The organism is Microbacterium sp. NPDC090281 (assembly GCF_044769635.1).
Lineage (GTDB): Bacteria > Actinomycetota > Actinomycetes > Actinomycetales > Microbacteriaceae > Microbacterium.
In genome coordinates, this window is sequence record NZ_JBIVYH010000002.1 from 112,311 (window position 1) to 339,760 (window position 227,450).

The 227,450-nt window shown below is 68.1% G+C and carries 199 protein-coding genes, 1 tRNA gene, 1 pseudogene and 1 riboswitch (2 of these 202 cut by a window edge); of the genes and pseudogenes, 87 read left to right on the top strand and 114 right to left on the bottom strand.

From position 1 onward, the window contains the following. The 3 genes from ACIQTX_RS14760 to ACIQTX_RS14770 form a co-directional block, all read left to right on the top strand. A protein-coding gene (locus ACIQTX_RS14760; protein WP_402973354.1) for a mannitol-1-phosphate 5-dehydrogenase crosses the window boundary here: on the top strand, positions 1-345 show its 3' portion. The gene continues 813 nt to the left of window position 1, outside the view; 345 of the gene's 1,158 nt are visible here — the last part of the coding sequence; its start codon lies beyond the left edge, outside the window; it ends in the stop codon at positions 343-345. 85 nt (positions 346-430) lie between these two features. Next, on the top strand, positions 431-1,723 hold the full coding sequence (locus tag ACIQTX_RS14765) for a flavin-containing monooxygenase (RefSeq protein ID WP_402973357.1): 1,293 nt from the start codon (positions 431-433) through the stop codon (positions 1,721-1,723). Positions 1,724-1,778: 55 nt separating this feature from the next. After that, on the top strand, positions 1,779-2,522 hold the full coding sequence (locus tag ACIQTX_RS14770) for an alpha/beta hydrolase (protein WP_402973360.1): 744 nt from the start codon (positions 1,779-1,781) through the stop codon (positions 2,520-2,522). Between the two features lie 3 nt (positions 2,523-2,525). On the opposite strand, the gene ACIQTX_RS14775 is transcribed toward ACIQTX_RS14770, so the two are convergent. The 10 genes from ACIQTX_RS14775 to ACIQTX_RS14820 form a co-directional block, all read right to left on the bottom strand. Further along, positions 2,526-3,407: a carbohydrate kinase family protein gene (locus ACIQTX_RS14775; protein ID WP_402973363.1), complete on the bottom strand. Its 882-nt coding sequence runs from the start codon at positions 3,405-3,407 to the stop codon at positions 2,526-2,528. A 26-nt stretch (positions 3,408-3,433) separates the two neighbouring features. After that, positions 3,434-4,543 carry a polysaccharide deacetylase family protein gene (locus tag ACIQTX_RS14780; protein WP_402973366.1) on the bottom strand — a complete coding sequence of 370 codons (1,110 nt, stop codon included), beginning with the start codon at positions 4,541-4,543 and terminating at the stop codon, positions 3,434-3,436. 2 nt (positions 4,544-4,545) lie between these two features. After that, positions 4,546-5,661: an adenosine deaminase gene (locus ACIQTX_RS14785; protein WP_402973369.1), complete on the bottom strand. Its 1,116-nt coding sequence runs from the start codon at positions 5,659-5,661 to the stop codon at positions 4,546-4,548. Between the two features lie 50 nt (positions 5,662-5,711). Continuing rightward, on the bottom strand, positions 5,712-7,025 hold the full coding sequence (locus ACIQTX_RS14790) for a thymidine phosphorylase (protein WP_105526811.1): 1,314 nt from the start codon (positions 7,023-7,025) through the stop codon (positions 5,712-5,714). Then, positions 7,022-7,420: a cytidine deaminase gene (locus tag ACIQTX_RS14795; protein WP_017828470.1), complete on the bottom strand. Its 399-nt coding sequence runs from the start codon at positions 7,418-7,420 to the stop codon at positions 7,022-7,024. The genes ACIQTX_RS14790 and ACIQTX_RS14795 overlap by 4 nt, the downstream gene beginning before the upstream one ends. A 27-nt stretch (positions 7,421-7,447) precedes the next feature. Continuing rightward, complete coding sequence (locus tag ACIQTX_RS14800) at positions 7,448-8,731, bottom strand: ABC transporter permease (protein WP_374954131.1); 1,284 nt, start codon at positions 8,729-8,731, stop codon at positions 7,448-7,450. After that, positions 8,731-10,050 (bottom strand): ABC transporter permease, encoded by a 1,320-nt coding sequence (locus ACIQTX_RS14805; protein WP_105526809.1) that lies wholly within the window; start codon positions 10,048-10,050, stop codon positions 8,731-8,733. Before ACIQTX_RS14805 ends, ACIQTX_RS14800 begins: the two co-directional genes overlap by 1 nt. Next, the gene (locus ACIQTX_RS14810; protein WP_028503503.1) at positions 10,047-11,561 is read right to left on the bottom strand and encodes an ABC transporter ATP-binding protein; all 1,515 of its coding nucleotides are present in this window, start codon (positions 11,559-11,561) and stop codon (positions 10,047-10,049) included. Before ACIQTX_RS14810 ends, ACIQTX_RS14805 begins: the two co-directional genes overlap by 4 nt. A gap of 120 nt (positions 11,562-11,681) precedes the next feature. After that, a complete protein-coding gene (locus tag ACIQTX_RS14815; protein ID WP_028503502.1) occupies positions 11,682-12,794 on the bottom strand; it encodes a BMP family ABC transporter substrate-binding protein in 1,113 nt (370 codons plus the stop codon). Positions 12,795-12,954: 160 nt separating this feature from the next. Continuing rightward, entirely contained in the window at positions 12,955-14,070 is a 1,116-nt protein-coding gene (locus tag ACIQTX_RS14820; RefSeq protein WP_402973376.1) for a mannose-1-phosphate guanylyltransferase, read from the bottom strand. Between the two features lie 158 nt (positions 14,071-14,228). Here ACIQTX_RS14820 and sdhC point away from each other — a divergent pair, with 158 nt between their 5' ends. The 6 genes from sdhC to ACIQTX_RS14850 all read left to right on the top strand — a co-directional run bounded on the left by sdhC (position 14,229) and on the right by ACIQTX_RS14850 (position 19,893). Beyond that, positions 14,229-14,663 carry a succinate dehydrogenase, cytochrome b556 subunit gene (gene sdhC, locus ACIQTX_RS14825; RefSeq protein WP_072591539.1) on the top strand — a complete coding sequence of 145 codons (435 nt, stop codon included), beginning with the start codon at positions 14,229-14,231 and terminating at the stop codon, positions 14,661-14,663. Continuing rightward, on the top strand, positions 14,663-15,112 hold the full coding sequence (locus ACIQTX_RS14830; protein WP_028503500.1) for a succinate dehydrogenase hydrophobic membrane anchor subunit: 450 nt from the start codon (positions 14,663-14,665) through the stop codon (positions 15,110-15,112). The genes sdhC and ACIQTX_RS14830 overlap by 1 nt, the downstream gene beginning before the upstream one ends. A 17-nt stretch (positions 15,113-15,129) precedes the next feature. Next, positions 15,130-16,956, top strand: coding sequence for a succinate dehydrogenase flavoprotein subunit (sdhA, locus tag ACIQTX_RS14835; RefSeq protein ID WP_028503499.1), 1,827 nt, complete (start codon positions 15,130-15,132; stop codon positions 16,954-16,956). A 2-nt stretch (positions 16,957-16,958) separates the two neighbouring features. Then, positions 16,959-17,726 carry a succinate dehydrogenase iron-sulfur subunit gene (locus ACIQTX_RS14840; RefSeq protein ID WP_028503498.1) on the top strand — a complete coding sequence of 256 codons (768 nt, stop codon included), beginning with the start codon at positions 16,959-16,961 and terminating at the stop codon, positions 17,724-17,726. A gap of 108 nt (positions 17,727-17,834) precedes the next feature. Next, positions 17,835-19,043, top strand: a complete 1,209-nt coding sequence (locus ACIQTX_RS14845) for a YhjD/YihY/BrkB family envelope integrity protein (protein ID WP_402973382.1) — start codon at positions 17,835-17,837, stop codon at positions 19,041-19,043. A 10-nt stretch (positions 19,044-19,053) separates the two neighbouring features. Further along, entirely contained in the window at positions 19,054-19,893 is an 840-nt protein-coding gene (locus tag ACIQTX_RS14850) for an exodeoxyribonuclease III (RefSeq protein ID WP_402973385.1), read from the top strand. A 5-nt stretch (positions 19,894-19,898) separates the two neighbouring features. Here the strand turns inward: ACIQTX_RS14850 and ACIQTX_RS14855 are convergent, their stop codons facing one another. From ACIQTX_RS14855 to ACIQTX_RS14865, 3 genes are read right to left on the bottom strand one after another with little or no spacing between them, the layout of a single operon-like run. After that, the gene (locus ACIQTX_RS14855) at positions 19,899-20,576 is read right to left on the bottom strand and encodes a DUF4166 domain-containing protein (RefSeq protein WP_402973388.1); all 678 of its coding nucleotides are present in this window, start codon (positions 20,574-20,576) and stop codon (positions 19,899-19,901) included. Next, positions 20,573-21,256 carry a DUF4166 domain-containing protein gene (locus ACIQTX_RS14860; protein WP_402973391.1) on the bottom strand — a complete coding sequence of 228 codons (684 nt, stop codon included), beginning with the start codon at positions 21,254-21,256 and terminating at the stop codon, positions 20,573-20,575. The genes ACIQTX_RS14855 and ACIQTX_RS14860 overlap by 4 nt, the downstream gene beginning before the upstream one ends. After that, positions 21,253-21,897 (bottom strand): SRPBCC family protein, encoded by a 645-nt coding sequence (locus ACIQTX_RS14865; RefSeq protein ID WP_402973394.1) that lies wholly within the window; start codon positions 21,895-21,897, stop codon positions 21,253-21,255. Before ACIQTX_RS14865 ends, ACIQTX_RS14860 begins: the two co-directional genes overlap by 4 nt. 45 nt (positions 21,898-21,942) lie before the next feature. Between ACIQTX_RS14865 and trpS the strand changes: the two genes are divergently transcribed. Together trpS and ACIQTX_RS14875 are read left to right on the top strand one after the other, a co-directional pair. Continuing rightward, positions 21,943-22,947, top strand: coding sequence for a tryptophan--tRNA ligase (gene trpS, locus ACIQTX_RS14870; protein WP_402973397.1), 1,005 nt, complete (start codon positions 21,943-21,945; stop codon positions 22,945-22,947). A gap of 268 nt (positions 22,948-23,215) precedes the next feature. Further along, the gene (locus tag ACIQTX_RS14875) at positions 23,216-23,761 is read left to right on the top strand and encodes a hypothetical protein (RefSeq protein WP_402973400.1); all 546 of its coding nucleotides are present in this window, start codon (positions 23,216-23,218) and stop codon (positions 23,759-23,761) included. A 33-nt stretch (positions 23,762-23,794) separates the two neighbouring features. Here the strand turns inward: ACIQTX_RS14875 and pth are convergent, their stop codons facing one another. Continuing rightward, positions 23,795-24,376, bottom strand: a complete 582-nt coding sequence (gene pth, locus ACIQTX_RS14880) for an aminoacyl-tRNA hydrolase (protein WP_402973403.1) — start codon at positions 24,374-24,376, stop codon at positions 23,795-23,797. A gap of 99 nt (positions 24,377-24,475) precedes the next feature. Further along, positions 24,476-25,075, bottom strand: a complete 600-nt coding sequence (locus ACIQTX_RS14885; RefSeq protein WP_028503491.1) for a 50S ribosomal protein L25/general stress protein Ctc — start codon at positions 25,073-25,075, stop codon at positions 24,476-24,478. 222 nt (positions 25,076-25,297) lie between these two features. On the opposite strand from ACIQTX_RS14885, the gene ACIQTX_RS14890 reads away from it, so the two are divergent. Then, entirely contained in the window at positions 25,298-25,423 is a 126-nt protein-coding gene (locus ACIQTX_RS14890) for a hypothetical protein (protein ID WP_258131316.1), read from the top strand. A 17-nt stretch (positions 25,424-25,440) separates the two neighbouring features. Here ACIQTX_RS14890 and ACIQTX_RS14895 read toward each other — a convergent pair whose 3' ends face one another. The 7 genes from ACIQTX_RS14895 to ACIQTX_RS14925 form a co-directional block, all read right to left on the bottom strand. Continuing rightward, positions 25,441-25,935: a gluconokinase gene (locus ACIQTX_RS14895; protein ID WP_402973407.1), complete on the bottom strand. Its 495-nt coding sequence runs from the start codon at positions 25,933-25,935 to the stop codon at positions 25,441-25,443. After that, positions 25,932-26,969: a zinc-binding dehydrogenase gene (locus tag ACIQTX_RS14900; protein WP_402973410.1), complete on the bottom strand. Its 1,038-nt coding sequence runs from the start codon at positions 26,967-26,969 to the stop codon at positions 25,932-25,934. The genes ACIQTX_RS14895 and ACIQTX_RS14900 overlap by 4 nt, the downstream gene beginning before the upstream one ends. A gap of 16 nt (positions 26,970-26,985) precedes the next feature. Then, positions 26,986-27,717, bottom strand: a complete 732-nt coding sequence (locus tag ACIQTX_RS14905) for a fumarylacetoacetate hydrolase family protein (RefSeq protein ID WP_402973413.1) — start codon at positions 27,715-27,717, stop codon at positions 26,986-26,988. Then, the gene (locus tag ACIQTX_RS14910) at positions 27,717-28,502 is read right to left on the bottom strand and encodes an SDR family oxidoreductase (protein WP_402973416.1); all 786 of its coding nucleotides are present in this window, start codon (positions 28,500-28,502) and stop codon (positions 27,717-27,719) included. The genes ACIQTX_RS14905 and ACIQTX_RS14910 overlap by 1 nt, the downstream gene beginning before the upstream one ends. Beyond that, positions 28,499-29,917, bottom strand: a complete 1,419-nt coding sequence (locus ACIQTX_RS14915) for an MFS transporter (protein ID WP_402973419.1) — start codon at positions 29,915-29,917, stop codon at positions 28,499-28,501. Before ACIQTX_RS14915 ends, ACIQTX_RS14910 begins: the two co-directional genes overlap by 4 nt. A 152-nt stretch (positions 29,918-30,069) precedes the next feature. Beyond that, positions 30,070-30,858, bottom strand: a complete 789-nt coding sequence (locus tag ACIQTX_RS14920) for an IclR family transcriptional regulator (RefSeq protein WP_402973422.1) — start codon at positions 30,856-30,858, stop codon at positions 30,070-30,072. A 55-nt stretch (positions 30,859-30,913) separates the two neighbouring features. Beyond that, on the bottom strand, positions 30,914-31,972 hold the full coding sequence (locus ACIQTX_RS14925) for a D-2-hydroxyacid dehydrogenase (protein ID WP_402973425.1): 1,059 nt from the start codon (positions 31,970-31,972) through the stop codon (positions 30,914-30,916). Positions 31,973-32,071: 99 nt separating this feature from the next. On the opposite strand from ACIQTX_RS14925, the gene ACIQTX_RS14930 reads away from it, so the two are divergent. Together ACIQTX_RS14930 and gndA are read left to right on the top strand one after the other, a co-directional pair. Further along, positions 32,072-32,962, top strand: a complete 891-nt coding sequence (locus tag ACIQTX_RS14930; protein WP_402973428.1) for an NAD(P)-dependent oxidoreductase — start codon at positions 32,072-32,074, stop codon at positions 32,960-32,962. A gap of 56 nt (positions 32,963-33,018) precedes the next feature. Then, positions 33,019-34,473, top strand: a complete 1,455-nt coding sequence (gene gndA, locus ACIQTX_RS14935) for an NADP-dependent phosphogluconate dehydrogenase (protein WP_028503482.1) — start codon at positions 33,019-33,021, stop codon at positions 34,471-34,473. 75 nt (positions 34,474-34,548) lie between these two features. On the opposite strand, the gene ACIQTX_RS14940 is transcribed toward gndA, so the two are convergent. From ACIQTX_RS14940 to ACIQTX_RS14955, 4 genes are all read right to left on the bottom strand, one after another. Further along, positions 34,549-35,274: an ABC transporter ATP-binding protein gene (locus ACIQTX_RS14940; RefSeq protein WP_402973430.1), complete on the bottom strand. Its 726-nt coding sequence runs from the start codon at positions 35,272-35,274 to the stop codon at positions 34,549-34,551. A gap of 73 nt (positions 35,275-35,347) precedes the next feature. Then, positions 35,348-36,808 carry an ABC transporter permease gene (locus ACIQTX_RS14945; protein WP_402973433.1) on the bottom strand — a complete coding sequence of 487 codons (1,461 nt, stop codon included), beginning with the start codon at positions 36,806-36,808 and terminating at the stop codon, positions 35,348-35,350. A gap of 103 nt (positions 36,809-36,911) precedes the next feature. Continuing rightward, positions 36,912-37,556, bottom strand: coding sequence for a bifunctional 4-hydroxy-2-oxoglutarate aldolase/2-dehydro-3-deoxy-phosphogluconate aldolase (locus tag ACIQTX_RS14950; protein WP_402973435.1), 645 nt, complete (start codon positions 37,554-37,556; stop codon positions 36,912-36,914). Continuing rightward, positions 37,553-38,461, bottom strand: a complete 909-nt coding sequence (locus ACIQTX_RS14955; protein WP_402973438.1) for an SMP-30/gluconolactonase/LRE family protein — start codon at positions 38,459-38,461, stop codon at positions 37,553-37,555. Before ACIQTX_RS14955 ends, ACIQTX_RS14950 begins: the two co-directional genes overlap by 4 nt. Before the next feature lie 136 nt (positions 38,462-38,597). Between ACIQTX_RS14955 and ACIQTX_RS14960 the strand changes: the two genes are divergently transcribed. After that, positions 38,598-39,491 (top strand): dihydrodipicolinate synthase family protein, encoded by an 894-nt coding sequence (locus ACIQTX_RS14960; protein ID WP_402973440.1) that lies wholly within the window; start codon positions 38,598-38,600, stop codon positions 39,489-39,491. Further along, positions 39,488-40,207, top strand: a complete 720-nt coding sequence (locus ACIQTX_RS14965; RefSeq protein ID WP_402973443.1) for an SDR family NAD(P)-dependent oxidoreductase — start codon at positions 39,488-39,490, stop codon at positions 40,205-40,207. Before ACIQTX_RS14960 ends, ACIQTX_RS14965 begins: the two co-directional genes overlap by 4 nt. A 152-nt stretch (positions 40,208-40,359) precedes the next feature. Here the strand turns inward: ACIQTX_RS14965 and ACIQTX_RS14970 are convergent, their stop codons facing one another. Genes ACIQTX_RS14970 through ACIQTX_RS14980 form a run of 3 tightly spaced genes read right to left on the bottom strand, consistent with a single transcriptional unit; the run spans position 40,360 to position 43,518 of the window. After that, complete coding sequence (locus ACIQTX_RS14970) at positions 40,360-41,673, bottom strand: hypothetical protein (protein WP_402973445.1); 1,314 nt, start codon at positions 41,671-41,673, stop codon at positions 40,360-40,362. A gap of 49 nt (positions 41,674-41,722) precedes the next feature. After that, entirely contained in the window at positions 41,723-42,580 is an 858-nt protein-coding gene (locus ACIQTX_RS14975) for a carbohydrate ABC transporter permease (protein ID WP_051251218.1), read from the bottom strand. Next, entirely contained in the window at positions 42,580-43,518 is a 939-nt protein-coding gene (locus tag ACIQTX_RS14980) for a carbohydrate ABC transporter permease (RefSeq protein WP_051251216.1), read from the bottom strand. Before ACIQTX_RS14980 ends, ACIQTX_RS14975 begins: the two co-directional genes overlap by 1 nt. A 229-nt stretch (positions 43,519-43,747) precedes the next feature. Between ACIQTX_RS14980 and ACIQTX_RS14985 the strand changes: the two genes are divergently transcribed. Beyond that, complete coding sequence (locus ACIQTX_RS14985; protein ID WP_105526786.1) at positions 43,748-44,551, top strand: IclR family transcriptional regulator; 804 nt, start codon at positions 43,748-43,750, stop codon at positions 44,549-44,551. Positions 44,552-44,641: 90 nt separating this feature from the next. Beyond that, complete coding sequence (locus ACIQTX_RS14990; protein ID WP_402973451.1) at positions 44,642-45,802, top strand: mandelate racemase/muconate lactonizing enzyme family protein; 1,161 nt, start codon at positions 44,642-44,644, stop codon at positions 45,800-45,802. Between the two features lie 91 nt (positions 45,803-45,893). On the opposite strand, the gene ACIQTX_RS14995 is transcribed toward ACIQTX_RS14990, so the two are convergent. Next, positions 45,894-49,904, bottom strand: coding sequence for a hypothetical protein (locus tag ACIQTX_RS14995; protein ID WP_402973454.1), 4,011 nt, complete (start codon positions 49,902-49,904; stop codon positions 45,894-45,896). A 124-nt stretch (positions 49,905-50,028) separates the two neighbouring features. Between ACIQTX_RS14995 and ACIQTX_RS15000 the strand changes: the two genes are divergently transcribed. From ACIQTX_RS15000 to ACIQTX_RS15010, 3 genes are all read left to right on the top strand, one after another. Next, entirely contained in the window at positions 50,029-50,994 is a 966-nt protein-coding gene (locus ACIQTX_RS15000; protein WP_402973457.1) for an acetylxylan esterase, read from the top strand. Positions 50,995-51,060: 66 nt separating this feature from the next. Further along, on the top strand, positions 51,061-51,789 hold the full coding sequence (locus tag ACIQTX_RS15005) for a response regulator transcription factor (protein WP_028503472.1): 729 nt from the start codon (positions 51,061-51,063) through the stop codon (positions 51,787-51,789). A 26-nt stretch (positions 51,790-51,815) separates the two neighbouring features. Beyond that, a complete protein-coding gene (locus tag ACIQTX_RS15010; protein WP_402973460.1) occupies positions 51,816-53,315 on the top strand; it encodes a sensor histidine kinase in 1,500 nt (499 codons plus the stop codon). Positions 53,316-53,320: 5 nt separating this feature from the next. Here ACIQTX_RS15010 and ACIQTX_RS15015 read toward each other — a convergent pair whose 3' ends face one another. From ACIQTX_RS15015 to ACIQTX_RS15040, 6 genes are all read right to left on the bottom strand, one after another. Then, complete coding sequence (locus tag ACIQTX_RS15015) at positions 53,321-54,895, bottom strand: FAD-dependent oxidoreductase (RefSeq protein ID WP_402973463.1); 1,575 nt, start codon at positions 54,893-54,895, stop codon at positions 53,321-53,323. Positions 54,896-54,910: 15 nt separating this feature from the next. Beyond that, positions 54,911-55,792, bottom strand: a complete 882-nt coding sequence (locus ACIQTX_RS15020) for an FAD:protein FMN transferase (protein WP_402973466.1) — start codon at positions 55,790-55,792, stop codon at positions 54,911-54,913. A gap of 13 nt (positions 55,793-55,805) precedes the next feature. Beyond that, positions 55,806-56,279, bottom strand: coding sequence for an FMN-binding protein (locus ACIQTX_RS15025; protein ID WP_402973469.1), 474 nt, complete (start codon positions 56,277-56,279; stop codon positions 55,806-55,808). A gap of 93 nt (positions 56,280-56,372) precedes the next feature. Then, a complete protein-coding gene (locus ACIQTX_RS15030; RefSeq protein ID WP_105526780.1) occupies positions 56,373-57,407 on the bottom strand; it encodes a ribose-phosphate diphosphokinase in 1,035 nt (344 codons plus the stop codon). A 7-nt stretch (positions 57,408-57,414) separates the two neighbouring features. Continuing rightward, a complete protein-coding gene (gene glmU / locus ACIQTX_RS15035) occupies positions 57,415-58,845 on the bottom strand; it encodes a bifunctional UDP-N-acetylglucosamine diphosphorylase/glucosamine-1-phosphate N-acetyltransferase GlmU (protein WP_402973473.1) in 1,431 nt (476 codons plus the stop codon). A gap of 1 nt (position 58,846) precedes the next feature. Then, positions 58,847-58,918, bottom strand: a tRNA-Gln gene (locus ACIQTX_RS15040). Between the two features lie 112 nt (positions 58,919-59,030). Between ACIQTX_RS15040 and ACIQTX_RS15045 the strand changes: the two genes are divergently transcribed. Genes ACIQTX_RS15045 through ACIQTX_RS15055 form a run of 3 tightly spaced genes read left to right on the top strand, consistent with a single transcriptional unit; the run spans position 59,031 to position 60,988 of the window. Further along, on the top strand, positions 59,031-59,528 hold the full coding sequence (locus ACIQTX_RS15045) for a GNAT family N-acetyltransferase (RefSeq protein WP_402973476.1): 498 nt from the start codon (positions 59,031-59,033) through the stop codon (positions 59,526-59,528). 7 nt (positions 59,529-59,535) lie between these two features. Next, positions 59,536-60,030 carry a MarR family winged helix-turn-helix transcriptional regulator gene (locus tag ACIQTX_RS15050; protein ID WP_028503464.1) on the top strand — a complete coding sequence of 165 codons (495 nt, stop codon included), beginning with the start codon at positions 59,536-59,538 and terminating at the stop codon, positions 60,028-60,030. A 19-nt stretch (positions 60,031-60,049) separates the two neighbouring features. Beyond that, positions 60,050-60,988, top strand: coding sequence for a pseudouridine synthase (locus ACIQTX_RS15055; RefSeq protein WP_402973480.1), 939 nt, complete (start codon positions 60,050-60,052; stop codon positions 60,986-60,988). Here the strand turns inward: ACIQTX_RS15055 and ACIQTX_RS15060 are convergent. The 6 genes from ACIQTX_RS15060 to ACIQTX_RS15085 all read right to left on the bottom strand — a co-directional run bounded on the left by ACIQTX_RS15060 (position 60,975) and on the right by ACIQTX_RS15085 (position 68,435). Further along, positions 60,975-61,634 (bottom strand): methionine ABC transporter permease, encoded by a 660-nt coding sequence (locus ACIQTX_RS15060; RefSeq protein WP_402973483.1) that lies wholly within the window; start codon positions 61,632-61,634, stop codon positions 60,975-60,977. The two genes, ACIQTX_RS15055 and ACIQTX_RS15060, sit on opposite strands and share 14 nt — an antisense overlap. Beyond that, on the bottom strand, positions 61,634-62,677 hold the full coding sequence (locus ACIQTX_RS15065; RefSeq protein WP_402973487.1) for a methionine ABC transporter ATP-binding protein: 1,044 nt from the start codon (positions 62,675-62,677) through the stop codon (positions 61,634-61,636). The genes ACIQTX_RS15060 and ACIQTX_RS15065 overlap by 1 nt, the downstream gene beginning before the upstream one ends. A 96-nt stretch (positions 62,678-62,773) precedes the next feature. Continuing rightward, positions 62,774-63,685 (bottom strand): MetQ/NlpA family ABC transporter substrate-binding protein, encoded by a 912-nt coding sequence (locus tag ACIQTX_RS15070; protein WP_402973490.1) that lies wholly within the window; start codon positions 63,683-63,685, stop codon positions 62,774-62,776. An 81-nt stretch (positions 63,686-63,766) separates the two neighbouring features. After that, positions 63,767-64,744, bottom strand: coding sequence for an NADP-dependent oxidoreductase (locus ACIQTX_RS15075; RefSeq protein WP_402973493.1), 978 nt, complete (start codon positions 64,742-64,744; stop codon positions 63,767-63,769). A 42-nt stretch (positions 64,745-64,786) separates the two neighbouring features. Then, positions 64,787-66,571, bottom strand: a complete 1,785-nt coding sequence (locus ACIQTX_RS15080) for a Na+/H+ antiporter (protein WP_402973496.1) — start codon at positions 66,569-66,571, stop codon at positions 64,787-64,789. A gap of 40 nt (positions 66,572-66,611) precedes the next feature. Beyond that, entirely contained in the window at positions 66,612-68,435 is a 1,824-nt protein-coding gene (locus tag ACIQTX_RS15085; RefSeq protein ID WP_402973499.1) for an ABC-F family ATP-binding cassette domain-containing protein, read from the bottom strand. Between the two features lie 126 nt (positions 68,436-68,561). Here ACIQTX_RS15085 and ACIQTX_RS15090 point away from each other — a divergent pair, with 126 nt between their 5' ends. Continuing rightward, positions 68,562-69,503, top strand: a complete 942-nt coding sequence (locus tag ACIQTX_RS15090; RefSeq protein WP_402973502.1) for a spermidine synthase — start codon at positions 68,562-68,564, stop codon at positions 69,501-69,503. On the opposite strand, the gene ACIQTX_RS15095 is transcribed toward ACIQTX_RS15090, so the two are convergent. Further along, entirely contained in the window at positions 69,500-70,615 is a 1,116-nt protein-coding gene (locus tag ACIQTX_RS15095) for a DUF998 domain-containing protein (protein ID WP_402973505.1), read from the bottom strand. The genes ACIQTX_RS15090 and ACIQTX_RS15095 overlap by 4 nt on opposite strands. Positions 70,616-70,736: 121 nt before the next feature. Between ACIQTX_RS15095 and ACIQTX_RS15100 the strand changes: the two genes are divergently transcribed. The 3 genes from ACIQTX_RS15100 to ACIQTX_RS15110 are packed head-to-tail and all read left to right on the top strand — an operon-like array spanning position 70,737 to position 72,221. Further along, the gene (locus tag ACIQTX_RS15100; RefSeq protein WP_402973508.1) at positions 70,737-71,387 is read left to right on the top strand and encodes an HAD-IA family hydrolase; all 651 of its coding nucleotides are present in this window, start codon (positions 70,737-70,739) and stop codon (positions 71,385-71,387) included. A 58-nt stretch (positions 71,388-71,445) separates the two neighbouring features. Then, positions 71,446-71,802 carry a YidH family protein gene (locus ACIQTX_RS15105; RefSeq protein WP_028503454.1) on the top strand — a complete coding sequence of 119 codons (357 nt, stop codon included), beginning with the start codon at positions 71,446-71,448 and terminating at the stop codon, positions 71,800-71,802. After that, a complete protein-coding gene (locus ACIQTX_RS15110) occupies positions 71,799-72,221 on the top strand; it encodes a DUF202 domain-containing protein (RefSeq protein ID WP_402973511.1) in 423 nt (140 codons plus the stop codon). Before ACIQTX_RS15105 ends, ACIQTX_RS15110 begins: the two co-directional genes overlap by 4 nt. Before the next feature lie 32 nt (positions 72,222-72,253). Here the strand turns inward: ACIQTX_RS15110 and ACIQTX_RS15115 are convergent, their stop codons facing one another. Continuing rightward, positions 72,254-72,691 (bottom strand): Lrp/AsnC family transcriptional regulator, encoded by a 438-nt coding sequence (locus ACIQTX_RS15115; protein ID WP_196802707.1) that lies wholly within the window; start codon positions 72,689-72,691, stop codon positions 72,254-72,256. Between the two features lie 150 nt (positions 72,692-72,841). On the opposite strand from ACIQTX_RS15115, the gene pdhA reads away from it, so the two are divergent. The 8 genes from pdhA to paaZ all read left to right on the top strand — a co-directional run bounded on the left by pdhA (position 72,842) and on the right by paaZ (position 82,943). Next, positions 72,842-73,960 carry a pyruvate dehydrogenase (acetyl-transferring) E1 component subunit alpha gene (pdhA, locus tag ACIQTX_RS15120; RefSeq protein WP_402975547.1) on the top strand — a complete coding sequence of 373 codons (1,119 nt, stop codon included), beginning with the start codon at positions 72,842-72,844 and terminating at the stop codon, positions 73,958-73,960. After that, positions 73,957-74,985 (top strand): alpha-ketoacid dehydrogenase subunit beta, encoded by a 1,029-nt coding sequence (locus tag ACIQTX_RS15125; RefSeq protein WP_402973516.1) that lies wholly within the window; start codon positions 73,957-73,959, stop codon positions 74,983-74,985. Before pdhA ends, ACIQTX_RS15125 begins: the two co-directional genes overlap by 4 nt. Beyond that, positions 74,982-76,403 (top strand): dihydrolipoamide acetyltransferase family protein, encoded by a 1,422-nt coding sequence (locus tag ACIQTX_RS15130; RefSeq protein ID WP_402973519.1) that lies wholly within the window; start codon positions 74,982-74,984, stop codon positions 76,401-76,403. The genes ACIQTX_RS15125 and ACIQTX_RS15130 overlap by 4 nt, the downstream gene beginning before the upstream one ends. 137 nt (positions 76,404-76,540) lie before the next feature. Next, entirely contained in the window at positions 76,541-77,860 is a 1,320-nt protein-coding gene (locus ACIQTX_RS15135; protein ID WP_402975550.1) for an MFS transporter, read from the top strand. 133 nt (positions 77,861-77,993) lie between these two features. Continuing rightward, entirely contained in the window at positions 77,994-79,199 is a 1,206-nt protein-coding gene (locus tag ACIQTX_RS15140) for a thiolase family protein (protein ID WP_402973522.1), read from the top strand. Then, a complete protein-coding gene (locus ACIQTX_RS15145) occupies positions 79,199-79,954 on the top strand; it encodes an enoyl-CoA hydratase/isomerase family protein (protein WP_402973525.1) in 756 nt (251 codons plus the stop codon). The genes ACIQTX_RS15140 and ACIQTX_RS15145 overlap by 1 nt, the downstream gene beginning before the upstream one ends. Beyond that, the gene (locus tag ACIQTX_RS15150; RefSeq protein WP_402973528.1) at positions 79,951-80,820 is read left to right on the top strand and encodes a 3-hydroxyacyl-CoA dehydrogenase family protein; all 870 of its coding nucleotides are present in this window, start codon (positions 79,951-79,953) and stop codon (positions 80,818-80,820) included. The genes ACIQTX_RS15145 and ACIQTX_RS15150 overlap by 4 nt, the downstream gene beginning before the upstream one ends. 41 nt (positions 80,821-80,861) lie before the next feature. Further along, positions 80,862-82,943 carry a phenylacetic acid degradation bifunctional protein PaaZ gene (paaZ, locus tag ACIQTX_RS15155; RefSeq protein ID WP_402973531.1) on the top strand — a complete coding sequence of 694 codons (2,082 nt, stop codon included), beginning with the start codon at positions 80,862-80,864 and terminating at the stop codon, positions 82,941-82,943. A gap of 21 nt (positions 82,944-82,964) precedes the next feature. On the opposite strand, the gene ACIQTX_RS15160 is transcribed toward paaZ, so the two are convergent. The 7 genes and pseudogenes from ACIQTX_RS15160 to dhaK form a co-directional block, all read right to left on the bottom strand. Further along, entirely contained in the window at positions 82,965-83,606 is a 642-nt protein-coding gene (locus ACIQTX_RS15160; protein ID WP_402973534.1) for a TetR/AcrR family transcriptional regulator, read from the bottom strand. An 88-nt stretch (positions 83,607-83,694) separates the two neighbouring features. Then, positions 83,695-85,020, bottom strand: coding sequence for a phenylacetate--CoA ligase PaaK (gene paaK, locus ACIQTX_RS15165; protein WP_402975553.1), 1,326 nt, complete (start codon positions 85,018-85,020; stop codon positions 83,695-83,697). Positions 85,021-85,074: 54 nt separating this feature from the next. Continuing rightward, positions 85,075-85,515 (bottom strand): annotated as a pseudogene (gene paaI, locus ACIQTX_RS15170) (hydroxyphenylacetyl-CoA thioesterase PaaI); the annotation flags it as partial. Between the two features lie 90 nt (positions 85,516-85,605). After that, entirely contained in the window at positions 85,606-86,892 is a 1,287-nt protein-coding gene (locus ACIQTX_RS15175) for a hypothetical protein (RefSeq protein WP_402973537.1), read from the bottom strand. 153 nt (positions 86,893-87,045) lie between these two features. Beyond that, complete coding sequence (gene ptsP, locus ACIQTX_RS15180) at positions 87,046-89,538, bottom strand: phosphoenolpyruvate--protein phosphotransferase (protein ID WP_402973540.1); 2,493 nt, start codon at positions 89,536-89,538, stop codon at positions 87,046-87,048. After that, positions 89,538-90,179, bottom strand: coding sequence for a dihydroxyacetone kinase subunit DhaL (gene dhaL, locus ACIQTX_RS15185; RefSeq protein ID WP_105526755.1), 642 nt, complete (start codon positions 90,177-90,179; stop codon positions 89,538-89,540). Before dhaL ends, ptsP begins: the two co-directional genes overlap by 1 nt. Beyond that, positions 90,179-91,171, bottom strand: a complete 993-nt coding sequence (gene dhaK, locus ACIQTX_RS15190; RefSeq protein WP_105526754.1) for a dihydroxyacetone kinase subunit DhaK — start codon at positions 91,169-91,171, stop codon at positions 90,179-90,181. The genes dhaL and dhaK overlap by 1 nt, the downstream gene beginning before the upstream one ends. A gap of 156 nt (positions 91,172-91,327) precedes the next feature. Here dhaK and ACIQTX_RS15195 point away from each other — a divergent pair, with 156 nt between their 5' ends. Beyond that, a complete protein-coding gene (locus ACIQTX_RS15195) occupies positions 91,328-92,095 on the top strand; it encodes an IclR family transcriptional regulator (protein ID WP_402973545.1) in 768 nt (255 codons plus the stop codon). 27 nt (positions 92,096-92,122) lie between these two features. Here ACIQTX_RS15195 and ACIQTX_RS15200 read toward each other — a convergent pair whose 3' ends face one another. Next, complete coding sequence (locus ACIQTX_RS15200; protein ID WP_402973548.1) at positions 92,123-94,258, bottom strand: DEAD/DEAH box helicase; 2,136 nt, start codon at positions 94,256-94,258, stop codon at positions 92,123-92,125. A 92-nt stretch (positions 94,259-94,350) separates the two neighbouring features. Here ACIQTX_RS15200 and ACIQTX_RS15205 point away from each other — a divergent pair, with 92 nt between their 5' ends. From ACIQTX_RS15205 to ACIQTX_RS15240, 8 genes are all read left to right on the top strand, one after another. Continuing rightward, positions 94,351-94,770 (top strand): pilus assembly protein CpaE, encoded by a 420-nt coding sequence (locus ACIQTX_RS15205; protein WP_402973551.1) that lies wholly within the window; start codon positions 94,351-94,353, stop codon positions 94,768-94,770. Between the two features lie 85 nt (positions 94,771-94,855). After that, positions 94,856-95,830, top strand: coding sequence for a 1,2-phenylacetyl-CoA epoxidase subunit PaaA (gene paaA, locus ACIQTX_RS15210; RefSeq protein WP_028503430.1), 975 nt, complete (start codon positions 94,856-94,858; stop codon positions 95,828-95,830). Further along, positions 95,830-96,135: a 1,2-phenylacetyl-CoA epoxidase subunit PaaB gene (paaB, locus tag ACIQTX_RS15215; protein WP_017828375.1), complete on the top strand. Its 306-nt coding sequence runs from the start codon at positions 95,830-95,832 to the stop codon at positions 96,133-96,135. Before paaA ends, paaB begins: the two co-directional genes overlap by 1 nt. Next, entirely contained in the window at positions 96,132-96,968 is an 837-nt protein-coding gene (gene paaC, locus ACIQTX_RS15220; protein WP_402973556.1) for a 1,2-phenylacetyl-CoA epoxidase subunit PaaC, read from the top strand. Before paaB ends, paaC begins: the two co-directional genes overlap by 4 nt. After that, entirely contained in the window at positions 96,962-97,456 is a 495-nt protein-coding gene (gene paaD / locus ACIQTX_RS15225) for a 1,2-phenylacetyl-CoA epoxidase subunit PaaD (protein WP_028503428.1), read from the top strand. Before paaC ends, paaD begins: the two co-directional genes overlap by 7 nt. 43 nt (positions 97,457-97,499) lie before the next feature. After that, positions 97,500-98,621, top strand: coding sequence for a 1,2-phenylacetyl-CoA epoxidase subunit PaaE (gene paaE, locus ACIQTX_RS15230; protein ID WP_402973559.1), 1,122 nt, complete (start codon positions 97,500-97,502; stop codon positions 98,619-98,621). 12 nt (positions 98,622-98,633) lie between these two features. Then, positions 98,634-99,404 (top strand): enoyl-CoA hydratase/isomerase family protein, encoded by a 771-nt coding sequence (locus ACIQTX_RS15235; RefSeq protein WP_402973564.1) that lies wholly within the window; start codon positions 98,634-98,636, stop codon positions 99,402-99,404. Positions 99,405-99,544: 140 nt separating this feature from the next. Continuing rightward, positions 99,545-101,068, top strand: a complete 1,524-nt coding sequence (locus ACIQTX_RS15240) for an ATP-dependent DNA ligase (RefSeq protein WP_402973567.1) — start codon at positions 99,545-99,547, stop codon at positions 101,066-101,068. Between the two features lie 9 nt (positions 101,069-101,077). Here the strand turns inward: ACIQTX_RS15240 and ACIQTX_RS15245 are convergent, their stop codons facing one another. Continuing rightward, entirely contained in the window at positions 101,078-101,587 is a 510-nt protein-coding gene (locus tag ACIQTX_RS15245; protein WP_028503424.1) for a phosphoribosyltransferase, read from the bottom strand. A gap of 163 nt (positions 101,588-101,750) precedes the next feature. On the opposite strand from ACIQTX_RS15245, the gene ACIQTX_RS15250 reads away from it, so the two are divergent. The 3 genes from ACIQTX_RS15250 (at position 101,751) to ACIQTX_RS15260 (ending at position 108,821) form a co-directional block, all read left to right on the top strand. Further along, complete coding sequence (locus tag ACIQTX_RS15250) at positions 101,751-103,424, top strand: thiamine pyrophosphate-binding protein (RefSeq protein ID WP_402973570.1); 1,674 nt, start codon at positions 101,751-101,753, stop codon at positions 103,422-103,424. Positions 103,425-103,977: 553 nt separating this feature from the next. Then, positions 103,978-104,580 carry a hypothetical protein gene (locus ACIQTX_RS15255; protein WP_402973573.1) on the top strand — a complete coding sequence of 201 codons (603 nt, stop codon included), beginning with the start codon at positions 103,978-103,980 and terminating at the stop codon, positions 104,578-104,580. Positions 104,581-104,765: 185 nt separating this feature from the next. Continuing rightward, positions 104,766-108,821, top strand: coding sequence for an NACHT domain-containing protein (locus tag ACIQTX_RS15260; RefSeq protein WP_402973576.1), 4,056 nt, complete (start codon positions 104,766-104,768; stop codon positions 108,819-108,821). 178 nt (positions 108,822-108,999) lie between these two features. Here ACIQTX_RS15260 and ACIQTX_RS15265 read toward each other — a convergent pair whose 3' ends face one another. Beyond that, a complete protein-coding gene (locus ACIQTX_RS15265) occupies positions 109,000-112,536 on the bottom strand; it encodes a hypothetical protein (protein WP_402973579.1) in 3,537 nt (1,178 codons plus the stop codon). A gap of 742 nt (positions 112,537-113,278) precedes the next feature. Here ACIQTX_RS15265 and ACIQTX_RS15270 point away from each other — a divergent pair. Further along, positions 113,279-113,839: a hypothetical protein gene (locus tag ACIQTX_RS15270; protein WP_402973582.1), complete on the top strand. Its 561-nt coding sequence runs from the start codon at positions 113,279-113,281 to the stop codon at positions 113,837-113,839. A gap of 144 nt (positions 113,840-113,983) precedes the next feature. Then, positions 113,984-114,430: a VOC family protein gene (locus ACIQTX_RS15275; RefSeq protein WP_402973585.1), complete on the top strand. Its 447-nt coding sequence runs from the start codon at positions 113,984-113,986 to the stop codon at positions 114,428-114,430. On the opposite strand, the gene ACIQTX_RS15280 is transcribed toward ACIQTX_RS15275, so the two are convergent. From ACIQTX_RS15280 to ACIQTX_RS15305, 6 genes are all read right to left on the bottom strand, one after another. Further along, on the bottom strand, positions 114,418-114,792 hold the full coding sequence (locus ACIQTX_RS15280; protein ID WP_402973588.1) for a VOC family protein: 375 nt from the start codon (positions 114,790-114,792) through the stop codon (positions 114,418-114,420). The two genes, ACIQTX_RS15275 and ACIQTX_RS15280, sit on opposite strands and share 13 nt — an antisense overlap. A gap of 148 nt (positions 114,793-114,940) precedes the next feature. Then, positions 114,941-115,573: a response regulator gene (locus ACIQTX_RS15285; RefSeq protein WP_402975555.1), complete on the bottom strand. Its 633-nt coding sequence runs from the start codon at positions 115,571-115,573 to the stop codon at positions 114,941-114,943. After that, the gene (locus ACIQTX_RS15290) at positions 115,567-116,769 is read right to left on the bottom strand and encodes a sensor histidine kinase (protein ID WP_402973591.1); all 1,203 of its coding nucleotides are present in this window, start codon (positions 116,767-116,769) and stop codon (positions 115,567-115,569) included. The genes ACIQTX_RS15285 and ACIQTX_RS15290 overlap by 7 nt, the downstream gene beginning before the upstream one ends. Before the next feature lie 44 nt (positions 116,770-116,813). Beyond that, complete coding sequence (locus tag ACIQTX_RS15295) at positions 116,814-117,569, bottom strand: ABC transporter permease (RefSeq protein ID WP_105527993.1); 756 nt, start codon at positions 117,567-117,569, stop codon at positions 116,814-116,816. 1 nt (position 117,570) lies between these two features. Continuing rightward, positions 117,571-118,545, bottom strand: coding sequence for an ATP-binding cassette domain-containing protein (locus ACIQTX_RS15300; protein ID WP_402973594.1), 975 nt, complete (start codon positions 118,543-118,545; stop codon positions 117,571-117,573). Positions 118,546-118,721: 176 nt separating this feature from the next. Then, complete coding sequence (locus tag ACIQTX_RS15305) at positions 118,722-120,593, bottom strand: FAD-dependent monooxygenase (protein ID WP_402973597.1); 1,872 nt, start codon at positions 120,591-120,593, stop codon at positions 118,722-118,724. 161 nt (positions 120,594-120,754) lie between these two features. Here ACIQTX_RS15305 and ACIQTX_RS15310 point away from each other — a divergent pair, with 161 nt between their 5' ends. Continuing rightward, the gene (locus tag ACIQTX_RS15310) at positions 120,755-121,465 is read left to right on the top strand and encodes an IclR family transcriptional regulator (protein WP_402973600.1); all 711 of its coding nucleotides are present in this window, start codon (positions 120,755-120,757) and stop codon (positions 121,463-121,465) included. 110 nt (positions 121,466-121,575) lie between these two features. On the opposite strand, the gene ACIQTX_RS15315 is transcribed toward ACIQTX_RS15310, so the two are convergent. Beyond that, entirely contained in the window at positions 121,576-122,955 is a 1,380-nt protein-coding gene (locus ACIQTX_RS15315; RefSeq protein WP_105527990.1) for an MFS transporter, read from the bottom strand. 153 nt (positions 122,956-123,108) lie between these two features. Here ACIQTX_RS15315 and ACIQTX_RS15320 point away from each other — a divergent pair, with 153 nt between their 5' ends. The 7 genes from ACIQTX_RS15320 to ACIQTX_RS15350 all read left to right on the top strand — a co-directional run bounded on the left by ACIQTX_RS15320 (position 123,109) and on the right by ACIQTX_RS15350 (position 130,970). After that, entirely contained in the window at positions 123,109-124,578 is a 1,470-nt protein-coding gene (locus ACIQTX_RS15320; protein WP_402973604.1) for a fumarylacetoacetate hydrolase family protein, read from the top strand. Continuing rightward, positions 124,575-125,288: a GntR family transcriptional regulator gene (locus ACIQTX_RS15325; protein ID WP_402973607.1), complete on the top strand. Its 714-nt coding sequence runs from the start codon at positions 124,575-124,577 to the stop codon at positions 125,286-125,288. Before ACIQTX_RS15320 ends, ACIQTX_RS15325 begins: the two co-directional genes overlap by 4 nt. Beyond that, entirely contained in the window at positions 125,285-126,784 is a 1,500-nt protein-coding gene (gene hpaE / locus ACIQTX_RS15330) for a 5-carboxymethyl-2-hydroxymuconate semialdehyde dehydrogenase (protein ID WP_402973610.1), read from the top strand. The genes ACIQTX_RS15325 and hpaE overlap by 4 nt, the downstream gene beginning before the upstream one ends. 93 nt (positions 126,785-126,877) lie before the next feature. Further along, on the top strand, positions 126,878-128,041 hold the full coding sequence (gene hpaD, locus ACIQTX_RS15335) for a 3,4-dihydroxyphenylacetate 2,3-dioxygenase (RefSeq protein ID WP_402973613.1): 1,164 nt from the start codon (positions 126,878-126,880) through the stop codon (positions 128,039-128,041). Between the two features lie 26 nt (positions 128,042-128,067). Continuing rightward, positions 128,068-128,853 carry a 2-oxo-hepta-3-ene-1,7-dioate hydratase gene (locus ACIQTX_RS15340; RefSeq protein WP_402973615.1) on the top strand — a complete coding sequence of 262 codons (786 nt, stop codon included), beginning with the start codon at positions 128,068-128,070 and terminating at the stop codon, positions 128,851-128,853. Beyond that, the gene (locus tag ACIQTX_RS15345; protein WP_402973618.1) at positions 128,838-129,638 is read left to right on the top strand and encodes an HpcH/HpaI aldolase/citrate lyase family protein; all 801 of its coding nucleotides are present in this window, start codon (positions 128,838-128,840) and stop codon (positions 129,636-129,638) included. The genes ACIQTX_RS15340 and ACIQTX_RS15345 overlap by 16 nt, the downstream gene beginning before the upstream one ends. A gap of 114 nt (positions 129,639-129,752) precedes the next feature. Beyond that, positions 129,753-130,970 carry an MFS transporter gene (locus tag ACIQTX_RS15350; RefSeq protein ID WP_402973621.1) on the top strand — a complete coding sequence of 406 codons (1,218 nt, stop codon included), beginning with the start codon at positions 129,753-129,755 and terminating at the stop codon, positions 130,968-130,970. Positions 130,971-131,027: 57 nt separating this feature from the next. Here the strand turns inward: ACIQTX_RS15350 and ACIQTX_RS15355 are convergent, their stop codons facing one another. Genes ACIQTX_RS15355 through ACIQTX_RS15365 form a run of 3 tightly spaced genes read right to left on the bottom strand, consistent with a single transcriptional unit; the run spans position 131,028 to position 134,098 of the window. Next, on the bottom strand, positions 131,028-131,846 hold the full coding sequence (locus tag ACIQTX_RS15355) for a carbohydrate ABC transporter permease (protein WP_402973624.1): 819 nt from the start codon (positions 131,844-131,846) through the stop codon (positions 131,028-131,030). Then, positions 131,839-132,765, bottom strand: coding sequence for a carbohydrate ABC transporter permease (locus ACIQTX_RS15360; protein ID WP_402973627.1), 927 nt, complete (start codon positions 132,763-132,765; stop codon positions 131,839-131,841). Before ACIQTX_RS15360 ends, ACIQTX_RS15355 begins: the two co-directional genes overlap by 8 nt. Further along, positions 132,758-134,098 (bottom strand): ABC transporter substrate-binding protein, encoded by a 1,341-nt coding sequence (locus tag ACIQTX_RS15365; RefSeq protein ID WP_402973630.1) that lies wholly within the window; start codon positions 134,096-134,098, stop codon positions 132,758-132,760. The genes ACIQTX_RS15360 and ACIQTX_RS15365 overlap by 8 nt, the downstream gene beginning before the upstream one ends. 180 nt (positions 134,099-134,278) lie before the next feature. Here ACIQTX_RS15365 and ACIQTX_RS15370 point away from each other — a divergent pair, with 180 nt between their 5' ends. The 6 genes from ACIQTX_RS15370 (at position 134,279) to ACIQTX_RS15395 (ending at position 140,746) form a co-directional block, all read left to right on the top strand. Then, on the top strand, positions 134,279-135,775 hold the full coding sequence (locus tag ACIQTX_RS15370; protein ID WP_402973633.1) for an LLM class flavin-dependent oxidoreductase: 1,497 nt from the start codon (positions 134,279-134,281) through the stop codon (positions 135,773-135,775). After that, positions 135,772-136,998: an acyl-CoA dehydrogenase family protein gene (locus ACIQTX_RS15375; RefSeq protein ID WP_402973636.1), complete on the top strand. Its 1,227-nt coding sequence runs from the start codon at positions 135,772-135,774 to the stop codon at positions 136,996-136,998. Before ACIQTX_RS15370 ends, ACIQTX_RS15375 begins: the two co-directional genes overlap by 4 nt. After that, a complete protein-coding gene (locus ACIQTX_RS15380) occupies positions 136,998-138,218 on the top strand; it encodes an acyl-CoA dehydrogenase family protein (protein WP_402973639.1) in 1,221 nt (406 codons plus the stop codon). The genes ACIQTX_RS15375 and ACIQTX_RS15380 overlap by 1 nt, the downstream gene beginning before the upstream one ends. A gap of 80 nt (positions 138,219-138,298) precedes the next feature. Further along, positions 138,299-139,021, top strand: a complete 723-nt coding sequence (locus tag ACIQTX_RS15385; protein ID WP_105527982.1) for a DUF6882 domain-containing protein — start codon at positions 138,299-138,301, stop codon at positions 139,019-139,021. 31 nt (positions 139,022-139,052) lie between these two features. Then, entirely contained in the window at positions 139,053-140,141 is a 1,089-nt protein-coding gene (locus ACIQTX_RS15390; RefSeq protein ID WP_402973643.1) for an N-formylglutamate amidohydrolase, read from the top strand. Positions 140,142-140,185: 44 nt separating this feature from the next. Next, positions 140,186-140,746: a hypothetical protein gene (locus ACIQTX_RS15395; protein ID WP_402973646.1), complete on the top strand. Its 561-nt coding sequence runs from the start codon at positions 140,186-140,188 to the stop codon at positions 140,744-140,746. 84 nt (positions 140,747-140,830) lie between these two features. On the opposite strand, the gene ACIQTX_RS15400 is transcribed toward ACIQTX_RS15395, so the two are convergent. Both ACIQTX_RS15400 and glyA read right to left on the bottom strand, forming a co-directional pair. Then, on the bottom strand, positions 140,831-141,709 hold the full coding sequence (locus ACIQTX_RS15400; protein ID WP_402973648.1) for a bifunctional methylenetetrahydrofolate dehydrogenase/methenyltetrahydrofolate cyclohydrolase: 879 nt from the start codon (positions 141,707-141,709) through the stop codon (positions 140,831-140,833). Positions 141,710-141,885: 176 nt separating this feature from the next. Continuing rightward, on the bottom strand, positions 141,886-143,160 hold the full coding sequence (gene glyA, locus ACIQTX_RS15405) for a serine hydroxymethyltransferase (protein ID WP_402973651.1): 1,275 nt from the start codon (positions 143,158-143,160) through the stop codon (positions 141,886-141,888). Positions 143,161-143,197: 37 nt separating this feature from the next. After that, a riboswitch (ZMP/ZTP riboswitch) is annotated at positions 143,198-143,282 on the bottom strand. Positions 143,283-143,389: 107 nt separating this feature from the next. Between glyA and ACIQTX_RS15410 the strand changes: the two genes are divergently transcribed. From ACIQTX_RS15410 to ACIQTX_RS15435, 6 genes are all read left to right on the top strand, one after another. Beyond that, positions 143,390-144,901: a family 20 glycosylhydrolase gene (locus tag ACIQTX_RS15410; RefSeq protein ID WP_402973653.1), complete on the top strand. Its 1,512-nt coding sequence runs from the start codon at positions 143,390-143,392 to the stop codon at positions 144,899-144,901. Further along, positions 144,898-146,070 (top strand): N-acetylglucosamine-6-phosphate deacetylase, encoded by a 1,173-nt coding sequence (gene nagA / locus ACIQTX_RS15415; RefSeq protein ID WP_402973656.1) that lies wholly within the window; start codon positions 144,898-144,900, stop codon positions 146,068-146,070. The genes ACIQTX_RS15410 and nagA overlap by 4 nt, the downstream gene beginning before the upstream one ends. Positions 146,071-146,788: 718 nt before the next feature. Next, positions 146,789-148,915, top strand: coding sequence for a sigma-70 family RNA polymerase sigma factor (locus ACIQTX_RS15420; protein WP_402973659.1), 2,127 nt, complete (start codon positions 146,789-146,791; stop codon positions 148,913-148,915). Between the two features lie 9 nt (positions 148,916-148,924). Then, positions 148,925-149,296, top strand: coding sequence for a YrdB family protein (locus ACIQTX_RS15425; RefSeq protein ID WP_028503996.1), 372 nt, complete (start codon positions 148,925-148,927; stop codon positions 149,294-149,296). Between the two features lie 21 nt (positions 149,297-149,317). Beyond that, on the top strand, positions 149,318-150,682 hold the full coding sequence (locus ACIQTX_RS15430) for an FAD-binding oxidoreductase (protein ID WP_402973662.1): 1,365 nt from the start codon (positions 149,318-149,320) through the stop codon (positions 150,680-150,682). Next, the gene (locus ACIQTX_RS15435) at positions 150,675-151,082 is read left to right on the top strand and encodes an NUDIX domain-containing protein (protein WP_402973665.1); all 408 of its coding nucleotides are present in this window, start codon (positions 150,675-150,677) and stop codon (positions 151,080-151,082) included. Before ACIQTX_RS15430 ends, ACIQTX_RS15435 begins: the two co-directional genes overlap by 8 nt. A 16-nt stretch (positions 151,083-151,098) precedes the next feature. Here the strand turns inward: ACIQTX_RS15435 and nagB are convergent, their stop codons facing one another. The 5 genes from nagB to ACIQTX_RS15460 form a co-directional block, all read right to left on the bottom strand. After that, a complete protein-coding gene (gene nagB, locus ACIQTX_RS15440; protein WP_105528481.1) occupies positions 151,099-151,878 on the bottom strand; it encodes a glucosamine-6-phosphate deaminase in 780 nt (259 codons plus the stop codon). Beyond that, positions 151,871-152,836, bottom strand: a complete 966-nt coding sequence (locus ACIQTX_RS15445) for an ROK family protein (RefSeq protein ID WP_402973669.1) — start codon at positions 152,834-152,836, stop codon at positions 151,871-151,873. The genes nagB and ACIQTX_RS15445 overlap by 8 nt, the downstream gene beginning before the upstream one ends. A gap of 43 nt (positions 152,837-152,879) precedes the next feature. After that, positions 152,880-154,067, bottom strand: coding sequence for an ROK family protein (locus ACIQTX_RS15450; protein ID WP_402973671.1), 1,188 nt, complete (start codon positions 154,065-154,067; stop codon positions 152,880-152,882). 79 nt (positions 154,068-154,146) lie between these two features. Then, the gene (locus ACIQTX_RS15455) at positions 154,147-157,413 is read right to left on the bottom strand and encodes a family 20 glycosylhydrolase (protein ID WP_402973673.1); all 3,267 of its coding nucleotides are present in this window, start codon (positions 157,411-157,413) and stop codon (positions 154,147-154,149) included. After that, the gene (locus ACIQTX_RS15460; RefSeq protein WP_402973676.1) at positions 157,404-158,621 is read right to left on the bottom strand and encodes an alanine racemase; all 1,218 of its coding nucleotides are present in this window, start codon (positions 158,619-158,621) and stop codon (positions 157,404-157,406) included. Before ACIQTX_RS15460 ends, ACIQTX_RS15455 begins: the two co-directional genes overlap by 10 nt. A gap of 25 nt (positions 158,622-158,646) precedes the next feature. Between ACIQTX_RS15460 and ACIQTX_RS15465 the strand changes: the two genes are divergently transcribed. Then, entirely contained in the window at positions 158,647-159,051 is a 405-nt protein-coding gene (locus ACIQTX_RS15465) for a RidA family protein (protein WP_028504004.1), read from the top strand. A 108-nt stretch (positions 159,052-159,159) separates the two neighbouring features. Next, positions 159,160-160,650, top strand: coding sequence for a L,D-transpeptidase family protein (locus ACIQTX_RS15470; protein ID WP_402973680.1), 1,491 nt, complete (start codon positions 159,160-159,162; stop codon positions 160,648-160,650). Positions 160,651-160,829: 179 nt separating this feature from the next. Here the strand turns inward: ACIQTX_RS15470 and ACIQTX_RS15475 are convergent, their stop codons facing one another. Then, the gene (locus ACIQTX_RS15475; RefSeq protein WP_402973683.1) at positions 160,830-163,049 is read right to left on the bottom strand and encodes an NADP-dependent isocitrate dehydrogenase; all 2,220 of its coding nucleotides are present in this window, start codon (positions 163,047-163,049) and stop codon (positions 160,830-160,832) included. A 174-nt stretch (positions 163,050-163,223) separates the two neighbouring features. Here ACIQTX_RS15475 and ACIQTX_RS15480 point away from each other — a divergent pair, with 174 nt between their 5' ends. Further along, positions 163,224-163,682 carry a GNAT family N-acetyltransferase gene (locus ACIQTX_RS15480; RefSeq protein ID WP_028504007.1) on the top strand — a complete coding sequence of 153 codons (459 nt, stop codon included), beginning with the start codon at positions 163,224-163,226 and terminating at the stop codon, positions 163,680-163,682. Positions 163,683-163,802: 120 nt separating this feature from the next. Here ACIQTX_RS15480 and ACIQTX_RS15485 read toward each other — a convergent pair whose 3' ends face one another. From ACIQTX_RS15485 to ACIQTX_RS15525, 9 genes are all read right to left on the bottom strand, one after another. Continuing rightward, on the bottom strand, positions 163,803-164,618 hold the full coding sequence (locus tag ACIQTX_RS15485) for a hypothetical protein (protein WP_028504008.1): 816 nt from the start codon (positions 164,616-164,618) through the stop codon (positions 163,803-163,805). A 129-nt stretch (positions 164,619-164,747) separates the two neighbouring features. Continuing rightward, entirely contained in the window at positions 164,748-166,562 is a 1,815-nt protein-coding gene (locus ACIQTX_RS15490; RefSeq protein ID WP_105528474.1) for an ABC transporter ATP-binding protein, read from the bottom strand. Next, a complete protein-coding gene (locus ACIQTX_RS15495) occupies positions 166,559-168,490 on the bottom strand; it encodes an ABC transporter ATP-binding protein (protein WP_402973688.1) in 1,932 nt (643 codons plus the stop codon). The genes ACIQTX_RS15490 and ACIQTX_RS15495 overlap by 4 nt, the downstream gene beginning before the upstream one ends. A gap of 316 nt (positions 168,491-168,806) precedes the next feature. Next, complete coding sequence (locus tag ACIQTX_RS15500; protein ID WP_402973691.1) at positions 168,807-169,856, bottom strand: dipeptidase; 1,050 nt, start codon at positions 169,854-169,856, stop codon at positions 168,807-168,809. 80 nt (positions 169,857-169,936) lie between these two features. Continuing rightward, positions 169,937-170,434: a methylated-DNA--[protein]-cysteine S-methyltransferase gene (locus ACIQTX_RS15505; protein WP_402973694.1), complete on the bottom strand. Its 498-nt coding sequence runs from the start codon at positions 170,432-170,434 to the stop codon at positions 169,937-169,939. Beyond that, positions 170,431-171,951, bottom strand: coding sequence for a DNA-3-methyladenine glycosylase 2 family protein (locus ACIQTX_RS15510; RefSeq protein WP_402973697.1), 1,521 nt, complete (start codon positions 171,949-171,951; stop codon positions 170,431-170,433). The genes ACIQTX_RS15505 and ACIQTX_RS15510 overlap by 4 nt, the downstream gene beginning before the upstream one ends. Positions 171,952-172,119: 168 nt before the next feature. Beyond that, the gene (purH, locus tag ACIQTX_RS15515) at positions 172,120-173,727 is read right to left on the bottom strand and encodes a bifunctional phosphoribosylaminoimidazolecarboxamide formyltransferase/IMP cyclohydrolase (protein WP_105528488.1); all 1,608 of its coding nucleotides are present in this window, start codon (positions 173,725-173,727) and stop codon (positions 172,120-172,122) included. A gap of 38 nt (positions 173,728-173,765) precedes the next feature. Further along, on the bottom strand, positions 173,766-174,353 hold the full coding sequence (gene purN, locus ACIQTX_RS15520; protein WP_402973701.1) for a phosphoribosylglycinamide formyltransferase: 588 nt from the start codon (positions 174,351-174,353) through the stop codon (positions 173,766-173,768). 64 nt (positions 174,354-174,417) lie between these two features. Then, complete coding sequence (locus ACIQTX_RS15525) at positions 174,418-175,809, bottom strand: DUF6350 family protein (RefSeq protein WP_402973704.1); 1,392 nt, start codon at positions 175,807-175,809, stop codon at positions 174,418-174,420. Positions 175,810-175,899: 90 nt separating this feature from the next. Here ACIQTX_RS15525 and ACIQTX_RS15530 point away from each other — a divergent pair, with 90 nt between their 5' ends. Then, the gene (locus tag ACIQTX_RS15530; protein ID WP_402973707.1) at positions 175,900-177,375 is read left to right on the top strand and encodes an NCS2 family permease; all 1,476 of its coding nucleotides are present in this window, start codon (positions 175,900-175,902) and stop codon (positions 177,373-177,375) included. A 58-nt stretch (positions 177,376-177,433) separates the two neighbouring features. Here ACIQTX_RS15530 and ACIQTX_RS15535 read toward each other — a convergent pair whose 3' ends face one another. Beyond that, positions 177,434-177,835, bottom strand: coding sequence for a VOC family protein (locus tag ACIQTX_RS15535; protein ID WP_402973710.1), 402 nt, complete (start codon positions 177,833-177,835; stop codon positions 177,434-177,436). 73 nt (positions 177,836-177,908) lie between these two features. Here ACIQTX_RS15535 and ACIQTX_RS15540 point away from each other — a divergent pair, with 73 nt between their 5' ends. Further along, positions 177,909-178,487: a TetR/AcrR family transcriptional regulator gene (locus ACIQTX_RS15540; RefSeq protein WP_402973713.1), complete on the top strand. Its 579-nt coding sequence runs from the start codon at positions 177,909-177,911 to the stop codon at positions 178,485-178,487. Positions 178,488-178,567: 80 nt separating this feature from the next. Here ACIQTX_RS15540 and sucD read toward each other — a convergent pair whose 3' ends face one another. The 3 genes from sucD to ACIQTX_RS15555 form a co-directional block, all read right to left on the bottom strand. Then, positions 178,568-179,470 carry a succinate--CoA ligase subunit alpha gene (gene sucD, locus ACIQTX_RS15545; RefSeq protein ID WP_028502363.1) on the bottom strand — a complete coding sequence of 301 codons (903 nt, stop codon included), beginning with the start codon at positions 179,468-179,470 and terminating at the stop codon, positions 178,568-178,570. An 18-nt stretch (positions 179,471-179,488) separates the two neighbouring features. After that, on the bottom strand, positions 179,489-180,655 hold the full coding sequence (gene sucC / locus ACIQTX_RS15550) for an ADP-forming succinate--CoA ligase subunit beta (protein ID WP_028502362.1): 1,167 nt from the start codon (positions 180,653-180,655) through the stop codon (positions 179,489-179,491). Between the two features lie 114 nt (positions 180,656-180,769). Further along, a complete protein-coding gene (locus ACIQTX_RS15555; protein WP_402973717.1) occupies positions 180,770-181,123 on the bottom strand; it encodes a DUF2510 domain-containing protein in 354 nt (117 codons plus the stop codon). 60 nt (positions 181,124-181,183) lie between these two features. On the opposite strand from ACIQTX_RS15555, the gene ACIQTX_RS15560 reads away from it, so the two are divergent. Both ACIQTX_RS15560 and ACIQTX_RS15565 read left to right on the top strand, forming a co-directional pair. Next, positions 181,184-181,846 (top strand): TetR/AcrR family transcriptional regulator, encoded by a 663-nt coding sequence (locus ACIQTX_RS15560; RefSeq protein ID WP_105527671.1) that lies wholly within the window; start codon positions 181,184-181,186, stop codon positions 181,844-181,846. Between the two features lie 63 nt (positions 181,847-181,909). Then, complete coding sequence (locus ACIQTX_RS15565) at positions 181,910-183,145, top strand: acyl-CoA dehydrogenase family protein (protein ID WP_402973720.1); 1,236 nt, start codon at positions 181,910-181,912, stop codon at positions 183,143-183,145. Positions 183,146-183,166: 21 nt separating this feature from the next. Here ACIQTX_RS15565 and ACIQTX_RS15570 read toward each other — a convergent pair whose 3' ends face one another. Beyond that, a complete protein-coding gene (locus ACIQTX_RS15570) occupies positions 183,167-184,459 on the bottom strand; it encodes a CynX/NimT family MFS transporter (RefSeq protein WP_402973723.1) in 1,293 nt (430 codons plus the stop codon). Positions 184,460-184,513: 54 nt separating this feature from the next. Here ACIQTX_RS15570 and ACIQTX_RS15575 point away from each other — a divergent pair, with 54 nt between their 5' ends. Next, complete coding sequence (locus ACIQTX_RS15575) at positions 184,514-185,314, top strand: AraC family transcriptional regulator (RefSeq protein ID WP_402973726.1); 801 nt, start codon at positions 184,514-184,516, stop codon at positions 185,312-185,314. Here the strand turns inward: ACIQTX_RS15575 and ACIQTX_RS15580 are convergent. Together ACIQTX_RS15580 and ACIQTX_RS15585 are read right to left on the bottom strand one after the other, a co-directional pair. Next, positions 185,299-185,835, bottom strand: coding sequence for a GNAT family N-acetyltransferase (locus tag ACIQTX_RS15580; protein ID WP_402973729.1), 537 nt, complete (start codon positions 185,833-185,835; stop codon positions 185,299-185,301). The two genes, ACIQTX_RS15575 and ACIQTX_RS15580, sit on opposite strands and share 16 nt — an antisense overlap. A 2-nt stretch (positions 185,836-185,837) precedes the next feature. Then, entirely contained in the window at positions 185,838-186,326 is a 489-nt protein-coding gene (locus ACIQTX_RS15585) for a hypothetical protein (protein WP_028502355.1), read from the bottom strand. Between the two features lie 72 nt (positions 186,327-186,398). Between ACIQTX_RS15585 and ACIQTX_RS15590 the strand changes: the two genes are divergently transcribed. Then, positions 186,399-187,850 carry a phytoene desaturase family protein gene (locus ACIQTX_RS15590; protein WP_402973732.1) on the top strand — a complete coding sequence of 484 codons (1,452 nt, stop codon included), beginning with the start codon at positions 186,399-186,401 and terminating at the stop codon, positions 187,848-187,850. 57 nt (positions 187,851-187,907) lie between these two features. Continuing rightward, on the top strand, positions 187,908-188,951 hold the full coding sequence (locus tag ACIQTX_RS15595; RefSeq protein WP_402973735.1) for an ATP-dependent DNA ligase: 1,044 nt from the start codon (positions 187,908-187,910) through the stop codon (positions 188,949-188,951). A gap of 7 nt (positions 188,952-188,958) precedes the next feature. Here the strand turns inward: ACIQTX_RS15595 and ligD are convergent, their stop codons facing one another. The 6 genes from ligD to ACIQTX_RS15625 form a co-directional block, all read right to left on the bottom strand. After that, a complete protein-coding gene (ligD, locus tag ACIQTX_RS15600) occupies positions 188,959-190,032 on the bottom strand; it encodes a non-homologous end-joining DNA ligase (RefSeq protein ID WP_105527663.1) in 1,074 nt (357 codons plus the stop codon). A gap of 74 nt (positions 190,033-190,106) precedes the next feature. Then, positions 190,107-191,255, bottom strand: a complete 1,149-nt coding sequence (locus ACIQTX_RS15605; protein WP_402973740.1) for an SseB family protein — start codon at positions 191,253-191,255, stop codon at positions 190,107-190,109. A 62-nt stretch (positions 191,256-191,317) separates the two neighbouring features. After that, positions 191,318-193,798, bottom strand: coding sequence for an ATP-dependent helicase (locus ACIQTX_RS15610; protein WP_402973743.1), 2,481 nt, complete (start codon positions 193,796-193,798; stop codon positions 191,318-191,320). A gap of 93 nt (positions 193,799-193,891) precedes the next feature. Further along, the gene (locus ACIQTX_RS15615; RefSeq protein WP_402973746.1) at positions 193,892-197,002 is read right to left on the bottom strand and encodes a lamin tail domain-containing protein; all 3,111 of its coding nucleotides are present in this window, start codon (positions 197,000-197,002) and stop codon (positions 193,892-193,894) included. A gap of 268 nt (positions 197,003-197,270) precedes the next feature. After that, positions 197,271-198,290 carry an ABC transporter permease gene (locus tag ACIQTX_RS15620; protein ID WP_402973749.1) on the bottom strand — a complete coding sequence of 340 codons (1,020 nt, stop codon included), beginning with the start codon at positions 198,288-198,290 and terminating at the stop codon, positions 197,271-197,273. Next, on the bottom strand, positions 198,287-199,246 hold the full coding sequence (locus ACIQTX_RS15625; protein WP_402973752.1) for an ABC transporter ATP-binding protein: 960 nt from the start codon (positions 199,244-199,246) through the stop codon (positions 198,287-198,289). The genes ACIQTX_RS15620 and ACIQTX_RS15625 overlap by 4 nt, the downstream gene beginning before the upstream one ends. Before the next feature lie 89 nt (positions 199,247-199,335). Between ACIQTX_RS15625 and ACIQTX_RS15630 the strand changes: the two genes are divergently transcribed. Next, the gene (locus tag ACIQTX_RS15630; protein WP_046748802.1) at positions 199,336-199,734 is read left to right on the top strand and encodes a YccF domain-containing protein; all 399 of its coding nucleotides are present in this window, start codon (positions 199,336-199,338) and stop codon (positions 199,732-199,734) included. A 25-nt stretch (positions 199,735-199,759) separates the two neighbouring features. After that, positions 199,760-200,221 (top strand): hemerythrin domain-containing protein, encoded by a 462-nt coding sequence (locus ACIQTX_RS15635; protein WP_402973756.1) that lies wholly within the window; start codon positions 199,760-199,762, stop codon positions 200,219-200,221. Positions 200,222-200,262: 41 nt separating this feature from the next. Here ACIQTX_RS15635 and ACIQTX_RS15640 read toward each other — a convergent pair whose 3' ends face one another. After that, entirely contained in the window at positions 200,263-201,249 is a 987-nt protein-coding gene (locus ACIQTX_RS15640; protein ID WP_402973759.1) for a glycerophosphodiester phosphodiesterase family protein, read from the bottom strand. A gap of 90 nt (positions 201,250-201,339) precedes the next feature. Here ACIQTX_RS15640 and ACIQTX_RS15645 point away from each other — a divergent pair, with 90 nt between their 5' ends. Further along, complete coding sequence (locus ACIQTX_RS15645) at positions 201,340-202,266, top strand: Bax inhibitor-1/YccA family protein (protein ID WP_402973762.1); 927 nt, start codon at positions 201,340-201,342, stop codon at positions 202,264-202,266. A 158-nt stretch (positions 202,267-202,424) separates the two neighbouring features. Further along, on the top strand, positions 202,425-202,697 hold the full coding sequence (locus ACIQTX_RS15650; protein WP_017203627.1) for a GlsB/YeaQ/YmgE family stress response membrane protein: 273 nt from the start codon (positions 202,425-202,427) through the stop codon (positions 202,695-202,697). A gap of 77 nt (positions 202,698-202,774) precedes the next feature. Here the strand turns inward: ACIQTX_RS15650 and ACIQTX_RS15655 are convergent, their stop codons facing one another. Beyond that, positions 202,775-204,070 carry an RNA polymerase sigma factor gene (locus ACIQTX_RS15655; RefSeq protein ID WP_402973765.1) on the bottom strand — a complete coding sequence of 432 codons (1,296 nt, stop codon included), beginning with the start codon at positions 204,068-204,070 and terminating at the stop codon, positions 202,775-202,777. Positions 204,071-204,139: 69 nt separating this feature from the next. Continuing rightward, entirely contained in the window at positions 204,140-204,565 is a 426-nt protein-coding gene (locus tag ACIQTX_RS15660; RefSeq protein WP_105527653.1) for a YciI family protein, read from the bottom strand. A gap of 129 nt (positions 204,566-204,694) precedes the next feature. On the opposite strand from ACIQTX_RS15660, the gene ACIQTX_RS15665 reads away from it, so the two are divergent. Then, positions 204,695-205,360 carry a DNA alkylation repair protein gene (locus ACIQTX_RS15665; RefSeq protein ID WP_402973768.1) on the top strand — a complete coding sequence of 222 codons (666 nt, stop codon included), beginning with the start codon at positions 204,695-204,697 and terminating at the stop codon, positions 205,358-205,360. A gap of 127 nt (positions 205,361-205,487) precedes the next feature. Here the strand turns inward: ACIQTX_RS15665 and ACIQTX_RS15670 are convergent, their stop codons facing one another. The 6 genes from ACIQTX_RS15670 to ACIQTX_RS15695 all read right to left on the bottom strand — a co-directional run bounded on the left by ACIQTX_RS15670 (position 205,488) and on the right by ACIQTX_RS15695 (position 215,912). Beyond that, the gene (locus tag ACIQTX_RS15670) at positions 205,488-206,876 is read right to left on the bottom strand and encodes a glycosyltransferase (protein ID WP_402973771.1); all 1,389 of its coding nucleotides are present in this window, start codon (positions 206,874-206,876) and stop codon (positions 205,488-205,490) included. Positions 206,877-206,884: 8 nt separating this feature from the next. Continuing rightward, positions 206,885-208,471 (bottom strand): glutamine-hydrolyzing GMP synthase, encoded by a 1,587-nt coding sequence (gene guaA / locus ACIQTX_RS15675; protein WP_402973774.1) that lies wholly within the window; start codon positions 208,469-208,471, stop codon positions 206,885-206,887. Next, positions 208,468-208,980 (bottom strand): DUF3817 domain-containing protein, encoded by a 513-nt coding sequence (locus ACIQTX_RS15680; RefSeq protein WP_028502337.1) that lies wholly within the window; start codon positions 208,978-208,980, stop codon positions 208,468-208,470. Before ACIQTX_RS15680 ends, guaA begins: the two co-directional genes overlap by 4 nt. Positions 208,981-209,119: 139 nt before the next feature. Beyond that, positions 209,120-213,742 carry an ExeM/NucH family extracellular endonuclease gene (locus ACIQTX_RS15685; RefSeq protein ID WP_402973778.1) on the bottom strand — a complete coding sequence of 1,541 codons (4,623 nt, stop codon included), beginning with the start codon at positions 213,740-213,742 and terminating at the stop codon, positions 209,120-209,122. A 236-nt stretch (positions 213,743-213,978) separates the two neighbouring features. Beyond that, positions 213,979-214,737 carry an SURF1 family protein gene (locus ACIQTX_RS15690; protein ID WP_402975558.1) on the bottom strand — a complete coding sequence of 253 codons (759 nt, stop codon included), beginning with the start codon at positions 214,735-214,737 and terminating at the stop codon, positions 213,979-213,981. A 59-nt stretch (positions 214,738-214,796) separates the two neighbouring features. After that, positions 214,797-215,912: a GuaB3 family IMP dehydrogenase-related protein gene (locus tag ACIQTX_RS15695; protein WP_028502331.1), complete on the bottom strand. Its 1,116-nt coding sequence runs from the start codon at positions 215,910-215,912 to the stop codon at positions 214,797-214,799. A 73-nt stretch (positions 215,913-215,985) separates the two neighbouring features. On the opposite strand from ACIQTX_RS15695, the gene ACIQTX_RS15700 reads away from it, so the two are divergent. Next, positions 215,986-217,071: an FAD-dependent oxidoreductase gene (locus ACIQTX_RS15700; protein WP_402973781.1), complete on the top strand. Its 1,086-nt coding sequence runs from the start codon at positions 215,986-215,988 to the stop codon at positions 217,069-217,071. A gap of 11 nt (positions 217,072-217,082) precedes the next feature. Here the strand turns inward: ACIQTX_RS15700 and ACIQTX_RS15705 are convergent, their stop codons facing one another. The 10 genes from ACIQTX_RS15705 to ACIQTX_RS15750 all read right to left on the bottom strand — a co-directional run bounded on the left by ACIQTX_RS15705 (position 217,083) and on the right by ACIQTX_RS15750 (position 226,488). Continuing rightward, a complete protein-coding gene (locus ACIQTX_RS15705; RefSeq protein ID WP_402973784.1) occupies positions 217,083-218,771 on the bottom strand; it encodes an ABC-F family ATP-binding cassette domain-containing protein in 1,689 nt (562 codons plus the stop codon). 76 nt (positions 218,772-218,847) lie between these two features. Further along, on the bottom strand, positions 218,848-219,399 hold the full coding sequence (locus ACIQTX_RS15710; protein ID WP_402973787.1) for an OsmC family protein: 552 nt from the start codon (positions 219,397-219,399) through the stop codon (positions 218,848-218,850). Between the two features lie 113 nt (positions 219,400-219,512). After that, positions 219,513-221,318, bottom strand: coding sequence for an ATP-binding protein (locus ACIQTX_RS15715; protein ID WP_402973790.1), 1,806 nt, complete (start codon positions 221,316-221,318; stop codon positions 219,513-219,515). Then, positions 221,315-221,662: a response regulator gene (locus ACIQTX_RS15720; RefSeq protein WP_028502324.1), complete on the bottom strand. Its 348-nt coding sequence runs from the start codon at positions 221,660-221,662 to the stop codon at positions 221,315-221,317. Before ACIQTX_RS15720 ends, ACIQTX_RS15715 begins: the two co-directional genes overlap by 4 nt. Then, positions 221,659-221,802, bottom strand: a complete 144-nt coding sequence (locus ACIQTX_RS15725; protein ID WP_402973793.1) for a hypothetical protein — start codon at positions 221,800-221,802, stop codon at positions 221,659-221,661. The genes ACIQTX_RS15720 and ACIQTX_RS15725 overlap by 4 nt, the downstream gene beginning before the upstream one ends. Next, positions 221,799-223,286, bottom strand: coding sequence for a glycosyltransferase family 2 protein (locus ACIQTX_RS15730; RefSeq protein ID WP_028502323.1), 1,488 nt, complete (start codon positions 223,284-223,286; stop codon positions 221,799-221,801). The genes ACIQTX_RS15725 and ACIQTX_RS15730 overlap by 4 nt, the downstream gene beginning before the upstream one ends. Next, entirely contained in the window at positions 223,286-223,999 is a 714-nt protein-coding gene (locus tag ACIQTX_RS15735; RefSeq protein ID WP_402973796.1) for a PHP domain-containing protein, read from the bottom strand. Before ACIQTX_RS15735 ends, ACIQTX_RS15730 begins: the two co-directional genes overlap by 1 nt. Beyond that, positions 223,996-224,985, bottom strand: a complete 990-nt coding sequence (locus ACIQTX_RS15740) for an ATP-grasp domain-containing protein (protein WP_402973799.1) — start codon at positions 224,983-224,985, stop codon at positions 223,996-223,998. Before ACIQTX_RS15740 ends, ACIQTX_RS15735 begins: the two co-directional genes overlap by 4 nt. Next, positions 224,985-226,028 carry a response regulator gene (locus tag ACIQTX_RS15745; RefSeq protein ID WP_402973802.1) on the bottom strand — a complete coding sequence of 348 codons (1,044 nt, stop codon included), beginning with the start codon at positions 226,026-226,028 and terminating at the stop codon, positions 224,985-224,987. Before ACIQTX_RS15745 ends, ACIQTX_RS15740 begins: the two co-directional genes overlap by 1 nt. 145 nt (positions 226,029-226,173) lie before the next feature. Then, a complete protein-coding gene (locus tag ACIQTX_RS15750) occupies positions 226,174-226,488 on the bottom strand; it encodes a DUF2277 domain-containing protein (RefSeq protein WP_028502319.1) in 315 nt (104 codons plus the stop codon). Between the two features lie 158 nt (positions 226,489-226,646). Here ACIQTX_RS15750 and ACIQTX_RS15755 point away from each other — a divergent pair, with 158 nt between their 5' ends. Further along, positions 226,647-227,135 carry a DUF4190 domain-containing protein gene (locus tag ACIQTX_RS15755; RefSeq protein WP_402973805.1) on the top strand — a complete coding sequence of 163 codons (489 nt, stop codon included), beginning with the start codon at positions 226,647-226,649 and terminating at the stop codon, positions 227,133-227,135. A 73-nt stretch (positions 227,136-227,208) separates the two neighbouring features. Here the strand turns inward: ACIQTX_RS15755 and guaB are convergent, their stop codons facing one another. Continuing rightward, positions 227,209-227,450 carry the end of an IMP dehydrogenase gene (guaB, locus tag ACIQTX_RS15760; RefSeq protein ID WP_402973808.1) on the bottom strand. 1,261 nt of this gene lie beyond the right edge of the window, so only the last 242 of its 1,503 coding nucleotides appear in the window; its start codon lies beyond the right edge, outside the window; the stop codon is at positions 227,209-227,211.

The following is a 227,450-nucleotide window of genomic DNA, read 5'->3' on the forward strand; positions in this document are numbered from 1 at the left end:
GCGACGATCCTCGACCGGTTCCGCAACCCCGCGCTCATCGACACGGTGCAGCGGGTCGGACGCCAGCCGCTGCGCAAGATCTCGCGGCACGAGCGCTTCGTGGGGCCCGCCGCCATGGCCGCAGAGCGCGGGCTGCCCAGCGTGGCACTGGTCGCCGCGGTGTCGGCGGCACTCGATTTCGACGACCCGGCCGACGAGCAGTCGGTCGAACTGCAGCAGCTTCTTCGCACCGAGGATCCTGCCGGGTTCACCACGCGGACGACGGGCCTCGACCCCGAGCACCCGCTGTTCCCGCTGATCCGGGATGCTGTCGCGGCGCGGCAGCACGGCATCGAGGTCGCCTGACCCACCGCTCATCGACGCCCCCGCCCTGCCGATACGATCGGTGGGCGGGGGCGTTTTTCGAGCACGGCGATGTGCGGGGAGCCAGATGAACAGATATGCCGTGATCGGCGCAGGGCCATCGGGCCTCGCTGCGGCACGCGCGCTGCAGAAGCGCGGGATCGCCGTCGACGGCTATGAGTCGTCGCATGGCGTCGGCGGACTGTGGGACATCGAGAACCCCCGCAGCACGATGTACGAGTCGGCGCATCTCATCTCCTCGCGCACCACCACCGAGTTCGCCGAGTTCCCGATGAAGTCGCGGGTCGACTACCCCGGCCACCGGGTGCTCAAGCAGTACTTCGAGGACTACGCCCGGCACTTCGCACTCTCCTCGCTGTTCCGGTTCGACACCAGGGTCACCCGCCTCGAACAGCGCGACGACGGCTGGGATCTCACCAGTGCGGGCCCCGGCGGCGAGGAGACCCGTCGGTACGCGGGAGTCGTGCTCGCGAACGGGACGCTCGCCGAGCCGAATGTGCCGACGTTCCCCGGAGCGTTCACGGGAGAGCTGCTGCACACGAGTGCCTACAAGTCGCCCGACCAGTTGAAGGGCAAGCGGGTGCTGCTGATCGGCGCGGGCAACTCCGGCTGCGACATCGCGGTGGATGCCGTGCATCATGCGGCCTCCGTCGACATGAGCGTCCGCCGCGGCTACTACTTCGTGCCCCGCTATCTCTTCGGCAAGCCCAGCGACACCCTCAACCAGGGCCGTCCGCTCCCGGCGCGCATCAAGCAGGCGGTCGACAGTCGCGTGCTGCGGGCCTTCACGGGCGACCCGGTCCGGTTCGGCTTCCCGAAGCCCGACTATCGCATCTATGAGTCGCACCCGATCGTGAACACCATGATCCTGAATCACCTCGGACAGGGCGATCTGCGCATCCGCCCCGACATCGACCGCTTCGACGGGGCGACCGTGCGCTTCCGCGACGGCACCTCCGACGACTACGACCTCGTGCTGCTCGCCACCGGCTACACGCTCGACTACCCGTTCGTCGACCGGAAGCACCTGCACTGGCGCGGCGCCTCGCCCCGCCTGTTCCTCAACGTCTTCCCCGCATCGTTCAACGGCCTCTACGTGATGGGCATGATCGAAGCATCGGGCATCGGCTGGCAGGGCCGCTACGAGCAGGCCGATCTGCTGGCCGCCTACCTCGGAGCCGTCGAAGAGGACCCCGCGCGCGCGGCCCGGTTCCGCGACCGGGTGACCGGAACGCCCTGGCCCGATGTCACCGGCGGCTATCACTACCTGGGCCTGGACCGGATGGCGTACTACGTCAACAAAGACGCCTATCGAGGTGCCGTGCGACGCGAGAAGACAGTCCTGGAGACGCCGGCGTGACCTCCGTCCGGTGACGAGCGGAATGTCGCGCCGCAGCGCGGAGTAGCGTTGTCTCGTGCAGAAGAAGTCTCGCCGGATCCTGAAGCGCGTGCTGTGGAGCATCGCGATCGTGCTGGTGCTCGCCGTGGGCGGAATGCTCGCGTGGACCCAGATCGGGGTCATGCCCGCGGAGCCGGAGCCGCTCGCGACCGTGCGGGAGAACTCGGCGATCACCGTGACCGATGCCGACCAGGGCATCGTGCTCGCTCCCGCCGAGGGAGAGTCGGACCTCGGCCTCGTCTTCATCCCCGGCGCCAAGGTGGATCCCTGGGCGTACGCCGCGATCCTGCAGGGGCTGGCAGAAGACGGCGTCACCGTCGTGATCACACGCCCGTGGCTGAACCTGGCGTTCTTCGATCCGCGAGGCCTCGACGCCTTCACCTCGGCAGCCCCCGACGTCGATGTCTGGAGCGTCGGCGGACACTCCCTGGGCGGGGTGCGCGCGTGCCAGCTCGCGTCTGACGCCGATGCGCTCGTGCTGTTCGCCTCGTATTGCGCCAACGATCTGTCCGAGACCGGACTCCCGGTGCTCAGCCTGTCCGGCAGCGAAGACGGGCTGTCCACCCCGCAGAAGATCGCCGATGCACGGGACCAGCTCCCTGCCGATGCCGACATGGAGGAGATCGAGGGAGCGTCGCACGCCTCCTTCGGCGACTACGGCCCACAGGATGGCGACGGCACACCTACGATTTCGAGCGACGACATGCACGCCGAGGTCACGCGCCTGGCCGAAGCCTTCCTCGCCCCGCTCACGCCCTGAGCCTCACTCCCCCGCGGCCCCGAGAACCACATCGAGCAACGGATGCAAGTGCCGCGTGCGCAGCACCGACGCCGCTGATCGCGCCCCCGCTTCGAGCGCGGCGGTGATGCCGGCCCCGTCGAGGCGCGCATCGAGCACGCCGGCCAGGAAGGCATCGCCCGCGCCGTTCGTGTCGACGATCTCGACGGGCACAGCGGGAACCCTGTGCACTGCGCCGTCTTCGTCGACTGCCACCGCACCGTCAGCCCCCAGCGTGCATACAGCCAGCTTCGCCCCCGCCGCGATGCGTGATCGCAGGAAGGCGACCGGGTCTTCGAGCCGGTCGGCGTTGCAGAAGACCGCATGGGCGGCCTCGAGAAACGGCCGATGGTATTGCGCAGTGCCGTCGTAGTCGTGCACATCCACCCAGATCGGCGTGCCGGTCTCCCGGGCGAGAGGCAGCACACGCAAGGGTTCCGCCGCGAGGTCGAGCACGACCGCGTCGGCCGCCGTCATCCGGTCGCGCATCCAGGCATCCTGCTCCCCTTCCGACGCCTGTGGGAGGGACAGGTAGAGCGAGACGCGGCGACCCTGCCGCGTCATCAGGTTCAGATGCCGCTCGGTGACACCGTCTTGCCAGTGCACCTGGACTCCGGCGGCACTCAGGGCTTCGCGCACGCGCGCACCCTCCGCATCCGTCCCGGCGATGGCGTGGAGCTGTGTGGATCGACCCAGCGCGGTCAGGCTGAGCGCTTTGCCCGCACTCGTGCCTCCGACCGTCTCCCAGGTCTCTTCGGCGAACTGCATGTGCGGCACGGGCTCGGGCAGCCGATCGAGCACGACGATCCTGTTCCAGGACGCCGGCCCGACGATGAAGACAGAGGCGGATGCGGAGACGGAGGGCATGGCACCATCCTGCCGTGCGCTCGCGCTCAGCCGATGCGCGAGACCAGCGCGTCCAACCCCATGCCGTAGTCGATGCGCACGACGGGGAGAGCGAGCTTGTCGGTGCCGATCTTCACGTATCCGGGCTCGATGGTGCGTCCCATCTCGTAGCCGGCCTGGGCGACGCCCTGCTTGGTGGTGTCGTTGTAGTGCCCGTACGGGTAGGCGACGACCTGGCCGACGCCGAGGACGTCGGCCGACGTCTTGAGGTCGGCCGCGATCTGGTCGGCGGTCCAGTTGACCATCCGCCCCTTGCCGTTGTCGCCCGCCTGGTGCATGTCGTGCGTGTGCGAGCGGCGCTGCACATAGACCGACGGCGCCGGGTCCTGCCGATACGCCGTGATCATGAACGACGTGCTGAGCAGCTTGTACTTGTCGACGACCGGCACCGCGAGGTCGAACCACGACTGGTCGGCGTCGTCGTCGGTGATGATCACGCTCTTCGCCGGAAGCGAGAGCCGACCGTCGATGAAGGCACTGAGCTCATCCCAGGTGGGAAGGTAGAAGCCCGTCGTCGCGATGTGATTCATCTGCGCGTCGAAGTCTCCGATGTACGCGTAGTTGCCCCGCAGCCAGCCCTTCTCCCCCTCGGGGTTGGCCGTGAACTGGTGGTACATGAGGATGGGCACGCGCACGTTCGCCGCTGCATTCTCCTCCGGGGTCTTCCACGCCGCGAAGAGTTCGACCTGCTGGTCTGCACACACGACGGGGTCGGCACCGTTCACACGAGCGGTGACCGTGAAGGCTCCCGCATCCGCTGCACTCGCATACCAGCCGGCGAACACCCGACCGTCGAGCTGCGGGATCGGGAGCCCCTGGTAAAGGGCGTCCTGGAACTGCAGCATCGGGTCTGCGGGGGCGCCCTCGCCCGTGAAGGTGACTGCGCACGCGCGCGGATCGTTCGCGTCCGCCACGACCTGCTCCGCCGGCGTCAGCGGATGCTCGATGGGCGCGGACTGCGCCTTCGGAACGGTGTTCTCCGGCGTGCGATTCAGCCAGGCGAAGGCCGCGGTGCCACCGGCGAGCACGACGACCGCCGCGATGGCGCTGACGATGACTGCGGTGCGTCCGCGCCGCTTCTTCCCCCCGGAAGCCATGATCAGGCGTCGAAGCCTTCGGCGATCATCTCCACGAGCTCCTCGCGCTCCTCGACCGGGAGGAACGCAGCGGCAGCGGCATTGAACTGGAAGGTCTCGAGGTCGTCGAGGTCGTACTCGAACGCCTCGACCAGGAGAGCGAGTTCACGCGTGAGAGAGGTGGCGCTCATGGTGCGGTTGTCGACGTTCACGGTGACCGCGAATCCGAGCTGGTAGAGCAGGTCGAAGGGGTGATCCACCATCGTGTTTCCCCACGCGGCGATCGCACCGGTCTGCAGGTTCGACGACGGCGAGAGCTCGAGCGGGATCTCACGGTCGCGCACCCAGCGCGCGAGATCGCCGAACTGCACCTGCACCTCGTCGCCCTCCTGAGTGATGACCTCGAGGTCTTCGGCGATGCGCACGCCGTGACCGAGTCGCAGCGCGCGTCCGTCGATCAGGGCCGAGCGGATGGAGGCAGGACCTGCCGCCTCTCCCGCGTGCACGGTGACGGGGAAGAAGTTCTCGGCCAGGTAGTCGAACGCCTTGCGGTGGTTCGAGGGCGGGAAGCCGTCTTCAGGGCCGGCGATGTCGAACCCGACAGCACCGCGCCCACGGAAGTCGATGGCGAGTTCCGCGATCTCGAGGGCCCGATCGGTGTGGCGCATGGCCGTGATCAACTGGCCGACGCGGATGCTGCGACCGCCACGGTCAGCGGCGTCCTCGCCCTCCTCGATGCCCTTCTGCACGGCCTCGACAGTCTGCTCGAGCGTGAGGCCGCGAGCCAGGTGCTGCTCGGGAGCCCAGCGCACCTCGCCGTAGATCACGCCGTCGGCCGCCAGGTCCTGGACGAACTCGCGCGCGACGCGGGTCAGCCCCTCCTGGGTCTGCATCACGGCGGTCGTGAGATCGAAGGTCTTGAGGTACTCGACAAGCGAACCGGAGTCGCTCTGCTTCGCGAACCAGGAACCGAGCGCTGCCGGCTTCGACTCCGGGACCTCCAGGCCGATCGCGTCCGCGAGCTCGATGATCGTGGCGGGCCTCAGCGCGCCGTCGAGGTGGTCGTGCAGCGACACCTTGGGCAGGCTCCGCAGGGAGACGCCCTGAAGCGTGACGTCGCCGTTCGCATCGATCGACATGGTGATCCTCTCGGTCGCGGATGTGCTCAGTTCAGGCTACTGGTCCGCGGTCACGCCGTGATGCGCTCGCGCACGATGGGACCGGTGGCCGGAGCCTCGTCGCCGATCTCCCACGAACCCTCGAGCGCGTCGAGCGCTCGGCCGAACCGTGCGTCGTCGGCGGCGGAGAGCGTGAAGAGCGGCTGCCCGGCGACGACACGGTCACCCGGCTTGGCGTGCAGATCGATGCCCGCCTCGAAGACCACCGGGTCCTGCGCCCTGGCGCGCCCCGCACCGAGACGCCACGCGGCGACCCCGAAGGGAAGGGCATCCATGCGCGTGATGACGCCATCCGCCGGCGCCAGCACCTGGTGGGTCTCGCGAGCCGTCGGCAGCGCGGCATCCGGGTCGCCGTCCTGCGCCCTGATCATCGCCTTCCAGGTGTCCATCGCGCGGCCGTCATCGAGGGCGGCCTCCACGTCGGCATCCGGGTGCCCGGCGAGGGCGAGCATCTCACGCGCCAGCGCGAGCGTCAGCTCACGCACATCGGACGGTCCGCCACCGGCGAGGATCTCCACCGACTCACGGACCTCGTTCGCGTTGCCGATGGCGAGCCCGAGCGGAACGTTCATGTCGGTAAGCAGCGCGGTCGTCGCGACGCCGGAGTCGGTGCCGAGCGCGACCATCGTGCGAGCCAGCTCACGGGCGCGATCGATGTCCTGCATGAATGCGCCGGAACCGAACTTCACGTCGAGCACGAGAGCGTCCGTGCCCTCGGCGATCTTCTTCGACATGATGCTCGAGGCGATCAGCGGGATCGCCTCGACCGTGCCGGTGACGTCGCGGAGTGCATACAGCTTCTTGTCTGCGGGGGCGAGGCCGGAGCCGGCAGCACAGATGACCGCGCCGACGTCGCCCTGCATCTGCGCGAACATCTCCTCGTTGCTGAGGGCCGCACGCCAGCCGGGGATCGACTCGAGCTTGTCGAGCGTGCCACCCGTGTGACCGAGACCGCGACCACTCAGTTGCGGCACGGCGACGCCGAACGAGGCGACCAGAGGAGCGAGCGGCAACGTGATCTTGTCACCGACGCCGCCGGTGGAGTGCTTGTCGACGGTGCGCTTTCCCAGCGATGCGAAGCTCATCCGCTCCCCCGACGCGATCATCGCGTCGGTCAGCACCCGGATCTCGTCGCGCTCCATGCCGCGCTGGAAGATCGCCATAGCGAACGATGCCATCTGCGCATCCGAGACGTAGCCGCGAGTGTAAGCATCGATCATCCAGCGCAGCGCCGCCTCGGGCACTGCACCGCCGTCGCGCTTGGCACGGATCACATCGATCGCGTCGAACGGTTCGATGGCTCCCTGAGCCTGTCCAGCGGTCATCGTGCTTCCTCCAGGTCGCGCGGCCCGAACGCATCGGGCAGCACCTCGTCGATCGTGCGGATGCCGGAGACCGTCTCGAGCAGCATCCCGGGCATGGCATGTTCGAACAGCAGCTGGCGACAGCGACCGCACGGCATGATCGTCTGCCCCTCGTTGTTGACGCACACGAAGGCGACGAGCTGCCCGCCGCCCGACATGTGCAGGTCGCCGACCAGCGCGCACTCCGCACAGAGCGTCACGCCGTACGACGCGTTCTCCACGTTGCAGCCGGCCACGATGCGACCGTCGCCGACGAGGGCCGCCGCACCCACGCGATAGCGCGAGTACGGCGCGTAGGCCTTCGTCATGGCGTCCGTTGCGACCTGGCGCAGTTCATCCCAGTCGATGTCCGTCATTGCGATGCTTCTCTCTTCCCGGCAGGGCTACGACTTGATGTAGGGCTTGCCGTCGGCGGCAGGCGCCTTGATCTGACCGGCGAACCCGGCGACCGCGAGCAGCGTCACGACGTAGGGCAGCATCAGCATGAACTCGCCCGGAATGGGCGTCTTCAGGATCGACAGCAGGTTCTGCAGGTTGGTGGCGAAACCGAACAGCAGCGCCGCGAGCGTCGCGCGGATCGGATCCCAGCGACCGAAGATCACAGCGGCGAGGGCGATGAAGCCGAGCCCGGCCGTCATGTCCTTGCCGAACTGCGGTACCGAGACGAGCGTGAAGTACGCCCCTCCCATACCGGCGATCGCGCCGGCGAGCAGCACGTTCCAGAACCTGGTCGGGTTGACCTTGATGCCCACGGTGTCGGCCGCCTGCGGGTGTTCGCCGACGGCGCGCAGCCGCAGACCCCACCGGGTGCGATACAGCCCCCAGGCCACGACGGCGACGGTGATGAACATCAGGTACCCGATGAACGTCTGGTTGAAGAGCACCGGCCCGATGATGGGGATGTCGCTCAGCACGGGGATCTCGACGCGCGGGAACCGCACCGGCGTGTTCAGCGTGGCCTCGTTCGGCGCGAGCAGCGCACCGTAGAGGAACCCGGTGAGACCGGTGACGAGCACGTTGAGCACGACACCGACGATGACCTGTTCGACGAGGTACTTGATCGCGAACGCGGCGAGGACGCTGGCTACCAGGACGCCGCCGATCATCGCGCCGACCAGACCCACGAACGGGTTGCCGGTGATGCTCGACAGGAGCGCCGCGGAGAACGCGCCGAGGAGCAGCTGCCCCTCGATGGCGACGTTCACGACACCGGCACGCTCGCCGATGACGCCGCCCAGGGCGCCGAATACCAGCGGCACCGAGAGCGAGACCGCACCGAACAGCAGGCTCGTGACCGGCACGAGTCCGCCGGCCGAGGCCCAGACGAGGAACGCGAAGACAGCCAGCACGCTGTAGGCGATGACCAGCCACAGCGAAGGCGTGCGGTAGGTCCACGCGCGGAGGAAGGCTCCGACCGTCAGGACCACGAGGATTCCGAGCACGACCCAGAACGTCGAGGCCGTGGGCAGTGCGACATCGGGCAGCGCGAGCGCAGACGACTGGTCGGAGAGCCGGAAGGTGCTGATGCCGTCACGCGGCACGAACAGGAACAACAGCGCGAGGAGCACGGTGGCGCCCGCCAGGACGATCGGCGCCTTGAGGTGCCGCTCCTTCACGGTCGCAAGCTGCACCGTGCCGTCAGCGGCCTGGGTCTGCACGAGGGACATCATGCCGCCACCGCCTTCTTCGAGGCCTTGGCTCTCAGCCTGGCAGCCTTCTCGATATCGGTCTTCGGGAGGAAGAACACCGTGCGCAGCAGCGGCGGCGCGGCGATGAACAGCACCACGAGCGACTGCACGACGAGAACGATGTCGACCGGGATGTCCTGCGCCTGCATCGAGAACGATCCTGCCTTGAGCGCGCCGAACAGGATGCCGGCGGCGAACGTACCCCAGGCGCGGCTGCGCCCGAGGAGGGCGACGGTGATCGCGTCGAAGCCGATGCCGGCGTCGATGGTCTCGGTGACACCGGTGGTGACCGCGCCCTGGATCTGGTTCATGCCGGCGAGGCCCGCAAGACCACCGGCGAACAGCATCGCGTAGACGTAGATGCGCTGCACGCTGATGCCGGCGGCGCGTGCGGCGTGCGGGTTCTCGCCCACGGCGCGCATGCGCATGCCGAGCGAGGACCGCTCGATGAGCCACCATACGAACAGGGTCGCCACGATGACGATCACGAAGCCGAGGTCGAGCAGCGGGAACTGCGGGCCGAGCAGCGTCGGGAACTGAGCGCTCTGCGGCGTGGCCGATCCGAGCGCCTGGTTGGTGCCCGGCTTCTGCAGCAGGCCAGGGGTGCGGATCATCCACAGCAGCAGGTAATACGCGATGTAGTTGAGCATGATCGTGAGGATCACCTCGTGCGCACCGGTGCGCGCCTTGATGAGCCCGGCGATCGCACCCCAGAGCGCACCGCCTGCGATACCCGCGATGAGCGTGACCGGGATGTGCAGCCAGATCGGCAGGTCGAGCGAGAACGTCAGCAACGCCGCAACCGCGACACCGATGAGCATCTGGCCGCGGGCGCCGATGTTGAACAGGCCGACGCGGAAGGCCAGGGCGACGCCGAGGCCTGCGGCGATCAGAGGTGCGGCGAAGCCGAGGGTGTTCGTCAGCGGACGGATCTGGGCCGCGAAGTCCGCTCCGCGGGCGTTGAAGATCGCTCCGCGGAACAGTGCCTCATAGCCGTTGTAGACGGCGTTCCAGGCGGCGACGAACGTGTCACCGGGCTGCGCGAAGAAGTAGACGGATGCCGCCTGCACGTCTTCGTTCGTGAAGGCGATCAGGATGCCGCCGACGATGAGCGCCAGAACGATCGCGAGGATCGTGGTGACCGCATTGCCGCGGAGGATCTCCTTGAGGATGACGTTGCCGCGCGGGGGCGGCGGCACGTCCGACGGGTCGCGCGGGACCGTGCCGGTGCTCGTCGCGAGCTCCTGCGGTGGGATCCCCTTGGTCACATCTCCTGCGCCGGGTGTCGCTCCGCTCACGCGGCCACCTCCCCTTCGGCCGCTCCGGCCATCATGAGTCCGAGCGTCTCCCGAGGCGTGTCGCCGGGGACGATGCCGACGATCGTGCCGCGGTACATGACCGCGATCCGATCGGCGAGAGCTGCGACCTCGTCGAGCTCAGTGGAGACGACGATCACGGGGACGCCCGAGTCGCGTGTCTCGATGATCCGCTTGTGGATGAACTCGATCGAGCCGACGTCCACACCACGGGTCGGCTGTGCCGCGACGAGAAGGCGCAGATCGCGGCTCATCTCCCTGGCGATGACGACCTTCTGCTGGTTTCCGCCGGACAGCGTGCCCGCAGCGGTCTCCGGACCCTGGGTACGGATGTCGTACTCGGTGATGCGAGCACGGGCGAACTCGTCGAGCGCCCCACGCCGGAGCGTACCGGCGCGGCTGAACGCGGGATCGTCCGAACGATCGAGGATCAGGTTCTCCGCGACGGAGAAGCCGGCGACCAAGCCGTCTTCCGTGCGGTCCTCCGGGACGAAGCCGACACCGGCGTCGAGGATGGCGCGCACGCTCTTGCCGACGAGCTCCTTGCCGTCGAGTGTGATGCTTCCCTCCACACGAGCGGCGAGACCGACGATGGCCTCCACCAGCTCAGTCTGACCGTTGCCCTGGACGCCCGCGATCGCGAGCACCTCCCCCGGTCGGACGGCGAAGTCGACGTCATCGACGACGATCGCGCCGGTGGGGGTCAGCACGCGCAGTCCCTTGACCTCGAATCCGCCTTCGCCGAGGCGGGGGGCGTCCTTGTGCACCGTCAGCTCGACGGCCCGGCCGACCATGAGCGAGGCGAGTTCGGCATTGGTCGCGGTCGGCGACGCCTCACCGACGACGCGGCCGAGGCGGACGATGGTGATCTTGTCGGCGACCTCGCGGACCTCACGCAGCTTGTGCGTGATGAACACGATCGCCGTGCCCTCGTCGCGCAGCTGACGCATGATGCTCATCAGCTCGTCGGTCTCCTGCGGGGTGAGCACAGCGGTGGGCTCATCGAACACGAGCACCTTCGCGTCGCGTGACAGCGCCTTGATGATCTCGACGCGCTGCTGCACGCCGACGGGAAGATCGCCGACGAGCGCGTCGGGGTCGATGTCGAAACCGAAGCGGGCCGCGACCGACCGCACGTGCTCTCGCGCCTTCGCGATGTCGAGCCTGCCGAGGGCCTTGGTCTGCTCGTGCCCGAGCATCACGTTCTCCGCCACGGTGAACACCGGGACGAGCATGAAGTGCTGGTGGACCATGCCGATCCCCGCAGCCATCGCGTCACCGGGACCGCGGAAGCGTTGCACCTCGTCATCGAGGAGGATCTCGCCCTCGTCGGCCTGATACAGGCCGTACAGGACGTTCATGAGGGTGGACTTGCCTGCGCCGTTCTCACCGAGCAGCGCGTGGATCTCACCCGGTTGGACCACCAGATCGATGTGGTCGTTGGCAACGAGGGTACCGAAGCGTTTGGTGATGCCGCGAAGTTCGAGCTTCATATCTGCACCTTATCCAGAAGAGTTATCCAGAAGAGTCATCCGGGAAAATCATCGTCCGGCCACGGCACGGGGCGAGTGGCAGCCTGCTCACCACTCGCCCCGTGCTGGACCTGCGACGTGTTACGGGGAGTTCGGGGACTCCACCTTGATGTCGCCGGAGATGATCTTCTCCTGGAGGGCCTTGAGCTCGTCGAGCAGACCGTCGGGGAGCTGCGACTCGAAGTCACCGAAGCCGGAGAGCTTGACGCCCTCGTTCTCGAGCGTGCCGACGTACGGAGCCGGGTCGAACTCGCCCTTGGCGGCGGCGACGGTCGCGTCCTTCACTGCGACGTCGATCGCCTTCATGATCGAGACGAGGGTGATGCCCGCCACACTCGGGTCTGCGACGGCGAGGTCGCTGTCGACGCCGAGCATCAGGGTGTCCTTGCCGCTGTCGGCGATCGCCGCAGCCGCGCTCTGGTAGACGGGGCCGCCGACCGGGAGGATCACGTCGACGCCCTGGTCGAGCACGCCCTGCGCGGTCTGCTTGGCGGTGTCGTTCGCGTCGAAGCCGCCCGTGAAGGAGCCCTTCTGCGTGGCCTCGTCCCAGCCGAAGACCTCGACGGCTGCGGACTTGTCCTCGTTGTACTTCTCGACGCCGAGCTGGTAGCCGTCCATGAACACGGCGACGGACGGGATCTGCATTCCGCCGAACGTGCCGACCTTGTTCACACCGCTCTGAGCGGACCATGACGCGGCAGCGTAGCCACCGAGGTAGGCGGCCTGAGCCGTGTCGAAGACGAGAGGCTTGATGTTCGGAGCATCGACGGTGCCGTCGAAGTCGTTGTCAGCCCAGTCATCGATGATCGCGTAGTCGATGTCGGGGTTCGCGAGAGCCGACTCGACCGTGGCGGCGGACAGCTTGAAGCCGACCGAGACGATGAGCGAGCAGCCCTCGGAGACAGCCGTCTCGAGGTTCGGCGCGTAGTCGTTGTCATTCGCCGACTCGAACTCGAGCGGCTTGATGTCCAGCTCCTTGGCGGCGCTGTCCATGCCCTCCTTGGCGGACTGGTTGAACGACTTGTCGTTCCAACCGCCGGCGTCGGAGACGAGGCACGGGAGGAAGTCGGAGGCGACCGGCTCGCCGGAACCGGCGGGCTTGTCTGTCGGCGCCTGGCCGCAGCCGGCGAGTGCGAAGATGACGCCAGCGGCGACGGTGACGCCGAGCAGCTTCTTGGTGGTGGAGATGGTCAACTGATGCCTCCCTCAACGAAACCGCGGCCATCGCGGATCGATCAAAGTTACCTACTGTTTCGGCTTTTGTGCACGCCCGTGCCGTACGTGCTGGCCAATGGTTACCAAGCTGAAATCAAGTCAGCCGATGAGCGTGGGACCGTGCTCATCGGCGCACGCCTCAGAGCACGTCTCCGCGACCGGACAACTTGAGCGACTCCACGACGCCCTTCACCCTCTGCGCGTGCTCCACCGTGGTGACCAGCAGAGCGTCGGGAGTGTCGACCACGACGATGTCCTTCACCCCCACCAGGCTGATGACGCGTGAGGTCTGACTGACGAGGATCCCGCTCGCGCCGTCCGTGAGGACCCGCGCGTTCGGACCCAGCACCGCGAGGTCGTTCTTGCGGCCGTTGTTGATGAGCTTGGTCAGCGATGCGAAATCGCCCACATCGTCCCAATCGAAATGACCGGGCACCACGGCGAGGCGTCCTCGGCGTGCGGCGGGTTCGGCGACCGCGTAGTCGATCGCGATCTTCTTCAGGCGCGGCCAGATCCGGTCGACCGCCGGCCCACGCCGCTCGCGATCATCCCAGGCCTCGGCCAGCTCGAGCAGCCCGGCGTGCAGCTCAGGCTCGTTGGCGGACAGCTCGTCCAGCAGCACGCTCGCCTTGGCGATGAACATGCCCGCGTTCCAGAGGTACCCGCGATCCGCGATGTACTCCTTCGCCGTCTCCAGGTCGGGCTTCTCGACGAAGGTCTCGACGAGGGCGGCCTCGCGTGCGCCGTCTACCACGAGCTCAGGGCCCATCTTTATGTAGCCGAAGCCGATCGCAGGTTCTGTCGGCGTGATGCCGATCGTGCAGATGTATCCCTCGCGCGCCACCTCCACCGCGTCGCGCACCGCGAACTCGAAGACCCGCGTGCTGCGGATCACGTGGTCGGCGCTGAACGAACCGATGATCACATCGGGGTCACGACGGTGCAGGATCGCGGCGGCGAGTCCGATCGCGGCTGCGGACTCGCGCGGCTCCGACTCGAGGAACACGTTCAGATCGGCGATGCCGGGAAGCTCCCCCTCGACCGCGGCACGATGGGCGCGCCCGGTGACCACCGCGATTCGATCAGGGCCCGCAAGCGGTACGAGGCGGTCCCAGGTGTCACGCAGCAGCGAGTGGCCCGAGCCGGTCAGATCATGCAGGAACTTCGGTGCGTCAGCGCGCGAGAGCGGCCACAACCTGCTGCCGATGCCGCCGGCGGGAATCACTGCGTAGAAATCCTTGATGGGTGCGCTCACCCTGCCAGGGTAGCCGCATGGAACGTCTCGACATCGAGATACTTAGGCTCCCCTTCGTCGCTCCCAGTGATCTGACAGGAATAGGATGGACACCGATCGGGCGTGCCTGACAAGCGCAGCGCACGCGACCGAGTCACATCGATCCAGGGAGGACGACCGTGTCCACAAGCGCCCGCTTGACACCGTCGATTTCGGAAACCACGTCCAAGACCCCCCGCGGCACCCTCTATCGGGGTCGCGAAGGCATGTGGTCGTGGGTGCTTCACCGCATCACCGGAGTCGCCATCTTCTTCTTCCTGTTGGTGCACGTGCTCGACACTGCACTGATCAGGGTGTCGCCGGAGGCGTACAACGCCGTCATCGGCACGTACAAGAATCCGATCATGGCCCTCGGTGAGGTCGTGCTCGTGGCCGGCATCGTGTTCCACGCGATGAACGGCCTGCGCATCATCGCCGTCGACTTCTGGTCGAAGGGTGCCAAGTACCAGCGTCAGCTGTTCTGGGGCGTCCTGCTGGTGTGGGGCATCATCATGGCCGGCTTCGTGCCCCGCCACCTGATGCTCGCGTTCGCCGGATTCGGAGGGGGACACTGATGTCCGCGCAGACCATCGCCGCCGCCCCCGTACGCCGCCGCCGCGGAGTCAACCTCGAGAAGTGGGGCTGGATCTTCATGCGCGTCTCGGGCGTCGTGCTCGTCGTGCTGATCTTCGGCCACCTCTTCGTGAACCTGATGGTCGGCGAAGGCATCCACGCCCTCGACTTCGCATTCATCGCCGGCAAGTTCGCCACGCCGTTCTGGCAGTGGTGGGACGTGCTGATGCTGTGGCTCGCACTCATCCACGGCGCGAACGGCATGCGCACCATCGTGAACGACTACGTGACGAACAGGACGGCGCGCAAGGCGCTGGTCTGGGCGCTCGGGCTGGCCGCCGGCCTGCTCATCATCCTCGGCACGCTCGTCGTCTTCACGTTCGACCCGTGCCTGGGTGTGACCCCGGACAGCGTCCTGTGGTCCGAATGCGCCGCGATCGTCGGGAACTAGAAGAAGGCATACGAGAAGTGACTACCGAGACGCAGGATTCCGTCGTCCGTGACGGCGTGCACTACCACCAGTTCGACATCGTGATCGTGGGTGCCGGCGGTGCCGGCATGCGCGCCGCGATCGAAGCCGGCCCCGGCGCGAAGACCGCCGTGATCTCCAAGCTGTACCCCACGCGCTCCCACACGGGTGCTGCCCAGGGCGGCATGGCGGCGGCGCTTGCCAACGTCGAGGAAGACAGCTGGGAGTGGCACACCTTCGACACCGTCAAGGGCGGCGACTACCTCGTCGACCAGGACGCGGCCGAGATCCTCGCGAAGGAGGCCATCGAAGCGGTCATCGACCTCGAGAACATGGGCCTCCCCTTCAACCGCACGCCCGAGGGGAAGATCGACCAGCGTCGCTTCGGCGGGCACACGGCAGAGCACGGCAAGACCCCGGTCCGTCGCGCCTGCTACGCCGCCGACCGCACCGGCCACATGATCCTGCAGACGCTGTTCCAGAACTGCGTCAAGCTCGGCATCAACTTCTTCAACGAGTTCTACGTGCTCGACCTGCTGACGGTGAAGGATGCCGACGGCAAGACACAAGTGTCCGGCGTCGTCGCCTACGACCTGTCGACCGGCGAACTGCACGTGTTCCAGGCCAAGGCCGTGATCTTCGCGACCGGCGGCTTCGGCAAGATCTTCAAGACCACCTCGAACGCGCACACCCTCACGGGTGACGGCGTCGGCATCGTCTGGCGCAAGGGCCTCCCCCTCGAGGACCTGGAGTTCTTCCAGTTCCACCCGACCGGCCTCGCCGGCCTCGGCATCCTCCTCACCGAGGGAGCGCGAGGCGAGGGCGCGATCCTGCGCAACGCCTCCGGTGAGCGCTTCATGGAGCGCTACGCCCCCACCATCAAGGACCTCGCCCCTCGTGACATCGTCGCGCGCTGCATGGTGCAAGAGGTCGCCGAAGGCCGAGGTGCGGGCCCGCACAAGGACTACGTGCTGCTGGACTGCACGCACCTGGGCGCAGAGGTCCTCGAGACCAAGCTCCCGGACATCACCGAGTTCGCACGCACGTATCTGGGCGTCGACCCGGTCGTCGAGCCCGTCCCGGTGATGCCGACCGCCCACTACGCGATGGGCGGCATCCCGACCAACAACAACGGCGAGGTGCTCGCAGACAACGACACGATCGTCCCCGGCCTCTACGCCGCCGGCGAGTGCGCGTGCGTCTCGGTGCACGGCGCCAACCGCCTCGGCACGAACTCGCTGCTCGACATCAACGTGTTCGGCAAGCGCAGTGGCCGCAACGCCGTGGAGTACGTCAAGACCGCCGAGTTCGTCCCGCTTCCCGAGAACCCGGCCGCATTCGTGTCCGACATGCTCGAGGGCCTGCGCAACAACCAGGGCACCGAGCGCATCGCCGTGCTGCGCAAGACGCTGCAGGACGAGATGGACAAGGGCGCGCAGGTCTTCCGCACGCACGACTCCCTCCAGCACGTTCTCGGTGTCATCGCCGAACTGCGCGAGCGCTACAAGAACATCCACGTCGACGACAAGGGTCAGCGCTTCAACACCGACCTGCTCGAGGCCGTGGAGTTGGGCTTCCTGCTCGACATCGCCGAGGTCGTCGTCTACGCCGCGCAGAACCGCGAGGAGAGCCGCGGTGGCCACATGCGCGACGACTTCCCCAAGCGCGACGACGAGAACTACATGCAGCACACCATGGCCTACCTGACCGGTGACGCCCACTCCTCCGACCCGGGCGACCACATCAAGCTCGGTTGGAAGCCGGTGGTGTTCACGAAGAACGAGCAGGGCGAGTTGAACTACCCGCCGATGGAGAGGAAGTACTGAGCATGTCCACCGCCATCGCAGAGTCACCTGCCGACACGACCGAAGAGACCGCGATCCAGTCCTTCATCGTCACCTTCAACATCCGCCGGTTCAACCCGGAGGTCGACTCCGAGCCGCACTGGGTCGACTACGACGTGGAGCTCTACTCCACCGACCGTGTGCTCGACGCCCTGCACAAGATCAAGTGGGAGGTCGACGGCTCGCTGACCTTCCGCCGCTCCTGTGCGCACGGCATCTGCGGCTCCGACGCCATGCGCATCAACGGCCGCAACCGCCTCGCCTGCAAGACGCTGATCAAGGACCTCGACATCTCGAAGCCGATCTACGTCGAGGCGATCAAGGGTCTGCCGCTCGAGAAGGACCTCGTCGTCGACATGGAGCCGTTCTTCGCCTCCTACCGCGAGGTGCAGCCTTTCCTCGTCGCCAGCTCCGTACCGGAGAAGGGCAAGGAGCGCGTCCAGACCATCGCCGACCGCGAGATCTTCGACGACACCACCAAGTGCATCCTCTGCGCCGCGTGCACCTCGTCGTGCCCCGTGTTCTGGACCGACGGCCAGTACTTCGGCCCGGCGGCGATCGTCAACGCGCACCGCTTCATCTTCGACTCGCGCGACGACAACGCGGCTGTCCGCCTCGACATCCTCAACGACAAGGAAGGCGTGTGGCGCTGCCGCACCACCTTCAACTGCTCCGAGGCCTGCCCTCGCGGCATCGAGGTGACCAAGGCGATCGCCGAGGTCAAGCAGGCGATCCTGCGCGGCCGTCCCTGACGCCCAGTTCAGGCATTCGTATGAGAACAGGCGGTTCCCTTCCGGGACCGCCTGTTCTCGTATGTGTGCCTGCTCTCGCCCGCTCCATCGCTTGGATAGGGTGGGGACGTGGCTGATCCCGATGGCTCCGCGACCGAGTCCGGTCGCCTCGATGCGGCCGTCGAACGTGCGACGGCGCTGACGCAACGCACGCTCGGACTGTTCCCCGTCCGCGTCTGGCGTCACTTCCTGCAGCACAACGGCTTCCTCCTCGCTGCAGGGGTGAGCTATCAGGCACTCTTCGCCATCTTCGCTGCGATCTACCTCGCCTTCGCCATCGCGGGCCTCTGGCTCGGCGGCAGCGAAGAAGCCGTGAACGGCCTGATTGCGGTCATCAACAGCTACATCCCCAATCTGATCCAGGAGAGCGGCGGAGTCGTCACGCCTGAGCAGGTACAGGAGATCGCCGCGAGCACCACCGGGGTTCTGAGCGTCACCGGCCTGATCGCCCTCGGCACCGTGATCTGGACCGCGATCGGCTGGGTCACGTTCTCGCGCCGTGCGGTCAGGGACATCTTCGGCCTGCCGCCCGACCGCCGCAGCTACGTGATCCTGAAGGCCCGCGATCTGCTCGCAGCATTGATCTTCGGCGTCTCCCTCATCGTGGGCTCGATCCTCAGCTCCGCGAGCGCCGGGGTGCTGAGTTGGGTTCTCAGTCTGCTCGGCTGGGAGTCCGATTCCAGCGGAGTGAACATCAGCATCCAGATCGGCACCGTCCTGGTCTCGTTCGCGATCATGTCGGCGGCCCTCGCCGCCATGGTCCGGTTCCTCACGGGAACGTCGCTGCGGTGGCGCACCATCTGGCCCGGGGCCCTCCTCGGTGGTGGCGCGATGACCATCCTGCAGTTCGGCGCAGGATTCCTGCTGAGCTACACCCCCTCCAACCCACTGCTCGCCACCTTCGCGATCTTCATCGGTCTGCTGCTCTGGTTCCGCCTCAACGGCATCGTGATGCTGGTGGCCTCGTCGTGGATCGCCGTCGCGGCGAAGGACCGCGATCTCCCCCTGCTTCAGCAGACTGAGGCCGAGCGCCGGATCGCCGAGTATCAGACCCTGCTGACCGCGGCACGCATCCGTGTGCGCGAGGCCCATGCCGCGCGCGAGAGCGCGCCCTGGTACCGCGCGTGGGCTGCAGGACGCGCCGTGCGAGACGCGGAGGAGGAGCTCGCCGGCCTCGAGGCATCGCCTCCCCCGCCTGCCGATACGAGCACACCGCTCGCACAGCGTCTGCTCACGGAACTGCACCGACCGGGACGGGATGTCGGCGGCGCTCGTTAGGCTTGTGGGCATGCCCCATCTGCGTATCGCCACGGTCAATGTCAACGGAATCCGAGCGGCGGCTCGCAACGGGATGAGTTCCTGGCTGGATGACGCCGGCGTCGACATCCTCACCCTCCAGGAGGTCCGCGGGCAGGACGAGCACCTCGAGGCCGCGCTGCCCGGCTGGTCGTTCGTGCACGACGAGGCCACAGCGAAAGGCCGTGCCGGAGTCGCCATCGCGAGCCGCACGCCGGCGCTGGCTTCGCGCACCGACTTCGGCCCAGAGGACTTCGATTCCAAGGGTCGTTGGATCGAGGCCGACTACCTGATCGGCGACCGCCCGCTCACCGTCGTGAGTGCGTACGTGCACTCGGGCGAGGCCGACACCCCGAAGCAGGACGAGAAGTGGAAGTTCCTCGACGCGTTCGGCACGAGATTGGGAGAACTCCGTGCCGATGGCGCACTCGCGCTCGTGACCGGCGACCTCAACGTCGGACACCGCGAGCTCGACATCAAGAACTGGCGAGGCAACCGCAAGAAGGCCGGCTTCCTCCCCCGCGAGCGTGCCTACTTCGATCGGTTCCTCGGCGAAGAGGGGGCAGAGGTCTCCGGTGTCGACGGCACCGTGGGCACCGGCCTCGGTTGGATCGATGTGGGCCGGAAGTTCCACGGCGAGATCGATGGCCCGTACACCTGGTGGTCCATGCGGGGTCAGGCATTCGACAACGACTCCGGATGGCGCATCGACTACCACCTCGCGACCCCGGCGCTCGCCGAGCGCGTCGAGACCTATCACGTCGCCCGCGCGGCGGCCTACGACCAGCGCTGGAGCGACCACGCCCCCGTGGTCGTCGACTACCGGTACTGAGTCGACTACTGGTACTGATCAGAGTTGGCGTCACCCGCGTCAGCGGCAGTTACGCCTGAGTCGGGGCCGTCCGCATAGCGGTACCACCCGCGATACTCCAGGACCTTTCCGAGAACGGGGCTCGTCGCGCGCATCTCGATGGTGCGTCGATGACGGGCCTCATCCCAGCCGTCGACGAGCTCGACGTCGATGCGAAGGATGCCGCGAAGTGCGATCCGCCGCCGGCCCACACGCAGCGCGACGGCGAGGGTGCGCATCCGCATCGCACCCTCGTCGGTCACCGTGCACTCCTCGAGCATCTGCACCCGGCCACGGGCACCCAGTGAGTTCTGGACGATGCCGGGACGCCCGGTCGCGAAGAGTCGATCGGTGACGTGCTGGGGTCCGCCCGGGAAGCGGAACTCGCGAACGGTGGCGAGTGTCGCCCGTCCCGACCGTGATCTGCCGGACATGGTCTCGATCCGGAACGGCACGTCCCGTGCGAACCCGGTCACGAGCAGCCCTGGGCCGACCACCGGGGACGCGAGCCCTGCGAGGCGCCCGAACCTGCTGCCCGCGACCGCGAACACGCCGTCTGCGCTGTCGCGCTCCGCCTCGACGCGCATCTGGGCGAGGATCTCGGGGTGAAGCCTCGCCGCTTCCTCCCCCAGCGCCTCGAGGAAGGCCGCTCCGCGGACGGTCACTCCCGGATCTCCTCGCGATACGGCTTCACGGTTTCCGGTGCCGGCCCGTCGACGAACTCGCACGTGAACGCGCCCCGATAGCCGAACAGGAACCCGAAGATGTCGTTGTGGATCTCGAGGTCGATCAGATACCGCTCCTGCTCGTCGTCGTAGCGCTCGATGAGCCGCGCGCGTCCGCTGAACACCATCGGGAAACGGAAGGCGATCCGACCCTCGTAGAAGCGCTGAGCGCCGGAGGTGAGCAGGAGTCCCCCGTCGTCGGTGACGGCGAGGTCGAGGTCGACGGCGAGGTGCTGGTGGGTGCCCAGGTAGTCGACAACCCGCCGGCGTGCATCGCTGTAGATCATCGTCGCGTCGAAACGTCGGCGGCGGCCGGGGCGCACGTCCATCGTCCGCACGAACGTCACGGTCTCGCGACCGAAGTCGTCGACGTAGGCGTGGTTGTCGATCCGGAACGGCACATCCCGCCCGCGCTCGGGGAACAGGATGTTGCGAAACGTCCCGATCAGCAGGAACGGCAGAGTCCACCACGGCCCCCGGCGCACCTGCGTCATCACCCCGCGTCCGATGCACCCGTACCCGGCGTCCACGCCGACCCCGAAGCGGCGCTGCAGTTGCGGATGGAGCCGTGCGAAGTCGTCTCCGAGCGCACGCTCGAAGATGCCGTTTCCCGTCGTCATGCGATCCCTTCGAGCGATTCCGGTGCGTCCTCCATGATCGTGCGGCCCGTGCGCCCGAGCGGCCGGGAGAGGCAGTTCCTGGCGCGAGGCCGGTATCCTCGGCGCAACGACCGCCAACCGCTGGTGTCCTCCGGCACGATCCCCTCCTCGGCCCACAACCGCAGACGGTCGAAGCTTCGCGCCGTGAGCCACCAGATGAAGCGTCGGGTGATCACCGGATCGACCAGCCGCCCGAGCCATCCCCATCCTGGGGTGTAGTCGTAACCGGTGAGGAACCGTACGCCGTCGGACGTCGGCACGTAGCGCCAATAGCCGCGCCCTGTGCCCAGCGGCGAGAACGCGTCGTCCGTGTCGAAGAGCAGCGCAGAGGTGCGCTCCCCCGTGCTGCTCTCCTTCGTGGCGAGCGAGACACCGGTTCCGCGGATGGTGTGCACCACCAGATCGAGCTCGTAGCGGAAATCCTGCGCGCCGTCTGCTCTGGTGCGCTGCGGCACGATGTCGCTGAAGCGCGCATCCCAGCGCGCGTGCGAAGCCGGGTCCTGGGTGAGCCGCCACACCTCGTCGAGGGGCGCCCTGATGAGGATCTCGACGTAGAGGGCCCGATCCCCTCGCGTCCGTGAGCGAGGGGAAGGGGAGGCCATGCGCCCATCGTAGGGGCAGGGCACTCACCCCATAGGATTGATCCCGTGACGAAACCTCGCCTTTACTCCGGAATGCAGCCATCCGCCGACTCCCTCCAGATCGGCAACTACATCGGCGCGCTGCTCCAGTGGCGGGATCTGCAGAGCTCCTACGATGCCTACTTCTCGGTCGTCGACCTGCACGCCATCACGGTCTCCCAGGACCCGGCAGAGCTTCGCGAGAAGACGCGCCGCACGGCAGCGCAGTACATCGCCGCCGGCATCGAGCCCTCGCTGTCGACGCTGTACGTGCAGTCGCACGTGCGCGCACACGCCGAGCTCGCCTGGATCCTCAGCACCATCACCGGCTTCGGCGAGGCCAGCCGGATGACGCAGTTCAAGGACAAGTCGACCCGTTACGGGGCCGATGCGACGAGCGTCGGACTGTTCACCTACCCGGTGCTCATGGCCGCCGACATCCTGCTCTATCAGACCGACGTCGTGCCGGTGGGCGACGACCAGAAGCAGCACGTCGAGCTCACACGAGATCTCGCCGAGCGCTTCAACTCGCGTTTCGGCGAGACCTTCACCGTGCCGATGCCGGTCATCCAGAAGGCGACCGCTCGCATCTACGACCTGCAGAACCCGACCGCCAAGATGTCGAAGTCGTCAGAGAGCGACGCCGGCGTGCTGTGGATGCTCGACGATCCGGCGAAGTCCGCGAAGAAGGTCATGCGGGCGGTCACCGACAACGAGGGCTCGGTGCGCTTCGACCGGGAGACCAAGCCCGGCGTCTCGAACCTGCTCACGATCTACGCAGCGCTCACCGGGCGGCAGGTCGCCTCGATCGAGGACGAGTACGCGGGTCGAGGATACGGCGACTTCAAGAAGGGTCTCGCCGAGGTCGTCGTGGACGAGTTCGAGCCGGTGCGGACGCGTGCGCTCGAGCTGCTCGACGATCCCGCCGAACTCGACCGCATCCTGGCCGAGAACGCCGGTCGCGCCGACGCCGTCGCCGACGCGACCCTGTCGGACGTGTACGACCGCGTGGGCCTGCTCCGCCGCGTCTGAGCCTCGCCTTAGGATGGGGGTCGTGACTGATCCGCAGCTGCCTCCCCCGTCCGGCGACGTGACACCCGAAGCACCGGTGCCACCCGCGACATCGGCGCCGTCAGCGCCCGCGACACCGTCCGGCGCTGTTCCGCCTCCCCCGGCATTCCCTGCGCCGCAGACATCCCCGGCTCCACCGACCTTCCCGGCACCGTCGGTCGCACCAGTCCCCCCGACAGGCCAGACGCTTCCCGCAGCACCCATCCACCCAGCAGCGCCTGCGTATCCGGTGGCACCGGCATATCCGACAGCACCGGGGTATCCGACAGCACCGGGGTATCCGACAGCGGCTCCCGCCTCCGGGTATCAGGCAGCGCCTCCCGGGGCCTACCAGGTTCCCGTCGGCGGCTACGCCGCACCCACCGGCGCCTATGCGGTTCCCGACACCACGACACCGCGATCCGGCTTCCTGGGAACACTCGCGTTGATCCTCGCGCTCATCGCCGCAGTCGTGACCCCGATCATCGCGGGGATCAGCGCCTTCGCGATCGGGCGTCTCCTCCCGCAGGGGGCCACGACCAGCACCAGCGATCTCAGCATCCTCTCCCCCGCACGCGATCAGGTGCTGTGGGCGGAGCTCTCCTTCTGGACGGGGACGATCCTCGGCATCGCCGCGATCGTGATCGGTATCATCGCGATCCGTAAGAAGCAGGGTCGCGGCGCCGGTATCGCCGCCCTCGTGGTGGCCGTGCTCGCCGTGATGATCTTCTTCGTGGTCCTCGTCATCGCCCTGGGCGCGGGGAGCGCCGCCGGTTTCGCAGGCTACACCGCCTGATCGAGGCGATCAGTCAGAGCGCCCGCGCCCGCATCAACGCGGCGCGTGATGCTTCTGTTGAGCTGCGAGCAGACCTTCGCCGACGAGAAGTTCGACCGCGTCGGCGGCATCAGCGATGAGGATCGGCAGATTCGGCCGCTCATCTTTGCCGAACGGCGCGAGCACCCAGTCCGCGGGATCCTGACGCCCGATGGGACGCCCGATGCCCACCCGCACACGCGGGAAGTCGGCCGTGCCCAGGGCGCGCGCGACATCGCGAACGCCATTGTGTCCGCCGTGTCCGCCGCCTGTCTTGAGCTTGACCGTGTCGAACGGGATGTCGAGCTCGTCGTGCACGACGACGACTTGCTCGGCGGGCACCGAATAGAACCGTGCGAGCGCTGCTACCGGCGTGCCCGAGACGTTCATGAACGTGTTCGGCTTGGCCAGCACCAGTTTGTCCGCGCCGGGGCGCAGCCAGGTCTCGACCACGCGCGCACCACCCTTGTGCTCACGGAACGCCTCGCCCCGCCGCGTCGCGATCTCGTCGACCACCATCTGGCCGATGTTGTGCCGCGTCGCCTCGTACCGCGGGCCGGGGTTACCGAGCCCCACCACGAGCCAAGTCGATGCCATGTCGTCGTCCTCTCACTGCCCGGGCGCAGGGACTCGGTCAGGATACGACAGAGGGGACGCGATCGGATCGCGTCCCCTCTGTGATGAATCAGTCGGAGATCACTCCGCGGCGGCCTCTTCGACTGCCTCGGTCGCGGCCTCAGCGTCATCCTCGGTGGGTGCTGCCGGGACGGACACCGCGACGACGAGCACCTCGGGGTCGGAGAGCAGCGTGGAGCCCTTGGGGAGCACGACGTCGGCGGCGGTGATGTGCGCGCCCTCTTCGAGTCCCTCGACCGAGACCTCGATGTTCTGCGGGATGTGCGTGGCCTCGGCCTCGATCGACAGCGTGGTCGCGTCGAGGTTCACGATGGTGCCGGAGGCGGACTCGCCGGTGACGATGATCGGGACGTCGATGGCGACCTTCTCACCCTTCTTCACCACGAGCAGGTCGATGTGCTCGATGATCTGGTGCACCGGGTCACGCTGGACGTCCTTGACGAGGGCGAGCTGGCCCTTGCCCTCGATGTCGAGCTCCAGCAGCGCGTTGGCGCGACGGATGATGAGCGAGACCTGGTGGCCCGGCAGCGCGACGTGCACCGGCTCGGTGCCGTGGCCGTAGATGACGGCGGGGATCTTGCCGGCAGCGCGGAGGCGGCGGGCGAAGCCCTTGCCGAAGCTCTCGCGGAGCTCGGCCTGGACCTTGGTGTCTTCAGACATGGGGTTCTCCTTCGGGGCACGCAGCGAATGGGCCGCGCGGTGGTCTTGGAATTTTCGAACTCGCTGACGCGTGAGGAAAGCCACCGGGCTTGCTTCGCCGCGTCGATTACGGATGTTCGCGCACGCGCAGAAGCATCCCTCGCCGAGGTACAGCCTCAATGGTACCGGATGACCCGGTAAGCTGAGGACACCGGTCCTTTTCTGCAGAACACGGAGAACCCCATGCTCGACGGCGCCTTCCTCTCGCACGCACTCCTCTGGCTGATCGGTGCCATGTCGGTGTGCGCCGTCGTCGGCAGCCTCGGCGCTCTCTTCTCCATGGGCCGCTCGGGCTACCGCAAGGACTGACGTCCGCCTTCCACGACTCAGCGCGGTAGTCGCGCCGCCGTGACGATGACGGCTGAGGCCGTCTGCACATCCGCCGACTCGTCGACGCGGATCCCGTATTCGTCGGCTTCGAGCGACTCGAGTGTCTGCAACTGGGAGTCCAGGAGTGCAGCGGGCATGAAGTGATCGGCGCGCACCCGCATCCGTTCCTCGAGCACCGCCCGTCCGATCGCGAGCTCTGCGAAGAACGTCTCGGGCGCCTCGGTCCTGATGAGGTCGCGATAGCTGCGCCGGAGCGCCGAGCATGCGATGACGATCTGCTCCTCCTCCTGCAACGTCTTCCCGACGAGACGCAGCCAGGGCTGCCGATCCGTGTCGTCCAAGGGGATGCCGGCCGCCATCTTGCGCACGTTCGCGGCAGGATGCAGATCATCGCCGTCGACGAATCGGGCGCCGAGGGTCTCGGCGAGGAACGCGCCCACCGTCGACTTGCCTGAGCCGCTCGGGCCCATCACGACGATGCGCACACTCACTCCTCCAGGCCGAAGTCGATGAGCACCTTGCAGGAACTCGCAGGGTCGGCGGCCAGGGCGAAGGCCTCGAGCGCATCATCCACCGGCAGCACCTGGCTGATGATACCTCTGACGTCGAGGCTGCCATCGGCGAGGGCGGCGATCGCGTCGTCGAACTCCGCGCCGAAGCGGAACGACCCCCGCAGCGTGAGCTCGCGGGTGATGGCGGTGGCCATGGGAGCGGGCACCTCTCCCCCGCGCTGGAGCCCGAGCAGTACGACCGTGCCGCCTCGCACCGCCGCCGAGATCGCTGCCACGAGGCCGGGCACTGTCCCACTCGATTCGATGACGACATCGGCGTGCAGGTCGGAGATCTCCGCCTCAGCCCGTGCATCGATCACTCGGATACCGCGTGCGGCGGCGATGTCGCGCGGCCGCTGCTGCAGATCGGTGACGGTCACGGAAGACGCGCCGCCGCGTTGCGCAACGGCAGCGACGAGCTGGCCGATGGGACCTGCACCGATGACGACGACGCTTCGTCCCTTCACGTCGCCGGCACGCTGCAGACCATGCCACGCGACGGCTGCCGGCTCGGCGAGCGCCGCGGTCTTCAAGTCGAGTCCGGCGGGAAGCGGATGCAGCAGACGCGATGGCAGCGCGACTCGACGCGCGAAAGCTCCCTGGGTGTGGGGCAGATGCATCGCGGAACCGAGGTAGGTGGAGGCGGGAGCGAGGTTCGGATGCTCCTCGGGCCACGGCGTGCGACCGTCGCCGTGCGCCGTGAGGGGATGCACGGCCACGGGGGTGCCGACGTCAGGGCCGGACCCGTCTGCGGCGGCGATGGCGACGACACCCGAGACCTCGTGACCGAGGATCATCGGCTCACGCAGCACCGAGGCGCCCACGGCCCCGTGCCGCCAGTAGTGCAGGTCGGACCCGCAGATGCCGCCGTAGGCGATGGCCACGACGGCCTCGTCGATTCTGGGCGCAGGGGCACCGATGTCTTCGATCCGCAGATCTTCGGCAGCATGCGCCACCACGGCGAGGTTGTTCACCGCGCTCCTTCCTCGGTCACACGAAAGCGGTGACCAGCTCGATTCCAGCCACCCTGACCGCCACGCGCTGCCCCGGTCGCACCGCTGCCTGCGAGTGCGGGGCGCCGGTCATGACGACGTCTCCTGGGCCGAGCGGGGACCACCCGGCGACGTACGCCAGGCACTCCCTGATCGGCATCGGCAGCTCACGGCTTCCGGTCTCGGCGACGAGATGCCCATCGACCTCCACCTCGAGGCTCACCTCGTCGATCCCTGCCGCGGTGTCGATCCAGGGGCCGAGCGGAGTGTAGCCTTCCCCCGATTTCGACTCGAAGTTGCGCGGATCGAATTCGGCGCGCTCCGGGCTCGAGAGATCGTTCACGGCAGTGACGCCGAGCACGTACTCGTGCGCGTTCGATGCCGTCAGCCCGTGGGTGGGGCGTCCGATCACGACCGCGATCTCCCCCTCGGCGACCTGTCCGCCGGCGTCGCGACGCAGGAGGACCTCCGAGCCGCTGCCGATCACGGTCCGAGGGCTCTTGAGCCAGGCCTGAACGGGCGAGGCGTGCCCCGGACCGTTCTGGGCGATGCCGATGATGACGACGGGGTCGACCGGCGCGATGGCCGCGCCCTCGATGACCTCCCCCACATCGTGCGGGGCCTGCCCCTGAGCGAAGGCGACGAAGGGGTCGGAGATCGGGACCAGCCCGCCAGCTGCCTGACGGACCCAGCGAGGACCGTCGGCCGAAGCGATGCGCCCGAGCCGCATCAGACGACCGCCGTCATGCCGCCGTCGACGAACAGGGTCTGCCCGTTCACGAAATCGCTCGCGCCGCTGGCGAGGAACAGCAGCGCACCGACCAGATCCCGAGTGTCTCCCCATCGGCCGGCCGGGGTGCGCCCGCGGACCCACGCCGAGAACCCCTCGTCGGCGACGAGGGCCTGCGTGAGCTCGGTCGCGAAGTAGCCGGGAGCGATCGCGTTCGCCTGGATGCCGTGCGGGGCGAGGTCGGCGCACAGCCCCTTCGTGAACATCATGATCGCGCCCTTGGTGGCCGAGTACGCAGCGATCGAGGGACGGGCGAGCTGCGACTGCACGCTGCCGATCTGGATGATCTTGCCCGAACCCCGGGTGATCATGCCTGCGGCGATCCGGCGGGACAGCCGGAATACGCTGGCGAGGTTCGTCTGTACGAGCACATCCCAGTCTTCGTCGGTGAACTCCGCGATCGGCGCCCGGCGCTGGACTCCCGCGTTGTTCACGAGGATGTCCGGTGTACCGACCAGAGCCTCGACCTCGCGCATCCCGGCGTCGACCGCCGCGGAGTCGGTGACGTCGAAAACGACGCTGCGGACGGTGGCGCCGGTGGTCTGAGCGATCTCGGTCGCCGCTGCGTGCGCCTTCGCCGCATCCCGCCCGTGCACGATCACGGTCGCGCCGGCGCCGGCGAGGCCTTCCGCGAGCGTCCTGCCGATGCCCTGGCTCGATCCGGTCACGAGCGCCGTGCGCCCGGTCAGGTCGAAGGCGGCCAGCCCCGCCGGCAGCGCGGTCATCGACCGACGGCCTTGATCGACACGGTGGTGGCGAACACATCGTCGCCGCCCTCGGCGCGAGAGACCTTGATCGCGTCGTCGACGCGGGTGAGGTCACGGCGAAGGGTCTCGGGGGCCAGGAACGTCGAGGCGACCGTGATGAGGGCGAGCACGGCCATGTAGATGGCCAGGAGCACCCAGTTGCCGCCGCTCACCGCGATCAGATATGCGCCGAGGACACCGGCGAGACCACCGGCGAGCACAGCGGAGATCTCGCGAGCCATCGCCACCCCGAGATAGCGGTGACGGTTGCCGAAGAGCTCGGGGAGCATGGCGCACTGCGGGCCGAGCATGCTGTTCACGGCGACCCCGATTCCGATCGCGATCACGCCGATGGCGATGGCGTAGTTGCCGAGCGAGAGCAGCCACCAGGCGGGGAACGTGTAGACGAGCATGAAGACCGCCCCGAAGCGGTACACCGTGCGGCGTCCGAAGCGGTCGGAGAGGTGTCCGGTGAACGGCACCGAGAAGACGCCGATCAGCGACCCGAGGGTGACGCCCCACGTGAGCAGGCTCTTGTCGGCGTTCTCGCCGACGACCGTGACGAAGAACGCCAGTCCCAGCGTCTGGAACATGTACGACCCGCCGTTCTCGGCCATCCGCAGCCCCACACCGACGATCACGCCGGGCAGCCCGTGCGTGAAGATCTCCTTGATCGGGCGGTCGGCCACCTGCTCGTGCTTCTCGAGCTCGACGAACGTCGGCGTCTCACGCAGCCGCATCCGGATGAACAGGGCGAGGAGGATGAGTGCGAACGAAGCGAGGAACGGCACGCGCCAGCCCCAGCTCAGCAGCTGGTCCTCGGGGAGCAGCGTGATCAGGCCGAAGACGATGGCGGCGAGCAGCGTGCCCGCCTGGATGCCGACGAACGGCAGAGCGGAGAAGAAGCCGCGACGCTTGACCGGTGCATACTCGGCCATCAGCACCGTCGCCCCCGCCTGCTCGGCACCGGCGCCGAAGCCCTGCAGGAGACGCATCAGCACCAGCAGGATCGGTGCCCACACGCCGATCGCGGCGTAGGTGGGCAGGAGGCCGATCGCTGTCGAGGCACCACCCATCAGCACGATGGTCGCGACCAGGACCCACTTGCGACCGAGCTTGTCGCCGAGCACTCCGAAGAAGAGACCGCCGAACGGGCGCGCGAGGAAGCCGACGCCGAAGGTCGCGAATGCGGCGACCGTGGCCATCGCCGGGTCGTCCTGCGGGAAGAAGAGGACGTTGAAGATCAGCGCCGTCGAGAGGCCGTAGAGCGCGAAGTCGAAGTACTCCAGTGCGCTGCCGATGCTCGACGCGAGTGTCGCGCGGCGCAGATTCGCCGCGTATTCCGGGTCATCGGACACTGCACGGGCTGAGGTGCGGGGGTCGGTCACTGCCATCTCCTTCGATCGGCTTCGCCTGCGGCGTGACCCTGACTTTACCAGCCTGTTGGATTGCGTTCAACCCTTTGGACGCATTTCAACGCGTCTCGGGTGCGCACAGGAAACCGCCCCCTCCCCGCAAGGGGCGGCGGGCGGACGGACGAGAGGAGTCAGCGCCGAACGGCGGAGCTGAAGGGATTCGTCAGCGCGGCGGCGGCTTCACGCAGAGCCTCGCCGACGCGCTCGATGCGCTCGTAGTCGGCCTCGGCAGCACGGATGGCGACGCCGAGGGCGAGCGGCGGATCGGTCGGAGCCCAGCCCTCCAGAGGCACCGCGACACCGACGATGCCGCGGAAGGACTCCTCCGCATCGAGCGCCCACCCGCGGCGACGGGCCGTGGCCAGAACCTCGAGGAGCCCGGCCATCGTGGTCGCGCTGCGCTCGGTCAACTGCGGGAAGACAGCATCCTCACCGAGAAGCTCCACGACCTCCGCATCGCTCATCGCGGCAAGGAGCGCGCGTCCCGTCGCCGACAGCGGCGCGGGAAGCCGCGAGCCCAACGGGGTGCCCAGCCGCAGCGAGCGCGAGCCCTCGTGCCTCGCGAGGTACAGCGCATCCGAGCCGTCGAGCATCGCGACCTGGACGAGCTCGGAAGCCAGCTGCGGCGAGGCCTCGCAGACGCTGTAGAACTCGCGCACCTGGTTGAACTGCGCAGCGAACGCGCCGCCCAGTTCCGCCGTGCGCACTCCGAGGCGATAGCCCTGTGCGGTGCGATCGACCATGCCGCCCGCTTCGAGCGCGAGGCACAGGTTCGCGGTCGACGACTTCGCCAGCCCCAGATCTCCCGCGAGCTCGGTGAGGGTGCGCGGACCGCCCGCCTCGGCGAGGATGCCGAGCAGGCGGATGCTCCGGGTCACGGCCGGCGCAGGGTCGCGTCCTTCGCGGGTGTCGTCATCCATGGCCGAGCCTTCCGCCATCGGGGAGTCGTGCAGGCAACCGCTGCCTGCACGACGATCAGTAGAACTCGACCGTATCGACCACGGCGGTCAGCGGCTGACCATCGAGCAGGCGCGCCGCGTTCTCGGCGAAGCGGCGGGCGATCCGCTCCTCCTCCTTAGAGCTCAGCGCCGCGGTGTGCGGGCTGACGAGCACGTTCGGGTGCGTCCACAGAGGCGAGGCATCGTCGAGCGGCTCCTGCTCGAACACGTCGAGGGCGGCGAAGGCCACGCGGCCGTCGTCGAGCGCACCGAGAAGGGCGCTCTCGTCGATCACGGTGCCGCGACCCACGTTGGTGATGATCGCTCCGGGCTTCACAGCCTCGAACACGTCGGCGCCGATCAGATGGTGGGTCTTCGCCGTGCCGGGAAGCGTGACCACGATCGCATCGACGTGGGCCACCGCCTCGGTCAGCTCGTCCAGCGGCACCAGGCGGTCGACGCCCGCCACCGGCTCTCCCGAGCGCGTCGTGCCCCAGACCCTGGCGCCGAGCGCGTGGAAGCGCCGAGCGCATTCCGCGCCGATGCCGCCGAGGCCGATGACCAGCACGGTCATCTCATCGAGCTGACGCATCTCCCAGCGGTCAGGCCAAGTGCGAGTGCTCTGATCGGCGATGAGGTGTGGGAGGTTCTTCGCGCCCGCCATGACCCCGAACACCGCGAACTCCGCGAGCGGACCGCCGTGCACACCGGCACTCGTGGTGAACACGATGCGATCGAGGTCTTCGCGATCGAGACCGGCCGCCTTCACCGAGGATCCGCCGCCCGCAGCAGTCGTCATGACCCAACGCAGACGCGGGTTCGCTGACACGGTGCGAGCCAGTGCCGCGGCATCCACATCGGGGATCCCGAACAGCACGTCGGCGGAGTCGACCAGATCGTCGAACGCCTGCTGCTGGCTCGGAGTGCGGGCGTATTCCGGGTCGCCGGACCAGTCTGCGGGGCCGCGCATCGGGGGCATGAGCGAGTGATCGCGGAGCACCTCGACCCGAGGCTCGAGCTCCTCGATCAGTCGACACAGGTCTTCCGGCAGCGGTACCGCCACGACGGCGCGCAGCTTCTTCTCGGTCCCCGTCATACTGATCCCTTCCTCGGGAAGTCTTGGATGCCTCACCTTAGCCCAGATCCATTCCGCTGGACACTGTTCTATCTGTTGGATTATTGCTACCGTGTGCGCATGGACAACTCATCCGTCACCGTCGGCGCCGTGGGTCTGGGCGCGATGGGCCGCCCCATGGCCGACCACCTGCTCGCCGCACACGGCCGTCTCGTCATCCACGCGCGCCGCCCGCAGCCGGAGCTGCTGGCCGCCGGGGCCTCCTGGGCGGAGACACCACGCGAGCTCGCCTCCAGAGTAGACGTCCTGCTGATGATGCTGCCGGACCTCCCTCCGTTCGAAGCCATGCTCGACGGCCCCGACGGCCTGCTCGCCGACGCCGGCGACCTGCTCGTCCTCATCGGCTCGACATCGTCTGCACCTGCCGTCCGCACTCTCGCGGAGCGGGTGGGGGCACAGACGCGCGGACGCGTCAGGTTCGTGGACTGCCCGGTCTCGGGTGGCGAAGACGGAGCGAGCGCCGGAACCCTCTCGATCATGCTCGGCGGCGATCCGGATGATGCTGCCGTCGCGGCGGGAGTACTCGCTCCGTGCGGCACCCCCGTCCTTCTCGGCCCGCTCGGGGCAGGAGAAGTCGCCAAGGCCTGCAACCAGCTCGTGGTCTCCGCGACGATCATGGCGCTCGGCGAGGCCACGGTGCTCGCCGAGCGATCCGGCCTCGACCTCGACGCGCTGTGGTCGCTCCTGTCGGGTGGATACGCCGGATCGCGGCTGCTCGACAGTCGCCGCGAGAAGCTCGTCGCCGGCGACGACTCCCCCAGCGGCATCGCGCAGTACATGGTGAAGGACCTCGGCTTCGCGGCCGACATCGCCGACGCCACCGGAACGTCCCCCGTGCTGCTGCCCACTCTGCGGGCGGCGTTCGACGAGCTGGTCGCCGCCGGGCTCGGCGACCGCGACATCGCCGTGTCCCGACGCTTCATCGCCTCTCGTGACACAGGTGGCCACTGACCTCCCGTACAGCGATACGCTGAAACCACCCCTTCTTCACGATCGAGGAGCCTTCTGTGCCCGAAGCATCAGCGAACATCGGAGTCGTCGGACTCGCCGTCATGGGATCGAATCTCGCCCGCAACCTCGCCAGCCGCGAGGGAAACACGGTGGCGATCTTCAACCGCAGCTACGAGAAGACCCAGACTCTCCTCGACGAGCACCCCGAGGCCGGATTCGTCCCCGCCCACACCTACCAGGAGTTCGCCGACTCGCTGCAGAAGCCGCGAACCGCGATCATCATGGTCAAGGCCGGCGGCCCGACCGACGCCGTGATCAACTCGCTGGTCGAGGTGTTCGAGCCGGGCGACATCATCGTCGACGGCGGCAACGCGTACTTCCCCGACACCATCCGCCGCGAGAAGGCGGTCCGCGAGACCGGCATCAACTTCGTCGGCGCCGGCATCTCGGGCGGCGAAGAGGGCGCGCTGCTCGGCCCGTCGATCATGCCCGGCGGCTCGGACGAGTCGTGGATCACGCTCGGACCGATCCTGCGCTCGATCGCTGCGATCGCCGAGGGCGAGCCGTGCGTCACGCACGTCGGCCACGACGGCGCAGGCCACTTCGTCAAGATGGTGCACAACGGCATCGAGTACGCCGACATGCAGCTCATCGCCGAGGCCTACGACCTCATCCGCCGCGGCACCGGCAAGTCGCCTGCGGAGATCGCCGAGATCTTCGCTGAGTGGAACAAGGGCGAACTCGAGTCGTACCTGATCGAGATCACCGCCGAGGTGCTCCGCCAAGTGGATGCCGAGACCGGCAAGCCGCTCGTCGACGTGATCCTCGACCAGGCGGGCGCCAAGGGCACCGGGGCCTGGACCGTGCAGACCGCACTGTCGCTCGGCGTCCCCGTCTCCGGCATCGCCGAGGCGACCTTCGCCCGCTCGCTCTCCTCCCACCCCGAGCAGCGTGCCGTCGCCGGCGCCCTTCCCGGCCCCGACGAGGAGTTCACGGTCTCGGCCTCCGACACCGATCAGTTCATCGAGGACGTGCGCCTGGCTCTCTACGCGTCGAAGATCGTCGCCTACTCGCAGGGCTTCGACGAGATCCGCGCGGGTGCGGCCGAGTACGGCTGGAACATCGACCTCGGTGCGATCTCGAAGATCTGGCGCGGCGGCTGCATCATCCGCGCCCAGTTCCTCAACCGCATCGCCGACGCCTACGCCGCGACCCCCGACCTGCCCGTGCTGATGACCGCCCCGTACTTCGCCGAGGCGCTCACCCGTGGCCAGGCCTCGTGGCGCCGCGTCGTCGTGACCGCCGCACAGGCGGGCATCCCGGCTCCGGCGTTCTCTTCGTCGCTGTCGTACTACGACGGCATCCGCGCCGACCGTCTCCCCGCCGCCCTCGTGCAGGGACAGCGCGACTTCTTCGGTGCGCACACCTACAAGCGCATCGACAAGCCGGGCACCTTCCACACGCTGTGGTCGGGCGACCGCACCGAGATCGAGGCCGAAGACACGCACTGACGACTTGCCGTCGAAGGGCCGGGTACCGCGAGGTGCCCGGCCCTTCGTGCGTCACACGACGATGATCGTGCTCCCCTACTTCGTGATGTCCTGCACCACGCCCTTGGTGAGGCGCAGTCGACGTGTCGCACGCTGCGCCACCGCGGAGTCATGCGTCACCACGATGATCGTGATCCCCTCGGCGCACAGCGATTCGAGCAGCGTCAGGATCTCGTCGCGCATGCTCTCGTCGAGATTGCCTGTCGGCTCATCGGCGAGGAGCACGCGAGGCTTCTTGACGATGGCTCGTGCGATCGCGACGCGCTGCTGCTGGCCTCCGGAGAGTTCGGTGGGCAGATGGTCGCCCCTGTCGTCGAGGCCGACGTGGGCGAGAGCTTCGGCGACCCTGGTACGGCGCTCCGCCGTGTCGACTCCGAGAGGCTCGAGCGCCATGTCGACGTTCTGCGTCGCGGTGAGAGTCGGGATCAAGTTGAACCCCTGGAACACGAACCCGATCTCCTCCGCCCTGATGCGGCCGAGCTCCTTCGCCGACGCCGATGCGAGTTCTCTGCCGTCCAGCAGGAGCGACCCGGTCGATGGGGTGTCGAGAGCGCCGAGCAACTGCAGCAGGGTCGACTTCCCTCCTCCGGTCGGGCCCTGGATCGTGACGAACTCGCCGGGCATGATGTCGAGGTCCACGCCCATCAGCGCCTTCACGATGCGCCCCTTCTGGGCGTAGGTCCTGGTGACGCCCGCAACACGATAGAGCGGCTGCTCGTTCTCGGTCCGCGGCGCCGTCTGCTCGAGATCTGCCATGGTCATGTGCTTCTCCTTCTCGTGGAATGTCGGGTTCAGTCGGTTCTGCTCGTGCGGGCAGCGCTCATGCGGGCAGCGCTCATGCGACCGAGCGCAGTGCTTCCGCCGGGCTCAGGCGCGCGGCACGCCAGCCGCCGAACGCACCGGCGACCAGACCACCGAGCACCGCGAGGCCGACGGCCGTCACCAGGACCCAGGGTGTGAACGGCGCCTGCAGGACGATGTCTGCGGCCTGTTGGCTCTGGAACATCGCGCCACCGCCGGTGGGGCCGCCGCCCATACCGCCGGGGCCTACGCCCTGACCTGCGCCGCTCACGGCGACAGTGGGCCTCAGGACATTGATCAGCACGATGCCGGCGATGCCGAGACCGAGGCCGACCGCTCCCCCGATGAGTCCCTGCACCATCGACTCTCCGGCGACCTGACGCACGACCCGGCCATTGGACCAGCCGATCGCCTTGAGCGTTCCGAACTCCCTCGTGCGACGCCCGACGCCGGACAGCGTGAGCAGCACCGAGAGCAGCACAGCTACGGCGAGCACGATGATCGAGAGCCACGTGCCGAGGTTCGTGATCAGCGTGGTCGCGCTGGAGAGGGAACCCGAGACGGTCGAGGCGAGCTCGGACTGCGAGGTCACCGTCGCGTCGGGGAGCTCGTCGGCCAGCGCGGACTGCACCGCGTCGATCGAGTCGGCCGAATCAGCCTGCACGTAGACGGTGGAGATGACGTCGTCCACTCCGGCGAGCGTCTGCGCGGTGCTCAGCGGCAGATAGACGTTCGCGGCCGTGTCCGCACTGTCCGAGGTCGAGCCGAGGATGCCGACGACCTCGACATCGGAGCCGGCGACATCGATCGTGTCTCCCACCGCGATCTCGTTCGTACCGGCGTAGGTGCTGTCGACGAGGGCGACGAGCGCTTCGGCGTCATCAGCATCGAACCCGCGGCCGTCCGTCACCTCGGCTGACGCGAGTGGACCGACCGAGGTTGCTGCGGGGTCGATCCCGAGCACCGAGAAGGAGTCGACTCCGAAGGAGCCTCCGCCGCCCTGTCCACCCTCCGGTGGCGACTGTCCTTCCTCGGGAGCGGCCGGCTGCTCGCCGTCCTGCTGCGCGAATCCGCCGCTGGGCACCTCGCCGGAGAATGTGGAATTCGTGAGGCTCAATGCCCCGGATGCTGCCGCTACGCCGTCCGTGGCGGCGACGGTGTCGAGCACCGAGGAGTCGAGCGTGCCGCGCAGGAAGTCGGTCCGCAGTGTGGACTGTGCGAGCGTGGTGGTCTCGCCGTCGCTCTCGCCCGCATCCGCGTCGAAGTCGAAGCGCGGCCCCTCGCCCTGGCCGGGCTCGGCGGCCGCGCCCGTCACGGTGAGATCGGTGCCGACCCCGTAGACGGAGGCGAGAGCCTGCGCCTGCGCATCGCGCACTCCTGCGGTGAGGGCGTTGACGACGATCACGAGGGCGATCGCGATCGCCAGCCCGATCGCGACGATCACCGTCTGCTTCTTGCGGCCGGCGAGTTCGCGCCGCAGATATGTTCCGTACATCTCTCTCCTTCCGCCGCGGCCATCGCGGGGCGAGATCGACGTTAGGAATCGCGCATATGCGGGATCGAGGGACCGGTGATGAGAGACCTATGGAGTGGGCCGGTCAACCGGTCTGCACGGCCTGCACGAACGCCCTGGCGCGGATGGCGAGAGCCTCGAGGTCGCCGCCGGGGGTCGCGGCATCGCCGACGAGGGGTCCTCCCACTCCGATGCCGAAGGCGCCTGCGGAGAGGAACTCGCCCACGGTGTCGACGCTCACGCCTCCCACCGGGATGATCCGCGCCTGTGGGAAGGGATCTCGTACGGCGCGGATGAAGCCGGAGCCGAGTGCCGATGCCGGGAACAGCTTCACGGCCGCACTGCCGAGGTCGTGGCCCCGCTGGATCTCGGTGGGCGTGTAGACGCCCGGAAGCACGCCGATGCCCTGGCTGACCGCATAGGGGACGGAGGCGCTGAGGGTGGGCGTCACCATGAACTGCGCTCCGGCGGCGACCGCACGATCGACGTCTGCCTCGTCGAGCACCGTGCCGGCGCCGATCAGCGCCCCGGGCGGAGCATCCTGCACCACCTGGGCGATCGCCTCCTCCGCGTCCTGCAGGGTGAGTGCGATCTCGAGGGTGAGCACTCCCGTCTCCAGAAGCGTCCGTGCTGCAGCGATCGTGGCGTCGACGTCGGTCCCGCGGAGGATCGCGACGAGCCGCGTGCTGCGCAGCCGCTCCTGCAGCTGCGCGTTGTCGACGGTGCTCACAGCGCTGCCGCCTCTTCGCCGTCGACGATCGGCGCGCTGCCGCCCCAAGGGAAAGCGGGCGCGCCGCCGACATCGACCTGCACGCCGAGCAGTGCGCCGTCGGCGTCGGTGGGATCCGTCAGCCCGATGCTGGCCGTCGTGATCACGAGCAGTCGGTCGACGAGTGCCACGGCGGTGGGCCGCTTCGCCGGCAGGACGATCGTCTCGACGAGCTCACCCGCGGGCGAGTAGCGACGCACCTCGGACGCATCCCACACCGCGACCCAGAGCATGCCGTCGAGGTCGATCGCCATACCGTCGGGGTTGCCGCCCTCGACCCGGCACACGGTGCGGCGGTTCGAGAGCTCACCGTCGGGTGCCACGTCGAACGCCTCGATGCTGCGGTGCGGAAGCGTGTCGATGTAATACAGCGTCGTGCCCGTGCGATCGAAGGCGAGGCCGTTGGAGACGGTCACGCCGTCGAGGCGCGCGATCGGCTCCGCGTCTGGGCCGATGCTCCACAGCGTGCAGTGCGGGTCACGGGGCATCGATTGGCTGCCCACCCAGAAGCGCCCGGACGGGTCACCACCGCCGTCGTTCATGTAGTCGCCCGGCCCTGCGATGTCATCCGTGAGCGGGGTGACGACACCGTCGTCGCTCACGTGCACCACGCGGCGATCGACGCCGACGAGCCAGCCCGCCCGCGGCTGCGCGAGCGGGACCGGAGCGCCGATCTGCGCACCGACGACCACTGCGGCCTCAGGAACGAGCTTCCCCTGCTCGAACCGACCGCGGTGCAGAGACCCGGTGGCCATGTCGATCCAGGCGAGGCTCCCGTCGCGACCGTCCCAACGCGGCGACTCGGCCTGGACATATCGGGCGTCGGAGAGGATCTCGACGGTTCGGGCGGTCTGGGTGTGCGACATCCGGGTCATCCTTCGCTGGTAGCTCGTAACCGTTATGTGGCAGACTATCTCACAATATGCATAACACTTGCGAGAAATGTGGACACACGATGATGAAGCGGGGAAACAGCTGATGGCTCCGACACTCCACGGCTTGATGCCCATCCTGGCAACTCCTTTCGACGAGTCGGGCGCCCTCGACCGCGAAAGCCTGCGCCGACTGGTCGAGTTCCAGCTCGCATCCGGGGTCGACGGCGTCGCCGTCTTCGGCATGGCCAGCGAGGGCTTCGCCCTCACCACTGACGAGCGGCGCACGATCCTGGACGACGTCGTCCGCGTGGTCGACGGCCGGATCCCCGTGATCGCCGGCGTCAACGGCACCTCCACGGCGACCTCGATCGAGCAGGCGCTCCTCGCGGAAGAGGGCGGCGCGAACGCGCTCATGGTGCTGCCGCCGTTCATGGTGAAGCCGCCGGCAGGGACGCTCGTGGACTTCTACGGCGACGTCGCCGACGCCACCTCCCTCTCGGTCATGGTGCAGGACGCCCCCGGGGTCACCGGTGTCGTGATGGCGCCGGCGCTGATCGCCGAGATCGCCCGCCTGGAGGGCGTAGACTCCGTCAAGGTCGAAGCGCCGCCGACCGCCCCCAAGGTCGGCGCCGTCGTCTCGGCGATCGACGACCCGGACTTCGCGGTGCTCGGCGGACAGAACGCGCAGTTCTGCCTGGAGGAGTACGCCAGGGGCGCCGTCGGCACGATGCCGGCCTGCGAGTTCCCCGACCTGCTCGGTCCGGTGCTCGCGCAGTTCGTGGAGGGGCGCGTCGACGAGGCGCGCGCCGAGTTCCGTCGTATGCTCCCTCTCGTGCTCATCGGTCTGCAGGGCGGCATCGCGTGGGCGGTGCACAAGGAGATTCTCGTCGCGCGCGGCATCATCGACCACGCGACCGTGCGCTATCCGGCCTCGCGGCTGGACGCCGGCAGCCGCGCATCGGTCAAGCTCGTGATCGACGAGCTCGCCCTTCCGCCGATCCCCGCCACGGTGCGCGTGTGACCCGCCGCGGCGTGTTGCTGATCGGCGGCAGCTCCGACATCGGTCTCGCGATCGCCCGCGCCTTCTCCGACGGCGGCGATGCCGTCGTCGGAGTGGGGCTCGAGGAGTCGTCGGATCCGGTCTTCGAGCGGTACCTCGTCGCGGACTGCAGCAGGCCCGAGGCGGCCGACCGCGCCGTCGCCGATGCGGAGCAGGCGCTGGGTCGACTCGACCTCGTCGTGCTCGCGGCCGGCCGCATGCCGATCGCGCGCGCGGAAGCCACGAGCGACGAGGACTGGCGCGGCGCGCTGGGCGCCACTCTCGACTCGGCGTTCTTCGTGGCGAGGGCGGCACTGCCACGCCTCACGCGGGGCTCGTCGATCGTCGCCGTGACCTCGGTCAACTCGTCGCTCGCAGCCCCCGCCCTGCCGGCCTACGCGGCCGCCAAGGCGGGCGTCGACGGCCTCATCCGACAGCTGGCTCTCGACTACGGCCCCCAGGGCATCCGCGTCAACGCCGTGCAGCCGGGGAGCATCTCAGCGATAGACACCGGCGAGAGCGAGGGCTACCCCCTCGGACGCATCGGCCGGCCGGAGGAGGTGGCCTCGGTCGTCGCGTTCCTCGCCTCCGACGCCGCGTCCTTCATCACCGGAGCATCGATCCCCGTCGACGGCGGCCTGTCCATCTCGTCCCCCGCCGCCTGGCTGAAGCCCGTACTGCGCGACCGCTGGCTCTGAACCGCCGGTTCGCACGATGAAGGCCGCGTCCCCGTGTCGGGACGCGGCCTTCATCGTGGTTCTTGTACCTCGCCGCGGACGTACGAATCGCGTGAATGGCCGCGTCCCCGGTGGGAACACGACCATTCACGCGATTCGAAGCAGTTGGCAGGTCAGGAGTTGGCGTCGAGCAGCCCCTGCACTTCCTTCTTCAGGGCGTTGAGGCCGGCCTGCGCCTCGACCTGACCGGCGAGGATCGTCGCGACACCAGCGCCGATGGCGGCGTCGATCTGGGCCGTGACGGCGACGCGGTCCCATGCGGCCCCGCGAGCGTGCTCGGAGACCTCGGTGCGGAACGCGCCCTGGAACTTGTCGGCCGCGAGAGCGGGGATCTTGTCAGCCACGCTCTTGGCGGCAGGAGCGACCGCCGAGTTCTCGTAGAGCGCGGTCGCTGCCTCGACGTTGGTCGCCGCGTAGAGGATGAAGTCACGGCTCGTGAGCTCGCCCTCGCCAGCCGTCGCGAAGACACCGCTGCCCCAGGCCCGGTTGAACGAGTCCTTGCCACCGACGGTCGGGCGCGAGATGGCACCGATGTTGTCGATGATGTCCTGCGCCGCGCCGTTCGTCTTGACGAAGGTCGACGCGAGCGGTGCGTCGTCGTACAGGGCTGCCCTGCCACTCGCGAACAGGATGCGGGCATCGCTGCGCGCCACGTTCGTCTGTGTGAGGCCGGCATCCTGCAGCGACTTGTACCAGGTGACGGCCTTGACGCTCTCGGCGTCTCCCAGGGTGCACTTCAGGTCGTCGGTGACGACGTCGCTGCCGAAGCCCCACATCCACGGCACGGCGTCCTTGAGGTCCGGGTTCTTGGTGACCGCCGCGTACGGGATCAGCGAGGAGTCCTGCTTCTTGATCTTCTCGAGCGCGGTGGCGAACTGCTCCACGGTCATGCCCGACTTGATGCCGACGCTCTTCGCGATCTCGCCGTTGGTGATGATGCCGATGCCGGCAGCCGTCAGCGGCAGCACGAGCAGCTTGCCGTCCATCGTGTAGGAGTCGAGCACACCCTGCGGGATGCCCAGCCCCTTGGCGAGGTCGGTGAGGTCTGCGAGCACGTTCATCGGGGTGAGCACCTGCCACCCGCCGGACTGACCGACACCCATGAGGTTGCCGGAGCGTCCGGTCAGGGCCAGCTGCGTGGCTGCCTGGTCGTACGGGTAGATGACCGGGGCGACCTTGACGCCCTCCTGCTTCGAGAAGCCGTCGAGGATCCCCTGCCACGCCGACTTCAGGGCCTCCTCGCCGAGCGAGTTGCCGTAGAAGTTGATGGTCTTGGCCTTGGTCGCGGCTGCGGCCGTGGCACCGGCGCCGGTGCCGGGGGCAGCGGGCGTCGCACAGCCGGCGAGCGCGAGCGCTCCGAACGCGGCGAGGACGGTACCGCCTCCGAGGAAGGCTCGGCGGCTCAGCTGCGAGTTCGAGATGTTCATGAGGAGTGCTCCTTCGGGATGAGGGGGACGAGCTGTTCGGGACGCATGACTACCCCTTGACCGCTCCGGCCGCGAGGCCGGAGACGAAGTAGCGCTGCAGGAGGACGAAGATGATGACGAGCGGGAGGGAGGTGATGAGCGATGCCGCCATCAGCGCCGGCCAGTCGGCCGTGCCTTCTCGGATGAACGCCTGGGTCAGTCCCGCCGGAAGCGTCTGCTTGTCGGGGCCGGCGAGCGTGAGCGCGAAGAGGAGATCGCTCCAGCCGCGCATGAAGGCGAACATGCCCGCAGTGATGAGACCGGGGACCACGAGCGGGAACACGATGCGGAACATCGTCCCGGTGCGCGAGAGTCCGTCCACCTTCGCAGCCTCGAGGATGTCATCGGGAAGGGCGTCGATGATGCCCTTCAGCAGGAACACCGCGAGCGGCAGCGTGAAAGTCGTGAACGAGATGATCAGCGCCGTGTAGGTGTAGAGCAGTCCGGCCGAGCTCAGCATCAGGTACAGCGAGATGAGCAGCAGGGCACCGGGGATCAGCTGTCCGATGAGGAACATGAACATGATGGCGTTGCGTCCGCGGTAGCGGAACTTCGAGAGCGAGTACGCCATCAGACCGCCGACCAGGACCGCGAGCAGAGCGGTGCCGGTGGAGACGATGATGCTGTTCAGGAGGTTCTTCAGCAGCAGGTCGTTCTGGAAGAAGCCGACGAAGTTCTCGATCGTCGGATTGACCGGGAAGAACGGACGATCCGCGGAGAAGACGTCTTCCTTCCTCGTGAACGCGGTCGCCGTGAGCCAGTAGACCGGCAGCAGGCCGAACAGGGCCAGCAGCAGGAGCAGGACGCGTCCCGGGATGGACAGGTGGGGGCGGATGATCGACTCCCCGACATCACGACTACGGCGCATCACTTCTCCAGCCGACGGTTGAGGAACAGGTATCCGCTCGTGATGATCGCGAGCAGGACGAGCCAGAGGGCACCCATCGCGGAAGCCTTGCCGAGTTCGTAGCTGCCGAACGCGAGATCGTAGAGGCTCACCGCGAGCGTCGTCGTCGAGTTGCCCGGCCCGCCGCCCGTCATCACGAAGATCGTGTCGAAGTTGCCGAAGTTGTAGATGAACTCCAGCACCGCGACGAGCGTGACGGGGCCGGCGATGTGCGGCAGCGAGATGTGACGGAACCGCTGCGCGCGGGTTGCTCCGTCGATCGTGGCGGCCTCGATCTGCTCGCTCGGCAGTGTCTGGAGCACGGCGAGGGCGACGACCATGATCCACGGGAACGAGTGCCAGGTCTTGGCGATGACGACGGCGGCCATGGCACCGGTCGGAGTGCCGAGCATGCTGATCTCGGGTAGTCCGAAGGTTGCGAGGACGTGGTTGACCACGCCGTAGCTGTCATTGAAGATCCACGCCCAGAGGAAGGAGACGACGACACCGGGCAGCAGCCACGGGAGCATCAGAGCACCGCGCAGGATGTTGCGGCCACGCATGCGGGCGTTCAGCAGCAACGCGAGTGCCACACCGAGCACGAGGGGGAAGACCGTCGCGAGCGAGGCGAACACGAGAGTCGTGCCGAGTCGGGCGAAGAACTCCTCCCAGACGGCCGCATAGTTGTCGAGGCCGACGAAGGTGCGCTCCGGGCGTAGCAGCGACTGATCGAAGAGGCTCGTGAAGATGCTCGACACGAGGGGGAAGATCGCGATCACGAGGAACAGGAGGACCGCGGGAAGTGCGATCATGAATCCGAAGGTGCGATCCTTCGCGCCCAGCGTGGAGCGTCGCCCTGAGCGTGGCTCGACGGCCTTCTGCTCGCTCTCGGCGGGCCGCTCGAGTATGGCTTGTTGCATTGCAGTCACTTTCCCGTAGAGACGACCCCGCGTGGGGCCCTGCGCATCGTCGTCACAGTCGTCGACGTCGACGTGGGGCTATTCAACCACAATGCGGATGCGAAATCCACAAAATGCATAAGACACCCACATTTGTGTTGCTCGAAGCCATTTCACTGAATAGGATGACTGGCAGCGGCGACCAGCCGCAGCGTCGCATCCGCGGCGGCAGTACTGAGGAGGAGTGACCATGGCATCGGAATCGGTGGGCGGCACCCAGACCGTCGAACGAGCGATGTCGTTGCTCGCATGCTTCACCGAAGAGGCGGGTGAGCTCAGGGTCTCCGAACTCTGCACCCTCACGGGGCTCGGCCAGTCCACCGTCTCGCGCATGATGTCGGCGCTCGACCGCATGAGGTTCGTGGTGCAGGACGCCCGCACCGGGCTCTACCGCCTCGGCCCCGCTGCCGTGGCGCTCGGCACGATCGCCCTCAACGGCTCGCCCATCTTCCGCGCCTCGCGGCAGATCGCGCAGAACCTCGCCCGCAAGATCGAGATCGGCGTGAACGTCGCTGAGCTCAGCGGCTTCACCTTCACCTACCTCTGCAACTTCGAGGGTGCGCTCGCGCCCAAGTCGTTCGCGATGGCAGGGCGCACCGGTCCGTTGCATGCGACCGGGATCGGCAAGGCACTGCTCTCCGGTATGACCGACGAGCAGGTGGACGAGTACTTCGCGCAGACGCCCCAGCGCTTCACCCCGCACACGATCGTCGACCGCGCCGCGATGCAGATCGCCCTCGACGAGTCGCGCAGCCGCGGCTACGCGACCGAGATCGAGGAGCTCGCATTCGGCCGCGCGTGCATCGCCGCCCCCATCCGCAATCGCGCGGGAGAGATCGTCGCCGGCCTCTCGGCGAGCGGGCCTCTCTCGGTGCTGGATCTGCACGCCTCTCACCAGGAACTCGCCCTGCAGCTGATCGAGGCCGCCGACGAGATCTCCGTCGCCCTCGGGTACAGCCCCTCCCGCACCGCATCGGCGTTCGCGGCGCTCTGATCCCCGCCGCGACGCCTCGCGACCCTCTGATCCCCTGACCGCGGCACCCCGCCGCCGGCCGCTCGACCATCGATGTCTTTGGAGACCCCTGTGAAGATCACGCGCGTCCAGACCTTCCCGCTGTACCTCTCGAAGGAGGAGGCGAACAACTCCTATGCAGGCGACACCGCGGTCGACCACCGCGGATACGTGATCCGACCGCCGTGGCGGAGCCTGTACTCCCCCGGCTACGAGACGCTGCTCGTGAAGATCGAGACCGATGAAGGCCTCGTCGGCTGGGGAGAGGCCCTCGCTCCGGTCGCGCCGGTCGTTGCCGCAGCGATCGTCGACAACCTGCTCACCCCGCTCATCATCGGCGAGGACCCGCGCTCGGTGCGCACGCTCTGGCACCGTATGACCGAGTCGATGCGTGAGCGCGGACACCTCACCGGCCACCAGGCCGACGCCATGGCGGCCGTCGACATCGCCCTGTGGGACCTCTGGGGTCACGCCACCGGCCTCTCGGTCTCCGAACTCGCCGGCGGACGCTTCCACGAGGTGCTGCCGACCTACGTCTCGGGGATCCGCGGCGTGGATGACGTCGAGCGCGCCGAGAAGACAGCCGAGCTCGTCGAAGGCGGCGTGCGCCGCATCAAGCTGCACCTCGGCGTCGACATCCGCACCGACCTCGCCACCTATGACGCGGTGCGGGGAGTGCACCCCGAGCTCGACGTCGCGCTCGACGCGCACTGGACCTACCAGCTCGGCGAGGCACGCACTCTCGGCCGCGAGCTCGACGAGCGCAAGGCATGGTTCTTCGAGGCGCCGCTGGCTCCCGAAGACGTCGAGGGGCACCGTGACCTCGCGACCGCGCTCGCCACCCCGATCGCGGTGGGCGAGGCGATGCGCAGCCGCTTCGAGTTCACCGACTGGCTCACCCGTCGCGCTGTCGGACTCACGCAGCCCGACATCGGCCGCACCGGCATCACCGAGGGCCTCGCGATCGCGGCGGTCGCCGACGCGTTCCACGTGCAGGTCGCCCCGCACCACTCGGCCGCCTTCGGCATCGCGATGGCTGCCGGCGTGCACGTCGCGGCGAGCGCCGCCTCGCTCCTCGCGTTCGAGTACCAGCCGTTCACTCTCCCGGTCGCCAACCGCCTGCTCACGACACCGCTCGAGGTGCGCGCCGACGGCGGGTTCATCGTCCCGACCGGACCCGGGCTCGGCGTCACGGTCGACGAAGATGCGATCAAGGAGTACGTCCGGCACTGACGCCTCTTCTCGTCTCGACCACGAACGGGTGGGTGGGACCGGATTCCTTCCGGTCCCACCCACCCGTTCGTCATTGGTGTCGCGGGTCGTGTCAGTCGCCGACGCGGACGAACTGCGCGGCGCTGACACGGTGGATGCTCGTGTTGCGCACCTCGAGCCGCACGGTTCCGGTGGCATCAGCGCCGTAGCGGAAGGTACCGAGCGAGCGCCAGGCCGCGGCCCCCTCCGTCTGGTTCACGATCACCTCGGTGCTGCCGCTCTGATGCCCGACGATGTACGCAGCAGAGGTCGTCGTGGTGGCGTTCGTCGGATACCAGACCGAGACGCGATACAGCCCCGCCTGCGGCAGGTGCGCGTTCCAGGTCACCGTGCTGCCCACCGAATCGGAGTCGCTGTAGCGAGTGCGCGTGCCGTTCCATCCGGACAACCCGCTGGGGTACCAGTTGCCGGCCTCGAGGTAGCCGGGCCACGGAGACTGGGTGTGCGCGATCACACCTTCATCAGCGATCCGCACGAGCACTCCGCGACGCAGGGTCTGATCCAACCGCGCCTCGAACCGAGTCGAAGTGCCTGGCGCGACGCCCGATCCGGCGGTCACCGTCCAGGTGTGGGTCAGATCCGACCTCGGCGGCACCGTGATGGTGGTGCTCTGCTGCCCGACGCTCCACCCGGTGAGGCCATAGAGCGCGAGGGTTCCCTGCAGCGGGGTCACCCCGGTGTTGATGACCAGAGCGGTCAGCTTGGCGACCGCTCCCGGCCCGCTGACGATCTCGACGTCGGACGTCAGCGACACCAGCCGGCGCCGGTCGATCACCTCGATCGCGGCGGGCCGCAGCGTCACAGGGTCCTCTCCCGCGATCGACAGCTTCGCCTTGACCTCGACCTCGCCGAGCGCTGCTGCTGCCGCGATCACGACCGCGGACTCGACCCGCGCCGAACCCTGTGCCGGCACGGAGATCGAAGGGACGGTGCCCTCCAGCTGCCAACCCGACGGCAGGGTCACCGCCACGGTTCCGGTGATCGGGTCGTCGGTCGCGTTGCGCACCTCGATGATCAGCGGGACGCGGTCGCCCGCGGTTCCGGTCGCCTGTGCGATGACGTCGCCCGCGAGCCCCGGGTTCGCGCCGCTGATCCGTCCGGGAAGCTGCAGCGTGACCTCGGGCGTCGTCGATCCTCCCGAGGTGATCGTGTATCTGAAGGTCTTGGTGAGGTCGTCGACCGGGATCGTCCACTCGAACGGATACGCCTTCTGCGGAGCCTGCTGCACGGACTGTGTGCCGATGCGGTACGACAGCGTGGCCTGCTGCTCCGTGTCGATCTGCACATAGGCGTCGTAGCCCTGCCGGTCTGGACGCACCAGGAGCATCCCCCGCGCGATGCCGTACTCGGTCGCAGGATCGGAGTCGATCTCGTGGAAGCTGTCGCGACCGTGGTCGGCGATGTCGTCGAGCGGCAGCCCCGGCCGCTGTACCTCGACGTTGCGCACGACGAGGGCCACCAGTCCGTGGGCGGGCACCGTGACGGTGACCCGGCCGGTCTGGGCAGCCGTAGTCGAGCGCGCGCCGTTCGAGGCGACCAGCTCGACCGCGGTCGAGGAGCTGCGGGGCAGCCCGGTCAGATCGGTGGCGAGATCGACGACCACCTGCTGCGCAGTACCGGCGGAGTTGGTGAGACTCAGGTACAGGGCCCCGTTGCCGACGCCGCCGATCCAGTTGATCAGCGGGTTGTCGAGCGTGACCAGCCCCTCGGGGAGATACGGCCATACGCCGGCCTCGCCGAAGAACGTTCCGGGCGCGTGCCCGTAGGCGAAGAACTTGAAGTACGCGAAGTCCGCCTCGAACACGTGCGGGAACTCGATGGCGCCGCCGCTTCGATAGAAGCTCTCGCTGATCAGGTAGTCCATCGCGAGGCCGAGCTGGGCCGGAGCGTGATGGAAGTAGTACCCGGTGATCCCCACCGGACCACTCGTCGCGAAGTCGGGCTTCATGTGCGCGACCTGGAACTGGCGTCCGTAGTAGCCGGGGTAGGTCGTGAAGCGGCCGATCACCATGTTGTGCGCGATGTCGGCGAGCAGCTCGTCTCCGGTGTGATGAGCCAGGCGCAGCAGGGCCCCCGCCCAGCACGGGTTGAACACGTAGCCGCCGCCGGGATTCGTGAGCGTGCTGGTGCCGAGCTTGAACGACGACAGCGCCTCGAACGTCAGGCCGGAGGGCGAGACGTACCAGGCCGGAACCGTCTCGGCGGGTGCGTTCGTCGTCGGGTACGACGGAAGCGAGGAGCGCGACTCCCAGTCGTACTGCTGCTTGATCACGGACCCGACAGGCACGGTGACGTTCGTGTCGGGGACCGGGCGCACCGCGGTCTGCGTGATGAAGCGCTGCACCTCGCGGTAGGCCCCGTCGAGGAACTCGGCCTCGCCCGTCGCCTCGAACATCTCCAACAGGTCGACCCAGTACTTCGAGAAGCTGTAGGCGAATCCGCCGGGCGGCTGCCCGTTGCTGCGATACGGGGTGAGGATCTGCTCCTGCGAGTACCGCCGGGCGATCAGCGTGGCCTCCGCGAGATACGCCGGATCCCCGGTGACGCGATAGGTCGCCAGCGCGTTCGAGAACGGCGCCCTGCTCTGGCCGACGACACCGGCCTTGGTCGCCTGCACCGCGAGCCGTTGGATGCCGGCGTTGCGGCCGTGGGTGAGCTGGTACAGCGATGCGAGGTTCACGGCATCGGTGGGGATCCTCCCGATCCGGTACTGCGTCGTGTCGTTGTAGACCGGGCTGCCGATCATCGGGGAGTGCCCGATCCCCTTGCGGGAGAGCTGATACTCCACGAGCGGCCGCGCACGGCGGTCGTAGAGGGTGCTGTCGGCAGTACCCGTCAGGTAGTGCGCCGCGAGCACCACACCACTGGCTGCGGCACGGACGGCATCCTCGTTCTCCACGTCGACGAAGCCCTTGGCGCGGTTCCACCACCCCGAGTAGGAGGGGATGTAGTCGACCGAGTCGTCTCCGCTCGGCTCCACGGCGATCAGCGCCGTCATCGCGTGCACGGCATCCGTCAGCGAGCGGTCGTAGACGTTGTGGCGGTACGCGGTCAGGCCGTACTCGTTCCGGCACAGCTGCGTATAGGTGCCGTACAGGGTGTCGGCGCGGGACGCGATCCCGAACGCGAAGCCGCGCTGCTCGCCGACCGCCATCGCCGTGCGCAGCCCCGGCTGCGGCGAGTACATCGACGGCACGATGTCGAGGCTGTCGTTGCGCAGGCTCATCCCGTAGGGCTGCCGGTCCGACATCAGCTGTCGCTCGTGCACGAACTCGGCCACCTCGGCCGGCAGGTAGACCCCCGAGGTCACGGCGACATCTCCCACGGAGTACTGGGTCAGCGCCATCGGCGCGAAGAGCTCCCACGCGCCCAGGGGCGCCGAGCCGTCGAGCACCGAGAGCGCATGCTGGTACGAGCCGCACAGCACCTCGTCGAGATCGTCGAGCGATCTGGCGTCCTGGCTCTGATAACCGACGATGTAGTCGCCGGCGGTCTTCGCCGTGAGCACGTAGTGCGCCTCCGGGTTGGCCCCTTCCAACCGCCACCGCACGACGAGGTCGAAATCGTCCGTACTCGTGGTCAGCTCGATCGCCTGCGGACCGAGCAGCTGATAGGAGGTGAATCCGAGCCAGCTCGGCGTCAACGGGCCGTAGAGCTCGGGCGCACTCCCCGCCGGCAGCGTCCCCTCCAGCACGAGCCACTGCTCGTCGAAGCGGTGGGCGGCATCGGTGATCTGCAGCCAGCCGCCGTTGTGTTTGACCTCCAGGTCGCGCACGATGCTCGCGCCGCCGTCCCAGGTCGCCTGGAAGAACGTCATCCGATGGTTCTGTCCGACCAATTGGGCGACCTGTGTGACGGCCAGATTGGGCTTGTCCAGGCGACGGAGCGCATCCGCATAGGCGCCACCGGTCGTCGTGAGCTCCGTGGCCGCGGCAGGAGCGAGCCCGGATTGCGATCCGAGCACCGGGGGAAGCACCCCGGCGATCACCAGCATGCGCAGCACGGAGCGGCGGCTCCACAGCAGGGGGTTCTCTTCGGCTCCATTGCCAGCTATTGAATCCATGATCCACATACTGCAATTCATATGCGATCATGTCAATGGATCCGCCTCACCGGCCCCCGACGCCGCTCCCCCGCGCTGCGCCGGTAGCGTCGACGGGCAGGCCCTTTCAGAAAGGAAGACCGCGGTGACACAGGACTCTCCCGAGGAACTGACGGAGTACTCATTGAGCACTCTGCTGACCCCGCCGGCACCACCGACGGAGCCCGACGACTTCGACGATTTCTGGGAGTCGACGTTCCAGGAGTTCGGCGTCGGCCCCGTCGCGTGGGAGTTCGCTCAGGACATCGCCCCCACCCCGACGCATCGCATCGCCGAGATCCGCTTCCATTCCTCCGCCGAAGAGCAGGCCGTCGCCTACGCGATGGTGCCGCACTCGATCGCGGATGCGCGTCGGGGCCTCGTGGTCGGACACGGCTATGGCGGCCGCACCGGCCCAGACCTCGACCGCGTGCCGGCCGACACCGCCGCGATCTTCCCGGTCGCACCCGGGACACATGCGGGCATCCGCAGCCGATTCCCCGCTCTCCCCGACGAGCACGTGCTCTCCGGCATCGCGCACCGTGACACCTACTCGCACCGCTTCAGCGCGGCGGACATCTGGCGCGCGGCGACCGTCCTCCTCGACATGGTGCCCACCGTCACCGGAGCGCTGGACTTCAGCGGTGGAAGCTTCGGCGGCGGGATCGGGGCGATGGCCCTCCCCTGGGACGCGCGGTTCCGCCGCGCCGCCCTGGACGTGCCGAGCTTCGGCGACCACGATGTGCGTCTGACGCGGCCATGCACCGGCAGCGGAGAAGCCGTCCGTCAGCACGTGCGCCGCCACCCCGAGGCGCGACCCGTGCTCGACTACTTCGACGCGGCGATCGCGGCACGACGCCTGCGTCTTCCCGTGCACGTCAGCGCCGCCGTGCTCGACCCCGCCGTCGATCCTCGCGGGCAGTTCGCGGTCTATCACGCCCTCACCGGACCGCGACGTCTCGGCGTGCGCGCCAACGGACACCTGGCGGGTCCGATCGGAGAGCAGTCGGATCGGCTCGCGCTCCAGGACGGCATCGACTTCCTCGCGCTGCCCGACGAACGCCTCTCTTGAGCGACTCTCAGACAACGCATAGCGATCTCCATAGAAATCGCATAGGAGATTCCGCAGAATAGAGGCATGACCAGCGACCTGCCCGAACTGCGCCGTCCCGACGGCTCCCCCCTGCGCATCCTCGCCGTCGATGACGAGCAGATGCTGACCGACCTGCTCGCGATGGCACTGCGCATGGAGGGCTGGGAGGTGCGAACCGCATCCTCCGGAATGGAGGCTCTCCAGGTCGCACGCGAGTTCGAGCCCGATGCGCTCGTGCTCGACATCATGATGCCCGACCTCGATGGGATGTCGGTGCTCAAGCGGCTCCGCGAGGCCGGCAACCTGGTTCCGGTCCTGTTCCTCACCGCGAAGGATGCCGTGGGCGATCGCGTCGCCGGCCTCACCGCGGGCGGCGACGACTACGTCACCAAACCCTTCAGCCTCGAAGAGGTGATCGCCCGACTGCGGGCGATCATCCGCCGTACCGGTCACGCCACCGCCGATGACGGCCAGTCGATCCTGCGCGTCGCCGACCTCACCCTCAACGAGGACAGCCACGAGGTCGTACGCGACGGCACCGAGATCGAGCTCACCGCGACCGAGTTCGAACTGCTGCGCTACCTCATGCGCAACGAGCGTCGCGTGCTGTCGAAGGCGCAGATCCTCGACCGTGTGTGGAGCTACGACTTCGGCGGCAAGTCCTCCGTCGTCGAGCTGTACATCTCGTACCTGCGCAAGAAGATCGATGCCGGACGCACGCCGCTCCTGCACACCGTCCGCGGCGTCGGCTACATGATCAAGGCCCCGCAGTGAGCTCAGCGACGATGAAGAGGCGACCGATGAGCCTGCAGACACGGCTGATGACCGCCGTGATCGGGTTCGTATCGCTGATCCTCATCATCGTCGCCGTGATCACCAGTGCGACGCTGGGCAAGACCATGGAGGACCAGCTCGACCAGAAGCTGAACACGGCAGCGCACAAGGTGGCGAACATGACCACAGCCATCGCTCCGTCATCCGCCACCGCGCAGAACATCCTGAAGACCCCCATCGAGCCATCGGCCGGAATGCTGCTCTTCGTCTCGAGTCCGGTGACCGGCTACAGCGGCGCCGTAGTAGCGAACACACCGGGAGACGAACTCACCGGAACCCTGCAGGCGCTCAGCAGAGCGCAATTGGCCGAGATCATCGTCGCGTTGAAAGACACCTCCGTCGCGACGGTGGAGCTCACGGACCTCGGCTCATATCGCGTCATGGCTCTGCCCACGAACACGGGCGTCGTGGTGGTCACCGGACTCCCCCGTGACGAGATCCAGAGCCAGCTCACGCAGCTGCTCACCGTGATCGCGCTCGCGACGATCGGCGGTCTGATCCTGCTCGCTCTGACCACAGCCATTACCATCCGGGTGAGCCTGCGACCGCTTCGCGCCGTCGCCATGACGGCGACCAGAGTGGCCAACCAACAACTCGACCGCGGTGAGGTGACCATCACCGAGCGTGTACCGGCATCCGAAGCAGATCCGCGTACCGAGACCGGAATCGTCGGGGCCTCACTCAACAAGCTGCTCGATCACGTGAACGCCTCGCTCGCGTCACGTCAGGAGAACGAGGAGCGGATGCGCCGCTTCGTCGCCGATGCCAGCCATGAGCTGCGCACCCCACTCGCCTCCATTCGCGGCTACTCGGAGCTGTCGCTGCGTGCCCTCCATCAGACGAGCACCCAGGATCAGCGTCCGGAGGTCATCGAAAGCACGACGACGTCACTGGAGCGCATCCAGGCCCAGTCGTTGCGGATGACCCGACTCGTGGAGGACCTGCTGCTGCTGGCCCGACTCGACGAGGGACGGGAGCTGGTCTACAGCACGGTCGACCTCGCACAGCTGGCGCTCGAAGGCCTCTCGGATGCGCGCCCCACCGCAGTCGATCACCACTGGAACATCGAGGTGCCGGACGAGCCCGTCACCATCGTGGGCGACGCCGGGCGAATGCACCAGGTCGTCGCGAACCTGCTGGCGAATGCGCGCACGCACACACCGGCCGGGACGACCATCACCCTCAGCGTCGCGCAGGAAGGCGACGAAGCAGTGCTGCGCGTGCACGACGACGGTCCGGGGATCGATCCCGCCATCCGGGACGAACTGTTCGCCCGCTTCGCCAGGGCTGACACCTCACGGGCACGCCAGACCGGCGGTACCGGACTCGGGCTCGCGATCGCCAAGGCCATCGTCGAAGGCCACCACGGCTTCATCACCGTGTCCAGCGAACCCGGCGACACGACCTTCACCGTCCGCATCCCGAAGAACCCGGCAGCGTCCAGCGACGCCGCCCCGGAAGCCTGACCGGATCAGTACCCGGCGAACGCGTCGGTCGTGAGACTGCGAGCCTTCTGCAGCGCAGGGGCGAGGTCGGCGATCAGTCGCGGCGGACCGGAGATGTAGGCGTGACGCGTGGCGAGGTCGGCGACGGCATGCTCGAGCGTCTCCGCATCCAGGCGCGCTCCCTGCGCCCAGCTCCAGTGCGCCGGCAGCCCGACCGGCTCGTCGCGTGTGAACACGACGGTGCGCGCGCCCGTCGCCGCGAGCTCTTCACGGAAGGCGAGTTCCGATGCCTCGGATGCCACGTACACGAGCACCACATCGCGCTGCTGCCCCGTCGCCTGCAACTGCCGCAGCTGCGACACGAAAGGCGTCACGCCGATGCCCGCCGCGACCATGAGCACCGGCTGTTCGCCCCGCGGCAGGATGAAGTCGCCCCAGGTGCCGGTCACGGCGAAGGTCGCCCCCGGCTCTGCTGCCGCCAGCGCACGCTTGTAGCTCGACGGATGCTTCTGGTCGCCGTTCTTGTACGCGATGCGGAGCGTTGGCAGGTCGGCCGGCGCCGACACGATGCTGAACTCCCGGCGGGTGCCGCGCGCGTCGGGCCGGTGATGCGGAACGTCGAGCTCGAGGTACTGCCCAGGGAGGAAGCGCACGCGCCCCTTCGCCCGGAAGGTAAGCTCCTGGGCGGTCGGGGTCACGAACTCGCGCCGCTCGAGAACGAGCCGCACCGATCCGCGCAAGGCGAAAGCGAAGGCGACCAGGTTTCCGATCAGCAGCGCGCGCTCCTGACCGAGGGTGAAGAGGCCGGCCACCGAGATCGGCCATCCGGCCAGAAGCCCCACCACCACGGCCACCACGAACTGCTGTCGTCGACGCGGCGGAAGTGTGAGGGGCTCGGAAAGCATGAACGCGCCGAGGAACAGGAACGGCGACTGGAGCACCGCGAACTGCAGGGCCGTCGCCGGGTCGAAGGCGATGTCGAACTGCGCAGCCTGCACCGCCTGTCGCACCACCGAGGTGGCGAACGCGACGAGCAGGAACACCAGTACGACGCGCACCTTCTCGGTACGCCACAGCACCGCGAGGCCGAGCACGGCCACGGGGATGGTGAGAACCGGCGTGCCGACCCACCACGACGACGAGGTGCCCAACCACTCGAAGGCCCCGAAAGCGCCGAGGATCGAGACCACGGCGGCACCGAACGCCGCCGGGTTGAAGATATGGCGCCCGCGCCACGCGATCAGATACTTCGAGACACTCGCCACCGCCCCCGCGAGGGCGAGTCCGAGGAGGGCGCCCAGCTCGACTCCTGGACGAAGCACGAACAGCAGGATCAGCGCAGTGACCAGAGACGACTCGATGCGCCACGGGAGCCGCAGGATGCGCTGCGCTGCCGCGTCGACGGCCGATATCACGACCGCGAGCACGAGGAACGAGGCCACCAGCTCGAGTGGGGTAGGGGAGACGATCACGCCGAACAGCGACAGCACGAATGCGATGACCGCGAGGGCGATCAGCGCGAACAGCACCAGGCGGTACATCGACAACGAGCCCAGCACTGCGAGGACGCGCTGCCGTGCGGCGGCGAATGAGGTGATCACGGTCTCCACTCTTCCCTAATTCCGAGCCGCAGGGGGCTTGCTGCTCGTGGCGAGGAACAGCTCTCCCAGCCACCCGGGCGAACGCTGCACCCGCCCGTCGGTGCTCATGCGCACCCACTCCACACCCCAGGCCTGCGCGAGCTCGCCCCCGCCGTCGAAGAAGAGCGCCGTCGCGACGGCATCCGCCGCCATCGCCTCCGGGGCCAGGGCCCAGGTCGCAGCCCACGTACGCACCGGCAGTCCGGTGCGGGCGTCCAGGACATGGTGCAGCCCGCTCCCCCACGCCCTCCGGTTGACGGCCGAGGCGCACAGAGCCTGGTCCTGCACCTCGATGACGCCGATGACCTTCTGGGGATCGTACGGATGCTCGAGACCGATGCGCACGCCGGCTCCGCGCACCCGGATGTCACCTCCCGCATCCACCACGAGATCGCCCGGCACGCTCGCCAGGACGACCATCACGAGGTCGACGAGGCGCCCCTTGCCGAGCGCTCCGACGTCGAGCAGCGCCGGCTCCGACGTTGTGACTCCGGACGCCGTCCATGACACCCGCTCCTCCCAGGCACCGGGCGCGCGCACCGGCTCACCGGCCACGAGCGAGTACTCCGCGTCATATCCGAGCGCTGCGAGACTGTCGGCCACGAGCGGGTTGACCGCACCACCGGTGGCGGCCGAGAGCTCACGGTATGCGTCGAGCATCGGCCCGGCATCCTGCGAGACGAAGGTGCCACGCTCACGTCCGAGACGGGAGACATCCGAACCAGCCCGGAATCTCGACCATTCGCGGTCGAAACGCTCGATCTCAGCGGCGACCGCTGCACGCACCCCGTCGGTCAACGACTCCGACGATTCGATCTCCCAGTGCGTTCCGATCGCCTCGAAGCGCCAGCTCGGCATGCGTCTCAGGCGCCTAGGCGGCGGCCTGCTCCTTGATCGACTCCACGGCTTCGTTGAAGCCACCGCTGGTGAGCGATGAGCCAGCGACACGACTGACCTTCACCTCGTCCAGCGACTTCCCGTCGACCTCTTCGGCGATGCCGTCGATGAACTGCCCCTGGTACTGCTCGGTCTCGGGGGCCTGCGGGTCGCCCGTGACCTTGACGTCGGTCACGAGGCCACCTTCGAGGGTCAGGGTGACGGAGATCTTCTCGACGGTCTCGGGCGTCTGATACGAGCCATCAGCGGTGTAGGTGCCATCGGCGTAGGTCGCTGTGGAGTCGCCACCGGAGGACGAGGACGACGAGCCGGCGTCTGGCGTGCTCCCGCCGTCGGTCGAGCTCTCGGCGTCGGCGTTTCCGGAGCATCCGGCGAGGACGAAGAGTCCTGCGATCCCGAGGAGTGCGGATCCCTTGCGGACAGAGGTCGGTACGGTCGTGCGGATCATGGTGGCCCTCCCGGCTCGGTGTCGGTCGACTCGCTCGTCGACCATTCGACCGTAAGCACCACGGCTATGCGCGGGCTGTGCCGTGACGATGCGTTACGCGTCGCCGCCGAACATGCTCGTCACGGAGCCGTCCTCGAACACCTCGTGGATGGCGCGGGCCAGCAACGGGGCGATCGGGAGGATGGTCAGCTTGTCCCAGCGCCGCGATTCCGTGAGCGGGATCGTGTCGGTGATGACGACCTCGTCGATCGAGGAGTCCTGCAGCCGATCGGATGCCGGGTCGCTGAAGATCGCGTGCGTCGCCGCCACGATCACGCGGTGGGCGCCGGCCGCCTTGAGCGCCTGGGCAGCCTTGACGATCGTGCCACCGGTGTCGATCATGTCGTCGACGAGGAGGCAGGTTCGCCCCTCGACCGTACCCACGATCTCGTGCACCGAGACCTGGTTGGCGACCTTCGGGTCACGACGCTTGTGGATGATCGCGAGCGGGGCACCGAGGCTGTCCGACCAGGTGTCTGCGACGCGCACGCGACCCATGTCCGGCGAGACGACCGTGAGGATCTCGCGGTCCGCAGGCGACAGCGTGCGCTGGAAGTACTCCAGCAGGACGGGCTTGGCGAACAGATGATCGACAGGGCCGTCGAAGAAACCCTGGATCTGCGCCGCGTGCAGGTCGACGCTCATGACGCGGTCGGCGCCGGCGGTCTTCAGCAGATCGGCGACGAGACGGGCGCTGATCGGCTCACGACCGCGGCCCTTCTTGTCCTGACGCGAGTACGGATAATACGGCGCGACGACGGTGATGCGCTTGGCCGACGCGCGCTTGGCGGCGTCGATCATGATCAGCGTCTCCATCAGCCATTCGTTCACCGGCTCGCCGAACGTCTGGATCAGGAAGAGATCGACACCGCGGATCGAGACCTCGAAGCGGGCGTAGATCTCACCCGAGGCGAACGTGCGGTGCTCGACGGGCGCGATCTCTGTACCGAGAGACTCGGCGACGGCCGCCGTGAGCGCAGGATGCGAGCGACCTCCTGCGACGACGAGTCGCTTCTTGGTCTTTGCGATGATCCCGGGAGCCACGCCGTTGTCGCGATCCAGGTCGACCGTCTTCTTCTTGCGCGCCATGCTCCGCCTATTCCGCCGAATTCTCGCGGGACGCAGCATCCGCCGCGCCCGTGCCTGCTCTGTTCTTCTCGACCCACCCCTCGATGTTGCGCTGAGGGGCGACGGTCATGGCCAGCGCTCCGGCCGGGACGTCTTTGCGGACGACCGCGCCGGCGCCGGTCTTCGCACCTGCCCCAAGCCTAACGGGCGCGACGAGCACCGTGTGCGAACCCGTGTGCACCTCGTCGCCGATCTCGGTGCGGTGCTTGTGCACGTCGTCATAGTTGGCGGTGATCGTGCTCGCGCCGAGGTTCACGCCGCGGCCGATCGTCGCATCGCCGACGTACGAGAGGTGCGGCACCTTGCTGCCCTCGCCGATCTCGGTGTTCTTGGTCTCGACGTAGGCGCCGATCTTGCCCCTGGCGCCGAGGACCGTGCCGGGGCGGAGGAACGAGAACGGGCCGACGGTGGCTTCTGCGCCGATCACGGCCAGGTTCGCATCGGTGCGGCGGACGATCGCGTCTTCGCCGACCTCGCAGTCCACGAGCGTCGTGTCGGGGCCGATGACGGCGCCGGAGGCGATGACGGTGGCTCGCAGGATCTGCGTATTGGGGAGGATCGTGACGTCGGGCGAGAGCTTCGCATCATCGTCGATCCAGGTCGTCGCCGGGTCGATGACCGTGACACCCTCGAGCTGCCAACGACGCACGATGCGCTGGTTGAGCAGCCTGCCGACCTCGACCAGCTGCGCACGGTCGTTGACACCGTAGGTCACCGTGACGTCGGAGACGACGGAGGCCGCCACCCGGTCGCCGTCGCGACGGAGCATCCCTGGAACATCGGTCAGATACATCTCGCGCTGCGCGTTGTCCAGGCTCAGCTGCGGCAGGTAGGTGCGCAGCGTCGCGGCGCGGAACACGTACATCCCGGCGTTGATCTCGCGGACGGCGGCCTCCTCGGCACTCGCATCCTTCTGCTCGACGATGCGGTCCACGCCGCCATCAGCATCGCGCACGACGCGTCCGTAGCCGGTCGGATCGTCGACCAGCGCCGTCATCAGCGTGGCCGGCGCACCGGAGGCACGGTGCTCAGCGACGAAGGCTGCGAGGGTGTCGACGTCGGCCAGCGGGCAGTCCCCCGAGAGCACGAGCACGTCACCGTCGAAGTCGCCGGGCAGAGCCTCGACGGCCACCTGCACCGCGCGGCCCGTGCCCGGGATGTCGTCCTGGTCGACGAACACCGCATCGGGATAATCCTCGGAGAGGGCGGCGACGACCTGATCGCGCTCGTGCCGGACGACCACCTCGACATGCGCGGCCTGCAGCCTCCCCGCTGTCGTGAGCACGTGTCCGACCAGTGGACGCCCGCTGATCGGGTGCAGGACCTTCGGCAGACGCGACTTCATGCGCGTGCCCTGGCCTGCGGCGAGGACGACGATCGCGAGATTGTTCCCAGTCATGCTCCGCCGCCAGGACTCGAACCTAGACCTAACAGCTCCAAAGGCTGTCGTGCTGCCATTACACCACGGCGGACCGCAGCGCCCACGAGGACGCCGCGGGGACAAGTCTGCCATGCTCCGGCCCCGGTTCCGCTGACACCGCGGCCCGTCATCCGCGTGAAATACCGATCTGCAATGCTGACGACATGAGCATCGTGATCGAACGGGTGAAGGCTGAAAGCCCCGCCCTCGCCGAGTTCCTGGTCGCCCACCACGCCGAGTTGGAGCACACCGCACCGGCCGAGAGCCGTCACGCGCTGGTGTTCGAACGCCTGCTCGCCCCCGGTGTCAGGCTCTTCGCCGGCTCCGTCGACGGACGCCCGGTCGCCACCGGCGCCCTCGTGACGGTCGAGGACGGACATGAAGAGCTCAAGTCGATGCGGACGGATCCTGCCCTGCGCGGAAGAGGTCTCGGCCGGTCGATGCTGACCTTCCTCCTCGCCGATGCCGAGGGGCGAGGCATCCGTCGGCTCTCGCTCGAGACGGGGAGTGCGGAGTTCTTCATCCCGGCCCGCACGATGTACGCCGCAGCGGGTTTTCGTGAATGCGGCCCGTTCGGCAGCTACATCGCCGACCCCTACAGCACGTTCATGACGCTCGACCTGTCCGCGGCATCCGTCGCACCGGGCGCGCACACGCGATAATGGGCGGATGAGCGAGGTGGATGAGGTCGACCGGATCGTCGGCGCGTGGAACACCCAGCGCCCCGACCTCGACTTCTCACCCCTCGAGGTCCTGTCACGGATGGACCGCCTGTCACGGCACCTCGACCGGGCCCGCCGCGATGTCTTCCGCCGCAGCGACCTGGAGCACTGGGAGTGGGATGTGCTGTCGGCTCTGCGCCGCGCCGGTGCACCCTTCCAGCTCTCCCCCAAGCAGCTTCTGCAGCAGACCCTGGTCTCGAGCGGAACGATGACCAACCGGATCGACCGGCTCGTCAGCCGCCGCTTCGTGCGTCGCGAGGCAGACCCCGGCGACGGACGCAGCGTGCTGGTGATCCTCACCGATGACGGCCGCATCCGCGTGGATGCCGCCATCACCCGCCTCGTCGATGTCGAGGCCGACCTGCTGCAGGCACTCTCGCGCTCGGACCGCGATCGCCTCGCCGGGCTGCTGCGCAAGCTGAGCCTGAGCTTCGACAAGTGAGCGGCACCCGCTGATGGGCATGCCCTCCCCTCTCCCGGTGCGCGACGGCGTGGGAGCCACGCGTCTGCACGTGCCACTCATCGGTGCGTGGCCGACCGTCTCGGCGTACATGGTCGAGCGCTTCTTCCACCTCGAGCCGGAGCGGCTGCTCGAACGGTTCGACCGCGGCGACATCGTGCGCGCCGACGGCTCGCCCGTCGCCCGCGACGCCACCCTCGGCAGCGTCGAGTTCGTCTGGTACTACCGCGAGCCCGCAGTCGAGACCCGGATCCCGTTCGAGGTCGAGATCCTGCATCAGGACGAGCATCTCGTCGTCGTGGACAAGCCCCACTTCCTGCCCACCACCCCCGGTGGCAAGTTCCTGCAGAACTCGGCGCTGGTGCGGCTGCGCCGCCTCCTCGACAACGCCGACCTCGCCCCGATCCACCGCCTCGATCGCGCGACGGCCGGGCTGCTGATGTTCTCGACCCGTCCCGCGACCAGGGGTGCGTACCAGCTGATGTTCGAGAAGCGTCAGGTTCAGAAGGTGTACGAGGCGGTGTCCGCGCTCCCCGAGAGCGGGGTGCTGCCCACATTCCCCGTGGTCTACCGCAACAACATCGAGAAGCCGCGCGGTCAGGTGCGCGTGCAGGTCGACGACGCCAAGGAGCCGAACTCCGAGACGCTCGTCGAGCTGATCGGCGGCGACGATCACGTCGTGCACACGCTGCTTCGTCCCCACAGCGGCAAGATGCACCAGCTGCGCGTGCACCTCGCAGCCCTCGGCATCGGCATCCTGAACGATCGGTTCTACCCCGAGCTGCTCGATGATCTGCCCGACGACTTCGACCGCCCGCTGCAGCTGCTCGCGCGGGAACTGCGCTTCGTCGATCCGGTGAGCGGCGAAGAGCGCATGTTCACGACGCGGCGCACCCTGCAGGAAGCACCCGTCAGCGAGGATCCCGTCAGCGGCGCATGACCTTGCGCGCGAGGCGCGTGCCGAGCATCTGCACGAGGTGCACGAACACGACGATCAGGATGATGGCCGCCCACATCACGACCGGTTCGAACTGCCGGAAGCCGTAGATCTGGGCGAACGCACCGAGGCCACCCCCACCGATGAGTCCGGCCATCGCCGTCATGTCGATCAGAGCGACGACGATGAACGTGTAGCCCAGGATCAGCGGGCCGAGCGACTCGGGGATCGCGACGGTGAAGAGGATGCGCCAGGGGCCGGCGCCCATCGCCCGCGCCGCCTCGATGACGCCGGGCGAGACCGACACGAGGTGCTGCTCCACGATGCGGCCGATCGCGAACGCCGCCGCGAGCCCGATGATGAACGCGCCGGCCGTCGTGCCGATTCCCACACCGACGACGAGCCGTGCGAACGGCTGCGCGACCGCCATGAAGATCACGAACGGGATCGGGCGGAAGAAGTTGACGGCGAAGTTCGCGATGAGCGACACCGGCCGGTTCTGAGCGAGCCCTCCGGGACGCGTCACATAGAGGATCACGCCGATCGCGAGGCCGAGGATGCCACCGAGGACGAGGGCGAACGAGGCCATGTAGAGGGTCTCGAGCGCAGCGGTCCAGAATTCGGGCCACAGTTCGTTCAGACGGTCCATCAGCGCGCCTCCTCTCCGGCGATCTCGGTCACTTCGACTCGTTCGGCGATACCGGCGAGTACGCGATCGATCGCCGCGGCGTCACCGCGGATCGCGAGCGTGAGGTGTCCGAAGGCGCGCCCGCGGATGTCGTTGATCCCGCCGAAGACGAGCTCGAAGTCGAGACCGGCGCCGGCGAGGTCGAGGAACACCTGCGCCTGCGAGGAGTCGCCGTCGCGGAACGAGAACGTGACCAGGCGCCCGTGGTGGCGCTCACGGAGGACCGCCAGTTCGGCAGGCGTAGGCACACCCTTTACTACCGTCCCCACGAAGCGCTGGGAGGCGGGGTTCTGCGGTGCGGAGAAGACATCGAACACATCGCCCTGCTCGATGACGCGGCCGTTCTCCATCACGGCGACCTTGGTCGCGATGGTCTGGATGACGTCCATCTCGTGCGTGATGACGACGATCGTGATGCCCTGCTCCCGGTTGACGCGCTTCAGCAGATCGAGCACCTCATGGGTGGTCTGGGGGTCGAGGGCGCTGGTGGCCTCGTCGGCGAGGAGGATCGCGGGCCCGGTCGCGAGGGCGCGAGCGATGCCCACGCGCTGCTTCTGGCCGCCGGAGAGCTGCTCGGGGTAGGCCTTCGCCTTGTCGGAGAGGCCGACGAACGAGAGCAGCTCCGTGACGCGCGTCTCGATATCGGCCTTCGACCAGCCGGCGAGCTTGAGCGGATAGGCGATGTTGGACTTGACGCTCCGGGAAGAGAACAGGTTGAACTGCTGGAAGATCATGCCGATCCCGCCGCGGATCTTGCGCAGCTCGCTCTCCTTGAGCGCGGTGATGTCGACACCGTCCACGGTGATGGTGCCGCTCGTCGCGGGCTCGAGTGCATTGATCAGCCGCACGAGTGTGGACTTGCCCGCGCCCGAGTAGCCGATGATGCCGAAGACGTCGCCCTTCTCGATCGAGAGGGTGACGTCGTCGACGGCCACGACCTCGGAGTCTTCACGGGTGCGGGACGGGTATGTCTTGGACACGTTCGTCAGGGTGACGATCGGCATGTGCTGCTCCGGTCTGCTTCGGGAACGAAGAATCGGGTGGCGCGTGCGGCGCCACCCGATTCTCCCTCATCGGACTGGGGTGGGATTCCCCGCGTCCTACTTCTTCGCCTCGGCGTCTTCCTGGACCTTCTTCAGCGACGTGACGAGATCCTTGACGGGCGTCTGCAGCGACACAGCCGTGCCACCGGACGACTCGAGCAGTCCCTTCTGGACGTCTTCGTTCGTCTGGAAGATCTCGACGAGCTTGAGGTACGTCTCGTTGTCGGCGTCTTCGGCGCGGGCGGCGAAGATGTTGACGTACGGCAGGGCGCTGGCGTCTTCCGGGTCGTCCTGCGCGATCGCATCCTCGAACGTGAGGCCGGCGTCCTTGACGAAGTCGTTGTTGATGATCGCGGCGGCGACATCGGGCAGCGACGTCGGGATGAGCGCGGCCTCGAGCGCGGTGACCTTGACCTTCGACTTGTCGGTGTCGACGTCGGCGAGGTCGGAGTACGGAGTGCCGCCGCTCTTGAGCTCGACGAGACCGGCCTGCTGCAGCACGTTCAGCGCGCGCGCCTGGTTGGATGCGTCGTCCGGGACAGCCACCGTCTCGCCGTCGGGGATGCTGTCGACGTCGTCGTACTTCTTCGAGTACAGCCCGAGCGGGTAGATCGCCGTCGAGCCGATCGGGGTGAGGTCGGAACCCGAGGCGTTGTTGTACTCGGCGAGGTACACGATGTGCTGGAACTGGTTGAGGTCGATCTCGCCCTCGGTGAGCGCGGGGTTCGGCTGCTCGTAGGAGCCGAAGTCGACCAGCTCGACCGTGATGCCCTCTTCGGCCGCTGCATCGACGAAGGCCGGCCACTGGGCATCGCCCTTGCCGACGACGCCGATCTTGACGACCTCGTTCTCGGTCGATCCGTCACTGCCGGAACCGGCGTCGGAGGATGCCGTGGCGCAGCCTGCGAGCGCGACGAAGAGGGGGACCGCGGCGAGCGCGGCGAGAATGGAGGTGGTGCGGCGTGACATGTGAAGGAGTTCCTCTCTTGGGGGGACTCGAATACGTTAGGCAGGCCGAACCGCGCACCAGGAATCGTGTGTCACACGGCGTCACAGCGGGTTCGTGGAGCGCGGTGCGCGCAACGCCAGCTTTCCCACGTAGTGGCTTCGCAGGGTGTGATGTGCCTGGACGACTTCGTCGGCGTCGAACACCCGCGCCACATGTGCGGCGATGGGACTCGACTCGATGACCTCGTTCAGACGGTCCAGGGCCGCTCGGCTCCGGTCGCCGTCGTAGAACGACACGCGTTCGACAAGATCGCTCGTCGGCGCCGGATTCACACCGTGGGGCCAGGCGATCCGCCCTGACGGCTTGAGGCCGCGCAGTGCGCTCTCTGCGGCCGGACCGCCGACGGTCACGAGTGCGGCGTCGAGTCCTCCCGGCGCGAAGCTCTCGATGGCCGCCGTCACGTCGCCCCGCCGACCGTCGACAGCCGCATCGGCCCCGAGGCTGCGCGCGAGTTCGACGCCGTCCTCCCCTGAGGCCACCGCGAGAACCCGGAGACCCCGCTGCTTCGCCAGCTGGACGGCGAGATGCCCGATCCCCCCGCTCGCGCCGAAGATCATCACGGTGTCACCGGGACTCGCATCGATCACGTCGAGTCCGCTGGCAGCGGTCAGCGCATCCCAGGCGAGGACCCCCGCCTGCTCGTTCGTCAGTCGCTCCGGCACCGGAGCGACGTGTTCCTCGTCGACCACCGCATATTCGGCATAGAACCCGCCTCTCGGCACAGGCCTCGATGCCGCGTAGACACGGTCTCCGCGAGTGAAGCGCGTCACATCGGCGCCGACCGCCTCGACGATCCCCGCGCCCTCCCACCCGAGGATGTAAGGGAACACCGAGGGGAAGCGGAAGGCTCCTTCGAATTCGCCCTCGCGTTCGAAGCGGTCCCATGACCCGATGCCGGCGATCTCGACCCGGATGAGTACATCTCGTTCGCCGACCACCGGCACCGCAACAGTCCGCTCGTGCAGTTCGCTCTCGTCGCCGAAACGATCGAGGACGATCGCCTTCATCATCGTGGACATCGAACTCCTGGTTTCACTTGAATGGACTCGTCGCCTGCGACCTCAGTCGAACTCCTCGATCCCCTGCAGGCGCACCTGCTCGAGATCGAGGCGGGCCGAGATGCGGCGAACGACGATGTCGTCGACGGTGCCGGCACCGCGCAGACCCAGCAGCACCTCGCGCTTGCGGTCGATGAGCGCGAGCTTGAGACGCGTGTGCTCCTCGTGCCGGATCAGCGGGGAGCGCTGAGCGAGGTCGACGTCGGTCGAGGTGGCGATGATCTGCAGGACCGTACCGTCGGTGGCATCCGCTTCAGCGATCTGCTGTGTGCCCCCGCTCGGCGCCGGGTCTGCCACACGCTCGGGGCCGCGCGTCTCTGCGGCCGTTCCGGCGCTCAGCGGGTCGGGCTCGCCGAGCATCTCGTCCAGAGCCTCAGCCTCTGCATCGACCAGCGCCTGTTCACGCGCCAGGGTTCGGGCGTTCGCGAACTCGAGCATCTGGTAGCCCTCGGACCGCACGCGATCCAGGACCTCCTGTCCCACGCCGTGCTCTGAGGCGAGGTCGTCGAGAGCGGCGAGCGCCGCGCCGGAGATCGCACGCTCGGCGAGCTCGTACTCCTCGTCTTCGACATGATCGACGGGGAACCGCGCCCACCGCACGACGGCGGGCAGGAGCGGCCCCTGCACGAGCAGGCTCAGCATGATCACACCGGCCGTGACGAACACGATCTCGTCACGCCCGGAAACCGTGCCCCCATCGGTGATGGTCGCCGGCACCGACAGCGCGATCGCGAGGGAGACGGCACCTCGCATGCCGGCCACGGTGGACACCGCTCTGGCGCGCGCCCTCGCTCCCGGTGCGGGCCGCGGGCCGGTCTGTCGTTGGAAGGGCACGTTGAGCAGCTGGAACAGGTAGCGCACCGCCAGCAGCGTCGCCCACACGGCGAGCGTGATCAGCACGAGGCGTCCGATCGCCGGAGCCGAGATCTCGTGCACGACGTACTGCACCTCGAGACCGATCAGCACGAACAGGGCGCCGTTGAGCAGGAACACGCCGAACGGCCATGCCGCATCGGCCTGCCGGCGCGAGGCGGCGGTCGTGACCCGCGGTGACACGTAGGCGACGATGAGCCCGGCCACCACGACTGCGAGCACTCCGGAGGCGTGCACCATCTCGGCTGCGAGGAACGCCGTGAACGGGATCAGCAGCAGCGCCACGTTGATGACGATCGTCGAAGACGTGCGCCGCAGCAGCAGGTAGCCGAGAGCGGCGACCACGACACCGGCTGCGATGCCGCCGATGTACGAGATCAGCACGTCGAGCGTGACCGACAGCGGGGTGATCTGGCCACCCAGCGCAAGCGACACCGCGATCGCATAGAGCACGAGGGCCGTGCCGTCGTTCGTCAGGCTCTCAGCCTTGAGCTTCATGAACATGCGGCGCGGCAGCAAGCGCCCGAGGGCTGCGACGGCAGTGGCGTCTGGCGGAGCGACCGCAGCGCCGAGGATGAGAGCGATCTCCCACGGCATCCCGAACAGCACACCGATGCCGGCGACGGCGAAGGCCGAGGCGACGACCAACACCGTGCTCATCGGGAGGATATAGCGGAAGTCGCGACGGATCGACCGAAGCGATGTGGTGAGACTCTCCCAGAAGAGCATCACCGGGAGGAACAGCAGCAGCACGGTCTCCGGTGGCAGCTGCACTTCTCGCAACTGCGGCACGAAGCCGAGCAGCAGCCCGAAGATGACCAGGACGAGCGGGAGCGCGAGACGCACGCGCGGGGCGATAAGGGTTCCGACAAGAATCGTGAGTCCGAGCAGGACTGTTACTTCGAGGCCTTCCATCCCTACCTCCCAACAGCGTTGAGAGAAGGATATTCCTCCGTCAGCCGATCTCCTCGGTGAGTTCGAACCAGCGCAGCTCCAACTCCTCGATCTCGGCCTGCTGCTCGCTGATCTTCTTCATCCGGTCGCCGAGCCCGTCGTAGTCGGCCTGGTCGTGGTCGGCGAGCGCGGTCTTGGCGGTGTTCACCTGCTGGGTGAGCTTCTGGATGCGTCGTTCGAGGGCGGAGATCTCCTTCTGGGCGGTGCGCAGCGCTGCTCCGTCCAGTCCCTTGGCGGCTGCCGTCGCCGTAGCCGTGGCTGCGGACGTCGCGGTCTGCTTCGAACCAGCGGCGGCCTGCAGGTTGCGAAGGCGCAGGTACTCGTCCACCCCACCGGGAAGATGACGCAGATGCCCGTCGAGGACCGCGTACTGCTGGTCGGTGACGCGCTCCAGGAAGTACCGGTCGTGACTGACCACGAGAAGCGTGCCCGACCAGGAGTCCAGCAGGTCTTCGATCGCGGCGAGCATGTCGGTGTCGAGGTCGTTGGTCGGCTCGTCGAGGATCAGCACGTTGGGCTGGTCGAGAAGCACGAGGAGCAGCTGAAGACGGCGCTGCTGACCACCGGAGAGGTCCTTGACCGGAGTGGAGAGCTGGGCAGAGTCGAACCCGAGCCGTTCGAGAAGCTGTCCCGGCGTGAGGTCCTGCGCCTTGGAACCCGCACCCATCGAGTACGAGGTGCGAAGGCCCGAGATGATCACGCGCACCGGGTCTTTCCAGTGCTGCGTGAGCTCGTCGAGCCGTTGGGTCAGCGTCTTCACCTTCACGGTCGTCCCGCGCTTGACGCGACCGACGGTCGGTTCGACGGTGCCGGAGATGAGTCCGAGCAACGTCGACTTGCCGGCACCGTTCACGCCGAGGATGCCGGTGCGCTCCCCCGGTGCGATGCGCCACTCGATGTCGCGCAATACGACCTTCTCGCCGCCGTCCGCGGTCGGGTAGGTCACGCCGACATCGAGCAGATCTACGACGTCTTTGCCGAGGCGCGAGACGGCGAGCGACTGCAGCGACACCTTGTCGCGGATCTCCGGCACATCGGCGATGAGTTCGTTGGCCGCGTCGATGCGGAACTTCGGCTTCGCCGTGCGGGCAGGGGCGCCTCTGCGGAGCCAGGCGAGCTCCTTCTTGGCGAGGTTCTGACGCTTCGCCTCGGTCGCCGAGGCCATCCGGTCACGCTCGACGCGCTGCAGGATGTACGCGGCGTAGCCGCCCTCGAAGGGCTCGACGATGCGGTCGTGCACCTCCCACGTCTCGGTGCAGATCTCGTCGAGGAACCACCGGTCGTGCGTCACGACCAGGAGCGCTCCGGAGTTCCCGGACCAGCGCTTCTTGAGGTGCCCGGCGAGCCAGGTGATCGCCTCGACGTCGAGGTGGTTGGTCGGCTCGTCGAGAGCGATGACGTCCCAGTCGCCGGTGAGCAGCTTCGCGAGCGAGACCCGGCGCCGCTGGCCACCGCTGAGGGAACCGATCTCCGCATCCCACGGCAGGTCGGTGAGGAGCCCGTCGATCACGTCGCGGACGCGCGCATCGCCAGCCCACTCGTACTCCGGGGTGTCGCCGACGACCGCGGCGCTGATCGTGAGGTCGTCCGGCAGGTTGTCCGCCTGATCGAGCACGCCGATGCGGGTGCCGCCGCGCACCGTGACGCGTCCGGAGTTCGGTTCCTTGATGCCAGCCAGCATCCCGAGGAGACTCGACTTGCCGTCGCCGTTGCGGCCGACGATGCCGATGCGATCGCCCTCCTCGATGCCGAGGGTCACGGAGTCGAAGACGACCCTGGTCGGATATTCGAGGTGGAGGCTTTCGGCCCCGAGAAGATGTGCCATGTTGCTTCCAGGGTAGCCGCGCGCGGGCGACGCCATGGCCGCACGTGAAGGCGAGGCCTTCTGGATGCCCCTCCGTTGCAGGGCAGGGCGGTCTCCGACCGAGTTCACCCGACCTAAGATCGACGGGTGCCAAGGAAACGCCGGGTGTTCTCGCTCATGCTCGACAATCGCAAGGCGAAGCTGGTGGAATCGAGAAGGAGAGCCGGGCGCTACGAGCTCAGCGTCGACGGGATTGCGCAGTCCGTCGTCTCGATGACCGATCCCACCGAACTCGAATACGCCTACACGCAGCACATCGCCAGAGCAATGGATGCCGCAGCTAAGCCCGGTACACCGCTTTTCACCGTGCATCTGGGGGCCGGAGCGCTCACACTGGCACGCTACGTCGAGGCCACGCGTGCCGGTTCCCCTCAACTCGCGGTCGAGTTCGAGCCCGCTCTCTATGCAGCAGTGATCGCCGCCCTGCCCCTGCCCCCCGGCGCTGATCTGCGGGTCATCTTCGGCGATGCGCGAGCGGTCGCAGACGCGGATCTTCCGGACGAGACGCGATCGTCGGTGCCGTCACCCCCTTCCTCCGCGCTCGGCGCCGCAGCGTCCGGTGGCACCGCGTCCGGCAGCACCGCGGTCGACACCGATTGGGTGGATGCTCGCTTCACGGTCGTCGATCTGTGGGATGCCGCGGTCATCCGGCATCGTGTGGCCAGCCAGGAGTTCTACCGCCGCGTCGCCGCGCGCTCCGCAGCAGGTGGAGTCGTGGCAGTGAACCTGCTCGACGGGCACCCGTTCGAGTACTCACGGCGCCAGGCGGCCACCCTGAGCTCCGTGTTCGACCACGTCTCCGTCGTCCTCGACGCAGAACCGGAAGACGATGAAGGACCGCTCGGCAACGTCGTCATCTTCGCGAGCGATGAGCCGCTGGACATCGTGACGAACCCCGAGCTTCTCGGCTCGCCGCGACCTCACATGCTCTACGACGGTTCTCTGTCGTCGTGGATCGCTGAAGCGCGCATCATGACCGACGCCGACGGCACGGACTCCCCCGACCCCGACGACCCGATCTGGGACTAGTTCGCCTCCGCGGAAGCACCGGCCGTGACCGCCGGCGCGGTGACCGACCCCGCTGTGCGCAGGAACACGATGATCCAGCTGAAGATCAGCACGGCGGCGATCAGCTCGACCGCGGTGAGGTTGTAGTACCCGACCGCGAAGAACGCCGCGAGCAGGATGATGACCAGCACGTACACCCACCCGAAGGCGACGAACACGCGAGGGATTGTCGGCAGGAACCACGGCAGCCCGACCACGACGATCCCGAACACCACGGTCATGCCGGTCGCGACGGTGTTGTGCAGGAGGAAGAACTCGTCCACGGGGAAGAGTCCGACGCACGCGAGGAAGATCCCCATCAGGATCAGTCCGCCGCGCACCATGAACCGCCCACGGCGATCTTCGGGGCTCTCTGCGGGAAGGCCCGCGGTCGCATAGCGGGAGATCGTCGTGATCATGACGCCGGCGATGACCAGCGTCACGTTGAATGCGACGGAGGAGCTGTTGGTACTCATCCCCAACGCGGAAAGGTTGTCGCGCCACCAGTGCACGTCGCTGGAGGCGAGCATGCTGGCGAACGCCCCGACCACGAGGAACACCGCGAGCACCAGCGACAGCACCATCGGCGTCAGCGCCACGGCGCTGAGGAACGAGACGTAGCCGGTCAGCGCGAAGGCGACGGCCACGAGAATCGCGCCGGGGAACGGGAACACCGGGGCGTCGGTGAAGCTCCGCTCGAGGAGCGCCGCGATGCCGAGCCAACCGAGGCACGCGATCGCCGCATGGGCGAACGCGATCGCGGTGAGGTCGTACCACCGCAGTCGGTCGCCGGGGACGCTGAACCCGTCTCGTGCGGCATCCGGATCCTGCTTCTCCGGGCGGACGGCGAGACGACCGAGGGTGAAGGCGATGATCGCGGTAGCCGCACCACCCCACGCGGCGAAGACGCCGATCGAACCGCTGCCGCTGATCGCCAGATCGTGTCCCCAGAACACCGGGAGACCGATGACGAAGCCCGCGACGAAGAAGGCGGCGCCGACGATCAGCGCGGTCGCCTCGAAGACGGCTTCTGCTGTCTCCGGACCCCGCACCTGCCGCAGCACCTGCATGACCCTGCTCGCGAGTGCGTTCATCCTCGTCCTTCCCGGTCCACATCCTAGAAGCCAGGCAGCCCGGTCGCCGTGGCGGCTCAGCCTCGCGGGGTCGCGTGCGGGCTCCCCCGATGTCGCCCTCCGTCGGCAGTAGCCTGGACGGGTGACCCAGACCATCGCCGCCCGCGCCGCCCTCCTCGACATGGACGGCACCCTCGTCGACTCGACTGCCGTCGTGGAAAGGCTGTGGCTCGCGTGGGCCGAACCGCATGGCATCGATCCCGAGACCGTGCTGCGCACCGTGCACGGCAGGCAGGGGCATCAGAGCATGGCGATCATGCTTCCCGAGCGTGACCACGCGATCAATCTCCACGAGAACGACATCATGCTCGCGAATGAGGCTGGCGACGTCGACGGAGTGATCGAGATCCCCGGAGCACGCGCGCTACTCGATGCGCTGCGCCCGTTCCCGCACGCGATCGTCACCTCCGCAAACGTCGCCCTGATGACCGCACGAATGCGCGCGGCAGGGCTCAGCGTCCCCGAACGGAAGGTCACAGCGGAAGACGTCTCCGCGTCCAAGCCCGACCCCGAGGGCTTCCTCCGCGCGGCAGAGAATCTGGGGATCGATCCGGCGGACTGCGTCGTGTTCGAAGACTCCGGTGCCGGCATCCAGGCGGGTCTCGCCGCGGGCATGCGCGTCATCGGCGTCGGGAAGCACGCGGCAGCGCACCACCCCACCGTTCTGGTCACCGACCTGTCGCAGGTTTCCGTCACTGCCACACCCGACGGGTTCGAGCTCACGATCGACTGACGTATGACCCATCTCGCCCGTTGACTCGCCGAGAACACGGCGCCGCTACGATGAGGCGATGCGACGTTTCCCTGCCTCGGTGTACGCCATCGGAGAGGAACCCGATCCGCGTTTCTCCCTCGCGAACGAGCGGACGTTTCTCGCCTGGACGCGCACCGGGCTCGCGCTGATCGCCGGTGGCGTCGCCCTGGAGGTGCTCGGACTCGACCTGCACGCCGGATTCCGCCTCGCCGCCTCGCTGCTGCTGATCATCACCGGCACTGCCGTCGCACCGCTCGCCTGGTGGGAATGGATGCGCGCCGAACGTGCATTGCGCCAGTCGCGTCCGCTGCCCGGCGCGTTCTCTGCGGTCGTGCTCGCCGTCGTCGTCACCGTCGTCGGTCTGCTCGTCGTGGCCGGGGTGCTCTGGCGGTGACGGGTCAGGGGCCGAGCGTTCGAGGGCCGTTCGATCCGGGTCTGCAGCCCGAGCGCACCGAGCTCGCGTGGCGCCGCACGGCTCTCGCGATCGCGATCGGCTCCCTCGTGTCGCTGCGGATCTTCCCCCTGATGCTGCCCTCCGCATTCGCGGCATGGGGGTTCATCCCGGGAGCAGTCGGCCTCGTCGCGGCCTGCACGCTCTGGTCGGCCGCACGGCGACGTCAGTTGCGGATGACCGCGTGGCTGCATTCGACGTTGCCTGGTGCGATGCCTGGTGCGATGCCTGCTGGCCCGACGACGCCGCAGGACCCACCCGGCGGCGGGATGCTGCTCACCCTGACGGTGCTCGCGGCGGCGTTCGGGGTGCTGTGCATCGGGATCGTCGTGGTGTCGTCTCTGCTCGCCAACGCGGGTTGACCGAGAGCTCAGGCAGCTGGCGACGCACCGGCTCAGTTCCGCGGGTAGTCCTCGAAGATCAGGGTCGTTCTGGTCGAGCGGATCGACGGGATCGCCTGGATGTCCTCCAACACGATGCGACGCAGATCGCGGGCATCGTTCGCCCGCACCAGCAGGATCACGTCGAAGTCTCCACCGACCAGGGCCATGTGCTCGATCTCGGGAATCGCTCGAAGCCGCTCGCTCACCGCCTGCCACGTCGCCTGCTCGATGGCGAGGGTCACATAGGCGCTGGCGTGGTGCCCCAGGAGAACCGGGTCGGTACGCACGCCGTAGCCGGTGATGACGCCGGCGTCGGTGAGTCGTTTGATCCTCGCGTGCGCGCCGGCACGGGAGATGTGCACGGCATCGGCGATCGCCGTCATGGACGCCCGCGCATCGCGGCGCAGCTCTTCGAGGATCGCGTGATCCGTCTCATCCAGCGCGACCATGAGCCCCCTCCATCGGTGCAGAATTTCTGACACTTCGATCAAGAATGCACCACTAGTCGCCCTTTCATCCAGGATCCGACAAAAGATCTTGGATGAATGTCGCGCCCGAGGCATGCTGTCCTCATCGAGTTCGGCAAGGAGGGCGAACGTATGCTGCACACCGACCTGCTCCCGCGAGACACCGCGGTGCAACTGATCGACGAAACCGGAGCTCCGGTCACGGACGAGCAGTACGTGCTCCCGGATCCCGACACGCTGCTGGCGGCCTACCGCGGTCTGGTCGAAGGCCGGCGGATCAACGATCAGGCCGGAGCCCTCGTGCGCCAGGGCCGCCTCGCTGTCTACCCGTCATCGCACGGGCAGGAAGCATGTCAGGTCGGCGCCGCGATGGTGCTCGACGCCACGGACTGGCTGTTCCCGACCTACCGCGACTCCGTCGCCGTGATAGCTCGAGGAGTGGCGCCCGCTGACGCGATGGTGCTCCTCAAGGGCGACTGGCACTCGGGCTACGACGTCCGTGCGCACCGCGTCGCCCCGCAGGCGACCCCACTCGCCACCCAACTGCTGCATGCGGTCGGCTTCGCCCAGGCGGCCAAGCACCGCGGCGAGGACACCGTGGTGCTCGCACTCTGCGGTGATGGTGCCACCAGCGAGGGCGACTTCCACGAAGCCATGAACTTCGCCGCGGTCTTCCACGTGCCGGTCGTCTTCTTCGTGCAGAACAACGAGTTCGCGATCTCCGTCCCTCTGTCCCGCCAGACGGCGGCGCCCTCGCTCGCCCACAAGGCCATCGGCTACGGAATGCCCGGACAGCGCGTCGACGGCAACGACGTCGCCGCCGTCCTGACAGTGCTCGGCGAGGCCGTATCCCGTGCCCGCGCCGGCGGTGGGCCGAGCCTCATCGAGGCGCACACCTATCGGATGCAGGCGCACACCAACGCCGACGACGACACCCGCTACCGCGAGCGCGAGGAGGTGCAGTCCTGGATCGCGCGCGACCCGTTGCAGCGCCTGCGCACATACCTCACCTCCACCGGCGCGCTCGATGCCGCCGCCGAAGAGCGCTTCGCCGCCGGAGCGGAGGAGATCGCGACAGCGATGCGCGCCGCTCTGAACACCGACGCAGACCTCGATCCTGAAGACCTCTTCCGCTTCGTGACGGCGACCCGATCCCCCCAGCTCGATGAGCAATGGCACCTGCTGCGAGACGAGATCGACAGGTCGCATCTCGCCGATGCCGGAGCAGCGCCGAACGGAGGCCAGCGATGACGATCGCACAGGACGACATGCGAACCGAGAGTGCCGTCGCCACGAAGACGACCATGACCATGGCCGCCGCGTTGAACAGAGCGCTGGCCGATGCCATCGAGTCCGATCCTGACGTGGTCGTCTTCGGCGAGGACGTGGGCGCGCTGGGCGGCGTCTTCCGCATCACCGACGGTCTCACCGCACGCTTCGGCGAGGAGCGCTGCTTCGACACCCCGCTTGCGGAATCCGGCATCGTCGGCACGGCCGTCGGCATGGCCATGAACGGTCTGCGCCCCGTGGTCGAGATGCAGTTCGACGCGTTCGCGCTCCCCGCCTTCGAGCAGGTCGTCAGTCATGTCGCGAAGCTCGGCAACCGCACCCGCGGAGGCATGCGGATGCCGCTGGTGATCCGCATCCCGTTCGGTGGCGGCATCGGCGGCGTCGAGCACCACTGCGACTCATCCGAGGCCTACTACGCGCACACGCCCGGCCTCACGGTCGTCAGCCCGTCCACCCCGCAGGATGCCTACTCGCTCCTGCGTGCGGCGATCGCCTCCCCCGATCCGGTGATCTTCCTCGAGCCGAAGAAGTTGTACTGGGCCAAGGGCGAGGTCGACACCTCGATCACCGCCGAGCTCGGAACGGCCCGCGTCGCCCGCGAGGGCACGGACGTGACACTCCTCGCCTACGGTGCCTCGGTGCCGCTCGCGTTGGAGGTCGCAGAGGTGGCCGCCGCGGAAGGACGCAGCGTGCAGGTCGTCGACGTGCGTTCGCTCTCGCCATTCGACGACGCGACCGTGACGGCCGCCGTGAAGTCGACCGGCCGCGCCGTCGTCATCGCCGAAGCCCCGGGATATGTGAGCGTCGCGTCCGAGATCCAGGCACGGGTGTTCGAGCGCTGCTTCGAGTACCTCGCCGCCCCTGTGCGACGGGTGACCGGCTTCGACACCCCCTACGCACCCCCGAAGCTGGAGCACTGGTATCTGCCCGACGTCGACCGCGTGCTCGACGCGATCGACACGCTGCACTGGGAGGACGACGTATGAGCACTCCCCTGAAGCCGCACGCCGGCGCACAGGTGTTCCTCCTGCCCGACCTCGGTGAGGGACTGACCGAGGCCGGACTCGTGCAGTGGCTCGTGGCCGTGGGCGACACCATCACCACCGATCAGCCGATCGCCGAAGTCGAGACCGCGAAGAGCATCGTCGAGCTGCCTTCGCCGTTCGCCGGCATCGTCACCGCATTGCACGGCACCGCCGGCGACACGATCGACGTCGGCGCTCCGGTGCTGGAAGTGGCGGACTCCCTGACCTCGACGGCCCCGCCCAGCACCGCACCGGTTCAGCCTGAGCACGAGGCGTACCGCGAAGAGGAGCGCGCCGGCTCGGGGAACGTCCTCATCGGCTACGGCACCGCCGCGCGCACGTCGAAGGGGCGACGCCGCCCGGCCGCAGCCTCGGTGACCGCGCCTCGGGTGTCCGCGACGCCGCCGGTGCCCGCGCCGACAGCCATCCGTTCCGCCCCGAGCACCTCCGCGACTCCTCCGTCGCCGGGATCGTCCGACCGCCGCCCCGTGGCCGTCCGCTCCCCGCTCGTTCGTCGACTCGCTCGGGATCTCGGCCTCGACGTGCACGCGATCACCGCGACCGGCGCCGACGGTGCCATCACCCGCGCCGACGTTCTCCAAGCCGCCGTCGAGAACGCCGTCGACGGCGTCACCGCCCACCACGATGCACAGGAAGCCCGATCCGGCGAGACGGTCGACGGCCTCGCCGTGCTCGCGCGCGAACGGATGTCGCCGCTGCGCAGAGCCGTCAGCGCCAAGCTCACCCGCAGCCGATCCGAGATCCCCGAAGCGACCGTCTGGGTCGACGTCGACGCCACCGCGCTGTGGGATCTGCGTTCGCAGATGGCTCCGGAGGGAGAGAAGGCTCCGTCGGTGACCGCGCTCCTCGCCCGCTTCGTGCTCCTGGCCCTCGAGGACTACCCCGTTCTGGCCTCGCGCCTGAGCGAGAGCGGAGACGAGGTCGTCTCCTTCGAGGGCGTGAACCTCGGGGTCGCGGCAGACACCGAACGCGGGCTCCTGGTTCCGGTGGTCCCCCGCGCACACGCGCTCACCGTCGCGCAGCTCGACACGGCGCTGCGCGAGCTCACCACCACGGCCCGCTCCGGGACGATGCCGCCGGAGCGCCTGCGGGGATCGACGTTCACGCTCAACAACTACGGGGGCCTCGGCGTCGACGGCTCAGCCGCGATCATCAACCACCCCGATGTGGCGATCCTCGGCATCGGCCGGATCATCGAGCGCCCATGGGTCGTGGAGGGCGCGATCGTGGCGCGCCGGATCGTCCAGCTCTCGCTCGCGTTCGACCACCGGGTGTGCGACGGCGGCTACGCCGCGGGCTTCCTGAGGCGGGTGACCGAGCTCATCGAGCATCCGCTGCGTGCGTTCGGGAGGGTCTGACCGGAAGTCCGGAGTTCTCGATTCCGGGGAGGCCGATGCGCTACGCTCGGCAATTACTGACCGACCATTCGGTCATGAATGACCCGGAGCGCTTCACCGCCCTCTCCCCCTCGGTATCGCAGAACAACGGAGTTCGCATGACGTCAGCAGTCTCTGACCGCACCCCGACCGCACGGATGCCCGCCGAAGAACGGCGCGTGCTCGCCGGCACCCTCGTCGGCACCTCGATCGAGTGGTACGACTTCTTCATCTACGCCCAGGCTGCGGGATTGGTGCTCGCACCGCTGTTCCTGGCCCCGATCGCCGAAGAGAGTCCGGGCTTCGCCCAGGTGCTGTCGTTCGCGACGATCGGCATCTCCTTCCTCTTCCGCCCACTCGGCGCGATCGTCGCCGGCCATCTCGGCGACAAGCTCGGGCGCAAGAAGATGCTCGTCCTCACTCTCATCATGATGGGCCTGTCCACGTCGCTGATCGGCCTCCTGCCGACGTATGCGGCGATCGGCGTCGCGGCGCCCATCCTTCTCATCCTGCTCCGCATCGTGCAGGGGTTCTCCGCCGGCGGAGAGTGGGGCGGAGCCGCGCTGATGGCGGTCGAGCATGCACCGAGCAACCGACGAGGACTCTTCGGGGCGTTCCCGCAGATCGGCGTCCCCGTCGGCATGATCCTCGCCACATCGACGCTGTGGGTGCTCACCAGCTCGATGTCGCCTGAGGCCTTCCTCGAGTGGGGCTGGCGCATCCCGTTCCTGTTCTCGATCGTGCTCATCGCAGTCGGCTACGTGATCCGCCGTGCCGTCGACGAGAGCCCGGTCTTCGAGGATCTGCGCCGTCGCCGCAAAGAGGCCTCCGCGCCCCTTCGCCGCCTGTTCCGCCAGAACACCAAGCAGGTCGTCCTGACAGCCATCATCTTCATCGCGAACAACGCGGCGGGATACCTGCTCATCGCGTTCTTCGCGACCTACGCCGTCACGACACTGGGCATGGAGCGTCCGCCGGTGCTGCTGGCGACGACGCTCGCCTCGTTCGGCTGGCTCATCTTCACCCTCTGGGGCGGACACCTCTCCGATCGACTCGGCCGCATCCGCACGTTCCAGATCGGCTACGTCGCGCTCGCGCTCTGGGCGGTGCCGATGTGGTTCCTGATCGACACCGCGAACATCCTCTGGTACTTCGTGGCACTGTTCGTGATGACGTTCGCGCTCGGGCTCTCCTACGGCCCCCAGGCTGCCCTCTACGCAGAGATGTTCCCCGCGAACGTGCGCTATTCGGGTGTCTCGATCGGATACGCCCTCGGCGCGATCCTCGGCGGAGCGTTCGCGCCGATGATCGCCGAGGCCCTGATGAACCAGTTCCACGCGGCCTGGACGATCGGCGTCTACATCGCCGTGGCCGCCGTGATCTCACTCATCGGGGTCTCCCTCGTCAAGGAGACGAAGGGCGTCGACCTGCTCACGTGAGGAACAGATCAGCACCCCGGGATCGCAGCCGCACCCACGTCTGTGACATAATTACCGGACGATCGGTCAGTAATTCGAGATCGGTCGTCCGGACAACGGGAAACCGTCGAGACGATGCAGTCAGGAGTTCCGCATGACCGAGGCCTACCTCGTCGGAGGCGTACGCACCCCGGTCGGACGCTATGGCGGCGCCCTCGCCTCCGTGCGCCCGGATGACCTCGCATCGATCGTCGTTCGCGAAGCCGTGCGGCGTGCCGGAATCGATCCGCTGCAGGCGGAGATCGACGAGGTCATCCTGGGCGCCGCCAACCAGGCCGGCGAGGACAATCGCAACGTCGCCAGGATGGCCGTACTGCTCGCGGGCCTTCCCGACAGCGTCCCGGGCATCACGGTCAATCGGCTGTGCGCATCGGGGATGTCTGCCGTCACGATGGCGGCGCAGGCGATCCGCGCCGGTGACGCCGACATCATCCTCGCCGGAGGAGTGGAGTCGATGACGCGCGCGCCCTGGGTGCAGGCCAAACCTGAGAAGGCCTGGGCGAAGCCCGGCGCCGCGTTCGACACCTCGATCGGCTGGCGATTCCCGAACCCGCGCCTTTCGGCGCGCGAGAAGGCGACATTCACGATGCCGGAGACGGCGGAGGAGGTCGCCCGCATCGACGGCATCAGCCGTGACGAGGCGGATGCGTTCGCCGTGAGATCACAGCAGCGCGCCGCGTCGGCGATCGCCGGTGGGCGCTTCGATGCGGAGATCGTCGGCGTCCCCGTCAGCACAACCGTCAACCCAGGCGGCGAGGTCCTCATCGATGAGGGCCCGCGGCCGGAGACGACACTCGAAGGCCTCGCACGGCTGCGGCCCGTCGTGGCCGGCGGTCAGGTCGTCACGGCAGGCAACTCCAGTGCACTCAACGACGGCGCCTCCGCGATCGTCGTGGCGAGCGCGGAAGCGGTCGAGCGCTACGGGCTGGTGCCGCGGGCACGCATCGTGGCTGGTACCAGTGCGGGCCTGGCTCCCGAGGTCATGGGCCTCGGCCCGGTTCCTGCGACGCAGAAAGCGCTGCGTCGGGCCGGGCTCTCCATCGACGACATCGGCTCGATCGAGCTCAACGAGGCGTTCGCCACGCAGTCCATCGCCTGCATCAGAAGACTCGACCTCGACGAGTCGCGCGTGAACGCCGACGGCGGAGCCATCGCCCTCGGCCACCCGCTCGGCTCCTCCGGTTCCCGTCTGCTGGTCACTCTCCTCGGACGCATGGAGCGCGAGGGCTCTCGATACGGCCTCGCCACCATGTGCGTCGGCGTCGGACAGGGCGCGGCCCTGATCGTGGAGAAGGTGTGATGTCCGAAAGACTCCTCGGCGACGAGCCCCTCCTCATCGAAAGACACGACGACCGCGTGGTCGCGACGCTCAATCGTCCGCACAAGCGCAACGCGATCGACCAGGCCACGATCGATGCGCTGCACGTGCTGTGCGCCGAGCTCGAGGCCATACCGCGCCCACTGATCCTCACCGGCGCCGACGGCGTCTTCGCGGCGGGCGCCGACATCGCCGAGCTGCGTGAGCGACGTGCCGCCGACGCGCTGCGTGGGATCAACGCCCATGCGTTCATCCGACTGGCCGCGTTGCCGATGCCGGTCATCGCCGCGATCGACGGCTACGCGCTCGGCGGAGGAGCGGAACTCGCCTACGCCGCGGACATCCGCATCGCCACGCCGACGCTCGCCATCGGCAACCCCGAGACCGGGCTGGGCATCCTCGCCGCGGCCGGGGCCGGATGGCGTCTGAAGGAGATCATCGGCGACGCCAGGGCGATCGAGCTGCTGCTCACCGGCCGCACCGTGAAGGCCGACGAGGCGCAGCGCATCGGGCTCGTATCGGCGATCCACGACGCCACCGAGCTGCTGCCGGCCGCGCACGCCATCGTCGATCGCATCGCCCGAAACGACCGAGCAGCCACAATCGCCACCAAGCGCGTGTTCCGCGCACCTCGCGATCGCCACCCCGCCGTCGATCTGGAAGCTCAGGCCGAGCTGTTCGAGAGCCCGGAGAAGTTCCGGCGGATGACCGATTTCCTGGAGCGGAGAGACCGATGACCGAGAGCAGTTCACTCGCCCCCGGACAGGTCGGGGTGCTCGGCGGTGGACGCATGGGCGCCGGCATCGCACACGCCTTCCTGCTCGCAGGTGCCCGGGTCGCCATCGTCGAACGCGACACCGACGCGGCAGATGCGGCGGCCGCCCGCGTGCTCGAATCGGTCGATGCCTCGATCGCCCGAGGCACGGCGCTCGAATCCGTCGCGGAGTATCGGGAGCGCCTCACCACGGGCACGGATGCCGCGCTGTTCGCCCCGTGCACACTCGTGGTCGAGGCCGTGCCGGAAGATCTCGCCCTCAAGGTCGATGCGCTCCGACGCGTGGAAGAGCAGATCGCGCCCGACGCCGCGATCGCCTCGAACACGTCCTCCATCTCGATCGATGAGCTGGCCGCGGTGCTCGACGATCCGTCGCGCTTCGTCGGCATGCACTTCTTCAACCCCGTGCCCGCCTCCACGCTCGTCGAGATCGTGCGGGGTGCGAGCACTGCTCCCTCGCTCGTCGACTCCGCGCGCGGATGGGTCTCGGCGCTGGGCAAGACACCGATCGTCGTGGCAGACGCCCCCGGATTCGCGTCGTCGCGCCTCGGCGTCGCGATCGGGCTCGAGGCGATCCGCATGCTCGAGGAGGGCGTCGCCTCCGCCGAAGACATCGACGCCGCGATGACGCTCGGATACAAGCACCCGGTCGGCCCGCTCCGGCTCACCGACATCGTCGGGCTCGACGTGCGGCTCGGCATCGCCGAGTACCTCGCTGCCCATCTGGGCGCGCGTTTCGAGCCTCCGGCCCTGCTGCGCCGCCTCGTCGCCGAGGGCGACCTCGGCCGCAAGAGCGGACGCGGTTTCTACGAATGGGACGCCTCATGAAGGGAACCCTCATGAAAGGAACAGTCGTGAAAGGAACACAGATGACCGAGATCCTCCCCAGCTACGTCGAGGGAGCGTGGTGGACGCCGTCGTCCGACGCGCCGGCCACCGACGTCCGCGATGCCTCTACGGGCGAGGTCGTGGCCCGCGTCTCGACCGACGGGCTCGACCTGGGCGCTGCGTTGGATCACGCCCGCACCGTGGGGCAGGCATCGCTGGGAGAGCTCACCTTCCATCAGCGCGCCGTCCGGCTCAAGCAGCTCGCCCTCGCCCTCACCGCGCGCAAGGCCGAGCTGTACGAACTCTCCAGTCGCACCGGCGCCACCGCGCAGGACTCCTGGGTGGACATCGACGGCGGGATCGGCGTGCTCTTCGCGTACTCCAGCAAGGGCCGGCGCGAGCTGCCCAACGCGAAGGTGTACGTCGACGGAGGCGTCGAGAACCTCTCCAAGGACGGCTCCTTCCTCGGCCGCCACATCTACACCCGGCTCCGCGGCGTCGCGGTGCAGATCAACGCCTTCAACTTCCCGGTGTGGGGGTCGCTCGAGAAGTTCGCCCCCGCGTTCCTCGCCGGCGTGCCGACCGTGGTCAAGCCCGCCACCCCGACCGGATATCTCGCCGAGGCCATGGTGCGCGTGATGGTCGAATCGGGCCTTCTCCCCGACGGCTCGCTGCAGCTCGTCTCCGGCAGTGTGCCCGGCCTCTTCGACGAGCTGCGGCTCGGAGACCTCGTCGCGTTCACCGGTTCGGCGTCCACCGCCGAGCACCTGCGCTCTCATGACTCGGTGCAGACGGGAGGCGTGCGCTTCACGAGCGAGACGGACTCCATCAACGCCTCGGTTCTCGGAACGGATGCCGTGGCCGGCACACCCGAGTTCGACGCGTACGTCAAGCAGCTCGTCGCCGAGATGACGACCAAGGCCGGTCAGAAGTGCACGGCCATCCGTCGGGCGATCGTGCCGACGGATGCCATCGACGACGTCATCGCCGCGGTCCGCGAGCGACTGTCGACGCGCGTTGTCCTCGGCGACCCACGCGCCGAAGGCGTCACGATGGGCCCGCTCGCCTCGATCGCGCAGCGCGAAGAGGTGCTGCGTCAGGTCGACCGTCTGCAGGCCGGCGGCGGAGAGCTCGTGATCGGCACGACGGATGCCCCGACCGTGCGTCACGGCGACGGCAGCGAAGGGCCCGCCCCCGATGGCGCGTTCGTGGCGCCGATGCTGCTTCGCTTCGAAGACGCGGAGAGCGCCGCCGTCAACGAGATCGAGGCATTCGGCCCGGTGTCGAGCATCGTCGGCTATCGCACCCTCGACGAAGCGAGTGCTCTCGTCGCCCGGGGCGGAGGGTCGCTCGTGACGAGCGTGGCCACGCACGACCCCGAGGTCGCCGTCGCACTCGCCACCGGCATGGCCGCGTACAACGGCCGCGTGCTCTTCCTCGACCGCGATGACGCGCGCAGCTCGACGGGGCACGGCTCCCCGCTTCCGAACCTCGTGCACGGTGGTCCCGGCCGTGCGGGCGGAGGCGAGGAGCTCGGCGGCATCCGCGCGGTGCTGCACCACATGCAGCGCACAGCCGTGCAGGGCTCCCCGGAGATGATGACCGCCCTCACCGGTGTCTGGCATCAGGGTGCGGCCTCGCGTCCGTACGAGCAGAACGGCGGCGTGCATCCCTTCCGCAAGTCGCTGGCCGAACTCCACGTGGGCGATCAGGTGGCCAGCGGCTCCCGCACCGTCACGCTCGACGACATCGAGACGTTCGCGGCGTTCACCGGCGACACCTTCTACGCGCACATGGATGAGACAGCAGCCTCCGCGAACCCGTTCTTCCCCGGACGCGTCGCGCACGGATATCTGCTGGTGTCGTGGGCTGCGGGGCTCTTCGTCGACCCGGCGCCCGGGCCCGTGCTCGCGAACTCGGGGCTGGAGAACCTGCGGTTCGTGACTCCGGTCTCCCCCGGCGACGACATCCGCGTCGAGCTCACCGCGAAGCAGATCACTCCGCGAGAGACCGACGAATACGGAGAGGTGCGATGGGATGCCGTGCTGAAGAACCAGCACGACGACATCGTGGCCACATACGACGTGCTCACGCTGGTCGCGAAGGAACAGGCGGCGGCATAGCAGCGGGCGCCGGAGCCCCGGTCAGACGGCCGCGGCTCCGGCCTCGTCGTTCGTGCGCAGCCCGTCGAGAGCGATCGCGACCACGTCGTCGGCGAGACGGTCAGCGCCCTCACGCCCGCCTGGCCGGTACCACTCGACGATCGAGTTGATCATCCCGAACACGAGACGGGCGACCACGCTCGCGTCGATGTCGGCTCGCAGCGCACCCTCGCTCTGCGCCTCCGACACCAGCGCGGTGATCCGACGGTCGAACGCCCGACGGCGGATCAGTGCCTTGCGCTCCACGTCGGTGTTACCTCGCACACGCAGAAGCAGCGTCACGGCCGGCAGCTGTTCCACGAGCACCCGGACGGCGCCGCGCAGCACGAGCTCGAGCCGGTCGACCGCGCTCGATGCCTCCGCCCTGTCGCCCGACTCGGGAAGCGGATCCTCCACCACGGCCTCCAGACCGCTCAGTGCCGCGTCGAGCGCGAGGTCGAGGATCTCGTCTTTCGAACCGAAGTGATGGTAGATGGCCGACTTCGACAGCCCGAGCCGCTCGGCGAGCATGCCGATGGATGTGGCGTCGTACCCGTACTCGTTGAAGGCGGCGACGGCGACCCCGAGGATCCCCTGCTGGTCGTAACCGGGGCGGCCTCGTCGTGTGCTCTGCATCTCGGACATCACCCCACAGTCTCGCATCCGATGACGCGCGCGGCCCGGAGCGCAGACCGCGAGGCGAATGCGGTGTGGCCCCGGGGGTCGCTCATCGTCATCGCAGGTCGTACACGCGCTTGTACTTCCCCTCGCTCCGGGGCAGCGTCCCCGGCTCCTCCAGCTGCACGGCGACCGTCGATCCCACGAAGATCTTGATGCGCTGCGCGAGCACCTCCGCGGCACTCAGGCAGGTTTCGACAGACAGGTCGGGGTGGCGTTCGATCCGCACTTTCAGCGTGTCCATCCGTGCGTCCTTCGACAGTTCGAGGATGAAGTGCGGAGTCAGCTGTTCGATCCCCAGGACCAGCTCCTCGATCTGCGTGGGGAACAGGTTCACCCCGCGCAGGATGATCATGTCGTCGTTGCGGCCGGTGATCTTCTCCATCCGCCGCATGCCGGGGCGTGCGGTCCCCGGAAGCAGCCGGGTGAGGTCGCGGGTGCGATAGCGGATCACGGGGAATGCCTCCTTGGTGAGGGACGTGAAGACGAGTTCGCCGAGTTCGCCGTCCGGAAGCACCGCCCCGCTCTCGCCGTCGATGATCTCCGGCAGGAAGTGGTCCTCCCACAGATGTGGGCCGTCCTTGGTCTCGAGACACTCGTTGCCCACGCCCGGTCCCATGACCTCGCTGAGCCCGTAGATGTCGAGGGCGTCGATTCCGAGGCGCTGTTCGAGCTCATGCCGCATCTCGTTCGACCACGGCTCGGCACCCAGCACTGCGACCTTCAACGAGGTGGAGCGCGGGTCGACCCCCTGCGCCGCCATCGCGTCGGCGATCGTGAGCAGATAGCTCGGCGTGCAGAGGATCGCATCTGGCTCGAAGTCGAGGATGAGCTGCGCCTGGCGTGCGGTCTGGCCGCCGGACATCGGGATGACGGTCGCTCCGAGCGCTTCGATGCCCGCGTGCGCGCCGAGTCCGCCCGTGAACAATCCGTAACCGTAGGCGTTGTGCACCTTCATGCCGGGGCGGATCCCGCTCGCACGCAGCGACCGCGCCACCAGCGACCCCCAACGTTCGAGGTCGCCCTTGGTATAGCCGACGACCGTCGGACGGCCGGTGGTGCCGCTCGACGCGTGAATACGGGCGACGTCGGACATGGGCACCGCGAACATCCCGAACGGGTAGGTCTCGCGCAGGTCCTCCTTGGTCGTGAACGGCAGCAGCTGCACATCCTCGAGGGTGCGGATGTCTTCCGGACGCACACCGGCGTCATCGAGCTTGCGCGTGTAGAGGGGAACGTTCGCGTACGCATGGCGCACGGTCTGCTGAAGCCGTTCGAGCTGGAGAGCGGCGATCTCATCGCGGCTCATGCGTTCTTCGGCATCGAGCTCGGATGCTGCGGGAGGGCGGACACGGGAGGCTGTTGCGGTCGTCGTCGACACGGGATACTCCGGGAGTGGGGATGAGAAGGTCTGGTTGGTGGTGCGGGAGCGCCCGCGGAACTCGGCGACGGGATCACCCTGCTCATCGATGACCGTCACGTCGTAGATGCCGGAGCGGCCGGTGCGCGAGCGTCGGATGGCCGTCGCCGTGAGCGTTTGGCCGGAGACGGTCGACTTGAGGAAGGAGATGTCCGCTCCGGCAGCCACCGTGACCCGGTCGTCTTCATTGCAAGCGATCGCGAAGGCGGTGTCGGCCAGGGCGAACACGAACCCGCCGTGGGTGATGTGGAAGCCGTTCGTCATGTCGTCGCGCACGCGCATCGACACGACCGCATGGCCTGGATCGTCGCGTTCGACGACGAGGCCCAGTGCGGCCGATGCGCGGTCGCGCTCCATCATGGCGCGATTCGGGCGCACCGACTCCGTCGTCTGCGTCGTCGCTTCTGCCATCGTCGACCTCCTCGTCGAGCGGGTCGGATGCCGCAGTCGCGTCATCCGATCCGCCCATACTAACCGACCGATCGTTCAGTTAGTCGGAAGAGTCGATGGGTCGAGACCCGAGGTATGCAGCCCGACGAAGAGGACTCAGCCGAAATCGGGAATCTGGCGCAGCGTGGCGTCTTCCGTCAGGATCCCGGTGATCACGGCCGCAGGGTCCATCGCGTCACGGTCGACACGGAATCGGATCACCGCGCCCTCCCGGGTCGTCCAGTCGTAGAAGTACTCGCCGGACGACACGATCCTGACCGACGTCCCCCCAGGGAAAGCGCTCATGGCCTCGGCAACCGTGTCGCCGATCCGTACATCACCCGCGGCTGGCAGGGCAGCAGGGTCTTCGCGGGGCTCATCCGAAACGTTGGCGAAGCCGACCGAGACGGCGGTGACGACGGTGCCCCCGTCGCCCGTCCAGAGCAGCAGAGAGGCAGCCCCGTCCGGACTGACGAGTCGCGTCTGCCCGCCGTCCCACTCCGGCCTGATCACCTTCGCTCCCGGCACCACCGTGATGGCGTCTTCGAGCTCGGAGCCGAGAAGGATCGGACCGACACCGCGGTCGGTCACCTCCCACGTACTCCACGCCGCAGCCGGGTCTGCCGCAGGTGGGGTCTCGGGCTGCTCCGGCGGATTCGCCGTCAGCTCCTCGACCAGCTTCTTCCTGGCGTCGGACGCTTGGTCGCGGAGGAACTCCGCGGCCTGCTCACTGTCGAAAGCGGCATCTCCCGAGAACGGCTGCCAGAAGTCCACGACGACGTTTCCGACCGCGGCGTAGCCCAGGTAGAGCCTGTTCCCGCCGCCGAAGCCGTTGTCGATGACCAGTGAGCCGGCGACTGCCCTCACTCCGTCATCGGATTCCCGCACCGTCGACTCGAACGTCGAAGGACCGCCGTAGGTGAATTCGGCGCACTGCTGCGCGGCTCCGAGGTACAGATCCATCACAGCCTGCGCCGCAGCCTCATCGGCGAACTGGAGGACGTGCAACCACCCGTCCCGTCCGTCAGGGAGGGAGCTTGCCCAGGTGATCGAGCGGGCACCGATCGATCTCAGGGACGGCTCATAGGAGAATGCGCCGCAGATCGCCGGCACGGGATCGGGCCCGCCGCCGTCTGAGACCTGAATGAGCGACGGGGTCGGCGCGGCGACCTCCCCGACGTCTGGGAGCAGACCCGAGATCTCTTCGGCATCCGGCAGGAACCAGTCGAGCTCGTCTCCGACGAAGACCGCCGGGCCGTCGTAGGGAGCCGGCGCCGAACTCTCCGGCGATGGGGTCGGCTTCGGTGTGGTCTGGGGCGCAGGAGTGCACCCGGACAGGGCGACGAGGACACCGGCGGTGAACAGCCCGATCGCGCCTCGCGAAAATGACCGCTGTATGGACATGTGCCCTCCGATTCATCGTGGCGCCGTACTCGAAGCCCCCTTGCGACGAGCATAGGCGCGAAGCACACGCGGGCTCTTCGCGTGCCAGCATGTCGATATCAGAATGAAATGAGATGCATGTCGTTGCACGCATATAGATGTGTCGGTCGCCCCTCAGGCACGAGCCAATGCTGCCGACGCCGCCGCTCTGGCGGCTGCGACGGAGGACGCTTCGATCGCGGCAGCAGCAGCTCTTCGGCAATCGTCCGACGACAACTCGCTCAGCCTCGCGGCCACTCGCCCGAGTGAGCGCGGAGCCATCGACAGCGACGTCACCCCCAGTCCGACCAGAACCGGGGCGAGCTCGGGGTCGCCACCCGCCTCGCCGCACACCCCCACCGGCTTGCCTGCAGCCCGACCCGCATCGCCTACGGCCGCGATGAGTCGCAGCACCGCGGGCTGCCACGGATCGTTGAGGTCGCCCAGCTCGCTGAGCAGCCGGTCAGCCGCCATCGTGTACTGGGCGAGGTCGTTGGTGCCGAGGCTCACGAAGTCGACGACCTCGAACAGCTCGGCGGCGAGCAGGGCGGCCGACGGCGTCTCGATCATGATGCCGACCCTGTCCAGCCCCGCCGCCCGACACCGTTCGGCGAAGCCTCCGGCCTCATCTACGGTCGCGACCATCGGCGCCATCACCTCGACCTGCGCGCTCTCTTCGGCGGCCGCCCGCGCGAGAGCGGTCAGCTGATCGTCGAGAAGCTGCGGCCGGCGTCTGGCGATACGCAGCCCGCGCACACCGAGGGCGGGGTTGTCCTCGCTGTCGGAGTTGGCGAACGGCAGTGGTTTGTCGCTGCCCGCATCGAGCGTGCGCACGACGACCTTACGCCCGGGGAACGCGGCGAGCACACCGCGATACGCGGCGATCTGCTCGTCGATGCTCGGAGCGTCGGTGCGGTCGAGGAAGCAGAACTCCGTGCGGAAGAGCCCGACGCCCTCCGCGTGGGCAGAGGCCGCGCTCGTCGCGTCTGCCGCTCCCCCGACGTTCGCGAGGAGTGGGACGCTGTGCCCGTCGGCAAGGGCGCCGATGCCATCGAAGTCGACGACGACGGCCGACGCGCGTGCTTCGTCGACACGGGACTGCGCAGGCTCGACCTCGACAGTGCCGCGGTCACCGTCGACGAGCACCATCGCTCCCGAGGGGATCTCTCCGGCATCGGCGAGACCGACCACCGCAGGCAGACCGAGAGAGCGCGCGATGATGGCCGTATGCGAGGTCGGTCCGCCCTGCACCGTGACGAGCGCGACACATGCGCCGCCGGCGAGCAGCGCGGTATCTGCCGGAGCGAGATCGGTGGCGACCAGCACGAAGGACTCGTCGCGCTCGGGAACTCCCGGCATGTCGACCTGGAGGATCTCGGCGATGATCCGGTCGCGCACATCGCGGATGTCGGCGATGCGCTCGGCCATTCGGCCCCCCAACGCGGCGAGGGCCTTCTCATGGACGACGGCCGTCTCCCAGACCGCGCGGGCGGCGCTGCGCCCCTTCGCTCGCACGAGCGCCGTGGCCTCGGACACGAGCTCGGGATCGGACGCCAGGAGGCGAGAGGCATCGAGGATGGCTCTGGTCTCCCCCGTCGCCTGCGCGGTGCGTGAACGGAGCTGATCGGCGACGGCGACGGATGCCCACTCGATCGCGGAGACCTCGGAATCCCGATCGGCTTCGGGGATGACCACGGCCGGGTCGGGCTCGGGAAGCGGCGGCGCGAGGTGGACGACGGGTGCGGCGACCCGACCGGAACTCACTCCGCGCCCGCGAAGGACGGAACCGGGCGTGACCGCGTGCGCCAGGTCGGTTTCCGATGGGGAGGCCGGCACCTCAGCCGAGGAACCGGTCGCGGTCGGTGCCGTGTCGTGCGCGGGTTCCGCCGGTTCCGTCCCCTCACCGAATCCGTCGTCGAACAGCGCGACCAGACGATCCAGCGCCTCCGCCGCGTCGTCACCCCGTGCGGTCAGCTCCAGATCGTCGCCCTGCCGTGCGCCGAGGACGAGGAGCCGCGTCAGGCTCGCCGCTGCCGCATCGGGGCCGTCGGGAAGGCGACGCAGGCGTACGTCTGCTCCTGCCGAGGCCTTGGCGATCAGGGCGGCTGGGCGCGCATGGATCCCGAGTGGATTGCGCACGCGCACCCGACGGACCAGCACGTCGCCGTCCGTCCCCGGGGCGACAGTCGCCTCCGCTGCGTGCTCCTCCTCGACGCCGAGCGCCCCGGTCTTCGCCCCGAGTGCAGCCACGGCCTCCGCGGCCACCGTGTCGAGCGAGCCACCGGCCGCGGCAGACACCACCGCAGAGAGCAATCCCTCGACGAACGGCGCAGGAGCCAGTCGCACAGGCACGTCGCTCGCGCGCAGCTCGAGCGCGAGCTCGGCGCTGAGCACGGCCGACCCGAGATCCATGAGGACCAGCACGCCGTCGCAGTCTGCGGCGAGCTCGTCGATCGCGGCTGCCACGGCCACTGCGTCCGTACCGAGGATCGGTGCGCCATCGCTGTCGACGCCGGCACCGGCCGCGACCAGGACGTGCGCTCCCCCGCCCTGGACCATCTGCAGGGCGAGTTCCAGCGCCGCCTCCCCGAGCCGTGCGCTGTGGGAGACGGCGACGATGCCGATCATCAGGCGCTGTCCGCGATCGTCGCAGCGAGTGTGTCGAAGAGGATGGCCGTCGACGCGGCTCCCGGATCGAGATGGCCGGCGCTGCGCTCCCCGAGATAGCTCGCTCTGCCCTTGCGGGCGACCAGGGGCAGCGTGGCGTCGCGGCCGGCCGCAGCCGCGTCCGCTGCGGCCCTGGCGGCTTCCGCGACCGATGAACCACCGGCGAGCGCAGTGTCCATCGCGTCCACGGCAGGAGCCATCGCATCGAACATCGTCTTGTCTCCGGCCTCCGCCTTGCCGCGTGCCACGATGCCCTCGAGTCCGGCGCGCAGTGCGGCGGCGAGACCGGGGCCGTCGAGCTCTGCCACCGGGCCCGCTGCCATCCCCATCCGCAGGAAGAACGTGCCGTAGAGAGGACCGCTCGCTCCACCGACAGAGCTAACCAGGGTCATGCCGACCGTCTTCAGGAGCTCGTCGACCGTGGCGGGCGTCCCGGCCGCGAGCTTCTCGCCGACGGCGCTCATGCCCCGCGCCATGTTCGCACCATGGTCGGCGTCGCCGATGGCCGAGTCGAGTTCGGTGAGCCAGTCGCGTTTCTCGGTCACGGCCGTGCCGAAGCGAGTCACCCAGTCGGCGAGGACAACGGTGTCGACCGCGGCCATCAGGCGCCCCACCGCAGACCTGGCGTGTTCACCGGGGCGTCCCACAACCGCAACAGCTCGTCATCGGCCTTGAGCAGGGTGACCGAGCACCCGGCCATGTCGAGCGAGGTGATGTAGTTGCCGACGAGGTTCCGTGCGATCTGCACTCCGGACTTCTCCAGGATCGCCGCGACCTCGCCGTACATGAGGTACAGCTCGATGAGCGGCGTCGCCCCCATGCCGTTCAGCATCACGATCGCGGGGCCCGCGGCATCGATGTCGGCGAGGATCGGCTCGACCAGCTGCCTGGCGATCTCTGAGGCGGGAGCGAGGGGTTCACGGTGACGCCCCGGTTCGCCATGGATGCCGATGCCGATCTCCATCTGGTCGTCCGGAAGGTCGAACGTGGGTTTGCCCGCCGCCGGCACTGTGCAACTGGTGAGAGCCATGCCCATCGAGCGGCCCTGCCCATTCACCTTCTTGGCGAGTTCGACGACGGCGGCGAGGTCGCGCCCCTCCTCCGCGGCCGCGCCGACGATCTTCTCGAGCAGAACGGTGAGGCCCACTCCGCGGCGACCCGCTGTGTAGAGGGAGTCCTGCACGGCGACATCGTCGTCTACGGTGATGCTGCCGACCTCGATTCCCTCCATGGCGGCGAGCTCGGCAGCCATCTCGAAGTTCAGGACGTCGCCGGTGTAGTTCTTGACGATGTGGAGCACGCCGGCCCCGCGGTCCACGGCCTTCGTGGCGACCTGCACGCGGTCGGGTGTCGGGGAGGTGAAGACCTCGCCGGCGACCGCGGCGTCGAGCATCCCGGTTCCGACGAAGCCGCCGTGCAGAGGCTCATGGCCGGAGCCGCCACCGGAGAGGATCGCGACCTTGCCCTGCGCCTTGGGTGTGGCACGCGTGATGACGTGGTTCTCGAGGTCGACGGAGAGCTCGGGATGAGCGAGCGCCACGCCCCTCAGCGATTCGACGAGAACGTCCTCGGGGGCGTTGATGAGCTTCTTCATCGTTCGATCTCCTTTGATCCTTCGTGATTTTCGCAAAAATCGGAAAGCAATTCGTTAATGTCGAATATGCTCGGAGCCTGCCGGGTTGTCAAGATCAATCCCGAAGCCCGGCATGACGATCCGGCTCGACGACGAACCGGAAGGAGAGAGGCCACCGTGATCCAGTCGATCGACCGCGCGGCGAAGATCCTCGAACTGCTCCAGGGAGCACGCCACCTCGGCATCACCGACCTCGCCGCAGCGCTCAGCCTGCCGCCGTCGACCGTGCACGGGATCGTGAAGTCGCTGCGCTCGCACGGACTCGTCGCGAAGGAACGCGGGGGGCAGCGCTACATGCTCGGCCCGACCCTGCTGCGCCTGAGCAACGTGTACCTCGACACGCTCGACGTACGCGCGAGGGCGATGCGGTGGACGCAGGAGCTCGCCCGCCGCACCAACCTCTCCGTGCGTCTGGGCGCCCCGCACTTCACGGACGTGCTCGTGATCCACCACAACCTGCGGCCGGACGACAGTCAGCAGATGCTGGAGACCGGCGTCGCGATCCCCGCGCATGCCTCAGCGATGGGCAAGGTGCTGCTCGCCTATGACCTCGGCTTCCAGCAACGCGTCTTCGAGCAGCCGTTGCGCAGTCTCACCGGCGACACGATGATCGACACCGCCCGGCTCACCCTCGAGCTCCCGGCGATCGCCGAGCGTGGAACCGCCGGCGAGTTCGACGAAGCGGTGCTCGGTGAATCCTCGATCGCCGCCCCCATCGCCGACGCGTCGAACGACATCGTCGCCGCGGTCGCCGTCGTGATGCCGACCTCGCAGACACCGGCCTCCGATGCGATCTTCAATGCCCTGCGCGAGACCGCCCGAAACATCTCGCGAGAACTCGGCTCCACCACGTGGCCGCCGCGCGTCGCGCCCGCAGAGGACTGAGGCCCTCGGGCCGAGTCCGACCCGCGGTCAGCCGCGCAACGCGAGGGCGAAGGGCAAGACCTGGGTCGCCCCGGCCTGACGGAGCACGCGGGCAGCGACCGTCATCGTCCACCGGCTGTCGACCAGGTCGTCGACGAGAAGCACCGGCCCCGGCGGCATGTCGAGGTGCTGAGCGCTGAAGCGATCCCAGAGCCCGGCCAGACGGAAGACACTGTTGCCACCCGGTTGACCCGTCGGCCCGCCTCCGATCGCTTCGAGTGCGCCGAGGTACGGCAGGCGCCCGACGTCGGCGAGGCCGCGCGCGAGGGAGTCGACCAGCAGCGGGTGCGAACGCGAGGGCATGGCCACCACGGCCACCGGCCTCTCATCCCATCCCCATCCGGCGAGCACCCTGATGCAGGCCTGGAGCAGCTGCGGCGTCACGACCACGTCCGACGCACCGGCGGCGAACAGCTCGCGCAGCGCCCCACCCCAGCCCAGGTCGGTGAGGCGCGCCAGCGCACGTCCCTCGCCCGCCTGCTCGTCGGCGGGGATGCGGCCCTTCACCGGTACGTCGAGCCGATCCGCGCCGGTCGGCCAGGCACGCCGAGGCTCGATCGGAATGCCGACGCGGTCGAGCGACTGGGCAGCCTGCGTGCTCGCGGACTCCCCGATCTCCCGCGGGAACCATCCGCCCGCGCAGTTGTCGCATCTCCCGCAGGGCGCAGCCGTGTCGTCGTCGAGAGAACGCTGCAGGAACTCCATCCGACATCCGTCGGTCTGCTCGTACTCGATCATGTGCTGCTGCTCGGCGAGACGTTCGGCGGCGATGCGCTCGTAGCGCTCGGCGTCGTAGGTCCACGGCTCACCGGTCGCGACCCATCCGCCCTGCACCCGCCGCACGGCACCATCGACGTCGAGCACTTTGAGTAGCAGTTCGAGCGGCGTGCGGCGGATGTCGACCATCGCCTCGAGCGCCGGTGTCGAGATGGGTGCATCGCCGAGCGCGCCGATCACCCGCTCCGCCCGTTCACGATCCGGCATCGAGGCCGTCGCGAAGTAGTGCCAGATGTCTCGATCTTCGACGCCCGGGAGCAGCAGCACGTCGGCGCTCTCGCTGGCGCGACCGGCACGACCGACCTGCTGGTAGTACGCCACGGGCGACGAGGGCGCGCCCAGGTGCAGCACGAACCCCAGGTCGGGCTTGTCGAACCCCATGCCCAGCGCGCTCGTGGCGACGAGGGCCTTCACCTCGTTGCGCTTGAGCATCCCCTCCGACTCGGTGCGCTCCTCGGTATCGGTCTGCCCGGTGTACGCGCGCACGTCGTGACCGTGGTCGCGCAGCAGCCGGGCCGTGTCAACGGCGGCAGCGACCGTCAGCGTGTAGATGATGCCGGAGCCCGGCAGGTCGTCGATGTGGCTCAGGAGCCACGCGAGGCGACTCGCCGAATCGCGTAGGCGCAGCACGCCGAGTCGCAGCGAGGTGCGCGCCAGCGGTCCGCGGATCGTGAGCACCGGCTCCGCTTCCGCCTCACCGGCCGCGTCGCCATCGGACTGGAGGCTGCCCAGCTGTTCGGCGACATCGGCCACGACACGGCTGTTGGCGGTCGCGGTGGTCGCGAGCACCGGCACGTCGGCCGGCATCTGCGCGATCAGGTCTCGCAGCCGCCGATAGTCGGGACGGAAATCATGCCCCCAGTCGCTGATGCAGTGCGCTTCGTCGACCACGAGCATGCCGATCCGACGCACGAGGGCCGGCAGCTGCTGCTCACGGAAGGCGGGATTGTTGAGGCGCTCCGGCGAGACCAGCAGCACATCGACCTCGTCGCGATCGAGCTGCCCGAGCACGTCGGACCACTCGTGCGCATTGGTGGAGTTGATCGCGACCGCACGCACCCCTGCCCGTTCGGCCGCGGCGATCTGATCGCGCATGAGTGCCAACAGCGGTGACACGAGCACGGTCGGCCCCGCTCCCTGTCTCCTCAGCAGCAGAGTCGCGACGAAGTACACCGCCGACTTGCCCCAGCCGGTGCGCTGCACGACGAGCGCGCGGCGGCGCCCTTCGACCAGCGCCTCGATCGCCTCGTACTGCCCGTCGTGGAAGTCGGCGTCTGGGCGTCCGACGAGCTCGCGCAGCGCCGCTCGCGCGGCCTCACGGGTATCGGCGGGGGCTGCGGAAGTCATGCCCCCACTCTGCCCCACACCGCCGACACGGCGATGCCCTCTTCCCCAGGTTCGTCAGCCCCGCGGCGAGTCCCGTCGTCTAGCGTGAGGGGATGATCACGCGTGAGCTGGCCGTCACCCTGCGAGACGCCGGATTGGCGTGGCACCCGGCCGAGGGCGACCGGTTCCAGCTCGATCTGCCTGAGGAGGTGGAGCTCGAAGCGGAGGCCGAGACCTTCACTGTCAGCGAGATGACGATCGAGGCCCGCCAGACACCGAGCGGAACCGACCTGGCGTTCAACGGGACCACCGAGTGGGCGCTCGACGCGGTGACCCTCGCTGACGCGGTGTGGCTGCCGCGCGAGGACCAGTTGCGCGACCTTCTGCGGGGGACCTTCCGGGCCCTGAAGCGACTGGACGACACCTTCCGCGTCGAGATCGAAATCGCGGGAGCCCCTCTCGCCTTCGAGCATCCGGACCCCTCTGAGGCGTATGGCCGCGCGCTCCTGGAGCTGATCTCCCGCTCGCACTGAGCGTCGTCTTGAAGACGTTCCTCTTCTGTGTCAGAATTACCTAACGATCGGTCAGTAAACATGACCTGATATCGAGGAGTCGATGATGACCAGTCCTGCAGATCTGTCCCTCGTGGGCGAGCTCTCCGATGAGGAACGCCTCTTCGACGAGCTCATCGCCAACGAGCAGCGCATCGAACCGCGCGACTGGATGCCCGACGCGTACCGCAAGACCCTCGTCCGGCAGATCTCCCAGCACGCGCACTCCGAGATCATCGGCATGCAGCCAGAAGGCAACTGGATCACGCGCGCACCAAGCCTCAAGCGCAAGGCGATCCTGATGGCGAAGGTGCAGGACGAAGCCGGGCACGGCCTCTACCTCTACTCCGCCGCGCAGACGCTCGGTACCACCCGCGACGAGATGATGGACCAGCTCATCAGCGGCAAGGCCAAGTACTCCTCGATCTTCAACTACCCCACCCCCACCTGGGCCGACATGGGCGCGATCGGCTGGCTCGTCGACGGTGCGGCGATCGTCAACCAGGTGCCGCTGTGCCGCGCGTCGTACGGACCATACGGGCGCGCGATGGTGCGCGTGTGCAAGGAGGAATCCTTCCACCAGCGGCAGGGGTTCGAGATCCTGCTCGCCCTGATGCAGGGCACCGAGGAACAGCGTCAGATGGCGCAGGATGCCGTGAACCGCTGGTACTGGCCGAGCCTGGCGATGTTCGGGCCGCCCGACGACCAGTCGCCCAACTCTGCGCAGTCGATGAAGTGGAAGATCAAGCGCTTCTCGAACGACGACCTGCGTCAGCGCTTCGTCGGCATGCTCGTGCCCCAGGCCGAGATCCTCGGCATCACGCTCCCAGACCCCGAGCTGCGCCTCGACGAGAAGACCGGGCAGTACGTGATCGGCGAGATCGACTGGGACGAGTTCTTCGAGGTACTGCGCGGCAACGGCCCCTGCAACGCCGAGCGGCTCGAGCGTCGACGCACCGCACACGAAGAAGGTGCCTGGGTGCGCGAGGCTGCGGCGGAATACGCCCGCAAGCAGTCCCTCAAGACGAAGGCGGTGGCCTGATGGCGACGCCCGGCGCAGATGAGCGCGAACCCTGGCCGCTGTGGGAGGTCTTCGTCCGCGCGAATCGCGGGCTCAGCCACGTGCACGTCGGGTCGCTCCACGCACCGGATGCCGAGATGGCGATCCGCAACGCCCGTGATCTCTATACGCGCCGGGGCGAGGGTGTCTCGATCTGGGTCGCTCCGGCCGATGCCATCACCACGAGCGACCCCGACGCAAAAGGCGCGTACTTCGAGAGCCCGGCCGGCAAGAACTACCGCCACGCCGTCTACTACACGGCCTCCGAGGGGGTGCCGCACCTGTGAGCGCAGGACATGACGACCTCGACATCCACGGTGACGTCTCGGTCGACCAACTCCGCCTCTCGCAGGAGCTCTCGGGCACGGGCGCAGTCGCCGCGTCGGCCGACATCGCCGAATACGCGCTGCGCCTCGGCGACGACGCGCTCATCCTCTCGCAGCAGCTGGGTGCCTGGATATCCAACGCCCCGGAGCTTGAGGAGGACGTGGCGCTGGGCAACATCGCCCTCGATCTCCTCGGCCACGCGCGCTCGTTCCTTCACTACGCAGGCTCTTTCGACGGCCGCAGCGAAGACGACCTCGCCTTCTTCCGCGACGAACCCGAGTTCCGCTGCGCCTGGATCGTGCAGCAGCCCAACGGCGACTTCGCTCAGACCATCGCGCGACAGTTCGTGGTCGCCACGTACATGTTCGAGCTGTACGCCGCCCTGCGCGGCAGCAGCGATGAGACCTTCGCCGCGATCGCCGAGAAGTCGCTCAAAGAGGTCGACTACCACCGCGATCATGCGGTGCAGTGGATCCTGCGTCTGGCCGGTGGCACGGAGGAGTCTCGCGGTCGGATCATCCGCGCCGTCGGCGACGTATGGCCCTACGTCGACGAGCTGTTCCGCGACGACGACCTGATCGAGCGGCTCGGCGACGCGGCAGTGCGGCCGTCGAGTCTGCGCGAAGGTTTCGACGGCGTGGTGACCATGGTCTTCCTCGAAGCCGAGTTGACGGTTCCGGCGGTCGCCGCCTCTTCGGCCGGCGGTCGACGTGGCGCCCACGCGTCGCCCCTCGGCCACATCCTCGCGGAGATGCAGGTGCTCGCTCGAAGGCATCCGGGGGCGTCATGGTGACGCTCACTCCGACGCAGGCAGCCTGGCGCATCGCCGCGTCCGTACCCGATCCCGAGGTGCCCGTGCTCACGATCGAAGACCTCGGCGTGCTCCGTGCGGTCGAGGTCGACGGCTCGCGTGTCCATGTCGACATAACCCCGACGTACAGCGGCTGCCCCGCTATGGACACCATCCGCGACGACGTGATCCTCGCCCTCACCGCCGCCGGATACGACGAGGTCGAGGTGCGCCTGGTCCTCTCCCCCGCGTGGACGACGGACTGGATGTCGGAGGCCGGAAAGACCAAGCTCACGAAGTACGGCATCGCACCGCCCTCCGGCCGCGCGGCTCTGTCGACCGGTCCGATCCGACTGATGCTGAGTGTGCGCTGCCCCCGCTGCGGCTCCCTCGACACCCGCGAGGTCTCCCACTTCGGTTCGACCTCGTGCAAAGCACTGTTCGAGTGCCGCGCCTGTCTCGAGCCCTTCGACCACTTCAAGGTGCATTGATATGTCGCTGTTCACCTCTGCGCCCGCGCCCAGACCTCGTGCGATGGAACCGCGCACTGTCGCACCCCGCAAGCGCGCCCGCTTCCACACACTCGTGGTCGAAGACGTGCGCCCGCTGACCGACGACTCGGTCGAAGTCACCTTCACGGTGCCGGCCGCCCTCACCGACGAGTACGACCACCTCCCCGGCCAGTACGTCGCCCTGCGTACGACCCTCGATGGGGTCGAGGTGCGACGCTCGTATTCGCTGTGCCGCGCGCCGGAGCATCGAGACGACGGGCAGGACACTCGTTTGAGCGTCGCCGTGAAGCGCGACGAGGGCGGACTCTTCTCCACCTGGGCGCAGACCGGACTCCACGCGGGTTTCGAGATCGACGTGATGAGTCCGCAGGGCACGTTCACCTCGGCGCTCGACGACCTCGACCACCGCCACGTGGTCGGAATCGCCGCGGGCTCCGGCATCACGCCGCTGATGGCGCTCGCCCACACCATCCTGACCCGTTCGGGCACGTCACGATTCACTCTGCTCTACACGAACCGGGCGACGCTCGACGTGATGTTCCTGGAGGATCTCGCCGACCTCAAGGACCGGTATCCGACGCGACTCGTGCTGCACCACGTGCTGTCGCGTGAGCAGCGGGCGGCTCCGGTGCTGTCCGGGCGGATCGACGAAGAGAAGCTGCGCACGATCCTCGGCACGCTGATCCCGCCATCGACCGTGGACGAGTGGTTCCTGTGCGGACCTCTCTCGCTCGTCGACCTCTGTCGCGAGGTGCTGGCAGACGTGGGCGTCGACCGTTCCCACATCCGCTTCGAGCTGTTCACGACGGGTGACGAGCCGGTGCGTGCCGCGCGGCCGGTGCAAGTGCGCGCCGGCGAGAAGACCGTACGCATCGAGGTCACCCTCGACGGTGTCTCCTCGACCGTGGAGAGCCCGGTCGATGCGCACGAGTCGGTACTCAACGCGGCCTTGCGTGTGCGCCCCGATGCCCCGTTCGCGTGCGCTGGAGGCGTCTGCGGCACCTGCCGGGCACGGGTTCTGGAGGGCAGCGTGACCATGACCGAGAACTACGCCCTGGAACCCGACGAACTCGAGCGCGGGTTCGTGCTCACCTGCCAGTCCCATCCGACCAGCGACCGTGTGGTCGTGGACTACGACGTCTGACCAGGAGCCTTCATGATCGACCTCACCATCGCTGACGGCGTCGCCACGATCGTGCTGAACGCGCCCGCGAAGCTGAATGCCCTCGACGAGCAGGCGCTCGCGGAACTGGACGCGGCATATGTCGAGGCGGAGGCTGCGGGCGTACGGGCGCTCGTGCTCCGCGGAGAGGGGCGCGCTTTCTGCGCCGGGCGCGACATCTCCGGCGTCGACCCCCGGGACGACGACGTGCTCGGCTACCTGGGCAGCCGGGTCACTCCGCTGCTGCAGCGGATGTCGCGCTTCCCCGCGCCGACGTTCGCGGTCGCGCACGGCGCCTGTCTCGGTGTGGGCCTCGGACTGCTGATCGCGACCGATGTCGTGTACGTTGCGGAGTCGGCGAAGGTCGGCTCCCCGTTCGCGGCGCTCGGCGCGACGCTCGACTCCGGCGGTCACGCGCTCTTCCTCGACAGACTCGGCGCGCACAAGACGCTCGACCTGATCTACACGGGGCGGCTCATGAGCGGCTCGGAGGCTGTGGCCTCGGGCCTGTTCTCGCGCGTGTTCCCGGATGACGAGGTCGTGCAGGCGACGGCGGATGCCGCTGCGGCTGCCGCCCGCGGAGCCACGGCGGCGTTCCTCGCGAGCAAGGAACTCATCGCCCGCATCCGCGACGAGCGGCTCACGCTGTGGGATGCGGTCGGCATCGAGAACGCGGCACAGGCCGCGCTGTGCGACACCGACGACTACCGCGAAGGGTTCGCCGCGTTCCAGGAGAAGCGCAAGCCGGAGTTCCGCGGGCGCTGAGACCGCTCGCGCGCGGAGGCCGCTCGCCTCATCAGGCATTCGCGCCGCATCAGGCGACTCGGACAGCAAAAGCCTGATCCCGGGCCCCAGCCTGTTGACGAGCCCTGTCCGGCGTCGGTGGCCGATGCGACAATACCGAGATGATGCTCTCCGAGGTCGTCAACACGACAGAAGCGGTCTCCGCCACGTCGTCTCGGCTCGCGAAAGTCGACGCTCTGGCGCGACTGCTGGCGCGATCGGAGCCGGACGAGCTCGCGTCGCTCGTGGGACTCCTGCTCGCGTCCCCTCGCCAAGGCAGGTTGGGCGTCGGGTGGCGCGGCCTCACGGCCATCGAGATCGCCCACGCCGACGATCCGACGCTGACCGTGAGTGCTGTCGACGCGTCTCTCGAGGCCCTCGCCGCGACCGCCGGCTCCGGCTCCGCGTCCGCCCGCAGCAGCATCCTCGGCGGACTCGCCTCTCGTGCCACGGCAGCCGAGTGGGATTTCCTCGTCAGAGCCATGCTCGGCGAGCTGCGCACCGGCGCACTCTCAGGCGTGCTCCTCGACGCCATCGCCCGCGCAGCTGATCGGCCGCCCGCAACCGTCCGACGCGCGGCGATGCTGTCCGGCGATCTGGGCGAGACGGCTCGGGTGGCGCTGACCGGGTCGGAAGGCGATCTCGAGGCCATCGGCCTGCAGGTCGGGCGCCCGGTCCTCCCGATGCTGGCGGCCACGGCTGCAACACCATCCGCCGCGCTCGAGCTCACAGGCAGGGCGTCAGTCGAGTACAAGCTCGACGGCGCTCGCATCCAGGTGCACCGTCATGGAGACGAGGTCGGCGTCTACACGCGGAGCCTGGCCGACATCACGCACCGCGTGCCGGAACTCGTCGAGATCGTGCGCGCGCTTCCCGCGAACGATGTCATCCTCGACGGCGAGACGCTCTCGCTCGACGAAGACGGGGGCCCGCGCCCTTTCCAGGAGACGATGTCGCGGTTCGGCGCCGAGGCCTCACGCGAGCTCGTGCTGAGGCCCTGGTTCTTCGACGTGCTCCACGTGGATGGGCGCGACCTGATCGACGAACCGCTCTCGACCCGGCTCGACGAGCTCGAACGCGTGGCCGGGGCCTGGCGCATCCCCGGGATCGTGACCGACGATGCCGATGCCGCCGAGCAGCTGTCGCGCGATGCCCTCGCCGCCGGGCACGAGGGTGTGGTCGTCAAGGCGATCGACGCACCCTACGCCGCCGGTCGCCGCGGCAAGTCCTGGATCAAGGTCAAGCCCGTCCTCACGTTCGACCTGGTGGTCCTCGGCGCGGAGTGGGGCTCCGGCCGCCGTCGCGGCTGGCTCTCGAACCTGCACCTTGGCGCACGTGATCCCGCTGGCGAGTTCGGCGACCCCGACGGCTACGTCATGGTCGGAAAGACCTTCAAGGGACTCACCGACGAGCTGCTGCGCTGGCAGACCGCGGAGTTCCCCGAGCACGAGTCGCACCGCACGGCATCCACCGTGTTCCTGCGGCCCGAGATCGTCGTGGAGATCGCGATAGACGGCGTGCAGCGCTCACCCCGGTATCCGGGCGGCATCGCGTTGAGATTCGCCCGAGTGAAGGGTTACCGACAGGACAAATCGCCCGCCGAGGCCGACACGATCTCGGCGTTGCGTGCGCTGCTGAGAGGCTGAACCGCCCGATCAGGCGGAGGGCGCGAGCCCCAGATCCTCTTCACGGACGGTGCCCTGGAACGACCACGGGAAGTTGATCCAGAGGTCGGTGTCCTTCCACGCGTAGTCGGGCTGGATGATCGTGGACGGCTTGGTGTAGATGGTGACCGAGCGCACATCGGCACCCTTGTCTTTCAGCAGCTGCACGGCGAGGGCGAGAGTGCGGCCGGAGTCGGCGACGTCGTCGACGAGCAGCACGCGGCGTCCGTCGAGGTACGCCATGTCGAGCTCGGGCGGAAGAACCTCCGGAGCATCGAGCACGGTGCCGATGCCGGTGTAGAACTCGACGTTGATCGCGCCGCAGTTCTTGGCGCCGAGAGCGTACGCGATCGCTCCGGCCGGAAGCAGCCCGCCGCGGGCGATGGCCACGACGACCTCCGGCATGAAGCCGCTGTCGAGGATGTTCCGTGCCAGATCGCGCGTCGCCCCTCCGAAGCCGTCCCAGGTGAGTGTCTCGCGCTCGATCTCTGCATCAGTCATTCAGTCATTCTCCCGCATCCGCCGGCGCTCCTCCCCCGATAGACTGAGCGGGTCCGGCCCGGCCGGTGCCTGAAAAAGAGGCACGAAGCACTTCGCGAAGACGCGGGGGCGAGACACATACGGAAATCGCAGTTCCTCCGTCCCTGTCTCGAAAGGCTTTCGCATGCCCACCGTCTCCGCGCACGTCGCCCTCACACTCGCCCAGCACATCGATGCGGTCTTCGGAGTGATGGGCAACGGCAACGCCTACTTCCTCGACGCGATCGAGACCCAGACGGATGCCGTGTTCACCGCCGTCCGTCACGAGCAGGGTGCCGTGGTCGCCGCCGACGCCCACTTCCGCGCTTCCGGTCGCATCGCCGCCGGTACCTCGACGTACGGTGCGGGCTTCACGAACACCCTGACCGCACTGGCCGAGGCCGTGCAGGCGCGCGTGCCTCTCGTGCTCGTCGTCGGCGACGAGCCCACGTCCGGCCCGCGCCCGTGGGACGTCGACCAGATCGCACTCGCCTCGGCCGTCGGCGCCCGCACCTATACGGTCGGACGCGCCGATGCCGCTGCCACCACGGTCATCGCGATCGAGCACGCCCTCACCTACCGGGTTCCCGTCGTCCTCGCCATCCCATACGACGTCGCTGCACTCGAAGCCGGCGAGGTGCCGGAGGCTCCGTCGCCGCGCATCCCGGCCCCGCTCGCCCCGCGCGGCGAATTCGCCGAGGGGATGCTCGACGAGATCGCCGCTGCGCTGGCCGGAGCCGAGCGTCCCTTCCTGCTCGCCGGTCGAGGCGCCTGGCTGTCGGGTGCGAGTGCCGCTCTGGGCGAGCTCGCGGCCGCGACCGGCGCCCTCACGGCCTCGTCGGCGCTCGGCCGAGGTGTCTTCCCCGATTCGCGATACGACCTCGGCGTCACCGGGGGTTTCGGGGCGGACGGAGCGATGGAGCTCATTCGCACCGCCGACGTCGCCGTTGTCTTCGGCGCCGCCCTGAACCAGTTCACGATGCGGTTCGGTGAGCTCTTCGCTCCGGGAACCCGGGTCTTCCAGATCGACATCGCGCCCGCTGCAAGCCATGCCCACGTCGGCGGGTTCGTGCGCGCCGACGCCCGTCTGGCCGCGGAGGCGCTCGTGGCACGGATCGGGACCGATGCAGCACAGCCCGCATCCGACGCCAGCCCGACGACCCCGTGGCGCGAGAGCGTCGATGTCGCCTCCGCGCGGGCCTACGACGCTGGTGACGATCTCGCCCCCGACGGGCGCCTCGACCCGCGCTCTGCCGCCCGCCGCATCGCCGAGCTGCTGCCGGAGGACCGCGTCGTGGTGTCGGACGGCGGACACTTCATCGGCTGGGCGAACATGTACTGGCCGGTCGCCGCCCCCGACCGCATGATGATGATCGGCACCGCGTTCCAGTCGATCGGACAGGGGTGGCCGAGCGTCGTGGGTGCGGCTCTGGCCCGGCGCGAATCGACCGTGGTGCTCACCTCCGGCGACGGCGGCGGCCTGATGGCGATCGCCGACCTGGAGTCTGCGGTCCGTGCAGCCGGCGGCCGGGGCATGGCCGTGGTCTGGAATGACGCCGCCTACGGAGCCGAGGTCAACCTCTACGGCCTCAAGGGTCTGGCCGAGGGACCGATGCGCATCCCCGAGGTGGACTTCGCCGCGTTCGGCGCAGCTGTAGGCGCGGAGGGCGTGGTGGTGCGCACGCTCGCAGACCTCGACCGTCTGGCGACCTGGGAGAAGGAGGACACGGCATCCCGACGCTTCCTGCTTCTCGATCTGCGCATCTCGGGCGACGTGATCGCGCCATATCAGCAGGAGATCATCCGCGTGAACTCGTGATCTGGCCTATCTGACGCGGTGGTGTCGGCGCGAGCACAGGACCGCACCGACACCATCGCGTCCATTCAGCCGAGGCGACGTCGCCGATGCATCACGACCAGCCCCGCTCCAGCGCGGGCAACAGCACTGTCGCGGTGGTCGTTGAGGCAGTCGCGTCGGTCGGTGCGCGTCCGGACGGATCGGGAGAGTCGGGCTTTGCGACCGCTTCGGGTGCCGGAGCATGTGCGAGTTACTGCAGCGAGTGCTGCGCACAGATCCCGCGGGGCCGCCCGTGTGGGGATTGTGACTAGGGATTTCTTCGTCAGAACGTCAACGACGTGTTCGCCACGCCTCTGATCCCCGCAACTTGTCGAATCGATTGGCGCGCGAGCGTGTCGGGTCCGCGTCGCACACCGGCCAGACTCGTCCCGCAGGTCCACGTGCGAGGGCATCCTTCCGCTGGCTTTGCCCGCGCTACGCTCCTCGTATGGTTCCCGCGAGGTTGTGTTGGATCTGTCGAGACGCGCCCGCCAGTTCCGGTGAGCACAAGTATCCGGCCCAGTACCTTCGACGGATGAGTGTGGACTGGAAGACGATGTCTCACGGGAGCTTCGACGGGACGATCTTTCATACGCAGGGCCCCGGCTCGAACAACTTCAAGCTGCGAGTTCTTTGCGCTCAATGCAACAACGCGCGCACCGCGACGCAAGATCGAGCGGTCGACGCCCTGTTGAAAAACGTCGCAGCAAATGAGGACACCCTGTGGGAATCCAGGCAGCTATCGCTGGAACTCGATGACCACGATGTTCTCGATCTCTACCGGGGACTGCTGAAGCTCGAGTACTCGCGCCACGCGCACTATGGGGTACCCATCCACGACGCTGTCGCCGATTTCGTCGCGGGCGGCTCGGACTGGGGCGGTGCGGCAGCGAGGACGAGAGTCACCTTTCGGGCGGTCGAGAACCTCAAGAATTGGTCGATCTCTTACCCATCGGAATCCGACCTTCGATACTTCGGGCCGTTCCACGTTCAACAGATCAACTTCGGCTGGTTTGCCGTACATTATGTGGCCATCAACAGCGACGACCTACCGGCGTGGCAGGACTGGGATCTTTCGCACGCAACATTGAAGTCTTGCTCATTTACTCGATTCGGGGCCGTAGATCCGTGGTTCTGACCCTCCACCTGCATGCTAGGAGATGCTGTCCGTCGAGAAGCGAGGAACTGCTTTCCACATCCTGTGCGCGCCGAGGTGGGCCAGGGCTAGGTCGTCAGCATCTCCGAGCGGCGCCCTCACGTTGCTTGCGACACGCAAGCTGTTCGTCCACCCTGATCTATGTGTGTCGGCGATAGCTTGATCTCGTGCATGTCGTCGACCGCCTAGTCACCACTCAATCCTTCGGCCATAGCGGGGAGTACGCGCCTGAAGCAGCAGACGCGAGCCCTGAGTACTACCTTCCGCTGGCATCGTTGAAGGACCGGACTGCAAGCCTGGTGCTTGGCGAACCAGGTATCGGCAAGTCGACCGCGATGCGTCACCTCTTCGAACAGTGGAGCGCAGATGGTTACTCGATTGAGCTGCTGAACCTTCGCGAATGCACTTCGGCACGCAACGTGGAGATCGCTTTCGAAACGCTCGACACGATTGAGGATGCACGGCTGCTCCTTCTGGACAGCGTCGACGAGGCGCCGACGCTCATCAACAACTTTGTGCCCTTTCTCCGGAAGAAGCTCACGGGCCTGACAAATGCAGGCTGGCGAGTGATTGCCACCTGCCGCACCGCTGAGTCTGTCGTAGCGTTGCACGATCTCTTCGACGAGCTGGAAGAAGGCGCATCACACGTTCTTCTGCCGCTAAGTCGGAGTGACGTCGAAGCCGTTGCGCATTCGATGGGCATCGAGGCCCAGACGTTCACGTCCCAACTCGCGAGCCGGAGACTCGATTCGCTTGCGGCAGTGCCGTTCACCTTGCACTTACTTTGTGAGATCTACCTCGAGGACGGGTCGTTCCCTGACTCTCGGGCGGACCTTTTTGACCGCGCGATCCATCTCTCACTTGGACACAACTCCGTGGCAGGCTACACGCCGCCGGCTCCGAGCACGGCTAACCCCTTGCTGCAGCTAGCCACGGCAGAGCGTCTCGCGGGTTTCGCCACTTTCGCTGGCACCACCGACTTCGCCTTGTACCTGGCGGGGACTCCGTCCGAAGCTACCCAGACAGAGCTGCTAGTCGGAATGAGCCCCGTCGCTAACCGCTCCGTAAACATTGAGAACACCGACTTCCAGGATGTCTTGAGGACTTCCTTGTTCGCGTCGAGCGGAACGAGCCAGAGCCGTTTCGCGCATCGCCGTCTCCAAGACTTTCTCGCTGCACGGTTCTTGATCCACCATGAGATTTCGCGGTCCCGCCTGGAATCGATCCTCATCGTTCCCGATGGCGAGGTGATTCCGCCGCAGATGGCCGACGTGGCTACTTGGTTGGTGGCGCTCGACGGAGACGCTTTTCGCTGGCTTGTCGAACTCGACCCAATCAGTCTCGTACGCAACAAGATCGCACTGGACGTTCCTGAACTTGCTGGCTTCCTAGTCGAGCTCCTTCTAGATAGGGCAGAGACGGTCGAGAGGGCAATCACTTGGCGAGATGAGCTCTCCGGTCTCGAGCACCCCGACCTGCAGCGTCAGCTCCAGTCGAGATTGCGCACCAGCGACGAGATCGAACGAATCGTCTCATTGCGGATTCTTCGCGACTCGTATGTTCCTGGCTTGGAGGATGAGCTCGCTGCAATCGTCTCCGACCGTTCGTCGACGCCGAGGGAGCGCGAGCTGTCGGCAAGTGTGATCCTGCGTCAGCGACTAGCCAGACACCTGGATCGATCTGACATTGTGACGAGCGACTACTTTGCGAATGACCGCAGCGGGGAGCTACGCGGCCTTGTGATGCGTGCGCTCTGGCCCGAAGAGATGACACCGCTGCTACTCACGGAGTTGTTGTGGCGACCGCAGGAACATGTTCTGGGCAGTTACTCGATGTTTCTCTCGAGCCTGAGCGACTCGCTCACAGACGAGTACGCTGCGGCAATCTTGTCCTGGGCGTCGACTGCTGACGCGTTGGATACCCGATGGTGGTCCGGGCGGGGCAGCCTACGCCAGCTTGTGCAAAGCGCCATGGCTACTCGCCTCAAGACGATCACGGGCGACGGCGATGTTCCAGCTGACGTAGCGGCAGCGCTACACGCGCAACTCACCGCAGGACATCGTAGGCTCCCGATCCGTCGCGACGAGATGGGGAGCGAAGCCCGCCGCGCCCTCATTCGATCTCTAGGTCCCCTATTTGCCGATGACCGGATTGGCTGGTTCCGACTTCAGGGGGCCGGGTTCTCTGACGGGTCTTCACTCGTTGAGCGCGACGACTTGAAATGGGTGCTCAGCGTGGCTCAGGGAGCCTCGGGAGCGCAGCGCATGTTCTGGGTAGAACTCGTCGACCGGTTCCTGGACTCTGAACGACCCGAAGACATGGAGTTGATCTGGGGCACGCGCGATACGTCGCTTTGGACTCACTTCCGGTATCGATTCGACCCGATCCGACTTGACTCCGAGCACGCGGCCAAGGCCCGCGAGCAATTCCACGCGTATCACGAGGAGGCATCCGCCACAGATCAAGTAGAGGCCGAAGGAATGAACGCCGATGACTACACGGCGGGCATTCGGGAGAGGTTGGGAGAGTCGCGCGACGACACAACACGATTCTGGGACCTCGCCCGCTGGCTGGACGTAGACCTAGAGCATGCGCAGTTTCGGTATGAGTTCACGCCTGACCTCCTATCTACGAACGCCTCGCAACACCTGGACGCCACAACCAGAACCGAAGTCTGTGCGCTAGCCGCTGAGTTCCTAAGGAATTCGCACGTCGCCGGACTTTCCGAGGTATCACCAAGCGAGTACAGCTTTGTCGCCGTAGCCGCGTATCAGGCGCTGCATACCCTGCTACGACATGACGAAACGTTGCTGAACAACCTGATTGGCAATGACTGGGCACGTCTGAACACCCCGATACTCGAGTTCCCACAAACTGGAGCGGAACCGGAAGTAAGAGAACAGTTGTTACAGCGATCCTTTTCAAGCAATCCCGGAGCGCTTCGGGGCGCAGTTCACGAACATCTTCGACGTGTCAGCCGGGGAGCCAGCCTCAGCAACTATCTGACCGGGCTCACGCCCTACATCGACGATTCGATGGAAACGGAGATCCGGATTGGGATTCGGAACAGACAAGAATCCCGACGAGAGCTGGCGAGCATGTACCTCGAGCATGACGAGGACGGCGCGCTTCTATGGATGCGCCGGCGAGTACGAATCTCATCTTCCGCCGCTGAGCTGGCCACCATCCTCGAAGTGACCCTGCGAGTGAACCCCATCGAAGGCATCCGCTTCATAGAGTCGCTGCTGAACGACCGCGCCGACGTTGCGAAGGTGACCCTGCCGCTGTTCGCGCAGGCAGAGCGCCTAGAGTCTGCGACCGCCTCGGGGATAGATGTCCAGACGCGCGCCAGGTTATACGTCGGGGTTGCGGCTCTGTTCCCTCCAGGGGAATCATGGCCATCTGGAGTCCACCCCATCACCCCACAACAGGATCTTGCCGAGTGGAGAGACGAGTTGCTCACGGGCATAGTGCGAGACGGGACCCGAGACAGCTTGGCGGCCGCATCGGCAATCGCAGGCCAAGTTCCGGGTGCAGTCACCAGCTACGCGTTTATCCGTGCTCGCGAGGCATATCGCCTCGCCGGGTGGTTCCCACTCGCAGTCTCAGAACTTCACTCGCTACTCGAGCGCACGGACACGCGCTTGGTACGGAGCTCCCGCGATGCGAAGCTCATCGTGATGGATGCGCTGACAGAGATTGAGGAATGGTTGCGCGGTGAGACCCCCCAAGCATTCGCGCTATGGAATCTGGGGACGGACCTGGCAAACCCGAAGGACGAAAACCACATCTCCGACTGGTACTGCCACGGGTTGCGCTTGCTGCTCGCCCGCAGCGGGCTCGTCATCAACCGCGAGGTTGAGGTAGTCAATCGCACAGGTCGAGGAGTCGGAAAGCGTAACGACCTCCGAGTCGAAGTGCGCGACCCTGACAGCGGCCACGCGTACATTGTCGTCGTCGAAGTGAAGGGAATCTGGAACTCGGAAGTCAAGACGAGTCTGCGAGCTCAACTCGCAGACGACTATTTGGCGCAAGCAGGTCTCACGCACGGTGTGTACCTGGTGGTGATGTTCCCTCCCAGTCAGATCACCGTAGAGGCACGTGCCGTCGCCGCGCGCAGGCGGTCGAAAGGGCTACGCAGTCACCTCGACTCCGAAGCGGCTTCGCTTGGCCCGACCCTCGACATATCCGCGGTCTACCATGACGCAAGCTTGCCAAGTTGAACCGCACGCCTGTCCCATCGTTTGCGCTCTAGCGGTCGAACCTTGCACTAACCCGCGAGCCCAGCCCCACGGAGCGATGATGCGTTACCGGGTCGTCACATCCGGAGCCTGCGCAGGAAGCAAATCAGTCACCGGCACCTCAAGCACCTGAGACAACGCGACCATCACCCGCATGAAACTAGCCCCCAACGAGGATCGCACGCGTTGCGGCGCTGCGGTCCTCCGCGGTGCCGTACTGCACGAGTCCGCGAACGACCGCGGACGCCATCGGGGGCTCGAGCAGAAGTGTGAGTGTCGTGAAGTGCGCGCGGAGCGCAGCTTCCAGCGGGTCAGCAAGCCCACGCTCTTCCGTGACGCCTCTGACCCCGTCCATTACGAATGGAAACACCGCCCCGGTGAGCCAAGGCCGTTGTAGCAGCGCACGGAGGAACATCACCAGATTCGCTTCGGCGTTCTCCTCACCTCCGATGCGCACCAACCAAAAGCTCATGCTGTGCGCCCAATCCCTCACGACGTCGGGCGACTCTAGGTTGTTCTTCATCGCAGTTGCTACGAAATCGATGAGCGGTTTGGCGTCGTCTTCGCGCGGACCGTACGCGACGAACGCGGCCACACCAGACGCACGCCATCCATCCAACTCTGCGGCGTCGAAAGCGAGTGCAGCATCGAAACGCCCCCCGACCAGGCCCCGCGTGACCAAGACGGCCTGCGCGTGAGCGGCGAGCTCCTCCGCGAGTACGCCGTCGCGCCGCATCGCTTCGAGAAGCGCGCTCGTACTGAACGACGTCACTCCTAGGGCCGTAGCGAATTGTCGAACGCGAAAGTCGTCGCACCACAAAACGGTGTCAGGCGCTGCTACTGCGAGGTCGAGTGATTCTGCCCAGACGAAGTCGTTCAGCAACTCTCCGAGATCGGGGATTGAGGACGCCCCGGCGCGCTCAACCACGTGCAGTGACCGGTAGATTGCGACGCAGCGCGCAGCTCGGTCTCTCCGATCGACGGCTTCCTCATCGGTTATTCGGTGGATGGAGGGGCCGCCGTTTGGTGCTCGCCCGACTGTCATGGTCGACAGAGACGAGAGTTCGTCGAGAGAAGCGTTGGCGTCAACGCGTTGACCCAACGGGGCGACTACGCGTCCGAGATATCCGATGGCTCTTGTGGCTAGGGCTTCGTCGAGGTAAGCCAAGGTCACTACGGCGGTCGAGTCGATTGAGCCGTCCAGCCTCCTACTCACACGCGCGGCCGACACTTCGTCCTCAAACCGGTCATCGTCGTTGGCGAACAACGGAGTTGAACGTGAAGCGAGTGTGTGAAGAAGCCGACGATGGTACAGCGCAGCGGCTAATCCGAAAGGCGCTTCGCCGCCTGCGTTTCTCTGGTCAAGACCGGACATGTCCGGGAGTTGGTCAACGAGCCGTTGCACGGACGCGAGCGGGTCTTCTTCATCGAATTGTTGTGGGATGAACACGTCAGGGTACTCGGCCATGATGGTCCGCACCGTCTCGCCCACTCGGTCGCTGAGCGGTTCCGGGACGTCACCGTTGAAGAAGAGCAGAGCACCCGCGAGTGCGAGTTTTACGGACCGGTCATCGCTCCATCGTTCAGCCAGGTCAAGAATATCTGGCAACGATTCGTGTGACTTCTCAATCGTTTTCCACAGGTGAATGCGCACAGTCATCTCGTGAGCATCACGCGGCGTGAGCCGTTCACCGATCTCGGCGAACGCACTCCACGCCTCGTCTTCGCGTCCGAGATGGACCTGACATATCACGAGCGCCCATCGTCCGCCGACGTCGCTCGGCGCTTCAGCGACTATGTCCGCTGCTTCTTCCGCCGCTTCAGACCAGCGACCAACCTGAGATAGAGAGGACAGGAGATACTGTCGCAATTGACGGTGGCGTGGCCAATCTGTTCGTGATGATCTCTGCGCGCCGCGCGCAGCCTCCACGGCTCTCTCGTGCTCGTCGGCTGTGTGAAATAGCTCGGTTGCGGCGAACCATAGGTCTGGGTCCGCCCACCGTTCGCCTGCATCGGCGGCGATCTTCGCGGCCACCGTTAGGTCGCCGACCGACTGCAAGTGCTCAAGGAGCCCGAAGACCAGTTGCCGGCTGTTGCTGGCCGAGCCGCGAAGTGCTTCCATTGCGCCTGGTTCGCCAGTGCTCAGTTGCGCCAGAAGCTTGATCTCCTCTATGAGCTCAGGCCGCGCGTTCTCCACTTCAAGGATGTTGGTGGCAATGGTCCCGTGAGAGGCGAGATGGAATGCGATTCGGAAGATGTCCTCTGGGTCCTCCGCCAACTCGCTCGCCCGCTGCCAATGCGTTTTTGCCTTCGCTCGGTCGCCACTACGCTCAGCGAGGAGAGCTTCGGCCTCAGAACGGGCGCATGAGGCGCGAGAAGCCTCAGCGACAAGTCTGCCCTGTTCGACACTTAAGACGCGGGCGGCAAGCGTCACACGCTTCGCCTCGATCTTCGGGTCCTTCGCTTCGCTTTCGGTCGCCTCACCATCGGGCGCGCTACTGGCGAGACGGAGTCCACGCTCGACGTCTCCCAGAAGTTCACACGCTTCAATAGCGGTAAGCGCGGCCGATGCCCCTCGACCGCCCCACTCGCGCCCTTCGTCACGAACCTTCAATGCCAGCCCTAAGCCACGGCGCAAAAGCGAGAAGTGACTAGCGGAAGTGCGCTCCGATCCGAGAGCTAGCAAGCGGTCTGCGACGAACTGTGCTGACGCAGTTGCTCCATCGACAAGCTCAGTGTGAGCGACCTGCAGCGCATCCTCGATCCGGCCTGAAGCACTAAGTATCTGGCAACGGACAAACTCGGTGTGCCGACGTTCCTGTGGGCCAGGATCAAATTCCTCCAACAGCGTCATTGCAGCCTCGGGCCCACCGTCGAGAAATGTCGTGATGGCGCGTGCGATGACGTGACCGTCGAGGTGTGCTCGGAGCGCGTCTCGTTGCATCGCAGCGTCCTCCGGGACGGTCAGCAAGTCTCGGCGCAACTGCCAGAAAGCTGCGGGAGAAGCTCCTTCGTCCAGGGCTTTGCCGATGAGAATGACCGCCTCCTTCGACATCCCCCTCTCTTCGGCGAGACCAGCCATCCACACCAGCCCCGAGGCGGGTGTCTCCTGCATCCAGCTCGGAGGTTTCACCGTCCAGTCACGCAGCAGCTGCTTTCGGTCAGTCGCGGCGTCGAACTCTCTCGAGAATCGTTCCACCGCCGGCCAGTTCGCTACGAGGGCACGAGCTTCGTCAGCGCGCACTCTGGACATGGCGTGCAGTGCCCTGTCGAACTCCGCGGCACCGGCGCGAAGATCTCGTTCGTCGTAGAGGTCCGTAACTCGTACCCCTAGAGAGCGAACTTCGGCTTGCATAGCTTCCCCGGGAGCGACGATGCTCGTGAACGCAGTCAGCGCGGCGAACGAGAGTTGTGCAGCCTGTGCTTCATTAAGGGTCCAGTTTGGCGCAAGCGGTGCTATCCGCAAGGCGACATCCAGCTCACGGTGTCGAGATAACTGTCCGCTCTTGTACACCTCGAGAACTCGCGATTTCGCCAGGAATCTCCGTAGCGCCCAGTACTTGGGAACGGGAAGATCGCTTGCCCGGCAGAACCTGCGCACGCGCCACGGAACTTCAAAACTGATCCGCAAGCGCCGAAAGCCACTCAAAGCGACCGGGACCGCCACCTTCGCGGCCACGGAAACAGCTTCCGACATATTTTCCTCCTCCCAAGCACCGTAGCCGACGGCGCCGACACGGCTATCTCGGTAGAGAGCGGTACGGCTCGACCTCAGTCATTCATCGCATCCGGTATCCCGTCGGAAACAGTCGCCGCGAGGAGTGCTTCCTCGAGCGATGTCCCTAGGTCGTGCTGAACATTCGCGCGAAACTCCGGCGGGAGCGCGACTCCGTGGGACGGCCACGGCGCGACATCGCGCAGAGTAGGCGACGCGCACGCGTGAGCTGCGCCTTCTCCAAGCAGCCGGCTGTCCGGGACGCTTAGAGGCAATTCGAGTATCTCCACCACGGCGCGTCTCCAAGGGCACAATCACTTGAGGGGGTGCGATGCGCAGAGACTGGGGCAATCCATCATTGTCGCGGCGAGCAGAGCGCGACGCGTTGCGTTTCGCTGTGTGCCGGTTTCCTAGTGGTGCGCACCACTCAGTGGGAATCTCATCAAACCAGCGTCAACGCAGCGCCTAAACGCCTGCAGATGTTCGACGAACCGAGCGCCTTGAGAATGTCCAGCTTCTACGCGCGAGATCGATCCACTTCATCTGATCCGCGTAGAGCGTGATCACGACACCAGTCTCGCCGACCAGGACTTGACCTTGTGTCGACGCTTCATGTACACCTGCCCGTCGTGCACGTTCCACAATTATCAGGTCTGGTGGCCTCAGACTGATGACATCAATGGCATGAACGTCTACTACTGAAAGAGGAGCGAAGATGCGAAACATGACACGCCTTCCGGCGTCCCTGGTAGTGCTGTTCTCGGCGTCCCTCGCGTTGGCGGCATGCGCGAACTCGACCTCATCGATTCACGGATCACGCCACACGCTGTACACGGGTGTCACCGAGCTAGCGGCAGACAGCGAAGCCGTCGTCGATGTGATCGTCGAAAGCCAGGAAATCGTGCAGGAGGACACGCCCTACACGCTTTCCACGGTCACCATCATTACGCCCCTCCAGCCCAAAGGCCTGGCCGCAAACCAACTGGGACCCGCGACTGTCGCCCCAACGGAACGCCTTGTCATTCGGCAGCTCGGATCCAGCGAAGAAGAGGAAGTGTCAGCACCCCTCCTAGAAGTCGGAGGGCGCTACCTACTCTTCATCACTTCTACGAAAATGGAAGGGGACGCCGCTTCTCAGTTTTACATCACCGACGTTTCTGCAGGGATCTATTCCACGGAAAACTCCAGCAACGCCCGAGGTGGCGAAGTCAGCTACGTTCAGGTGGATGCGGACAGCGGCGACACCCTGCCCTCAACGTTGACGGCCACCGAACTCACCGGATGACAAGACGGCTCGACTAAGTACGGGACATTGGGACAGGGATTGTGTTCGGGCGGCTGGTGCTTGAAGCCGCGTGCGGTAGCGCGACGGAGGTGAGCCGTGCTCGATCGCCCGCACCTCGCACCCTGCACCTGACAGACTCGGAAGATGCCAGGCCTCCATCACGTCGAACTCTGGATCGCCGACCTCGATGCGGTGCGAGCGGAGTGGAGCTGGGTGCTCAGCCGCCTGGGTTACACGCTCGACAGCGAGTGGTCCGGCGGGGCGTCGTGGACGGCGGGCGGCACGTATCTCACCTTCACGACCTCACCGAACCTGTCGGATGCCACGCACGATCGCCGTCGCCCCGGACTCAACCATCTCGCCTTCCACGGCGGCGAGCGCGCCACCGTCGACACGATCATGTCTGAAGCGTCCTCCCACGGCTGGAGCCCGCTCTACGCAGATCGCTACCCGCATGCCGGAGGCGAGCAGCACTACGCCGGGTGGCTGGAGAACGCCGCAGGATTCAAGATCGAGATCGTCGCCGACCCGGAGCCCGAGCCGGTGACCGAGCCCGAACCGAACTCGGTGACCGAGCGCTACGCCCCGTAGTCAGGAAGCTCCTGCAGCGTCCACGAGTTCCCATCGGGATCGTCGAACGATACGAAGCGCCCCCAAGCCAAGTCTTGAACGCCACGAGCCTCCACTCCGAGACCTTCCAGGTGCGCGAGCGCCTCGTCGGCATCCGGCACCACGACCTGGATCGTGTTCTGCTTCCCCGGCTCGAGGTCGATGCCCAACCCGGTGCCGAATGCGATCGAGCAGGCCGAGCCCGGAGGCGTCATCTGCACGAAACGCAGACCATCGACAGGCGTCTGATCCCAGTCGGCGTTGAAGCCGATCTTCTCGTAGAACGCCTTCGAGCGGTCCACATCAGTGACCGGCACGAAGATGAGTTCGATCTTCCAGTCCATCACGCACTCCTCCTGTCGGGCGTCGTCGCCCGTCGGCGTCCACCGTACGCGCGGCCACCGACCTCCCGCCAGGGCCGGATCCGAAGAATGTCCTAAACCTGAGAACCCTTCGAAACCCGGTGATCGGGCGCTGTGAGCCGCCCCGTCGTCAGATCCAGCCCTTGTCGAGAGCGATCCGCACCGCCTGCGTACGGTTCGCCGCGCCCGTCTTGCCGATGGCTGCCGAGAGGTGGTTGCGCACGGTCCCTGCCGACAGGAACACCTCGGCGGCGATCGCTGCCGCTGAACGCCCATCGGCTGCGAGGCGCAGCACCTGCCGCTCCCGATCGCTCAGAGGGTTCGCACCGTCGAACAGGCTGTCCGCGGCGAGCGCCGGATCCAGCACCCGCAGCCCGGCATGAACCTGGCGCACGGCCTCGGCCAACTGTTCGGCAGGGGTGTCCTTGACGATGAAGCCGCTGGCGCCGGCATCCAGTGCTGAGCGCAGATATCCCGGACGAGCGAAGGTCGTCACGACGAGCACCCCTGTCCCCTCGCTCACCTCACGGATCCTGCGCGTCGCCTCCACGCCGTCCATCCCCGGCATCTGGATGTCCATGAGGCACACGTCCGGACGAAGCTCCTCCGCGAGCCGCACGGCCTCGGCACCATCCGAGGCCATCCCGATCACTGCGAGGTCGGGCTCCAGCTCGAGCAACGCACCGAGTGCGCCGCGCACGAGCGCCTGGTCGTCGGCGATCAGCAGGCGGATCGCGGCGCCTGCATTCGAACCGCTCACCAGGTCACCTCCACACGCGTGCCGCGGCCACTTGCGTCGTCCGTCGCTCCGAGCACGAATGCCGCGCCCGCACCCGCCGCCCGCTCGCGCATACCCCGGATCCCGTTGCCGTCAGCCACGCCTGCACCCACTCCGTCGTCTTCGATCACCAGGCGGCCCGGGGCCAGGAGCACCCGCACAGTGCGGGCCTGCGAATGCCGGAGGGTGTTGGTCGTCGTCTCACGCAGGATCCAGCTCGCAGTGATCGCCTGCACCGGCGACAGGGCGCTGGGCTCCCCCTCGACCTGCAACTCGATGTCGGCCGCGCGGAGCGAATCCCTCGACGACGCGAGCTGTTCGACGAGCGTCGTCACCCGCGCCCCCGCCACCGTCGATCGGACCCCGGCGATCGCCTCGGCTGTGAGCTGCTCGATGTCGGCGAGTTCGGCCTTCGCCCGCTCCGGGTCGGTGTCCATGAGCCTACGGGCCAGCTGCGCCTTGAGGCCGACGACCGTCAAGGAGTGGCCGATCAAATCGTGCACGTCGCGGGCGACGGCTTCGCGCCCCTCGCTCGTGGCCAGTTCGAGCCCCAGCCGCTCCGCCTCACCGGAGCGGAGGATGAGCCACGTCGACACGGTGTTGACCACACCGAGCAGCGCCACGATCGCCAATACCGAGAGGTAGCTGAGCCCGCCGGGGAGCAGGAACACGCACAGCGCCGTGACCGTGACTGCAGCGATCGTCGTGATCCAGTGCCACACACGAGTGAGGCCGTACGAGGCGAACGACATGACGAACGGCAGAAAGCTGAGTGCTGATCCGCCCTCGGCCGGGATGGAGATGAGTGCGCACGCGATGAGTGCGACGAACGTGAGCCACTGCCGCGTCGACGGCGGCCGTCCCAGTCCGCCCCCTCCGCGCATGCCGTGCATGAAGCCGGTGACGTAGAGCACGACGAAGGCGACCAGAGCGACCCAGCCGACGACCACCCACTCGAGCGGTGCCGCGGAGCGCAGCAGCGCGATCACCGGATAGATGAGGAAGACCAGCCAGATCACGGCCATCAGCCACCCGAAGCGGGCCCAGGGATCCTTCCCTGTAGCGCGGCGTGCACCGGGGGCCGCCCACGCCGCCGGGGCCGCACCCGCGGCTGCGAACTGCGCGGCTTCGCCGGCGGGCCCCTTCGTCCCCGGATCCTCGGGGATCGAGTGCTGCGTCATTCGTCCAACCTACTGTCGTCGCCCGCCACTGCTACCGGATGCCACTACTGGCGCGCCCTGGAGCGCTTCATCCCCATCATGACCAGCAGCGCGAAGAGCGCGAGCCAGACGACGACGTTGAGGAACAGCGCCCACAGCGGATCGCTCTGCCCGGTGGTCAGCACCCCGTCGGTCAGCGGCCACCGGCTCAGCGCGACGAAGCCGTAGAGCGGGGTGAACCGGGCGATGTCGAGCATCACGCCGTCGAGCGGCATGAACACGTTGCCGAAGAACGCGAAGAACGTCATCGAGATCGAGGCGAGAGCGGCAGCCGAGTCGGAGCTGAAGAACAGCCCCACGCCGAGACCGAAGAGCCCGTACATCAATCCGATCCCGAGGATGATGCCCGCCGTCGCGACCCACCGCCAGGCGTCTTCGGCCTGCGCCCCGGTCATCATCCCGGCCGTGAACACCGCCACCAGCGCCAGCGCCGCGAAGGCGACGGCGGTGAGCAGCTTGGTCAGCGCGTATCCGACCGTCGTCAACGGCGTCATGGCGAGCTGGCGACCCCACCCCTGTTTCGCCTCGGTCGCGGCGAGCGAGGTCAGCGAACTCATGGCGACGGCCGTGCCGTACGCGGCCATCGACGTCATGACGTAGAACGAGACGTTGCCGTGGCCGGCGGAGAGGGAGCCGTAGCCCATACCTGCACCGAACAGCAGATACATCGCGACCGGCATCGCCAGGGTGAACGCGAGCGTGTACGGGTTGCGCAGCTGGCGGACGCCTTCGATGCGCAGCATGGTGGGTGAGACGAGCATGTCAGTTCTCCGTCAGGGCCGTGAAGGCGGTTTCGAGGGTGGGTGCGGCGATCTCGAGGTCGTGAGCGCCGTTGTCGAGGAGGATGCGGGCGGCGGCATCGGAATCAGTGGCGCGCAGGCTCAGGCGATCTCCGTCGACCCGCACCGCGATGACGCCATCGGTCGCGCTCAACCTCGTCACGAGCGCGGCAGAGTCCTCGTCGACCGTCGCCGAGACGGTCCGCTCGCCGAGGCTTGCGCGCAGCAACGCGGTGGGGGCATCCGCGACGACCGTTCCACGATGCATCACGACGGTCCGCCGGGCGAACTGCTCCGCCTCCTCCAGGTAGTGGGTGGCGAAGATGATCGTGCGTCCGGCATCCGCATCCGCCCGCATGACATCCCAGAAGTGGCGCCGTGCCGTGACATCCATGCCGGCTGTCGGTTCGTCGAGCACCAGGATGTCGGGGTCGGAGACCATCGCGAGCGCGAACTTCACGCGCTGCTGTTCACCTCCGGAGCACTTCGACACACGCCGACGGGCGAGGTGGTCCAGGTCCGCGCGGGCCATGACTTCGCCCACCCTGCCGAGCGCTTGTGCGCCATACAGGGAGGCGATGAGGCGCACGGTCTCTCCCACGGTCAGATCACCGAGCAACCCACCGGTCTGCAGCACCGCACCGATCGCCCCGCTCGAGGTGGCCTGCTCCGGCGTGACACCGAGCACCCGCACCGTGCCGCTGCTGGGTTCTGTGAGTCCGAGCAGCATGTCGAGCGTGGTCGTCTTGCCGGCGCCGTTCGGCCCCAGCAGCGCGACGACCTCGCCACGCCGGATCGACAGGTCCACCCCGTCGACCGCCTGCACGCGGCGCTCGCCCGCGCCGTAGTGACGCGTGACGCCGCTCAGCTCGAGCACCACCGGATCGTCGGTCGAGGCACCTGATGCCGGTCGCGCGGTGACCCGCGTCGCCGACCCGTCAACGGAGGAGCTGTTCATGTTTCCAGCCTCGCCGCCCGGCGACGGCGAGACCGGAGGGCGATGTCATCTCCTCGGCATGACACGTGTCATGCCGACGAAGTCACCGCCTCAGGAGGAGAACTCCACCTCGGGAGGAAGATTCTGCCCCGAAGCTCCGCCCGACGGGGAGAAGTCCTCCCGAGCCGAGCCGAGCCTCAGCGCGCCGGCAGCAACGCCCCCTCGAGGAACTCGGCCAGCTCGGCTGTCTCGTCGAGCGGCAGGATCGCCGCCACGTACTGGTCGGGGCGCACCACGATCACCACACCGTCACGCGAGAGCTCGCGCGCCGCGAAGATGTCGGTCTCGGTCCACTTGCTCGGGCCTGCCGCATAGACCTTCTCCCAGTCGGTGAGTCCGAGCGGGCCGGTCTTCGGCTGGAACAACGCGGGCGCGGAGGTGACCTCGACCTCTTCGAACGGCTGCTGGTACACGGCCTTCACATCGAACACCGCGTCGACGTCGGCGTCTGCCGGAGTGAAGCGCGCGAACAGCGGTTCGGCCTTCGCAGCCCACGCGGCGAGCGCCTCACCGGTGCGGTCGCCGAAGGCGTAGACCCGCCAACGTCCATCGGCCTTCGCGTGGTGTCCGAGGTGCACGACGTTGCCGTCTCCTACCCGCATGACCTCCGCCGACTTGAACCGCTTCCCCAGCGGGTACCCCGCGGCGAGCGCCTGGTGCGCGTCGGTCCCCGTGATCATCGACGAGGTGTACTGCGTCATGAACCCGGACGGGAACTCGGCCGTGGCGAGGTAGTAGGTCGCCAGCTCGTTGGGGTCGGAGATCTCCTCCGGCTTGCGGGCCATCAGGGTCGACCACTCGCGGTCGAAGTCGATGAGCTGCTGGGCGACGGGGCGCCGCTCGGCGCCGTACGTGGCAAGCAAGGCTTCGGGAGCACGGCCGGTGAGCACCGAGCCGAGCTTCCAGCCGAGGTTGAAGCCGTCCTGCATGGACACGTTCATGCCCTGGCCGGCCTTGGCGCTGTGCGTGTGGCAGGCATCGCCGGTGAGGAACACGCGTGGCGTGCGCCCGGAGCCGTCGATCACGTCGTCGAAGCCGTCGGTGACGCGGTGGCCGACCTCGTACACGCTGTGCCAGGCGACCTCGCGCACGTCGAGTGTGTACGGGTGCAGGATCTCGTTGGCGCGGCGGATGATCTCCTCGATGGGTGTCTGCCGCACGCGGTGATCGTCGTCGTCGGCGACTTCGCCGAGGTCGATGTACATCCGCGAGAGGTACCCGCCCTCGCGTGGGATGTGCAGGATGTTCCCCGCCTCGGAGTTGATGGCGCACTTGGTGCGCCAGTCCGGGAAGTCGGTGTTGACGAGCACGTCCATGACGCCCCAGGCGTGTGCGGCTGAGGCACCGACGTGCGTGCGTCCGATGGCCTGGCGCACACCGCTGCGCGCGCCGTCACAGCCGGCGACGAACTTGGCGTGGATCGTGCGCTCCTCGCCTGCGCGCTCCCCTGCGACGTAGCGGAGCCGTACCTCGACGGGGTACTCCCCCTCGTCGTGCACCGTGAGGCCTGCGAACTCGACCCCGTAGTCGGGGACGATGCGCCCCGGTCCGTTCGCCGCGGCTTCGGCGAAGTAGTCCAGCACGCGCGCCTGGTTCACGATCAGATGCGGGAACTCGCAGATGTCGTACGCGTAGTCGGAGGTTCGGGAGGTGCGGACGATCTCGTCGCGCTTGTCGGGGTTCGGGCCCCAGAAGTTCATCCAGCCGATGTTGTAGGCCTCGGCGATGATCCGCTCGGCGAACCCGAACGCCTGGAACGTCTCGACGCTGCGCGGCTGGATGCCGTCGGCCTGCCCGAGCGGAAGACGTCCATCGCGCTTCTCGATGATGCGGGTGGAGATGCCGGGGTACTGCGACATCTGGGCGGCGAGCAGCATTCCCGCAGGCCCCGAGCCGACGATGAGCACGTCGATCTCGTCGGGGAGGTCGGCTGACCGCGCCGCCCCGATGCCGGCGGCGTCCTGCACGCGCGGGTCAGCGGAGACGTAGCCGTGGTGGTGGAACTGCATCGTCGTCGATTCCTTCCGGACTTCTTCGTCGGGTGTTGCGGTGGCGGGTGTTGATCATCGGGGCTTGCATCCGAAGCCCGAGTGTTCTATATTCGAACACGGAGTTCTACTATTGAACACAGCCTAAGCCGCGCCGTCTTCGATCGCAAGGGAGCGCCCGCATGCCCGACAGCACGACCCCCTCACCCGCTTCGCAGACCCTCAGTCGCGGCATCCGCATCCTCGAGGTACTTGCCGATGCGCGCGGACCCCTCACGATCGACGAGATCGCCTCTCGCCTCGGCGTGCACCGCTCGATCGCCTACCGCCTGCTCCGCACGCTCGAAGACCACGGGCTCGTGACGCGCGATGCTTCAGGAGCCGTGAACCTCGGCGCTCGGATGGCGGCACTCGCCGCCGGGGTCGCCCATGACCTGCAGGCCGAGGCCCTGCCCGAGCTCACCGCGATCGCCAACGAACTCGGCATGACCTGCTTTCTCGCCGTGCTCGACGGCACCGAGTGCATCACTCTGGCGAGCGTCGAACCACGTCACGCGATCGCGAGCGTCGCCCAGCGCCCAGGAGCCCGGCATCCGGTCACCGTCGGCGCCCCCGGCAAGGCGATCCTGGCCCAGCTGTCCGAGGCCGACTGGCCCGGCGATGCCCCCGCCTCGCTCCCGGCCGACGTCGATGCGACGCGGAACCGTGGTTACGCGACGAGCCACGACGAAGTCATCCCCACGGTGCAGTCCGTGGCGGTTCCGCTCGCCCTCCGCGGGCAGCGGCCGGCAGCGATCGCCGTGGTGCACGTGGCGACCGACCTCGACGACGCCGACATCGCGGCAAGACTCCAGCGCTCCGCAGCCGTCATCCGCGAGTCCCTCGACGGCTGACGGCTCCGCATCCCGGACACCGCACGAAAGCTCCCGTCGCACTTTCTGTCGCACCGCAGGGATGCGGCAGACAGGAAGCGCGACGGGAGCAGGTCACGACGCGGGGGTGATCAGGCCTTGGCGAGTCCGTAGATCGGGCTGACGGACTGCTCCTCCTCGTGGTCGGGCCCCAGCGGGATGCCGGAGCGGTCGCGCAGCAGCAGCGTCGCGATGAGGCCGAGCACGGTCATACCCGCGAGGTACCAGGTGACGGCCTGCGTCGACCCTGTCGCGCTGACGATGGCGGTGGCGATGGTCGGAGCGAAGGCCCCACCGGCGATGGCACCGATCGCGTACGAGATCGAGACGCCGGAGAAGCGGATGCTCGCGGGGAACAGCTCGGCGTACAGCGCGGCCTGCGGCCCATACGTGAAGCCGAGGCCGATCGTGAGGATCGCGAGCCCGGCGAACAGCAGGCCGATCTCGCCGGTGTTGACCAGCGGGAACAGCGTGAACACACCGACCAGCTGCAGAGCCCAGCCGATGATGTACGTCGTGCGGCGGCCGATGCGGTCGGACAGCCAGCCGGCGAGCAGCGTCGTGAGCAACCAGGTGACCGCAGAGCCGGCGACGGCCCAGAGTACCGGACCGCGCTCGAGACCGATCGGGCCCTCGGGGTTCGTGGCGTAGCCCTGGATGTAGCCACCGGTGGTCATGTAGCCGACCGCGTTGTTGCCGGCGAACACGAACGCGGCGATGATCACGAGCAGCAGGTGCTTGCGGAACAGCTGCGCGATCGGCATCCGCGCCTTCTCCTTGCGCGCGGCGAGCTCGGTGAAGACGGGGCTCTCCTCGACCTTGCGGCGCACGTAGTACCCGACGAGGATCAGCACGACGCTGAGCAGGAACGGCACTCGCCAGCCCCAGGCCGCGAACTGATCGCCGGGAGCGATCACCGTCATCAGCGCCATCACTCCGGAGGCGAGCAGGAGCCCGAGCGGCACGCCGATCTGCGGCGAGGCGCCGAAGATGCCGCGCTTCTTACGCGGGGCGTGCTCGACGGCCATCAGCACCGCCCCGCCCCACTCGCCGCCGGCCGAGATGCCCTGGATGATGCGCAGGAGCACCAGCAGGATCGGCGCCGTGATGCCGATCGTCTCGTACGTGGGCAGGAGGCCGATGAGCGCTGTGGCCGCACCCATCAGGATCAGCGTCCACATCAGCACGGTCTTGCGTCCGAGCTTGTCGCCGTAGTGGCCGGCGAGGAATGCGCCCAGTGGCCGGAAGAGGAAGCTCACCCCGACGGTGGCGAAGGCGATCAGGGCGCTGTTGGCCCCGAGCGGCTCGAAGAACAACTGTCCGAACACGAGCCCGACGGCCGTCGCGTAGATGAAGAAGTCGTACCACTCGACGGTGGTGCCGACGACGGTGGCGAACACGACACGGCGCCGATCGGCCGTCGTCGCGATGGTTCCGGTGGGTGTGAACCCATCCTGTGACTGCCCGCTCATGGGGTGTCTCCTTTGGTTGTGACCGCATTGTCACGGCGTGCAGCGGAGCGGATCCGAAGTGCTTGCCGAGGGGTGAACCGATGATATATGATTTCGAATACGACGCACAAGGCGTCCGGAACGACATCGCAGACGAGCGCAAGGAGGCGCCCCGTGACGGCCCCCATCAACCGCCCCGGCAAGATCATCGCGATCCACCTGAGCTATGCCTCCCGTGCCGACCAGCGCGGCAGACGCCCCGCCAGCCCGTCCTACTTCTTCAAGCCGGCCAGCTCCGTCGGCGTCTCCGGCGGTACCGTGGAACGCCCAGCCGGCACCGAGCTTCTCGCCTTCGAGGGTGAGATCGCCCTCGTGATCGACACCGCCGCGCGTCGCGTCTCGCTCGACGAGGCATGGGCACACGTGGGTGGGGTCACCGCCTCGAACGATCTCGGCCTGTACGACCTGCGCGCGAACGACAAGGGCTCGAACGTCCGCTCGAAGGGTGGCGACGGCTACACGCCGCTCGGCCCCGAGCTGATCGATGCCCGCACCGTCGACCCCGCAGCCCTTCGCGTGCGCACCTGGGTCAACGGAGAGCTGCGACAGGATGACACCACCGCCGGGCTCATCTTCCCGCTCGCGCAGCTCGTGGCCGACCTCTCCCAGCACTTCACGCTCGAACCCGGCGACGTGATCCTCACCGGCACCCCCGCAGGCTCATCGGTCATCGTCCCCGGCGATGTCGTCGAGGTCGAGGTCGATGCTCCTGATGCTCCCGGCGCCCCGACCTCAGGTCGTCTCGTCACCACCGTGACCCAGGGCGAAGCCCCCTTCGACGGCGACCTCGGTTCGCTGCCGGCCGTCGACGACCTGCAGCGCACCGAAGCCTGGGGCTCCCGCGAGGAAGCGGGCCTGCCACCCGTCGAGAAGGGTCCTGCTCTCTCCCCCGAACTGCGCGCCAAGCTCCTCGAAGCTCCGACGGCCGGGCTCTCGGCCCAGCTCCGCAAGCGCGGACACCACTCCTGCTTCATCGACGGAGTGTCGGTGAACATCCCCGGCAGCAAGATCGTCGGCACCGCGAAGACACTGCGCTTCGTGCCGTTCCGCGAGGACCTCTTCAAGACCCACGGCGGCGGGTACAACGCGCAGAAGCGCGCATTCGACGCGGTGGAAGACGGAGAGATCATCGTCATCGAAGCCAGGGGCGACGCCACCACCGGCACCCTCGGCGACATCCTCGCCCTGCGCGCGAAGGTTCGTGGCGCGGCCGGCGTCGTCACAGACGGCGGGGTCCGCGACTTCGACGCGGTCGCCGAGATCGGCCTTCCCGTGTTCTCGCAGGGCGCGCACCCCTCGGTGCTCGGCCGCAAGCACGTGCCGTGGGACGTGGATGTCACGATCTCCTGCGGGGGCGCGACCGTGCAGCCGGGCGACATCATCGTCGGCGACAGCGACGGCGTGATCGTCATCCCTCCCGCCCTCGCGGAAGAGGTGGCAGCTGGTGCCGTGGCACAGGAGATCGAAGACGCCTGGATCGCCGAACAGGTCGCCGCTGGTCACCCGGTCGACGGCTTGTTCCCCCTGAACGCCGAGTGGCGCGCCCGCTACGAGGAAGCGACTGCCGACCGGAGCGCTCGATGACCACGACGGCGGCCAGCAAGTCCGAGGTCGCGTACGAGTGGATCCGCTCGCGCATCACCGGGCACATGTTCAGTCCCGGCTACCGGCTGGTGCTGGGATCGATCGCGGAAGACCTGAAGATGAGCGTCGTCCCGGTGCGTGAGGCGATCCGCCGCCTCGAAGCAGAAGGCCTCGTGACGTTCGAGCGCAATGTCGGAGCGCGGGTGACCCTCGTCGACGAGAGCGAATACGCGCACACCATGCAGACGCTCGGCCTCGTCGAGGGCTGCGCCACCGCGCTCTCCGCTCCCCTGCTCGATGCGGACGCCCTCGATGAGGCCGCCCGCATCAACGAGCGGATGTCACAGATGCTCGACCACCTCGACGCCCACGCCTTCACCGAGCTCAACCGCCAGTTCCATTCGGTGCTGTTCGAGCCGTGCCCCAACCCTCATCTGCTCGACCTCGTGCACCGCGGCTGGTCGAGGCTCTCGGGAATCCGCGACACGACGTTCGCCTCGATCCCCGGACGCGCCCAGCACTCGGTCGAAGAGCACACCGAGATCCTCGAACTCATCCGCGCGGGCGCAGACCCGCTCGAGATCGAACTCGCCGCCCGCAACCACCGCTGGCGCACGATGGACGCGTTCCTCGATGCGCTGCACACCCGTTCCGCCCAGACGACTTCCGCACAGACGACTTCCGCCCAGACGACCGGAGAAGACTCATGACCGATTCGCGCATCCCCGCCGACCTCCCCGACCACATCCAGCACTACATCGACGGCGCCTTCGTCGATTCCGTCGACGGCGACACCTTCGACGTGCTCGACCCGGTGACGAACCAGACCTACACGACCGCCGCCGCCGGCAAGAAGGCCGACATCGAGCTCGCCGTCGCAGCCGCCAAGCGCGCGTTCGACGAGGGACCCTGGCCGCGGATGCTCCCTCGCGAGCGCTCGCGCGTGCTGCACAAGATCGCCGACATCGTCGAGTCCCGCGACGCGCGTCTGGCCGAGCTCGAGTCGTACGACTCCGGTCTCCCGATCACCCAGGCGCTGGGCCAGGCCCGCCGCGCCGCCGAGAACTTCCGCTTCTTCGCCGACCTGATCGTGGCGCAGTCCGACGACGCCTTCAAGGTGCCCGGCCGCCAGATGAACTACGTCAACCGCAAGCCGATCGGCGTCGCCGGCCTCATCACGCCCTGGAACACGCCCTTCATGCTCGAGTCGTGGAAGCTCGGTCCCGCACTCGCGACCGGCAACACGGTCGTGCTCAAGCCCGCCGAGTTCACGCCGCTGTCAGCCTCGCTCTGGGCCGGCATCTTCGAGGAAGCAGGCCTCCCGAAGGGGGTCTTCAACCTCGTCAACGGCCTCGGTGAGGATGCGGGCGACGCTCTCGTGAAGCACCCCGACGTGCCGCTCATCTCCTTCACGGGCGAGAGCTCGACCGGACAGCTGATCTTCGGCAACGCCGCACCGTTCCTCAAGGGCCTGTCCATGGAGCTCGGCGGCAAGTCCCCGGCAGTGGTGTTCGCCGACGCCGACCTCGAAGCAGCCGTCGACGCCACGATCTTCGGCGTCTTCTCCCTCAACGGCGAGCGCTGCACCGCCGGCTCCCGCATCCTCGTCGAGCGCTCCATCTACGAGGAGTTCGTCGAGCGCTACGCCGCCCAGGCCAAGCGGGTCAAGGTCGGCTACCCGCACGACCCCGCCACCGAGGTCGGAGCGCTCGTGCACCCCGAGCACTACGCCAAAGTCATGAGCTACGTCGAGATCGGCAAGACCGAGGGTCGCCTGGTCGCCGGCGGCGGTCGCCCCGACGGCTTCGAGGAGGGCAACTTCGTCGAACCGACCGTGTTCGCCGACGTCTCCCCCGACGCCCGCATCTTCCAGGAGGAGATCTTCGGCCCGGTCGTCGCGATCACGCCGTTCGACTCCGATGAAGAGGCCCTGTCGCTCGCGAACAACACCAAGTACGGCCTCGCCGCCTACATCTGGACGAACGACCTCAAGCGCGCGCACAACTTCGCGCAGTCGGTCGAGGCGGGCATGGTGTGGCTGAACAGCAACAACGTGCGAGACCTCCGTACCCCCTTCGGCGGAGTGAAGGCCTCGGGCCTCGGTCATGAGGGCGGCTACCGTTCGATCGACTTCTACACCGACCAGCAGAGCGTGCACATCACGCTCGCGGCCCACTCCCACAACCCGACCTTCGGCAAGAACTGACCCCGCTGTCTCATTCCGGTCGCATTTGCTGTCGCTCTGCCGGCGCGGAAACGACAGCAAATGCGACCGGAACCCTCACGCAAGGACGCTGACATGACACACCGCGAAGACATGACCCTGACCTCCTCGGGCTTCTACGTATCCCAGGAGGCCCCGATCCGTTCGGACAACCCGGTCGCGACGCCGCAGAGCTCGCCCCCGGACATCCTCCGCTGCGCGTACATGGAGCTCGTGGTCACCGACCTCGCGGCCTCCCGCCAGTTCTATGTCGATGTCCTCGGCCTGTACGTGACCACGGAAGACGACGAGGCGATCTACCTGCGTTCGACCGAGGAGTTCATCCACCACAACCTCGTGCTGCGCAAGGGGCCGGTCGCCGCTGTCGCCGCTTTCTCGTACCGGGTCCGCACCCCGGAAGACCTCGACCGCGCCGTGGAGTTCTACACCGAGCTGGGCTGCGATGTGCGCCGTAACGAGAACGGCTTCGTCAAGGGCATCGGCGACTCGGTGCGCGTGGTCGACCCGCTCGGCTTCCCCTACGAGTTCTTCTACGCGACCGAGCACGTCGAGCGGATGTCGTGGCGCTACGACCTGCACATCCCCGGCGAGCTGGTGCGCCTCGACCACTTCAACCAGGTCACCCCCGATGTACCCCGCGCCGTGGGTTTCATGCAGGATCTCGGCTTCCGCGTCACGGAAGACATCCAGGACGAGGAGGGCACGGTCTATGCCGCCTGGATGCGCCGCAAGCCCACCGTGCACGACACCGCCATGACCGGCGGCGACGGCCCCCGCATGCACCACGTGTGCTTCGCGACGCACGAGAAGCACAACATCCTCGCGATCTGCGACAAGCTCGGTGCCCTCCGCCGCTCCGACTCGATCGAGCGCGGTCCCGGCCGTCACGGCGTCTCGAACGCGTTCTACCTCTACCTGCGCGACCCCGACGGACACCGCGTCGAGGTGTACACGCAGGACTACTACACCGGCGACCCCGACAACCCGGTCATCACGTGGGACGTGCACGACAACCAACGCCGTGACTGGTGGGGAAACCCCGTGGTCCCCTCCTGGTACACGGATGCCTCGCTGGTGCTCGACCTCGACGGCAACCCGCAGCCGGTCGTCGCCCGCACCGATTCCAGCGAGATGGCGGTGACCATCGGCGCCGACGGCTTCTCGTACACGCGTTCCGACGACGACAAGGACATGCCCGAGTACAAGCAGGGCGAGTACAAGCTCGGCCACCAGCTCTAGGTCGCAGTGAGACATAGGAGGAACGGATGCTGTCAGCAGAGACGATCACGCAGATCGCGGCGGAGCTCGCGGAGGCCGACCGCACGCATGCGGTGATCCCGCGCATCACGGCACGATATCCGGAGGCGACGGTCGAGGACTCGTACGCGATCCAGGGCGTCTGGCGAGACTCGCAGATCGCCGCAGGGCGCCGGCTCGTCGGGCGCAAGATCGGTCTGACGTCGAAGGCTATGCAGCAGGCGACCGGCATCTCCGAGCCCGACTACGGCGTGATGTTCGACGACACCGTCTACGAGTCCGGTGCCGCGATCCCCGTCGACCACTTCTCGAACGTGCGCATCGAGGTCGAACTGGCGTTCGTGTTGAAGAGCCCGCTGGAGGGCCCGGACTGCACCCTCGAGGATGCTCTCGCGGCGATCGACTACGCGGTGCCGGCACTCGAAGTGCTGAACTCGCACATCGAGCTCGAGGGGCGCACCATCGTCGACACGATCAGCGACAACGCCGCCTACGGGGCGATGGTGCTCGGCTCGGTGCACAAGCGCCCGGACGAGATCGATCTGCGCTGGGTTCCGGGGGTCCTCTCCCGCAACGGCGAGATCGAGGAGACCGGTGTCGCGGCCGGCGTACTCGGTCATCCGGCCACCGGGGTCGCGTGGCTCGCGAACAAGTTCCACCAGCACGGCGCGCGTCTCGAGGCCGGGGAGATCATCCTGGCAGGATCGTTCACGCGCCCTATGTGGGTGTCGCGCGGCGATGAAGTGCTGTGCGATTACGGACCGATGGGAACAATTGCATGCCGCTTCGTCTAGCCCCCTCGTTCCGCGAGCAGCTCGCGGAATCCGATCGTCCGTTCGTCGGCATGTGGGCGTGCACCGGCAGCCCGCTGCTCGCCGAGGTCGCCGCGGGGTCGGGCCTGGATTGGCTCCTGATCGACATGGAGCATTCAGCCAACACGCTCGAATCCGTGCTCGTGCAGCTTCAGGCGGTCGCCGCGTACCCGATCGCTCCGCTCGTGCGGGTGCCGTCGAATGACACCGTCGCGATCAAGCAGATCCTCGACCTCGGGGCGCAGAACCTGATCGTGCCGATGGTGTCGTCGGCCGACGAGGCCCGTGCCGCCGTCGCCGCCACCCGCTACCCGCCGGAGGGCGTGCGCGGAGTGGGCAGCGCTCTGGCGCGCAGCGCCCGCTGGAACCGCGTCGATCGCTACCTGCAGGAGTCCGCGCAGCACATCTCCCTCACGGTGCAGATCGAGACGGCCGCCGGCGTCGAAGCCGCAGCTGACATCGCAGCGGTCGACGGCATCGACGCGGTGTTCGTCGGCCCCTCCGACCTGTCAGCGTCGATGGGTCTGCTCGGTCAGCAGACCCATCCCGACGTCACTGCCGCGGTCGAGAAGGTCTTCGCCGCAGTCAAGGCCGCTGGCAAGGCTGTCGGTGTGAATGCGTTCGACCCGACCGCAGCCGACGCCTACCTCGCAGCGGGTGCCGACTTCGTGGCGGTCGGCGCGGATGTCGCCCTGCTCGCCCGAGCATCCGAAGCCCTCGCCGCCCGGTTCATCTCCGCCGACGGAACCTCCCGCGCCAGCTACTGAGCCTTTCGAATCGCGCAACTGGCCCTGTTTCAGGCCCCGAAGCGACCATTTGCGCGATTCGAAAGGCCATGGCCCGTGGCAGGATGGCCGGATGCACTGGAGTGAGGTCGTGAGGTGAGCCGCGGGCTCGCCGCGATGCAGGACCGCAACTTCCGCTGGTTCTTCCTGGCCCGCGCGATCACGATGATCGCGGGTTCGATGTCGTCGATCGCCCTCGCGTTCGCGGTACTGGAGATAGACAACGACGCCCGGTCGCTGTCCTTCGTGCTGGCCGCCTTCACCGTGAGCAACATCATCTTCGTGCTGTTCGGCGGGGTGATCGCCGACCGCCTGCCGCGGGCGCTGATCATCCAGGCCTGCTACGTGGTCGACATCCTCTCGATCGGCACGATCGCGGCGCTCCTGTTCACCGGCAACGCCACGATCCCGCTGCTCGTGGTGCTCTCGATCGTGAACGGGGCCTCGACCGCGTTCGTGCTGCCCGCGATGCAGGGCATCATCCCGCAGCTGACGACGCCAGAGCATCTGCAGCAGGCGAACGCGATGCTGTCGTTCGTGCGCTCTGCTGTGACGATCGGCGGTCCGATCATCGCGGGCATCCTGGTGGCGACGGCCGGCCCCGCGTGGGCGATGGTGGTGCAGGCTGTCGGCTGGGTGATCGCGATCCCGGTGCTGGCTCTCGTGAAGCTCCCTCCCCCGTCGCACGCGGGCGGCACCACGATGTTCCACGACCTCCGCATCGGCTGGCGGGAGTTCTGGAGTCGACCGTGGCTCTGGACGATCGTGCTGGCCTTCATGGTCATGAACGCCATCCACGTCGGCGCGTGGGGCGTCGTGGGTCCCTACATCGCCAAGAACAACGACCTGCTCGGCATCACCGGCTGGGGGTGGGTCGTCAGCGCCGAGGGCGCGGGCGTGCTGCTGATGACGCTGCTGCTGATGTGGTTCCCGCTGCGACGACCGCTGCGCTACGGCATGATCGGCATGGCGGCGTTCGCGATCCCGGTGACGATCCTCGGCCTCCATCCCGCCATCGTCCTGCTCGCCATGGCCGCGTTCATCGCTGGTGCGGGCGCCGAGGTCTTCAGCACCGGCTGGAACCTCGCGATGATGGAGAACATCCCGGGCGAGAAGCTGTCCAGGGTGTCCAGCTACGACATGCTCGGCAGCTTCGTCGTGATGCCGATCGGCACCCTGATCTACGGGTGGCTGATCACGCATGCGGATCCTGGGACCGTGCTCGTGACCTCCGGCGCCATCTACGCGGTGATCGCGCTGATCACCCTGCTGGTGCCGAGCGTGTGGAGCATGGGCAGGCCGACGGCGCCCTGAATCCCGATACCCCACCTCGGCGCGCCTGAGTGAGTCCGGCTCCGGGCGAGACCACGATCACCGCACCGCGCCTGCCGTCAGCCCGCCCACCAGCCAGCGCTGGAAGAACACCGCGGCCGCGAAGACCGGGATCACGCCGATGAACGACGCGGCGGCGATCTTGCCGAAGTGCGGCGTGCGGTCGCCGTAGAACAGCGACAGGGCGACCGGGAAGGTCTGCGCGTCCACGCTCTGGGTGAGGAACGTCGCGAGCAGGAACTCGTTGTAGTTGAGGATCGCGACGATGATGCCGATCGCGACGAGACTCGGCAACAGCAGCGGCACGACGACCGACCAGAGCATCCGCAGCGTCCCCGCTCCGTCGATGCGCGCCGCCTCCTCGATCTCCACGGGCAGGCGTCGGATGAACCCCTCCAGCAGCCAGACGGCCACCGGCACGTTGACGAGGGCGTACACGAGCGTGAGCCCGACGAGCGTGTTGTTGAGACCGATCACGCGCAGGAGCGTGAGCATCGGCACCACGGCGACGATCGGCGGGAGGAGCCACGGGCTCATCAGCGTCGCGGCGAGCGTGCGCCCACCGGCGTTGTACCTGGCGATGGCCCAGGCGCCGGGGACCGCGATGACCAGCGACACGACAGCCCCGCCGACGGCGGCGGCCAGGGAGTTCAGGATCGAACGCGGGATGTCGGTGGCCAGCACATCGCCCCAGTTCTCCCAGTGCGGAGCAGCGCTCCACAGGACCCCGGAGACGGTCTCGTCTCGCCCCATCAGCGACACCGAGAACAGGTACGCGATCGGTACGAGGGTGACCGCGAGCGCCACGAAGAGCACGGAGCTCGCGACGGGCCGCGGACGGGTGCGCCGGTCAGTCATGTCGGGCCCTTCGCGCGAAGACAGCCACCACGAGCGTCACCACCGTGACGATGACCGCGAACACGAGAGTGATCGCCGACGCGCGGCCGATGTCGAACTCTTTGAGGGCGACCTGCTGGATGAGGTATGTGGTCACGGTCGAGGCCTGACCGGGTCCGCCCGACGTCATGACGAAGACCAAGTCGAAGACCTTCAACGCGATGACCAGACGGATGAAGAGCGCGGCGATCACCGTGCCAGCGATCGCCGGCCAGGTGATGTGCCGGAACAGCCCCGCGCCATGGGCGCCGTCGAGTGATGCCGCCTCTCGGACCGAGGGGTCTTGGGTGAGCAGAGCGGCATAGACGAGGATCACGATCAGCGGTGTCCACTGCCAGACATCGGCGAGACCGATCGCCGGAAGCGCCCATGCCGTCGTCGACAGCGGCGCGGGCGAGTCGCCGGGGAGCACCGACGCGAGCAGTCCACCACCGGGGTTGAACACGAGCTTCCACAGCGTGCCGACCACGACCGGGGGCGTGATCAGCGGGAGGAGGAGCAGCGTCCGCAGGACCGCACCTGCCCTGGTCGCGCGCTCCAACGCGACGGCGATGGCGATGCCCAGCACGACGCTCACGACGGCAACCCCGACCGCGTACGCGACGGTCCGCCCGAACGACGCGACCACGTCGGCATCGGCGAGGACGGTCTCCAGGTTCGCCGTTCCAACCCACTCCTGGAAGGGCCTCCCGAGCGTGGAGTCCGTGAACGCTGCGGCGACGATGAACAGGAGTGGATACGCGCCGAGCACCACGATCGACAGGATCGTAGGAGCCGTGAGCAGCCGTGCGGTGCCAGACCGCGCGGAGCCGCCCGCCGGTCTCGGCACTCGGCCGGACGCGCGGGCGGCACGCACCTGGATCGCGGAGGCGTCAGCCAAGGATCTCTTCCCACTCGGCCTGGACGCGGTCGAGGGTCTCCTTGGCGGTACCGCCCTCACCCGCGATGAGCTTCGCCAACTCGTCGGTGAGGATCTGCGCCGCCTGCGACGCGTTCTCGCCCGTCGGCCAGGCGAGCGATCCGCTGAGCGTCGTGCGGTTGACCCGCTGCAGGTCCGGGTAGGTCTCCCCGTAGGCCGCGCTCTCGAGCGAGGACTCGCGGTTCGGGTCGATGCCGGTCTGGGGGTCGGCGACGATCAGCTCGGAGTTGACCTCGCTGGACGCGGCGTACTCGATGAACGCCTTCGCCAGGTCGGTCTTCTCGGTGTTCGCGGCGATGACCCACGTGAAGCCAGCCACGAGCGACGCCCGCGCCTCGGTGTTGTCGCCGCCGACGGGCAGCGTCGTCACACCCCACTTGCCCGCGACCTTGGAGTCGGGGTTCGTCTCCGAGCCCACGCCGAGGTCGGTCCAGTTCTCGATGAAGCCGACCTTGCCGTCGTACCAGGCTCCGTTGCCGACGCCGAAGTCGGTCTCGGCCGCGGTCGGGAAGGCGTAGGGAACTGCATCCACCAGCGCCTGAGCGGCCGCCACCGCTTCGGGAGAGTTGATCGTGGGCTTGCCGTCCTCGTCGACGAACTCTCCGCCGAAGCCGGCCAGTCGGTTCGCGTAGGCGGCACCGAGGATCAGCGGCGACTTCTGTCCGAAGATCGCCGAGCCGTACACGCCGTCCGCGCCTTCGTTCTCGGTGATGATCTCGATGTCGGCCTGGTACTCATCCCAGGTGGCGGGCGGCTCGGTGATGCCGTTCCGCTCGAGGATCTCCTTGTTGTAGAAGAGCACGTGGGTGTCGCCGTCGAAGGGCAGACCGTAGCGGCGATCGCCCACCAGCGTGTACGGGTCGTTGATCGAGGGGATGAAGTCTTCCTCCTCGAGCGAGGGGGTCTCTGCGATCCAGTCGGTGAGGTCCTGGATGGAGCCGCCCTCGGCGAGGTCGCCGATCGAGACGTACCAGGGAGCCGCGACGTCGAAGGTGTTGGCGCCCGACTGCTGGTCGAGCGCGAGCGTGGAGCCGATCTCGTCGTAGGGGACGATGGTGAGGTTCACCTCGGCTCCGGTCTCCTCTTCGAAGTGCTCCTTGAGCCAATTGGCCGCGCCCTCGTGCGAGGTGATGAGCAGAGCGCTCAGGCTCTGCCCGGAGAAGTCCCCGTCGCCGCCCGCTCCGCCGGCATCGGGAGTCTGCGTCGCGCAGCCGGCTATGACGATGGTCGCGGCCGCGAGGGCGGCGGTGCCGAGTAGGACGCGGCGTCCACTGCGGCTCGGAAGGGATGACATGGGGGCTCCTCAGGCGTCGGGTCGGGGAAGCGGATCGGCGCTCAGGCTAGGTCTCGGCGGAGGACCGAAGCGTCGCGGCCGTAACAGTTCGTCGTGCGGCGACGCAAAGGGTCTTCCCGCACGACGAAGCGCAACCCGAGTGGCTATGTTCGCGGAGTCCCCGATCGTCTGAGGAGCACCATGTCACGCCGCATCATCCTGAACGCCTTCGACATGACGTGCGTGACGCACCAGGCTCCCGGACTCTGGCGGCACCCGGAGAACCAGGCCGATCGATACCACGATCTGGACTACTGGGTGGAACTGGCGAAGACGCTCGAGCGCGGCAGGTTCGACGCGATCTTCATCGCCGACGTGCTCGGGACCTACGACGTCTACCGCGACTCGGCCGCCACGGCGCTCAGCGATGCCGCGCAGGTGCCCCTCGGCGACCCGGTCGTGCAGATCTCCGCGATGGCGCACGCGACCGAGCACCTGGGATTCGGGGTGACCGTCGCCACGACATACGAGCAGCCCTACGCGCTCGCCCGCCGCTTTTCGACCCTCGACCACTTCACGCGGGGGCGGGTGGGATGGAATGTCGTGACCAGCTACCTCGATTCCGCCGCACGCAACCTCGGGCTCGACACGCAGATCGCCCATGACGACCGCTACGAGATCGCCGAGGAGTTCCTCGACGTGGCGTACAAGCTGTGGGAGGGGTCGTGGGAGGACGCGGCAGTGCTCCGCGACCGCGAATCCGGTGTCTTCACCGACGCGGCGCGTGTGCACCCGATCGGACACGTGGGGCGGCACTACCGGGTTCCCGGCATCCACCTCGCCGAGCCCAGCCCGCAGCGCACTCCGGTGATGTTCCAAGCGGGTGCCTCGCCGCGTGGTCGCCAGTTCGCGGCGAAGCACGGTGAGGCGATCTTCATCAACGGGCTGCGTCCGGAGACGACTCGACCGGTGACGGACGACATCCGCGACCGCGCCGAAGCTCTCGGACGCCCGCGGGACTCGGTGAAGATCCTCACCCTGATCACGATCGTGGTCGCCGCGACTGACGAAGAGGCGCAGGCCCGGCTCGAGGAATACCGCCGCTACGTCTCGATCGAGGGCGCGCTAGCGCTCTATGCGGGATGGACGGGACTCGACCTGTCGCAATACGACCCCGACGTCCCCCTGGAATACGTCGACACGGATGCCGGGCGCTCGGCGCTGTCGCTCTTCACCAAGGCGGATCCGGAGCGCAGATGGACGCCGCGCGATATCGCCCACTATGTCGGGATCGGCGGCATCGGGCCGGTCATCGTCGGAAGCCCGCAGACCGTGGCGGACGAGCTCGAGCGGTGGGTCGAGGTCGGAGGCGTCGACGGCTTCAACATCGCCTACGTCGTGACACCGGGATCGTTCGAGGACATCGTCGAGCATCTCGTCCCCGAGCTCCGCCGCCGTGGCCGCACGTGGGACGACTACCCCGATGGCACGTTGCGCGGAAGGCTCACCGGCGACGGTTCTCCCGTCGTTCCGGAGTGGCACCCGGCGCATGCCCATCGGGGCGCCTACGTCGGCGGACCCAGCGCCCTGGACGGCACGCGCGGCGGTCCGCTGGTGGATGCCGCGAACGGCGGACCAGCGGATGACTCCGAGCTCGACGAACCGACCGTACTCACCGAGAAGGAGGGCGCCCGATGAGCGTCATCGCAGAGACCACGAATCGCAGCCGCTGGACCGGCACCGCGGACGCCGCGGAGCGCGCTCGCTGGCGCGCCGTCGCGGAGCGTGTCGCAGACGAGCTCGCGAGCGATGCCCTGCAGCGCGACCGCGCGAATCAGGATCCGACAGTTGAACTCGACCTGCTCCGCGAGGCGGGTCTGGTGACGCTGCTCGAACCGGCCGATTTCGGTGGAGGCGGCGCACACTGGGAGACCGCGTTCCTCGTCATCCGCATCCTGTCCCGTGCCGACGCCTCGGTGGCCCAGATCCTCGCCTACCACTACATCAACTCGGGCAACATCGGCTTTGCGGCCGACCCGTCTGTGCAGGAGCGATGGCACCGGAAGACCACCGAGGGCCGGTGGATCTGGGGGGACTCCGTGAACCCGACGGATCCGGATCTCGAGCTGACCGCGGACGGCGACAGCTTCCGACTCAACGGCCTCAAGCGCTTCTCGACCGGTGCATCGGCCGGCGACGTGGTGCTGGCGGCGGCTCTCGTCCGGGGCGGTGAACTCGACGGCAAGGTGCTGTTCGTCGTGCTCGATCACGACCGCGCGGGCATCCAGTACCTCGGCGATTGGGATGCGCTCGGTCAGCGGCTGTCGGCCAGCGGTTCCGTCCGTTTCGACGACGTCCGCGTCTCGGCCGATGACGTGCTCGGTGAGCTCGGCGACGAGCCGTTCTCAACACTGATCACGCCCGGCATCCAGCTGGCGTTCGGCAACATCTACCTCGGGATCGCTGAAGGGGCTCTCGCGCGGGGGCTCGACCTGGTTCGTGCGCGCCCCCGCGCCTGGTTCCTCAGCCAGGCCGGCTCCTACCGGGACGACCCGTTCGTGCAGCGCGTGGTCGGGGAGTTCGCCTCGCGTATCGCCGCGGTGGAGGCCCTGGCGGACCGCGCCGGACGCCTCTTCGACGAGGTCGTGGATGAAGGGGACGCCGTCACGGCCGAGCGACGCGGGGAGCTCGCGGTCGAGATCGCCAAGGTCAAGGTGGTATCGACCGAGGTCGGCATCGAAGTCGCCAACAGGATCTTCGAGATCACGGGTTCGAGCTCCGCGCGCGCCGACGTCGGGCTGGATCTCTTCTGGAGGAACGTCCGCACCCACTCGCTCCACGATCCGATCGACTACAAGAAGCTCGAGGTCGGCGCCTGGACGCTGAACGGCGAGCTCCAGCCGATCTCCCTCTACACCTGATGAACGACCAGACGGAGCTGCGCGCGGTCGTGCGCGAGCGTCTACGACCGGTGTTCGCGGAGATCGCGGCTGGTACCGTCGCCCGCGAGCAGAACCATGAGCTGCCCTTCGCAGAGGTGGAGGCGCTTCGGGCGGCGGGGTTCGGCCGGCTCCGGCTGCCGACCGAGCACGGCGGCTTCGGCCTCGACTGGGCCTCGTTCGCCGAGGTGCTGATCGACCTCGCCGCGGCGGACTCGAACCTCCCCCAGATCTTCCGCGGCCACATCGCGTACGTCGAGCACGTCCTTGCCGCGCCACCGAGCGAACGCCGATCCCGCTGGCTCGATCGGATCGCCGACGGTGAGCTGATCGGCAACGCGTGGTCGGAGAACGGGTCGGCCGCCGTCGGCACGAACGAGACCCGGGTGTCGCAGCGACCGGACGGCACGTGGCGGGTGGACGGGCGCAAGTTCTACACGACGGGCAGCATCTTCGCCGAGTGGATCGACGCGACCGTCGACCTCGACGGCGAGACCGTCACCGCCCTGATCCGCCGGCATCAGGACGGTGTGGAGATCTCCGACGACTGGGATGGCTTCGGGCAGCCGCTGACCGGCACGGGCACGGCGGTGTTCACCGACGCATCTGTCGACGACGAGGATGTCGAGCCGTTCACTTCGCGCTTCCCGTATCAGACGGCGGTCTACCAGCTCACGCTGTTGGCGGTGCTCGCCGGGATCGCCGCCGCGATCGAACGCGACGCGGTCGCCCAGGTACGTGCGCGCACCCGCACGTACAGCCATGGGAGCGCGAACTGCGTGGCCGACGACCCGCAGGTGCTGCAGATCGTCGGGGAGCTGACGGCGACGAGCGCGACGGCACGTGCGCTCGTGCTCGATGTCGCCCGCGCGGTGCAGCATGCGGCCGACGTGCTGGGTACTCCCGAGACGGAGGCTGCCGTGATCGCCGCGGAGCTCGGCTCGTCGAGGGCGCAGATCGTGCTCACCGATCTGGTCCCGCGCGCCTCCTCCCGGCTGTTCGACACGCTCGGCGCATCCGCCGTGCGGTCGGGGACGGCGCTGGACCGCCACTGGCGCAACGCCCGCACGGTCGCGTCCCACAATCCGTGGATCTTCAAGGCACGCCAGCTCGGAGACCACGCGGTCAACGGTCGGACTCCCGAGTTCGTCTGGGCGGTCGGAGAGTCCAACGTCACCGCGGCGGGCGCTCGGCAGGGTTGACCTCGCGGGGCGGTTCCGCGACGTGACGAAGCGTCACCGGAGTCTGGCGTTTTCATAGCAATCCAGGCGAGACTGTCGGCATGACCTTCGCCGCGCTCCAGCCCCTCGCCGACCGTGCCGCCCTCTTCGTCGCACTCCGTCAGGACGCTCTCTCCGCCGCCGCCGACACCCTCGGCGAGCACCACTGGGATGCGGACCTGGCCGCGGGCACCCTCACCTTCACGGCCGACGCCGATCCGACGCGCCAGCTCGTGGCCCGCGCACACCTGATCGCGACGATCGCACCAGGACCCCGGTCGGTCCTGTGGGCGTGGGCGCACCCAAGCGGAGATCCCCAGGGCGTCGCGGCGCAGCTGCACGCCTACGGCAGCGAGCACGGCATCTCCGAGCTGACCACCGCCGAGGTCCCGTTCCCCGCCGAGGTCGCAGGTGACGATGAATGGATCGCCCAGGCCGCGCACACGGTCGGCGGCGTCGCGGTCGAACTCACCGGACGCTCCCCGTACTACTCCGCTCCGGTCGGAAACGGAACACGGGCCGTGTTCCTGCTCGACGCGCCGCTCGCACCTCTCACGGTGGCGGATGCCGTCATCGCGCTGCCCCGGGTGCTCTCCGGTGCGAACCTCCCCGACGCGCGCACCGCGGTCTGGGATCTGGCGCGGCTCGCGGGCTGGACCCTCACCTGGACGGACGAGGCCTTCTCCGGCGCCACGGTGTCTGACGCCAGCGGCACGGCGACGTTCCGCTTCGACGAGCAGGCCCGCATCAGCGGCATCGAGAGCACGCTGCACCCACAGGGCTGACCTCGTCGAGGGCCGCGGCTAGCATGAGCGCATGAGCGACCTCGACCTCATTCCTGAAGGGCACACCTTCAACGCGCAGGAGATCACGGTCTTCGCCGACAGCGAGCATCGCACGCTCGACGAGGCGATCGCCGAGGCCGATGTCCTGGTGAGCTGTCCGCACGCCGGCGTGCGCATCCCTGAAGAACTCGTACCGTTCCTCTCCCCCGCGCTGACAAGACGGATGCAGTACGACTTCACCGACGTCGCCACCGACGCGATCGTGCGGGAGTGGGCTCGGAACGACCGCCGCATCGTCGCCGTCATCAACCCGCATCCACGCCTGGTGCGCGATCCCAACCGTGCCCGTCCGGCCGACATCGCCGCCGACCTGACGACGGCCATCGAGCGCACCCGCGCCGCCGGCCCCTGGCAGAAGGTCGACCTGTCAGGAGTGGATGCGATCCGCCCGGTGACCTTCTCGTTCTTCCCGATCCTCGAGGTGCCGACCGACGATGCAGAGCGTGACCGCCTCGTGCGCACGTTCGTCGAGGTCGGCGAGCGCGGGTTGGGCGTCTACGAGCGCACGAGGGATGAGCTGACCGAGCGGTTCGTGGCCGAGAAGCTCCGCACGGGCGGGCAGTTCACGCGATTGTCTTTCCACGACACCATGAACACCACGACCACGAGCGACGGTGCGGTCAACGTCGCCAGGGCTCCGGAAGACCGGCTCCCCGCTGTCGTCGCCCTCTCCAACCGCGGCGACACCCGCGGCGACGAGCGCGACCCCGCAGACCCGCCGACGATGGATCCTGAGCGTCTTCGTGCGCTCGCCGATGCCCATCGTGCCGGGTTCCGCGTCGATCGGCCGGACGCCGTGGCTCTGAACACTCCGTACCTCGGCAGCCAGGAGATCCGTGCAGCGGGGGCCCGGTTCCGAGAGCTCGCCCCGCAGGCAGCAGCGGCCGCGCTCACCCTCGACGCGGTGCAGGCCGAGTTCCTGCGCGAGTATCTGCTCGGGCCGGCGGCTGTCGAAGAGCTGCATCGGCCGGGGACGGACTGGATCCGAGAAGACCCCGCCCACGTGCACGATGTCGCCGAGGCGTGTCAGCGGGCGTGGGACCTGTACCGGGCGCTCTGAGCGAGGTCGTCGACCGTTCTTGGCGGATGTGGGACTCTGGACGCATGAAGAACGGAATCGTCCGGTTCGCCGCGCTCTATGTGTTCAACGTCGCAGTGCTGCTCCTGATCGGCCTGCTGCTGCCGGGCGTCTCCGTCGGATGGAACGCGCTGTGGGCGTCGGTCATCCTGACCCTCGCGGCCCTCTTCGTGAAGCCTCTGCTCGCCGGCGCCTTCCGGAAATCCGCCGCGAAGTCGGCCGCCGAGCGCACCAAGACGGGCGAGAAGATCGTGCAGTACGTCCTCGTGTACCTCGTCGAGGTCATCATCTGGATCCTCACGGTCTGGCTGAGCGGGGTGCGCGCCTCCGGCTTCTGGGCTTTCGTGCTGCCGCCGCTGGCGCTGGTGCTCGGCTGGATGATCTACGACCAGATCGACGACAGGATGCGGCGCAAGACCGCAGAGATCTACGACTCCGTGCACGCACGCGTGAAGGGCGGCGACGCGAAGTCCGCACCTGCAGCCACCGCCACCGCACCGGAGTCGGCGCAGACGACCGCCGCCCGTGACGAGCTCAGCGATGGCCTGACACCCGAGCAGCGCCGGATGCTCGACGAACTCGGCTGAGCCGACTCCTCCGACCTCCGGAAACACGGAAGGCGCCCATCTTCAGGATGGGCGCCTTCTTGTGCAGAGGGCGAGAACGCGTCGTCAGACGAGCCGCTCCGCCGCTTCCACGACATTGGTCATCAGCAGCGCGACCGTCATCGGGCCGACGCCGCCCGGATTCGGTGAGAGGTATCCGGCGACATCCGCGACGTCAGGGGCGACGTCGCCGAACACCAGGCTCTTGCCGGTCTCCTGGTCGGTCTCGCGCGTGACCCCGACGTCGAGCACGGCTGCTCCGGGCTTGACGTCTTCGGCGCGGATCAGGTGCTTCACCCCGGCGGCGGCGACGATCACGTCGGCCTCGCGCAGGTAGCGCGGCATGTCCACCGTGCCGGTGTGGGTCAGCGTCACCGTGGCGTTCAGGTCGCGACGCGTGAGCAGCAGCCCGATCGTGCGACCGATCGTGACACCGCGACCGACCACGACCACGTGCTTGCCCTTGAGGTCGTAGTCGTTACGCAGCAGCAGCTCGATGACACCGCGCGGGGTGCACGGCAGCGGGGTGTCGATCGGGGCGTTGACGTTGAGCACCAGACGCCCGAGGTTGGTCGGGTGCAGGCCGTCGGCGTCCTTCGCCGGGTCGATGCGCTCCAGGATCGCGTCCGTGTCCAGGTGCTTCGGCAGCGGCAGCTGAACGATGTAGCCGTGGCACGCGGGGTCGGCGTTGAGCTCGTCGATCAGCGCTTCGACATCGGCCTGCGTGGCATCGGCCGGCAGCTCGCGCTGGATCGAGTTCATCCCGATCGCCTCGGACTGTCGATGCTTCATACCCACGTAGAGCTGCGATGCCGGGTCAGCGCCCACGAGCACTGTCGCGATGCCCGGTGTGACCCCCGTGCTCTTCAGCGCAGCGACGCGCTCGGTCAGCTCGGCTCGGATCGCGGCGGACGCCGCCTTCCCATCGAGGATCTTCGCGGTCATTGTTCTTCTTTTCCTTAAAGTCGTGAGTTCCCCTTGTGCCGTGCACTCCGCGGTCACCCGCCGAGTGCACGGCTTCTCGTCGAGTGCACGGCTTGATCGCATCGACAAGCCGTGCACTCGGCAGCATCCCGTGCACTCGCGAGAGACGAGAGGGGGGCGGGAGGGGGCGGGAGGGGTTACTGCTGCAGGGTGGGGTACAGAGGGAATGCGGCGGTCAGCGCGTCGACGCGGGCACGCAGCGGCTCGACGTCGGCACCGGGCAGCAGGGCGAGCGCGATGATGTCGGCCACCTCGGTGAACTCGACGTCGCCGAAGCCGCGGGTCGCGAGCGCCGGCGTGCCGATACGAAGACCCGAAGTCACCATCGGCGGGCGCGGGTCGTTCGGGACGGCGTTGCGGTTCACGGTGATGTGGATATCGTGCAGGAGGTCTTCTGACTGCTTGCCGTCGATCTCGGCGTCGCGCAGGTCGACCAGGACGAGGTGGACGTCCGTTCCACCGGAGCGCACTGCGATGCCGGCATCCTTCACGTCCTGCTGGGAGAGGCGCTCCGCGATGAGCTTGGCGCCGCGCAGCACCCGCTCCTGACGCTCCTTGAACTCAGGCGTGCCCGCGAGCTTGAACGCGGTCGCCTTCGCGGCGATCACGTGCATGAGCGGTCCGCCCTGCTGGCCGGGGAACACCGCGGTGTTGATCTTCTTGGCGAGCTCGGCGTCATTGGTGAGGATGAAGCCCGAGCGCGGGCCGCCGATCGTCTTGTGCACGGTCGAGGAGACGACGTGGGCGTGGGGCACCGGGTTCGGGTGCAGACCCGCGGCGACCAGCCCCGCGAAGTGCGCCATGTCGACCCAGAGCAGCGCCCCGACTTCGTCGGCGATCTCGCGGAACGCCGCGAAGTCCATCGTGCGCGGGTATGCCGACCAGCCGGCGATGATGACCTTCGGCTTGTGCTCGATCGCGAGGCGGCGAACCTCTGCCATGTCGATGGTCGAGGTCTCGGGGTCCACGCCGTAGGCGACGATGTCGTAGAGACGGCCCGAGAAGTTGATCTTCATGCCGTGCGTGAGGTGGCCGCCCTGGTCGAGGGACAGACCGAGCAGCGTGTCGCCGGGGCGGGCGATCGCGTGCAGCACGGCGGCGTTCGCGGAGGCACCCGAATGCGGCTGCACGTTCGCGAACTCGGCGCCGAACAGGCTCTTCGCCCGCTCGATCGCGAGGGATTCGGCGACGTCGACCTCTTCGCAACCGCCGTAGTAGCGGCGGCCGGGGTAGCCCTCGGCGTACTTGTTGGTGAGCACCGACCCCTGCGACTGCAGGATCGAAACGGGAACGAAGTTCTCCGAGGCGATCATCTCGAGGAAGGTCTGCTGGCGCTTCAGCTCACGGTCCAGGACCTGTGCGATCTCGGGATCGACCTCGGAAAGCGGGGCGTTGAAGTAACGGTCGGTCATGACATGCTCCTCTGACTACGGATTCGAAAGGGGTGTTCCTATCGGCCCAGGCGCGCGGTCGAATTCCGTGGTCAGTCGCTCCCCGGTGGTAGTCCACCCAGACGCCAGTCGCGACGGTACGAGCATAGCGGATGCCGGCCGTCGTGCACGCTGGAGTGTGGACGACCGTTGCAGAATCGATTCGACTTCCCCCATTCCGCTGGACGGCGACGACGGGTAGGTTTTGTTCATGGTCCTTCCTCATCCTCTTCCACTCGTACCTGCGCCCGTGTCAGCCACCGCACGGGAAGGACGGATGCCGATCACCGCGACGACGCGCGTGCTCGGCTCCTCCCCCGCCGCCGCGCAGCTGATCGAGGCGGTCGAGCGCCGGACCGGCATCAGGCTGTCCGTCGCCGACGAGGCTCCCGCCGAGATCGAACTGCTCGTGGACCCGACCTCTTCCGCACCCGAGGGCTACACGCTCGAGATCGGTGATCGAGCTGTCGTCGTCGGCGCCGACGAGGCAGGACTCTTCTACGGCATCCAGACCCTGCTGCAGCTTCTGCGCCAGGACGGCTCCGGTTGGGCGCTGCTCGGCGCCGACGTCGCCGACTCCCCGCGTTTTGCGCGACGTGGCGTCATGCTCGACGTGGCACGGCACTTCTTCGGCGTCGACGATGTGAAGAAGTTCATCGACAGCACGAGCGCCCTCAAGCTCAACCACCTGCACCTGCACCTCAGCGACGACCAGGGATGGCGCGTGCACATCGACTCCTGGCCGCTGCTGACCGAGCGGGCGGCCGCCACGTCGGCGAACGGCGACCCCGGCGGCTTCTACACGAAGGACGACTACCGCGAGATCGTGGCATACGCCGCATCGCGCCACATGATCGTGATCCCCGAGATCGACCTCCCCGGTCACACGCACGCGATCGGTGTGGCCTACCCGGAGCTCGTCGAAGCACCCGTGCTCAACGACAACCTCATCGCCGAGTCCGCCCGCCTCGGTCAGCCGCTGCCCGTGGCCGGCGAGACGTACCTCGGCTGGGGCGTCGGTCACTCCAGCGTCCGCATCCACGAGGAGCGCACCTACGACTTCGTGCGCGACGTGGTCCGCGAACTCGCCGAGATGACGCCGGGACCGTACATCCACATCGGCGGCGACGAGTCGCTCGGCACCCCTCAGGCCGACTTCGACCTGTTCGCGGAGCGCGCGACCGCGATCGTGGTCGACGCGGGCAAGATCCCGGTCGCCTGGCACGAGATGGGCTCCGCCGCGAACATCGCAGAGGGCACGGTCGGACAGTACTGGGGCAAGACCACGCCGGAGGGCACGCATGCCGAGGAGGCCGTCCACTTCGTCGAGCGCGGCGGCGCACTCATCATGTCGGCAGCGGACGTCACCTATCTCGACATGAAGTACGACGAGGATTTCCCTCTCGGACTCACCTGGGCGGCGATCATCGACGTCCGCACCGCCTATGAGTGGGAGCCCACTGCGGTCCTCGACGTGCCGGACACCGCGATCCTCGGTGTCGAGGCCCCACTGTGGTCCGAGACGACTCGCACGCTCGGCGAGGTCGAACAGCTGGTCTTCCCCCGCGCTGCCGCCCAGGCCGAGGTCGCCTGGTCGCCCCGGGAGGCTCCGGAGCGCATCTGGGAGTCGTTCCGCGTGCGGGTCGGCTCGCTCGCACCGCTGTGGAAGGCTGAGGGGGTCGACTTCCATCCCGCAGACGAGATCCCCTGGAGCGCACGTTGAGCACCCACTCCTCCGCGACCGGTTCGCTGGTCATCCACTCCGCACGGATCATCGATCGCGGCGAAGCCGTCGACGACGGATGGGTCCGCATCGAGAATGGCGTCGTCGCAGCCCGCGGCACGGGATCGTCGTGGACTCCGGCCGATGACGTCGTCGATGCGACGGAGGTCGCCGGTCCCGGCGCTCTGCTGACCCCGGGTTTCATCGACATCCACGGGCATGGCGGCGCAGGAGCCTCTTTCGACGACGGCGTGGAGGCCATCCGCACCGGACGCGACCTGCACCGCACGCACGGCACCACCCGCGCTGTCGTCTCGCTCGTCACGGCGTCGCTGGAGTCGCTCGCCCGCAACGTCGCGATCATCGCCGACCTGACCGAGACGGAAGCCGACATCCTGGGCTCGCACCTCGAGGGGCCCTTCCTCGACCCCGGCCACCACGGGGCGCACGAACCGTCGCTGCTGCGTCATCCGGTCGCGGCCGATGTCGCTCGCCTGCTCGACGCCGGTCGCGGCACGGTTCGCCAGGTCACGATCGCGCCTGAGCTACCAGGCGGCCTCGATGCGATTCGACAGATCGTCGCGGCAGGATCCGCCGCGGCCGTCGGCCACACGGACGCGGACGCAGCGATGGCGGTCGCCGCGTTCGAGGCCGGGGCGTCGATCCTCACGCACGCGTTCAATGCCATGCCGGGCATTCATCACCGCGCTCCGGGGCCGGTGCTGGCAGCTGCGGCCGATCATCGCGTCGTGCTGGAGGCCATCGCCGACAACGTGCACCTCGACCCGCACGTCATCAAGCTCGTGTTCGACTCCGCGCCCGGTCGGGTGGCTCTGATCACCGACGCGATGGCTGCGGCCGGCAGCGCCGACGGCCACTACGATCTCGGAGCCGTGAGTGTCACGGTCGAGAACGGCGTGGCGAGAGCCGATGACACCGGATCGATCGCCGGATCGACGCTCACGCAGGACGTGGCGTTGCAACGGGCGGTGCAGGCAGGTGTAGCGCTCCCCGAGGCCGTCCGTGCGCTGACCGAGACGCCAGCGCGAGCCATCGGGCGCGACACGGCTCTCGGAAGCCTGCGCTCCGGCATGCTCGGCGATGCCGTACTGCTGGATGCGGAACTGCGCGTCGCGCGGGTGTGGTCAGGACCACGGTTGCTCGTCTGAGAGAGCAGCACAGCGCGCGACGCGCAGCTCTGCGCTCTCCGGTCGTTCATGTGATGAGGTGGGAGGCCGCCGTTCCCCAGATCGGCGGCCTCATTCCCCCTCGTGAGACGGTGGGCCGAGGACTCCTCCCCCGAGGCTCCCGACCCACCCGTCCAGTGCGAATGCCCCCCGCACCAGTGCCCGAATCCCGCCCCCCGGTGGAATTCGTACGGCTGTCTCTATGGGATGAGACGAAGCCCATCCCGATTCATTACGCGACTTCTCGAAAAACTTCGAGAAGTCGTCTCGATCCTCGGATCGAAAAGTGTGGGAGGCCGCCGTTCCCCAGATCGGCGGCCTCATTCCCCCTCCTGAGATGGTGGGGGGCCGGGCGCTCCTCCCCCGAGGATCCCGACCCACCCGTCCAGTGCGAATACCCCCGCACCAGTGCCCGAATCCCGCCCCCCCGGTGGAATTCGCACGGCTGTCTCTATGGGATGAGACGAAGCCCATCCCGATTCATTACGCAACTTCTCGAAAAACTTCTGAATCGTCCGATCACCCACCCGAACCCGTCGCGGCTACGGATCCCCGAACCCGGGTATCGGCTCGGAGTTCCGGGGAAAGGGTGGCTTCCCTGGGAGATTCACGAGAGAATGAGGAAGTCGCGTGATGAGAGGCGCTCTCATGCGTCTCTCCCTGTGGAGGCGCACCTGCGCCCGGCGACAGATTGATGATTGTGCACGAAGAGAACACGACTCACGACGAAACGATCGGCGATGCCGACCTGATCCTCCGCACCCGTTCGGGAGACACGGAGGCGTTCGGTGAACTCTGGCGACGGCATTACCCGTCGGGGTTGTCCGTTGCGCGTTCGGTCACCTCGTCGATCGATCCCGACGACCTCGTGCAGGAGTCCTACACACGCATCTATCAGGCGATCATCAAGGGCGGCGGACCCAACGGATCCTTCCGCGCTTACCTCTTCACGAGCATCCGCAACACGGCGGCAGGTTGGGGACGCGCCCGCCGAGAGACCGCGATCGATGAGCTCGACACGGTCGCCGACCCCGACACCACCGACCAGGCCGCGAGCGAGGCGCTCGATCGGAGCCTGACCGCGCAAGCATTCCGCAGCCTTCCCTCCCGCTGGCAGGAGGTGCTCTGGTACACCGAGATCGAGCAGATGAAGCCGCAGGAAGTCGGCCCTCTCCTCGGGATGAAGGCCGGCGCAGTGTCGCAGTTGGCCTTCCGCGCCCGCGAAGGGCTCCGTGAGGCGTGGATCCAGGCTCATCTGCGCAGCGCCGCCGACGGCTCTGAGTGCCAGTGGACGATCGAGCACCTGGGTGCGTACTCTCGCGGCAACCTCAGCACGCGTGACCACAAGCGACTCGAGCTGCACCTCGACGAATGCGCGCGGTGCATGATCGTCGCCGCTGAGGCGAAGGACGTCTCCAAGCGCCTCGCCCTCGTGCTTCTGCCCCTCGTGCTCGGCGTCACCGGCGCGGCCGGCTACCTCGCCACGCTGCAGGGCGCGGGAACGCCGATCGTCGCTCTGGCCGGCATGTCGTCGACCATCCCCGGCGCGGTGTTCGCCGGTGACTCAGGCGCGGGGCACGCAGCGACCGGCCTCGTCACCTCCGGCGGCTCAGGTTCCGGCGCGGCCGGATCGGGTTCCGGTGCCGCGGGTAGCGGCGGATCGGGTTCCGGCGCCGGCGGCTCAGCCGGTGGCACCGCTGGTTCTTCTGCGGGCGCAGGAGCCTCGGGAGGCGTGTTCACCGGAATCGGTGCGCTCGTCGGAGTGGGCTCTGCTGCGCTGGTGGTCGCCGGCGTCGTCGCCGCAGCGACGATCATCCCCGGGCTCGCCGGCGCAGATCCCGCGACCTCGCTTCCGAACGCCGGAGATGAGGATCCGTCATCGATCTCCGCTGACGTCGGACCGGACGAGACGATGAGCCTCGACGAGCCCGTCATCATCGAACCGCCTGTCACCGTGCCCGAGGAGACGCCCGCGCCTCCCGCGGAGGATGAGAACTCTCAGCCCGGGGCAGACCAGAGCGGCCCCGCCGTCACGCCACCACCTGTAGTCGTGCCGCCCACGAACCCGGTCGAACCCGCGAAGCCCGTCGATCCCGTGGACCCGATCGATCCCGTGGACCCGGTCGATCCCGTCGACCCGGTGGACCCCGTGGACCCGGAGGTTCCCACGGAAGCGCCGACGTGGACGACGGCGACGATCACTTTCACGGAGGATGCGCAGGGTATCGCGATCCACTACCTCGTGCCGATCACCGGTATGCCGGGCGCCACGGTCGAGGCGCTTCTCGACGGCAGCCACCGCGGCGGCAGCACCATCGTCCTCGACGACACCGGAGCAGGGTCGATCGACCTCCGCCCCGACCTGTTGCAGTATTTCTTCTTCGCGTCGACGACGAAGGTCACCTTCCGATACGTCCTGGAAACGGTCGACGCCCCGTTCGTCGACACGACCTTGCTCGCTCTGCAGCCCAACCGTCCGGGTATCGACCCCCCGATCGAAGAGCCCCCGGTCGAAGAGCCCCCGGTGGATGTGCCCCCGGTGGATGTACCCCCGGTCGAAGAGGTCCCGGCCGAAGAGACACCTGACGGCTCCGCGCCGGTCGACGAGGCGCTCACCTCCGTCGGAACTCCGGCAGAGAACGCACCGGCACCTGTCGTACCGACCGAGGTCGCACCGGAGCCTGTCGTGCCCGCAGCGCCCTCTCCCGTCGAGGCAGAGCCGGCCGCTCCCGTCGAGCCGGCACCGCTCACGGCCCAGACGAACGATGTCGCAAACACCATCGAGCCGGTCGTCGCCCCGGCTGAGGACGCCGTCGTCGCCGAATAGACTGGATCCATGTCCTCGGATCCTGCTCCCGTTCCCGGCGTCGACCGCCCGGTCATCTCCGCCCTCGACATCGTTCGCACCATCGTGCTGGTCGTCGCGGTGGCGTCCCTCGCACTGTGGGGTTTCGCCAGCTGGGAACTGCCGTGGAACATCATCTTCGGCGTCGGAGCACCCGTCATCGTGATCCTGATCTGGGCACTGTTCCTCTCGCCACGGCCGGTTCTGCGCGTGCACCCGTTCCTGCGAGCGGCCGTCGAACTGTTGATCTACGTCGGCGTCACGATCGCCTGGTGGTCGATGGGCCAGGCATTGATCGGCACCGCCTTCGCCCTCGTCGCCGTCGTCGCCGGAGTCCTCAGCGGTCGACGCGCCCTGTCGTGAGACTTCCGTCGTGAGCGCCTTGTGAGCGTCCTGTCGCTCCTCCAGGAGTCGCTCGGCGCGCTCGTCGACGTCAGCGAGGCTTCGCTCGAGCAGGCCAGGGCCGATCGCTCCGGCCATTCCGCAGCCGGTCGGCCGATCGCCGTCGTGCATGCGGAGCGGATCGAGCACGTGCAGCAGACCATGCGCATCGCCACCGCGACGCGCACGCCGGTCGTCGTCCGCGGTGCCGGCACCGGCCTCGCCGGTGCCGCCAACTCGGGCACCGGTGAGATCGCGCTCTCGCTGCGGCGGATGACCGCTATCCACGAGGTGCGCCAAGACGATCTGCTCGCTGTCGTCGAGCCTGGCATCCTGAACGCCGAGCTGAACGCCGAACTCGCCCAGCACGGCCTCTGGTGGGCACCGGACCCCGCCAGCCGTGACATCTCGACCGTCGGCGGCAACATCGCGACCGGCGCCGGTGGTCTGCTCTGCGCCAAGTACGGTGTCGTGCGCGATGCCGTGCTCGGAGTCGATCTCGTCCTCGCCGACGGCCGACTGCTGCACCTCGGACACCGCAGCGTCAAGGGCGTGACGGGTCTCGACCTGACAGCGCTCGTCGTCGGCTCAGAAGGCACACTCGGAGTGGTGGTCGGCGCAACCCTCAAGCTGCGCAGACTCGTGCCGGGTGCGACGTGCACCATCACCGCGACCTTCCCCGGAGTACGAGGCGCTGCCGCGGCAGCCGCCGCGGTGACTGCCGCCGGAGTACAGCCGGCGATCATGGAACTGATGGATGCGGCGAGTCTTGCGGCCGTGCACGCGCTCCTCGCTCTCCCCTCGCCCACCCCGGGGGCTGCCCAGCTGACGATTCAGACCGATGGTCCAGCTGCCGGGATCGAGGCCGAGACGATCGCCGCGATCCTGCGCGCCCACGACGGCATCACGACCGTGACACACGATCGCGAGGAGGGCGAGCGCCTCCTCGCGATCCGTCGCTCCATGCACGCCGCGATGGCGTCGCTGGGCACGACCCTGATCGAAGACGTCTCGGTACCGCGCAGCGCCATGCCGGCGATGTTCGATGAGATCGCACGCATCGAACGCGAGTACGGCCTCGCGATCCCGACCGTCGCCCATGCCGGTGACGGCAACCTGCACCCGAACTTCGTCTTCGAGGGCTCGGAGACGCCGGCGCACGTGTGGGCGGCCGCCGATGAGCTCTTCCGCGCCGCGATCCGACTCGGGGGCACCCTGACCGGCGAACACGGCATCGGTGTCCTGAAACGCCGCTGGCTCGCCGATGAACTGGGCGATGACCAGTGGCACCTCCAGCGTCAGATCGCCCGAGTGTTCGATCCCCTCGGCATCCTCAACCCCGGAAAGGTCTTCAGTCCAGATGCCTGACATCCATGTGAGTGCGGCCGTGATCGTCGACGAGGAAGGCCGTGTTCTCGTCGTCCGCAAACAGGGCACGACGCGGTTCATGCAGCCCGGCGGCAAGCCCGAGCCCGGTGAGTCCGCCGCGCAGACGCTCATCCGGGAGCTGGACGAGGAGCTCGGAGTCGTGCTCGACGAAGCCGACCTCCGTCCACTCGGAACGTTCGTGTCGGAGGCTGCCAACGAGCCGGGGCATCGTGTCGTCGCCGAGGCCTTCGCGGCATCCGTCGCCCCCGACGCCGTAGCCGTTCAGGCAGAGCTCGCCGAGCTGCGTTGGATCACTCCGGCCGATGTCGCGACGCTGCCGCTGGCGCCGCTGAGCGTCGAACACCTGCTGCCGATCGCCTGGCCCACGTCGGCGGGCTGAGCCCGCCGGAGCTGCCTCAGATGCCCTGCCAAGCGGGCTTGTTGGCGAACGTGTAGCGGTAATAGTCCGCGAGCGCGAGCTGCGATGCCGCCGCTTCGTCGACGACGATCGTCGCGTGCGGGTGCAGCTGGATCGCCGAACCGGGCAGGAGCGCCGTGAGCGGGCCCTCGACAGCACCGGCGACCGCCGCGGCCTTTCCCTCGCCGAACGCGAGCAGGACGAGGTGACGCGCCTTCAGGATCGTTCCCAGACCCTGCGTGATGCAGTGCATGGGCACGTCGTCGATCGAGTCGAAGAAGCGGGCGTTGTCCTCGCGGGTCTGCTCGGTGAGCGTCTTCACACGCGTCCGGGAGGCGAAGGACGAACCGGGCTCGTTGAAGCCGATGTGTCCGTCGGTGCCGATGCCGAGGATCTGCAGGTCGACGCCGCCGGCAGCATCGATCGCCGTCTCGTAGTCGTCGCCCGCATGCTGGATCGTCGCCTGCGCGCCGTTGGGGACGTGGATGCGTCGCGGGTCGAGTCCGAGCGGCTCCACGACCTCGCGGGTGATGACCGACCGGTAGCTCTCCGGGTGCGCCGGGTCGATGCCGACGTACTCGTCGAGGGCGAAACCGCGCACCTGCGACACGTCGCGGCCCGCGAGCCGGGTGCGCAAGGCCTGGTAGACGGGCAGCGGTGTCGATCCGGTCGCAAGCCCCAGAACGGCGTCACGACGACGCTCGATCAGCTCCACGATCTCGGTTGCGACCAAAGCGCCGGCGGCCTCGGCATTCTCGACGATGACGACCTCAGCCATGCGGAACGATCTCCTTCTCGGTGATGGATGCGCCGACCAATGCGGCGCCGAAAGCGGCGGCGGGCGACCCCGCCGGAAGCAGTTCGATTCTCTCATCCAGGCGGAGCGACCGCATGAACGGTGACGCCTCCGCGCCGGCGTGCAGAGCAGCGCGGATGCCGTTCTCGAGCCGTGCACCGAGAGCGGTGAGCCCTCCCCCGATGACGACGGTCTCGACGTCGGCCGAGAGCACGAGGACGCGCACGGCTGCCGCAGCCCCGTGGTAGAGGTCGTCGCGGAGCGCGAGAGCCAGCGGATCGCCGGCATCGGCCGCGTCGAAGATGTCCCTGATCGGCAGCGCGCCCGGACGCCCCCAGGCCTTGGCCAGGGCACCACCGCCGCAGAAGGTCTCGACGCATCCGTGCTGACCGCAGCCGCAGAGGCGTCCGCGCGGGTCGACCGAGAGATGGCCGACCTCGCCGGCCGTTCCGCGAGAACCGCGCCAGATGCGTCCGTCGATCACGATTCCGGCCGCGACCCCGGTGCCGAGGTTCAGATACGCCATCGACCCGGCGACTCCGCTCAGCACGGCCGCGCCGAGGGCGGCCGCCTTCACATCGTTCTCGACGCGGAAGGGCACGCCGAGGGCATGCTCCGCTCTGACGGCGAGGTCCAGCGACTCCACGCCGAGGTTGACCGCGTGATCCACGCGCCCGGCCTCGGCGTCGACGAGTCCGGGGATGCCGATGCCCACGGATCCGACGTCGGAGAGCGGGAATACACTCTCGTCGGCGAGGGCCGTCACTGCGGTCACGATGCTCTCGACCACAGCATCGTCGCCCCACCCGGTCGGTCGGCGGAGGCGCCCGCGGATGTCGCCGGAAGGGTCCACGGCCACAGCGTCGATCTTGGTGCCGCCGACGTCCAGGCCCACACGAATCTGCCGACCGAGGCGGTCGGCAGTGCCCGCACCCGTCATCGGATGCCGCTCCCCGCCGTGCCGGTCATGGTGGAGGTGACGATCACGACACTCCCAGCTGTCCGGAGAGCACCATCACGGCGGCCCCGCGCAGGACGATGTCGTCCTGATGCGTCAGGCGTACGACGACGTCCTCGAAGACGCCCTCGAGGGTCCGCGCATGAAGTGTCTCGATCGCGGCATCGATCAGGACGCCGTCGAGCAGGTCGGCTGGCCCTGAGACCACGACCTCCGAGAGGTCGAGAGCCGCGACGATCGGCGCGATGCCGATCGCCATGCGGATGCCGGCGTCGCGAAGGATCTCGTCGCGGGCATCGGGGTCGGCAGCGAGCGCCTCGCGCAGGCGACTGACGCTGAGCCAGGCCTCGAGACAGCCGTCTTTGCCACAGGCGCAGCGCGGTCCGCCATCGGTTCCGACCACGACGTGGCCGATCTCCCCTGCCGCGAAACGGCTGCCGAGCAGCGGCTGGCTACCGGTGATGAGCCCGGCCCCGACACCCCTGCCGATCTTGATCAGCATGAAGTCGGCCTTCGCGTCGCCGAAGGTGTACTCGGCGAGCACAGCCGCGTTGGCGTCGTTACGAGCGAGCACCGGCAGATCGAGGTCGACGCTCAGCTTCGCCTCGAGCGGGAAGTTCGTCCAGCCGAGGTTCGGCGAGCTGAGAACGACGCCGTCAGGACGCACGACGCCGGGAGCCCCGATGCCCACACCGAGCAGCGGCTGGGTCGAGGCGGCGACCAGGGCCTGTGCGAGCTCCCGCAGGGTCGCATATGCCGCCTCGCCGTCGGGGGAATCCGGACGCGGTACCTCACGGCGTTCGAGCACATCGCCGTCGAGGCTCAGCACCGCACCAGTGAACGCACTGGGACCGGAGAGGTCGAGGCCGACGATCTGGTGGCCGAAGCGGTCGATGTCGATGAGGATCGGCGGCTTGCCAGGGCCGACCGCTTCACGCACGCCCATCTCGATGACGATGCCGTCGGCGATGAACTCGGCGACCAGGTCGGAGATCGTGACTCTCGTCAGGCCCGTCTCGCGAGAGAGGTCAGCGCGGCTCATCGCTCCCGCGTGATACAGCGTCTGGAGCACCAAGGCGCGGTTGTGCCCTCGCGCGTGCTCGGGAAGCACCTTGGATCGCGAGCGCAGGTGGCGCCCTGGGCCGAAGGCGTGCGCATTCGCACCGGCGTACTCTGACGGCGATGCGGAACGCTGTTCATCCGAAACGGACATGTTTGTTAGTAGACCTTACGAACAAAATTTGCGCAACCTCTGCCCGCGGACGCGCGGCGAGGGTTACCGAAACGTTACATTACTTTCGATCGCCGGCGGCGAGCGTGTTCGAGCGTTCGATGAGACGCTCCACCAACCCCGCGACGATCTTCTCCCGAGCCTCGATCGTGAGAGGCTTCCCCGGCACCCCTGGGCGGCGCTGTCCGGGCTCAGGCCCGTCCAGGGGACGATACCGCACGCCTGCCGCAGCGAGCCGTCGCAGGTGCGTGCTCAGGCGCCGTCCGAACCCCTCGTACGGTGCCGGATCGCCCCCTTCCCACAACCGCTCGGCGATCGCCGCCAGGCGCGGGAACATCGCGAAGTCGACGCGATCCCTGGTGGGCAGGTGCTCGCTCCAGACGTTCGCCTGGCCGCCGACCGCGCCCTCCTCGACGCGCAGCGTGTAGGCACGCTGGATCGTCAGCGGTGGGCCGACCCTGATCGGCTCCTCCTCCGACTCCGACTGCGGGTAGTCGAGGTACACCTCGAGGTCGGGGCACGCCACGACCTCGATCCCCCGGCGCAGCGCCTCACGCATCGCCGCAGCGCCGCGCCACGCGAGAATGCGGACCCCCTCGGGGACGTCTCCCTCGAGAACCTCATCCCACGCGAGCGCCGTGCGCCCGCGGGAACGAACATGCGCGACGAAATGAGCCGTGAACCACGGCTGCACGTCATGCGGAGTGTCCAGATCGAGCTCACGCATCCGTTCGGCGGCTGCCGCGCTCTGCGCCCATTCGGTCACCGGCACTTCATCTCCGCCGATCCCGATCCACTCCGAATCGAACACGTCGCACAGGGCGTCGATCACTGCACGCCCGAACGCCAGCGATGCGTCCGTCGGCGCGAGCGTGCGCGGATTGACGCCGAAGCGCTCCCAGGCGGAGGAGACGGCATCCCCGACGTCGACGTTGCCGAGTTCGGGGTAGGCGGCAAGGCCCGCCTGGATGTGTCCAGGCAGCTCGACCTCCGGCACGACGGTCACGAAGCGCTCGTGTGCGTAGGCGACGAGATCGCGCAACTCCGCGGTCGTGTAGAAGCCCTCGTGCACGCCGGGCTCGACGCTCGAGAGCGGCCCGTGTCCGAGCTGCGTCGACTCCCGGCGCGCTCCGACCTCGGTGAGACGCGGGAAGCCCGGCACCTCGAAGCGCCACCCCTGGTCGTCGGTGAGGTGCAGGTGCAGGACGTTGAGGTGGTGGTCGGCGAGGAGGTCGATCAGTCGCCGCACGTCGTCGACGGGCCGGAAGTGCCTGGCGACGTCGAGCATGGTCCCGCGCCAGCTGTAGGCAGGTGATCCTTCCCACACGCCGGCCGGGATCAACGCCGTCGTGGCATCCGGATCCCGGAGCTGCCGCAGCGTCGTGGCGCCCCGGTACACGCCGGCGGGACTCGCCCCGCTGACCTCGATGGCCGAGGCGCTCACCCTCACCCGGAAGGCCTCTGCGCCGATGCGACCCGCCGATGCGGCATCCGCGCCGAGGGCCTCGTCGATCACCAGACGGATCGGCCGCAGTCCCTCATCGCCACCGCCTCCACCCAGCCGGGCGACTGAGGCGGCGAGCTCGGATGAGGCGAGGATCGGGGTCCCCTCGGACCATGTGAAACCGGGGACCATCGGGTCGATGCGGGAAGCGACGAGCGGCACCGTCGAACGGTGGGCCGGGGGCGGCATCCGCAGTGCGCGACCGGGCGTGCTCCCGGTCACGTCACCCTCTGACACCACCGGCGTGCCGCCGACCAGCACCTCGACGATGCCGTGAGGGATGGCGAAAGGGGCATCGAAGGTGGCACCGGCCGCGATGGTCTCCGGGTCGAACAGCACCAGATCCGCAGTCGCGCCCTCCCGGATGATGCCGCGTGGAGCATCGCCGCGGTCGAGGCCCAGACGTCTGGCAGGTGTTCCGGCCAGGTGGCGCACGGCCTCCTCCCACGTGAGGATGCCGAGCTCGCGCACATAGTGCCCGAGGTAGCGCGGGAACGTGCCGCGCCCGCGGGGGTGCGGTCGAGCCCCGATCAGGATCCCGTCGCTGCCGCCGGCGTGCTGCGGATGGCGCATGATGGCACGGACGTTCTCCTCATCGCCGATGTGCATGAGGATGCCGGTGGCACCGGCATCAGCGATGATCGTGTCGATCACCACGTCGACGGCACGGCGACCGGTCGTGGCGGCGATCTCAGCGACCGTCCGCCCGACGAGATCCGCGAGGGCGGGGTTCGCCGCGCCGGAGATCTGGATCTGCGTCCAGTCCGCCTTCTCGCCGTGGAAGCCGTCGCAGCCGATCTCCTCCAACTCCACCCGCACCGCTTCCCGGCCGCCCGCGTCGAGCTCGGCGAGGGCGTGCAGCAGGTCACCGGTCGCGGCCAGCCGACTCGGCAGCAGTGCGGCGAGCGTGGTGGCGCCCGGCAGATACGGATAGGTGTCGAGCGTGACGTCCACCCCGTCGGCGATCGCCGCGTCGATCAGCGCCAGGAGTTCGGCGGCACGGCCACGGTTCGGGGCGAAGTTCATGGTGGCGTGAGTGAGGTGCACCGGGCAGCCGGTGCGTCGCCCGATGTCGAGCGCTTCCCGGTAGGCCTCGAGCGCTCCCCCGCCGTAGCTGCGGGTGTGCGGCGCCCAGTAGCCGCCGCGCTCGGCCACGACCCGGCACAGCGCTTCGAGCTCCGCCGTATCGGCATACATCCCCGGCGTGTAGGTGAGGCCGCTCGACATCCCGAATGCGCCCGCATCCAGGGCGAGGCCCAGTAGGTCGGCCATCGCGGAGATCTCGGCAGACGTCGCCGGACGGTTCTCATGGCCGACGACCATCATCCGCAGGTTCCCCTGCGGGACGAGAACGGCGGCGTTCGCGACCGCTGCGGCGTCGATCGCCGTGAGAAGGTCGTCCATCGTCCGCCATGGCACGTCGGCGGGCATGCCGTTCCAACCGGCGATCTGCGCGGGGATGACGGCAGCCGTGGCATCGTCCAGCGGCGCGTAGCCGAGGCCGTCCTGGCCCAGCACCTCGGTCGTGACGCCCTGCCGGATCTTCGCCTCGTGGGCAGCACCGCGCAGCACGGCGAGCTCACTGTGCGCGTGCATGTCGATGAAGCCGGGCGCGAGGATGAGACCTGTCGCGTCGACCTCCACGGCACCGTCGGGGAGATCCAGCTCGTCAGCGGCCACTCCCGAGCGGAGGATCGCGACGACTCTGGCGCCCTCGACCGCCACATCGGCTATGTAGCGAGACGATCCGGTCCCGTCGATGACTGTCGCTCCGCGGTAGACCCGCACGAACCCGACAGCAGCCTTCTCCGCGCTCAGAAGCATGTCGCGACCGCTCCGATGACCCGGGGGTCGGCGGCGTCCGGGTCATCGATCACCGCGACCACCCGCCACTTGTCGAAGGCCGTGCAGGGGTGGGAGAGCCCCAGCCGCACGACGTCGCCGACCGCGACCGAAGCCTCATCGGCGAGACGCAGGAACGCGTGCTGATCGTTCAGCGCGGTGATCTCGCCCGCAACGCTCTGCGGAACCGGCAGATCGAGATCGAAGGGCACGTCCCGACGACCGGCATCGAGCAACGCGAGGCCTTCTTCGGGCTGCGACACCACTCGCGACCAGGCGTGCATCGCCGATCGGAGCGGTGCGGTCGCGGTCAACGCGCCGAACGGCGACATCCGGGAGTAGAAGCCGTCGTCGTGGATCTGGAAGGCGCCGGAGCGCAGGACGACATCCGCCTCGGCGCCCGCGGGTGCGAGCACCGCCGCTGCCCGGTCGGGGAACGAGCTCCCTCCGGCGCTGAGCACGGGGCGCACGTCGTCGGAGTATTCGAGGCGCGTGTGCAGTTCGATGATCGTGCGGAGGTACGTGTCCACGGCGGCGACGGAGGTTTCGCTGCGGTCCGCTCCGAAGGGCCCCTCGTATCCGGCGACACCCGCGAGGCGCAGGCCGGGGGAATCCGAGATGGCCTGCGCGATGCGCTCCCCCTCATCGACGGTGCGTGCTCCGGTGCGACCGTGGGCTCCTCCGAGCTCGACCAGCACATCCAGCGGCCGCGCAGCATCGCGCATGCCCTTCGCGAGGATCGCCACGCCGTCGAGCGAGTCCGCCCAGCACAGCACGCGCAGCCCCTCGTCGGCGGCGAGCAGCTCGCCCAGTCGACGCACTGCCGCGGGATCCGTGACGGAGTTCGCGATGAGCACGGTCGGAACGCCCGCATCGACGGCGACCTCGGCCTGCCACGGCGTCGCGACCGATATGCCCCAGGCGCCCGCATCGAGAAGCCTCTGCCAGAGCGCCGGCGCCATCGTGGTCTTGCCGTGGGGCGCGAGCAGGACCCCCTGCTGCTCCGCCCACGCGAAGACGGTCTCCTCGTTGTGCGTGAGGGCCCTCTCGTGCACGGTCAGTACCGGGGTGACCAGGTCCGAGAGGTGCAGACCGGCACCGGCGACCTCCGAGAGACGGAGACCGACCGCGTGCGCCGGGAAGCCCTTCGTCCAGGCGCCGAGAACGGGATCCGGAATTTGTAGAGGCATCTAACAAGGCTACTAGGCTGGCGACATGACCGCGAAGATCCGAGTTTCCACCGACGCCGCTCCCGCCCCCGCCCACACCTTCTCTCAGGGAATCCGCAAGGGCCCGTTCGTGCAGGTGTCCGGCCAGGGGCCCGTCGATCCCCAGACGAACGAGTACCTGTTCCCCGGTGATGTCGCCGCGCAGACGACGCGCACGCTCGAGAACGTCAAGGCGATCGTCGAGGCCTCCGGCGCGACCTTCGACGACGTCGTGATGCTGCGCGTCTACCTGACCAAGCGCGAAGACTTCCCGATCATGAACGATGCCTACGGCGCCTTCGTCACTGCGCACACCACGAACGGCGTCCTGCCCTCGCGCACCACCGTGTTCACCGGCCTGCCGCGTGAGGAGATGCTGGTCGAGATCGACGGCATCGCCATCATCGACTGACATCGGCGGAGCGGGGAGGGACGATATCACGGACCGTTGCCTCCCCGTTACCTCCCATCCCGTACCATTGAACGTCAGGACACGTTTGAGAGCCGGGGGGTGAAGTTCGTGACCGATCTGATTTCTGCGCCGGGCGCAGCAGACGAGGCGCACGGAGAAGACTCCGCGCCCACCGCAGTACTCACATCGACCGATGCTCCCAGCGAGACCGTGCCACCTACGACCGGCGACCAGCCACTGGCCTGGGCTCCCATCGAACCGTCACCCAAGAAGCGCCGCCTCGGCCTCTGGATCGGTCTGGGCTTGGGCGTCGTCGCCCTCGGAGCCGGCGCCGCCTCGATGATCCTCATCGCACCCGGCACCACCGTCGCCGGGATCCCCGTCGGGTGGATGACCCCGGGCGCGGCGGCTGACGCCATCAACTCCCACCTCGCCGAGACCGAGGTCACCCTCACCGGCGACGGCGAGGGCACCGTGCTCACCGGTGCCGACCTCGGCGTGAGCGTCGACGCGACCGCACTGGCCGACACCGCCTTCGCCGAGCACCCGTTGTGGAACCTCGGCGCGTGGATGGGCGACCCCGTGCCTGCGGAGATCGTGCTCGACCCCGAAAAGGCGACCGCTGCCTTGCGCGGCGCGGTGCCTGCGAGCTTCGAAGACCCGGTGGACGCCGGAGTCGCCTTCGACCCCGCCAGCGGGAGCTTCGTGATCACCGCATCCGAGGCCGGAACCGGGATCGATGTCGGTGACCTCAACGCAGCCTTCACCCAGGCCATCGCCGAGGGAAGCAAGACGCTCGAGTTCTCGGGCGATCCGGCCGAGGCCGCCGCCGCCGTCTCGGACGACGACGCCACCGCCACCGCCACCTCGCTCAACACGATGCTCCCGACCGTCGGCTTCTACGTCGGCGAGGAGCGCACCGTGCCGGTCGATCCCGCGGTCGCCGCCTCCTGGCTCACGGTCGTCGACGACAAGGGCCAGCTGAGCATCCAGGCCGACCCGCAGGCGATCCAGGCCACGGTCGACGGTCTTCCCGCTCTCGTCGACCGCGCACCGGTCAACGCCACCAACATCGTCGATTCCGCAGGAAACGTGCTCCGCGCGGAGCAGGAAGGCGTTGCAGGCCGGGCGATCGGAGACACTTCGGCGATCGCGGACAAGTTCGCACAGCAGCTCGCCGCCGGCGACGGCGCGTTCGCACTCTCGGTCACCGAGACCCCGTTCGAGACGGTCAGCCTGTTCCGTCGCATCGACATCAACCTGAGCTCGCAGCGCGCCATCCTCTACGAGAACGGTGCGGTCGTGAACTCCTGGGCCGTGTCCACGGGCCTGCCGGGGACGCTGACCCCCACCGGCAGCTTCAAGGTGTTCGCGCACACACGCATCCAGGACATGGGCTGCTATCCCAACGCGCCGTACTGCACGGAGGACGTGCCCTGGATCACGTGGTTCGCTCCGAACATCGGTTTCCACGGCACCTACTGGCACAACAACTTCGGCCAGCGTATGAGCCACGGTTGCGTCAACCTGCCTATCGATCTCGCCAAGTACGTCTACGACTGGTCCCCCGAGGGCCTCGAGGTCTCCGTCCACTACTGACGCCCGTACCCCCGGGAAGCCTCGCCGGCGAGCAGCGAGCCGAAGTCTCGCCGGCGTAGCTCGGTCGATGTGCCGCGGGCACGCGACTCGAGCCGGCTTCTCGCGCGGATGGTTCCACCCAGCCTGTCCGGGTACGAAGAAGGGGGCGGATGCCCCAGCATCCGCCCCCTTCACTCCTGTCAGCGCAGTGCGTCGACGATGCCGTTCAGCGTCGCGGAGGGGCGCATGACGGCGACGACGAGTGCGTCGTCCGGGCGGTAGTAGCCGCCGATCTCCACCGGCTTGCCCTGCACCGCGTTGAGCTCGGAGACGATGGTCTCCTCGTTCTTCGCGAGTGTCTCGGCGATCGGCGCGAAGGCCGCTGCGAGGTCGGCGTCCTTCGTCTGCTTCGCCAGCTCCTGCGCCCAGTAGAGGCTCAGGTAGAAGTGGCTGCCGCGGTTGTCGATCGTGCCCAGCGCGCGGCCCGGCGAACGGTCCTCTTCGAGGAAGGTGCCCGTCGCGGCATCCAGCGTCTCGGCCAGCACACGGGCCTTCTCGTTGCCCGTGCGGTCGGCGAAGTGCTCGAGCGAAGCGGCCAGCGCGAAGAACTCACCCAGCGAGTCCCAGCGCAGGTAGTTCTCCTCGACGAGCTGCTGCACGTGCTTCGGCGCAGAGCCACCGGCCCCGGTCTCGAACAGACCGCCGCCCGCGAGCAACGGCACGATCGAGAGCATCTTGGCGCTCGTGCCGACCTCGAGGATCGGGAAAAGGTCGGTCAGGTAGTCGCGCAGCACGTTGCCGGTGACCGAGATCGTGTCGAGGCCGTGTCGCATGCGCGCGAGCGTGTAGCGCGTGGCCTCCTCGGGGGCGAGGATCGTGATCGTGAGGCCCTTGATGTCGAGCGTCGCGAGGCCCTGGTGCACCTTGGCGATGATCTGGGCGTCGTGCGAGCGGTTCGCGTCGAGCCAGAACACGGCGGGGTCGCCGGTCGCACGTGCACGGGTCACCGCGAGCTTGACCCAGTCCATCACCGGGATGTGCTTGGTCTGCGTCGCACGCCAGATGTCGCCCTTGCCGACCGTGTGCTCGATGAGCACGGTGCCCTCGCTGTCGAGCACCTGGACGATGCCGTCTGCCGCGATCTCGAACGTCTTGTCGTGGCTGCCGTACTCCTCGGCAGCCTGCGCCATGAGCCCCACGTTGGGAACCGTGCCGATCGTGGCCGGGTCGAGCGGGCCGTTCGCGATCACGTCGTCGATCACTGCCTGGTAGACGCTCGCGTATGACGAGTCGGGGATGACGGCGAGCGTGTCGGCCTCTTCACCCTCCTTGCCCCAGAGCTTGCCACCGTTGCGCACGAGCGCGGGCATCGACGCGTCGACGATCACGTCGCTCGGCACGTGCAGGTTCGTGGTGCCCTTGTCGGAGTTCACGTACGACAGGCGCGGACCCTCGGCGATGGCCTTGTCGAAGGCGGCCGCGATCTCGGCGCCGTCCGCGACATTCGCGAGACCGGCGAGGATCGAGCCGAGGCCGTCGTTCGCGTTGAGCCCGGCGGCGGCCAGCTTGTCGCCGTACTGCGCGAACACATCGGCGAAGAACGCCTTCACGACGTGACCGAAGATGATCGGGTCGCTGACCTTCATCATGGTCGCCTTGAGGTGCACCGAGTACAGCACGTCGTCGGCCTTCGCCGCCTCGAGCGTCTCGGCGAGGAAAGCGTCGAGCTCCTTGGCGGAGAGGAACGTGGCGTCGATGATCTCGCGCGGGAGGACCTTGAGGCCCTCCTTGAGCACGGTCACGGTGCCGTCTTCTGCCGTGTGGCGGAAGCTCAGCACGTCGTCGTGAGCGGCGACCCAGGAGCGCTCGTTGTGCTTGAAGTCGTCGTGGCCGAGGGTCGCGACGCGCGTCTTGGATCCCGCAGCGAACGGCTTGTTGCGGTGCGGGTGCTTCTTGGCGTAGTTCTTCACCGCGAGCGGGGCCCGGCGGTCGCTGTTGCCCTCACGCAGCACCGGGTTCACGGCGGAGCCCTTGATGCGGTCGTAACGGGCGCGGACGTCTTTCTCCTCCAGGGAGGACGGCTCGTCCGGGAAGTCGGGGATGTCGAAGCCCTGCTTCTGCAGCTCGGCGATCGCACCCTTCAACTGCGGGATGGACGCCGAGATGTTCGGCAGCTTGATGATGTTCGCCTCGGGGAGCGTGGCCAGGCCGCCCAGCTCTGCGAGCGAGTCGCTGACCTGCTGCTCAGGGGTGAGCTTCTGCGGGAAGGCCGCGAGGATGCGACCAGCCAGCGAGATGTCACGCGTCTCGACATCGATGCCGGCCTGGCCGGTGTATGCCTGGATGATCGGAAGGAACGAGGCGGTGGCGAGCGCCGGTGCCTCGTCTGTGTACGTGTAGATGATGGCGTCGTCGGTCACCGGGAGGTACTCCGTTCGCGGGGAAATTTGTCTCGATACCAAGATACCTGAGCGGCTCTGACCCTGCTGCCCTCGGCACGCGCGAGCGGCATCGCGGACGAGGGGTGGACTCCCCCCGGGTGAAATGTTCGCTCGAAACGTGTCCCGTCCGCCGGGAGGGGTTAGCCTGGGATCATGTCCGAACTGCGCATGGTCGAACTCTCCGCTGCGACGATCGTCGCCGTGAACAACCTGTCGCTCAAGCCCGGACAGGAGCAGTTCCTCGCTCCGGTCTCCTACGGGATCGCGGCCACCGTCATCAACCCGCAGACATCCTGGCAGCGGGTGATCCTCGACGGCGATGAGGTCGTCGGCTTCGTCAGCGCGAACTTCGATTCCGAAGCGCCGGAGGAGCACTTCCGCTCCGTGCTGTGGCGCATCAACGTCGATGCCGACGATCAGGGTCGCGGCGTCGGTCGTTACGCGGTCGAACGCCTCGTCGAAGAGGCGCGCGAGCGCGGCATGGACCACGTCGACGTGATCTACGAAGCAGGCGACGACGGTCCCGAGACCTTCTTCCACCGGGTCGGCTTCACGCCTGTGGGCGAGACAGCCTACGGCGAGGTCATCGCCGAGATCCGGGTCACCACCTAGACCGGGCGGCGGGGTCTCGAATCCCCTCCCCCATCGAGACCTCGTCGCCCCTCACAGCGCTCGATGGGGAGCGCTCTCACAGCTCGCATCCGAAAGCCGTCGCGATCGGCACACCACGTGTCAGGACCGGTCGTCCGGCTTGTCAGGCTTGCGGCGGCTCGTCCAGGAGGAGATCGCGGCGGCAGCAGCGCCGGCCGCGCGATCGATGGCCTCGGCAGAGCGGCTGAGCATGTCCTGCGCCGCGTCCTGCCACGCCGCGGTCGACGGCGCTTCTCCCGCCTGCACCTTGGCCGCATGCTCGGCGGCCTCGAAGGCTCGTTCGAGCTCGGAGACGGCGTCGCGGTAGGCGGCGAACTCGGCGGGGGTGATGCGTCCATCAGCCGAACGCCGCATCTCCACCGCATGCCCGGCTGCACGGAAGTACGCGGCCGTCTCAGGTCGCTTGACGTCGGTCATCGCCGGGTAGGAGATCTGGAGCGCGGGGTCGGTCTCGTATTTCATCCACCGCACCGTCACGGCGTCATGAGCGGCGTGCAGGCGCTCCAGCGGGCGCGGCTCGGAGGCCGCGGGGACCGCTGCCCTCGCGGCGTTGAGCCTGACCTGCCGTGCGCGCACGTCGGCGGAAGCCGCCTTGGCGTCGCGCTCCCGCTCCCGCAGCATCCGCCGCGCGCCGGCGACCTGCTCGGCCGTCGCTCGTTGAGCTGCACGCTCCGCGGAGACGCGAGCGAGGTCTGCACGGGCGATCTTCCACGCGGTGCGCCGTTCGGCCGCGACCAGCTGCGCCTCTCTGAGGTCATGCCGGGCGGCATCCACCGCCAGGCGGCGTCCACTCGCCGTACTGCTGCGACGTCGAATCCCCATCACACCTGCCGTTCCCGCGGCGACGGCCGTCGGCGCGATCCACCACCACTCGGCAGCGAGCAGCAATGGGTCCATATCTCGATGCTACCCACGCTCTGCCTGCGACGCGCTCCCCCACCGAAACGACTCCGTCTCGATAGCGGCGGCCATGCTCGCCCCGCCAGGCCGGCGAGGCGGGCGTGGCCGCCGCAGTCGAGGGAATGCTCAGACGAGTGTCTCCTGCCAGGCCGCGTGCAGCTGTGCGAACTTGCCGGTTCCGCCGATGAGTGCGGCCGGAGTGTCGTCCTCGATGATGCGCCCGTGCTCCATCACCAGCACCCGGTCGGCGATCGCGACCGTCGAGAGACGGTGCGCGATGATGATCGCCGTGCGGTCCTTGAGAAGCGTCTGCAGGGCGTCCTGGATCAGCCGCTCGGACGGGATGTCCAGCGATGCCGTCGCCTCGTCGAGGATCAGCACCGCGGGGTCTGCGAGGAACGCCCTGGCGAACGAGATGAGCTGGCGCTGGCCGGCAGAGACTCGTCCACCGCGCTTGTTCACGTCGGTACCGTAGCCGTCCGGAAGCGACGAGATGAACCCGTCGGCGCCCACGGCTCGTGCCGCCGCCTTGATCTCATCGAGAGTCGCATCCGGCTTGCCGAGGGCGATGTTGTCGGCCACGGTTCCGCTGAACAGGTATGCCTCCTGCGTGACCATGACGATCGCACGGCGGAGATCCTTCGGGTGCAGCGAGCGCAGGTCGACGCCGTCGAGAGTGACCCGACCCTCGGAAGGGTCGTAGAAGCGCGAGATGAGCTTGGCGAGCGTGGACTTGCCCGCACCGGTCGTGCCGACCAACGCGATCGTCTGCCCTGCCGGGATGTCGAGCGAGAAGTTCGGGAGGATCGTCTTCTCGCCGTTGTAGCCGAAGGTCACCTCGTCGAACCCGATGTGGCCGCGGGACTCCCACAGATCGATCGGCTTCTCGGGATCCGGAACCGTCGGCACCTCGTCGAGCACGCCTGAGACCTTCTCCAGCGCGGCGGTCGCCGACTGGTAGGAGTTCAGGAACATCGCGATCTCCTGCATCGGAGCGAAGAAGTTCCGGACGTACAGCACGGCCGACAGCAGCACACCGACGGTCAGCGCACCTTCGGACACTCGGATGCCGCCCCAGAGGACGACGATGCCGAGCACGAGCGCGGCGACGCCCATGAGTCCGGGCTCGAACGTGCCGAAAAGCAGCATCGAGCGACGATTGACATCGCGGTACTCGCCCGCGATCTCCTGGAACGCCTTGTCGTTGCGCGGCTCCTTGCGGAACGCCTTCACAGCGCGGATGCCGGTCATGGTCTCGACGAACTGCACGATCACCTTCGCGCTGATGACGCGTGACTCGCGGTAGACCAGCTGCGAACGCGAGTAGAACCAGCGCATCAGGAAGAACAGCGGCACCCCGCCGATCGCGAGGATCAGGCCGGACTGCCAGTCCCAGAAGCACAGCGCGATGAACGTGAAGAGCCCGAAGAGCACGCCGGAGACGAGCTCGTTCAGACCGCCGTCGAGGAGCTCCTTGATCGAGTCGAGGTCACTGGTCTGGCGCGAGATGATGCGACCGGACGTGTACGACTCGTGGAACTCAAGGCTCAGGCGCTGGGTGTGCAGGAAGATCCGCTTGCGCAGATCGAGCAGCACCGCCTGGGTGAGCTTGGCGGCGATGATCACGTACCAGGCGATCAGCACGGCGGCCAGCGCTCCAGCGAGCAGGTAGATGCCGCCGATCATGAACGTCGGCATCCAGTCCGCCTGCTTCACCGCTGCGGGCAGCGCGCGGTCGAGTCCGATGCTGATCAGGATGGGCCCGGCGACCTGCAGCGCGGTCGAGACGACCAGCACGGCAGCGGCCAGCACGATCTGCGGCTTCAGCGGGCTGACGAGGGATCCGAGCAGTCGGAGGGACCGACGACGGATCTCCTTGCTCTCCTCGCGGGTGTACTCGGAACGATCCTCGTTCTGGGTTCCGGTGATGGCGGAGCTCATCGCTGCACCTCCTTCTCGGTGATCGGGTCTTCGTCGGCGGCCTGCATCCCGAGGCCCTCCTGGACCTCTTCGTCGATATCCGCCTGCTGATCGCGGATCACCGGGATCGCCCCGGTGCGTGCGGCTTCCTCAGCCTCCAGGCTGGAGATGACGTGACGGTAGTGACGGCTCGTCTTCAGCAGCTCCGAGTGGGTGCCCACTGCCGTGACCCGCCCGGCCTCGAGCAAGGCGACACGGTCGGCGAGCGCGACGGTCGAGGGCCGGTGCGCCACGATCATGGCCGTGGTGTCGGCGAGGACGTGCCGGAGCGCCTCCTCGACGAGAGCCTCGGTGTCGACGTCGAGCGCCGACAGCGGGTCGTCGAGCACGAGCACCTTCGGCTTCGCGGCGACCGCGCGGGCGAGGGCCAGACGCTGACGCTGACCTCCGGAGAGGCTGAGCCCCTCTTCGCCGATCACGGTCTCCACGCCGTCGGGCAGCGAATCGACGAACGACGCCTGAGCGACGTCGAGAGCCTCTCGCAAGACACGCTCGCCCTCTTCGCTGTGCACGTCGAGTTCGGCGCGGCCCAGCAGCACGTTCTCGCGAACGGTCGCCGAGAACAGCGTCGCGTCTTCGAACGCCATCGCGATGTGCTGACGGAGCTCTGCCAGCGGGAGATCGCGCACGTCGACCCCGTCGAGCGTGACCTTGCCGCCCGTCACGTCGTACAGACGCGTCGGCAATGTCGTGAGCGTCGTCTTGCCGCTGCCGGTGAGGCCCACCAGCGCCATGGTCTCGCCTGGACGCAGGACCAGGTCGATGCCGTCGAGCAGATCGCGCTCGTGGGAACCCGCGTCCTGATAGCGGAAGTGGGCGTTCTCGAAAGCGAGCTCGCCGCGCGGGTGCTCGATGTGCACGGGATTCTCCGGGTCGGTGATGGTGTTCGTCTCAGAGAAGATGTCGAACACGCGGTCGGTCGCTGTGCGGGCGTCGAGCATGAACGAGAAGAGGAAGCCGATCGACTCGATGGGCCAGCGGAGCACGACAGCCATCGCGAAGAACGCGAACAGCTGCGCCTCGTCGATCTGGCCGACGGAGATCAGCCAGATACCGGACATCAGGCTGAGCCCGAACGCGATCTGCGGCATGAGGTCGAGCCAGAACCAGATCGACGCGATCGCGCCGGCCTTGCTCATCTCGGTCTCACGCAGGGTCTCGGCCTGACGGCTGAAACGACTGAGGGCGTGCTTGCCGCGACCGAACGCCTTCAGCACGCGGATGCCGTGCACGCTCTCCTCGACGCTGGTCGCGAGGTCGCCGGCCTGATCCTGGCTTCGACGGGTGAGCGCGCCGTAGCGCTTCTCGAACAGGTAACCGCGGATCCACAACGGGATGGCCGTGACCAGGAAGATCGCACCGAGCAGCCAGTGCCACCGGAACAGCAGCACAGAGCCGATGACGATCGTGAGGATGTTGACGACGAGCAGCACGAGGCCGAAGGCGAGCCAGCGGCGGATGAGGCCGATGTCCTGCATCATGCGGCTGAGCAGCTGACCCGAGCCCCACCGGTCGTGGAACGAGACCGGGAGCGTCTGCAGACGCGAGTACAGCTCGGTGCGCATCTTGTACTCGACCTCTGTCGAGGGGTTGAGCACGAACTGGCGTCGCAACCAGACCATCAGCGCCTCACCGAGGCCGAGCGCGAAGACGGCGAGCGCGCCCCACACGATCGCACTGAAGTCACCGGAGCGGACGGGTCCGCTGATGATCTGCTCGAGCACGATCGGGATCATCAGGGCGATGATGGCGGCGACGAGCGCGCTGGCGGCGCCGCCGGCGAGCCGCCAGATGACGGGCTTCACGAAGGGCTTCAGGCGCCACAGTGCGGCCGGAGTGGAAAGGGTGGACGAAGGCGAGGGATTCTGCGCGGAAGGCGAGGAAGACATGTCTCTCAGACGAGTTTCGTATGGACTGCGGTTACGGAAGGGGACGGATGCGAGAGCGGACTCACAGAGTCCGGCATCCGACGAAGAAGGGGCGGGGTGGCTCTAGGAGAGCGGACGCGCCGGGGTCGAGCCGAGAGCTGCGATCCGCGCGGTGGCGATCGTGGTCATGGTGTCCTCCTCAGGGGCTCGGCGATGTCGTCCGGTTGGCGCGACAGCCCACCAGCCTATTGCTGTGAACCAGCTGAAAGCAAGAGACATTCCCGATTCGTCTGGCGCAGTTCGAGACGCTCGCCGGTAGCGGGACGCCGCGACGTTCTCAGCCCTTCGCGGAGACGACGAGCTCTGATCGGAGAAAGCGCTGGAGGTTGCCACCCAGGACGGCGAGGATGTCCGCCTCCGACCAGCCTCGGCGCAGCAGAGCCTCGGTCACGAGCGGGAGCCCTGCCGGACCCTCGAGACCCGGAAGGTACCGGTCGGCGGGGACTCCCTCGATCGTGGTCTGCACGCAGCACGGCGCCGTCGTGTCGTCCAGCACCTCGCGGACGAAGTCCGGCCCCATCCCGACGTGCTCGATGCCGGCGACCGACGCCACCCGTTCGAGATGGTCGACCAGGGTGTCGATCGTGTAGTCGCTCTCGTGCAGGTACGGCGCGAAGAAGTTGACGCACACGACGCCCCCGCTCTCCGCGACTCCGGCGATCTGCGCGTCGGTGAGGTTGCGGTGGTGGTCGAACAGCGCGCGCGCCGAGGAGTGGGTGGCCATGACGGGGCGCGTGGCGAGTTCGAGCACGTGATCGACGCCGCCCGCTCCGAGGTGACTGATGTCGAAGATCATGCCGATGCGCTCCATCTCGGCGAGAGCCCGGATGCCGGTGCGCGTCAGCCTGCTGCCCGCGGCGTCTTCGCCACTTCCGTCAGCGAAGGCGCTGCGCCCGAAATGGGCGACCGACCCGATCCGCACCCCGAGCCGGTGCACCGTCTCGAGCAGTTCGACATCGTCGGCGATGCCGGGCATCCCCTCCAGAGCGAGCACCAGCGCGATGCGCCCTTCGCCGATCACGCGGTCGATGTCGTCGCCGTCCAGGCACAGCCCGACCGCGTTCGCGTTGCCATCTGCCAGGCGGTGGGCGGCCTCGATCATGCGGAAGGTGCGACGCAGTGCCCCCTCCGGACGGTACACATCATCGACGAACACGGGCAGGACCTGCAGGTCGACACCGCCCTGCTGCAGCTGCGGAAGCCACTGGGCGCGGAAGTACTCCGACCACTGGTCCGAAGGGCGGCTCGCCACCGAGCAGAGCAGGTCGTTGTGCGCGTCGGCGACGACGGCGCTGCGGTGGAGGTCGAGTGCATCGTTGGCGGTCACGGGACGAGCCTACGGCCGCGTCGGGACAGATGCTTCGTCGACGGACACCATGTCGCCATCGCCCCATGGTGCGCCTCGACTCAACCGGCGACGCTCTCGCGAGAGAGAAGGCTCTCCTTGACGTCGAGCCCCCAGGCGAATCCGCCGAGGGTGCCGTCGGTGCGCAGCACCCGGTGGCAGGGCACGAACAGCGCGGGGGCGTTGCGTGCGCAGATGGATGCTGCAGCCCGCACGGCCCGCGGGTTGTCGAGCTGTGTCGCGAAGCTCGTGTAGGTTAGCGGCTCGCCCGGCTCGATCGCCCGAAGCGCCGACCAGCCGGCGAGCTGGAGCGCGGTGCCGGACTGCTTCACGGCGACCGCGTCGATGGCCGAGAGGTCGCCCGCGTAGTAGGCGAGTGCGGCTGCTGCGGCATCGGTCTCACCCTCGCGGAACTCCTCGGGGCGATGCGCAGCGGACAACCGGCCGAGGATCGCCTCGACGTCGGACGTCCAGCCGGAGGACAACACACGCTGACGGTCGTCGGCGAGGATCGTGAAAGCGCCGTCCGGGGTCTCGATGGTCTGGATGATGGCGGTCATGAGGTCTCCTTCGTCGTGAGGTCGTCGGTGAGGGTGGTGCGGGAGATGGATGCCGCGCGCCGAGATCCGGTCGCACGGACGGGGGCTGAGCGCCAGAGGTGTGCGCTGAGGTAGCTGCGCCATGGTGCGGCGCGCTCCGCCCAGGCGGTGAGTGGTCGCGCCTCGCCGGGAAGGCCCGAGGCCGCGGCGCCGGCACGCAGCGCGACGTCGCCCGGCAGCAGAACATCAGGATCGCCGAGCACACGCATCCGCACGTAGTCAGCCGTCCATGGTCCGATCCCCGGCATCGCGAGCAGAGCGGCGCGCTGTTCGCTACCGTCGTCTCCGACCGTGAGCCGGAGGGAGCCGTCGGCGAGCGCCGCAGCGGCTCCGGTGATGGCACGGATCCGGGCGGCCGGGCCGCGCAACACCTCCGCGCCGTGTTCGGCGATGGCCGACATCGTGGGGAACAGCAGTCCGTTCTCGGTGCGCTCCCCCAGCGCCTCGGCGAGCGCGGTGAGTGCCGTGCGTGCAGCGACCACCGTGATCTGCTGGCCGACCATCGCCCTGATGAGCATCTCGTGCGGATCGGCGGACCCGGGAACCCGGATGCCGGGAGTGCGCGCCACGAGAGGGGCCAGTTCGACGTGTGCCGAGAGCGCCGCGTCGACCGCGAGGGGGTCGGCGTCGAGGTCGAAGATGCGCCGCACGGTCGAGACCAGTGGTGCCAGATCGCCCAACCGCGCGACGCGTGCACGCAGATGAAGGCGCGACGCCTCGTCTTGGCGCACCTCGAACCAGGCGGGGCCGCCCGACATCCGCAGGTGTCGGGAGAACGAGGTCGCCGTGGTCTCCTCGATACCGGGAACGGCGCGCGCAGCCATCCAGGCGAAGATGCCGCTCGCATCGAGTGGTCCCCGGTATGGCAGCACGAGGTCGATCGCCCCCGGCACGGCGGATGCCGGCAGTCGTCGACGCGCCCTGAGCTCCCCCGGCGTGAGGCCGAACACCTCGCGGATCGTGTCGTTGCACTGGCGGATGCTGGCGAACCCGGCCGAGAAGGCGACATCCGAGATCGGCATGTCGGTGCCGACGAGCAGCATCCGCGCCGTGTGCGCCCGATGCGCCCTGGCCAGCGCGAGGGGTCCCGCGCCGAGTTCGCTCGTCAGCAGGCGCGTGAGGTGCCTGCTCGAGTAGCCGAGGTGTGCGGCCAGGCCCGGCACGCCTTCGCGCTCGACGACACCGTCGGAGATGAGGCGCATGGCTCGCGCGGCCGTATCACCACGGATGTCCCACGCAGGCGACCCGGGAGCGGCCTCGGGAAGGCAGCGCTTGCACGCCCGATACCCGGCCTCGTGCGCTGCGGCGCTGGTGGGATAGAACGTCACGTTCTGCGGCTTGGGCGTGCGTGCGGGGCAGCTCGGACGGCAGTAGATCCCGGTCGAGCTGACCGCCGTCACGAACTGCCCGTCGAAGCGGGTGTCGCGCGCGCTGATCGCACGGTAGCGCTCGTCGAAGTCGGTCACGGGGAAGCTCATGCCTCCACTCTGCCACGCGCCACCGACCTCGACTGGCGGAAATCGGACATGGCTGTGGCGGCGCAGACGACGAGACCCACCCGCCTCGTCGATGCCCATCGCGGCCGCAGCGGGCGCGTGTGGGTCTCGGCGTGGAGAGTGGGTCTCGAGGTATCAGAGCGCGAGCGCTCAGTGGAAGAAGTGACGCTCCCCGGTGAAGAACATCGTGACGCCGGCCTTGCGGGCGGCATCGATGACCTCGGCGTCGCGGACGGATCCTCCGGGCTGCACGATCGCCGTGACGCCGGCGTCGATCAGCACCTGTGCACCATCGGCGAACGGGAAGAAGGCGTCGGACGATGCGACCGACCCGGCCGCACGGTCTCCCGCACGCTCGACCGCGAGGCGGCACGAATCGACGCGGTTGACCTGGCCCATGCCGACGCCGACGGTGGCGTTGTCCTTGGCGAGCACGATCGCGTTCGACTTGACCGCGCGACAGGCCTTCCACGCGAAGATCAGGTTCTCCATCTCCTCGTCACTCGGACGCTCACCGGAGACGAGCTCCCAGTTCTTCGCGACGGAGACGATGTCGTCGGGGAAGCGGTCGGCGTCCTGCAGCAGCAGCCCACCGGAGACGAGACGCACATCCATGCGCTCCTGCTGCCAGTCCACGGGCAGCTGCAGCAGACGCAGGTTCTTCTTGGCCTTGAACACCTCGAGGGCCGCGGGCTCGAACGCCGGGGCGACGATGACCTCGGTGAAGATGTCCTTGAGGTTCTCGGCCATCTTCAGGGTCACGGTACCGTTCGCGGCGATCACCCCGCCGTACGCCGAGACCGGGTCGCACTCGTGGGCGCGGAGGTGCGCGCTGGCGATCGGGTCGAGCGCATTCGGTGCCGTGGTCGCGATGCCGCAGGGGTTGGCGTGCTTGATGATCGCGACAGCGGGCTTGACCATGTCGTAGGCGGCGCGCAGTGCAGCATCGGCGTCGACGTAGTTGTTGTACGACATCTCCTTGCCCTGCAGCTGCGTCGCCTGGGCGATGCCGTGGCCACCGGCGCGGGTGTAGATCGCACCGCGCTGGTGCGAGTTCTCGCCGTAGCGGAGGGTCGCGAGGCGCTCAGCCTGGATCGTGAGGTGGGTGGGGAGGTCGCCGTCGTCCTGCAGCGTGCCCTCGGCGAACCACGACGCGACGGCCGTGTCGTACGCGGCCGTGTGGGCGAAGGCGCGGGCGGCGAGCTCCCGACGCTGCGAGACCGAGGTGCCACCCTCGGCGATCGCCGAGATGATGCCGGGGTAGGACTGCGGCGAGACGACGATCGCGACGTTGGCGTGGTTCTTGGCAGCGGCGCGCACCATGGCGGGCCCGCCGATGTCGATCTGCTCGACCACGTCGTCGCCGACCGCACCGGAGGCGACGGTCTCGACGAACGGGTACAGGTTCACCACGACGAGCTCGAACGGCGTGATGTCGAGCTCGGCGAGCTGACGCTCGTGATCCTCGAGCCGCAGGTCGGCGAGCAGACCACCGTGGATCTTGGGGTGCAGCGTCTTCACCCGGCCGTCGAGCATCTCGGCCACGCCGGTGACGGCGGCAACGTCCGTGACGGTGAAGCCCGCTTCGCGGATGGTCGACGCCGTCGAGCCGGTCGAGACGATCTCGACGCCGGCCTCGGCGAGCGCCGCGGCGAGAACGAGAAGATCGGTCTTGTCGCTCACCGAGACGAGCGCGCGCCTGATCGGCACGGTGTCGCGATCGCGGTAGAGCGTGGGGTCGTGGCGGGGGCCGGCCATGATGGGCTCCTTCGTGCGGGGGCGTCGGGTGGAGGGGGTCAGGAAGAAGAGCGGAGAGAGAGGTCGCCGGTGGCGATGCCGCGGACGACGTCGATGAGCAGTCGGCGTTCGACAGGTTTGATGCGCTCGTGCAAGGTGTGCTCGGTGTCGCCCTCGAGGATCGCGACGCGTTCCTGCGCGAGGATCGGGCCGGTGTCGACGCCGTCGTCGACGACGATCACACTGGCGCCGGTCTCTGCAGCTCCGGAGACGAGCGCGTCACGAACGCCGTGCGCGCCGGGGAACTCCGGCAGGAACGCCGGGTGCGTGTTGATGAGGCGCGGGGAGTACTGTGCGACGAGCGACGGCGGAAGCAGACGCATGAGGCCGCTGAGGACGACGAGGTCGGGGTTCCAGACGGCAAGCTGGCGGGCGAGCTCCTCGCCCCACGCCTCGCGGCTCTCGTGCTCGTGCCACGGCACCGTGAAGCTGGGGATGCCGAACTCCTCGGCGTGGGCGAGCCCGTCGGCTTCGCGGTCGGCGCCGACGACGATCACCCTGGCGGGAAAATCGGGATGACGAGCGGCCTCGAGGAGGGCGCGAAGGTTCGAGCCGGTGCCCGAGATGAGAACGGCGACCGTGAGCACGCGCCCAGTCTACCGGGGAGCGCAGACCGCTTCCGCCCGGCATCTGCGCGCGCGCGGAGAGCTGTCAGTCGCGTTGGTCGTTCTGGTCGGCCTTCGGTGTCGTGAACCCGCGGACGTCGTCGATCGGCGCCGTGTCGTCGAAGCTCGACGCCTCGAAGAGCGGGGCATCCGACGCCGCGCGGGCAGCCGGAGCAAGACTCGGATCGAACTCCGTCATCTCGGCGATCCAACGGTCGGTGCGCTCCTCGGCCAGCTCATCACGGTGGCGCGGGGAGAGCAGCAGGATCGCTGCGCCCACGAGGACTTCCAGACCAAGCGCGAGCATGAACGGAAGCACGGCGGGACCGACTTCCTCCAGACGGCCGGGACCCATCGATCCGTTCGCGAGCACGGCGGCGAGCCCGGCGACCCCCGCCGTGACCCCGGCGATGCCGACCGCGATCACGGCACGTTGCGGAACACCGAGCGGCGTGCCTTCCCAGACGAGACGGGAACGCACCGCCCAGCCCGCGAAGGCTCCGGCGGCGACGGGGACGAGCACGACGATCAGCATCCACATAGAGCTGTTCTCGGGGAGCAGACCGAAAACGGGGATACCTGGCACGACTCCCAGCTGCGTGCCCGCCGGCGACACGGCCGTTCCGACTCCGACGGCGAAACCGGGGCCGGCGAGCCAGGACGCCGCCCACACGATCAGCGTCGGCAGGTACATGAGCTGCGCCAGGGTCATCACGGTCGCACCGAGAGCGTCGACGCGGGCAGCCTGGAACAGTGCGATGACCTCGCCGCCACGGAACAGGGTCGCCACGGCAAGCGCCAGAGCCGCAGCACCCACCACGGCGACGAGCGTGAACGCCGCACCGCGCACGACCGCGGGCAGGACCGGAGCCCAGTCCTCGCGGGCGTCGAGCCGGTCATGCAGGCGGTCGAGGATGCCGCCGTCGCCTTCTTCCCAGGCGACGCGGATAGCACCGCACAGGGCACCCACGAGGTAGACCGCTGCCGGAAGCAGCATCGCGAGCGGCAAGGGAGTCTGCACCGCATCCAACCGTGCAGTCAGCGCGACCCCCACGGAGATGACGGCGAACACCGCAGCGCCTGACAGCGACCCGAGCAGCCACGCCCCTGCCGCCGCCGCCCGGCCGCCGGAGCGGGCGGCGAACAGCAGCGTGAAGATCAGGAACGCCAACGGGGTGATCGACACGGCGAAGGATGCCGCCTCTGCCGGGATGCCGAGGGCGACGAGGAGTTCCGCCGGGATGGTTATCGCGAGCGGCACCCCGTGACCGAACTCCCAGAGCGTGCCGGTGAGCGGCCAGAGTGCGCCCCAGTCGGCCGTGACGCCGAAGGCGAGCGTCCACAGCAGTGTCAGCGGCGCGAGCAGCACGACGAGACCGACCGCCGCGGCGATGGCGGCGTCGAAAGCGGCGAGGAGCGCGACGAGGAGGCGTTGCATAGCGTTTCGAGACTACGACGAGATGCCGACGAAGCCCTGGGGGCGCGCGTGGACCCGGCGACACGATAGCGTTTCTCCGGAGGTTTCCCGATGACAACTGCCCCGCCCGCCCCGGCATCCACCGAGCCCAAGAATTCCCTGGACCGCTTCTTCGAGATCAGCAAGCGCGGATCCACGATCGGCACCGAGATCCGAGGGGGCCTGGTGACGTTCGTCACGATGGCCTACATCGTGATCCTCAATCCGATCATCCTCTCCGGCAAGCCCGACGTCGCCGGAGACATGCTCAGCTTCAACGCCGTCGGAGCCGCCACCGCGCTGACCGCCGGTGTGATGACGATCCTGTTCGGCCTGGTCACGCGCCTGCCGTTCGGTTTCGCCGCAGGACTCGGCATCAACGCCTTCGTCGCGTTCTCGGTCGTCGGGCAGGTGACCTGGCCCGAGGCCATGGCGCTCGTGATGATCAACGGTGTCGTCATCGTGCTGCTTGCGGCCACCGGGCTCCGCAAAGCGATCTTCGACGCCGTGCCGTTCCAGCTGAAGATCGCGATCACGGTCGGCATCGGTCTGTTCATCGCCTTCATCGGCTTCGTCAACTCGGGCTTCGTCACCGCGACCGGCGCATCCTCGCCGCCGGTCGGACTCGGCGTCAACGGCTCGGTCGCGACCGTTCCGAGCCTGCTCTTCGTCATCACGCTGCTGCTCACCGGCATCCTCGTCGCTCTCAAGGTCAAGGGCGGGATGCTGATCGGCCTCGTCGGCGGCACCGTGATCGCGGTGATCGTCGAGGCGATCTGGCACATCGGCGCTCGGGGCTTCGACGACGAGGGCAATGTGGTCAACCCGGGCGGCTGGGGACTCACCGTCCCCGCGCTGAACGGCTCGCCCATCGGCATCCCCGACCTCAGCCTGATCGGCGCGGTCGACTTCAGCTTCGACTTCGGCAAGGTCAGCCTCGTCGCCATCGTGATGATCGTCTTCACGCTGCTCTTCACGAACTTCTTCGACGCCATGGGCACCATGACCGGTCTCGCCAAGGAGGCGAACCTCGCCGACGACAACGGTGACTTCCCCCGCATCAAGTCGGCGCTGGTCGTCGAGGGCGTCGGCGCCATCGCCGGTGGTGCCACCTCCTCCTCCTCCAGCACGGTCTTCATCGAGTCGGGCGCCGGCATCGGCGAGGGCGCGCGCACGGGACTGGCGAACGTCGTCACCGGCGTCGTGTTCCTGATCGCGATGTTCCTGACCCCGCTGACGTCGATCGTCCCGACCGAGATCGCGGCAGCCGCGCTGATCATCGTCGGTGCGATGATGATGGCGCAGATCCGCTACATCGACTTCACGGACTTCCGCGTGCTGCTGCCGGTGTTCCTCACGGTGTCGGTCATGCCGCTGACGTACTCGATCGCGAACGGCATCGGCGCGGGCTTCGTGAGCTGGGTGATCATCCATGCGTTCTCCGGCAAGGCCAAGACCATCAGCCCGCTGCTGTGGGTCGTCGGCGCCGGCTTCCTGATCTTCTTCGCCCGCGGGCCGATCGAGGCCCTCTTCGGCGTCGGGATCTGACCTCAGTCAGAGATCGCGAGAGGGGCGGGTGCTGCGGCATCCGCCCCTCTTTCGTGCCTCAGACGAATGCGGCAGCGAACTCCGGTGACGGCTCTATCGGTTCGATCACGTCGATCAGCACGCCGCCGGGCGCCTCGACGATGAAGTGGCGCTGCCCGAAGGCCTCGTCTCGCAACGTCAACCGCTCAGGGAGACCCCGCTCCCCCACGAGGCGCGCGTGCTCGACCGCAGCGTCGGGCACCTCCACGTTCAGAAGCAGGCCGCGCACGGGCTCGCGGAAGCCTTCGGGGATCGTCTCGTGTGTGCCGTCGAGGATCGCGAGCTCGCCGCCGTCGAAGCGCAGACTCACGTACCAGTCCGCTTCGAAGGTCGTCTCGAACCCGAGTTCCTCTCGATAGAACCGTGCCGCCGTGGCGACGTCGTCCACCATCAGCACCGGATAGAAGCTCGTGATCTCCATGGCCCCGCCTTTACATTCAATGTGTTTGTATCTTTGAGCTAGAATACATACACATCGCACGTAAAGGAAGACCATGCCCCGAGCCTCCGCCGCCGACGCCGCAGCGACCGCCCGACGCATCCTCGAAGCCGCCACCGCGCACTTCGCCGAGCATGGCTACGCCACGGCCTCCGTCGACGAGATCGCCCGCACGGCCGGCGTGACCCGCGGCGCCGTGTACCACCATTACGTCTCGAAGCCGCAGCTGTTCGCCGCAGTCGCCTCCGCGCAGCAGCAGCACATCGCGGATGCCATCGTCGCCGCCACCGCAGACAGCGCTCCGGATGCCGCCCTCGGCGACGGCAGCCACGCCTTCCTCGACGCGATCACCGACGGTACGGCCGCGCGCATCCTGCTGATCGACGGGCCCGCCGCGCTCGGCTGGGAGCACTGGCGCCGACTGGACGCAGAGGGCCCGGAGAACGAACTCAGGGCGGGGCTGCGCGAGGCCGGAATCACCCCCGCGCTCCTCGACCCGCTGACGGCGGCCCTCTCCGGAGCGATGAACGAGCTCGCGCTCTGGCTCACCGCCCAACAGGACGCCCCCGCAGCACGTCGACACGCACACCGCGCGCTCGACAGCGTCCTGGCGTCCGTGGCCTCGCGGAGCTGACGCGCAGGCGCTGCACGCGCCGGGCATGAAAGAAGGCCCCAGAGTGGAGTCCGGGGCCTTCAGTTCAAGCGTAGCTCAGATCAGAGCGCTTCGACAATCGCACGCATCAGGTCTGCCGTCTCGGACGGCGTCTTGCCGACCTTGACGCCGGCGGCCTCGAGGGCCTCCTTCTTCGCCTGGGCGGTACCGGCCGAGCCGGAGACGATCGCACCCGCGTGACCCATGGTCTTGCCCTCGGGAGCGGTGAAGCCCGCGACGTAGCCGACGACCGGCTTGGTGACGTGCGCCTTGATGTAGTCGGCCGCACGCTCCTCGGCGTCGCCACCGATCTCACCGATCATGACGATCGCCTTGGTCTCGGGGTCGGCCTCGAACGCGGCGAGCGCGTCGATGTGCGTGGTGCCGATGACCGGGTCGCCACCGATGCCGATGGCGGTCGAGAAGCCGAGGTCGCGCAGCTCGAACATCATCTGGTACGTCAGAGTGCCCGACTTCGACACGAGGCCGATCGGGCCCTTGCCGGTGATGTTCGCGGGCGTGATGCCGACGAGCGCCTCACCAGGGGTGATGATGCCGGGGCAGTTCGGTCCGATGATGCGGGTCTTGTTGCCCTTGCTCTGCGTGTAGGCCCAGGCCTCGGCCGAGTCGCCGACCGGCACACCCTCGGTGATCACGACGAGCAGCGGGATCTCGGCATCGATGGCCTCGATCATCGCGTCCTTCGTGAAGGCGCCGGGGACGAAGGCGATCGACACGTCGGCGCCGGTCTCCTTCATGGCCTCGGCGACCGAGGCGAAGACGGGCAGCTCGACGGCGTTGCCGTCCTTGTCGGTGTGCGAGACCGTGGTGCCGGCCTTGCGAGCGTTGACGCCACCGACGACCTGGGTGCCGGCCTTGAGCATCAGCGCGGTGTGCTTGGTGCCCTCGCCGCCGGTGATGCCCTGGACGATGACCTTGGAGTCCTTGTTGAGGTAGATCGACATTCTTCTAGTCCTTCAGTCTCAGGCGTTGGCGAGCTCGGCGGCCTTGTCGGCGCCCTCGTCCATCGTGGCGGCCAGGGTCACGAGCGGGTGCGCGTACTCGGCGAGGATCGCGCGACCCTCGTCGACGCGGTTGCCGTCCAGGCGCACGACGAGCGGCTTGGAGGCCGTGGCGCCCAGCGTCTCGAGCGCGCCCTTGATGCCGTTGGCGACGGCGTCGCACGCCGTGATGCCACCGAACACGTTGACGAAGACGCTCTTGACCTGCGGGTCGCCGAGGATGACGTCGAGGCCGGCGGCCATGACCTCAGCCGAGGCGCCGCCGCCGATGTCGAGGAAGTTGGCCGGCTTCACGCCGTTGTGGTTCTCGCCCGCGTAGGCGACCACGTCGAGCGTGGACATGACGAGCCCTGCGCCGTTGCCGATGATGCCGACCTCGCCGTCGAGCTTCACGTAGTTGAGACCGGATGCCTTGGCCTTGGCCTCGAGCGGGTCTGCGGCGTCCTTGTCTTCGAGCGCTTCGTGCTCGGGGTGACGGATCTCGGAGGCGTTGTCGTCGAGCGTGACCTTGCCGTCGAGCGCGACGATGTCGCCTTCTTCGGTGCGGACCAGCGGGTTGACCTCGACGAGCGTCGCGTCCTCACCCTTGTAGACGTCGAAGAGCTTCACGAACACGTCGGAGACCTTCTCGATGAGCTCTTCCGGGAAGTTCGCCGCGCGAGCGATCTCGACGGCCTTCTCCTTGTCGATGCCCGTCAGCGGGTTGACCTCGACGCGCGCGAGCGCCTCGGGACGCTCGACGGCGAGCTCTTCGATCTCCATGCCGCCCTCGACCGAGCAGAGGCTCAGGTAGGAGCGGTTGGCCCGGTCGAGCAGCACGGAGAAGTAGTACTCCTCGGCGATGCGTGCGCCCTGGGCGACCATGACGCGCTTGACGACGTGGCCCTTGATGTCGAGGCCGAGGATGGCCTTCGCTGCTTCGTACGCCTCGTCGGGCGTCTTGGCGACCTTGACGCCGCCCGCCTTTCCACGGCCGCCGGTCTTCACCTGAGCCTTGACGACGACCACTCCGCCGATCTTCTCGGCAGCCGCCCTCACCTCTTCAGGGGTGTCCGCGACGATGCCGGCGAGAACCGGCACTCCGTACTTTTCGAAAACGTCTCGTGCCTGGTACTCGTACAGATCCACTGTGGTTCCTTCACTGGGCTGCTGTCTGGTAATTCTCTCGATGTCGAGACATCGACCAGTCCCCCAGCCTACTACCTCGGCCTGGACGCTCCTGCGGCCCCGCCCCCTCTGCGGTCAGCGCCCTGCCGGCACACCGCGGCGACGCGCCGGGAGAGCGACCAGACGCAACTGCCGGGTGATGAGGAACGGCGTGACCACGAGAGCCGCGCCCACAGCGACGATCACCGGGCGCACGACGAGCACGGGGAGCGAACCCCACAGGGCGATGAGGATCGACCCGACGAGGACCACGACGAGCACGACCTCGCTCACGAGCAGCTGCCGGCGCACCGAGGCATTGTCTTCGGCCAAGGTCGTCTCACGTCCGCGCACCAAGATCCGCGAGGTCCATCGTGTGCCGTCCCACCAGCGCCGGGTGCCGCGTCTGCGCGTGTCGAACCACCCGGCCGCAATCCCGTCATCACTCACGCTCCTCAGTATGACGGCCGCGCATCGGCGACTCCGCCCGCCGAGGTCTAGGCTTTCGCCATGCACGAATCCGCAGAACTGCGCACCGGCGTCGTCGCCGCAGCGCTCGAACTCTTCAGCGCCCAGGGGTTCGATCAGACGTCGGTCGAGCAGATCGCCAAGGCAGCCGGAGTCTCCCGCTCGACCTTCTTCCGCCAGTTCGGCGGCAAAGAGGATGTCGTCTTCGCGGATCACGAGGTTCTCCTCGAGCAGCTCAGAGAGTTCCTCGACGAGGGGCACGACGACCCGTGGGGCGCCGTGTGCGCGGCGTCCGAGTCGGTCTTCGCGCACTTCGCCCATGATCCGGAGCTGGCCAGGCGCCGCTACCAGATCGTGCGTCAGGTGCCCGTGCTGCGCGAGCGCGAGATCATCACGGTCTTCCGATACGAGCGGTTGTTCGACGACTACCTGCGAAGCGCGCTCCCCGGCGTCGATCCGCTGGATGCGGTCGGGTTCGCCGCCCTCGTGACGGCGGTGCACAACCACGTGCTGCGTCAGCTGCTGCGCGGCCGCAAGAAGGTGCCGCTGGCGACGCTGCAGACGGCGCTGGCCGATGTGCGCCGCCGCTACGGCGTCGCCGGGGACGAGGCGGCCTCCGCTCCGGACGACATGGTGGTCGCGGTGTTCCCGCGCTCCATGCCGATCGCCGAGGTCAGCCGACGACTGCAGTCCCAGCTCGACTAGCCGTTCGAGGGTCGTGGAACCGAGTGTCGAGGAGTACGATACTCAGGTCCACGAAGGAGCCCCATGAGCACCGAAGCCACCCCGTTCCCCGGCGAGCGCGTCTCGTCGTACGACATCACCGGACGTCAGGACAGCGACTACTACGCCGTCTTCGCCGACATCCCCGCCGCCGACCGTGAGGCGTGGGACCGCGCGAAGTCCTACATCGACGAGGTCGCCCCGCAGATGGCTGACGCCTGGGATCGCGCGGAGTACCCACTCGAGGCCGCGCGCCGAATGGGCGAGATGGACCTCGTCGTCGACGGCATCCAGCACCCGTCGCTCACGAGCCTGTCGCCGCTGGCGGCGGGCCTGGTGAACATGGAGATCTCCCGTGGCGACGGCTCGCTGGGCACCATCCTCGCGGTGCAGGGCGGACTCGCGTTGCGTTCCCTCGCCCTGTTCGGCTCCCCCGCACAGCAGGAGCGTTGGCTCACTGCTCTCGCCAACGGCTCGGTGCTCGGGTCGTTCGCTCTGACCGAACCCGACCACGGCTCCGACTCCGTCTCGCTGGAGACCGTGGCTCGCCGCGACGGCGACGAGTGGGTCGTCCGCGGGACGAAGAAGTGGATCGGCAACGGCGCCTCCGGCGGCATCACGTTCGTCTGGGCCCGCATCGACGACGAGGGCGCGGCCGAGCACGGCGCCGTGCGGTGCTTCCTCGTGGAGCAGGACACCCCCGGCTACACCGGAAGCGTGATCCGCGGCAAGGCCTCGCTGCGAGCGATCCACCAGGCGCACATCGTGCTGGACGACGTGCGAGTGCCCCTCGACGCCGTGCTGCCGGGGACGAAGAGCTTCAAGGACGCCTCGACCGTGCTCTACGCGACCCGCTCCGGTGTCGCATGGTCGGCGCTCGGACACGCGACCGCCTGCTATGAGGCGGCGCTGGCGTATGCGACCCAGCGGGTGCAGTTCGGCAAGCCCCTCGCGAAGTTCCAGATGGTGCAGGAGCGCCTCACCCACATGCTCGAAGACCTCACCGCCATGCAGCTGTACTGCCGGCGGATGGCAGACCTCGAGACAGCGGGTCAGCTGCGTCCGACCCAGGCGTCGCTGGCGAAGTTCCACAACACGCGTGCCGCGCGTCGGATCGCCTCGACCGCCCGCGACCTGCTTGGCGGAAACGGGATCCTGCTCGAGAACGGCGTGATGCAGCACATGGCCGACATCGAGGCCATCCACACCTACGAGGGCACCGAGAGCGTGCAGGCACTGCTGCTCGGGCGCGACATCACCGGGATGAGCGCGTTCGCCTGAGACGCGTCCACCCGGACTGGATCACCGGCCCAGGGAGCGCACATGGCGCTCTCGGCTCGCCGCGGCACCGGCAACGGCTTGCACGCCCAGCAGGAGGACGAGCGCCGCGACCGGTAGGGCCCATCCCCCGACGGCGGCGTGCAGGATGCCGAGGCCGATCGGACCGAGGCCCGCCACCAGGTAACCGATTCCCTGCGCCATGGTGGACAGATGTGCGGTGTGCCTCGCATCGGGCGCACGGAGCACGATGTAGGTCAGCGACAGGGCGATGGCGGCGCCCTGGCCGAACCCGAGCAGTGTCATCCACACCCAGGGCGCGGCTCCCCCTGGCGCGACGAGAAGGCCAATCAGCCCCGCTGCGCACAGGAGCGCAGAGAGCAGGACGGGGAGCCACGTCGGTCGGATGCGGCGCAGCACTGTCGGGACGAGCAGCGCGGCCGCGATTCCCGGAAGGCTCGAGTATGACAACAGCAGTCCGGCATCGGACACCGAGACCCCGGCATCCTGCAGCATCGTCGGAATCCAGGTCAGCGCCGCATAGTAGCTCAGGCTCTGCAGGCCCATGAAGCCCGTGACCGCCCACGCGACAGGATCACGCAGCAGCGTCGACATCCGTGGTTCGTCCCGCAGCTCCACGATCGCATCGGCGGGCGCACGGGGTGCGCCCGCCGCACTCGGCGAGTCGGTGACCGCGCGCATCGCCCGGGGCAACCAGATCAGCAGCGCGAGCACGGCGGGGATCGCCCAGATCGCCAGGGCGCCCCGCCACGACCCGTCGAGCGCAGTCATGAACGGCACTGTGAGGGCCGCAGCCGCAGCGGCGCCGAGGAACAGCGATGTGGAGTACAGCCCCATCATCAGGCCGAGACGGTGCGCGAAGTCCTGCCTGATCACGGCGGGCATGCAGACGTTGGCGACCGCGATACCCGCCCCCACCAGCACCGTGCCGCCGAAGAGCGCCACGGGAGAGGGAATGAGGCGGATGCCGATGCCGACCGCCACGACGAGCATCGTCAGCGCGAGCAGTCGATGCAGTCCGAACCAGCGCGTCAGCGCGGGAGTCAGGAAGGCGAAGGCGCCGAAGGCGAACACGGGGATCGTCGTCAGGAGCCCTGCCGCCGCCGCGGGAATGCCGAGGTCATGTTCGATCGCGGGGAGCACCGGTCCGACCGATGCGACACCCATGCGGAGGTTCAGGGCGATCATCAGCAGGCCGATACCTACGTAGATCCCGGTGAGAACGCCGCCACGGCGGGCGGACGGCGTGGTCAGCGGGGTCGGGGCGGTGTCGAACGGCTCCTGCATCGTGGTCATGCATCGAGTCCAGCACTCACCCTGCTTGTCAGGAAACACGTACACTGCATCTTGATGTCGAATAATCGCCAATCTTCACGACTGGTCGACCTGAACCTGGTCGACTTCGGCTCACTCGCCGCCCTGCCGATGGAGGGCGCCTACCGCTTCGCGCACGCCGAGACGTCGCCGCGCCACGCCCACCCGCTCGGACATCTGGTGCACGCGGCCTCAGGAGTGCTCTCGCTGCTCACCGACGAAGGCGCCTGGATCGCACCGTCGACGCGCATGGCGTGGGTGCCGGCCGGCGCCGAGCATCGTCATCGCGCGCACGGTCGCACGGACATGCGCATCATCCACCTGACCGATGAGCTCGCTGCGCTGCTGCCGGCCACCCCTGCCGTGCTCGTCGCGACCCCGCTCGCACGAGAGGCCGTGTTGGCGATGACCTCCGACCGCCCGCGCAGCATGAGCGCGCTGGACCACCTGCGCCGCGTCATCGTCGACGAGGCGGTCACCGCGCCGGAGCAGCCCCTGCATCTGCCGGAGCCGCATGATCCGCGCCTGCGTCTGGCGGCGCGCATCGTCGAGGACGATCTCGCCGTCCCCATCGCGCTCGGCGAGCTCGGCATGCGCACCGGCACCGCCGAGCGCACCCTGAGCCGCCTGTTCCAGCAGGAGACCGGCATGGGATATCGGCAATGGCGTCTCCAGCTGCGCGTGCACCGCGCGCTCGTCCTGCTCGCGGACGGCTCCTCGGTGACCGACACCGCTGCCGCGTGCGGGTGGGCGACGACCAGCCAGTTCATCGAGCAGTTCACACCGTTGGTCGGGATGACCCCCGGCCGGTACCGCCTGTCTCAGCTCCCGGCGTGAGTCGCGCGCACCATGCACACGAGGCGCTCGCGCTCGTCCCACGAAGGCACGCGCTCGAAACCCCGCGATTCATACAGCCGCACAGCGCCGTCGCGCCAGTCCCACACCGACAGCCGAACCTGCGCGGCGCCGAGGTCGGTCGCATCGTGGAGCGCGGCGTCGAGCAACGCCGATCCCACCCCTCGACCGCGTGCCGCAGGCGCCGCCCACAGCCGTTTGATCTCCGCCGCCTCGTCGACCACGGACAGCACCACGACTCCGACGATGCGCACCCCGAGCTGCGCCAGCCACACGCGATGCTCGGCATACGCCGCAGCCGGGTCTTCGACCTCACGGAGGTAGCGTTCGGGGAGCGAAACCACCGAATCGAGCGCGTCTCCCGGCTCTTGCAGACTCTTCTCGAGCTCGGTCTGCTGCAGATAGGCGCGCACGGCCGCACCGACCTCGAGCGCATCGGGTCCGGTGAGGTCGGCGAGTCGGATCAACGGCCGCTCGGCCGCTGATCCGACATCAGCACTCATGATCAGTTGCAGCCGCAGCCGCCGGCCGGAGTCTTCACCATGAAGCACACGTCGCACACTCCGTAGTCACGCTCCTCGACCGGCATCGGCGACTTCGCAGTGCGCGGCGCGGACACCCGCGGAGTCGTCGTGCGCTTCGCAGCGCGCGGCGGGGTGATCGGAAGGAGCTCGGTCGGGTGGCTGACGTAGAAGTACGGTGCCCGCCCTTCGCTCGGCTGCAGACGCAAGGCGACTGCGCCGACGACGACTCGCTCGTCTTCGGTGAAGCCGTTGGTGTAGGTGCGCCCGATATGAAGGGACGCCCCCTCGCCACGGCGGATCGCCTCGATGTAGCGACCGCGGTCGATCAACGAGCTGATGCCGATGCCGTCGACGATGGCTTTGATGAACGCGTGATTCGTCGGATCGATGCGGTGCGCGCGCAGCGCTTCCGAGAGTGAACGGTATGGACGGGAGGTGCCTGCGGGGGTCGGCCCCTGTGCTTCTTTCATTTGTTCCAGGATCGCACGCTCAGAGGGGTGCGTTCGACCGCTTCTGCACCGCGCGCATGCCAAACTGACCTCATGGCTCAGGCGACGATCATCGGATCCGGTCCGAACGGGCTCGCTGCAGCGGTGACGCTCGCGCGCGCCGGCTACCAGGTGCGTGTGCTCGAGGGTGCCGACACGATCGGCGGCGGGGTGCGCACGCGCGAATCCACGCTGCCGGGCTTCCTGCACGATGTCTGCTCCGCCGTGCATCCGGCCGCCCTCGCCTCGCCCTTCTTCCAGGCGTTCGGGCTCGATCGACGCCTCGAATGGATCAGGCCCGATGCCTCATACGCCCACCCGCTCGATGACGGACGCGCGGCGATCGCCTGGCGTGACATCGACCGCACGGCGGCGGACCTCGGAGTCGACGGGCACGCGTGGCTCTCGCGGTTCCGCCCGCTGAGCTCCCACATCGACGGAGTCGTCGACTTCACGGGCAATCAGCTGCTGCGGGTGCCGCGCGACCCGGTGACCGCCGTCCGCTTCGCCATCAGGATGCTCGACCAGGGCACGCCACTGGCTGCTCGCGCATTCCGCACGGAAGAGGCGGCAGCCCTCATCTCCGGAGTCGTGGCCCACGCCAACTCCCCGCAGCCTTCGCTCGCAGGTGCTGCTGCCGGGCTGCTGCTGGCCGCGCTCGGACACGCGGGCGGCTGGCCCTATCCCCGTGGTGGCGCTCAGCGTATCGCCGACGCCATGGTCGCCGACATCACCGAGCATGGCGGGACGGTCGAGGCGGGAACACCCGTCTCCGACCTCGGTGCGCTGGATTGGGGCGACCCGCGGCGCGGCGACCTCCTGATGCTGAACACCTCGCCCCGACTCGCGCTCACACACCCTGATGTGCCGGCGGGATACGCACGGGCGGTCTCCGCCTACCGCTACGGACCGGGAGCTGCGAAGGTCGACTTCGCCCTCGACGGGCCGGTCCCCTGGACGAACCCCGAGGTCGCCAAGGCGCCGACCGTGCACCTCGGCGGCACCCGTGCGGAGGTCTGGGAGAGTGAGAACGCGGTCGCTGCCGGGCGGGTGAGCGAACACCCCTACGTGCTCGCCGTGCAGCCATCGGTGCTCGACGACTCGCGTGCCCCTGCGGGCAAGGCCGTGCTCTGGGCTTACATCCACGTGCCGCCGGGGTCCGACCTCGATCCGACCGAACTCATCACCGCGCAGGTCGAGCGGTTCGCCCCCGGGTTCCGCGACCTCATCCTGGCGCACCACGCGGTCCCGGCTTCGTCCCGCGAGGCGATCAACCCCACCGAGATCGGTGGCGACATCTCCGGCGGGGTGTTCGACATGCGCCAGGCGCTGCGGCGGCCCGTCCTCTCCCCCGCCCCCTGGCGGACTCCGATGCGCGGGGTGTACCTGGCCTCCGCCTCGACGCCTCCCGGCCCCTCCGTGAACGGCATGGCGGGCTGGCATGCCGCCCGTACCGCGCTGCGAGATGCCGGCGAACGTGCGACGTCGACCGACCTGTTCGGCTGACCTGCTGCGCTGACCGAGGGCCTTCCCTCACGGATCGCCTGCGGCCAGGATGGGACCATGCGCTATGAGATCCCCGCGCCCATGCTCGCCAAAGCGGTGCCGGCGGTCCCCGACCCGGCGAAGACTCCCGGCGGACTCCTGTACGAGCCGAAGTGGGACGGCTTCCGCGGCCTGATCGCCTGGGATGGTGAGACCGTGGAGATCGGATCCCGGGGAGCGAAGCCCCTGACCCGCTACTTCCCCGAGCTGGTCGACGCGATTCCCGATCTGCTGCCCGGCCCCTGCCTGCTCGACGGTGAGATCGTCGTCGCCACCGGCCCTGATGGATCGCAGCGCCTGGACTGGGAAGCGCTGAGCCAGCGCATCCACCCGGCAGCCTCGCGTGTCGCCAGACTGGCGGTGGAGACACCGGCGATGTTCATCGCCTTCGACCTGCTCGCCTCCGGGGGAGACGACCTGCTCACGCAATCGTTCGAGACGAGGCGGGCGCGACTCGAGACGCTCATGGAGGCGGTCGAGCACCCGCTGCACATCACCCGCACGACCCGCGATCGCGATGCGGCCGTCCGCTGGCTCGCAGAATTCGAAGGTGCAGGACTCGACGGGGTCGTCGCCAAGCCGCTGGATCAGCCCTACGCACCGGGCAAGCGCACCCTGTTCAAGATCAAGCACGCCCGCACGGCCGATGTGGTCGCCCTGGGCTATCGCATCCACAAGTCCGGCTCGGGTGTCGGCTCGCTGCTGGTCGGCCTCTACGGCGACGACGGGGTACTGCGCCAGGTCGGCGGCGTGGCCGCGTGGAGCGACGTGCGCCGGCAGGAACTCGTCGAGGAGCTCGCGCCCCTGGTGGAACGCGATGAATCCGGCGACGCCGTGAAGGCGGAGGGCGAGCGATCGCGGTTCAGCGGTTCGAAGGATGTCTCGTTCGTTCGGCTTCGTCCGGAGCGGGTTCTCGAGGTGCGCTACGACCAGCTCGAAGGCGCCCGCTTCCGGCACACCGTGCAGTTCGAGCGCTGGCGCCCGGATCGCGATGCCCGCTCATGCACCTACGACCAGCTGGAGACCGTAGCGGGCTACGACCTCGCCGACGTGCTCGCCTGAACCGGGGTCAGCCGTTCTCGGCGGGAGCGCCGTCTTCGTCCCAGTTCGCGGCGACCTTCTTGCTGGGCTGCACCCGCGGCGGCTCGCCGGGCATCTTGGGGAACTCCGGAGGGAAGGGCAACTCCCCCAGCCCGCTCTCCTTGTCGCGCTCCCACCACTGCAGCAGGGTGTCGATGCGCCCAGGCGAATCCTGCATCGAAGCCCAGGGATCACCGATCTCCTCCAGGCGCTTCGGAATGCTGCGCACCGTGAACGTTCGCGGATCGAGTCCATCGAGCTCTTCCCACGTCACCGGAGTCGAGACCGTCGCCCCCGGCAGGGCACGGGGACTGTAAGCGCCGGCCATCGTGCGGTCGCGGTTGGCCTGGTTGAAGTCGACGAAGATGCGCTCGCCACGCTCCTCCTTCCACCAATTCGTCGTGACCTGCTCCGGCATCCGACGCTCGAGCTCGCGTCCTGCAGCGATCACGGCGTGCCGCACGTCGAGGAACTCGTGGGTCGGCTCGATCGGCGCGAACACGTGCAAGCCGCGGTTGCCGCTGGTCTTGGCGAACGCCTCCAGGCCCGCATCCCGCAACACCTCGCGCAGCGTGTGAGCTGCGGTCACGGCATCCGCGAAGTCCGTGCCCGGCTGCGGGTCGAGGTCGATGCGCAGCTCGACGGGGTCGTCGGCGTCGGTGGCCAGCGACGCCCAGGGGTGGAACACGATCGTGTTCATCTGCACCGCCCAGACGATCGCACTCGCGCGGTTGAGGACGATCTGCGGATGCTGCCGCCCGCTGTTGTACGTGACGGTGACGGCGTCGACGAAGTCGGGGGTTCCCTTGGGCGGGTTCTTGGAGAAGAAGCCCTCGGCCCGTGTGCCGCCGGAGGGGCCGATGCCGTCACGGAAGCGCTCGAGCGACACCGGACGGTTGCCGTTCGCGGCGAGGAAAGGCGTCGACACGATCTGGACGTAGTCGGCGAGCTCGGCCTTCGTGATCCCGAGATCAGGCCACACCACCCGGTTCGGGCTCGAGAGTGCGACCTCGCGCTCTCCATCGGAGTCGGCGACGGTCAGGGTCACGCGTTCGGAGGCCATGCTCCGACCCTAGAGCGCGGCCCCGACAGAGGGAACCCCGCGCACGCGCTCCCGCGTGCGGGGTTCGGGTGAGGTCAGTCGCCGAGGTCGACTGCGAGCACGAGGACGGGCGTGAGCGCGTCGCGCTCGACCACGATCGACGGTCCGGCGGAATCGACGATCACGCCGGCCATCTCGGAGTGGCTCGTGAGGACCTTCGCCAGCTGCTCCGGCTCGAACGGAAGCGGACGATCACCCCGGCCGAGCGCGATGACCTCGAGCGGGTGCGAGAAGAGCTGCAGGAACCGGCGTCCGTCGGTGGTCTGCGCCTCGGCGATGCCGACCGGTCCACCACCCGACCCGTCGTTGACGGCCACCCACATGCGCTTCGATGCGAGCGCTTCGCCGACCTTGACGGTGGAGTCCTGCTCGCGGGGAGCAGCGAGGATGCTCTTCACCGTCATGTCGACATCGGCCTGCTCGAGCGTCTTCTGCAACAGCTCGGTCGGGAAGACCACGCGGTGCGGTGCCGAGGCGTTGTCGACGATGAGGCCGGCGAATTCACCCGACACCACCTGCTGCAGCACCGAGGTCACGGGCTGCGCTACGGCCGAAGTCGCTGCGGGGTCGGCCTCGAGCTGCACCGAATCGCGCACCGCACGCGCAGAGCTGAACGCGAGCATGAACTGACGATCGTCCGCGTCGCGGACCACGGCGACCGAGAGCGGCTTGCCCTCGCTGATCTGCGCACGGGCGTCACCGTTCACGCGGATGTACAGGTGCCCCTGGAGCGCCTGACGCATCACACCGAGCAGCTGGTCGTTGGTCGCACCTGCCTCGATCTCGGTGAGCGCTTCGCGCAACAGGACGTTGTCCTTCATCCCGGCGACGGTCTCGGTCTGCTCCGGCGGGAGCGACGGGGCGAGCGGCAGGCGTCGCTCCTCGGAAGCCTCGGGCTGAGGGGTCGGGCTCGGCTGCGGCGGTCGCGGGGCGGCGGGTGCAGCCGCCTGGGGAGTCGCATCAGAGGTCGGCAACGCCACCTCGGGGCCGGCTTCGGCACCGACTCCGCGGAATGCCTGGACCGAGATCGCGATGGCGGGCGCTTCGACCGAGGGCTCGGCGACGGACGCGCCTTGGTCTGCGGCGACAGTCTCGTCAGGCTGAGCGTTGTCGGTCTCGACAGCATCGACGGTGGGGGCGACGGCATCGTCACCGGACTTCTTGCGGCGGGAGAAGAGGGCCATATGAGCCAGCCTAACCGGCAATCCCGCCTGTGTTTCGCCGTGGAGGGATGCTCCCGCCGGAGCTAGATCTTCTCGATCGGCGCGACCTTGATGAGGAGCTTCTTCTGCCCTGAGGAGTCGAACCTCACGTGGGCGATGCGCTTCGCACCCTCACCGGTCACGGCATCCACTCGTCCTTCACCGAAGTCGACGTGACGGATGCGGTCTCCCGCTGCGAGTTCGAGGTCGCCGTTGTCGCGCATCTTGGCCGTGACCCGGTTGGGGAACTTGTCCATCGCCGTCGACAGCGGCTTCAACGAGTCGCGCCCCGGCAGCGACTTCACCGCGAAACGGTCACCGGAACCCGAGCCCGAGCCGCCGAAGCCGCCCTGACGGCGGGCGTTCAGCGCACGCGACTGCATGCCGCCACGCGAGTTCACATCTCCCGGCGACTGCCGCCAGTCGATCAGCCCCGCCGGGATCTCCTGGAGAAAACGGCTGGGCATCGCGACGGTGACCTCGCCGAACTGGGCTCTCGTCATCGCGAGAGACAGGTGCAGGCGTTTACGCGCACGCGTGATGCCGACGTAGAAGAGGCGCCGCTCCTCCTGCGGCCCGCCCGGCTCTCCGGCCGAGATGCGGTGCGGGATGAGGTCTTCCTCGACACCCGTGACGAACACTGCGTCGTACTCGAGGCCCTTCGCAGTGTGCATGGTCATGAGCGAGACCGAGCCGGATTCGTCGTCGAGGTCATCGGCGTCTGACACCAGGGCGACCTCGGTGAGGAAATCGACGATCGTCCCCTCCGGGTTGTTGCGTGCGAAGTCGCGGGCGACGGCGACGAACTCGTCGAGGTTCTCGACGCGCGCCTCGTCCTGCGGGTCACGGCTCGCGCGCAGCGCGTCGAGGTAGCCGCTCTTCGACAGCAGCAGGCTCAGGCCGTCGGCCACCGCCGTGGGCGGAGGCAACTCGCCACTGGCCGGAGTCAGGATCGCGGTGGCCTCGGCGAGCACGGCGTCGAGCTGCGCGATCGCCGCCTGGATCTTCGGACCGACACCGAGCTGTCCGGGCATCGACAGCGCGTCGCGGAAGCTGATGCCGTGCTCTTCGGCGAACCGGGCGATCGCCGTCTCGGTGACGTCGCCGATGCCGCGTCTCGGCTTGTTCAGGATGCGGCGCACCGACATCTCGTCTGCCGGATTCGCGACGGCGACGAGATAGGCCAGGGCGTCTTTGATCTCAGCGCGGTCGTAGAACTTCGTGCCGCCCATGATCTTGTAGGGCACCGCCGAGCGGATGAAGATCTCTTCCAGCGCGCGGGACTGCGAGTTGGTGCGGTAGAACACCGCCATCTCGGAGTAGGGCATGCCTGCTCGGTGCAGCGACTCGACCTCGTCGGCGACGAACTGCGCCTCGTCGTGCTGCGAGTACCCGGTGAAGCCGATGATCGGATCGCCGTCGCCCTTGTCGCTCCAGAGCTTCTTGTCTTTACGGTCGAAGTTGTTGCCGATCACCGCGTTCGCCGCAGACAGGATGTTCTGGGTCGAACGGTAGTTCTGCTCGAGGAGCACCACGCGGGCGCCGGGGAAGTCGCGTTCGAACTCGCTGATGTTGCGGATGTCGGCGCCGCGGAAGGCGTAGATCGACTGGTCGGAGTCACCGACCACGGTGAGCGAAGCACCCGCCTCTCCGGCATCTGCCGTGGGGGCGGGGTCGGGCTCGAAGATCATCATGCCGTTCGAGGCATACGGGTCGGGGGCGGCACCGGCGGAGCCCGACACGGGACGCGTCAGCTCATGGATCAACGAGTACTGCGCGTGGTTGGTGTCCTGATACTCGTCGACCAGGATGTGCCGGAACCGCCGACGGTAGGTGTCGGCGACCTGCGGGAACGCCCGGAACAGGTAGACGGTCTGCCCGATGAGGTCGTCGAAGTCGAAGGCGTTGGCCTTCTGCAGCTGGCGCTGGTAGTCGGCGAAGACCTCGACGAAGACCCGTTCGGTCGGGTCACTCATGTTGGCCTGACGCGCATACGACTCGGCGTCGGAGAGCTCGTTCTTCAGCTTGGAGATGCGCGACTGGACGGACGCCGGCGTGAGCCCGTACGCGTCGGCCTCATGCTCTTTGACCAGGCGCTTGAGGAGGGCACGCGAGTCGCCGGAGTCGTAGATCGTGAACGACTTGGTGTAGCCGAACTGCTGGGCCTCTCGGCGCAGGATGCGAACGCAGGCGGAGTGGAACGTCGAGATCCACATTCCACGGGCGGCGTCGCCGATCAGCCCCTCGACGCGCTCGCGCATCTCACCGGCCGCCTTGTTCGTGAAGGTGATCGCGAGGATCTGGCTCGGCCAGGCCTCACGAGCGCGCAGCAGCGAAGCGATCCGGCGAGTGAGCACGCTGGTCTTGCCCGACCCGGCACCCGCGACGATGAGCAAAGCGGGGCCGCGATAGGTCACGGCCTCGAGCTGCTGCGGGTTCAGGCCGGCGAGGAGATCGTCTTGCCCGGGGGCTCCCGACGAGCGGGGACCGGCGGTGGACGGGACGATGAGAGGAGCTTCGGTCATGGCCTTATGAGTCTAGGCCGCGGCACCGACATCACGGCACGGATGCGGGGGCCACGGAGGGGCGCACGGGTCGGCCCGTGCGCCCCTCCGACGTCAGGCCGCGTGCCTGCGGCGTCGAACGGCGACGGCACCACCGACCAGGAGCATCAGCGCCAGCGCGACCGCGGCCACCGGGAGCTCGGAACCGGTCGCGGCGAGACCACCCGCGGCCGCCCCACCGCCCGCGGAGATGCGGATGTCGGCCCAACCCAGAAGCGCGCCGTTCGCGTCGAACACCGCGATCCGGTGCGCACCGAGCGGCGCATCCGTCGGTATGGTCACCGTGATCGCGCCGGAAGCGGTCAGGGCGCCCGTCGCGATCCGCGCGGGGTCGGAGTACATCCACACCGCCACGTCCTTCCCGGCGCTGTCCGCACCGACCGTGACCGTGACCTTCTGTCCGCGGGTGGCCACCGACGGGTTCACCGTCAGGCCATTGCGGTTGTCGTCGATGAGCCCGGCGCCAGGCAGCGGCGGGTTCTCGCCGCCGGGGTTCTCGCCGCCGGGGTTCTCGCCGGCGGCCCCCGGAAGCGTTCCGGTACGCAGCGCCTCTGAAGCGAATCCATCGGCGAACCACCACACCGGACGCTGACCGTCGACCGACAGCGAGGCCGGCGCGGTCGCGAAGCCCTCGTTGTTGATGTCGGGCATACCGGCGGGGCGGGCGTAGTGCGCGATGCCCGGCTGCGCGGTGCCGTTCAGGGTGAGCTCCGCCGAGCGGCCCTGACAGCCGTCGTCGCACACGGCCCACAGGGTGCCTCGCACGCTGTCATAGTCGAGCGCCATGACACCGGTGAGGCCGGGAGCGATCTCCGACACGAGCGTCGCCGAGCCGTCGGTCCCGAGTGCGAACGCGTAGACGTGCCCGTTGTCCTCGACCGCGACGAAGAACAGCCCGTTGCCGTGACCGGTGTAGTCCTTCGGGTCGTATGCCGCGCCCTTCTTGTCATCGAAGAGCTTTCCGGCGAGCGCCGAGTCGGGCACCCACTGCACGGCCTCCATGCCGAGGTTCGCCCCTACCGCAGGAAGCAGCGCCGTGAGATCCCACTCCTGCTGGGCCACCAGGTCGCCGTTCGAGGCATCCGGGTCGACCTTGAGCACCACGTTCTGGTTCACACCCTTGGCGCTGTTGTCGCGTTCTGAGGCCACGTAGACGAAGCCGTCTCCGTCGACCGTGATGCCCTCCGTGTCGGGGCCTGCAGCACCCGGGTTCGCGGCATCCTTCTGGAAGCGCACGCGCTTGCCCGCATCCCAGCCGTCGACCTTCTCGACCGAGCCGTCGGCATGCGCCTCGAGCTTCCAGATGCGGCCCTCGCCGTTGTCGACGGCCCAGAGGAACGCGCCGTCGGCGGTCTCCTGCACGTCGAGTCCAGAGCTGTCCTCGAGGAACGTCGGGATGCTGTCGACGACGCGCACGTCGGCGGAACCCGGCCACGTCGCCACCGCGACCTCGCCGGCGCAGACGTTCGCCGCGCCCTTGGTGGACTCCGCCGTGACGGCGAAGGCGCCGGTGGTGTCGGCGCAGCGGCCCCAGGTCGTCGCGGCGTGGCCGTCGCCCCAGGAGGTCTCGTCGACGAGCAGGTCGCCGTCGAACACCCGAACCGCATCGCCGGCCCCGAGACCGAACCCGAGCTGATCGCGCTCGATGACGAGGTACTCCCCCGCGCCGATGGACGTGCCGGCGGGGATCGCATAGGCGTGGGTGTCATCGTCGTCCTTCACGACGATGCCGGACACATCGAGCGTCGTGCTCGTCGGGTTCACGAGCTCCACCCAGTCGTCGGGCGAACCGCCGTCGGATTCGACCTCGTTGATGCGCACCGGGTTGCCGCACGCGTTGCGCAGCCCCTTGGTCGAGACCGCGATGTCGACGAAGTCACCCGAACCGTCGGCGCAGCGGGCCAGAACACCGGCGGCATGCGCGGTGTACACGTGCTCGTCGACGGTGTTGCCGTTCGCGTCGCGGATCGTGACCGTGTCGCCGTTGCCGAGACCGAAGATGAAGTCCGCCGGCTGGTCGAAGACGAAGTAGCCGCCCGGCTGCAGGATCGTGCCCGCCGGGAGCGGCGTCGCCTGGGCCGCGTGACCTGCCGGGTCGTTGTCCATCACGGTCCAGCCGGAGAGATCGACCGCCGTGCTGCCGGTGTTCACGACCTCGACCCAGTCGGTGGTGTCGCCGTTCGACTCGATCTCGTTGATCACGACGTCGGGCATCACGCACGAGTTCGTGACGCCGGGGGTCGGGTGCGCGAGCACGAAGGAGCCGACGCCGTCCGGGCAGCGCGCCAGGGTTGCAGCGGCGAAGTCGCCGCCGATCGCGGCGTGCCCCTGCCACGGGAGGGTGTCGTCGATCAGCGTGCTCGTGGTGTCGTAGAGGCGGATGCGGTCGGCGCTGCCGATGCCGATCGGGTCGCGGAACGCGGTCTCCACGCCGCCGACGAGCCCGATCGTGCCTTCTTCGACGACCAGGAACCCGCCCGCAGCGATCTGCGTCCCCGCGAGGAACTGCCAGCGGTGGTCGTCTGAGTTGTCGCGGATCTCGTAGCCCGAGATGTCGAGCGCCTCGGTGCCCGGGTTGTGGAACTCCACCCAGTCGGCCGGCTGCGAATCGACCTCGTTGATGACGATGGGCCCGGCGACGGGAGCGACCGAGCAGTCGTTCGGCGCGCCGGGCGTCGCCACGGTCGCAGGCGCCCAGGCACCCGTGCCGTCAGGGCAGCGCGCCCACACCGAGAGCGGTGCGGTGTTCTCGTAGGCGTAGGAGTCGACCTCGGTGCTGCTCGGATCGAAGAGCACGACCTCGTCGCCCTTGCCGAGCCCGAAGGTGAAGTCGACATCCTTCACGAGCACCAGGAACGCTCCCGGTGCGAGCACGGTTGCATCCGGCGCCTTGCCGAAGGTGTCGCGCTTCTCGTCGGCGATGGTCCAGCCCGCGAGGTCGACCGCTTCACTTCCGGCGTTGTAGATCTCGACCTGGTCGGCGAGACCGGTCGCCGCGTCGTCATACACGATCTCGTTCAGCACGAGGTTCGGTGCGGCCGAGATCGCCTCAGTGGGGCGGATGCCGGGGTCGGCGCCGATCGCGGCGGCGGGCGAGGCGAGCAGGGCGGCGGCGCTCAAGGCGCACACCGCCGCGACCGCCGCTGCAGATTGCAGACGGGGCATGGAGGACTCCTGGGTGGCTCGGTCGGCAGACCCCGCCGGACGCGAGGCCGGTCCGGAGGGGACTCAGTCGGGTACCAGCCCAGACCACCGAGCCCGCGTGGCCGCGAGGAAGCCCTCAGGTGCACGCAAGGTGAACGGGAGGTGGCGGTTGCGCACGCGCCGGTCGTACCCACGTCATGGCGCGACTCCCCGTTCCGGTCGCACTTCCTGCCGCCTGAACGGGCTCAGAACGACTGAAAGTGCGACCGGAGCAGTCCCGGGAACGACCTCAGGCGATGCGGGTGCCCGGGGGCAGGCGCCGGGCGGGCGTCCGCGTGCGCGCCCATGCTCCGGCGAACAGCGAGCCGGCGATGACGACCTGCACGCCGAGACCCACGAACCAGCTCGGCACCGACGATGCGATCACTTCTTCGGCCGTAGGGGGGTCGCCCTCCGGATCACATGCGTCCCAGCGCTGTTCGAGCGGTGACTGCTGCGCGCTGCGCAACCCGTACTTGATCTGGCCGAACATGTCGACGGGATACCCCTGAGGTGAGAACTCGGTCGGCGTCGCATCCGCCAGCACGACGAACGGGTTCGCCGCGAGCGTCCACCAGACCAGGTCGAACCGGGGTACCTCCTGAGTGGTGTTGACCTCCCACCGGTCGCACTCGGGGTTGCCGTTCGCGTCGTAGGGACGCGAGTACACGGTCGCCTCGCTGCGCACCGCCATGCCGCCGAGGCCGAATGCGATGAGCGTTCCGAACACGAGTGCGGCGACCACGAGGTACGTGGTCACGACGGAGAACAGCGGACGGGCGATGAGTCCGCTCAGACCCACGCCGATCGCGGCCACGATGATGATCTCCGCCGCGAGCACGAGCAGCGAGACGAGCAGCACAGCCAGGTCCGCTCCCCCACCGAGCAGCGACAGCGCGAGGAACGGCACGGCGACCGCCAGGAAGGTGCCACCGGTCGCGACGGCGGCCACCAGCTTGCCGAGCATGATGTCACCGGTCGATGCGGCGGTCACCTGGACCGCGGCGAGAGTGGCGGCGTCCCGGTCGCCGTTGATCGCGTTGCCGCTCAGCGTCGGGGAGACCAGCACGACCAGCAGCAGCACGATGTTGACGACGATCGAGTACACACCGGCGCCGACGGCGTCACCCCAGGAGTACACGGCGAACGAGAGCCCGGTGACTCCCAGCAGCACGAGCGCGAAGACGCCCAGCAGCACGTACCAGCCCACGCTCCGCAGCCGCTGGGTCAGCTCGAGTCGGGCGATGATCCCGATGTTCGCGAGGCTCATGCTCCCGCCTCCGTTCCGGTGGGTGCCGCGGGCGGCGTCGCATGCTGCAGGTTCAGGAAAGTGTGCTCCAGGTGGCTCTGGGCGGGTGCGAACTCCACGACCGGGAGCCCCGCCTCGACGAGATGACGCAGCGACTGGGCCGCCGTGTCCTCACCGGTGAACCCGACCAGCACCGCGCCGCGGTCTTCGGCGAGCGATTCGGGCGCGAGCCCGAGGTTCGAGGCCACCTGCCAGGTGTCGGCCTTCATCCGTTCGGGGGTCGCACCGGCGAGACGGATCCGCCAGGCGCGCACCATGGCCTGCGCCGGGGCCGCGTCGACGACCGAACCCGCGACGAGGAACACCGCGTCGTCGACGACCTCCTCGAGCTCCGAGAGGATGTGGCTGGAGATCAGCACGGTGCGGCCCTCGGCGGCGAAACGACGCAGCAGCACCCGCAGCTGCACGCGAGCCTCCGGATCGAGGCCGGACGCCGGCTCGTCCAGGAGCAGCACCTGCGGGTCGTGCACGAGGGCGCGGGCGAGTCCGAGCTTCTGCTTCTGCCCGCGGGACAGCACCTTGGCCGGAGAGTCGGCGAGGTCGGCGAGACCGACGAGCGCGAGCACCTGCGCGGCGCGGACTGCGGCCTCGGGCTTCTCGATGCCGTACAGGCGGGCGGTCGTGACGATGGTCTCGCGGGCAGTGAGCGACGGCCATGCGCCGAGGGCGTCAGGCATCCATCCGAGCAGACGACGGGCGGCAAGCGGATCGACAGACGGATCCACACCACCGATGCTGATCGTCCCGGTGTCGGGGGCGAGGAGCGAGGCGAGCATCAGGAGGAGGGTGGTCTTGCCCGCCCCGTTCGGCCCCACGAGCCCCGTCACGCGGCCGGGCTCTGCCCGAAGAGTCGCTGCCCTCACCGCCTGCACTGTCCCGAACGCTCTACTGACGTCTTGCACCACGATTCCGGTCATGCGGTCAGTCTGGCATCGAGGAGCCGCCGCATCGGGGAGCTCGGGGCGGATGCTCAGGCGCGGGCGATCCGGACTGACACAATCAGCTCATGCGCACGATCCTCAACATCATCTGGGTCATCCTGGCCGGCTGGGCCTTGTTCCTCGGGTACGTCCTCGCCGGCATCCTGCTGTGCATCCCGATCATCACGATCCCCTGGGCGATCGCCTCGTTCCGCATCGCCGCCTACGCCATCTGGCCGTTCGGTCGCGAGGTCATCAGCAAGCCGACCGCCGGCGTCGGGTCGTTCCTCGGGAACGTGCTCTGGGTGATCCTCGCGGGGTGGTGGCTCGCTATCGGTCACATCGTCTCCGGCATCCTGCTGTGCATCACGATCATCGGCATCCCGATGGGCATCGCCGACTTCAAGATGGTGCCCGTCTCGCTCATGCCACTCGGCAAGGAGATCGTCTCCACGCGCCGCGGCGCATTCGACCGCACACTCTGAGCGGGACCCCTCCTACACTGGGGCGATGGATGCCGCCCGACTGATCGCCTGGGATCAGGAGCTCCGATCGGCGCATTCCCGTCTGCGTGCCGCCCTCGCAGCGACCCGCGATGCCCTCGATCAGGGCGAGGATGCCCCGGCTGCGACCTCGGAACTCGCGCTGTACTGCATCGGCTTCTGCGCCGCTCTCGACGGCCACCACGGCGCGGAGGACCGGCAGCTCTTCCCCGCTCTGCGCGCGGAGCATCCCGAGCTCGGCGGGGTGATCGACAAGCTGATGCAGGACCACTCGATGCTCGCCCACCTGCTCGCCTCGCTGCGCAGCGCTGCCGAACGCGGCGACGACGCCGCGGCGATCGGCGGGCACCTCGACGGGATCGCCGCGATCATGGAATCGCACTTCCGCTTCGAGGAGCGTGAGATCCTCGAACCCCTGCGCGGGATCGTGCTCGACGACGACGTGCAGAGCGTGCTCGGACCGCTCTGAATCGCGTGATCCTCTGAGTCCCCAGATCCTGTGACGGGTCGTCAGCTGCGGAAGAAGGCGACGCCCAGATCCGGATGATCGACGAACACTCCGTCGATGCCCTGACGCGCGATCACGCCCCACTCGGCCTCATAGTCGCCATAGGCATCGCGCCCGCCAGGTCCGCGGAACTCGGCGGCGAGGAAGGCGTTCTCCGGACGGCAGGTCCAGGTGAAGACCTGGAGGCCGCGCTCATGTGCGTCGGCGACGATCGTGTTGCCGCGGTCGAGCAGCATCTTCTTGCTGACGCTGATCCCGTCGACTCTTCCGACGAGTCCGTCGAGGCCCCGAGGGGTGACGGTGTCCTTGTAGGTGAGTGCCTGCTTGCCCTCTGCCACCAGCCGGTCGTACGGACGCCCCGATGCCTCGATCAGGTAGATGTACGAGGCGGAGATCCCGCGTTCGCGCAGCTGACCGAGCACCGTCGACTCGAAGCACTCGATCACCAGCGGCAGTTCGCCGTCTGCCCATCCGGCCTCGTGCAGCTCGCGATCGATGAGGGGGGCGAGGTCGAGACCGATGCTCGCGAAATAGGTGGCGTGCTTCACTTCGAGCACGACGCCGATCTCCCGCCCGTACTCCGCTGAGCCGGCCCGCACGATGTCGAGCACATCACGCAGCCGCAGGATCTGCTGCGCGCCGTCGAAGCTCGCGCTGGACACCCGCATCTCCGGCAGCCGCTCACGGCCCCGCAGGGTCGACAGCTCGTCCCAGGTGAAGTCCTCGGTGAACCAGCCGGTCAGCGCCTGCCCGTCGACGCGCTTGGTCGTCTTGCGGTCGGCGAACTCCGCACGCTCGGCGACATCGGTCGTGCCCGAGATCTCGTTCTCGTGCCGCACGACGAGGACGCCGTCTCTCGTCGCGACGATGTCGGGTTCCACGGCGTCCACCCCCATGGCGAGCGCGAGCTCGTAGGAGGAGCGACTGTGCTCCGGACGATAGCCGGGCGCACCGCGGTGCCCGATGACGAGGGGTGATTTCCTGGGCACGCTCTCAGCGTAGAACACCCCGGCACCGCCACCTCCCGAGTATCGTGGAGGAAAGAGACCTACTACCCCCCTTTGGAGTGAGGCCCACCAATGAGCAACTTCGCTTTCAACAACCCTGCTTTCCAGAAGCAGGACCCGCGCAACGTCGCGACGTACCCGGGCGGACCTCAGGCTGCCCAGGGCGCCCAGAACGCCTCGCTCCAGCACGGGGTGATGGACGCAGCGGCCAACGCACAGCTCGAGGGCATGTACGCAGCCCCGCCCGCCGGCGCCATCGAGACCGACCGCATGTCGGTCGAAGACACGGTGTGGAAGACGGCCGGCCTGTTCGGCGTCCTGCTCGTGACCGCCGTCATCGGTTGGGTGATGACGCTCGGTGGCCTCGACGTTCCGCGCTATGACCCCTACAACCCCGCTCCCGTCAGCATGCTGCCGTGGATCGTCGGTGCACTCGGCGGGTTCGTGCTCGCGATGGTCATCACCTTCACCTCCCGCAAGAAGGTGCGTCCGGCGCTGATCTTCGCGTACGCGGTGTTCGAGGGCCTCTTCATCGGTGGAATCTCGGCCTTCTTCGAGGTCATCTACCCCGGCATCGTCTTCCAGGCGACGCTCGCGACCGTCTCGGTCGTCGGTGTGACCCTGGCGCTCTTCGCGAGCGGCAAGATCCGCGCCTCCAAGAAGGCGACCAAGATCTTCATGATCGCGATGATCGGCTACCTGGTCTTCTCGCTGCTGAACCTCGTCCTCATGTGGACCGGCGTTCTGCCCGAGGGACAGGCGTTCGGCCTCCTCAGCGCGAACATCATGGGCATCCCGCTCGGTGTCATCATCGGCGTGCTCGTCGTGATCATGGCCGCATACTCGCTGGTGCTCGACTTCGACCAGATCCAGCAGGGCGTCCGCAACGGTGCTCCCCGCAAGTACGGCTGGCTCGGCGCCTTCGGCATCATGGTCACGGTCGTCTGGCTCTACGTCGAGATCCTGCGCATCATCGCCATCGTCCGCGGCAACAACTGACCGCTGCGCTTCAAGAGGCCCGTCTCCCCCGAGGAGGCGGGCCTCTTGGCATACCCGGGGGCGTGCGCGCAAGGGGTTGGCACTCGGCCGGCGATGTCGGCAGTGTGGTTGTCACGAAGCCCCGGCACCCTGGGGCTCCCGATCCACAGGAGCTGACCATGAGTTTTCTCGGCTTTCTTCTTCTCGGCCTCATCGCCGGAGCCATCGCCAAGCTGATCCTTCCCGGCAAGCAGGGCGGCGGCTGGTTCATCACGCTGCTGCTCGGAGTCGTCGGAGCGCTGCTCGGCGGTTGGCTCGGCAGCCTCATCCTCAACCGCCCGCTCACCGAGTTCTGGGACCTGGGCACCTGGCTCCTCGCCATCGCCGGTTCCATCATCGTGCTGCTGATCTACGGCCTGATCGCCGGTCGCGGTCAGAAGGTCAACGACTGACGCCACACGGCTCCGACGCTCTTCGCGTCGCCCAGATGCCCGTCCCGTCGGCAGCTTCGCGCTGTCGTCGGGGCGGGCTATTTCTCTGCCCCGAGCGCCTTCCGCTCCAGCAGCGACCGCTCACGGTCGTTGCCGGCGAGACCCGCGGCCACGACGAACTCGCTTCTGGCCTCCTCCTCGCGTCCGAGCCGCCGCAGCAGTTCGCCCCGCGTCGCTGGCAGCAGGTGGTAGCCACGCAGCGCCCCGGAGGACGACAGCTGATCGATGATGCGCAGGGCGGACGCAGGTCCGGTCGCCATCGCCACGGCTGCAGCACGGTTGAGCTCCACGACCGGTGACGGAGAGATGCGTCCGAGCGCCTCGTAGAGCAGGACGATCCGGTCCCAGTCGGTCTCATCGATCGACGCCGCCACCGCATGGCATTCGGCGATCGCGGCCTGCAGGCAATAGGCGCCGCGTCCACGGCCGAGCGCGTCGGCCGTGGCCAGCGATGCCCGACCGCGGGTGATGCGTCCGCGGTCCCAGCGCCTGCGGTCCTGATCGGCCAGCAGCACGGGGTCACCGTTGCGGTCCACCCGGGCGGCGAACCGCGCCGCCGTCAGCTCCATCAACGCCAGGAGGCCGTGCACCTCGGGCTCACGCGGCATCAGCGCCGCGAGCACACGGCCAAGGCGGATGGCCTCGTCGCTCAGCTCGGGTCGCATCCATTCGGTGCCGCTGCTCGCCGCATGGGCCTCGTTGAAGATCAGGTACAGCACGCCGAGGATGGCACCGATGCGCTGGGCGCGCTCCTCACGAGGAGGCACGTCGAAGGGGGCGTTCGCGGCGGCGAGCGTCTTCTTCGCCCGCACGATGCGCTGCTGCACGGTGGCCGTCGGCACGAGGAAGCCGCGGGCGATCTCCTCGCTCGACAGGCCTCCCACCACCTTCAGCGTCAGGGCGACCTGAGCTTCCTTCGACAGCACCGGGTGGCAGGCGATGAAGATCAGCCGCAGCACGTCGTCGTCGACGGCATCCGGGTCCCACAGCAGGTCGCCGCCCTCATCCTGCTCGCGTTCCAGGTCATGCGCGAGTTGCGCGACGCGCTCGTCGAGGCGCTCCTGCCGACGCCACCGGTCGATCGCCTTGCGCTTCGCGACCGCGGTCAGCCAGGCACCGGCATTTCGCGGGACACCGTCGACGGGCCACTGCCGGAGCGCATCTATCAGAGCCTCCTGAGCCAGGTCTTCCGCGAGGCCGAAGTCGCCGACCATCCGGGTGAGCGCGCCGACGATGCGCGCGGACTCGATGCGCCAGACAGCGGCGACGGCGCGTTCCGCAGACCCGGAGTCGGGTTCAGAACGCGCCGTCTCGCGGTGCGCCGAAGCGTCCATCACTGCTGTCCCTTCACCGCTGTCCCATCACCGCAGTCCTATCACCGCAGTGCGATCACTGCCGGGCGATCACTGCTGGGCGCGCTGAGCCGCTTCCTCGCGCCAGCCCGCTTCCTTCTCGATCCACTCGTTGTCGGCGGGGAAGTCCTCGACGCCGGTCACGCGACGCACCTCGAGGTACGACCCACGTCCGAGAGGGGCACGACTCGCCCACTCCGCGGCCTCTTCGCGGGTCGGGACCTCGACGATCCAGAAGCCGTTGAAGAGCTCCTTGGTCTCGCCGTAGGGGCCGTCGGTGATGAGCGGCTTCTCGGTGCTGAAGTCGACCACGAACCCCTCAGCAGCGTCGGTCAGACCCTCGCCGGCCACGAGCACGCCGGCCTTGATCATGGACTCGTTGTACTTGCCCATGGCTTCGATGACCTGCTCGAACGGCGTCTCCTTGTAAGCCTCGACGGCCTCGTCGGTCGCGCGCATGATGAGCATGAACTTCATGATGTTCTCCTTGTTCGTGGGCCGTCTCTCGACCCTCTCATCTAAGACGTCGAACGGGAACGACCCGAATCGACATCATCCCGGAATTCTTTCTGAAGAAGTTCTCGGGGCAGTCGTAGACTCGCTCCCGTGACCGCCGCAGACCTCGTGCAGAGCATCCGATCCGCGCTCCGCGATGAGGCCGATCCGGAGCTGGCACCCGGACAGCAGGCGTATATGAAGTCGGCGCTGCCCTTCCTCGGCGTACGTGTTCCCCGAGTGCGAGCCGTGACGCGTGGGCTCGCGCGCGAGGTGACGGAGGCGGCGATGCTGCGCGGTACGGCACTCGTGCTGTGGCGGGAGGCGGCCTACCGCGAGGAGCGCTACGCCGCGAGCGCGCTGATGGCTCTGCGCCCCGTACGCGCCAGACTCGACATGCTCGATGTGCACGAGGAGATGATCCGCACCGGAGCCTGGTGGGACCACGTCGACGAGGTTTCGCATCGGCTCACCGAGACGCTCGATGCGCACCCCGCCGAGATGGCGCCGCTGCTGCGGGCCTGGTCGCGCGACGACGACTTCTGGGTGCGCCGGGCGAGCATCATCTCGCAGCTCGGGCGCAGAGACGCCACCGATCGCGAGCTGCTGGCCACTGTGATCGAACCGAACCTCGCCGATGCCGAGTTCTTCATCCGCAAGGCCATCGGCTGGGCACTGCGCGAGCTCGGCAAGACCGACCCCGCGTGGGTGCGCGCCTTCGTCGAGTCGCACGAGCTGTCGCCGCTCTCGCACCGCGAGGCGCTCAAGCTGCTCTAGAACCGTGCCTCCGGTCGCAGTTCCTGTCGCTCAGCCCCGCTTTCTGTCGTTCCGGTCGCACTTGCCGTCGCTCCGGTCGCGCAGAAGCGGCAGGAACTGCGACCGGAGCGCGTCGCTCGCGGAGGTCTCAGATGCGACGAGACGGGCGCTCGGCGACAGACGCGATCACGGCGGTAAGGGCATCGAGCGAACGCTGGGGGCTCCACGCGGCGGCGGCCGACGGGGCCTCGGCGCTCAGTGCCGCGAGCCGGGCGGGGTCGGTCAGCAGAGCCCGGATCGCCACGCCCAGCGCATCGACGTCGCCGCTGGGCACCAGCACGCCACCGCCCTGCTCCAACACGTCACGGATGCCGTAGCGGGCGTCGTACGACACGACGGGCGCCCCGTGCAGGAGAGCTTCGACGATCGACAGCGGCTGCCCCTCGTAGGCGGTTGCCGTGACGATGAGGGATGCGCGGTCCAGCACCGTGCCGGGAGAATCGGTGTAGCCGGCGAGCAGCACCCGATCACCGGCTCCGAGCTCCTCGATCAGTGCGCGCAGTCGGCCCTCTTCAGGGCCGCCGCCCCAGATCTCCATCCGCGTGCCCGGCACGTCTGCGGCGAGGAAAGCGCGGATGGCCTGATCGATGCGCTTTCCCGGCGCGAGGCGACCGAGCACGACGACGAGACCGTCTTCGCGCAGGTCGTCGCGGCCCGTCACCGGAGCGATCGGATTCGGCACCACGACGTGTCGTGCCGATTCTCCGAACCGCGCCACCACGTCGTCGCGCTGGGTGGTGGTGGGCCAGATCACCGCATCGAAACGGTCGGTCAGACGGAACCAGCGTGTCCAGAGCGTGTTCATCGGAGCATCCGGGGTGTACGGCGCCTCGACGTGCATCGTGTGGATCGGGTGCAGGATGCGCACGCGCGGATCGGACCAGTCGGCGATGAGCTCACCGAGCTGCCGGGACTCGCAGATCACGACGATGAGACGGTCGCCGAACGCGGCCGTCACCTTCTCGAGCCACGCCCGATACAGCCCGCGGAACCCGTGCAGCGCTCCCGCCACCGCACCCGCCGCGTCGTAGACGAGTACGGGCTCCTCGGTCAGGTGCCAGTCCGGGTTGCCCGGGATCACCGGGAGCGCCGCGAACGGTCGCCCCTCGGCATCCGCCAGCACGCGGTACTCGACGTCGGGATCAGGGCTGACCGCGGCGTCAGCGGCAGCACGCAGCCAGTCGGCCGCTCCCCCGCCAGGAGCCACGGCCTCGTCGAAGAGGTTGCGCATCCGCGACGGGTCGACGAGTGCACCCTGTTCGACGAACGTCTGTCGATGCGCAGCGTGATCGGCCGCAGTGCCCGGGTCGAACGTGAGCAGCTGCGGGCCCGCACCGTCGGCCACACCGGCGGCAGCGAGCTGTCGGGCACGCGTGAGCGTCGCGATCGTGTATCCGCCGTCCATCCCCGGGATCAGCCGACTGGACAGCACCACGTACTCGGCGTCGGGGAGAGCCGGCGCCGTATCGGGGAGCATCGTGCTCCCTACTCCCACTCGATCGTTCCCGGCGGCTTCGACGTGACATCGAGCACGACGCGGTTGACGTCGCGCACGCCGTTCGTGATGCGGTTCGAGATCTTCGACAGCACGTCGTACGGCAGACGCGTCCAGTCGGCGGTCATTGCGTCTTCACTCGACACCGGACGCAGCACGATCGGGTGACCGTAGGTGCGGCCGTCGCCCTGCACGCCCACCGAGCGCACGTCGGCCAGCAGCACGACGGGGCACTGCCAGATCTCCTGGTCGAGTCCTGCCTTCGTCAGCTCCTCGCGGGCGATGGCGTCGGCCTCACGCAGAATCTCGAGACGGTCAGCGGTGACCTCACCGATGATGCGGATGCCGAGGCCGGGCCCCGGAAACGGCTGGCGTCCGACGATGGCCTCGGGGATGCCGAGCTCGCGACCGATCGCACGCACCTCGTCCTTGAACAGGGCGCGCAGCGGCTCGATCAGCTCGAAGTCGAGGTCGTCGGGGAGGCCGCCCACGTTGTGGTGCGACTTGATGTTCGCAGTGCCGGCACCGCCGCCGGACTCGACGACGTCGGGGTAGAGCGTGCCCTGCACGAGGAACTTCACCGGAGCGCCGCCCGAAGCCTTGGCCTCAGCGACGAGGTCGAGCTGCACCTTCTCGAACGCGCGGATGAACTCGCGTCCGATGATCTTGCGCTTCTCCTCCGGGTCGGTCACCCCTTCGAGGTGGCCGAGGAAGGTCTCTGCCGCATCGACCGTGATCAGACGCACACCGGTGGACTCGACGTAGTCGTTCTCGACCTGCTCGCGCTCGCCCTTGCGGAGGAGGCCGTGGTCGACGAAGACGGCGGTCAGCTGGTCGCCGATCGCCTTGTGCACGAGCGCGGTGGAGACCGCGGAGTCGACGCCGCCCGAGAGAGCGGAGATGACGCGGGCGTCACCCACCTGCTCGCGGATGCGCTCGATCTGCTCGGCGATCACGTTGCCGCTGTTCCAATCGGACGCGAGACCCGCACCCTTGTGCAGGAAGTTCTCGAGGACCTGCTGACCGTGGTCGGAGTGCTTGACCTCGGGGTGCCACTGCACTCCGTAGAAGCCGCGCTCCTCGTTCGAGAACGCCGCGACCTTGGTCGCATCCGTCGTCGCGAGCACGTCGAAGCCCTCCGGAGCCTTGGCGACCTGGTCGCCGTGGCTCATCCAGACGTTCTGCTGCGCGGGCTGGCCGCCCAGCAGCGTTCCGCCGTCGCCCGTGATGACAGCATCCGTGGCGCCGTACTCGCGCAGGCCTGTGTTCGCGACCTCGCCGCCGAGCGTCTGGGCCATGTACTGGAAGCCGTAGCAGATGCCGAGCGTCGGAACACCGAGGTCGAAGACCGCGGGGTCGAGGCGCGGGGCGCCCTCCTCGTACACCGACGAAGGACCACCCGAAAGGATGATCGCGACCGGGTTCTTGGCGGCGATCTCCTCAGCCGTAGCGGTGTGCGGCACGATCTCGCTGTAGACACCCGCCTCGCGGACGCGACGGGCGATCAGCTGCGCATACTGCGCGCCGAAGTCGACGACGAGCGCAGGACGCTGCTGGGTCTCGGACTGTTCGGTCAACGGACACCTTCCGGGGCGGGGACGGAGGCCTCGGAGGCCTCTCTGGTGGCGAGATAGGTCTTGACTTCACGGGCGACGACCGCCTCCATGAAGAACGACAGCAGCGGCACGACACCGCCGAGCGCGAGCAGGATGAAGCGCGGGAAGCGCCAGCGCATCAGGCTCCACATGCGGAAGCATGCGAAGAGGTAGACGACGTAGAACCAGCCGTGCGCGACGAGGATGAACAGCGACAGGTTGAACCCGTCGCCCAGAGAGGTCATCTCGCAGGAGTTGGTCATCGGGGCGAAGAGCGACCACCACTGGCAGTCGGGCCCGGCGATCACGCCGGCGAACCAGAGCGGTCCTCCTGAGCCTCCCATGAAGAGCTCGAGGTGGATCGGCGTGTACTTCAGCACCATCTCGGTCAGCAGCAGGAGCAGCATGACTCCGGTGATGATCGACGCGATCTGGTAGAACTTCAGCGCACCGCGGATCGCCGGAAAGCTGGCGACTTTCGGTTCGGGCATGGGTCCAGTCTAGCCGCCGGAAAATCGTGCCGAATCCGGTCGCGTGACACGTCGCCTGCACGACGAAGGCCGCCGGGATCGCTCCCGACGGCCTTCGCCTGTGTCATCCGACTATCGGATCAGAACCGCTCTTCCCCGCTCAGAACCACCGAGTGAGGAGGTCCCAGAGCCAGTCGAGGATCGCACCGATGATGCCGCCGGCGCGGTTGACGGTGACGGTGGCTGTCGCCGCGTCTCCATCGGCCTGCGACGCAGCAACCGTGTACTTGCCCGACGGAGCGCTCTTCGGCACGGTGACCGAGGTGCTGAACGTGCCGTCTGCGCCCACCTGGACGGTGCCGACCTGGACCGGCTTGCCCTTCTTCGGACGCAGCTCGATGCTCACGGTCTCGCCGGGCACGTAGCCCTCACCGCTGACCTTGAGGCTCTTGCCCGCGGTCACCTTCGACGAGCCGAGGGCGATCGTGCCGGCGAACTGCTCTTCGCCGGCGATCGTGAACGGCACCTGCACCGTGGTTCCGGTACCGGCGACGGCCACCGTGAGCACCTGCTCACCGAAGACGCCGGACGGAACCGTGAAGGTCAGGCTGGCACGCCCGCCCTCGTCGGTGGTGTCGACGACTGCCGGGTCGACCGCACCGGCCGCGAGCTGCGTGCCGCCGAGCGACAGCGACACCTCGCCCGGGGCTGGCTCACCGGCGCTGAACGCCAGCGAGGAGAGCGACACGGTCACCTGGTCGCCGGCGCTGTAGCCGTCGGCGTCCGCAGGGCTGACCGCCACACCGACCGCGCGCTGGGCGTAGTCGGGGCTCGCGGTCTTGTTCGCGTCGAACCAGTCGACCATGGACTGCAGGTCGACCTTGCCGGTGTCGCGCTTGCCCGTGCCCTCCTTGAAGGTGAAGAAGTTGTCTCCACCCGCCGCGAGGAACGAGTTGGCTGCGACCGTGTAGTTCGCAGCCGGGTCGAGCGCCGCGCCGTTGAGCGTGATCGACGTGATCCGCGAACCCTGCGCCGCGGCGGGGTCGTAGGCGTAGACCAGCCCCTCCGAGACACCGAGCTTCAGGAACGGACGCGCCGATCCCGCCGGCTGCCACTGTTCCTCCAGCACGCCCTTCAGCTGTGCACCCGTGAGCGTCAGCGTCACCAGCGTGTTGGCGAACGGCTGGACCGTTGCCGCCTCGCGGTAGGTGACATTGCCGTCGGGGTCGGATGCTCCGGCCGAGGCGTAGGTGAGGTTCGCACGGATGCCGCCGGGGTTCATGATCGCCACATCGGCGCCCGTGGACCACTTCTGCACGTCGGCGACGAAGTTGCCGATGGTGGACTCGCCACCGCGGTTCTCCGTCTTGCCGTCGCTCTGGCGTGCGCGGTTGAAGTCGGCGGTGATGTCTCCGACCTTGATCGCGCCCAGCACATCGGCCTCGGCCTTCGCCTTGGCGACGATGTCGGCCACCTCGGGGACGGCCGGGTACAGCGGCTTGCCCGCAGCGGTGAGGGGCTTGATCTCGTTGGTGATGGAGATCAGGTCCTTCGTCTTCGGGTCGACCTTGATGTTCATCAGGCCCAGGTTCTCGCCGTACTGCCCCGCGGAGACGACCGGGCGGCCGTCGATCACGTGGTTGTAGGCGAGGTGGGTGTGCGCCGACACGATGGCGTCCACGTCGTCATCGACGCCGTAGACGATCTCGCCGAGGGGCGAGTCCGGGGTGATGCTGTCGAGCGCGACACTGGATGCGCCCTCGTGGACGAGGAGGATGACGACATCCGCCTCGCCGTTGGACTCATCGCCATCGCGCAGGTCGTCGGCCACCGCGTTCACGGAGTCGACGATGCTGCGGACCTCGAGGTCTTTGATGCCCTCGGGCGAGACGAGCGAGTCGAGATCTTCGGTGACCGCACCGACGAAACCCACCCGGACGCCGTCCAGCTCCTTCACCCAGGCCGGTGCGAGCGCAGGCTCGCCGGTCTCGGTGACGAACACGTTCGAGGAGATGTACTCCCAGTCCGCACGCTCCTGCACGCGATCGCGCAGGTCTTCCCAGCCCTGGTCGAACTCGTGGTTGCCCGCCGCGCTGACGTCGAGGCCGGCCGCGTTGAGCGCGTCGATCGTGGGGTTGTCGTCGTTGATGAAGGAGGTGAACGTCGATGCACCGATCAGGTCACCGGCACCGGCGAAGATCGTGTTCGGGTTCGCCTCACGGAACTGCTTGACCGCACCTGCCAGCACCGCCGCGCCTGCAGCGGCGCCGTCGGCCTCGATCCGACCGTGGAAGTCGTTGACCGTGACGACGTCGATGCTCACCGGAGGGATCTCCGCGGAAACGCCGACGATGATCGGGTCGTGATCGCTGGAACGGTACGGGGTTCCCGACTCGGTGGCGCCGTACGCGTAGCCGCGGTCGCTCCACTCCGGCGAGTTGATGCCCCATACCCCGGCGCCCGTGATCGACGAGGCGAGCGACGGCGACGCGATCACGTGGTCGAGCGAGCCGAGCTCGCCGTCGAACGAGTACGTGTACTGACCGGAGGCCTTGTCGGCGACCAGGTCGCTCCACCCGTTCGAGGTGAACACGTCGATCGGGTCTTCCTTGCCGTAGGCGTTGAAGTCGCCGATCAGCAGCATGTCGCCGCTGCCGGTCGTCTGCTCGAGCTGGTCGGTGAAGGCGAGGATCGCGTTCGCCTGCTTCACGCGGTCGGCGTTGAAAAAGCCCTGGCCGTCTGCCGGTTCGGCTCCCGCTCCCTCGGGCGGCGACTTCGACTTCAGGTGGTTCGCCACGACCGTGACGACACGTCCGTCGATGTCGAACGCCTGCGCGATCGGCTCACGGGCGTTGCCCCACACCGTCTCGTCGGTGACGGTGATGCTGTCGCCGACACGCTTGACCGCATCCTTCTTGTAGATGATCGCGTTCGTGATGAAGTCGGTCGTCGCCGCGTTGTTCAGGGCGGCGGGCGTGGGCACGTAGCCCCACACGTCGCTGCCTGCGTCGGCGTTGAGCCCGGCGACCAGGTCTTTGAGGGCGGTGTCGATGGGCTTGCCCAGCTTCACCGAGTTCTCGATCTCCATGAGCGACACGATGTCCGCATCCAGCCCGTTGATCGCCGCGACGATCTTGGACTTCTGGATCGCGAACTGCGCCGCGTTCGCCGCCCCTCGGGCGTTGGAGTTCTCACTCTTCAGCGTCGTGAAGTAGTTGTAGACGTTGAAGGACGCGACCTGGACGTCGCCGCCCACGGTCGGTGCACTCTCGGTGCGCGGGTTCGTCGCCTCGAAACCGACCTTGAGGTCGGCGGACGAAGAGTCGTCGATCGGCACGACCGGCTGCAGACGCCAGTCGTTGAAGCCCCACTGCAGCACGTAGCCGTTGTCGCCGAAGTCGACGGTGTCGCCGTTACGGACCACCGTGTCCTTCGTGAAGTACGGCTGCTCGCCCGGGTGGCCGCTGTTGGACACCTGGATCGACCAGCCGTCGTCGAGCAGAATCCGGTTGGCGCGGTTGGCCGCAGTGATCGCTGCGGCCGCGTCACCCGGACGCGTGGTCTCGGTGCTCTTGACGGCGAGCGCATCGCCGGCGTTCAGCCAGAGCGCACCGAAGTTGAACAGCTGGTGGCTGGAAGCGAGACGGTAGGTCCCCTCCGGAGCCACGTACATGTTCTCGTACTGCTCGCGGTCGGCGCCCTGCACCGTGACGGGCAGCGGCGTGACGGCGGGAACCCCGACGCCGGCGGTGAGAACCTCGACATCGGCGGCCGCGGCCGGGTTGAGCTGCGTCTGCCCGAAGTACTCGCTCACGGAGCCCGTCACCGAGACGAGGTCACCGATCGCGAGGGTCGGAGCAAGAGCGTTCAGGAACACGAACACGCCATCGGAGGCACCGGGAGTCGCATCCGTCGCGCCTCCCGAACCCTGGGTCTGGATGACGATGCCCTTGTAGCCGCCGGTGCGGTAGTCGGCGGTGACGACGCCCTCGACCTGCACGGTCTGGCCGTTCAGCGGAGAGACGTCGGTCGTGCCCTGGACCTCGGCGATGGTGGCCTCGGTCGGGTCAGTGCCAGGGCCTGTGCCCGGGTCGGTGTCGCCGGAGTTCTGCGGAGTGATCGTGGCGGAGAGCGTGAAGTCGGCGCTGTTGACGTCGGTGTCGACGCCACCGGTGCGGTTGAGCGACTTGACGTCGGTGTTGCCGGTGGGCGCGGTCGCCGCCGTGGCCTCGAACGTGTTCGAGGTGCCATAGCCGAGCAGGTCGACGACGCCGTCGACACCCACTACCGAGCCGGGGGTGAGGGTCACAGCGGCGGTGCCCTCGACGAGCGCGAGCGTGCCGTTGGTGCCGCTGGGGGTCAGGGTGCTTACGGCGTCCGGGGCCGGCAGCTCAGCGCCGTTGGCTCCGTTGCTGTTTCCCTGCACCAGGTAATAGCCGCCGGCCGGGATGACACCGGTGAGCGGGGCGACGCCGTTGAACGCCGCTGTTCCGTTCGCCGAACGGTACTGCAGCGACATCCCGTCGAGGGTGACAGGGGCGGACGTGGGGTTGTACAGCTCGACGAACTTGTTCTTGAACGCCGCGCCCGCGCTTCCGCCGGACAGGTACGCCTCATTGATCACCACCCCCGTTCCCGTGGTGTCTGCGGTGGCGGGAACCGCGGCCAGCGAGCCGAGGCTCAGCGCGGCGACGCAGGTCACGGCGAGAGCGCCGATGCGCCCCCGACTTCTACGGTGCGAGACGGGAGCCATGCGGCTCTCGTCGTCTGGAGCGGACATCATCGGTGCTGTCTCCTCGGTCGGGTTCGACACTTCTCAGGACTGTCACGGCACACAGGGGAAACTCCCAGCATGCTCACATGGTGCGAGCATACGGAGCGGTCCGGACATCCTCAACGGAGTTTCCCGATTCGTCATCGAGCGCTCACCGGATGGCCCGCGCGACCCCTGACGAAGGTCGCTAACCAGGGAGGGCGACGCACAATTGCGCACCAGATCACGCGCGGATGCGCGAGTGGTCAGACGGCTTCGGCCGCAGCCTGCTCTTCGAACTCCTCGACCTCGCGCTCCCAGGCGTCCTTCGCCAGGCGATACCAGAGGTAGAACGCGAAGCCGGCGAAGATCGCCCACTCGACCGCGTAGAAGACGTTGAGCCAGTTGACCGGCGAGATCTCATCCGGTGCGGGAGAGGAGATGTCGGCCAGTCCGGCCGTCGCGGTCGTCGAGGCGAGATACGGACGGTAGACATCGAGCTGCTCGATGTCGTGCCAGCGGCTGAGGAGAGCTGCAGGCGACATCCGGTCCATCTGGTCCGGGTTCGCATGCGGTGGCACGCGCGGACCCTCGTCGGAGATGATGCGTCCGGAGACGGCCACTTCGGAGCCGTCGGCACCGGCCTCGAGCTCTTTCACAGCGGCGTCGGCGGTCTTCTGATCGGGAGCCCAGCCGATCGCGACCGCGATCGAGACGCCCTCATCGACCCGCAGCTGACCGGTGACCCAATAGCCCTGGACATCGTCGTTGAATCGACTCGACACGACGAGGAAGTCTTCCGGCACCCACGCGCCCGAGGTCTCGACACGCTGACCGACGAGCGGTTCAGGAAGGTACTCCCCCGGTTCCAGGACCTCCGTCAGCGGCAGCACCTGCTCGGTGGCGCCGGGAGCAGGCGGATCGGTCTCGATCGCACGCTCGAGCTGCCACTGGCCGAGCCAGGCGAAAACGCCGGCGACCAGAAGGCAGAGCAGGAGCATCCCGATCCAGCGTCCCCGAAGCATGACCTCGCGGAGAGTCGGGGGGAACAGAGCAGGATTCGTCACGGTGAAGCGCAGGACCCTCAGGCCTCGTACGGTGCGAGCACGACCTCGACCCGCTGGAACTCCTTGAGGTCGGAGTATCCGGTGGTCGCCATCGACTTGCGCAGCGCGCCGATGAGGTTCGCGGTGCCGTCAGCGACGGGCGCCGGTCCGTACAGGATCTCCTCGAGCGTGCCGATGCCGCCGACTTCGACGCGGTGGCCGCGCGGAAGCTTCGGGTGGTGCGCCTCGGGGCCCCAGTGGAAACCACGACCGGGAGCGTCGGTGGCACGCGCGAGCGCAACGCCCAGCATGACCGCGTCGGCACCCATCGCGAGAGCCTTGACGATGTCGCCGGAGGTGCCGACGCCACCATCGGCGATCACGTGCACGTAGCGTCCGCCGGACTCGTCGAGGTAGTCGCGGCGAGCAGCTGCGACATCGGAGACCGCAGTCGCCATCGGCGCGTGGATGCCGAGGGTCGCGCGGGTGGTGGACGCCGCTCCCCCGCCGAAGCCGACGAGCACGCCGGCGGCGCCCGTGCGCATCAGGTGGAGGGCAGCGGTGTAGGTCGCCGCTCCGCCGACGATCACGGGCACGTCGAGGTCGTAGATGAACTTCTTGAGGTTGAGGGGCTCTGCGACGCTCGAGACGTGCTCGGCCGACACCGTGGTGCCGCGGATCACGAACAGGTCGACGCCCGCCGCAGCGACGGTGTCGTAGAACTCCTGGGTGCGCTGGGGGGTCAGGGAGCCTGCGACCGTGACGCCGGCCTCGCGGACCTCGGCAAGACGGCGGGTGATGAGCTCGGGCTTGATCGGCTCGGAGTACAGCTCCTGCATCCGCACCGTGGCCTTGGCATCGTCGAGACCGGCGATCTCCGCCAGCAGCGGCTCCGGGTTCTCGTAGCGCGTCCACAGTCCTTCGAGGTCGAGCACACCCAGTCCGCCGAGCTGCCCGAGCATGATCGCGGTCTGCGGGCTCACGACCGAGTCCATCGGTGCACCGAGCACCGGGATCTCGAAGCCGAAGGCGTCGATCGTCCAGGCGGTCGACACGTCCTCCGGGTTGCGCGTGCGCCGCGAAGGCACCACCGCGATGTCATCGAACGTGTACGCGCGACGTGCACGCTTTCCTCGGCCGAGCTCGATCTCCATGGTCACCCCACCAGCCTACCCGGCGGCCGGGCGCACCCGTGCTGGGAGACTGGAGGCGAGACCGGGAGGCAGCATGAGGACCGAGACCGTCGACATCGTCGTGGTGGGCGGTGGCGTCATGGGTTTGGCGACGGCCTGGGAGCTGGTGCGCCGGGGCCTGCGTCCCCTCGTTCTGGAGCGCTTCGCCCGCGGCCACCACGAAGGCGCATCTCACGGAGCGACCCGCAACTTCAACAACGCGTACGACGAGGAGCACTACCTCGACCTGCTGGTGCGCGCCCGCGACGGATGGGATGCGCTCGGCGAGGTCGACGGCGAACCACTGCTGCGCCTGCACGGGCTCGTCACGCACGGAGACCTCGACATCGCCGCTGTGCACACGGGGCTCGCCGCCCGCGGCATCCCGTCCACGATCCTCTCCCCCGCCGAAGCCGACACCCGGTGGCCGGGGATGCGGTTCGACGGCGACGTGCTGTGGTCCTCCGACGCCGGAGCCGTGCGCGCGGCGGAGACGTTGCGCGAGCTCGAACGGCGAATCGTCGTCGGAGGCGGCGAGGTGCGCTGGAACACACCGGTCGCGCACATCGGCGAGAGTCCGGATGGCGCTGTGCTCGCTCTCGCCGACGGCAATCGAGTCCGCGCGGAGACCGTCGTCGTGACCGCCGGCGCATGGACGGGGAAGCTCCTCGCCCGACTCGGACTGCCACGGCTCACCGTCACCGAAGAGACACCGGCGCACTTCCGGCCGTCGACGGATGCGCCGTGGCCGTCGTTCAACCACTACGTCGACCCTGCGGGATACCCCGCGACCGTTTACGGCATGCCCACACCGGGCGAGGGCGTGAAGGTGGGATTCCACCGCGTGGGCGACGAGATCGACCCGGACGCCCGCCCGCACCTGCCCACGCACGAGCGAGCGCTGGCGGACTACGTACGGGAGTGGATGCCGGGCCTCGACCCCGCGTCAGCCGCACCGATCAGCTGCACGTACACATCGACCGACGACGGGACCTTCGTGCTCGATCGCCGCGGCCGGATCGTGGTGGGCGCGGGATTCTCCGGCCACGGTTTCAAGTTCGCACCGGGTGTCGGCGGGGTCCTCGCCGACCTCGCGATCGACCCCGCCGCCCGCGCCGCCGCGCCCTTCCGACTGCCCTGAACCCGCACCGCTCAGCGGGCGCGGGCCACGCGCTTCTCGTCCCACACCGGAGCATCGGACTCGTAGACCTCGCCGTCGGAGCCGAACACCAGGAACCGGTCGAACGACCGGGCGAACCAGCGATCGTGGGTGACCGCGAGCACGGTCCCCTCGAATCGCGCCAACGCCTGTTCGAGGGCTTCGGCCGACTCCAGGTCGAGGTTGTCCGTCGGCTCGTCCAGCAGCAGCAGAGTCGCCCCCGAGAGCTCCAAAAGCAGCACCTGGAACCGTGCCTGCTGCCCACCCGAGAGCGAGTCGAACGTCTGCTGGGCCTGACGCACGAGTCCGTAGCGGTCGAGCGCCGAACTCGCGGCGTCCCGCGGCATCCCGGCGCGGCGGTCGTCGCCGCGGTGCAGGATCTCCAGCAGCGTGCGTCCGACGAACTCCGGATGCGCATGCGTCTGCGCGAAGAGCCCGGGTACGACGCGCGCTCCGAGGGTCGCGGTGCCGGTGTGCTCCACCGCGCTCAACTGCTCCCCGGTCGATGTGACGTGACCGAGCGTGGAGTCAGGATCGCTGCCGCCGCGCGCGAGCAGCCGCAAGAAATGCGACTTGCCCGATCCGTTCGACCCGAGCACCGCGACCCGGTCGCCGTACCAGACCTCCGCGTCGAACGGACGCATGAGCCCGATCAGTTCGAGCCGCTGTGCAACCACGGCGCGCTTGCCGGTACGTGCGCCGCGCAGACGCATGTCGAAGTCCTGCGACGGCGGACGCTCCTCCGGTGGTCCCGCCTCCTCGAACTTGCGCAGACGGGTCTGCGCCGCCTGATACCGCGACGCGAAGCCGTCGTTCGCCGAGGCCTTCACCTTGAGGTTCGCGACGAGGGTGAGCAGCTTCTCGTGCTGCTCATCCCAACGCCTGCGCAACTCGTCGAGCCGATCCATCCGGTCGGTCCTCGCCTGCTGATACGTCGAGAACCCACCGCCGTGCACCCACGCCGTGGCTCCGGCGCCACCGGGTTCGAGCGTGATCAGCCGATCGACCGCACGCGCGAGCAGTTCACGGTCGTGCGACACCAGCAGCACGGTCTTCGGCGTCTGGCGCAGCTGCTCTTCGAGCCACCGTTTGGTCGGCACATCGAGGTAGTTGTCCGGCTCGTCCAGCAGCAACACCTCATCGGGGCCGCGCAGCAGCGCCTCGAGAGCGAGCCGCTTCTGCTCCCCGCCGGAGAGGGTCGTGAGCTCGCGATACCTCGCACGCTCGAAGGGCAGCCCGAGCGCCGCGACCGTGCACTGGTCCCACACGGTCTCATGCTCGTAGCCGCCCGCGTCCGCATACTCGGCGAGCGCCGACGCGTAGGCCATCTGCGTGTCGTGCTCATCGCGTTCGATCAGTGCGTTCTCGGCTGCCTCGAGCGCTTCGGCCGCCGTGCGGATGCGTGCGGGGGCGACGCGCGCCAGCAGCTGGTGCACGGTCTCGCCGGCCTCGCCATGGCCGACGAACTGGTCCATGACGCCGAGCCCGCCGTCGATCGTCACGACGCCGTCGTCCGCGGCTTGATCGCCGCGGATGATCCGCAGGAGGGTCGTCTTGCCCGCTCCGTTCGGACCGATCAGCGCACTGGTCGAGCCGGCGCCGACTCTGAATGTCGCCTCATCGAGAAGAGGTCTGCCGTCTGGGAGCGTCAGCGAGACGCTGGAGACATCGATATAGCCCACGGTGCGTGGCCGTCCTTCCGCCCGCGCATGCCGAGCCGACCAGGCTATCAGGTTGAGCCACGATGCTCAGACCTGCTCAGGCGAGAGCGCTCGCTGTCGGCACGGGTGCTGCGAAGAGGTCGAGAACGGGACAGTGCGCATCGACGACCGAGCGCAGGTTCTCGTACTGCTCCGCGCTGTCAGGTCCCGTGATGTCGACCGATACCCGCACGTCGTGGAATCCGGCGCGCCCCGACTCGTCGATACCGAACAGCTTTCGCACATCCAGGTCTCCCTCCGCAGTGATCTCGATCTCGTCGATCGTGAGCCCGAGGGCCTGTGCATAGAGCCGGTAGACGACCACCTGGCAGGAGATGAGGGCGCCCAGCGCGTACTCGACGGGGCTCGCCGCCACGTCGTCGCCGGCGAGCGCACCGGGCTCATCGACGAGGAAGCGGTGCTTGCCCGCGCGGATCTCCGTGGCGACCGATCCGATGCCGCGGCCGCTGACCCGATACGTGAGCTGGGCGTTCGCGTCGTCCGCCGCGATCCTCTCGTTCCACGCGGCGCCGGCGTCGGTGAGTCGCTGCGCGCGCTCGACAGGTGTGACATCGGCGATGCCGGCGAGCTGGTCCTGGAGAAGAGTCATGGCCCGACGGTAGCGAGCGTCTCCAGCGAACAACCCGCCGCACGTCACGGGGCTTCACAGGCGGACACAGGGCGTCACGATCTCCGGATGGCCCCGGCGCCACCGGGTCGCGGTCAGTCGGCGCGGCTCAGGCTCATCAGCACCTCGGTGCGCGGAGCCGCCGGCAGGACGAAACGGAACTCCGTGCCCACGCCCTCCTGGCTGGTCACCTCCATCGTGCCGCCGTGCGCCAGGACGATGGCTCTGGTGATCGTGAGCCCGAGACCCACGCCCGGGACCGCGTTGCGCGTCGCGGTCGACGCGCGGAAGAAGCGGGTGAACAGCATCCCCTGCTCGTCTTCGGGGATCCCGACGCCCGTATCCGAGATGAAGAACTCGACGCCGCCGTCGACCTGCCGCACTCCGGCCGTGACCTTCCCCCCTCGAGGGGTGAACTTGATGGCGTTGGAGAGCAGGTTGTCGATGGCCTGCCCGACCCTGCCGGCGTCGACGAAGACGGGTACTGCGTCAACGCCCACCTCTGCGATCAGCTCGATCCCCTCTCGCTGCGCGTGCGGTCCGGCCGACCTCGCGGCAGAGCGGACCAGCTCCGCCACGTCGGCCTCCTCGCGCTCCAGCGGGAATCGTCCGGACTCGACCTGGGCGGTGAAGAGCAGATCGCCCACGAGGTTGAGCAGACGCTGCGCGTTGCGCTCGATGATCCCGACGAACTCCTGCTGGTCGTCGGTGAGCGGTCGCCCCGGATCGTTCTGGAGCAGATCCAGGAAGCCGATGATGGCGCTGAGAGGCGTGCGGAGCTCGTGCGAGATCATCCCGACGAACTCGTCCTTCATCCGCGCCACCTCGACGGCCCTGGTCTCATCCGTGAGCACGAACAGGTATCCCTGCTGCGCCCCTGCGCCGTCCTTGTGGGGAGTGACGGTCACGCGGGCCGGAACCGTTGTCCCTCCCGTCGTGATCACATCGATGTCACCGTCGACCGTGGCGCCGGCATCGGCCTGCGCGAACAGCGCCTTGATCCCCGGCGAGAGCTCGGTGTAGCCCGGAGGGAGCCCCGGCACGAGCTGCGGGGGCTCGGCGTTCTCCGCGGCCAGCATCGAGAGGACGGCGGTCGAGAAGAAGCGATCGATGCGCACGCCCTTGAGCGCTTCGTCGACGGGGAGTCCGAGCAGCCGCACAGCTCCGGGGTTCCAGGCGGTCACGGTGCCGCTGCAATCCGTCGCGATCACCGCCTGCGCCGTGATCGATGACCACAGGCTCTCGAACGAGTCCAGCAGTTCTCGATACTGGCGCTCCTTGTCACGCAGCTGCACGATCATGGCGACGTTCTCCGACAGCGCCCTGGTGCGTTCGGCTACCAGCTCCTCCGCCTGCTCGACGCGCATGCGCTGCTGCCGGGAGAGCTGGTTGATGACTGCTGCCACCGCCGAGAACACCAGCGGACCCACCACGCCCCGCAGCCACTCGACCGAGGTGTCGGGAGGATCGGTGAAGTACGGCATCAGCAGCGCGATCGAGGTCAGCCCGCCGACGACGAAGACCCAGCGGATGCCGGGAGCCGCAGCCAACCAGACCACGGGCAGGAGAACGAGCGACGAGAAGAGCGAGGTGGCGCCGCCGGTGCCGGTGCGGAAGAGACCGAGGCCGACGATGTCGACGATGGGGATGAGCAGCACGGCCCAGCCGTCGTGCATCCCGCGGGCTGTGAGCACGGCGGCGAACGCGGTGGCGACGAGGACGACGGCGATTCCTGCCACCGCCGGCGCGAAATGCGTGACCGGAAGGTCGGGGACCCACCAGGTCAGGATCGCCGCGATGACCGTCGCGATGACCGTCGGCGCCTGCTTGAGAAGCGGGCTCGGGCTGTCGAAGACCTGATACCAGCGGTTCTCCGCACGGTCGAGCGGCGTCGCCCTCATCGCCGCACCCGACCGACGATGGCGTGCAGGTCCGAGCCGGTGATCGGCTTCGGCAGTGCGGCATCGGCCGGCGGGTAGTCGGCCGCGTCGAGCACCGAGCTGATCACGAGGAAGCAGTCGGGGAACCGCTCCTGCACCAGACGCGCACATTCCTGCCCCGAGATGCCGGGAAGGAGGAGGTCGAGCACCGCGAGAGCAGGGTCGATGTCGGGGAACGCCGCGATCGCCGACTCGGCGTCCGGAGCGATGAACACATCGAAGCCCTCACGGTCGAGGTAGCGACGCAGGAGCGCCGCCTGGTCGGGGGCGTCTTCGACGACCAGGGCCAACGGCCTCCCGGTCATCGCAGGAACAGCTCTCGTACGACGACCACGATGACGACGACCGCGAGAGCGAGAAGCGCCTGCGGGATCAGTCGCCGCTCTCGGCGGCCGTCCGCGGCGATCTCCTCCACCTCGACGTCGTGTGACGGTGCTGCGGTCATGAGTCGACACGTCCGATCTTCTCTGTCTTGATCCAGGAGGCGTCAGCTCGACGCCACTCTTTGATGTAGGAGTCCACGGTGATGGCGCACAGCAGCGAACCGTAGCCGCAGATGTAGAGCAGGAGACCGGCGAAGAACCGTCCGCCGGGAAGAGGCTCCACCGCACGCGCCAACCAGATCCCGAGCATCGAGATCGGCCCCCAGAGGTAGAAGATCACTGCCCACGTGATGCGGGACTGGTCTGTCAGCTGCAGCCCGAGCGCCGTCAGAACCGACTCGAACGCCCACGGGAACAGCGCGATGGCCATCAGGATCAATGCCCCGAGCCCTGGGAACATGATCGCCTCACGCCAGGAGTGCCGGCCGGTGCGCGGGTCGAGCTGCACCGCGTACAGCATCGAGAAGAGGTAGATGCAGGCCGCGGAGATCCACATGAAGCGGAAGACGAACTCGGCGATGTCGCTGTGCAGGACCAACAGTGCGAGCATGCCGGCCGCGGCCAGGAGCATGAAGGCGGGCAGCAGCAGGATCGTGAACCAGGCGAGACCGAACCCGAAGCTGCCCAGCTTGTGTTCCCGGCTCGGACGGAACCAGAGCTTTCGGTAGATCGAGGTCAGCTGAACGTTGCCTCGCGCCCACCGCAGCCGCTGCTTCCACAGGCTGTCGATCGTGCGCGGTTCTTCTGCCAACACGACGGCGTGCGGTTCGAAGACCATCCGACGCCCCTTGAGCTGCCCCTCGAACGTGGTCATGGTGTCCTCGGCGAGAGTGCCGGTGGGGATCCGCCCGCCGATCGCCTCGAGGTTCGCCCTCGAGTGCAGTTGCGCGCCACCGGCCAGGCACGCGATCGCGCCCCCGACGTTCTGGACTCGGCGTGCCGAGAGCTGCCCGATCACGTACTCGATCGCGATGAACCTGGTGAGGTAGTTGCGGTCGCGGCTGCCCTCCGCGATGTAGGCCGTGACGGCGCCGACCTTCTCGTCGGCGAGGTGCCGGGAGAGCTTGCGCAGCGAGTCGCGTGCGAAGATCACGTCGGCGTCCATGATGAGCACGGCTTCGGTCCAGGAATCGGCGAGGACCACGTCGAGGCCGTGGTTGAGGGTGTGCGCCTTGCCCTCGCCGCCTTTCTCCCGCCGCAGGTGCACGACGCGTCCGGGGTGGGCAGCGACCTTGGCGGCGGCGATGGCCGGGGTGTCGTCGGTGGAGGCATCGTCGACGATGAAGACCCGGAGGCGGTCGGCCGGGTATTCGAGCTGGAGCAGACGCTCGATCGCTGGACCGATCACCGCCCCCTCGTTCCACGCGGGGATGATGACCGCGACGTTCGGGTGGTAGGGCGCCGCCTTGCCGTAGTGGTTGCGGAATGCGTGCAGCGGCAAGGCGAGGAACTGCAGCCCGGTGTTGATCACCGGCAGCGTGCCGACCAGGACGCAGAGCAGGAGCAGGATGACCAGCACGGTCTGCAGCCAGGTGAGGTCGACCATCAGGAGGCCTCGACCGCGTCGAGCACCGGGATGATCCGGGAGTAGCGGCCGACCTCCGATGCGTCGTGGCTGTCGGTGGAGGCGACGATGTCGCCACCGGCTCGGCGCAGCGTGGCCAGCGTCGCGACCCCGGGGCAGCTCCATTTCTCGTTCACCTCGACGAGCGTGCCGGTGTCGACGGCTGCTCGCGCCCAGGCCTCGGTGCGCTGCGCACCGAGGTCACCCTCGGACAGACCGATCTTCGGCAGGATCGAGAAGCAGTGTGCGAGCTGGTTCCCCGGATACCGGCGCATCGTCGCGATGAGCGCTTCGATGAGCTGGTCGAGCACGTCGTCGGTCGCCCACCCCTCGGCGATCCGCTCCCGCACGGCTGAGGGTCCGAGCGGACCCTCCACTCCGGGGAACTGATGGTCCGCGATGAGGATCCGATCGATGCCGGTCGGAAGCACCGGGATGTCGAGTGTTCCTGCGACGTCGAGGATCTTCGCCTCGACGCCGGTGAGAACCGTGAGCCCGTCCGGCACCCGGAGTGCGCGGACGGCGGCGAGGTACTCGGGTACCCAGGTTGTGCTCTGACGCACATGATCGACCAGACGCAGCGTCGTGAGCCCGACCGCCGATGCGGCCTCGACGTTCTGCGCGAGCGTCGAGACGGCATCGTCCGAGAACGTCGAGTGGACGTGGTGATCGCCGCGGAGCGCCGCGTTGATCACAGTTCCTCCTGATGCCCCGCATGGTCGGAGACCAGCAGGTCGTCGAGCTCGACGATGATGTCTTCGAGGAAGCGCACCGAGGCGACTTCGCGGAACGGGATCCGCACCGGCAGCTCGCGCCCCAGGAACAGGTCGGCCACGAGCGAGGGGATGTCGACCCCGGCCGCGATCGTCAGGGGCAGCGCGCCGGGAAAACGCGGATTGACCTCGAGCAGCACGGCGCGGCCGCTGCGATCGCGCCGCAGCTGCACGTTCGCGACGCCGACGAGTCCGATCGCCCGCGCGATCGATGCGGCCGTCTCCTCCAGCTCGGGGTCGAGGACCGTGCGCCCGGCGATGGCGACGCCGGAGTCGACCCTGGCGCGGGTGCGGGGCACGGCGGCGATGACGGTGCCGGCTGCATCGGCGATGACGTCGACGGAGTACTCCTCCCCCGGGAGGTAGTCCTGCACGATGAGGCCTTCGTCGGTCGGCAGTGCTTCGAGAGCGGCCCGGTCGGGCACGAGGCGCACCCCGCGACTACCGGCTCCCTGGCGCGGTTTGGCGAAGACCGGGAACTCCCAGTCGACGGCCTCTGCATCGCTCCCGGCCAGAACCGTGCGCGGGGTGTGGCCGGTCGCGGCGCAGCGCTCGGCGAGGGCCAGCTTGTCGAGCGCGGTGTTCAGCGTGTCCGCCGAGGGTGCGGCCAGAACCGCGGGCGCCAATTCGTCCCGCCGGTCTGCGAGGGCGATGAGTTCGACGTCGACCGTCGAGATCACGAGGTCGAGCGCGTCGTCGGCGACCATCCGCGCGATCGTCGACACGAAGTCCGCATCCCGCCCCGGCGGCACCAGACGGCGCTGCTCCGGGGGCACCAGGTAGATGCCGCTCGCCCAGCCGTCCATATCGGCGGCGAACACTGTCAGGTCAGAGCGACGCAGGAGCGAGCGGATCACGGCGACTCCGGCCGGCCCACCGGCACCGGTCACCAGCACACGTTTCGTCATCAGCTCTCCCGTCGGGTGAATTCGTGGGCGCCGATGAACTCCGCGGTCTCACGCACGACCTCGAGTGGCTCGACCGCCGTTCCGCCGCCGAACCTCGACCAGTACCGCGCAGTCGCCGTCACGAACTCGGGTGCGAGGTACTCGCGGCTCTCGGTCTGCGAGCCGAAGCGCTCGAGCAGCTGAAGCTTCTCATCGAGGTACTGATCGATCCGCACGAACCGCGTGGGGCGGAAATCGATCGTGGAAGAGGGACTCTGGTAGCACGCGACCGTGCCGACGCGCCGGGTCGCCACGATGGTGGCTTCGCTCACTGCGCGGTGATCCTGGTGACGATCATGGCTCGAGTGCGTGTAGACGATCGTGGGCTGGACCTCCTGCACGACCTTCTCGATGAGACGGACGGTCGAGCCGCCGCCGGAGATCTCCGTGTCTACGAGATCCTTGAGGAAGAGCCGAGCACCCAGCATCTCGGCGGCCGCCAGCGACTCGTTCTGTCGGCTGTCGGCGTCTCCGCCACGAGCGCCACGGGACAGCGTCAGGATGGTGATCTCGTCCTGGGCCCTGGCGTGGGCTGCAAGCAGCCCGCCGACTCCGATCTCGACATCGTCCGGATGTGCGCCGATCGCGAGCACCCGCTCGGGTTTTCGCGCCTCCTCGCGGCGGCGACGCCCTTCCTCCACCAGGCGGATGACCGCCTCGACGAGCTTGCCGTTGTCGAGCGGCTTGGTGAGGAACTCGTCAGCCTGCGCCCGCAGTGCCGAGACCGCGTACTCGACGGAGACGTGTGCGGTCATCACGACCACGGGAACGGAGGGATCCATTCGTCGCAGCTCGGCGAGCAGCTCGAGGCCGCTGAGCCCCGGCATCTCGATGTCGGTCACGACGACGTCGGGGCGTGACGCTGCGACGCGCTCGACCGCGATCTGGCCGTCTTCGGCGACGTCGACGATGCAGCCGGCCCGTCGCTCGAGAACGGTCTTCACGAGCAGGGCCACATCGGGGTCGTCGTCGACGACGAGTACGCGGGGAGCATCCTCAGGCATGTGTTTGCAGCTCTCCTTGGGGAGGTTCCCTCGCCGATGGGGGTCGGCATCGCGATCTCGGCGCCTTCAACACCGTGACCGCAGGGAAAGTCGAGCGGGGTATGTCGATTGTGGCATACAGCACAACCGTCGAGCGGCTCCTCGACTAGGCGTCGGCACGAGCGGCGCGCTTCTCCGCCTGAAAGACCCTGATCGCCTCGTAGCGCTCGGCGGATCGCGCCCGTCGCTTGGCTGCTTCGTCCTCGCGATTCTTCGGAGGTGCCGCGGTGACGAGCTCGCCGAGGAGACGGCTGACGACCTGCGCGATCTCTTCGACCGCACTGTCGAAGGCGGCTTCATTGGCTCGCGAGGGCGCCGTCGTCCCGGCGATCTTGCGAACGAACTGCAGGGCGGCGTCGTGGCATTCCGCCTCGGTGGCCGCGGGCTCGAGATTGTTCAACGGGACGATGTTTCGGCACATACCGGCACGCTACGCCGGGCCGTGGACAGACGGAAGAGGCGGCAGGGTGCGGTGATGATCCGCGATGGGATGGTGCGAGGGGCTTCGCGCTCGCTACGCTCGGGGCAATCGGAACCGCCGAGCGTGTTCCCCCGTGCACACCGTCGACAGGACAGAACATGACGAACCCCCCGTTCCCCGAGCCGCCGACCCCCGACTCCTCCGACCCGGGCACGCCGCCGCCCGCTGCTCCCGCCGCTCCTCCCGCTCCTCCCGCTCCCGCGTGGGACGCCGCACCGAGCGCCGCACCGGCCGCACCCGCCGCAGGCTACCCGGCTGCGGGTTACCCGGCCCCCGAGGCGCCCGTCTACCCGCAGCCCCAGCCGACTCCGCCCGGACGCGTGCTCTCGATCGTCGGTCTCGTGCTGGCCTTCCTGGTCGCTCCGGTCGGCCTCATCATCAGCATCGTGGCGGCCGTGAAACTCGGCAAGGCCAAGCAGCCGAAGGGTCTCGCCATCGCCGGCATCATCGTCGGCGCGCTCGTCACCATCTTCTGGATCATCCTCGTGGTCATCCTCGTCGCGGTGGCGGCGAGCCTCGTCGGGATGTGCGGAGAGCTCGGCGCCGGAGTATGGGAAGTCAACGGCGTCACCTACACCTGCGGTTGATCCGCACTGACGCGAACAGCGAGAGGGACCGGATGCGCATCGCATCCGGTCCCTCTCGCTGTGTCGGTGGCGACTACTTCTTGTAGTTCGGCGCCTCGACGACGATCTGCACGTCGTGCGGGTGCGACTCCTTGAGCCCCGCCGAGGTGATGCGCACGAACTTGCCGCGCGTCTTGAGCTCTTCGATCGTGCGCGCACCCACGTAGAACATCGACTGCCGCAGGCCGCCGACCAGCTGATACGCCACGGCGGCGAGGGGTCCGCGGTACGGCACCTGTCCCTCGATGCCCTCGGGGATGAGCTTGTCGTCGCTGG

What these genes read in the sequence shown, in the direction of transcription:
- ACIQTX_RS15370 (WP_402973633.1), top strand. Translation starts at nt 134,279, where the DNA reads ATGTCACGCCGCATCATCCTGAACGCCTTCGACATGACGTGCGTGACG.
- ACIQTX_RS15465 (WP_028504004.1), top strand. Translation starts at nt 158,647, where the DNA reads ATGACCGCGAAGATCCGAGTTTCCACCGACGCCGCTCCCGCCCCCGCC.
- ACIQTX_RS15580 (WP_402973729.1), bottom strand. Translation starts at nt 185,835, where the DNA reads ATGAGTGCTGATGTCGGATCAGCGGCCGAGCGGCCGTTGATCCGACTC.
- ACIQTX_RS15610 (WP_402973743.1), bottom strand. Translation starts at nt 193,798, where the DNA reads ATGACCGAAGCTCCTCTCATCGTCCCGTCCACCGCCGGTCCCCGCTCG.
- ACIQTX_RS15740 (WP_402973799.1), bottom strand. Translation starts at nt 224,985, where the DNA reads ATGACGAAACGTGTGCTGGTGACCGGTGCCGGTGGGCCGGCCGGAGTC.
- ACIQTX_RS15400 (WP_402973648.1), bottom strand. Translation starts at nt 141,709, where the DNA reads ATGACCGCGAAGATCCTCGATGGGAAGGCGGCGTCCGCCGCGATCCGA.
- ACIQTX_RS15235 (WP_402973564.1), top strand. Translation starts at nt 98,634, where the DNA reads ATGATCGACCTCACCATCGCTGACGGCGTCGCCACGATCGTGCTGAAC.
- ACIQTX_RS15755 (WP_402973805.1), top strand. Translation starts at nt 226,647, where the DNA reads ATGACGAACCCCCCGTTCCCCGAGCCGCCGACCCCCGACTCCTCCGAC.
- ACIQTX_RS15650 (WP_017203627.1), top strand. Translation starts at nt 202,425, where the DNA reads ATGAGTTTTCTCGGCTTTCTTCTTCTCGGCCTCATCGCCGGAGCCATC.
- ACIQTX_RS15655 (WP_402973765.1), bottom strand. Translation starts at nt 204,070, where the DNA reads ATGGACGCTTCGGCGCACCGCGAGACGGCGCGTTCTGAACCCGACTCC.
- ACIQTX_RS15585 (WP_028502355.1), bottom strand. Translation starts at nt 186,326, where the DNA reads ATGAAAGAAGCACAGGGGCCGACCCCCGCAGGCACCTCCCGTCCATAC.
- ACIQTX_RS14800 (WP_374954131.1), bottom strand. Translation starts at nt 8,731, where the DNA reads ATGTCCCTCGTGCAGACCCAGGCCGCTGACGGCACGGTGCAGCTTGCG.
- ACIQTX_RS15450 (WP_402973671.1), bottom strand. Translation starts at nt 154,067, where the DNA reads ATGTCCGTTTCGGATGAACAGCGTTCCGCATCGCCGTCAGAGTACGCC.
- ACIQTX_RS15615 (WP_402973746.1), bottom strand. Translation starts at nt 197,002, where the DNA reads ATGCCCCGTCTGCAATCTGCAGCGGCGGTCGCGGCGGTGTGCGCCTTG.
- ACIQTX_RS15700 (WP_402973781.1), top strand. Translation starts at nt 215,986, where the DNA reads ATGAGGACCGAGACCGTCGACATCGTCGTGGTGGGCGGTGGCGTCATG.
- ACIQTX_RS15530 (WP_402973707.1), top strand. Translation starts at nt 175,900, where the DNA reads ATGACAACTGCCCCGCCCGCCCCGGCATCCACCGAGCCCAAGAATTCC.
- sucD (WP_028502363.1), bottom strand. Translation starts at nt 179,470, where the DNA reads ATGTCGATCTACCTCAACAAGGACTCCAAGGTCATCGTCCAGGGCATC.
- ACIQTX_RS14915 (WP_402973419.1), bottom strand. Translation starts at nt 29,917, where the DNA reads ATGGCAGTGACCGACCCCCGCACCTCAGCCCGTGCAGTGTCCGATGAC.
- ACIQTX_RS15025 (WP_402973469.1), bottom strand. Translation starts at nt 56,279, where the DNA reads ATGATCCGCACGACCGTACCGACCTCTGTCCGCAAGGGATCCGCACTC.
- pth (WP_402973403.1), bottom strand. Translation starts at nt 24,376, where the DNA reads ATGGCATCGACTTGGCTCGTGGTGGGGCTCGGTAACCCCGGCCCGCGG.
- ACIQTX_RS15480 (WP_028504007.1), top strand. Translation starts at nt 163,224, where the DNA reads ATGTCCGAACTGCGCATGGTCGAACTCTCCGCTGCGACGATCGTCGCC.
- ACIQTX_RS14975 (WP_051251218.1), bottom strand. Translation starts at nt 42,580, where the DNA reads ATGCGCCGTAGTCGTGATGTCGGGGAGTCGATCATCCGCCCCCACCTG.
- ACIQTX_RS14830 (WP_028503500.1), top strand. Translation starts at nt 14,663, where the DNA reads ATGTCCGCGCAGACCATCGCCGCCGCCCCCGTACGCCGCCGCCGCGGA.
- ACIQTX_RS14775 (WP_402973363.1), bottom strand. Translation starts at nt 3,407, where the DNA reads ATGCCCTCCGTCTCCGCATCCGCCTCTGTCTTCATCGTCGGGCCGGCG.
- ACIQTX_RS15355 (WP_402973624.1), bottom strand. Translation starts at nt 131,846, where the DNA reads ATGACTGACCGGCGCACCCGTCCGCGGCCCGTCGCGAGCTCCGTGCTC.
- ACIQTX_RS14980 (WP_051251216.1), bottom strand. Translation starts at nt 43,518, where the DNA reads ATGCAACAAGCCATACTCGAGCGGCCCGCCGAGAGCGAGCAGAAGGCC.
- ACIQTX_RS14940 (WP_402973430.1), bottom strand. Translation starts at nt 35,274, where the DNA reads ATGACCATGGCAGATCTCGAGCAGACGGCGCCGCGGACCGAGAACGAG.
- ACIQTX_RS14865 (WP_402973394.1), bottom strand. Translation starts at nt 21,897, where the DNA reads ATGGCCTCCCCTTCCCCTCGCTCACGGACGCGAGGGGATCGGGCCCTC.
- ACIQTX_RS15075 (WP_402973493.1), bottom strand. Translation starts at nt 64,744, where the DNA reads ATGTCCACGATGATGAAGGCGATCGTCCTCGATCGTTTCGGCGACGAG.
- ACIQTX_RS15535 (WP_402973710.1), bottom strand. Translation starts at nt 177,835, where the DNA reads ATGGAGATCACGAGCTTCTATCCGGTGCTGATGGTGGACGACGTCGCC.
- ACIQTX_RS15365 (WP_402973630.1), bottom strand. Translation starts at nt 134,098, where the DNA reads ATGTCATCCCTTCCGAGCCGCAGTGGACGCCGCGTCCTACTCGGCACC.
- ACIQTX_RS15050 (WP_028503464.1), top strand. Translation starts at nt 59,536, where the DNA reads ATGAGCGAGGTGGATGAGGTCGACCGGATCGTCGGCGCGTGGAACACC.
- ACIQTX_RS15010 (WP_402973460.1), top strand. Translation starts at nt 51,816, where the DNA reads ATGAGCCTGCAGACACGGCTGATGACCGCCGTGATCGGGTTCGTATCG.
- ACIQTX_RS15055 (WP_402973480.1), top strand. Translation starts at nt 60,050, where the DNA reads ATGCCCTCCCCTCTCCCGGTGCGCGACGGCGTGGGAGCCACGCGTCTG.
- ACIQTX_RS15435 (WP_402973665.1), top strand. Translation starts at nt 150,675, where the DNA reads ATGCCTGACATCCATGTGAGTGCGGCCGTGATCGTCGACGAGGAAGGC.
- ptsP (WP_402973540.1), bottom strand. Translation starts at nt 89,538, where the DNA reads ATGATCGGCATCGTCGCCGTCTCCCACAGCGCACGGCTCGGGGAGGCG.
- ACIQTX_RS15280 (WP_402973588.1), bottom strand. Translation starts at nt 114,792, where the DNA reads ATGGACTGGAAGATCGAACTCATCTTCGTGCCGGTCACTGATGTGGAC.
- paaB (WP_017828375.1), top strand. Translation starts at nt 95,830, where the DNA reads ATGGCGACGCCCGGCGCAGATGAGCGCGAACCCTGGCCGCTGTGGGAG.
- ACIQTX_RS15570 (WP_402973723.1), bottom strand. Translation starts at nt 184,459, where the DNA reads ATGACCACGATGCAGGAGCCGTTCGACACCGCCCCGACCCCGCTGACC.
- ACIQTX_RS14995 (WP_402973454.1), bottom strand. Translation starts at nt 49,904, where the DNA reads ATGGATTCAATAGCTGGCAATGGAGCCGAAGAGAACCCCCTGCTGTGG.
- dhaK (WP_105526754.1), bottom strand. Translation starts at nt 91,171, where the DNA reads ATGAAGAAGCTCATCAACGCCCCCGAGGACGTTCTCGTCGAATCGCTG.
- ACIQTX_RS15445 (WP_402973669.1), bottom strand. Translation starts at nt 152,836, where the DNA reads ATGACGGGTGCGGGCACTGCCGACCGCCTCGGTCGGCAGATTCGTGTG.
- ACIQTX_RS15380 (WP_402973639.1), top strand. Translation starts at nt 136,998, where the DNA reads ATGAACGACCAGACGGAGCTGCGCGCGGTCGTGCGCGAGCGTCTACGA.
- ACIQTX_RS15080 (WP_402973496.1), bottom strand. Translation starts at nt 66,571, where the DNA reads ATGGAAGGCCTCGAAGTAACAGTCCTGCTCGGACTCACGATTCTTGTC.
- ACIQTX_RS15495 (WP_402973688.1), bottom strand. Translation starts at nt 168,490, where the DNA reads ATGTCTTCCTCGCCTTCCGCGCAGAATCCCTCGCCTTCGTCCACCCTT.
- glmU (WP_402973473.1), bottom strand. Translation starts at nt 58,845, where the DNA reads ATGACTGGGAACAATCTCGCGATCGTCGTCCTCGCCGCAGGCCAGGGC.
- ACIQTX_RS15680 (WP_028502337.1), bottom strand. Translation starts at nt 208,980, where the DNA reads ATGCCCGAACCGAAAGTCGCCAGCTTTCCGGCGATCCGCGGTGCGCTG.
- ACIQTX_RS15045 (WP_402973476.1), top strand. Translation starts at nt 59,031, where the DNA reads ATGAGCATCGTGATCGAACGGGTGAAGGCTGAAAGCCCCGCCCTCGCC.
- ligD (WP_105527663.1), bottom strand. Translation starts at nt 190,032, where the DNA reads ATGGCCTCCGAACGCGTGACCCTGACCGTCGCCGACTCCGATGGAGAG.
- ACIQTX_RS15145 (WP_402973525.1), top strand. Translation starts at nt 79,199, where the DNA reads ATGTCCGAAAGACTCCTCGGCGACGAGCCCCTCCTCATCGAAAGACAC.
- ACIQTX_RS15160 (WP_402973534.1), bottom strand. Translation starts at nt 83,606, where the DNA reads ATGTCCGAGATGCAGAGCACACGACGAGGCCGCCCCGGTTACGACCAG.
- ACIQTX_RS14955 (WP_402973438.1), bottom strand. Translation starts at nt 38,461, where the DNA reads ATGTCGCACACCCAGACCGCCCGAACCGTCGAGATCCTCTCCGACGCC.
- ACIQTX_RS14985 (WP_105526786.1), top strand. Translation starts at nt 43,748, where the DNA reads ATGGCATCGGAATCGGTGGGCGGCACCCAGACCGTCGAACGAGCGATG.
- ACIQTX_RS15525 (WP_402973704.1), bottom strand. Translation starts at nt 175,809, where the DNA reads ATGCAACGCCTCCTCGTCGCGCTCCTCGCCGCTTTCGACGCCGCCATC.
- ACIQTX_RS15710 (WP_402973787.1), bottom strand. Translation starts at nt 219,399, where the DNA reads ATGACTCTTCTCCAGGACCAGCTCGCCGGCATCGCCGATGTCACACCT.
- hpaD (WP_402973613.1), top strand. Translation starts at nt 126,878, where the DNA reads ATGACACACCGCGAAGACATGACCCTGACCTCCTCGGGCTTCTACGTA.
- ACIQTX_RS15175 (WP_402973537.1), bottom strand. Translation starts at nt 86,892, where the DNA reads ATGTCCATACAGCGGTCATTTTCGCGAGGCGCGATCGGGCTGTTCACC.
- ACIQTX_RS15060 (WP_402973483.1), bottom strand. Translation starts at nt 61,634, where the DNA reads ATGGACCGTCTGAACGAACTGTGGCCCGAATTCTGGACCGCTGCGCTC.
- ACIQTX_RS15095 (WP_402973505.1), bottom strand. Translation starts at nt 70,615, where the DNA reads ATGAACGCACTCGCGAGCAGGGTCATGCAGGTGCTGCGGCAGGTGCGG.
- ACIQTX_RS15745 (WP_402973802.1), bottom strand. Translation starts at nt 226,028, where the DNA reads ATGCCTGAGGATGCTCCCCGCGTACTCGTCGTCGACGACGACCCCGAT.
- ACIQTX_RS15690 (WP_402975558.1), bottom strand. Translation starts at nt 214,737, where the DNA reads ATGCTTCGGGGACGCTGGATCGGGATGCTCCTGCTCTGCCTTCTGGTC.
- ACIQTX_RS14780 (WP_402973366.1), bottom strand. Translation starts at nt 4,543, where the DNA reads ATGGCTTCCGGGGGGAAGAAGCGGCGCGGACGCACCGCAGTCATCGTC.
- ACIQTX_RS14925 (WP_402973425.1), bottom strand. Translation starts at nt 31,972, where the DNA reads ATGACGGGGACCGAGAAGAAGCTGCGCGCCGTCGTGGCGGTACCGCTG.
- ACIQTX_RS15670 (WP_402973771.1), bottom strand. Translation starts at nt 206,876, where the DNA reads ATGCTCCCCGATACGGCGCCGGCTCTCCCCGACGCCGAGTACGTGGTG.
- ACIQTX_RS15605 (WP_402973740.1), bottom strand. Translation starts at nt 191,255, where the DNA reads ATGGCCCTCTTCTCCCGCCGCAAGAAGTCCGGTGACGATGCCGTCGCC.
- ACIQTX_RS15620 (WP_402973749.1), bottom strand. Translation starts at nt 198,290, where the DNA reads ATGAGCCTCGCGAACATCGGGATCATCGCCCGACTCGAGCTGACCCAG.
- ACIQTX_RS15105 (WP_028503454.1), top strand. Translation starts at nt 71,446, where the DNA reads ATGCGACGTTTCCCTGCCTCGGTGTACGCCATCGGAGAGGAACCCGAT.
- nagB (WP_105528481.1), bottom strand. Translation starts at nt 151,878, where the DNA reads ATGGCTGAGGTCGTCATCGTCGAGAATGCCGAGGCCGCCGGCGCTTTG.
- ACIQTX_RS15085 (WP_402973499.1), bottom strand. Translation starts at nt 68,435, where the DNA reads ATGGCACATCTTCTCGGGGCCGAAAGCCTCCACCTCGAATATCCGACC.
- ACIQTX_RS15485 (WP_028504008.1), bottom strand. Translation starts at nt 164,618, where the DNA reads ATGGACCCATTGCTGCTCGCTGCCGAGTGGTGGTGGATCGCGCCGACG.
- ACIQTX_RS15265 (WP_402973579.1), bottom strand. Translation starts at nt 112,536, where the DNA reads ATGTCGGAAGCTGTTTCCGTGGCCGCGAAGGTGGCGGTCCCGGTCGCT.
- ACIQTX_RS15410 (WP_402973653.1), top strand. Translation starts at nt 143,390, where the DNA reads ATGGTCCTTCCTCATCCTCTTCCACTCGTACCTGCGCCCGTGTCAGCC.
- ACIQTX_RS15125 (WP_402973516.1), top strand. Translation starts at nt 73,957, where the DNA reads ATGACGATCGCACAGGACGACATGCGAACCGAGAGTGCCGTCGCCACG.
- ACIQTX_RS15425 (WP_028503996.1), top strand. Translation starts at nt 148,925, where the DNA reads ATGTCCTCGGATCCTGCTCCCGTTCCCGGCGTCGACCGCCCGGTCATC.
- ACIQTX_RS15295 (WP_105527993.1), bottom strand. Translation starts at nt 117,569, where the DNA reads ATGCTCGTCTCACCCACCATGCTGCGCATCGAAGGCGTCCGCCAGCTG.
- ACIQTX_RS15575 (WP_402973726.1), top strand. Translation starts at nt 184,514, where the DNA reads ATGTCGAATAATCGCCAATCTTCACGACTGGTCGACCTGAACCTGGTC.
- ACIQTX_RS15750 (WP_028502319.1), bottom strand. Translation starts at nt 226,488, where the DNA reads ATGTGCCGAAACATCGTCCCGTTGAACAATCTCGAGCCCGCGGCCACC.
- ACIQTX_RS15490 (WP_105528474.1), bottom strand. Translation starts at nt 166,562, where the DNA reads ATGAGCTCCGCCATCACCGGAACCCAGAACGAGGATCGTTCCGAGTAC.
- ACIQTX_RS15315 (WP_105527990.1), bottom strand. Translation starts at nt 122,955, where the DNA reads ATGAGCGGGCAGTCACAGGATGGGTTCACACCCACCGGAACCATCGCG.
- ACIQTX_RS15725 (WP_402973793.1), bottom strand. Translation starts at nt 221,802, where the DNA reads ATGACCGCAGCACCGTCACACGACGTCGAGGTGGAGGAGATCGCCGCG.
- ACIQTX_RS15595 (WP_402973735.1), top strand. Translation starts at nt 187,908, where the DNA reads ATGCGCTATGAGATCCCCGCGCCCATGCTCGCCAAAGCGGTGCCGGCG.
- hpaE (WP_402973610.1), top strand. Translation starts at nt 125,285, where the DNA reads ATGACCGATTCGCGCATCCCCGCCGACCTCCCCGACCACATCCAGCAC.
- ACIQTX_RS14840 (WP_028503498.1), top strand. Translation starts at nt 16,959, where the DNA reads ATGTCCACCGCCATCGCAGAGTCACCTGCCGACACGACCGAAGAGACC.
- ACIQTX_RS15625 (WP_402973752.1), bottom strand. Translation starts at nt 199,246, where the DNA reads ATGACCGGAATCGTGGTGCAAGACGTCAGTAGAGCGTTCGGGACAGTG.
- ACIQTX_RS15115 (WP_196802707.1), bottom strand. Translation starts at nt 72,691, where the DNA reads ATGGTCGCGCTGGATGAGACGGATCACGCGATCCTCGAAGAGCTGCGC.
- ACIQTX_RS15020 (WP_402973466.1), bottom strand. Translation starts at nt 55,792, where the DNA reads ATGCCGAGCTGGCGCTTCGAGGCGATCGGAACGCACTGGGAGATCGAA.
- ACIQTX_RS15345 (WP_402973618.1), top strand. Translation starts at nt 128,838, where the DNA reads ATGCCGCTTCGTCTAGCCCCCTCGTTCCGCGAGCAGCTCGCGGAATCC.
- glyA (WP_402973651.1), bottom strand. Translation starts at nt 143,160, where the DNA reads ATGACCGACCGTTACTTCAACGCCCCGCTTTCCGAGGTCGATCCCGAG.
- ACIQTX_RS15325 (WP_402973607.1), top strand. Translation starts at nt 124,575, where the DNA reads ATGACCACGACGGCGGCCAGCAAGTCCGAGGTCGCGTACGAGTGGATC.
- ACIQTX_RS15300 (WP_402973594.1), bottom strand. Translation starts at nt 118,545, where the DNA reads ATGAACAGCTCCTCCGTTGACGGGTCGGCGACGCGGGTCACCGCGCGA.
- ACIQTX_RS15715 (WP_402973790.1), bottom strand. Translation starts at nt 221,318, where the DNA reads ATGAGGGCGACGCCGCTCGACCGTGCGGAGAACCGCTGGTATCAGGTC.
- ACIQTX_RS15150 (WP_402973528.1), top strand. Translation starts at nt 79,951, where the DNA reads ATGACCGAGAGCAGTTCACTCGCCCCCGGACAGGTCGGGGTGCTCGGC.
- ACIQTX_RS15590 (WP_402973732.1), top strand. Translation starts at nt 186,399, where the DNA reads ATGGCTCAGGCGACGATCATCGGATCCGGTCCGAACGGGCTCGCTGCA.
- ACIQTX_RS15390 (WP_402973643.1), top strand. Translation starts at nt 139,053, where the DNA reads ATGAGCGACCTCGACCTCATTCCTGAAGGGCACACCTTCAACGCGCAG.
- ACIQTX_RS15720 (WP_028502324.1), bottom strand. Translation starts at nt 221,662, where the DNA reads ATGACCGGGAGGCCGTTGGCCCTGGTCGTCGAAGACGCCCCCGACCAG.
- ACIQTX_RS15270 (WP_402973582.1), top strand. Translation starts at nt 113,279, where the DNA reads ATGACACGCCTTCCGGCGTCCCTGGTAGTGCTGTTCTCGGCGTCCCTC.
- ACIQTX_RS15070 (WP_402973490.1), bottom strand. Translation starts at nt 63,685, where the DNA reads ATGTCACGCCGCACCACCTCCATTCTCGCCGCGCTCGCCGCGGTCCCC.
- ACIQTX_RS14930 (WP_402973428.1), top strand. Translation starts at nt 32,072, where the DNA reads ATGGACAACTCATCCGTCACCGTCGGCGCCGTGGGTCTGGGCGCGATG.
- ACIQTX_RS14960 (WP_402973440.1), top strand. Translation starts at nt 38,598, where the DNA reads ATGCCCATCCTGGCAACTCCTTTCGACGAGTCGGGCGCCCTCGACCGC.
- ACIQTX_RS15395 (WP_402973646.1), top strand. Translation starts at nt 140,186, where the DNA reads ATGAAGAACGGAATCGTCCGGTTCGCCGCGCTCTATGTGTTCAACGTC.
- ACIQTX_RS14795 (WP_017828470.1), bottom strand. Translation starts at nt 7,420, where the DNA reads ATGACGGACATCGACTGGGATGAACTGCGCCAGGTCGCAACGGACGCC.
- ACIQTX_RS15560 (WP_105527671.1), top strand. Translation starts at nt 181,184, where the DNA reads ATGCACGAATCCGCAGAACTGCGCACCGGCGTCGTCGCCGCAGCGCTC.
- dhaL (WP_105526755.1), bottom strand. Translation starts at nt 90,179, where the DNA reads ATGGCCGCGGTCGACACCGTTGTCCTCGCCGACTGGGTGACTCGCTTC.
- ACIQTX_RS14905 (WP_402973413.1), bottom strand. Translation starts at nt 27,717, where the DNA reads ATGCGGCTCGGGCGCATCGCTTCGGCCGACGGTCCTCGCTGGGTCCGT.
- ACIQTX_RS15030 (WP_105526780.1), bottom strand. Translation starts at nt 57,407, where the DNA reads ATGGCGCGCAAGAAGAAGACGGTCGACCTGGATCGCGACAACGGCGTG.
- ACIQTX_RS15565 (WP_402973720.1), top strand. Translation starts at nt 181,910, where the DNA reads ATGAGCACCGAAGCCACCCCGTTCCCCGGCGAGCGCGTCTCGTCGTAC.
- ACIQTX_RS15505 (WP_402973694.1), bottom strand. Translation starts at nt 170,434, where the DNA reads ATGACCGCCATCATCCAGACCATCGAGACCCCGGACGGCGCTTTCACG.
- ACIQTX_RS15250 (WP_402973570.1), top strand. Translation starts at nt 101,751, where the DNA reads ATGCCCACCGTCTCCGCGCACGTCGCCCTCACACTCGCCCAGCACATC.
- ACIQTX_RS15205 (WP_402973551.1), top strand. Translation starts at nt 94,351, where the DNA reads ATGATCACGCGTGAGCTGGCCGTCACCCTGCGAGACGCCGGATTGGCG.
- ACIQTX_RS15730 (WP_028502323.1), bottom strand. Translation starts at nt 223,286, where the DNA reads ATGGTCGACCTCACCTGGCTGCAGACCGTGCTGGTCATCCTGCTCCTG.
- purH (WP_105528488.1), bottom strand. Translation starts at nt 173,727, where the DNA reads ATGGCCGGCCCCCGCCACGACCCCACGCTCTACCGCGATCGCGACACC.
- ACIQTX_RS15135 (WP_402975550.1), top strand. Translation starts at nt 76,541, where the DNA reads ATGACGTCAGCAGTCTCTGACCGCACCCCGACCGCACGGATGCCCGCC.
- ACIQTX_RS15455 (WP_402973673.1), bottom strand. Translation starts at nt 157,413, where the DNA reads ATGCTTCTGAGCGCGGAGAAGGCTGCTGTCGGGTTCGTGCGGGTCTAC.
- ACIQTX_RS15340 (WP_402973615.1), top strand. Translation starts at nt 128,068, where the DNA reads ATGCTGTCAGCAGAGACGATCACGCAGATCGCGGCGGAGCTCGCGGAG.
- ACIQTX_RS14970 (WP_402973445.1), bottom strand. Translation starts at nt 41,673, where the DNA reads ATGAACATCTCGAACTCGCAGCTGAGCCGCCGAGCCTTCCTCGGAGGC.
- ACIQTX_RS14790 (WP_105526811.1), bottom strand. Translation starts at nt 7,025, where the DNA reads ATGACCGCTGGACAGGCTCAGGGAGCCATCGAACCGTTCGACGCGATC.
- ACIQTX_RS15310 (WP_402973600.1), top strand. Translation starts at nt 120,755, where the DNA reads ATGCCCGACAGCACGACCCCCTCACCCGCTTCGCAGACCCTCAGTCGC.
- ACIQTX_RS15290 (WP_402973591.1), bottom strand. Translation starts at nt 116,769, where the DNA reads ATGACGCAGCACTCGATCCCCGAGGATCCGGGGACGAAGGGGCCCGCC.
- ACIQTX_RS15245 (WP_028503424.1), bottom strand. Translation starts at nt 101,587, where the DNA reads ATGACTGATGCAGAGATCGAGCGCGAGACACTCACCTGGGACGGCTTC.
- ACIQTX_RS15240 (WP_402973567.1), top strand. Translation starts at nt 99,545, where the DNA reads ATGATGCTCTCCGAGGTCGTCAACACGACAGAAGCGGTCTCCGCCACG.
- ACIQTX_RS15630 (WP_046748802.1), top strand. Translation starts at nt 199,336, where the DNA reads ATGCGCACGATCCTCAACATCATCTGGGTCATCCTGGCCGGCTGGGCC.
- ACIQTX_RS15130 (WP_402973519.1), top strand. Translation starts at nt 74,982, where the DNA reads ATGAGCACTCCCCTGAAGCCGCACGCCGGCGCACAGGTGTTCCTCCTG.
- ACIQTX_RS14765 (WP_402973357.1), top strand. Translation starts at nt 431, where the DNA reads ATGAACAGATATGCCGTGATCGGCGCAGGGCCATCGGGCCTCGCTGCG.
- ACIQTX_RS14885 (WP_028503491.1), bottom strand. Translation starts at nt 25,075, where the DNA reads ATGTCTGAAGACACCAAGGTCCAGGCCGAGCTCCGCGAGAGCTTCGGC.
- ACIQTX_RS14850 (WP_402973385.1), top strand. Translation starts at nt 19,054, where the DNA reads ATGCCCCATCTGCGTATCGCCACGGTCAATGTCAACGGAATCCGAGCG.
- ACIQTX_RS15005 (WP_028503472.1), top strand. Translation starts at nt 51,061, where the DNA reads ATGACCAGCGACCTGCCCGAACTGCGCCGTCCCGACGGCTCCCCCCTG.
- ACIQTX_RS15635 (WP_402973756.1), top strand. Translation starts at nt 199,760, where the DNA reads ATGGATGCCGCCCGACTGATCGCCTGGGATCAGGAGCTCCGATCGGCG.
- ACIQTX_RS14785 (WP_402973369.1), bottom strand. Translation starts at nt 5,661, where the DNA reads ATGTCGATCGATGCGAACGGCGACGTCACGCTTCAGGGCGTCTCCCTG.
- paaD (WP_028503428.1), top strand. Translation starts at nt 96,962, where the DNA reads ATGGTGACGCTCACTCCGACGCAGGCAGCCTGGCGCATCGCCGCGTCC.
- ACIQTX_RS15645 (WP_402973762.1), top strand. Translation starts at nt 201,340, where the DNA reads ATGAGCAACTTCGCTTTCAACAACCCTGCTTTCCAGAAGCAGGACCCG.
- ACIQTX_RS15695 (WP_028502331.1), bottom strand. Translation starts at nt 215,912, where the DNA reads ATGGAGATCGAGCTCGGCCGAGGAAAGCGTGCACGTCGCGCGTACACG.
- ACIQTX_RS14890 (WP_258131316.1), top strand. Translation starts at nt 25,298, where the DNA reads ATGCTCGACGGCGCCTTCCTCTCGCACGCACTCCTCTGGCTGATCGGT.
- ACIQTX_RS15140 (WP_402973522.1), top strand. Translation starts at nt 77,994, where the DNA reads ATGACCGAGGCCTACCTCGTCGGAGGCGTACGCACCCCGGTCGGACGC.
- paaA (WP_028503430.1), top strand. Translation starts at nt 94,856, where the DNA reads ATGACCAGTCCTGCAGATCTGTCCCTCGTGGGCGAGCTCTCCGATGAG.
- ACIQTX_RS14860 (WP_402973391.1), bottom strand. Translation starts at nt 21,256, where the DNA reads ATGACGACGGGAAACGGCATCTTCGAGCGTGCGCTCGGAGACGACTTC.
- ACIQTX_RS15685 (WP_402973778.1), bottom strand. Translation starts at nt 213,742, where the DNA reads ATGATGTCCGCTCCAGACGACGAGAGCCGCATGGCTCCCGTCTCGCAC.
- pdhA (WP_402975547.1), top strand. Translation starts at nt 72,842, where the DNA reads ATGCTGCACACCGACCTGCTCCCGCGAGACACCGCGGTGCAACTGATC.
- ACIQTX_RS15660 (WP_105527653.1), bottom strand. Translation starts at nt 204,565, where the DNA reads ATGAAGTTCATGCTCATCATGCGCGCGACCGACGAGGCCGTCGAGGCT.
- paaE (WP_402973559.1), top strand. Translation starts at nt 97,500, where the DNA reads ATGGAACCGCGCACTGTCGCACCCCGCAAGCGCGCCCGCTTCCACACA.
- ACIQTX_RS15255 (WP_402973573.1), top strand. Translation starts at nt 103,978, where the DNA reads ATGAGTGTGGACTGGAAGACGATGTCTCACGGGAGCTTCGACGGGACG.
- ACIQTX_RS15275 (WP_402973585.1), top strand. Translation starts at nt 113,984, where the DNA reads ATGCCAGGCCTCCATCACGTCGAACTCTGGATCGCCGACCTCGATGCG.
- ACIQTX_RS14945 (WP_402973433.1), bottom strand. Translation starts at nt 36,808, where the DNA reads ATGTACGGAACATATCTGCGGCGCGAACTCGCCGGCCGCAAGAAGCAG.
- ACIQTX_RS15305 (WP_402973597.1), bottom strand. Translation starts at nt 120,593, where the DNA reads ATGCAGTTCCACCACCACGGCTACGTCTCCGCTGACCCGCGCGTGCAG.
- ACIQTX_RS15385 (WP_105527982.1), top strand. Translation starts at nt 138,299, where the DNA reads ATGACCTTCGCCGCGCTCCAGCCCCTCGCCGACCGTGCCGCCCTCTTC.
- ACIQTX_RS15460 (WP_402973676.1), bottom strand. Translation starts at nt 158,621, where the DNA reads ATGCCTCTACAAATTCCGGATCCCGTTCTCGGCGCCTGGACGAAGGGC.
- ACIQTX_RS14910 (WP_402973416.1), bottom strand. Translation starts at nt 28,502, where the DNA reads ATGACCGCGCTGCCGGCGGGGCTGGCCGCCTTCGACCTGACCGGGCGC.
- ACIQTX_RS15540 (WP_402973713.1), top strand. Translation starts at nt 177,909, where the DNA reads ATGCCCCGAGCCTCCGCCGCCGACGCCGCAGCGACCGCCCGACGCATC.
- ACIQTX_RS14920 (WP_402973422.1), bottom strand. Translation starts at nt 30,858, where the DNA reads ATGGATGACGACACCCGCGAAGGACGCGACCCTGCGCCGGCCGTGACC.
- paaZ (WP_402973531.1), top strand. Translation starts at nt 80,862, where the DNA reads ATGACCGAGATCCTCCCCAGCTACGTCGAGGGAGCGTGGTGGACGCCG.
- ACIQTX_RS15200 (WP_402973548.1), bottom strand. Translation starts at nt 94,258, where the DNA reads ATGACTTCCGCAGCCCCCGCCGATACCCGTGAGGCCGCGCGAGCGGCG.
- ACIQTX_RS15065 (WP_402973487.1), bottom strand. Translation starts at nt 62,677, where the DNA reads ATGCCGATCGTCACCCTGACGAACGTGTCCAAGACATACCCGTCCCGC.
- ACIQTX_RS15375 (WP_402973636.1), top strand. Translation starts at nt 135,772, where the DNA reads ATGAGCGTCATCGCAGAGACCACGAATCGCAGCCGCTGGACCGGCACC.
- ACIQTX_RS14810 (WP_028503503.1), bottom strand. Translation starts at nt 11,561, where the DNA reads ATGAAGCTCGAACTTCGCGGCATCACCAAACGCTTCGGTACCCTCGTT.
- ACIQTX_RS15510 (WP_402973697.1), bottom strand. Translation starts at nt 171,951, where the DNA reads ATGAGCTTCCCCGTGACCGACTTCGACGAGCGCTACCGTGCGATCAGC.